General features: G+C 73.9%; 188 protein-coding genes and 2 riboswitches (1 of these 190 cut by a window edge). Of the genes, 92 read left to right on the top strand and 96 right to left on the bottom strand.

Annotated features, from left to right (window positions below):
• On the top strand, positions 1-382 hold the 3' portion of the coding sequence (locus AB0R04_RS00940; RefSeq protein ID WP_363366925.1) for a carbon-nitrogen hydrolase family protein. Its footprint begins 377 nt before the window's first position; only the last 382 of its 759 coding nucleotides appear in the window; its start codon lies beyond the left edge, outside the window; it ends in the stop codon at positions 380-382.
• Positions 383-539: 157 nt separating this feature from the next.
• The gene (locus AB0R04_RS00935; protein WP_363366923.1) at positions 540-1,946 is read left to right on the top strand and encodes a class II fumarate hydratase; all 1,407 of its coding nucleotides are present in this window, start codon (positions 540-542) and stop codon (positions 1,944-1,946) included.
• A gap of 125 nt (positions 1,947-2,071) precedes the next feature.
• Here AB0R04_RS00935 and AB0R04_RS00930 read toward each other — a convergent pair whose 3' ends face one another.
• Positions 2,072-2,542 (bottom strand): SPW repeat protein, encoded by a 471-nt coding sequence (locus AB0R04_RS00930; protein WP_063349890.1) that lies wholly within the window; start codon positions 2,540-2,542, stop codon positions 2,072-2,074.
• A 186-nt stretch (positions 2,543-2,728) separates the two neighbouring features.
• Here AB0R04_RS00930 and AB0R04_RS00925 point away from each other — a divergent pair, with 186 nt between their 5' ends.
• The 7 genes from AB0R04_RS00925 to fahA all read left to right on the top strand — a co-directional run bounded on the left by AB0R04_RS00925 (position 2,729) and on the right by fahA (position 11,550).
• Positions 2,729-3,280, top strand: a complete 552-nt coding sequence (locus tag AB0R04_RS00925; protein WP_363366921.1) for a PadR family transcriptional regulator — start codon at positions 2,729-2,731, stop codon at positions 3,278-3,280.
• A gap of 169 nt (positions 3,281-3,449) precedes the next feature.
• Positions 3,450-5,150 carry an acyl-CoA dehydrogenase family protein gene (locus AB0R04_RS00920; RefSeq protein WP_363366919.1) on the top strand — a complete coding sequence of 567 codons (1,701 nt, stop codon included), beginning with the start codon at positions 3,450-3,452 and terminating at the stop codon, positions 5,148-5,150.
• 132 nt (positions 5,151-5,282) lie between these two features.
• Positions 5,283-6,644: an alpha/beta family hydrolase gene (locus tag AB0R04_RS00915; protein ID WP_363366917.1), complete on the top strand. Its 1,362-nt coding sequence runs from the start codon at positions 5,283-5,285 to the stop codon at positions 6,642-6,644.
• Positions 6,645-6,850: 206 nt separating this feature from the next.
• On the top strand, positions 6,851-8,065 hold the full coding sequence (gene hppD / locus AB0R04_RS00910; RefSeq protein WP_063349886.1) for a 4-hydroxyphenylpyruvate dioxygenase: 1,215 nt from the start codon (positions 6,851-6,853) through the stop codon (positions 8,063-8,065).
• Between the two features lie 160 nt (positions 8,066-8,225).
• A complete protein-coding gene (locus AB0R04_RS00905; protein ID WP_063349885.1) occupies positions 8,226-9,452 on the top strand; it encodes a cupin domain-containing protein in 1,227 nt (408 codons plus the stop codon).
• On the top strand, positions 9,449-10,330 hold the full coding sequence (locus tag AB0R04_RS00900) for a hypothetical protein (protein WP_363366914.1): 882 nt from the start codon (positions 9,449-9,451) through the stop codon (positions 10,328-10,330). Before AB0R04_RS00905 ends, AB0R04_RS00900 begins: the two co-directional genes overlap by 4 nt.
• Positions 10,327-11,550: a fumarylacetoacetase gene (fahA, locus tag AB0R04_RS00895; RefSeq protein WP_363366913.1), complete on the top strand. Its 1,224-nt coding sequence runs from the start codon at positions 10,327-10,329 to the stop codon at positions 11,548-11,550. Before AB0R04_RS00900 ends, fahA begins: the two co-directional genes overlap by 4 nt.
• A gap of 144 nt (positions 11,551-11,694) precedes the next feature.
• On the opposite strand, the gene AB0R04_RS00890 is transcribed toward fahA, so the two are convergent.
• The gene (locus AB0R04_RS00890; RefSeq protein WP_363366911.1) at positions 11,695-12,468 is read right to left on the bottom strand and encodes an SDR family oxidoreductase; all 774 of its coding nucleotides are present in this window, start codon (positions 12,466-12,468) and stop codon (positions 11,695-11,697) included.
• 97 nt (positions 12,469-12,565) lie between these two features.
• On the opposite strand from AB0R04_RS00890, the gene AB0R04_RS00885 reads away from it, so the two are divergent.
• From AB0R04_RS00885 to AB0R04_RS00865, 5 genes are all read left to right on the top strand, one after another.
• Positions 12,566-13,177 (top strand): TetR/AcrR family transcriptional regulator, encoded by a 612-nt coding sequence (locus tag AB0R04_RS00885; RefSeq protein WP_063349881.1) that lies wholly within the window; start codon positions 12,566-12,568, stop codon positions 13,175-13,177.
• Positions 13,178-13,370: 193 nt separating this feature from the next.
• Positions 13,371-14,417: an enoyl-CoA hydratase/isomerase family protein gene (locus AB0R04_RS00880; protein ID WP_363366909.1), complete on the top strand. Its 1,047-nt coding sequence runs from the start codon at positions 13,371-13,373 to the stop codon at positions 14,415-14,417.
• A 101-nt stretch (positions 14,418-14,518) separates the two neighbouring features.
• Complete coding sequence (locus AB0R04_RS00875) at positions 14,519-15,181, top strand: GntR family transcriptional regulator (protein WP_363366907.1); 663 nt, start codon at positions 14,519-14,521, stop codon at positions 15,179-15,181.
• Between the two features lie 195 nt (positions 15,182-15,376).
• Complete coding sequence (aceE, locus tag AB0R04_RS00870; protein ID WP_363366905.1) at positions 15,377-18,112, top strand: pyruvate dehydrogenase (acetyl-transferring), homodimeric type; 2,736 nt, start codon at positions 15,377-15,379, stop codon at positions 18,110-18,112.
• Positions 18,113-18,284: 172 nt separating this feature from the next.
• Positions 18,285-19,070 (top strand): enoyl-CoA hydratase, encoded by a 786-nt coding sequence (locus AB0R04_RS00865; RefSeq protein WP_363366903.1) that lies wholly within the window; start codon positions 18,285-18,287, stop codon positions 19,068-19,070.
• 143 nt (positions 19,071-19,213) lie between these two features.
• On the opposite strand, the gene AB0R04_RS00860 is transcribed toward AB0R04_RS00865, so the two are convergent.
• Positions 19,214-21,028 carry an NAD-binding protein gene (locus tag AB0R04_RS00860; RefSeq protein WP_363366901.1) on the bottom strand — a complete coding sequence of 605 codons (1,815 nt, stop codon included), beginning with the start codon at positions 21,026-21,028 and terminating at the stop codon, positions 19,214-19,216.
• A 254-nt stretch (positions 21,029-21,282) separates the two neighbouring features.
• Between AB0R04_RS00860 and AB0R04_RS00855 the strand changes: the two genes are divergently transcribed.
• Positions 21,283-21,882 carry an HdeD family acid-resistance protein gene (locus AB0R04_RS00855; protein WP_363366899.1) on the top strand — a complete coding sequence of 200 codons (600 nt, stop codon included), beginning with the start codon at positions 21,283-21,285 and terminating at the stop codon, positions 21,880-21,882.
• A gap of 101 nt (positions 21,883-21,983) precedes the next feature.
• On the opposite strand, the gene AB0R04_RS00850 is transcribed toward AB0R04_RS00855, so the two are convergent.
• The 3 genes from AB0R04_RS00850 to AB0R04_RS00840 are packed head-to-tail and all read right to left on the bottom strand — an operon-like array spanning position 21,984 to position 24,840.
• A complete protein-coding gene (locus AB0R04_RS00850; RefSeq protein ID WP_363366897.1) occupies positions 21,984-22,619 on the bottom strand; it encodes a DUF6461 domain-containing protein in 636 nt (211 codons plus the stop codon).
• Between the two features lie 60 nt (positions 22,620-22,679).
• Positions 22,680-24,188, bottom strand: coding sequence for a CoA transferase (locus tag AB0R04_RS00845; protein WP_363366895.1), 1,509 nt, complete (start codon positions 24,186-24,188; stop codon positions 22,680-22,682).
• Between the two features lie 22 nt (positions 24,189-24,210).
• Positions 24,211-24,840, bottom strand: a complete 630-nt coding sequence (locus tag AB0R04_RS00840) for a LysE family translocator (RefSeq protein WP_063349873.1) — start codon at positions 24,838-24,840, stop codon at positions 24,211-24,213.
• 167 nt (positions 24,841-25,007) lie between these two features.
• On the opposite strand from AB0R04_RS00840, the gene AB0R04_RS00835 reads away from it, so the two are divergent.
• Entirely contained in the window at positions 25,008-25,466 is a 459-nt protein-coding gene (locus AB0R04_RS00835; RefSeq protein ID WP_063349872.1) for an Lrp/AsnC family transcriptional regulator, read from the top strand.
• Positions 25,467-25,515: 49 nt separating this feature from the next.
• Here AB0R04_RS00835 and AB0R04_RS00830 read toward each other — a convergent pair whose 3' ends face one another.
• Positions 25,516-26,766, bottom strand: coding sequence for a cytochrome P450 (locus tag AB0R04_RS00830; protein ID WP_363366892.1), 1,251 nt, complete (start codon positions 26,764-26,766; stop codon positions 25,516-25,518).
• 243 nt (positions 26,767-27,009) lie between these two features.
• On the opposite strand from AB0R04_RS00830, the gene AB0R04_RS00825 reads away from it, so the two are divergent.
• Positions 27,010-27,993 (top strand): hypothetical protein, encoded by a 984-nt coding sequence (locus AB0R04_RS00825; RefSeq protein WP_363366890.1) that lies wholly within the window; start codon positions 27,010-27,012, stop codon positions 27,991-27,993.
• Positions 27,994-28,299: 306 nt separating this feature from the next.
• Here AB0R04_RS00825 and AB0R04_RS00820 read toward each other — a convergent pair whose 3' ends face one another.
• Positions 28,300-28,569, bottom strand: coding sequence for a zf-HC2 domain-containing protein (locus AB0R04_RS00820; RefSeq protein WP_363366888.1), 270 nt, complete (start codon positions 28,567-28,569; stop codon positions 28,300-28,302).
• A 55-nt stretch (positions 28,570-28,624) separates the two neighbouring features.
• On the opposite strand from AB0R04_RS00820, the gene AB0R04_RS00815 reads away from it, so the two are divergent.
• From AB0R04_RS00815 to AB0R04_RS00800, 4 genes are all read left to right on the top strand, one after another.
• Complete coding sequence (locus AB0R04_RS00815; RefSeq protein WP_363366887.1) at positions 28,625-29,188, top strand: sigma-70 family RNA polymerase sigma factor; 564 nt, start codon at positions 28,625-28,627, stop codon at positions 29,186-29,188.
• A 230-nt stretch (positions 29,189-29,418) separates the two neighbouring features.
• Positions 29,419-30,792 carry an MFS transporter gene (locus tag AB0R04_RS00810; RefSeq protein WP_363366885.1) on the top strand — a complete coding sequence of 458 codons (1,374 nt, stop codon included), beginning with the start codon at positions 29,419-29,421 and terminating at the stop codon, positions 30,790-30,792.
• Between the two features lie 118 nt (positions 30,793-30,910).
• A complete protein-coding gene (locus AB0R04_RS00805; protein ID WP_363366883.1) occupies positions 30,911-32,281 on the top strand; it encodes a cytochrome P450 in 1,371 nt (456 codons plus the stop codon).
• Between the two features lie 81 nt (positions 32,282-32,362).
• Positions 32,363-33,379: an isocyanide synthase family protein gene (locus tag AB0R04_RS00800; RefSeq protein WP_363366881.1), complete on the top strand. Its 1,017-nt coding sequence runs from the start codon at positions 32,363-32,365 to the stop codon at positions 33,377-33,379.
• Here the strand turns inward: AB0R04_RS00800 and AB0R04_RS00795 are convergent.
• From AB0R04_RS00795 to AB0R04_RS00785, 3 genes are read right to left on the bottom strand one after another with little or no spacing between them, the layout of a single operon-like run.
• Positions 33,364-34,251 (bottom strand): ABC transporter ATP-binding protein, encoded by an 888-nt coding sequence (locus AB0R04_RS00795; RefSeq protein WP_363366879.1) that lies wholly within the window; start codon positions 34,249-34,251, stop codon positions 33,364-33,366. The two genes, AB0R04_RS00800 and AB0R04_RS00795, sit on opposite strands and share 16 nt — an antisense overlap.
• Positions 34,248-35,336, bottom strand: a complete 1,089-nt coding sequence (locus AB0R04_RS00790; RefSeq protein WP_363366877.1) for an iron ABC transporter permease — start codon at positions 35,334-35,336, stop codon at positions 34,248-34,250. Before AB0R04_RS00790 ends, AB0R04_RS00795 begins: the two co-directional genes overlap by 4 nt.
• 3 nt (positions 35,337-35,339) lie before the next feature.
• Complete coding sequence (locus tag AB0R04_RS00785) at positions 35,340-36,452, bottom strand: ABC transporter substrate-binding protein (RefSeq protein ID WP_363366875.1); 1,113 nt, start codon at positions 36,450-36,452, stop codon at positions 35,340-35,342.
• Between the two features lie 243 nt (positions 36,453-36,695).
• Here AB0R04_RS00785 and AB0R04_RS00780 point away from each other — a divergent pair, with 243 nt between their 5' ends.
• Complete coding sequence (locus AB0R04_RS00780) at positions 36,696-37,502, top strand: helical backbone metal receptor (RefSeq protein WP_363366873.1); 807 nt, start codon at positions 36,696-36,698, stop codon at positions 37,500-37,502.
• Between the two features lie 82 nt (positions 37,503-37,584).
• Entirely contained in the window at positions 37,585-38,586 is a 1,002-nt protein-coding gene (locus AB0R04_RS00775) for a transglycosylase SLT domain-containing protein (RefSeq protein WP_363366871.1), read from the top strand.
• An 87-nt stretch (positions 38,587-38,673) separates the two neighbouring features.
• Here the strand turns inward: AB0R04_RS00775 and AB0R04_RS00770 are convergent, their stop codons facing one another.
• The 3 genes from AB0R04_RS00770 to AB0R04_RS00760 form a co-directional block, all read right to left on the bottom strand.
• The gene (locus tag AB0R04_RS00770) at positions 38,674-40,881 is read right to left on the bottom strand and encodes a hypothetical protein (RefSeq protein ID WP_363366869.1); all 2,208 of its coding nucleotides are present in this window, start codon (positions 40,879-40,881) and stop codon (positions 38,674-38,676) included.
• 205 nt (positions 40,882-41,086) lie between these two features.
• Positions 41,087-42,676: a lipase maturation factor family protein gene (locus AB0R04_RS00765; protein WP_363367329.1), complete on the bottom strand. Its 1,590-nt coding sequence runs from the start codon at positions 42,674-42,676 to the stop codon at positions 41,087-41,089.
• Between the two features lie 227 nt (positions 42,677-42,903).
• Positions 42,904-43,977, bottom strand: coding sequence for a GAF domain-containing protein (locus AB0R04_RS00760; protein ID WP_079135982.1), 1,074 nt, complete (start codon positions 43,975-43,977; stop codon positions 42,904-42,906).
• A gap of 426 nt (positions 43,978-44,403) precedes the next feature.
• Here AB0R04_RS00760 and AB0R04_RS00755 point away from each other — a divergent pair, with 426 nt between their 5' ends.
• The 5 genes from AB0R04_RS00755 to AB0R04_RS00735 all read left to right on the top strand — a co-directional run bounded on the left by AB0R04_RS00755 (position 44,404) and on the right by AB0R04_RS00735 (position 49,701).
• On the top strand, positions 44,404-45,672 hold the full coding sequence (locus tag AB0R04_RS00755; RefSeq protein ID WP_363367327.1) for an acyl-CoA dehydrogenase family protein: 1,269 nt from the start codon (positions 44,404-44,406) through the stop codon (positions 45,670-45,672).
• Between the two features lie 444 nt (positions 45,673-46,116).
• The gene (locus AB0R04_RS00750) at positions 46,117-48,264 is read left to right on the top strand and encodes an ATP-binding protein (RefSeq protein WP_363366867.1); all 2,148 of its coding nucleotides are present in this window, start codon (positions 46,117-46,119) and stop codon (positions 48,262-48,264) included.
• The gene (locus AB0R04_RS00745) at positions 48,264-48,695 is read left to right on the top strand and encodes a roadblock/LC7 domain-containing protein (RefSeq protein WP_363366865.1); all 432 of its coding nucleotides are present in this window, start codon (positions 48,264-48,266) and stop codon (positions 48,693-48,695) included. The genes AB0R04_RS00750 and AB0R04_RS00745 overlap by 1 nt, the downstream gene beginning before the upstream one ends.
• Entirely contained in the window at positions 48,692-49,072 is a 381-nt protein-coding gene (locus AB0R04_RS00740; RefSeq protein WP_063349858.1) for a DUF742 domain-containing protein, read from the top strand. Before AB0R04_RS00745 ends, AB0R04_RS00740 begins: the two co-directional genes overlap by 4 nt.
• 53 nt (positions 49,073-49,125) lie before the next feature.
• Positions 49,126-49,701 carry an ATP/GTP-binding protein gene (locus AB0R04_RS00735; RefSeq protein WP_063349857.1) on the top strand — a complete coding sequence of 192 codons (576 nt, stop codon included), beginning with the start codon at positions 49,126-49,128 and terminating at the stop codon, positions 49,699-49,701.
• A gap of 85 nt (positions 49,702-49,786) precedes the next feature.
• Here AB0R04_RS00735 and AB0R04_RS00730 read toward each other — a convergent pair whose 3' ends face one another.
• From AB0R04_RS00730 to AB0R04_RS00695, 8 genes are all read right to left on the bottom strand, one after another.
• Positions 49,787-50,266 carry a MarR family transcriptional regulator gene (locus AB0R04_RS00730; RefSeq protein WP_363366861.1) on the bottom strand — a complete coding sequence of 160 codons (480 nt, stop codon included), beginning with the start codon at positions 50,264-50,266 and terminating at the stop codon, positions 49,787-49,789.
• A gap of 100 nt (positions 50,267-50,366) precedes the next feature.
• Complete coding sequence (locus tag AB0R04_RS00725; protein ID WP_363366859.1) at positions 50,367-52,343, bottom strand: hypothetical protein; 1,977 nt, start codon at positions 52,341-52,343, stop codon at positions 50,367-50,369.
• Between the two features lie 2 nt (positions 52,344-52,345).
• Entirely contained in the window at positions 52,346-56,203 is a 3,858-nt protein-coding gene (locus AB0R04_RS00720) for a DUF5682 family protein (RefSeq protein WP_363366857.1), read from the bottom strand.
• 4 nt (positions 56,204-56,207) lie between these two features.
• Positions 56,208-57,353, bottom strand: coding sequence for an AAA family ATPase (locus AB0R04_RS00715; protein ID WP_363367325.1), 1,146 nt, complete (start codon positions 57,351-57,353; stop codon positions 56,208-56,210).
• A gap of 65 nt (positions 57,354-57,418) precedes the next feature.
• Positions 57,419-62,572: a hypothetical protein gene (locus AB0R04_RS00710; RefSeq protein WP_363366855.1), complete on the bottom strand. Its 5,154-nt coding sequence runs from the start codon at positions 62,570-62,572 to the stop codon at positions 57,419-57,421.
• The gene (locus tag AB0R04_RS00705) at positions 62,569-63,417 is read right to left on the bottom strand and encodes a DUF4132 domain-containing protein (RefSeq protein WP_363367323.1); all 849 of its coding nucleotides are present in this window, start codon (positions 63,415-63,417) and stop codon (positions 62,569-62,571) included. The genes AB0R04_RS00710 and AB0R04_RS00705 overlap by 4 nt, the downstream gene beginning before the upstream one ends.
• Before the next feature lie 200 nt (positions 63,418-63,617).
• Positions 63,618-64,403, bottom strand: coding sequence for an ABC transporter ATP-binding protein (locus AB0R04_RS00700; RefSeq protein ID WP_363366853.1), 786 nt, complete (start codon positions 64,401-64,403; stop codon positions 63,618-63,620).
• Positions 64,404-64,532: 129 nt separating this feature from the next.
• Positions 64,533-65,558: an iron-siderophore ABC transporter substrate-binding protein gene (locus AB0R04_RS00695; RefSeq protein ID WP_363367321.1), complete on the bottom strand. Its 1,026-nt coding sequence runs from the start codon at positions 65,556-65,558 to the stop codon at positions 64,533-64,535.
• A 105-nt stretch (positions 65,559-65,663) separates the two neighbouring features.
• On the opposite strand from AB0R04_RS00695, the gene fhuB reads away from it, so the two are divergent.
• From fhuB to AB0R04_RS00680, 3 genes are all read left to right on the top strand, one after another.
• Positions 65,664-67,829 (top strand): Fe(3+)-hydroxamate ABC transporter permease FhuB, encoded by a 2,166-nt coding sequence (gene fhuB, locus AB0R04_RS00690; protein WP_363366852.1) that lies wholly within the window; start codon positions 65,664-65,666, stop codon positions 67,827-67,829.
• 21 nt (positions 67,830-67,850) lie between these two features.
• On the top strand, positions 67,851-68,966 hold the full coding sequence (gene fes / locus AB0R04_RS00685; RefSeq protein ID WP_363366850.1) for an enterochelin esterase: 1,116 nt from the start codon (positions 67,851-67,853) through the stop codon (positions 68,964-68,966).
• Positions 68,967-69,062: 96 nt separating this feature from the next.
• Positions 69,063-69,123: riboswitch (guanidine-III (ykkC-III) riboswitch) on the top strand.
• A 12-nt stretch (positions 69,124-69,135) separates the two neighbouring features.
• Positions 69,136-69,990, top strand: coding sequence for an MBL fold metallo-hydrolase (locus AB0R04_RS00680; protein WP_363366848.1), 855 nt, complete (start codon positions 69,136-69,138; stop codon positions 69,988-69,990).
• Positions 69,991-70,014: 24 nt separating this feature from the next.
• Here AB0R04_RS00680 and AB0R04_RS00675 read toward each other — a convergent pair whose 3' ends face one another.
• The 4 genes from AB0R04_RS00675 to AB0R04_RS00660 are packed head-to-tail and all read right to left on the bottom strand — an operon-like array spanning position 70,015 to position 79,493.
• On the bottom strand, positions 70,015-70,566 hold the full coding sequence (locus AB0R04_RS00675) for a Uma2 family endonuclease (RefSeq protein ID WP_363366846.1): 552 nt from the start codon (positions 70,564-70,566) through the stop codon (positions 70,015-70,017).
• 47 nt (positions 70,567-70,613) lie between these two features.
• A complete protein-coding gene (locus AB0R04_RS00670) occupies positions 70,614-72,002 on the bottom strand; it encodes a DHA2 family efflux MFS transporter permease subunit (RefSeq protein ID WP_363366844.1) in 1,389 nt (462 codons plus the stop codon).
• Positions 71,999-72,184 carry an MbtH family protein gene (locus AB0R04_RS00665; protein WP_063349847.1) on the bottom strand — a complete coding sequence of 62 codons (186 nt, stop codon included), beginning with the start codon at positions 72,182-72,184 and terminating at the stop codon, positions 71,999-72,001. Before AB0R04_RS00665 ends, AB0R04_RS00670 begins: the two co-directional genes overlap by 4 nt.
• Positions 72,177-79,493 (bottom strand): amino acid adenylation domain-containing protein, encoded by a 7,317-nt coding sequence (locus tag AB0R04_RS00660; protein ID WP_363366842.1) that lies wholly within the window; start codon positions 79,491-79,493, stop codon positions 72,177-72,179. The genes AB0R04_RS00665 and AB0R04_RS00660 overlap by 8 nt, the downstream gene beginning before the upstream one ends.
• A 124-nt stretch (positions 79,494-79,617) precedes the next feature.
• Here AB0R04_RS00660 and AB0R04_RS00655 point away from each other — a divergent pair, with 124 nt between their 5' ends.
• Positions 79,618-80,742: an amidohydrolase gene (locus tag AB0R04_RS00655; protein WP_363366840.1), complete on the top strand. Its 1,125-nt coding sequence runs from the start codon at positions 79,618-79,620 to the stop codon at positions 80,740-80,742.
• Positions 80,743-80,910: 168 nt separating this feature from the next.
• Here AB0R04_RS00655 and AB0R04_RS00650 read toward each other — a convergent pair whose 3' ends face one another.
• From AB0R04_RS00650 to AB0R04_RS00620, 7 genes are all read right to left on the bottom strand, one after another.
• Positions 80,911-81,675 carry an AMP-binding protein gene (locus tag AB0R04_RS00650; protein ID WP_363366839.1) on the bottom strand — a complete coding sequence of 255 codons (765 nt, stop codon included), beginning with the start codon at positions 81,673-81,675 and terminating at the stop codon, positions 80,911-80,913.
• Positions 81,675-81,899, bottom strand: coding sequence for a phosphopantetheine-binding protein (locus AB0R04_RS00645; RefSeq protein ID WP_363366837.1), 225 nt, complete (start codon positions 81,897-81,899; stop codon positions 81,675-81,677). Before AB0R04_RS00645 ends, AB0R04_RS00650 begins: the two co-directional genes overlap by 1 nt.
• A 5-nt stretch (positions 81,900-81,904) precedes the next feature.
• The gene (locus AB0R04_RS00640) at positions 81,905-82,546 is read right to left on the bottom strand and encodes an isochorismatase family protein (RefSeq protein WP_363366835.1); all 642 of its coding nucleotides are present in this window, start codon (positions 82,544-82,546) and stop codon (positions 81,905-81,907) included.
• A 13-nt stretch (positions 82,547-82,559) separates the two neighbouring features.
• Positions 82,560-84,251 (bottom strand): (2,3-dihydroxybenzoyl)adenylate synthase, encoded by a 1,692-nt coding sequence (locus tag AB0R04_RS00635; protein ID WP_363366833.1) that lies wholly within the window; start codon positions 84,249-84,251, stop codon positions 82,560-82,562.
• Between the two features lie 20 nt (positions 84,252-84,271).
• Entirely contained in the window at positions 84,272-85,423 is a 1,152-nt protein-coding gene (dhbC, locus tag AB0R04_RS00630) for an isochorismate synthase DhbC (protein ID WP_363367319.1), read from the bottom strand.
• Positions 85,424-85,686: 263 nt separating this feature from the next.
• Entirely contained in the window at positions 85,687-86,472 is a 786-nt protein-coding gene (locus tag AB0R04_RS00625) for a 2,3-dihydro-2,3-dihydroxybenzoate dehydrogenase (protein ID WP_063349841.1), read from the bottom strand.
• Positions 86,473-86,758: 286 nt separating this feature from the next.
• On the bottom strand, positions 86,759-87,937 hold the full coding sequence (locus AB0R04_RS00620; protein WP_363366831.1) for a CapA family protein: 1,179 nt from the start codon (positions 87,935-87,937) through the stop codon (positions 86,759-86,761).
• A 263-nt stretch (positions 87,938-88,200) separates the two neighbouring features.
• Between AB0R04_RS00620 and AB0R04_RS00615 the strand changes: the two genes are divergently transcribed.
• The 3 genes from AB0R04_RS00615 to AB0R04_RS00605 all read left to right on the top strand — a co-directional run bounded on the left by AB0R04_RS00615 (position 88,201) and on the right by AB0R04_RS00605 (position 91,233).
• Positions 88,201-89,433, top strand: coding sequence for a M48 family metalloprotease (locus tag AB0R04_RS00615; protein WP_363366829.1), 1,233 nt, complete (start codon positions 88,201-88,203; stop codon positions 89,431-89,433).
• Between the two features lie 31 nt (positions 89,434-89,464).
• Positions 89,465-89,887 carry a MarR family transcriptional regulator gene (locus AB0R04_RS00610; protein WP_063349838.1) on the top strand — a complete coding sequence of 141 codons (423 nt, stop codon included), beginning with the start codon at positions 89,465-89,467 and terminating at the stop codon, positions 89,885-89,887.
• Between the two features lie 161 nt (positions 89,888-90,048).
• The gene (locus AB0R04_RS00605) at positions 90,049-91,233 is read left to right on the top strand and encodes a PP2C family protein-serine/threonine phosphatase (RefSeq protein ID WP_363366827.1); all 1,185 of its coding nucleotides are present in this window, start codon (positions 90,049-90,051) and stop codon (positions 91,231-91,233) included.
• Here AB0R04_RS00605 and AB0R04_RS00600 read toward each other — a convergent pair.
• Together AB0R04_RS00600 and AB0R04_RS00595 are read right to left on the bottom strand one after the other, a co-directional pair.
• Positions 91,230-92,063: a GNAT family N-acetyltransferase gene (locus tag AB0R04_RS00600; protein WP_363366825.1), complete on the bottom strand. Its 834-nt coding sequence runs from the start codon at positions 92,061-92,063 to the stop codon at positions 91,230-91,232. The two genes, AB0R04_RS00605 and AB0R04_RS00600, sit on opposite strands and share 4 nt — an antisense overlap.
• Positions 92,064-92,160: 97 nt before the next feature.
• Positions 92,161-92,580 carry a MerR family transcriptional regulator gene (locus AB0R04_RS00595; protein WP_363366823.1) on the bottom strand — a complete coding sequence of 140 codons (420 nt, stop codon included), beginning with the start codon at positions 92,578-92,580 and terminating at the stop codon, positions 92,161-92,163.
• A gap of 132 nt (positions 92,581-92,712) precedes the next feature.
• Between AB0R04_RS00595 and AB0R04_RS00590 the strand changes: the two genes are divergently transcribed.
• Positions 92,713-93,693 (top strand): NAD(P)-binding domain-containing protein, encoded by a 981-nt coding sequence (locus AB0R04_RS00590; RefSeq protein ID WP_363366821.1) that lies wholly within the window; start codon positions 92,713-92,715, stop codon positions 93,691-93,693.
• A gap of 3 nt (positions 93,694-93,696) precedes the next feature.
• Here AB0R04_RS00590 and AB0R04_RS00585 read toward each other — a convergent pair whose 3' ends face one another.
• Both AB0R04_RS00585 and AB0R04_RS00580 read right to left on the bottom strand, forming a co-directional pair.
• Positions 93,697-94,485 carry an SDR family oxidoreductase gene (locus tag AB0R04_RS00585; protein ID WP_363366819.1) on the bottom strand — a complete coding sequence of 263 codons (789 nt, stop codon included), beginning with the start codon at positions 94,483-94,485 and terminating at the stop codon, positions 93,697-93,699.
• 116 nt (positions 94,486-94,601) lie between these two features.
• On the bottom strand, positions 94,602-95,531 hold the full coding sequence (locus AB0R04_RS00580; protein ID WP_363366817.1) for an NADP-dependent oxidoreductase: 930 nt from the start codon (positions 95,529-95,531) through the stop codon (positions 94,602-94,604).
• A gap of 147 nt (positions 95,532-95,678) precedes the next feature.
• Between AB0R04_RS00580 and AB0R04_RS00575 the strand changes: the two genes are divergently transcribed.
• The 5 genes from AB0R04_RS00575 to AB0R04_RS00555 all read left to right on the top strand — a co-directional run bounded on the left by AB0R04_RS00575 (position 95,679) and on the right by AB0R04_RS00555 (position 101,180).
• Positions 95,679-97,088 (top strand): LuxR C-terminal-related transcriptional regulator, encoded by a 1,410-nt coding sequence (locus AB0R04_RS00575; protein WP_363366815.1) that lies wholly within the window; start codon positions 95,679-95,681, stop codon positions 97,086-97,088.
• A gap of 13 nt (positions 97,089-97,101) precedes the next feature.
• Positions 97,102-97,593, top strand: coding sequence for a protein-tyrosine phosphatase family protein (locus tag AB0R04_RS00570; RefSeq protein ID WP_363366813.1), 492 nt, complete (start codon positions 97,102-97,104; stop codon positions 97,591-97,593).
• Positions 97,594-97,845: 252 nt separating this feature from the next.
• A complete protein-coding gene (locus AB0R04_RS00565; RefSeq protein ID WP_063349831.1) occupies positions 97,846-98,601 on the top strand; it encodes a (5-formylfuran-3-yl)methyl phosphate synthase in 756 nt (251 codons plus the stop codon).
• A gap of 8 nt (positions 98,602-98,609) precedes the next feature.
• A complete protein-coding gene (locus AB0R04_RS00560) occupies positions 98,610-100,013 on the top strand; it encodes an aldehyde dehydrogenase family protein (RefSeq protein ID WP_363366811.1) in 1,404 nt (467 codons plus the stop codon).
• 27 nt (positions 100,014-100,040) lie between these two features.
• Complete coding sequence (locus tag AB0R04_RS00555; RefSeq protein WP_363367317.1) at positions 100,041-101,180, top strand: NAD(P)-dependent alcohol dehydrogenase; 1,140 nt, start codon at positions 100,041-100,043, stop codon at positions 101,178-101,180.
• A 25-nt stretch (positions 101,181-101,205) separates the two neighbouring features.
• Here AB0R04_RS00555 and AB0R04_RS00550 read toward each other — a convergent pair whose 3' ends face one another.
• The 9 genes from AB0R04_RS00550 to AB0R04_RS00510 all read right to left on the bottom strand — a co-directional run bounded on the left by AB0R04_RS00550 (position 101,206) and on the right by AB0R04_RS00510 (position 109,335).
• Positions 101,206-102,111, bottom strand: a complete 906-nt coding sequence (locus AB0R04_RS00550) for a class I SAM-dependent methyltransferase (protein ID WP_363366809.1) — start codon at positions 102,109-102,111, stop codon at positions 101,206-101,208.
• 294 nt (positions 102,112-102,405) lie between these two features.
• Positions 102,406-103,404, bottom strand: a complete 999-nt coding sequence (locus AB0R04_RS00545) for an urease accessory protein UreD (protein WP_363366807.1) — start codon at positions 103,402-103,404, stop codon at positions 102,406-102,408.
• Positions 103,401-104,021, bottom strand: coding sequence for an urease accessory protein UreG (gene ureG / locus AB0R04_RS00540; RefSeq protein WP_063349828.1), 621 nt, complete (start codon positions 104,019-104,021; stop codon positions 103,401-103,403). Before ureG ends, AB0R04_RS00545 begins: the two co-directional genes overlap by 4 nt.
• A gap of 97 nt (positions 104,022-104,118) precedes the next feature.
• Positions 104,119-104,790, bottom strand: a complete 672-nt coding sequence (locus AB0R04_RS00535) for an urease accessory UreF family protein (RefSeq protein ID WP_363367315.1) — start codon at positions 104,788-104,790, stop codon at positions 104,119-104,121.
• Positions 104,791-104,873: 83 nt separating this feature from the next.
• Complete coding sequence (ureC, locus tag AB0R04_RS00530; protein ID WP_063349826.1) at positions 104,874-106,598, bottom strand: urease subunit alpha; 1,725 nt, start codon at positions 106,596-106,598, stop codon at positions 104,874-104,876.
• Complete coding sequence (locus AB0R04_RS00525; protein WP_063349825.1) at positions 106,598-106,996, bottom strand: urease subunit beta; 399 nt, start codon at positions 106,994-106,996, stop codon at positions 106,598-106,600. The genes ureC and AB0R04_RS00525 overlap by 1 nt, the downstream gene beginning before the upstream one ends.
• 38 nt (positions 106,997-107,034) lie before the next feature.
• A complete protein-coding gene (locus AB0R04_RS00520; protein WP_363366804.1) occupies positions 107,035-107,961 on the bottom strand; it encodes a cobalamin biosynthesis protein CbiX in 927 nt (308 codons plus the stop codon).
• A 3-nt stretch (positions 107,962-107,964) separates the two neighbouring features.
• Entirely contained in the window at positions 107,965-108,270 is a 306-nt protein-coding gene (locus tag AB0R04_RS00515) for an urease subunit gamma (RefSeq protein ID WP_063349823.1), read from the bottom strand.
• Between the two features lie 90 nt (positions 108,271-108,360).
• Entirely contained in the window at positions 108,361-109,335 is a 975-nt protein-coding gene (locus tag AB0R04_RS00510) for an urea transporter (protein ID WP_363366802.1), read from the bottom strand.
• Positions 109,336-109,999: 664 nt separating this feature from the next.
• On the opposite strand from AB0R04_RS00510, the gene AB0R04_RS00505 reads away from it, so the two are divergent.
• Both AB0R04_RS00505 and AB0R04_RS00500 read left to right on the top strand, forming a co-directional pair.
• On the top strand, positions 110,000-111,748 hold the full coding sequence (locus AB0R04_RS00505) for an MFS transporter (RefSeq protein ID WP_363366801.1): 1,749 nt from the start codon (positions 110,000-110,002) through the stop codon (positions 111,746-111,748).
• Between the two features lie 14 nt (positions 111,749-111,762).
• Positions 111,763-112,410, top strand: coding sequence for a MarR family transcriptional regulator (locus AB0R04_RS00500; protein WP_363366799.1), 648 nt, complete (start codon positions 111,763-111,765; stop codon positions 112,408-112,410).
• Between the two features lie 20 nt (positions 112,411-112,430).
• Here the strand turns inward: AB0R04_RS00500 and AB0R04_RS00495 are convergent, their stop codons facing one another.
• Positions 112,431-113,192, bottom strand: coding sequence for an alpha/beta fold hydrolase (locus AB0R04_RS00495; RefSeq protein WP_363366797.1), 762 nt, complete (start codon positions 113,190-113,192; stop codon positions 112,431-112,433).
• Positions 113,193-113,297: 105 nt separating this feature from the next.
• Here AB0R04_RS00495 and AB0R04_RS00490 point away from each other — a divergent pair, with 105 nt between their 5' ends.
• The 3 genes from AB0R04_RS00490 (at position 113,298) to AB0R04_RS00480 (ending at position 116,272) form a co-directional block, all read left to right on the top strand.
• Positions 113,298-113,831 (top strand): SigE family RNA polymerase sigma factor, encoded by a 534-nt coding sequence (locus AB0R04_RS00490; RefSeq protein ID WP_363366795.1) that lies wholly within the window; start codon positions 113,298-113,300, stop codon positions 113,829-113,831.
• Entirely contained in the window at positions 113,828-114,772 is a 945-nt protein-coding gene (locus tag AB0R04_RS00485; protein ID WP_363366794.1) for a hypothetical protein, read from the top strand. The genes AB0R04_RS00490 and AB0R04_RS00485 overlap by 4 nt, the downstream gene beginning before the upstream one ends.
• A gap of 393 nt (positions 114,773-115,165) precedes the next feature.
• Positions 115,166-116,272 (top strand): serine hydrolase domain-containing protein, encoded by a 1,107-nt coding sequence (locus AB0R04_RS00480; protein ID WP_363366792.1) that lies wholly within the window; start codon positions 115,166-115,168, stop codon positions 116,270-116,272.
• A gap of 91 nt (positions 116,273-116,363) precedes the next feature.
• On the opposite strand, the gene AB0R04_RS00475 is transcribed toward AB0R04_RS00480, so the two are convergent.
• The 3 genes from AB0R04_RS00475 to AB0R04_RS00465 form a co-directional block, all read right to left on the bottom strand.
• A complete protein-coding gene (locus AB0R04_RS00475; RefSeq protein WP_363366790.1) occupies positions 116,364-117,101 on the bottom strand; it encodes an SDR family oxidoreductase in 738 nt (245 codons plus the stop codon).
• A gap of 144 nt (positions 117,102-117,245) precedes the next feature.
• Positions 117,246-117,677 (bottom strand): Rrf2 family transcriptional regulator, encoded by a 432-nt coding sequence (locus tag AB0R04_RS00470; protein WP_363366788.1) that lies wholly within the window; start codon positions 117,675-117,677, stop codon positions 117,246-117,248.
• A 266-nt stretch (positions 117,678-117,943) separates the two neighbouring features.
• The gene (locus AB0R04_RS00465) at positions 117,944-118,405 is read right to left on the bottom strand and encodes an ATP-binding protein (protein ID WP_363366787.1); all 462 of its coding nucleotides are present in this window, start codon (positions 118,403-118,405) and stop codon (positions 117,944-117,946) included.
• Positions 118,406-118,524: 119 nt separating this feature from the next.
• Between AB0R04_RS00465 and AB0R04_RS00460 the strand changes: the two genes are divergently transcribed.
• The 3 genes from AB0R04_RS00460 to AB0R04_RS00450 all read left to right on the top strand — a co-directional run bounded on the left by AB0R04_RS00460 (position 118,525) and on the right by AB0R04_RS00450 (position 119,926).
• Complete coding sequence (locus AB0R04_RS00460; protein WP_363366785.1) at positions 118,525-119,406, top strand: helix-turn-helix transcriptional regulator; 882 nt, start codon at positions 118,525-118,527, stop codon at positions 119,404-119,406.
• The gene (locus AB0R04_RS00455; protein WP_363366783.1) at positions 119,403-119,591 is read left to right on the top strand and encodes a DUF397 domain-containing protein; all 189 of its coding nucleotides are present in this window, start codon (positions 119,403-119,405) and stop codon (positions 119,589-119,591) included. Before AB0R04_RS00460 ends, AB0R04_RS00455 begins: the two co-directional genes overlap by 4 nt.
• 92 nt (positions 119,592-119,683) lie before the next feature.
• The gene (locus AB0R04_RS00450) at positions 119,684-119,926 is read left to right on the top strand and encodes a DUF397 domain-containing protein (protein ID WP_363366781.1); all 243 of its coding nucleotides are present in this window, start codon (positions 119,684-119,686) and stop codon (positions 119,924-119,926) included.
• Positions 119,927-119,941: 15 nt separating this feature from the next.
• Here the strand turns inward: AB0R04_RS00450 and AB0R04_RS00445 are convergent, their stop codons facing one another.
• Together AB0R04_RS00445 and AB0R04_RS00440 are read right to left on the bottom strand one after the other, a co-directional pair.
• Positions 119,942-120,205 carry a hypothetical protein gene (locus tag AB0R04_RS00445; RefSeq protein WP_363366780.1) on the bottom strand — a complete coding sequence of 88 codons (264 nt, stop codon included), beginning with the start codon at positions 120,203-120,205 and terminating at the stop codon, positions 119,942-119,944.
• Positions 120,206-120,219: 14 nt separating this feature from the next.
• Positions 120,220-120,957, bottom strand: coding sequence for an SDR family oxidoreductase (locus AB0R04_RS00440; protein ID WP_363366778.1), 738 nt, complete (start codon positions 120,955-120,957; stop codon positions 120,220-120,222).
• Positions 120,958-121,082: 125 nt separating this feature from the next.
• On the opposite strand from AB0R04_RS00440, the gene AB0R04_RS00435 reads away from it, so the two are divergent.
• Together AB0R04_RS00435 and AB0R04_RS00430 are read left to right on the top strand one after the other, a co-directional pair.
• Complete coding sequence (locus tag AB0R04_RS00435) at positions 121,083-121,910, top strand: helix-turn-helix transcriptional regulator (protein ID WP_363366776.1); 828 nt, start codon at positions 121,083-121,085, stop codon at positions 121,908-121,910.
• A gap of 31 nt (positions 121,911-121,941) precedes the next feature.
• On the top strand, positions 121,942-122,031 hold the full coding sequence (locus AB0R04_RS00430) for a DUF397 domain-containing protein (protein ID WP_363366774.1): 90 nt from the start codon (positions 121,942-121,944) through the stop codon (positions 122,029-122,031).
• A gap of 27 nt (positions 122,032-122,058) precedes the next feature.
• Here AB0R04_RS00430 and AB0R04_RS00425 read toward each other — a convergent pair whose 3' ends face one another.
• The gene (locus AB0R04_RS00425) at positions 122,059-122,562 is read right to left on the bottom strand and encodes a DUF3592 domain-containing protein (RefSeq protein WP_363366773.1); all 504 of its coding nucleotides are present in this window, start codon (positions 122,560-122,562) and stop codon (positions 122,059-122,061) included.
• Positions 122,563-122,799: 237 nt separating this feature from the next.
• Here AB0R04_RS00425 and AB0R04_RS00420 point away from each other — a divergent pair, with 237 nt between their 5' ends.
• The 11 genes from AB0R04_RS00420 to AB0R04_RS00370 all read left to right on the top strand — a co-directional run bounded on the left by AB0R04_RS00420 (position 122,800) and on the right by AB0R04_RS00370 (position 129,973).
• Complete coding sequence (locus AB0R04_RS00420; protein WP_363366771.1) at positions 122,800-123,549, top strand: glycine-rich domain-containing protein; 750 nt, start codon at positions 122,800-122,802, stop codon at positions 123,547-123,549.
• Positions 123,550-123,675: 126 nt separating this feature from the next.
• A complete protein-coding gene (locus tag AB0R04_RS00415; protein WP_363366769.1) occupies positions 123,676-124,062 on the top strand; it encodes a nuclear transport factor 2 family protein in 387 nt (128 codons plus the stop codon).
• Between the two features lie 82 nt (positions 124,063-124,144).
• Entirely contained in the window at positions 124,145-124,582 is a 438-nt protein-coding gene (locus AB0R04_RS00410) for a GNAT family N-acetyltransferase (protein ID WP_363366768.1), read from the top strand.
• Between the two features lie 106 nt (positions 124,583-124,688).
• Positions 124,689-125,276 (top strand): helix-turn-helix domain-containing protein, encoded by a 588-nt coding sequence (locus AB0R04_RS00405; RefSeq protein ID WP_363366766.1) that lies wholly within the window; start codon positions 124,689-124,691, stop codon positions 125,274-125,276.
• 29 nt (positions 125,277-125,305) lie between these two features.
• Positions 125,306-126,481: an epoxide hydrolase family protein gene (locus AB0R04_RS00400; RefSeq protein WP_363366764.1), complete on the top strand. Its 1,176-nt coding sequence runs from the start codon at positions 125,306-125,308 to the stop codon at positions 126,479-126,481.
• A gap of 105 nt (positions 126,482-126,586) precedes the next feature.
• Positions 126,587-126,820: a hypothetical protein gene (locus AB0R04_RS00395; protein WP_363366762.1), complete on the top strand. Its 234-nt coding sequence runs from the start codon at positions 126,587-126,589 to the stop codon at positions 126,818-126,820.
• Entirely contained in the window at positions 126,801-127,325 is a 525-nt protein-coding gene (locus AB0R04_RS00390; protein ID WP_363366760.1) for a DUF6879 family protein, read from the top strand. The genes AB0R04_RS00395 and AB0R04_RS00390 overlap by 20 nt, the downstream gene beginning before the upstream one ends.
• Positions 127,326-127,356: 31 nt before the next feature.
• A complete protein-coding gene (locus tag AB0R04_RS00385) occupies positions 127,357-128,205 on the top strand; it encodes a helix-turn-helix transcriptional regulator (RefSeq protein ID WP_363366758.1) in 849 nt (282 codons plus the stop codon).
• Positions 128,206-128,335: 130 nt separating this feature from the next.
• Positions 128,336-128,575: a hypothetical protein gene (locus tag AB0R04_RS00380; protein WP_063349800.1), complete on the top strand. Its 240-nt coding sequence runs from the start codon at positions 128,336-128,338 to the stop codon at positions 128,573-128,575.
• Positions 128,576-128,654: 79 nt separating this feature from the next.
• Entirely contained in the window at positions 128,655-129,095 is a 441-nt protein-coding gene (locus tag AB0R04_RS00375; RefSeq protein ID WP_363366756.1) for a hypothetical protein, read from the top strand.
• A gap of 98 nt (positions 129,096-129,193) precedes the next feature.
• On the top strand, positions 129,194-129,973 hold the full coding sequence (locus AB0R04_RS00370) for a VOC family protein (protein WP_363366755.1): 780 nt from the start codon (positions 129,194-129,196) through the stop codon (positions 129,971-129,973).
• Positions 129,974-130,089: 116 nt separating this feature from the next.
• Here the strand turns inward: AB0R04_RS00370 and AB0R04_RS00365 are convergent, their stop codons facing one another.
• Positions 130,090-131,796, bottom strand: a complete 1,707-nt coding sequence (locus tag AB0R04_RS00365; RefSeq protein WP_363366753.1) for a 2-isopropylmalate synthase — start codon at positions 131,794-131,796, stop codon at positions 130,090-130,092.
• 181 nt (positions 131,797-131,977) lie between these two features.
• Between AB0R04_RS00365 and AB0R04_RS00360 the strand changes: the two genes are divergently transcribed.
• The 6 genes from AB0R04_RS00360 (at position 131,978) to AB0R04_RS00335 (ending at position 138,751) form a co-directional block, all read left to right on the top strand.
• Positions 131,978-132,670, top strand: a complete 693-nt coding sequence (locus AB0R04_RS00360; RefSeq protein ID WP_363366751.1) for an FCD domain-containing protein — start codon at positions 131,978-131,980, stop codon at positions 132,668-132,670.
• A gap of 251 nt (positions 132,671-132,921) precedes the next feature.
• Positions 132,922-136,038: a nitrate- and nitrite sensing domain-containing protein gene (locus AB0R04_RS00355; protein ID WP_363366750.1), complete on the top strand. Its 3,117-nt coding sequence runs from the start codon at positions 132,922-132,924 to the stop codon at positions 136,036-136,038.
• Complete coding sequence (locus AB0R04_RS00350; protein WP_363366748.1) at positions 136,035-136,490, top strand: roadblock/LC7 domain-containing protein; 456 nt, start codon at positions 136,035-136,037, stop codon at positions 136,488-136,490. Before AB0R04_RS00355 ends, AB0R04_RS00350 begins: the two co-directional genes overlap by 4 nt.
• 116 nt (positions 136,491-136,606) lie before the next feature.
• A complete protein-coding gene (locus AB0R04_RS00345; RefSeq protein ID WP_350883136.1) occupies positions 136,607-136,972 on the top strand; it encodes a DUF742 domain-containing protein in 366 nt (121 codons plus the stop codon).
• Positions 136,973-136,975: 3 nt separating this feature from the next.
• Positions 136,976-137,578, top strand: a complete 603-nt coding sequence (locus AB0R04_RS00340) for an ATP/GTP-binding protein (protein ID WP_363366746.1) — start codon at positions 136,976-136,978, stop codon at positions 137,576-137,578.
• A 39-nt stretch (positions 137,579-137,617) separates the two neighbouring features.
• Positions 137,618-138,751, top strand: coding sequence for an FAD-dependent monooxygenase (locus AB0R04_RS00335; RefSeq protein ID WP_363366744.1), 1,134 nt, complete (start codon positions 137,618-137,620; stop codon positions 138,749-138,751).
• Between the two features lie 75 nt (positions 138,752-138,826).
• Here AB0R04_RS00335 and AB0R04_RS00330 read toward each other — a convergent pair whose 3' ends face one another.
• From AB0R04_RS00330 to AB0R04_RS00310, 5 genes are all read right to left on the bottom strand, one after another.
• Complete coding sequence (locus tag AB0R04_RS00330; RefSeq protein WP_063349791.1) at positions 138,827-139,588, bottom strand: serine hydrolase; 762 nt, start codon at positions 139,586-139,588, stop codon at positions 138,827-138,829.
• A 190-nt stretch (positions 139,589-139,778) separates the two neighbouring features.
• Complete coding sequence (locus tag AB0R04_RS00325) at positions 139,779-140,063, bottom strand: hypothetical protein (RefSeq protein WP_363366742.1); 285 nt, start codon at positions 140,061-140,063, stop codon at positions 139,779-139,781.
• 99 nt (positions 140,064-140,162) lie between these two features.
• The gene (locus tag AB0R04_RS00320) at positions 140,163-141,698 is read right to left on the bottom strand and encodes a hypothetical protein (protein WP_363366740.1); all 1,536 of its coding nucleotides are present in this window, start codon (positions 141,696-141,698) and stop codon (positions 140,163-140,165) included.
• A 67-nt stretch (positions 141,699-141,765) separates the two neighbouring features.
• Positions 141,766-142,521 (bottom strand): leucyl/phenylalanyl-tRNA--protein transferase, encoded by a 756-nt coding sequence (locus AB0R04_RS00315; protein WP_363366738.1) that lies wholly within the window; start codon positions 142,519-142,521, stop codon positions 141,766-141,768.
• Positions 142,518-145,820: an amino acid adenylation domain-containing protein gene (locus tag AB0R04_RS00310; protein ID WP_363367313.1), complete on the bottom strand. Its 3,303-nt coding sequence runs from the start codon at positions 145,818-145,820 to the stop codon at positions 142,518-142,520. The genes AB0R04_RS00315 and AB0R04_RS00310 overlap by 4 nt, the downstream gene beginning before the upstream one ends.
• 265 nt (positions 145,821-146,085) lie before the next feature.
• Here AB0R04_RS00310 and AB0R04_RS00305 point away from each other — a divergent pair, with 265 nt between their 5' ends.
• Complete coding sequence (locus tag AB0R04_RS00305; protein WP_363366736.1) at positions 146,086-149,322, top strand: EAL domain-containing protein; 3,237 nt, start codon at positions 146,086-146,088, stop codon at positions 149,320-149,322.
• A gap of 74 nt (positions 149,323-149,396) precedes the next feature.
• On the opposite strand, the gene AB0R04_RS00300 is transcribed toward AB0R04_RS00305, so the two are convergent.
• Positions 149,397-150,356 carry a helix-turn-helix transcriptional regulator gene (locus tag AB0R04_RS00300; protein ID WP_363366734.1) on the bottom strand — a complete coding sequence of 320 codons (960 nt, stop codon included), beginning with the start codon at positions 150,354-150,356 and terminating at the stop codon, positions 149,397-149,399.
• Positions 150,357-150,805: 449 nt separating this feature from the next.
• On the opposite strand from AB0R04_RS00300, the gene AB0R04_RS00295 reads away from it, so the two are divergent.
• The 4 genes from AB0R04_RS00295 to AB0R04_RS00280 all read left to right on the top strand — a co-directional run bounded on the left by AB0R04_RS00295 (position 150,806) and on the right by AB0R04_RS00280 (position 161,606).
• Positions 150,806-151,423: a papain-like cysteine protease family protein gene (locus tag AB0R04_RS00295; RefSeq protein WP_363366732.1), complete on the top strand. Its 618-nt coding sequence runs from the start codon at positions 150,806-150,808 to the stop codon at positions 151,421-151,423.
• Between the two features lie 4 nt (positions 151,424-151,427).
• Complete coding sequence (locus AB0R04_RS00290; RefSeq protein ID WP_363366730.1) at positions 151,428-152,279, top strand: hypothetical protein; 852 nt, start codon at positions 151,428-151,430, stop codon at positions 152,277-152,279.
• 375 nt (positions 152,280-152,654) lie between these two features.
• Complete coding sequence (locus AB0R04_RS00285; RefSeq protein WP_363366728.1) at positions 152,655-161,132, top strand: ricin-type beta-trefoil lectin domain protein; 8,478 nt, start codon at positions 152,655-152,657, stop codon at positions 161,130-161,132.
• 3 nt (positions 161,133-161,135) lie between these two features.
• Positions 161,136-161,606 carry a hypothetical protein gene (locus AB0R04_RS00280; RefSeq protein ID WP_363366726.1) on the top strand — a complete coding sequence of 157 codons (471 nt, stop codon included), beginning with the start codon at positions 161,136-161,138 and terminating at the stop codon, positions 161,604-161,606.
• 372 nt (positions 161,607-161,978) lie between these two features.
• On the opposite strand, the gene AB0R04_RS00275 is transcribed toward AB0R04_RS00280, so the two are convergent.
• The 7 genes from AB0R04_RS00275 to AB0R04_RS00245 form a co-directional block, all read right to left on the bottom strand.
• A complete protein-coding gene (locus tag AB0R04_RS00275; RefSeq protein ID WP_363366724.1) occupies positions 161,979-162,215 on the bottom strand; it encodes a helix-turn-helix transcriptional regulator in 237 nt (78 codons plus the stop codon).
• A gap of 116 nt (positions 162,216-162,331) precedes the next feature.
• The gene (locus AB0R04_RS00270; RefSeq protein WP_363366722.1) at positions 162,332-163,300 is read right to left on the bottom strand and encodes a DUF4331 family protein; all 969 of its coding nucleotides are present in this window, start codon (positions 163,298-163,300) and stop codon (positions 162,332-162,334) included.
• A gap of 155 nt (positions 163,301-163,455) precedes the next feature.
• Positions 163,456-163,665 carry a DUF397 domain-containing protein gene (locus AB0R04_RS00265; protein WP_363366720.1) on the bottom strand — a complete coding sequence of 70 codons (210 nt, stop codon included), beginning with the start codon at positions 163,663-163,665 and terminating at the stop codon, positions 163,456-163,458.
• A 71-nt stretch (positions 163,666-163,736) separates the two neighbouring features.
• The gene (locus AB0R04_RS00260) at positions 163,737-163,925 is read right to left on the bottom strand and encodes a DUF397 domain-containing protein (protein WP_363366718.1); all 189 of its coding nucleotides are present in this window, start codon (positions 163,923-163,925) and stop codon (positions 163,737-163,739) included.
• Positions 163,926-164,017: 92 nt separating this feature from the next.
• On the bottom strand, positions 164,018-164,203 hold the full coding sequence (locus tag AB0R04_RS00255; protein ID WP_363366716.1) for a DUF397 domain-containing protein: 186 nt from the start codon (positions 164,201-164,203) through the stop codon (positions 164,018-164,020).
• 469 nt (positions 164,204-164,672) lie between these two features.
• The gene (locus AB0R04_RS00250) at positions 164,673-165,812 is read right to left on the bottom strand and encodes a serine hydrolase domain-containing protein (protein ID WP_363366714.1); all 1,140 of its coding nucleotides are present in this window, start codon (positions 165,810-165,812) and stop codon (positions 164,673-164,675) included.
• A 61-nt stretch (positions 165,813-165,873) separates the two neighbouring features.
• Positions 165,874-166,545, bottom strand: a complete 672-nt coding sequence (locus AB0R04_RS00245) for a DUF4097 family beta strand repeat-containing protein (RefSeq protein WP_363366712.1) — start codon at positions 166,543-166,545, stop codon at positions 165,874-165,876.
• Between the two features lie 447 nt (positions 166,546-166,992).
• On the opposite strand from AB0R04_RS00245, the gene AB0R04_RS00240 reads away from it, so the two are divergent.
• Positions 166,993-168,243, top strand: coding sequence for an acetylhydrolase (locus AB0R04_RS00240; protein ID WP_363366710.1), 1,251 nt, complete (start codon positions 166,993-166,995; stop codon positions 168,241-168,243).
• Between the two features lie 74 nt (positions 168,244-168,317).
• On the opposite strand, the gene AB0R04_RS00235 is transcribed toward AB0R04_RS00240, so the two are convergent.
• Positions 168,318-168,803 carry a MarR family transcriptional regulator gene (locus tag AB0R04_RS00235; protein WP_363366708.1) on the bottom strand — a complete coding sequence of 162 codons (486 nt, stop codon included), beginning with the start codon at positions 168,801-168,803 and terminating at the stop codon, positions 168,318-168,320.
• A 93-nt stretch (positions 168,804-168,896) separates the two neighbouring features.
• Here AB0R04_RS00235 and AB0R04_RS00230 point away from each other — a divergent pair, with 93 nt between their 5' ends.
• Positions 168,897-169,253, top strand: coding sequence for an HGxxPAAW family protein (locus AB0R04_RS00230; protein ID WP_363366706.1), 357 nt, complete (start codon positions 168,897-168,899; stop codon positions 169,251-169,253).
• Positions 169,254-169,333: 80 nt separating this feature from the next.
• Here AB0R04_RS00230 and AB0R04_RS00225 read toward each other — a convergent pair whose 3' ends face one another.
• The 3 genes from AB0R04_RS00225 to AB0R04_RS00215 form a co-directional block, all read right to left on the bottom strand.
• On the bottom strand, positions 169,334-170,086 hold the full coding sequence (locus tag AB0R04_RS00225) for a hypothetical protein (protein WP_363366705.1): 753 nt from the start codon (positions 170,084-170,086) through the stop codon (positions 169,334-169,336).
• A gap of 90 nt (positions 170,087-170,176) precedes the next feature.
• Entirely contained in the window at positions 170,177-170,773 is a 597-nt protein-coding gene (locus AB0R04_RS00220) for a helix-turn-helix transcriptional regulator (protein ID WP_363366703.1), read from the bottom strand.
• Positions 170,774-170,836: 63 nt separating this feature from the next.
• Complete coding sequence (locus AB0R04_RS00215; RefSeq protein WP_363366701.1) at positions 170,837-172,891, bottom strand: NADPH-dependent 2,4-dienoyl-CoA reductase; 2,055 nt, start codon at positions 172,889-172,891, stop codon at positions 170,837-170,839.
• 183 nt (positions 172,892-173,074) lie between these two features.
• On the opposite strand from AB0R04_RS00215, the gene AB0R04_RS00210 reads away from it, so the two are divergent.
• Positions 173,075-174,334 carry an FAD-dependent monooxygenase gene (locus AB0R04_RS00210; RefSeq protein ID WP_363366699.1) on the top strand — a complete coding sequence of 420 codons (1,260 nt, stop codon included), beginning with the start codon at positions 173,075-173,077 and terminating at the stop codon, positions 174,332-174,334.
• Positions 174,335-174,403: 69 nt separating this feature from the next.
• Here AB0R04_RS00210 and AB0R04_RS00205 read toward each other — a convergent pair whose 3' ends face one another.
• Positions 174,404-174,979, bottom strand: a complete 576-nt coding sequence (locus AB0R04_RS00205) for a TerD family protein (protein ID WP_063349770.1) — start codon at positions 174,977-174,979, stop codon at positions 174,404-174,406.
• A gap of 226 nt (positions 174,980-175,205) precedes the next feature.
• Between AB0R04_RS00205 and AB0R04_RS00200 the strand changes: the two genes are divergently transcribed.
• Genes AB0R04_RS00200 through AB0R04_RS00190 form a run of 3 tightly spaced genes read left to right on the top strand, consistent with a single transcriptional unit; the run spans position 175,206 to position 176,395 of the window.
• Positions 175,206-175,499 (top strand): hypothetical protein, encoded by a 294-nt coding sequence (locus tag AB0R04_RS00200; RefSeq protein WP_063349769.1) that lies wholly within the window; start codon positions 175,206-175,208, stop codon positions 175,497-175,499.
• 57 nt (positions 175,500-175,556) lie between these two features.
• The gene (locus tag AB0R04_RS00195; RefSeq protein ID WP_363366696.1) at positions 175,557-175,994 is read left to right on the top strand and encodes a MarR family transcriptional regulator; all 438 of its coding nucleotides are present in this window, start codon (positions 175,557-175,559) and stop codon (positions 175,992-175,994) included.
• Positions 175,991-176,395: a hypothetical protein gene (locus tag AB0R04_RS00190; protein ID WP_363366695.1), complete on the top strand. Its 405-nt coding sequence runs from the start codon at positions 175,991-175,993 to the stop codon at positions 176,393-176,395. The genes AB0R04_RS00195 and AB0R04_RS00190 overlap by 4 nt, the downstream gene beginning before the upstream one ends.
• Positions 176,396-176,401: 6 nt before the next feature.
• On the opposite strand, the gene AB0R04_RS00185 is transcribed toward AB0R04_RS00190, so the two are convergent.
• On the bottom strand, positions 176,402-177,997 hold the full coding sequence (locus AB0R04_RS00185; RefSeq protein ID WP_363366693.1) for a glycerol-3-phosphate dehydrogenase/oxidase: 1,596 nt from the start codon (positions 177,995-177,997) through the stop codon (positions 176,402-176,404).
• The gene (locus AB0R04_RS00180; protein WP_350883079.1) at positions 177,994-178,608 is read right to left on the bottom strand and encodes a TetR/AcrR family transcriptional regulator; all 615 of its coding nucleotides are present in this window, start codon (positions 178,606-178,608) and stop codon (positions 177,994-177,996) included. The genes AB0R04_RS00185 and AB0R04_RS00180 overlap by 4 nt, the downstream gene beginning before the upstream one ends.
• Before the next feature lie 74 nt (positions 178,609-178,682).
• On the opposite strand from AB0R04_RS00180, the gene AB0R04_RS00175 reads away from it, so the two are divergent.
• Positions 178,683-180,251, top strand: coding sequence for an FAD-binding oxidoreductase (locus tag AB0R04_RS00175; RefSeq protein WP_363367311.1), 1,569 nt, complete (start codon positions 178,683-178,685; stop codon positions 180,249-180,251).
• Positions 180,248-181,159 carry a diacylglycerol kinase gene (locus AB0R04_RS00170; protein ID WP_363366691.1) on the top strand — a complete coding sequence of 304 codons (912 nt, stop codon included), beginning with the start codon at positions 180,248-180,250 and terminating at the stop codon, positions 181,157-181,159. Before AB0R04_RS00175 ends, AB0R04_RS00170 begins: the two co-directional genes overlap by 4 nt.
• 31 nt (positions 181,160-181,190) lie before the next feature.
• Here the strand turns inward: AB0R04_RS00170 and AB0R04_RS00165 are convergent, their stop codons facing one another.
• The 9 genes from AB0R04_RS00165 to AB0R04_RS00125 all read right to left on the bottom strand — a co-directional run bounded on the left by AB0R04_RS00165 (position 181,191) and on the right by AB0R04_RS00125 (position 192,158).
• Positions 181,191-182,111, bottom strand: coding sequence for a hypothetical protein (locus AB0R04_RS00165; RefSeq protein WP_363366689.1), 921 nt, complete (start codon positions 182,109-182,111; stop codon positions 181,191-181,193).
• A gap of 92 nt (positions 182,112-182,203) precedes the next feature.
• Entirely contained in the window at positions 182,204-182,746 is a 543-nt protein-coding gene (locus tag AB0R04_RS00160; RefSeq protein ID WP_363366686.1) for a GNAT family N-acetyltransferase, read from the bottom strand.
• A gap of 83 nt (positions 182,747-182,829) precedes the next feature.
• The gene (locus AB0R04_RS00155; RefSeq protein ID WP_363366684.1) at positions 182,830-184,188 is read right to left on the bottom strand and encodes a DUF2252 domain-containing protein; all 1,359 of its coding nucleotides are present in this window, start codon (positions 184,186-184,188) and stop codon (positions 182,830-182,832) included.
• A 169-nt stretch (positions 184,189-184,357) separates the two neighbouring features.
• The gene (locus tag AB0R04_RS00150; RefSeq protein ID WP_363366682.1) at positions 184,358-185,950 is read right to left on the bottom strand and encodes a multicopper oxidase domain-containing protein; all 1,593 of its coding nucleotides are present in this window, start codon (positions 185,948-185,950) and stop codon (positions 184,358-184,360) included.
• Entirely contained in the window at positions 185,947-186,417 is a 471-nt protein-coding gene (locus AB0R04_RS00145; protein WP_363366680.1) for a hypothetical protein, read from the bottom strand. Before AB0R04_RS00145 ends, AB0R04_RS00150 begins: the two co-directional genes overlap by 4 nt.
• A gap of 266 nt (positions 186,418-186,683) precedes the next feature.
• The gene (locus AB0R04_RS00140) at positions 186,684-189,329 is read right to left on the bottom strand and encodes an FtsX-like permease family protein (RefSeq protein ID WP_363366678.1); all 2,646 of its coding nucleotides are present in this window, start codon (positions 189,327-189,329) and stop codon (positions 186,684-186,686) included.
• A 43-nt stretch (positions 189,330-189,372) separates the two neighbouring features.
• Positions 189,373-190,230 (bottom strand): ABC transporter ATP-binding protein, encoded by an 858-nt coding sequence (locus AB0R04_RS00135; RefSeq protein WP_363366676.1) that lies wholly within the window; start codon positions 190,228-190,230, stop codon positions 189,373-189,375.
• A gap of 151 nt (positions 190,231-190,381) precedes the next feature.
• Positions 190,382-191,173 (bottom strand): aminotransferase class IV, encoded by a 792-nt coding sequence (locus AB0R04_RS00130; protein ID WP_363366674.1) that lies wholly within the window; start codon positions 191,171-191,173, stop codon positions 190,382-190,384.
• Positions 191,166-192,158, bottom strand: coding sequence for a GNAT family N-acetyltransferase (locus AB0R04_RS00125; protein WP_363366673.1), 993 nt, complete (start codon positions 192,156-192,158; stop codon positions 191,166-191,168). The genes AB0R04_RS00130 and AB0R04_RS00125 overlap by 8 nt, the downstream gene beginning before the upstream one ends.
• Positions 192,159-192,426: 268 nt before the next feature.
• Between AB0R04_RS00125 and AB0R04_RS00120 the strand changes: the two genes are divergently transcribed.
• The 5 genes from AB0R04_RS00120 (at position 192,427) to AB0R04_RS00100 (ending at position 199,143) form a co-directional block, all read left to right on the top strand.
• Entirely contained in the window at positions 192,427-193,578 is a 1,152-nt protein-coding gene (locus tag AB0R04_RS00120) for a glycosyltransferase family 4 protein (protein ID WP_363366671.1), read from the top strand.
• A gap of 264 nt (positions 193,579-193,842) precedes the next feature.
• Positions 193,843-194,805 (top strand): thiopeptide-type bacteriocin biosynthesis protein, encoded by a 963-nt coding sequence (locus AB0R04_RS00115; protein ID WP_363366669.1) that lies wholly within the window; start codon positions 193,843-193,845, stop codon positions 194,803-194,805.
• A 1-nt stretch (position 194,806) separates the two neighbouring features.
• The gene (locus AB0R04_RS00110) at positions 194,807-197,572 is read left to right on the top strand and encodes a lantibiotic dehydratase (RefSeq protein ID WP_363366667.1); all 2,766 of its coding nucleotides are present in this window, start codon (positions 194,807-194,809) and stop codon (positions 197,570-197,572) included.
• A gap of 12 nt (positions 197,573-197,584) precedes the next feature.
• Positions 197,585-197,755, top strand: coding sequence for a hypothetical protein (locus AB0R04_RS00105; protein WP_350883108.1), 171 nt, complete (start codon positions 197,585-197,587; stop codon positions 197,753-197,755).
• Positions 197,756-197,892: 137 nt separating this feature from the next.
• The gene (locus AB0R04_RS00100; RefSeq protein WP_363366666.1) at positions 197,893-199,143 is read left to right on the top strand and encodes a lanthionine synthetase LanC family protein; all 1,251 of its coding nucleotides are present in this window, start codon (positions 197,893-197,895) and stop codon (positions 199,141-199,143) included.
• A 43-nt stretch (positions 199,144-199,186) separates the two neighbouring features.
• Here AB0R04_RS00100 and AB0R04_RS00095 read toward each other — a convergent pair whose 3' ends face one another.
• The 3 genes from AB0R04_RS00095 to AB0R04_RS00085 are packed head-to-tail and all read right to left on the bottom strand — an operon-like array spanning position 199,187 to position 202,086.
• Positions 199,187-199,843, bottom strand: a complete 657-nt coding sequence (locus AB0R04_RS00095) for a response regulator transcription factor (protein ID WP_063349752.1) — start codon at positions 199,841-199,843, stop codon at positions 199,187-199,189.
• Positions 199,828-201,138, bottom strand: a complete 1,311-nt coding sequence (locus tag AB0R04_RS00090) for a sensor domain-containing protein (protein WP_363366664.1) — start codon at positions 201,136-201,138, stop codon at positions 199,828-199,830. Before AB0R04_RS00090 ends, AB0R04_RS00095 begins: the two co-directional genes overlap by 16 nt.
• Before the next feature lie 9 nt (positions 201,139-201,147).
• A complete protein-coding gene (locus AB0R04_RS00085; RefSeq protein WP_363366662.1) occupies positions 201,148-202,086 on the bottom strand; it encodes a DMT family transporter in 939 nt (312 codons plus the stop codon).
• Positions 202,087-202,265: 179 nt separating this feature from the next.
• Here AB0R04_RS00085 and AB0R04_RS00080 point away from each other — a divergent pair, with 179 nt between their 5' ends.
• Together AB0R04_RS00080 and AB0R04_RS00075 are read left to right on the top strand one after the other, a co-directional pair.
• Complete coding sequence (locus tag AB0R04_RS00080) at positions 202,266-203,195, top strand: LysR family transcriptional regulator (RefSeq protein ID WP_363366660.1); 930 nt, start codon at positions 202,266-202,268, stop codon at positions 203,193-203,195.
• A 208-nt stretch (positions 203,196-203,403) separates the two neighbouring features.
• Complete coding sequence (locus tag AB0R04_RS00075) at positions 203,404-204,672, top strand: carbohydrate-binding protein (protein WP_363366659.1); 1,269 nt, start codon at positions 203,404-203,406, stop codon at positions 204,670-204,672.
• An 86-nt stretch (positions 204,673-204,758) separates the two neighbouring features.
• On the opposite strand, the gene AB0R04_RS00070 is transcribed toward AB0R04_RS00075, so the two are convergent.
• From AB0R04_RS00070 to AB0R04_RS00055, 4 genes are all read right to left on the bottom strand, one after another.
• Complete coding sequence (locus AB0R04_RS00070; protein WP_363366657.1) at positions 204,759-207,671, bottom strand: hypothetical protein; 2,913 nt, start codon at positions 207,669-207,671, stop codon at positions 204,759-204,761.
• Entirely contained in the window at positions 207,671-209,557 is a 1,887-nt protein-coding gene (locus AB0R04_RS00065) for an HSP90 family protein (protein WP_363366655.1), read from the bottom strand. Before AB0R04_RS00065 ends, AB0R04_RS00070 begins: the two co-directional genes overlap by 1 nt.
• 56 nt (positions 209,558-209,613) lie before the next feature.
• Positions 209,614-210,642, bottom strand: a complete 1,029-nt coding sequence (locus AB0R04_RS00060) for a hypothetical protein (protein WP_363366653.1) — start codon at positions 210,640-210,642, stop codon at positions 209,614-209,616.
• A gap of 316 nt (positions 210,643-210,958) precedes the next feature.
• Positions 210,959-211,462 (bottom strand): hypothetical protein, encoded by a 504-nt coding sequence (locus AB0R04_RS00055; RefSeq protein WP_363366651.1) that lies wholly within the window; start codon positions 211,460-211,462, stop codon positions 210,959-210,961.
• Here AB0R04_RS00055 and AB0R04_RS00050 point away from each other — a divergent pair.
• The gene (locus AB0R04_RS00050) at positions 211,446-211,853 is read left to right on the top strand and encodes a hypothetical protein (RefSeq protein WP_363366649.1); all 408 of its coding nucleotides are present in this window, start codon (positions 211,446-211,448) and stop codon (positions 211,851-211,853) included. The two genes, AB0R04_RS00055 and AB0R04_RS00050, sit on opposite strands and share 17 nt — an antisense overlap.
• 147 nt (positions 211,854-212,000) lie before the next feature.
• Here the strand turns inward: AB0R04_RS00050 and AB0R04_RS00045 are convergent, their stop codons facing one another.
• The 5 genes from AB0R04_RS00045 to AB0R04_RS00025 form a co-directional block, all read right to left on the bottom strand.
• Positions 212,001-213,443: a glyceraldehyde-3-phosphate dehydrogenase gene (locus tag AB0R04_RS00045; protein WP_063349745.1), complete on the bottom strand. Its 1,443-nt coding sequence runs from the start codon at positions 213,441-213,443 to the stop codon at positions 212,001-212,003.
• Between the two features lie 168 nt (positions 213,444-213,611).
• Positions 213,612-214,880 carry a TIGR02679 family protein gene (locus AB0R04_RS00040; RefSeq protein WP_363366647.1) on the bottom strand — a complete coding sequence of 423 codons (1,269 nt, stop codon included), beginning with the start codon at positions 214,878-214,880 and terminating at the stop codon, positions 213,612-213,614.
• 2 nt (positions 214,881-214,882) lie between these two features.
• The gene (locus AB0R04_RS00035) at positions 214,883-219,004 is read right to left on the bottom strand and encodes a TIGR02680 family protein (protein WP_363366645.1); all 4,122 of its coding nucleotides are present in this window, start codon (positions 219,002-219,004) and stop codon (positions 214,883-214,885) included.
• Positions 219,001-220,287 (bottom strand): TIGR02678 family protein, encoded by a 1,287-nt coding sequence (locus AB0R04_RS00030; RefSeq protein ID WP_363366643.1) that lies wholly within the window; start codon positions 220,285-220,287, stop codon positions 219,001-219,003. The genes AB0R04_RS00035 and AB0R04_RS00030 overlap by 4 nt, the downstream gene beginning before the upstream one ends.
• Before the next feature lie 5 nt (positions 220,288-220,292).
• Complete coding sequence (locus AB0R04_RS00025; RefSeq protein WP_363366641.1) at positions 220,293-221,897, bottom strand: TIGR02677 family protein; 1,605 nt, start codon at positions 221,895-221,897, stop codon at positions 220,293-220,295.
• 149 nt (positions 221,898-222,046) lie between these two features.
• Here AB0R04_RS00025 and AB0R04_RS00020 point away from each other — a divergent pair, with 149 nt between their 5' ends.
• Positions 222,047-222,517, top strand: coding sequence for a GreA/GreB family elongation factor (locus tag AB0R04_RS00020; protein ID WP_363366639.1), 471 nt, complete (start codon positions 222,047-222,049; stop codon positions 222,515-222,517).
• A 77-nt stretch (positions 222,518-222,594) separates the two neighbouring features.
• Positions 222,595-224,862, top strand: a complete 2,268-nt coding sequence (locus AB0R04_RS00015) for an FdhF/YdeP family oxidoreductase (RefSeq protein WP_363367309.1) — start codon at positions 222,595-222,597, stop codon at positions 224,860-224,862.
• 29 nt (positions 224,863-224,891) lie between these two features.
• Here the strand turns inward: AB0R04_RS00015 and AB0R04_RS00010 are convergent, their stop codons facing one another.
• Positions 224,892-226,199, bottom strand: a complete 1,308-nt coding sequence (locus AB0R04_RS00010) for a DUF3533 domain-containing protein (protein WP_363366637.1) — start codon at positions 226,197-226,199, stop codon at positions 224,892-224,894.
• A 212-nt stretch (positions 226,200-226,411) separates the two neighbouring features.
• Positions 226,412-226,589, top strand: a riboswitch (M-box (ykoK) riboswitch).
• Between the two features lie 326 nt (positions 226,590-226,915).
• On the opposite strand from AB0R04_RS00010, the gene AB0R04_RS00005 reads away from it, so the two are divergent.
• Positions 226,916-227,692, top strand: a 777-nt coding sequence (locus tag AB0R04_RS00005) for a divalent metal cation transporter (RefSeq protein ID WP_363366635.1), incomplete at its 3' end; no start/stop codon positions are given.

Below are 227,692 nucleotides of genomic sequence, written 5' to 3'. Positions count from 1 at the left end.
CGGCGCCGAGCACGACCGGTTCACCCCCGGCCACGGGCCCGCCGTCCTGGAACTGGACGGCCTGCGGTTCGGCCTCGCGATCTGCGCCGACGCCGCCGATCCCGCGCACGCCGAGGAGACCGCCGCGCTCGGCATCGACGCCTATGTCGCCTCCACCCTGTACGGCGCGGGGCCCGCGCAGGCCGCCCGCCGGGACGGGCACCTCCGCGACCGCGCCGCCACCCACGGGGTGTGGGCCGTGCTGGCCACTTCCGCCGGGGCGAGCGGCGAGCAGCCGCAGACCTCGGGCGGCTCCGGCTTCTGGGCGCCGGGCGGCGCCCTGGTCGCCCAGGCCGGCACCGCGCCGGGCGAACTGGTCCGCGCCGAACTGGTCCGGCGGTAACGACGGGCGCGGCCGAGCTGTCCCGGCGGTAACGACCGGACGCGACGGTAACGACCGGATGCGGCCGGGCGGAAATACCCGGGGCCCGCGCGCGGCTGTGGTGATCGGAGACCGCTCGGGGCCGGACCGCCGGCCCGTTCAGGAGGTGCAGCGCGTGATGGGTGACGAGCAGGAGAACCAGCGGGAGTACCGCGTCGAGCACGACTCGATGGGCGAGGTCCGGGTGCCGGCCGCCGCGAAGTGGCAGGCGCAGACGCAGCGGGCGGTGGAGAACTTCCCGGTGTCCGGCCAGCGGCTGGAGCGCGCGCACATCGCCGCGTTGGCCGGGATCAAGGCCGCCGCGGCCCGGGTGAACGCCCGTCTCGGCGTCCTGGACGAGGACACGGCGGCGGCGATCGCGGCGGCGGCCGAGGAGGTCGCCGAGGGGCGGTGGGACGACGAGTTCCCGGTGGACGTGTTCCAGACCGGTTCGGGCACCTCGTCCAACATGAACGCCAACGAGGTGATCGCCACCCTGGCCGCCGAGCGGCTGGGCCGCCCGGTCCACCCGAACGACCACGTGAATGCCAGCCAGTCGTCCAACGACGTCTTCCCGTCCTCGATCCACATCGCCGCCACCGCCGCCGTCACGCACGACCTGATCCCGGCGCTGGAGCACCTGGCGGAGGCGCTGGAACGCAAGGCCGCCGAGTTCGCGCAGGTGGTCAAGTCTGGCCGGACGCACCTGATGGACGCCACGCCGGTCACCCTCGGCCAGGAGTTCGGCGGCTACGCCGCTCAGGTGCGGCACGGGCGGGAGCGGCTGCTGGCGACGCTCCCCCGGGTCGCCGAACTGCCCCTCGGCGGCACGGCGGTGGGCACCGGGATCAACACCCCGCCGGGCTTCCCGGCGGCGGTGATCGAGGAGGTCGCCCGCGCCACCGGCCTGCCGCTGACCGAGGCGCGGGACCACTTCGAGGCTCAGGGCGCCCGCGACGCCCTGGTCGAGCTGAGCGGGCAACTGCGCACGGTGGCCGTCGGCTTCACGAAGATCGCGAACGACCTGCGGTGGATGGGCTCGGGCCCGCGCACCGGCCTCGGCGAGATCAACCTGCCGGACCTGCAACCCGGTTCGTCGATCATGCCGGGCAAGGTGAACCCGGTGCTCCCCGAGGTGGTGCTGATGGTCGCCGCCCAGGTGGTCGGCAACGACGCGACGGTCACCCTGGCCGGCGCGAGCGGCAACTTCGAGCTGAACGTGATGCTCCCGGTGCTCGCCCGCAACGTGCTGGAGTCGGTGCGGCTGCTCGCCAACAGCGCCCGGCTGCTGGCGGACCGGACGGTGGACGGCATCACCGCCAACGTCGAACGGGCCCGGGAGTACGCGGAGTCCTCCCCCTCGGTGGTCACCCCGCTGAACCGCTACCTCGGGTACGAGGAGGCGGCGAAGGTCGCCAAGCAGGCGCTGGCCGAGCGGAAGACGATCCGCCAGGTCGTGCTGGAGCACGGCTACGTGGAACAGGGCAAGCTCACCCGGGAACAGCTCGACGAGGCCCTGGACGTCCTGCGGATGACCCGCCCGTGACGGCCACCCACCCGCCCGTGACGGCCAACGACCCACCCGTGACGGCCGCGGCTCCCTGACGACGTGCGCCGGGGCGCGGAGGGCGGTTCGGCCCTCCACGCCCCGGACGCGGACTGTCAGTGACGTCAGCCCTTGGCGCGGCCGGCCCGGCCGAGTCGCATCGCAGCTCCGTTCGCCGTGATCGTGGCCATCGAGATCGCCGCGAGACCGAGCAGGAACATCACGGCACCGACGATGACGCAGGTGACGATGTTCCTGCCCTGCGCGGCCGATCCGGAGACGAGCCAGGGAGAGACGATCGTCCACGCGCCGAGCACGGTGGCCGCCCAGGCCCTCGCGTGGGTGCGCTCGTAGGCCGACCCGTATCCCGCCATCAGCACGCAGTAGGCCAGGCCGACGATCAGGCAGGTCACGGTCAGCGTGTTGAAGGCGGTGAAGCCGACGATCCATGGCGATGCCGCCAGGAACAGTCCGGCCAGCACGGCCAGAGCCTCCGTGGCCTGGGCGCGCGGGGTCGAGGTGATCCGCTCGTAGTGCTCCCGGAGTTCGACGATGTCCGGGTGATGCTCCATGCCCATCGGAATCTGGGTAGACACCGATACCACCTCCTATGGTTCGGAACATGGAGGGCTCTTGCCCCGTACCCATTCTGGCGCTTCTCCGATGATTTGCGCCTTTTGGCCGCAAATGATCGATAACCATCCGATCACGCCGGTGACCTGCGTCTCACCACTCCGGACCCCCATTGCCTATGCAATTCGTTGCATAGCAGGATGCGGGACATGGCACTGGAGCACGCGATCCTCGTCTCACTGCTGGAGCAGCCGGGCTCGGGCTACGAACTGGCCCGGCGCTTCGACCGCTCCATCGGGCGCTTCTGGACCGCCACCCACCAGCAGATCTACAAGGTGCTGCGACGGATGGAGGCCGACGACTGGGTCGCCGCCGAGGAGGTCGCCCAGGACGGCCGCCCGGACAAGAAGGTCTACTCGGCGGCCGACGCCGGACGGGCCGTGCTCGCCGGCTGGCTGCGCGAACCGGTCGAGCCGGAGTCCGTCCGACACGAGCTCGCGGTCAAGATCCGCGCCGCCGCCTTCGACGACCCGGCCGCGCTGATCTCCGAGGTCGAACGGCACCGCGAGGGCCACGCCGCCCTGCTCGCCCGCTACCTACACGGCGAGCAGCGCGACTTCCCCGACCTCACCGCGCTCGACACCCGGCAGGAGCTCCAGCACGTGGTGCTGCGCGGCGGCATCGAGTACGAGCGGATGACCCTCGCCTGGCTCGACGACGTGCTCGCCACCCTGCACCGCCTCGCCGCGGGTGACGGGTGACGGGTGACGGGTCACAGATGACGGGTAACAGATAACAGAATCTGAACGCTGAAATCTGAAATCTGAAATCTGTCAGTTGTCATCTGTTCGCTGTTCGCTGTCACCCACCAGCCCCCACCCACCAGCCACCGCCCGCCGCCTCCTCACCCTCGACCCCCGGGAGCCCGTGATGCTCTTCAACCCGCGTACGTACGACCCCACGCAGTTCGACGAGCCGACCCGCCGGCTGCTGCGCGCGACCGTGGACTGGTTCGAGTCCCGCGGCAAGAAGGCGCTGATCGACACCTACGTCGACCGCACCTGGTACGCCGACTTCCTCGAATTCGCCGCCAAGGAGGGCCTGTTCGCAGAGTTCCTGACCCCGTCCGCGGCCGACCCGGGCAAGCGCTGGGACACCTCCCGGATCGCCGAGCTGAACGAGATCCTCGGCTTCTACGGCCTCGGCTACTGGTACACCTGGCAGGTCACCATCCTCGGCCTCGGGCCGGTCTGGCAGAGCAAGAACGAGGCCGTCCGGGCCCGCGCCGCCAAGCTCCTGACGGAGGGTCACGTCATGGCGTTCGGGCTCTCCGAGCGCACCCACGGCGCCGACATCTACTCCACCGACATGATCCTCACCCCGGACGGCGAGGGCGGTTTCACCGCGACCGGCTCCAAGTACTACATCGGCAACGGCAACGTGGCCGGCCTGGTCTCGGTGTTCGGCCGCCGCTCCGACGTCGAGGGCCCCGAGGGCTACGTCTTCTTCGCCGCCGACAGCCGCCACGACGCGTACCACCTGGTCAAGAACGTCGTGAACGCCCAGATGTACGTCAGCGAGTTCCGGCTGGAGGGCTACCCGGTGCGCGCCGAGGACGTGCTGCACACCGGGCAGGCCGCCTTCGACGCCGCGCTGAACACCGTCAATGTCGGCAAGTTCAACCTCTGCACGGCCTCGGTCGGCATCTGCGAGCACGCGATGTACGAGGCCGTCACGCACGCCCACAACCGGGTGCTGTACGGCCGGAAGGTCACCGACTTCCCCCACGTGCGGCGGGAGTTGACCGACGCGTACGCCCGCCTGGTGGCGATGAAGATGTTCAGCGCGCGGGCCGTGGACTACTTCCGCACCGCCTCCCCCGAGGACCGCCGCTACCTGCTGTTCAACCCGATGACCAAGATGAAGGTCACCACCGAGGGCGAGAAGGTCATCGACCTGATGTGGGACGTCATCGCGGCCAAGGGCTTCGAGGCGGACACCTACTTCGACAAGGCGGCGAAGGACATCCGCGGCCTGCCGAAGCTGGAGGGCACCGTCCACGTCAACCTGGCGCTGATCCTCAAGTTCATGGGCAACTACCTGTTCGCCCCGAGCGACTACGCCCCGGTGCCGACCCGGCTGGACGCCACCGATGACGCCTTCCTGTTCCGCCAGGGTGCGGCACGCGGCCTCGGCGCGATCCGTTTCCACGACTGGCGCACCGCGTACGACCGCCACACCCAGCTGCCGAACGTCGCCCGCTTCCGCGAACAGGCCGACGGCTTCTGCGAGTTGCTCCTCAGCCACGCGCCGAGCAAGGAGCAGCAGGCGGACCTGGACTTCCTGCTGGAGATCGGCCAGCTGTTCGCGCTGATCGTCTACGGCCAGCTGGTGCTGGAGCAGGCGGAGCTGACCGGCCTGGACGAGGACGTCCTGGACCAGATCTTCGACGCGCTGGTCCGCGACTTCTCCGCGCACGCGACCGAGCTGCACGGCAAGGCCTCGACGACCCCGGAGCAGGCCGCCTGGGCGCTGGCGAACGTGCGCCGGCCGGTCGCCAACGCGGAGCGGGCCGCCGCCGTGTGGGCCCGGGTCGAGGAGCTGTCGGGCACGTACGAGATGCGGCCGTAGCCGCCGTGCGGGCCTGGGGCACGGGCCGCCCCCCTCGGCCCCCGGCCCGCACCGGGCCCGCACCCCAGGCCCGCGCCCTCGGTGCCCCGCCCGACGCCGCCCGGACGTACCGTGGAACACGGAGGGCGCGTCATGCACGGCACCGGGACCCACTTCACCGACCGGACCGACGCGGGCCGGCGGCTGGCCGCCCGCGTGGGCCACTTGGGCGGCGCCGACACCGTGGTGGTGGCCCTGCCCAGGGGCGGGGTTCCGGTGGCCGCCGAGGTGGCGGCCGCGCTCGGCGCGCCGCTGGACATCTGCGTGATCCGCAAGCTCGGCGTGCCCTACCAGCCCGAGCTGGGCATGGGGGCGATCGGCGAGGACGGCGTCCGGGTGCTGAACGAGCAGGTCATCCGGCTGGCCGGGGTCGGCGACGACCAGCTGGCCGCCGTGGAGCGGCGCGAGCGCACCGAGTTGGAGCGCCGGGCCCGCCGCTACCGGGGCGGCCGCCCGCCCGCCGACCTGCGCGGCCGCACGGTGATCGTGGTGGACGACGGCGTCGCCACCGGCTCCACCGCCCGGGCCGCCTGCCGGATCGTCCGGGCCCGGGGCGCGGCCCGGGTGGTGCTCGCCGTCCCGGTGGCCCCGGCGGACTGGACGCAGCGCCTGTCCGAGGTCGCCGACGAGCTGGTCTGCGTCGGTACGCCGTCGCCGTTCTTCTCGATCGGCGAGTTCTACGGGGACTTCGCGCAGACCGGCGACGAGGAGGTCCTGCGGCTCCTCGCCGAGGCCGCGGGCGGGCGCGCGTCAGGGCCGGTGGGCGTGGACCGCGAGCTGGTCCTGCGCGCCGCCGGTGTGCGCCTCGCCGGCCGGCTGACCGTCCCCGCCGCACCGACCGGCATCGTGCTCTTCGCGCACGGCAGCGGCAGCGGCCGGCGCAGCCCGCGCAACCGGCACGTCGCCCGGTACCTGAACCGCTCCGGGCTGGCCACGCTGCTGTTCGACCTGCTCACCGAGGCGGAGGAGCCGGACCGCCGCAAGGTGTTCGACGTCGGTCTGCTCGGTGACCGGCTGACCGCCGTCGCCGAGGAGCTGGGCCGGCTGGAGGAGACCCGCGGCCTACCGCTCGGCCTCTTCGGCGCCAGCACCGGCGCCGCGGCCGCGCTGCACACCGCCGCCGCCCTGCACACCGCCACCTCGCTCGGGCCCGCCGTCGGCGCGGTGGTCTCCCGCGGCGGGCGCCCCGACCTCGCCGGTCCCGACGTCCTGGACCGGGTGAGCGCCCCGACGCTGCTCGTGGTCGGCGGCCTGGACACCACCGTGATCGACCTGAACCGGCGGGCCCGGGCCCGGCTGCACTGCGTGAGCGAACTGGCGGTGGTGCCGGGTGCGGGCCATCTGTTCGAGGAGCCGGGCACGTTGGACCAGGTCGCCGAGCTCGCCGGGGCCTGGTTCCTGCGCCACCTCGCCCCGCCCGGGACCGTCCAGGAGCCGGTGTCGCGGACCCCGTGAACCGGCCCCGATCGGCAGCACATTTTGCGCAGCCGAATGCGGGATTTCCTGATCAGCTTGTACACATTGAACAGTGAAATCCCGACCTGTTGCCCAGCCACCCGGACAGGAGCAAGCTCTCCGCCAGCCGCACCGCCCACCCGTTCGCGGCGCGGCCGCCTCAAGCGGACGCCTCAGAGCCGAGGCCAAAAGTGGAGGAACGACCGATGACCCCGCAGTCCCACGCCCTTGAGCTGACCCCCGAGGAGCGCGAGGCCGGCCTCGACGCCGACCAGCTGCGCCGCCTCGTCGGCCTCGTCGAGCACGACCCGGCCACCGACCCGTTCCCGGTCACCGCGCAGGACGCGGTCGTCTTCGTGGTCGGCAACGCCACCCAGACGGCCCAGTTCTACCAGGCCGTGTTCGGCATGGAGCTGGTCGCCTACTCCGGCCCGGAGACCGGCCGTCGCGACCGCAAGGCCTTCGTGCTCCGCTCCGGCTCCTGCCGCTTCGTGATCAAGGGCGGGGTGCTGCCGGACAGCCCGCTGCTGGACCACCACCGCCGCCACGGCGACGGCGTCGTCGACCTGGCCCTGGAGGTCCCGGACGTCGACAAGTGCATCGCGCACGCCCGCGCGACCGGCGCGACCGTCCTGGAGGAGCCGAACGACGTCTCCGACGAGAACGGCACCGTGCGCCGCGCGGCCATCGCCACCTACGGCGAGACCCGCCACACCCTGATCGACCGCTCCCGCTACCACGGCCCCTACCTGCCGGGGTACATCACCGCGCAGAGCAAGGTCCAGCACCCGGAGGGCTCGCCCAAGCGCCTGTTCCAGGCCCTCGACCACGCCGTCGGCAACGTCGAGCTGGGCCGGATGGACGAGTGGGTTTCGTTCTACAACCGGGTCATGGGCTTCGTGAACATGGCCGAGTTCGTCGGCGACGACATCGCCACCGACTACTCCGCCCTGATGTCCAAGGTCGTCGCCAGCGGCAACCACCGGGTGAAGTTCCCGCTCAACGAGCCGGCCATCGCCAAGAAGCGGTCGCAGATCGACGAGTACCTGGAGTTCTACACCGGCCCCGGCTGCCAGCACATGGCGCTCGCCACCAACGACATCCTCACCACCGTCGACGTGCTGCGCTCGCGCGGCGTGGAGTTCCTCAACACCCCCGACTCGTACTACGACGACCCGGAGCTGCGCGCCCGGATCGGCAAGGTGCGGGTGGACATCAACGAGCTGAAGTCGCGCGGCATCCTGGTCGACCGCGACGAGGACGGCTACCTGCTGCAGATCTTCACCAAGCCGATCGGCGACCGCCCCACCGTCTTCTACGAGTTCATCGAGCGGCACGGTTCGCTGGGCTTCGGCAAGGGCAACTTCAAGGCGCTGTTCGAGGCGATCGAGCGCGAGCAGGACGCCCGCGGCAACCTGTGAGTGCTGGGGCGCCCTGAGCACGGGGAGTCCTGAACACGGGGGAACCCCGGGCGCTGAGCAGCTCTGAACACTGAGAAGCTCTGAGCACCGGGGAACTCTGAGCACGGTCGGGCGTACCGTGAGGACGGTCGGCTGAGCACGGTCGAGGAGGAGCAGGGAGATGGCGTACTACCGGCAGCTGGGCAGCATCCCGCCCAAGCGGCACACCCAGCACCGCACACCCGAAGGCGGGCTGTACTACGAGGAGTTGATGGGCGAGGAGGGGTTCTCGTCGGACTCCTCACTGCTCTACCACCGGGGCATCCCCTCGGCCGTGGTGAACGCGGTGCCGTGGGAGCTGCCGGACCAGTCCACGGTGCCCAACCACCCCCTGCTCCCCCGCCACCTCAAGCTGCACGAGCTGTTCGCGGACCAGGAATGGAAGTCCGCGGACGTCGTCGGCAGCCGCCGCCTGGTCCTCGGCAACGGCGACGTGCGGATCTCGTACGTCGCCGCCGGGGCCCCGAGCGAGCTGTACCGCAACGGGCTCGGTGACGAGTGCGTGTACGTGGAGTCCGGCTCCGGCACGGTCGAGACGGTCTTCGGCTCGATCGAGGTCGGCCAGGGCGACTACGTGATCATCCCGCGCGCCACCACCCACCGCTGGGTGCCGGCCGGGGACGAACCGCTGCGTGCGTACTGCATCGAGGCGAACAGCCACATCACCCCGGCCAAGCGCTACCTCTCCAAGTACGGGCAGCTGCTGGAGCACGCGCCGTACTGCGAGCGGGACTTCCGCGGCCCGGTCGGCCCGCTGGTCGTCGACGCCGACGGGGACGCCGCCGGGGATGCCTCCGGAGACGTCGACGTGCTGGTCAAGCACCGCGGCCCGAACGGCGTCTCGGGCACCCGCTACACCGTGCCGCACCACCCCTTCGACGTGGTCGGCTGGGACGGCTGCCTGTACCCGTACGCCTTCAACATCCGGGACTTCGAACCGATCACCGGCCGGGTCCACCAGCCGCCGCCGGCCCACCAGGTGTTCGAGGGCAACGGCTTCGTGATCTGCAACTTCGTTCCCCGCAAGGTGGATTACCACCCGCTGTCGATCCCGGTGCCGTACTACCACGCCAACGTGGACAGCGACGAGGTCATGTTCTACTGCGGCGGCGACTACGCGGCCCGCAAGGGCTCGGGCATCGGCCAGGGCTCGATCTCGCTGCACCCCGGCGGACACACCCACGGGCCGCAGCCGGGCGCGTACGAGCGCAGCATCGGCGTGGAGTTCTTCGACGAACTCGCCGTCATGGTGGACACGTTCCGCCCGCTGGAGCTGGGCGAGGGCGGCCGGGCCGGCGAGGACGGAAACTACGCCTGGACCTGGGCCGGTCGGGGGCCCGGGCGATGAGCGCCGCCTCGTCCGCCGTGACCAACCGGGCGGGCCCCGGGGCGATCCCCGAGCTGTTCCACGGGCTCTTCGACGACGCCGCGGTGTTCCCTCCGGGGAACCTGCCGGTCGCCGAGGCGGTGCCGGCGCACCGGAGGCACCGCGCGGCCTGGTACGCCGAGGCGGTCGGCCCGCTCCTGTGCGGGGCGGGCCGGCTGGGCGAGTTGGCCGCGGCGGCTTCGGGCGGCGCGCCGCTCAGGGTCGGGCTCGTACTGCCGGGGGGCAGTGCCGAGCTCGGCCCGGCGCTCGCCGCCGCCGCACCCTTCGAGGTGGCCGGCGTCGAACTCGCCGTCCGGGACGCCGCCGAGGCGGTCGCCGCCCTGGACCGGCTGCTGCCGCCGGACGTCCCGGCCGCCGTCGAGCTGCCGCGCGAACTCCTGCGCGGCGACGGCCTGGACGAGGTGCTGGACGTGCTCGTCGACAGCCCCTACCGGGCGAAGTTCCGCACCGGCGGGGTGGTGGCCGAGGCGTTCCCGGACGAGGAGGAGCTGGCCGCCTTCCTCACCGGCTGCGCGCTGCGCGGGCTGCCGTACAAGTGCACCGCCGGACTGCACAACGCCGTCCGGCACACAGACCCGGCCACCGGCTTCGAGCACCACGGTTTCCTCAACGTGCTGCTGGCCGCGCAGGAGACCGACCGGGCCGCAGCAGTGGCGGTGCTGGCGGAGCGCGACGGCGCGGTGCTGGCCAAGGCCGCCCACGCGCTGACCGATCGTCAAGTCACGGTGATCCGGAACTCGTTCACCGCGTTCGGCACGTGCAGCATCGCCGAACCCCTGGACGACCTGGCCGCGCTCGGCCTGCTGCCGTCCACGTCACAGCCCCAGGAGGACCGTTGAGCACCACCCCCCGCAGCTGGCTCGCCAGCGCCCAGGACTCGCCGTTCGGCGTGCACAACCTGCCGTACGGCGTGTTCACCGCCGCCGACCAGCCCGGCCGGCGCCGGATCGGCGTGCGCGTCGGGGACTTCGTGCTGGACGCCGCGGCGGCCGCCCGGGCCGCCGGGGCGCCGTCCGTGCTGCTGGCCGCGGACTCGCTCAACCCGCTGCTGGCGGCAGGACGTTCGACCTGGACGCAGGTCCGGGCCGACCTCACGCGATGGCTGACGGACGAGTCCTACCGCGAGGCGCTGTCGCCTGCGCTGCTGCCGGCGGGCGAGGTCCAGCTGCACCTGCCGTTCGAGGTCGCCGACTACGTCGACTTCTACGCCTCCGAGCACCACGCCACCAACCTGGGCCGGATCTTCCGCCCGGGCTCGGAGCCGCTCACCCCCAACTGGAAGCACCTGCCCATCGGTTACCACGGGCGGGCCGGCACGGTGGTCGTCTCCGGCACCCCGGTGGTGCGGCCCCACGGGCAGCGCAAGGCGCCCGCCGACCCGGCGCCGTCGTTCGGGCCGACCCGGCGGCTGGACATCGAGGCGGAGGTCGGCTTCGTCGTCGGCACCCCGTCCGAGCTGGGCCGACCGGTCGTCCTGGACGACTTCCGCGAGCACGTGTTCGGCGTCTGCCTGGTCAACGACTGGTCCGCGCGCGACATCCAGGCCTGGGAGTACGTGCCGCTCGGCCCGTTCCTCGGCAAGTCCTTCACCACCTCCGTCTCCCCGTGGATCGTCCCGCTGGACGCCCTGCAGCACGCCCGGGTCGCGCCGCCCGAGCGCGACGTCGAGCCGCTGGCGTACCTGGACGACCGCGACGGCGAGCCGTGGGGACTGGACCTGGCGCTGGAAGTCCGGCTGAACGGGCACCTGGTGTCCCGGCCGCCGTTCGCCTCGATGTACTGGACGGCCCAGCAGCAGCTCACCCACATGACGGTCAACGGTGCCTCGCTGCGCACCGGCGACCTGTTCGCCTCGGGCACCGTCAGCGGGCCGGAGCCGGAAACCCGCGGCGCGCTGATCGAGCTGACGTGGAACGGCGAGGAGCCGCTGAAGCTCCCGGACGGCACCACCCGGACGTTCCTGGAGGACGGCGACGAGGTCACCATCACCGCCACCGCGCCGGGGCCGGAGGGCGCCGTCATCGGGTTCGGCGAGGTGACGGGGCGGGTCCGGCCGTAGCGGGCCCGCAGCCGCCAGCCGACAACTGACGGCAAACAGATAACAGACGACAGATAACAGCTGACAGATTTCATCATCTGTCAGCTGTTATCTGTTACCCCCGCCCCCTCCCCGAACTCCCCCCGCGCGCCGAACGCACCGCGCCTACAGACCCGCTCCTCCGGTGGCGTCGATGACCCGGCCGGTGACCCAGCGGGCGTCATCGGAGGCGAGGAAGGCGACGATGTCCGCGATGTCCTCCGGCTGCCCGACCCGGCCGAGGGCCGCGAGCGAGGCCGCATGGGCCTCCGCCTCCGCGTTGCCCCGCAGCCAGCCGGCGTTGACGTCGGTGTCGACGACACCCGGCGCGACCGAGTTGGCGGTGATCCCGCGCGGGCCGAGCTGCTTGGCGAGGTTGAGGGTGAAGGTGTCGAGCGCCCCCTTGGTCGCCCCGTAGGCGATGATCTCCGGCATGGCGAGGCGGGCCGCGCCACTGGAGACGTTGATGATCCGGCCGCCGTCGCGCATCCGGTGCAGGCCGTGCTGGACGACGAAGAACGGCGCGCGGACGTTGACGGCGAAGACCTCGTCGAAGCCATCCTCGGTGAGCGCGGCGAGGTCGGCACTGCGCCCGATCCCGGCGTTGTTCACGATGATGTCGACGCCGCCGTCGGGCGCGTGCGCGCCGATCCCGGCATCGAACGCCTCCCACAGCGCGGCCGCGTCCCCGTGCCGGCCGAGTTCGGCGTGCAGCACGAAGGCCCGGCCGCCGTCGGCGCGGATGCCCGCGACGACCTCGCCCGCCGCCTCCTGATCGCGGGCGTAACCGACGGCGACGGTGGCGCCGTCGCGGCCGAGCCTGCGGGCGATCGCCCGGCCGATCCCCCTGCTGCCCCCGGTGACCAGCGCGGCCTTGCCCTTGAGTGCCTGCGTGCCCATGGCTGAGCCCCTTCCTGCTTCGCCCACCATATTTGTTGAGTGTTCGCTCAAAAAAGAAGCTAACACACTTGTTGAGCGGGTGTTCTAAAATTCCGGCATGACCGAGAACCCGACGCGGCCCCGGCGCGGACGACCGCCGACCTTCGACCGGGACGAGGCGCTGACGGCGGCGACCCGGCTGTTCTGGGAACGCGGCTACGAGGCCACCTCCGTCACCGACCTGACCACCGCCATGGGCATCCGGCCCGGCAGCCTCTACGCCGCGTTCGGCGACAAGCGCTCGCTCTTCGAGGAGGTCGTCCGCCACTACGGGCACTCCCCCGTCGGCGCGTTCGCGGGGGCCGCCCTGCGCGAGGAGACCAGCGCGTACGCGGCCTTCGCCCGGATCCTGCGGGAGGCGGCGGCCATCTACCCCGACCCCTCGCACCCGGCCGGCTGCCTGGTGATCAGCGCCGCCACCAACGTCTCCCCGCAGGACGCCGAGGTCCAGGCCCACCTGCGCGACCTGCGCAACCGCAACCTCCACGTCTTCGAGACCAGGCTGCGCACGGCCCAGGCGGACGGCGAACTCCCGCCCGACGCCGACCCGCACGCGCTGGCCGGCTACTTCGGCACGGTCATCCAGGGCATGTCGCAGCAGGCCCGGGACGGCGCCACCGCCGCCGACCTGGCCCGGACCGCCGAACTCGCCCTGCGCGCCTGGCCGTAGGGACCCGAACCGGGCCCAGCCGACCGGTCCGCCGGTCGGCCGGTCGGCCGTGAGGGCGGCCCGCCGCCCGGTCGGGTGATCACGGCTCCGCGCCGCCCCGGTACGGTGGACGACAGGAACGGTGGACGACAGGAGTCGTCAAGACCGAGGAACGACCGAACGACCGAACGACCGAACGACGGGAACGGACCCGATGAACGCAGAGGTGGCGGAGGTCCAGGTCTCCCTGGACGGCGGGGTCGGGCGGATCGTGCTGAACCGGCCGCGGGCGCTCAACTCGCTGACCCACGGCATGATCACCACCGTCCACGCGACGCTGACCGAGTGGGCCGCGGACGACCGGGTGCGCACCGTCGTCCTGACCGGCGCCGGCGAGCGCGGCCTCTGCGCCGGGGCCGACCTCCGCGCACTGCACGACGACGCCAAGGCCGGCGGGGCCGGCACCCGGGCCTTCTTCCGCGACGAGTACCGGCTGAACGCACTGATCGCCCACTACCCGAAGCCGTACGTCGCGGTGATGGACGGCATCACCATGGGCGGCGGCATCGGCCTGTCCGCCCACGGCGCGCTCCGGATCGTCACCGAACGTTCCACCGTCGCGATGCCCGAGACCCGGATCGGGCTGGTCCCGGACGTCGGCGGCAGTCGGCTGCTCGCGCTCGCCCCGGGCGAGTTGGGCACCCACCTCGGCCTCACCTCGGCCTCGATGGGCCCCGGTGACGCGCTGCTGTGCAGGTTCGCCGACCACTTCGTCCCCTCGACACGGATCGCGGCGCTGCTCGACGCCCTGGCCGCGAGCCCCGACCCCGCCGCCGCCGTCGCCTCGCACGCCGAGCCCGCGCCAGGGTCCGCGCTCGCGGAGCAGCGCGGCTGGATCGACGCCTGCTACGCGGCCGACACCGTCGAGGAGATCGTCGAACGACTGCTGAACTCCGGTGTGGCGGAGGCGAAGGAGGCCGCGGAGCTGGTCCTCGGCAACTCCCCTACGGCGGTCACGGTGGCCCTCGCCGCACTGCGCCGGGCCCGCACGCTCCCCTCCCTGGAGGCCGTGCTCGACCAGGAGTACCGCGTCTCCTGCGCCGCGCTGAGCGGGCATGACCTGGTCGAGGGCATCCGCGCCCAGGTGATCGACAAGGACCGCACCCCGCGCTGGTCCCCGGCCACGCTCGCCGAGGTCGGGGAGGCGGAGGTCGCCCGCTTCCTCGCCCCGCGCGTGGGCGACGAGTTGGGCCTGGCCTGACCGGGCGGCGCCGCGGCCCCGCATCACCACGCACCACGCACCACGCGCCATGAACCACGAGTCGTGAACCACGCGTCACGAACCACGATCAAGGAGCCCGCATGACCCGCCCGATCCCGCTGCCGCCCGCCGGGGACGCCGACCCGCTGTCCCGGGTGCCGCTCGGCGAGCAGGTGCGCGGACTGCTGCTGGAGGGCCTGCTGAACGGGCGCTGGCAGCCCGGCGACCGGATCGTGGAACGGCGCCTGGCCGCCGAGTTGAACGTCAGCCAGGCGCCGGTGCGCGAGGCGCTGCGCTCACTGCAGTCGCTCGGGCTGCTCGACGCCGAGCCCAACCGGGGCGTGCGGGTACGCGAGATCAGCCCGGCCGAACTGCGCGAGGTCTACCAGGTGCGGGCCGCGCTGGAGCGGCTGGCCGCCGAGGCGGCGGTCGTCCGCCTGGCCGGGGACACCGCCGCGCTGGAGCGGCACGCGGAACGGATGGCGGCGGCGGCCGGGGCGGGTGACGCGCTCGGGCAGGCCCGGCACGGCGTGGCCTTCCACCGCGAGATCGTGGCCGCCGCCGGCAACGGGGCACTACTGCGGACCTGGGAGGGGCTGGGCGTGGAGGTGTGGACGGTGCTGTCGCTGCACCGGGTCCGCCCGGAGCTGCACGAGAACGCGGCCGACCACGCTCCGCTGATCGACGCCTTCCGGCGGCGGGATCCGGAGGTCGGGCGGCTGTTGGCGGAACACGTCCTGGAGTACGCCGACCGCTCCGCCTGAGCGGATCCGGGCGGGGTCCCGGCGCGGCATTATGGTTCGCACAAAGATGATCGATCATCGCTCACATTACCCTCCAGTAGCGGTTGACGCGCCGCCGGACCACTCCCTACCGTCCATAGAGACCTTCCATGGAGAGAAATGCCATTCCGCATCCCGGAATCGGCACTCTGAAGCACCGGCAAAGGGGAACCATCCGTGTCCCAGCTCGACCAGCTTCCCGACCACGACCCCGAAGAGGTCGCGGAGTGGCGCGCCTCCCTGGACGCCGCCCGCGACTTCGGCGGAGCGCACCGCGCCGCCCACCTGCTGCGCCGCCTCGTCGAACACGCCGAACTGCGCCGGCTCGACGTCCCGCCGCTCCTGGACACCCCGTACGTCAACACCATCCCGACCGGCGCCGAGCCCGAGTTCCCCGGCGACGAGGCGATGGAGCGGCGGATCACCGCCTGGAACCGCTGGAACGCCGCCGCCATGGTGACCAGGGGCAACCACCGCGGCGGCCTCGGCGGGCACATGGCCACGTACGCGTCCGCCGCCTGGCTGTACGAGGTCGGCTTCCAGCACTTCTTCCGCGGCAAGGAGGCCGACGGCTCCGGCGACCAGCTGTACGTCCAGGGCCACGCCGCGCCCGGCGTCTACGCCCGCGCCTTCCTCGAAGGGCGCATCGGCGAGGCCCAGTTGGACCGCTTCCGGCAGGAGGCCGGCGGCGACGGCCTGCCCTCGTACCCGCACCCGCGCCGGCTGCCGTGGTTCTGGGAGTTCCCGACCGTGTCCATGGGCCTCGGACCGCTGTCGGCCATCCACCAGGCCCGGTTCAACCGGTACTTGACCGCGCGCGGCATCAAGGACACGTCCGGCTCACACGTCTGGGCGTTCCTCGGCGACGGGGAGATGGACGAGCCGGAGTCGACCGCCGCGCTCGCCCTCGCCGCCCGCGAGGGGCTGGACAACCTCACCTTCGTGGTCAACTGCAACCTCCAGCGCCTGGACGGACCGGTGCGCGGCAACGGCAAGATCGTCCAGGAGCTGGAGCGCCAGTTCCGCGCCGCCGGCTGGAACGTCGTCAAGTCGCTGTGGGGCGAAGCCTGGGACGACCTCCTGGCCCGCGACACCACGGGCGCGCTGGTGCGCAGGCTCGGCGCGGTGCCGGACGGACAGTTCCAGACCTACGCCGCCTCCGACGCCCGCTACGTCCGCGAGCACCTGTTCCAGGCCTCGCCCGAACTCCAGGCGATCGCCGAAACCGTGGACGACCAGCGGCTGTTGGAGATCGTCGCGACCTCCCGGGCCGGACACGAACCGCGCAAGGTGTACGCCGCCTACCGGGCGGCGCTGGAGCACCGGGGCGCCCCCACGGTGGTGCTGGTGCAGACGGTCAAGGGCTGGACGCTCGGTCCCGGCTTCGAGGCCCGCAACGCCAACCACCAGATGAAGAAGCTCTCCGGGGCGGAGTTCCGGGCGATGCGCGACCTTCTCGAACTCCCCATTCCCGACAGCGCCCTGACCAGCGAGCTGGTCCCGTACGCGCACCCGGGCCCGGACTCCCCGGAGGCCCGCTACCTCCGGGAGCGGCGCGCCGCGCTGGGCGGCCCCGCGCCCGCCCGCCGGGTGCGCTTCACCCCGCTGCCCGAGCTGCCCGCGAAACCCTTCGAGACGCTGCTCAAGGGCTCCGGCACGCAGGAGATCGCGACCACCATGGCGTTCGTCCGGCTGGTCAAGGACCTGATGCGGGACAAGGCCACCGGCCACCGCTGGGTACCGATCGTCCCGGACGAAGCGCGCACCTTCGGCATGGAGTCGCTCTTCCCGAGCGCCGGCATCTACTCGCCGCTGGGGCAGACCTACGACCCGGTCGACCGCGACCAGCTGCTCCACTACAAGGAGTCGGCGACCGGCCAGATCCTCAACGAGGGCATCACAGAGGCCGGTTCGATGGCCTCGCTGACCGCCGCCGCGACCGCGTACGCCACCCACGGCGAGCCGGTGATCCCGTTCTACATCTTCTACTCGATGTTCGGCTGGCAGCGCACCGCCGACCAGATGTGGGCCTTGGCCGACCAGTTGGGCCGAGGCTTCCTGATCGGCGCCACCGCCGGACGCACCACGATGACCGGCGAGGGCCTGCAACACGCCGACGGCCACTCGCAGTTGATCGCCTCCACCAACCCGGCGGCGCTGTCCTACGACCCCGCCTTCGGGTACGAGGTCGCGGTGATCGTCCGCGAGGGCCTGCGCCGGATGTACGGCAGCAGCCCCCAACACCCGTACGGCGAGGACGTGTTCTACTACCTGACCGTCTACAACGAGCCGCTGCCACAGCCGCCGCTGCCGACCGGCACGGATGTCACCGACGTTACTGACGTCGCTGACGTCGCTGACATCACCGACGGCATCCTGCGCGGGCTGTACCGCTACCGCCCGGCGGAGCCCTCGCCGGGCGGCGACGCGCCGCGGCTCCAGCTGCTCGCCTCGGGCACCGCCGTGCGCTGGGCGCTCGCCGCCCAGCAACTGCTCGGCGAGGACTGGGGCGTGGCGGCGGACGTCTGGTCGGCACCCTCCTGGACGGAGCTGCGCCGGGAGGCGCTGGACTGCGACGCGGCCAACCTGGCGCAGGCGGCGGCCGGTACGGGCGCGGCGGCGCGCGTCCCCTACGTGACGCGGGCACTGGCAGGGGCGCCCGGGCCGGTGCTGGCGGTCAGCGACTGGATGCGCGCGGTGCCGGACCAGATCCGCCCGTGGGTGGAGCAGGACTGGACGTCGCTGGGCACGGACGGCTTCGGCCTCTCCGACAGCCGGGACGCGGCGCGGCGGCACTTCGGCGTGGACGCCCAGTCGGTCGCGGTGGCGGCGCTGGCCGCGCTGGCGCGCCGGGGCGAGGTCAAGGCGGAGACCGTCCGGCAGGCGGCCGAACGCTACGGGGTCCGCTTCTGACCCCTGACGCCCCGTGTCCGGAGCCCTGGGCCCCGGCTCCGCAGCGGGGGAGCCGGGCCCGTGACGACCGTCTCGCATACCAAGACTGGCGCGAGGCGGGGCGCGTCGTAGATCGTTGGATGGTCAGGGCGCGCCCGCGCGGCGCCGAGCAGCGGAATGGGAGTCAACGGCGATGACCGAGACCGAGACCTACGAGACGATCCTGGTCGAGCGCAAGGGCCGGGTGGGGCTGATCACGCTCAACCGGCCGAAGGCACTCAACGCGCTGAACACCCAGCTGATGAACGAGGTGGTCGCGGCCGCCACCGCCTTCGACCGGGACCCGGAGATCGGCTGTCTGGTGATCACCGGCTCGGAGAAGGCGTTCGCGGCCGGCGCCGACATCAAGGAGATGCAGGGCAACCGGTTCCCGGACGTCTACCTGGACGACTGGCTGGGCCCCTGGGACCGGCTCGGCGCGCTGCGCAAGCCGGTCGTGGCGGCGGTGGCCGGGTTCGCGCTGGGCGGCGGCTGCGAGCTGGCGATGATGTGCGACATCCTGCTGGCGGCGGACACCGCGAAGTTCGGGCAGCCGGAGATCAAGCTCGGTGTCATCCCGGGCATCGGCGGTTCGCAGCGGCTGACCCGGGCGGTCGGCAAGGCGAAGGCGATGGAACTGTGCCTGACCGGCCGGATGATGGGCGCCGAGGAGGCCGAGCGGGCCGGCCTGGTCTCCCGGATCGTCCCGGCGGACCAGCTGCTGGCCGAGGCCCTGACGGTGGCCGAGACCGTCGCGGCGATGTCCACCCCGGCGGCGGTCATGCTCAAGGAGAGCGTCAACCGCGCCTTCGAGACGACCCTCGCCGAGGGCGTCCGCTTCGAGCGTCGGCTGTTCCACGCGGCGTTCGCCACGGCGGACCAGAAGGAGGGCATGGCGGCGTTCGCGGAGAAGCGCCCGCCGTCCTTCACCAACCGGTGACCTGGCCGCTTACGTCTGACGGCTGACGGCTGACAGGCAACAGCTGACAAGTAACAGATAACAGCTAACAGATTTCGTCATCTGAAATCTGTTAGCTGTTATCTGTCAGGTGTTACCTGTCAGCTGTTATGCGTCAGCCGCCGTCACACCTCGTCCACCAGCGCCGTGTTGAGCCGGGCGAGCCCGCTACGGGTGGCGGCGACCACGATCTGGTCGCCCGGGGTGAGGCGCCGGGTGCGGTCGGGAAAGTTCCACTGCAACTGCGCACTGCGGGCGAACCGGACGGCGATCACCCGGACGCCGCCCGGGTCCTCCAGGTCGTGCCGGTTCATGCCGATCAGCCCGCTGCCGTCCTCGACCGTCAACTCGGCGATCAGCAGCACGTGCCGGAACACCGACAGCATCCCGCGCACCTCGCGCCCCATCAGGGCGGCGGCGAAGGCGGGTGCGGCCAGGTACGAGACCGAACGCGAGGCCGCGTTGTCCAGCGTCGCGTAGAAGTGCCCGGCGAAGTTGTCGTCGAACAACCGCACCACCACACGGACTTCGGGATTCCCGTGGCGCGCCTCCAGGGCCGCCTCCAGGTTGGTGGCGTCGTCGCCGCTGACCGCGACCAGCGCCCGGCTGTGCTTCAACCGGGCGCGACGCAACTGCTCCTCGAACGGGCCGTCGCCCAGCACCACCGGGATGCCGAGCGCCCGGGCGGCGGCGATGCCCCGGGCCTGCGGGTCGCGCTCCATGCAGACCACCGGCACGCCCAGTTCGTGCAGTTGGGCCGCGACCCGGGTGCCGACGTTGCCGAGGCCGACGACGATCACGTGGTCCCGGGTGCCGGCCCCGGGGTTGCGGGGCTGCCCGCGCCGCCCGGAGCCGAGCACCTCGACCACGATGGCGGTGGCGACCGGGGCGAAGGTGATCCCGCAGATGGTGATCACCACCTGCGCCACCCGCTGCCACAGCCCGCCCGTCCCGGTCCCGGCGGCGATGTCGGCGAGTTGGTCGGGCTGAGCAGCGCCCGCGAGGTCGAGCAGCGAGATGTAGAGGGTCCAGCCGAAGTTCCGGTTCAGGTACCAGAGCACGCCGAAGGCCAGCAGCACCGCGGCGAGGGCGGTGAGCAGCACCAGCCGCATCCGGGCGCTGGTGAAGAAGCGCATCATGTCGAGCAGCCGCCAGCGCGCCCGCCGCGCCCAGCTGATCGGTTCCCTGGGTTCGATGCGCAGCGCTTGGAGGGCGGCCACGCCGTCCGGTTCCTCCTCGGGCGCCGGCTCCGGTTCCGCTTCGCGGCGGACGCCACCGGGGCGGACCGGCCCGTCGTCGCCGAACTCGCTGGCGAGCCGGACGAAGTCGGCCGAGTCGCCGCGCTGTTCGGGCAGCAGGCGGATCTTGCTGAGGTCCTGGCGGTCGATGTGGTCGGCGACCACGCAGATCCGGTCGGAGGTGATGGCCTCGTCGAAGGCGATGTGCAGGAAGCGTCCACCGATCTCGACCGAGTTGGGCCGCCCGAGCGCCGCCGCGGCGAAGGCGGGTGCGGCGGTGGCGGAACCGGAGAGCGCGGCACCGTTCCTGAGCAGCCGTTCGATGTTCTCGCCGAGGCGCTGGTTGAACATCCGGAGCACGATCCGGATGTCCGGGTTGTGGCCTTGGGCGCTGAGCGCGGCGTGGATGTTGTCCTGGTCGCTGCCCTCGACGAGGGCGAGGCCGCGGGCGGTGTCGATCGACACCTCGCGCAGCGCCTCGTCGGTGATGCTGGCGTACTCGACGACGGCGGCGACGCCGGGGAGTTGCTCGATCTGCGGCGCGTGGTCGCGGGTGCGATCGGCGACCAGGACGACGACCGGGACCTCGTAGTGCTCGACGAGTTCCAGGACCAGCCGGTGGGCCAGCGCGTTGCCCCCGCAGACGATGTAGTGCTGACTGACCGGCTCTACCGAACGGGTCCCCCACCCTTCAGAAGTCATACCGCCGGATGATATCGACGGCAGGTGGCCGGACGGTGTCGTTCCGGCGACCGGAAGGCCACCGGAGCCGCTCCATCGAACATTCGTCTCCTCCGCACGCCCTCTCCCATCCCCCTTCTGTCCCCCTCCGCTTCCTCTCCCCCCTCTCTTGTCTCCGTCCCCCGAACGGCCGTACCCGACGCGCCGGTCGACGGTGGCCCGGCCAGGCTGGGGTTCGGCCCCTGCCCGTCCCCGGCCCCGAGGAGTACACCACCGTGGTTTCCCCGATCATCACCCCCGACGGTTCCCCGGTCCAGGGTCCGCTCGGCCAACTCGCCAAGGCCGCCTGGCAGGTCCTGCTGCTCGCCGGAATCGTCTCGCTGGCCCTCGGAATCGTCGTCTTCGTCTGGCCGAAGGAGACCCTGCTGGTGGTGGGCGTGCTGTTCGGCCTCTACCTGCTGGTCATCGGCATCGTGCAGCTGATCGCCGCGTTCGGCACCCACGCGACCACCGCACTGCGGGTGCTGGCCTTCATCAGCGGGGCGATCTGCATCCTGCTGGGGCTGCTCTGCTTCCGCAGCGCGGTGCAGTCGCTGGTCCTGCTGGCGATCTGGATCGGCATCGGCTGGCTGTTCCGGGGCATCACCCAGCTCGCCGCCGCGGTCTCCGACCCGGCGATGCCGGCCCGTGGCTGGCAGGCCTTCGCAGGCGTGGCCAACACGGTGGCCGGTGTGCTGCTGCTGGTCTGGCCGGTCGGTTCGATCGCCGCGTTGGCCGTCCTGGCTGGCTGTTGGCTGGTGATCCTCGGACTGATCGAGATCGTGACGGCCCTCCAGATGCGCGGCCGGGCCAAGCAGATCCCGGCGGGGGTCTGACTCCACGGGCCCGACTCCACGGGCCCGACTCCACGGCCTGACTTCACGGGTCTGGCTCCACGGGTCTCACTCCGCATCTCCAACCTCACGCGACAGAACAGCTAGCGCGTCGGCGCGTAGCCGATCCGGAATGTGGCGGCCTCCAGCCGTTCCGGCGTGAGCCGGACGTCCGTCAGCCGCTCGGCCAGCGCGAACGCGGCCTCGGTGTGCAGGTCGTGACCCTCCCCGTCGAGCTGGAAGCCGCAGGCCGTCAGCAGCGCGGGGACACCGGGGGCGTCGGCGTCCGAACCGTGCCGCTGGGTGGGGAACAACGGCTCGAACTGGAGCCGGCAGCTGCCCTGCTCCCACCAGTTGAAGTGGTCCACCGCGACGGCGTTCCGGAAGTGCGAGACCAGCCGGGTGCCGTCGGCGAGGCGGCGGATGACGTCGGGCAGGCTGCCGAGGTAGCCGAAGACCTCGACGACGACGACCCACCCGTCGAGTTCGGTGACGGCGACGAGCAGCCGGTCATCCTCCGGCTCGATCCGGGCTTCCGCCTCCTCGTCCTCCCCGTCGTCGAAGGTCTCCCAGGCGGCGACCACGGCATCCAGGCCGGTGACCTCCCGACCGGGCAGGGCGCCGAAGCGGCGCAGCAGTTCGTCGGCGGTGATCCCCTCGACCAGCGTCAGGCAGTGGGCCGCCCCGGGGATGGGGTAGCGCTGCTCGAACCAGGTGTAGTCGGTGGCGTGTGCAGTCATGCGCCGATGCTGCCAGCTGCCTGTGACATCGCCGGCCGGGGCGGCGGTTGCGCGGCGTCCTCAGAGCCAGACCGGCGCGTCCGTCCCCCAGCGCCCCGGCGGGCGGGACCAGTCGGTGGGCGCGCCGGTGTAGGCGATGGGCGGCAGGGCGTGGCGCAGCCGTCCGTAGGCGGAGTCGGTCTCGGCGAGCCACCGGGCCGGGTCGTACGCCCCGGTGTCCGGAGCACCGTCCGCCGGAGCGCCGTCCGCCGGGGCAGCAGGGGCGGGCGCCTCGGGCGGGATGCCGTGCAGCAGCCACGAGGCCGTACCGGCGAGGGAGAACCGCAGGTGGCGGCCGCCGGGCCAGCCGGTGCGCTGCTCGGTGAGGGCGCGCAGGACGGCGGCGGCGACGAGGTAGCCGGTGCCGTGGTCGAGGGCCTGGGCGGGCAGTACGCCCGGGCGGCCGTCGGGGCCGGCCTCGTGGGCGGCGATGCCGACGCCGGCCTGGACGAGGCTGTCGAAGCCGCGCCGGCCGGCCCAGGGGCCGGTCCAGCCCCAGGCGCAGAGCTGCGCGACGATCAGGCCGGGGTGGCGGGCCGACAGTGCGTCGGGGGCGAGGCCGTGCGCGTCGAGGGCGCCGGGGCGGTAGCCGGTGACGAGGACGTCGGCGGTGGCGAGCAGGCCGTCGAAGACGGCGCGGTCGGCGGGATCGGCGAGGTCGAGGCGGGTGGAGCGCTTGCCGAAGCCGGTGTCGGCGTGGGCGTCGTCGGCCTCGGGGAGGTGGGGCGGGTCGACGCGCAGGACGTCGGCGCCCAGCAGGGCGAGGGTGCGGGTGGCGACCGGGCCAGCGATGACCCGGGTGAGGTCGAGGACGCGGATCCCGGCGGCGGGCCGCTCCGGGCCGGCGTCGCCGAGCGGGCGGACGGGCGCGGTGCCGGTCACCCGGCTCTCCACCAGGGAGTGCGTGGTGGCACTCACCGGCGCGACGGCCACAGCGAGCGCCCCTGCTTCGAACGCCCGCTCCTGGACCTGCTCCGCCGGCAGTTCGCCCAGCAGCTTGGCGAGCTGTTCGGGCCCGGCGTCGGCGGGCAGGTCGAGGGCGGCGAGCAGTCGGGTGCGGTGGTGCGGGTAGTTGGCGTGGGTGCGGACCCAGCCGTCGGCGGCGCGCCAGAAGCCGGAGTGCGGGGCGAAGCTGACGGGCGTGCGGCCGTCGACGGTCAGGTGGCGTTCGCTGACGAAGGCCGTGGCGACGGCGCCCTGGTCCACCCGGACGGCGGGGACCGGGCCGCCGGCGCGGTGGGCGGCGAGTTCGGCGGCGGCCAGCGAGCAGGCGGCCACGGTGGCCCGGGCGAGCCTGCGCACCGGCAGGCCGGAGGCCAGGACGTCGCCGGGGCCGTGGAAGGAGACCCGCCCCAGCAGCTCGGCCGATCCGCCGAGGGCGGCCCAGAGGTCGGCGGTGGGCCGGTCCGCAGGTTCCCCGCCGGCGGCGAGCTGTTCGGCGGGCGCGGGCTGATCGGTGGACGCAGGCTGATCGGTGGACGCAGGCTGATCGGCGGGCCAGGTGCCGGGGAAGGTCGGACGCTCTGTCATGCCCGGCATTGTGCTCCCGTTCTCAGGCGCTCGCCGTGACGCCCGCCACCAGCATCAGCAGCACCGCCGAGACCAGGGTCATCCGGCGCGCCGCGCGCGGGGTGCCGCCGAGCCGACCGCCCAGGCGTCCGCTGGCGTGCGCGACCAGCCCGTACACGACGGCGCAGGCCAGCACGTTGAGCGAGCCGAGGGCGAGCACCTGCCCGCCGACCGGCAGCGCAGCGCCAGGCTCGACGAACTGCGGCACCAGGGAGAGGTAGAGCAGCAGCCCCTTGGGGTTGAGCAGGGCGGTCAGCATGCTCTGGCGCAGCACGGTCGCGGTGGGCTGCGGCTTGGGCTCGGTGAGGGCCGTGGCGCCCCCGCCCTTGCGCAGCGCGAGCAACATGGTGACGGCCAGCACCAGCAGGTACGCGGCGCCGGTGAGGCGCAGGACGGGCAGGGCAGCAGGGACGGCACGCAGCGCGGCGGCCAGGCCGGCGCTGGAGAGCAGGGTGTGGACGGCGTAGCCGGCGCAGACGCCGCCGACCGCGATGAAGGCGGCGCGCCGACCCTGGCCGAGGCCTCGGGCGGCGATGTAGAGCCAGTCGGGCCCCGGTGTGCAGACCAGCAGCAGGTCGACTCCGAGGAAGAGAAGGAGGGCGTGGGTGTCCATGGGTGGCGGTGACCTGTCGTGCTCGTTCGGGCGGGTCCCGGCCGTTGGTCCGGTGATCCTCGCGGCACCTGTCCGGTGCGTTCGGTCACTGAAGGTAGCCGGATAGCCCTGGCACGCGATGGCCACTTCCTGCTGGTCCGGCCCGCCTTTTGGCAGAATATTGCGCCATGGACCGAATCGACCGCAGAATCCTCCGCGAGCTCCAGCAGGACGGCCGCCTGACCAACGCCGACCTGGCCGCCCGGGTGGACCTCACCCCCTCCCCCTGCCTGCGCCGGGTCCGACAACTGGAGCAGGACGGCGTGATCCGCGGCTACCGGGCGCTCCTGGACGGCACGGCGGTCGGACGCGGCTTCCAACCCTTCGTCACGATCACCATGCGTCACGAGGATCAGGTGACGGTCGCCGAGTTCGAACGCCGGGTGGCGGAGCTGCCGGAAGTGGTGGAGGCGCACCGCCTCTTCGGGGAACCCGACTACCTGCTGCGCATCGCGGTGGCCGACATCGCCGCGTACGAGCGCTTCATCACCGACGTGCTCTCGGGCCTGCCGGGGATCGCGCAGGTCAACTCGCATCTGACGATGAAGCAGGTGAAGGCCGACCGAGGGCTGCCGATCGGCGGGTAGGGCGCGAACGGGGGCTCGGAGGTTCGGAGGGCTCAGAGGTTCAGAGGGCTCAGAACGTGAAGCGCAGCGACCGGACCCGGTGGTCGAAGTTGGACGGCACGATGTCCGGCTCGCCGACCGACCGCACCTCGGGCAGCCGGGCGAACAGCTCGCGGAACAGCACCTTCATCTCCTGCCGGGCCAGGTGCGCCCCGATGCAGTAGTGCGGCCCTCCGCCGCCGAAGCCGAGGTGGGGGTTGGGCGTGCGGGTGATGTCGAACGCGTCCGGGTCGGGGAAGACCGTCTCGTCCCGGTTCGCCGAGCCGAAGAACAGGGCGACCTTCTCCCCCGCGCGCAGCAGCGGGCCCCCGGGGCCGCCGAGCTCGTGGTCGACGGCGAGGGTCCGGCGGAAGTGGATGATCGGCGTGGCGTGGCGGATGATCTCGTCGACCGCACCGCCGAGCCCCCCGTCGAGGTCCGCGAGCAGCAGGGCGCGCTGCTCCGGGTGCGCGGTCAGCAGGTGCAGGCCGTGGGCGAGCGCGTTGCGGGTGGTCTCCACGCCGGCGACCAGCAGCAGGGAGAAGAACGCGCCGAGTTCGCGTCCGGTGAGCCGGCGGCCGTCCACGTCGGCGGTGACCAGGGCGGAGATCAGGTCCTCGGTGGGCCGGCGGCGGCGCTCACGACCGATCGAGGCGACCATGCCCTGCATGCGGGCCAGCGCCAGCAGCCCGCGCCCGGGCATCCGGATCCGGCGGCGCAGCGGGCGGGCCACGCCGATGTTCTCGGAGGCGTGGTTGACCTGGTCCAGGATCATTCGGCGCGGATGTTCCGGGATCCCCATCATGGTGCAGATCACCTGGAAGGGGAGCTCGGCGGCCACGGAGGTGACGAAGTCCTCCGGCCGCCGCCGCTCGACGTCGTCGACCAGGCGGGTGGCGACGCGGCGGATGTCCTCCTCGACCTGGCCGAGCAGCCGGGGGGTGAAGGCTCGCGAGACGATCCTGCGCAGTTGGGCGTGCCGGGGGTCGTCGAGATTGACCATCGAGTCGCCGAACACCAGCCGGACCCAGCGGGGCGGTTCCGGGGTGGTGACGCCGGGGCCGCTGAGGAACACCGCGGGGGTGCGGCTGGCCTCGACCACGTCGGCGTGGCGGACCAGCGCGTGGAAGCCCCGGCCGGTGGCGGGATCGCCGAAGAACACCGGCGCGGGGCGTCGGCGCAGTTCGGCGAAGGCGGCCGCGCGGGCGGGGGCGGGCAGCTGCCAGAAGCGGGGGTCGGCGAGGTCGGCGGCGGGGGCCGCCAAGCCGGTCGAGGTCTCCATGGCCGGGCCTCCTGCTTCGTGTTCGGCGTCCGCCCGGCAGCCACTATCGGTACCGGGGTGTGCACATTTAGTGAGCAAGCGGGGGGTGATGTCAAACCGCGTCGATGGTCGTACGAACGGGTTGGTGCGGCGGCCGGGCCGGACGTCTCGACGCACGGAGGCACGGGGCCGGGCATGGTCTCACGGGGTGGAACCGGCCAATACCGGAGGGTGCGGTCCGGGCCGGGCGGGGCGGGTGCGACGATGAGTGCCATCGTGATGACCGACCGGATCCGCCTGCTGCGCGCCGTGGTCTTCGCCGCGCTGTGCGTGGCGCTGGCCGCCGCGGCGCACGTCGCCATGGCCGGAGCCGGGGTCTCACCACCGGTGCTGATCTGCGCGTTCGGGGCCGTCCTCGGTCTGACCTGGCTGCTCGCCGGCAAGCGGCGCGGGCTCGGCGCGATCAGCGCCTGGATGGTCGCGGCCCAGAGCGCGCTGCACCTGCTGTTCGAACAGGCCGCGGCGTTCGGCCGGGGAGGCGGCGGTCTCGGCCGGCTCGCCACCACGGACTGGGCCGCGCTGCTGCTCTGCAACCCCGAGCGGATCCCCGGCGGGCTCTCCCCCGTCGAGCTGGCCCGGATGGCGGGCCTCGACCCGGACGTCCCGCCCGCCGCCAACGGCCTGCACACCATGGCGGGCATGCACCACGGGACGGCGGCGGGTGTGGTTTCCGCCCCGGTATCGGTATCCACGTCCGCATCGGTCTCCGCTTCGGCTTCGGCTTCGGCTTCAGCTTCGGCTTCAGCTTCAGCTTCGGCCGATGGGACGGCGCTGGACGCGGCCGGGATGGCGGGGATGCCCGGCATGCCGGGTACGTCGGGCCTGTCCGGAGCATCCGCCGCACACGGGATGCCCTCCGGGACGGCACACGGCATGGCACACGACATGGCGCACGGGATGTCCTTCGGGATGATCGCCGCCCACGCGCTCGCCGCGCTGGCCTGCGCGCTACTGCTGTGGCGCGGTGACGCCGCGCTGGTCCGGCTCTTCGACCTGCTCGGCGCGCTCGGCACCGTGGTCGCGGGAGTGCTGGTGCTCCCGCTGCTGGCGCTGTTCGCGCGCCCCTTCGGCTACCGCCCGCCGGCTGCACCCCGGCCCACCGGCGGCCGGACCCGGCCATCCCGGTCGGTGCTGCTCACCCATGCCGTGGTCCGGCGCGGCCCACCGGCGCTCGCCCTCGCCTGCTGACGCGCCCGCCGTCCCCACCCCTGCGCCTACCGCCCCCGGCAGCCCACCGCCGCCGGGGACCACAGGGCCCACGGGGTTCGCTCGGCGGGCAGGTCGCCCTGCCGCTCGGCCGCGCCTTCGCCGCCATGCCGCCAGGGCCCGGACCCGCGCCCGCCCGCCGTCTCCTCCGTGGAGGCGCCGCGGGCCGCGCGGAAGTCCCATGGACGCCGGCGGCGCCGCCTCAGGTGGCGCCGCTCCCAGCCCTCCCCTCAGGACCTTCGCATGCCTGACTACGACGGCGCACCGGCTTGGGCCGGCGCCACCGTCCTACCGCTCCACGGCCTCCGGCCCGTCCGGAGCCTGACCGCCCCCGAGCCCCCGCACGCCGAGTCCGTCCAGCAAGCGGGCCGACCACTCCTCCGACGGACCGGCGGCGGCGCTCGCCCGGACGCGGCCGCGCAGTTGCTCGGCCCGCTCCAGCCACGCACGGCAACCGGCGCAGCGCGCGACGTGCCCGTCCAACCGGCCACCCGACAGTCCGGTCGGTTCGCCGTCGAGCCGGGCCGACAGGGCGGTACGGAACTGCGCGCATCTCATACGACCATCGTCCCGCACTGCCCTCACGGCGAGACCGGCCGGGTGGGAGGCCACCGTGGATGACGAGCAGCTCACCGCGCTCGCGCTGACCGCCCGCGCGGGCCGGGCCCCCGACGTCGAGGCCTTCGTCCGCGCCACCCAGCGGGACGTCTGGCGGTTCGTCGCCCACCTCACCGACGTCCAGTCCGCCGACGACCTCGCACAGGAGACCTTCCTGCGCGCGCTGCGCGGCCTGCCCTCGTTCGCCGGCCGCTCCTCGGCCCGCACCTGGCTGCTGTCGATCGCCCGGCGCACGGTGATCGACCGGTACCGGACGGCCGCCGCCCGACCGCGCTGCGCGGCGCTGCCGGACTGGCAGGAGGCGGTGGAGCGGCAGGGGGCCGAACCGGCAGCCGGGTTCGAGGACGGCGTCGCGCTCGGGGACCTGCTCGACCGGGTGCCCGCCCAGCGGCGGGAGGCCTTCGTCCTCACCCAGGTGGTCGGCCTGAGCTACGCCGAGGCGGCCGAGGTCGCCGGCTGCCCGATCGGAACCGTGCGCTCCCGAGTCGCCCGCGCCCGGGAAGAACTGATAGCCCGGCTCCGAGCGGCCGAGGGCGGGGAACTCGCAGCGGCCTGCTGAGCGGGGGCAGGTAGCGGGTAACAGATGACAACTAACAGATAACAGATTTCGAAATCTGTTATCTGTTAGTTGTTAGTTGTCTGCTGTCGGTTGCCATCCGCCCGTCGCCCCCGTCCGTCCGAAAATTCCTTCACATGTTCGGAACTGGAGCCCCCGCGCCTCCGACTGCTGTACCGGACCCCGCCGCCGAGGCGGTGTCCGGTACAGCAGTCGGGCAACGGAGGGACTTCATGGCAGCGCAACAGCCGCTGACCGCCGCCACGTTGATGGACAGTCAGGCCGAACCGGCGGACCGGTGGATCCTGGTCGTGGCCGCCGGGCTGCTCTCGTTCGTCGCGATGCTCGACATGAACGTGGTCAACCTGGCTCTCACGGACATCTCGGCCAGCCTGCACGTGTCCGCCGGGGTCGCCCAGTGGGCCACCCTCGGCTACCAACTCCCGCTGATGGCACTCCTCTTGCCCGCCGGGCGCTGGCTGGACCAGGTGGGCACCCGCTCGGCGCTGCTGCTCGCCGTCAGCTGCTTCGCCGCGTGCAGCGTGCTGGCCTCCCTCGCCCCCTGGGCGGGCTGGCTGATCGCCGCCCGACTGCTCCAGGGCGCCTTCGGCGCGGTGCTGTTCGTCCTGATGCCCGTGCTGGCCGCCACCTCCGTGCGCCCCGAATCGCGCGGACGGGCGATGAGCATCCCGGCGACGCTCGGCCCGCTCGGCGCCGTCACCGGGCCGGTCATCGGCGGCCTGCTACTGGACCACTTCGGCTGGCGGGCGGTCTTCCTGATCAAGCTGCCGGTCTGCCTGGCCGCCGTACTGATCGTGCGCCGGTACGCCCCGCGGCGGGGCCGCCTGCGCCCGCCCGACCGGGCGTCGCTCGGCGACGCCGCCCTGATAGGCGCGGCCGTCGCCGCCGTGCTGCTCGCGCTGACCCTGGCCCCGGAGGCGCCGCTGTGGCTGCTGCTGGCGCTGCCCGCCGCCCCTCTGGTGCTGGTCTGGCTGCGCCGCCCCGGGGGCAAGCCGGTCGCCGAGGTGCTGCGGGCCGCCGGAACCGTCGGGGTCAACGCGTCGGTGCTGGCCCTCGCCGCCGGCTTCGCGGCCTGCCACTACCTGCTCGCCCAGCACCTGCGCGGTCCGGGCGGCGAGAGCGCCACCGCCACCGCGCTCACCATGCTGGCCTTCCCGCTCGGCATGGTGCTGGCCGGCCGGGTCGGCGGACGGCTGGCCGACCGCTGGGGCGCCCGCCCGACCGCGCTCGCCGGCGCCGCCGTCACCACCCTCGGCCTGGCGCTGCTCGTCCCGCTGGACACCGGCTGGTCCGCCGCCGACATCGCCTGGCGGCTCGCCCTGGCCGGTGTCGGGATGGGCCTCAACGGCGGCCCCACCCAGGCCCTGGTGATGACCGCCTCGCCCCCCGGGAAGCTCGCCACCGCGGGCTCCGCCGTCCAACTGGCCCGCAGCCTGGGCTTCGCCCTCGGCCCGGCCCTGGCCGGCGCCGCCGCGCTGGCCGGCGACCGCACCACCACCGGCACCCGGACGGGCATCGCCCTGGCCGCCCTGGTCGCGGCGACGGCCGTGGCCCTGCTCGCCCTGCACCGCCGTCCACGGACCTGAGCCCGCCGGACCGCGCCTCCCCAACTCCCAACGCCCGCATGCCCAGAGCCCGTACCCCAGAGCCCATACCCGAGAGCCCGCACCCCGTCATGCCCGCACCACCGGAGGAACACCGCAGATGACCGACACCGTCCACGATCCGGCGCCGGCCCACCCGGCGGACGAACCGCGCTGCCCGTACGGGTACGACCAACTCCCGGACCCCGTACCGCTGTACGGCCCCGCGTACAAGAGCGACCCGTACCCGCTCTACCGGCGGATGCGCGAGGCCGGGCCGGTGCACCGGGTGGAGTTCCCGAGCGGCATCCACGCCTGGCTGGTCACCGGCTACCAGGCCGCCCACGAGACCCTCAACGACCCCCGGTTCGGCAAGAACCACGCGCTGGGCAACGAGAACTGGCACAAGCTGGCGTCGATCATGCCCGAGCCGCAGCACTCCCAGTTGCAGGTCCACCTGCTGCACCAGGACCCGCCCAAGCACACCACGATGCGCCGGCTCGTCCTGGACGCCTTCGCGCCGCGCCGGGTGGAGTCGTTGCGCCCGCGCTTCCAGGAGCTGGCCGACGCGCTGGTCGACGCACTGCCCGAGACCGGCGGCGCCGACCTGGTGGCCGGCTTCGCGGCGCACTTCCCGTTCCGGGTGCTCGCCGAAGTGATCGGCCTGCCGGCCGAGTTGGCGGTGCGATTCGACCGCGACTGGGGCAAGGTCGTGCAGCCCGTCGGCCCGCACGATCCGGGCCGTCCGGCGTACGAGGCGCGGCTGCGCGGCCTCCAGACGTACATCGCCGACGTGGTCGCCCACAAGCGCGCCGGGAACCCCTCCGATGGCCACGACCGGCACGACCCGGACACGGCCGGCGCCGACCTGCTGAGCCGGCTCGTCGCCGCCCACGACGCGGGCGAGTTGAGCCGCGAGGAACTGGACTCCATGGTGTTCCAGCTGTTGGTCGCGGGCCAGGAGCCGGTCACCAACCAGATCACCACCATGCTGATCACGCTGCTGCGCCACCCCGACCAGCTCGCCCGGCTGCGCGACTCCCTCTCCGAGGGGCCTGCCCACGACCCCGGCCTGTTGGCCCGCGCGGTGGAGGAACTGCTGCGCCACGACGCCGCGTTCGAGCTCACCACCTGGCGATTCCTCGCCGAGGACGGAGACCTGTTCGGGACCACCGTCCCGGCCGGCGACTCGGTGATCGTCTCGCTGTGCGCCGCCAACCGGGACGAGACGCGGTTCCCGGACGCGGACCGCCTCGACCTCGACCGCACGCCCAACGCCCATCTCGCCTTCGGCCACGGCATCCACTACTGCCCCGGCGCCGCCCTGGCCCGGGCCGAACTCCAGACCGCCATCGCCACCCTGCTCACCCGGCTGCCCGGACTGCGCCCGTCCAAGGCCGCCGACGAGGACCTGGACTCCCTCGCCTGGATCCCCGCCGTCCTGGCGCGCGGGGTCAACCGGCTGCCCGTCGGCTACGACCGGCGCGCCTGAGCCGGACCTCGGCCGCGCCCACCCGCCGACGTCGGCCCGGCGTCCGCTCCACGCCCGCACCACCTTCCACGGAGGACCACCATGCCGCCCGCCGGCACCGTTTCCACCCGCCACCACCACACCGCACCCGCACCCGGGCCCGCACCCGCGCCGGAGCCCGCGAACACCGGGGGCGGCACCGACCAGCAGGACGCCGCGCGGCTCGCCGCCCGGATCCTCGGCCTGCTGCTGCCGCACCGCCGCGCCTCCGACCCGGGGCTGGACGCCAGGCCCGAGCATTTCCCCTTCCAAATGGCCCAGTTGACGGACTTCATCACCGCCGGCGACCCGATCCTCTTCACCCTGCCCGGCTTCCCCTGCAAGTCGCCGAACCCCGCGAAGGTGCTCAGCCACCTGCCCGACGAGGGCGAACGGCTGTCACTCACCTTCCTCGACGGGCTCTGCGCGGAGATCGGCGGGTACTACGAGCCCGGCGCGCGGATCCTGATCTGCTCGGACGGGCACATCTTCGGCGACCTCGTCCACGTCCCCGACGACCACATCGACGAGTACTCCGACGAGTTGACGGCGATGATCGGACGCGAGGACCTCGCCAACCTCGCCACCTTCGACCTGCGGGACGTCCTCGGCGACCTGCCGTACGACGACAAGCGCGCCCGGGTGCACGCCCAGTACGCGCCGAGCGTCGAGGAGTTGCGCGAGCAGGTGCTGACGGACGAGGAGACCCTGCGGCTCTACCGCGGCATCACCCGCTTCCTGACCGACGACACCGTCGGCTTCACCGGCACCCGCTCCGCCCTGCAGCGCGACTGCCGCCGCCGCGCGTACGGGGTGATCCAGCGCAGCCGCGCCTGGGGCGAGTTGATCGCCGAACAGCACCCCCGGTCGGTCCGGCTGTCCATCCACCCGCAGCCGGCGGGCGCACCAAAGTTCGGCATCCGGCTGCTGGAAGCTGCCGACGCCTGGATGACGCCCTGGCACTCCTCGGTACTCCACCGCGCCGACGGGGACTGGGAGTTGCTGCGCAGCGAGGACGCCGCGCAGCGCGGCCGGCTGGTCGAACTCGACGGCCGGCCGAGCCACTACGAGGCGCTCTGACGCGCGGGCTCCACCCCGGCGGCGTCCAACCCGGCGACCTCCACCCCTCCAGCCTCCGCCCCGGCCCCGGCACCCTCCACCGGAGCCGGGGCGGTCGGGACGGCCGGGGTTCGGTGGTCGAAGGCGATCAACGGGTCACCGGTGAGCGGGTGTTCGACCACTGCCGCCCGGACGCCGAACACCTCGGCCAGCAGCTCCGCGGTCAGCACCTCGCGCGGCGCCCCGGAGGCCACCAGGGCGCCGCGGTGCAGGACGTGCAGCCGGTCGCAGACGGAGGCGGCCGCGTTGAGGTCGTGCAACGCGACCAGGGTGGTGCGGCGCTGGTCCCGCAGCAGGGCGAGGAGTTCGACCTGGTGCCGGACGTCCAGGTGGTTGGTCGGCTCGTCCAGCACCAGGACGTCCGGCTGCTGGGCGAGCGCGCGGGCCAGCAGCACCCGTTGCCTTTCGCCCCCGGACAGTTGGGCGAAGCGGCGGTCGGCGGCGTCCGCCATGCCGACCCGTACCAGCGCGTCGGCGGTGATCCGGTGGTCCTCGGCGTCGTCGGCGGCGAACGACCTCTTGTAGGGGGTGCGGCCCATCGCGACCACTTCACGGACGCTCAACTCGAAGTCCCCGCCCCGCTCCTGCGGCAGCGCGGCGATGTGCCGGGCGGACTGCGCGGGGCGCAGCCCGGCCAGGTCGCGCCCGGCCAGCAGCACCCGCCCGGCGCTCGGCCGCAGGTGCCGGTAGACGGTGCGCAGCAGGCTGGACTTGCCGCTGCCGTTGGGCCCGACCAGGCCGGCGATCTCCCCCTCCTCGGCGACCAGGTGGACGCCGGCCACCACCGCCCGCCCGGACAGGGTGACGCTCAGGCCCTCGACGGCGATCCTCACGTGCGCTCCAGTCGTCGGTCCAGCAGGTAGAGCAGGGTGGGGGCGCCGAGGACGGCGGTGACCACGCCGATCGGCAGTTCCTGGCCGTCCAGCGCGGTGCGGGCCACGGTGTCGACCACGACCAGCAGCAGTGCGCCGGTGAGCGCGGACAGCGGCAGCAGGCGCCGGTGGTCGCCGCCGACGAGTAGGCGGCAGACGTGCGGCACCATCAGTCCGACGAAGCCGATCGCGCCGGAGACCGCGACCAGCACGCCGGTCAGCACGCTGGTGACGACGAAGACCTCCCGGCGCAGCCGGGTGACGTCCACGCCGAGCCCGGCGGCCGTCTCGTCGCCCATGAGCATCGCGTTGAGCCCGCGGGCACGGGCCTGGAGCAGGGCCAGCCCGAGCGCCACCGCCACGGCGGGGACGGCGAGTTGGGCCCAGACCGCGCCGCCGAGACTGCCCATCAGCCAGAACAGCACGCCACGGGTCTGCTGCTCGTCGCGGGTCTGCAGGACGAGGTAGCTGGTGATGCCGCCGAGGAACTGGGCGATGGCGATGCCCGCGAGGACCAGGCGCAGCGGGGAGAAGCCGCCGCCGCGCCGGGCCGCCAGCCAGACCAGGGAGAACGCGGCGAGCGCGCCGGCGAAGGCCGCCAGGGAGACGGTGAGGCCGAGCGCGCTGCCGAAGGCGAGGTCGAGGCCGAGCGAGGTGCCGAGGACGATCGCCGCGACCGCCCCGAGGGAGGCGCCGGAGGAGATGCCGAGCAGGTAGGGGTCGGCCAGCGGGTTGCGGACCAGGGCCTGCACGGCCGTGCCGACCAGGCCGAGTCCGGCCCCGACCGTCGCCGCCAGCAGGGCGCGCGGGACGCGCAGCTGCCAGACGATGAGGTCGCGGGTGCCGGGTTCGGGGGCCCGCCCGGTGAGGTGGTGGGCGACCACCGACCAGACCTCGCCGGGCGGGATGTCCACCGCGCCGAACGACACGGCGGCGGTCAGCGCGAGCACCAGGGCGGCGGTCAGCGCGACGGCCAGCGGCCCGGCCCGCAGGGTGCGGGCCGGGCGGGGCTCGTCGCGCTGTTCGGCGGAGACGGCCGACGTCACCGTCTACTGCCCGTTCTTGACGAGGTCGGGGTGGACGGTGGCGGCGATCTGCCGGACGGCGTCGGCGTTGCGCACGCCCGCGATGGTGGTGACCTCGGAGCCGAGCCGCACGAAGTGGCCCTCCTGGACGGCCTTCAGGCCCTGGGTCGCGGGGAAGCCGCGCAGGAACGCCTCGGCGTCGTCGAAGGCCTTGCGGGTGGCCTCCTCGCTGCCCCGGTTGCGGACGGCCAGCTGGATCCAGTCCGGGTTCTTGGCGACGACGTCCTCCCAGGAGCCGGGCTTGAAGTCGGCGTCGCAGTCGGCGAACACGTTGCGGGCGCCGGCCTGGGTGATCACCGCGTTGGCGACCTGCCGGCCGCAGACCGCCACCGGCTGCTTGGTGCCGGCGTCGAAGTCGAAGACGAAGTAGCCGGGCCGCTGCGCCTCCGCGACGCCGGCGAGGGCTGTGCGCACCTCGCCGACCTGCTTCTCCATCCCGGTGACGAGTTCCTCCGCGCGGGCGGCCGTGCCGGTGACCGCGCCGAGACGGCGGATGTCGTTCTCGACCCCGGACAGGTCGGTGCGCGGCGCCTTGGCGGCCTTGGGGGTGCCGGCGCAGGCGGTCGAGAGGAGGTAGACGTGCTGGATGCCGGCCGCCGCGAACTCCTCCTCGCTGGGCCCGGTGGCGCCGCCGCCCATCATCGGCATCGCGCCGAAGGTGTCGACGTAGAGGTCGGCGCCGGAGCCGAGCAGCTTCTCCTTGGGGATGACCTTGTCGCCGAGCACCGGCACCTTGGCGCCCTGTTCGGCCAGGGCCGGCGGGAGGGTGCCCTTGCCGGGCGGGAAGCCGGTGCCGATCACCCGGTCGCCCGCGCCGAGTTGGAGCAGTATCTCCAGGGCGGCGGCGTTGCTGGTGACGATCTTGGCGGGGGCCTTGGCGATGGTGGTCTCCCGGTCCGCGCAGTCGGCCACCTTGACGGGGTAGCCGCCGGCCGGGGCGGTCTGGGCGGCGCCGGCCGCGCCGCGCTCTCCGCCTCCCCCGCCGCCGTTTCCGGCACCGCTTCCGGCGCCGCTTCCGCAGGCCGTGGCGAACAGGGCGACGGCGGCCGCGATTCCGCAGACAACGCGAGGGCGCATGACAATTCTCCTGGTCGGTGATCGTGCTCGGGGCCCGTCCTGCGAACCCGGACCAGGTAGTCGGCCGGACCGTCCGGGGGGTTCCCGGGGATTTCCGCACCGCCCGGCGCCCGTTCACCCGCCGTCCGCCCGCCCGCCATCCGCCACCCGTTCGCCGCCCGACCATCGCCCGTCCGATACCCGTGCCGCCCGTCCGATGCCCGTCCGATGCCCGTCCGCGGACCCCCGGCGTAGGGTGGCCGGATGGCCGATCCCACCGTCCTGCGGGACGATCTCGACCTGCCCGTCCGGTTCGGCCCGCGCCCGCCGCGCCGGGTGGTGTCGCTGGTGCCGTCGCTGACCGAGGCGGTCGCCGCCACCGCACCCGGGCTGCTGGTCGGCGCCACCGACTGGTGCAGCCATCCGGCCGACCTGGCGGTCACCAGGATCGGCGGCACCAAGAACCCGGACGTGCCCGGCATCCTCGCCCTCGCCCCGGACCTCGTCCTCGCCAACGACGAGGAGAACCGGCTCCCCGACCTGGACGCGCTGCGGGCGGCCGGCCTACCGGTCTGGGTCACCGACATCCGCACCCTGGACGACGCGTTCCGCTCGCTCGACCGGCTGCTCACCACCGCCTGCGCGCTCCCGCGCCCGGACTGGCTGGACCAGGCCGAGGCAGCGTGGGCCCCGGTCCGGCGCCCGCCGGACGGCCCGCGGGCGATCGTTCCGGTCTGGCGCCGCCCGTGGATGGTCCTGGGCCGCGACACCTTCGCCGGGGACCTGCTGCGCCGCCTCGGCCTCCGGCTCGTCCACGCCGGACACGCCGAGCGCTACCCGGCCGTTCCGCTGCCCGAACTGCTCGCCTGCCGACCCGAGTTGGTGGTCCTCCCGGACGAGCCGTACCGCTTCACGGCACAGGACGGCCCCGAGGCGTTCCCCGGCGTCCCGGCGGCGCTGGTCAGCGGACGCCACCTGACCTGGTACGGACCGTCCCTGGTGACGGCGCCGACGGTCCTCGCGCACGCGTTGGACCACCCGTTCACAGGGGGCATGAACATCACATCGTAGGATGACCGCCACTCACCGGGACCGCCGGTGACGAGTGGGGGGAACCACAGTGGCAGTGAGCGCATCCCGGAGAGCACTGGTCATGGTGTCGGCCGCAGCGGTCTCGACGGCCGTCCTGGCCGGCTGCGGCACCAAGCACGCCGACAACCACCAGAACAGCGCGCCGGACACCACGGCGGTCGCCGCCACCGGGACGCCGACCGAGACGCCGAGCGCGAGCCCGTCCGCGACCGCCACCCCTACGCCGACCGCCTCCCCGACGGCCAGCGCCTCCCACAGCCCGAACCCGTCCGCGAGCAAGTCCAGCAAGCCCGCCCCGACCACCCCGGCCCCGACCGCCGCCAGCACCAAGCCCGGCGCCCCGAGCAGCCCGCCCGCCGCGCCCGCCACGCCGCCCCCGGTCGCCAAGCCCGCCGTCGTGGCCCCCGTGCCGGTCGCCAAGCCCGGCCCGGTCGCTCCCCCGCCGCCGCCCGCGCCGCCGACCCCGCACGTCCCGCCGCTGCAGAGCAGCTGCCAGCCCAGCAAGCCCCAGCCCGACGAGCCCAAGGAGGCCGTCGGCGCGGCCCTCGCCACCGCCGCCGGCCAGGCCCGCACGCTCAACCTCAGCAGCGGCGGCACCGACAAGCTCCCGCCGCTGCCCGTCAACCTGGTCAAGGCGATCGCCTGGCAGGAGAGCGGCTGGCAGTCCGGCATCCTCGCCTGCGACGGCGGGATCGGCACCATGCAGATCATGCCGAACACGATCAGCTGGATGAACAGCAAGTTCGGCACCAACTCCGACGCGAAGACCCTCCCCGGGAACGTCCAGCTCGGCACCCAGCTGCTCGACTGGCTGGTCGCCTACTACGGCGACTCCTCCTTCGACGGCAAGTACGACCTCTCCCCCGACCCGGCCACCGGCAAGACGCCGCTGCTCGACCTCGTCATCTCCGCGTACAACGCCGGGGCGGGCAACGTGCACTACAACACCGTCACCGACCCGACCACCGGCCAGGTCGTCGGCAGCCTGGTCATCCCCAACCCGGGGTACGTGGCCAACGTCAAGGCGCTGATGACCGGCCAGCCGTGGACCAAGACGGGCTGACAAACCCCGAACCCGCGCGGGACAGCGGAAGGGCCCGGAACGCGATCCCGCGTCCCGGGCCCTTCGCCGATGTTCCCCGCTGGTACGTCAGCCCCGCGCGGCGGCGACGGCGGCGCCCAGCGCCTCCTTGATCCGCGGCCCGAGGCGGGCGAAGCCCAGCTCCTTCATCGCCGCCCGCAGCAGTTCCTCCTCCGTACGCTCCACACCGTCACCGTCCACCCACCGGACGACGGCGAGCAGCTCGTCGGCCGAGTAGGCGGTCACGGGCCGGCCGGGCGTGAAGTCCGGCTTCTCGGGCCGCCCGGCGGCGACGGGCGCGGGCTCGACGGCGGGCGCGGACTCGACGGCGGGCGCAGGCTCGACGGCGGGCACGGACTCGACGGCGGGCGCAGGCTCGACGACGGGCACGGACTCGACGACGGGCACGGACTCGACGACCTCGACCTCGACGACCTCGACAACCTCGGCCACGGCCACCGGCTCCGCAACAGCGGCGGGCTCAACAACCGGCTCGGCCTCGACCACCGGCTGCACGTCATCAATGGCCTCGGTCGCTTCGACCGACTCCACGACGACAGCGGCGGGCGCCTCCTCGACGACCTCAACCTCGACCACCGGCTCCACGACAACTGTGGGCTCAGCGATCGGCTCGACCTCAGCCGCCGGCTCGACCGCCTCTGCCACGGGAGCCTCGACCGCGGCGACCTCGGCGACCTCGGCGACCGTCTCAGGCTCCGCAGCCGGCTCCACCTCAGCCACCGGCTCCACGACGACAGCGGCAGGCGCCTCCTCGACGGCCTCAACCTCAGCCACCGGCTCCACGTCCTCAATGGCCTCGGTCGCTTCAACCGACTCCACGACGACAGCGGCGGGCTCAGCGATCGGCTCGACCTCAGCCACCGGCTCGTCCGCCTCTGCCACGGGAGCCACGACCGCGTCGACCTCGGCGACCTCGGCGACCGTCTCAGGCTCCGCAGCCTCCTCGGTCGTCTCCGGCTCGACGACGGGCGCGTCCTCCAGGACCGGCGCCTCCTCCGCAAGCTCGACCTCGGCCTTGGCTTCGACGGCGGCTTCGACCTCGACAGCGGGAACCTCGACGGCGGCCTCGGCCTCCGTGGTTTCCGTGGCCTCCGCCAGGGCGGCGGTCGCGGCGGCCACCAGGTCGTCGGCGGCCGGGGACGGCGCCGGGAGGGAGACCACGACAGCGGACGGAGCTTCCTCCGTCGCCTCTTCCTCGGCCGTCTCGACCAGGGCCTCAGCCTCGCCCGAGTCTGCGTCCGCGTCCGTCACCGTCTCCTCGACCGAAGCCGAAGCCTCGACGGCGCTGCCCTCCCCCGCGAGCCCGTCGCGCTGGCCGCCGGCCAGGGCCTGGCGGGCGGCGAACGCGGCTTCGGCGGCGCGGCGGTCGGCCCGGGCGGCGGCCAGTTCGGTGAGCAGGTCGCCGAGGCCGGCTTCCTCCAGGGTGGTGCGCAGCCCGCGGATGGTGGGCAGGCGGTAGAGCGTGCCCTCGTCGGCGGCGAGCCGCTCGACGAGGTCGACGAGCTCGGCGAAGGCCAGCCCGTCGAGGTCGTGGTCGGGGAGCATCCGGGCGAGGCCGCGCAGTCCGGTGTTGATCGCCTCGAAGGCCTGGGCGCTGCGCTCGACCAGGGCGCCGTCGGCGGGGACGACCGGCAGGGTGCCGGCGGGGGCGAGGGCGGCCCAGGCGCGGCGCTCGACCTCGGCGGAGGCGAGTGCCTCGTGCAGGTCTTCGCGACGGATGCGGCGGTCGGTGGCGAGTGCCGTGGCCTGCTTGCGCAGGGAGCGGGCGCGCAGCCAGGAGAGCTTGACGCCGTTCTCGCGGCGCCAGGTGCCGTCGGCGGTGGCGGCGGCGAGGGCGCCGAGGTCGGCGTCGTAGGCGGCGGTGGTGAGGGTGGCGGAGGTGCGGTGGACGCGCTGGAGCATCTCGACGAGGAGTGCGGCCTTGGCGACGGTGTCGGGTTCGTCGAGCTTGGCGTCGGCGGCGAGGACCGTGACGGCGTCCCAGGTCTGGCGGAGGTCGCGGCCGCGCAGTTCGGCGAGGGCGGTGGAGGCGGCCCGGGCGTCCTCGGGGGTGGCGACGGTGTCGACGGCCGCGTACCAGGCGTGGGTGTCGGCGGTGAGGGTGAAGGCCCCGAGTTCGGCGTAGCGGCCGAGGTCCTCGCGGAGGTCGGTCTCCGCCGTGGTGGCCTTGGCGTCCTGGGGGTCCTTGACGTCTGCGGCGTCGGCGACGTCCGCCGGGTCGGCTGCGTCGGCGTTGCGCGAGTGAAGCACTGTCATGTGAGGTCCGGTTCTGGGCGACGACGGCGGGGCTGGCGGCGAGGGGGCGGCGGACCGGTTGCGCGGGGTGCCCCGGGGGCGGGGCTGGGGGGCGCGCGGGCGGGCCGCCGGTTGTGGACGCCCAGAATACGGGTGCCCGTTCGAGCCTTGCACGCACCCACCGCCCGACGGGCGGGTGTCGTGTGCCATACCCCCCGCCTGGCCGCTACCCGGGAGGGCCGCACGGGTGGTGGGGCGTTGGGCCGGACGGGTACTGGGGCCCACGGCCGTCGGGCCGGGCGGGCGGGCTCCCCGGGCGGGCCCCGGGCCGCCGCGGCCGGTCCAGCGGGACGGTGCGGAGCCGTCGGCCGAGGGGTGGGCGGTATCCGGCGCGGCCGAGGGTGGTGAGGTCGACCGGCGCGAGGTACTCGTGGAGCGCGGTGCGGTGCCACCATGCGCCGGTTTCCCGCAGTTCGCGCCAACTGGTGAACCGGTAGAGGTAGAGGGTCGCCCGGACGTGGGTCGGCGGGGTGCCGGGAAAGGGGTTGTGGCGCAGCAGGCGAAGGGTGGCGGGATCGCCGGCGAGCAGGCGGGCGACGAAGGGCAGGAACCAGGGGCGGGCGTAGGCGGGTGAGATGCCGGCGAACCACATCAGCCAGTCGAGCCGCAGGTGGTAGGGGGCGTACTGGCGCGGGAGACGGCGCACGTCGCCGGGTTTGCCCTTGAAGCCGTACTCGTGCCAGACGGTGTGCGGGGTGAGGGTCGGTTCGTCGGTGCCTTCGACGACGACCTCCTGGCGGATGCGGCTGATGCTGCCGAAGGCGCCGTAGGTGTTGACGAGGTGCAGCCGGTTGAAGGAGCGGTTCATGGCCTGGCGGCGGGAGACGAGGTTGCGGACCGGCCAGTAGCTCAGGACGGCGACGGCTGCGGTCAGGGCGATCACCAGCGCCTCGAACCAGACGGGCGTGGCGGGGTGGACGCGGGCGTGGACGGGCAGTCCGACGCGGGCCGGGTCGACGGCGGCGAGGGCGAGCGTGATGGTGAGCCAGTTGAGCCAGGCGAAGTTGCCCGAGGCGATCAGCCACAGCTGGGTGGCGACGACGGCGCAGGCGGCGTAGCTCGCGACCGGCTGCGGGAGGAGGAGGCCGACGGGGACGACGAGTTGGACGAAGTGGTTGGCGGCGACCTCGACGCGGTGCAGCGGGTCGGGCAGGTGGTGGAAGAACCAGCTGAGCGGTCCGGGCATGGGCTGGGTCTCGTGGTGGTAGCGCAGGCAGGTGAGGTCGCGCCAGCAGCGGTCGCCGCGCAGTTTGATCAGTCCGGCGCCGAACTCGACCCGGAAGGCCAGCCAGCGCATCAGCCAGAGCACCAGGGTGGGCGGGGCGGTGTCGGCGTTGCCGAGGAAGGCGGCGAGGAAGCCCGCTTCGAGCAGCAGCGACTCCCAGCCGAAGGAGTACCAGGTCTGTCCGACGTTGACGATCGAGAGGTAGAGCCCCCAGAGCACCGCCCACAGCAGGACGGACGCCCAGAGCGGGACGGCGTCACCGAGTCCGGCGGTCACGGCGGCGGCGAGCGCGGCGCCGCTCCAGGCGACGGCGGCGAAGAAGCGGTCGCTGTAGTGGAGGTGGAACAGTCCGGGCGAGTGGCGGAACGGGACCCGGGCGGTGAAGCGGGGCACCGGCAGCATGCCGTCGCTGCCGATGAGCGCGCGGAACTGTGCGGCGGCGGCGAGGAATCCGATCAGGTAGAGGCCGGCGAGCAGGCGTTGGACGAGCAGTCGGCTCAACCAGTAGTCGGGGGCGGCGAACCAGTCCATGCGGCCCATGCCTACCATCGGCGGCCGCCGGGCGGGACGCGGCCGGGGCGCGGGCGGGGACGGTTCACCCGCTCGGGCCCGCCCCCGGACGGCACCGTGGCGGGGAGCCTCTCCTCGGGGGTGAGAGGCGCCCCGCCACGGTGGTGGGTGGTGCGCGGTGGTACGGATCGACGAGCAGTGGTGCGGAGGGGGACGGCGACGCCGCACGCGGACGGCGGGTCGGCGGCTCAGCTCGGCAGGACGAGACCGGACTCCCCGGCGATGCCCGGGCGGCCGACGGGGGTGGCACCGTTCTGTTGGAGCCGGTCGACCAGCAGGGCGGCCAGCGTGCCGAGTTCCTCCTCCGTGCGGGACTGCGCGGTGACGTCCATGCCGACGGTGAGGACACCGTTGACCTGGCCGGTGCGCGCGGCCCGCAGCGGGGTGCAGGTGAAACTGAAGATCTGCTGGCCGCGCTGGGCGTCGGGGCGGCCTGACTGGATCCGGACGTCGTTGAGGACGGTGCTGCGCCCGGTGTGGTAGGCCTCGACGATGACCTGCTGGAGGCCGGCGGCGCCGAGCTGCGGGTAGGCCAGGCCGATCGCGCCGTACGCCACCGGGGCGCCGAAGGTGTCGGCGTGCTGGGCGTTGGCGTAGCGGATCTCCTGACCGGGGCCGTCGGTCAGCATGATGGGGAACGGGGAGCCGTCGAAGGCGGCGAACATCTCCTGCTGCTGGGCGAGCAGGTTGTCGCGCAGCCGGATCTCGGAGAGCAGTGCCTCGGCGAGGTGCTGGATGTCGCGCAGCCGCTCGCGCCCCCACTGCCGGGGTTCCCGGTCGAGGACGCAGACGGTGCCGATGACGGTGTTGGTGTCGTCGACGAGCGGGGCTCCGAGGTAGGCGCGCACGCCCAGTTCGTCGACGACCGGGTTTCCGGAGAACCGGGGGTAGGCGAGGATGTCGTCGAGCGCGAGGGGGGATCGCTGGGCGACGACATGCGGGCAGAAGCCGTGACTCAGCGGCATCTGACGGGTGGGAAGGTCGAAGGCGATGCCCCGATCGGCCCAGGAAGCGCCTTCATCGACCGCGACGTCGTTCGAGTTTGGCGGAATGTAGAGCCCCCGGAACATCTGGCGCTCGTCGTTGATGAAGTTGACCATCGCGATGGGAGCGCGGGTGATGCTGGCGGCCAGGTGGGCGAAGCGGTCGAAGGCCTCGTCCGCGGACGGTTCGTTGAGACCAAGGCTGCGCAGCCTGCGGGTCCGCTCGGACTCCCCGGCGGCACCCGGGAACTGGCCTTGAGTGCTCATCACATCAGTCATGGCGCACATGTAATCAGACATCCGGGCGGTTCGGTGCTCCCGGTCCGGCTCATCACCGTTGCTGATGGACAGTCAAAGCCGCATGTGAGCGGCCGCTCAGCAGGTTGCCACGGCGGGGCAAGATCACTTCCCACTCAGAGCCATGGCAAAACTCCTCAGCGTAAGGACGGGTCGATTTCCGCCAATCCAAGATCGACTCTGGGTCAGCACAGGAGGCCCATACGACAATGAGCCCTGCCGAAGACACGGGCGGCATTCCCAACCCCGGGGAGGACGCCCCGAGTTCCGCATGCACCGATTGCAAAGGGGCAGTCGGCCGCCACCACCTCGAACCCCCACTCATTCCCGGGGAGCGGCTGGAGCGACTTCGACAGCACGGACGGAGGCACGGCACATCCACTGACAAGAGAGGACCCCAGCATGGCGATGGACTACTTCACCGACGAGCGCCACGAGAGTCTCCGAGCGGAGGTCCGGGAGTTCGCGGAGAAGGAGGTACGCCCGCACGTGGCCCGAATGGAGGCCGAACGGACCGTCGAGTTCGAACTGTCGCGGGAGATCGCCCGGCGGGGCTGGATCGGGGTGACCATTCCGCGCGAATTCGGCGGACTGGGACTGGGGCACCTCGCCAAGACCATCATCGTGGAGGAACTCGCCCGGATCAGCGGCGCCATGGGTGCGATGGCGCAGGCCTCACAGCTCGGAGTCGCCAAGGTCATCCACTTCGGCTCGGACGTCCAACGGCGCAAGTGGCTGCCGAGGTTCGCCTCCGGCGAGTCGCTGCCGACCATCGCCGTCACGGAACCGGAGTGCGGCGGCCACGTGCTCGGCATGTCCGGCACCGCCCGCCGCGAGGGCGACCAGTACGTGCTCAACGGCCGCAAGTGGTTCGTCGGCAACTCCCACATCGGCGACGTGCACGGCGTGGTCTTCCGCACCGGCGAGGGCAGCAGGGGCCTGTCCGCGTTCCTGGTCGAGAGCGAGCGCCCCGGCTTCCGCGTCGGCGAACTCGGCTCGCAGAGCGGCCTGCACGGCTTCAGCTTCGGCGAGATCGTCTTCGAGGACTGCCGCATCCCCGTCGGCAACCGGCTGGGCCTGGAGGGCCAGGGCCTGGACGTCGCCTACTCCTCCTCCACCCTCTACGGCCGGCTCAACCTCGCCGCCGTCGCGCTCGGGATCCACACCGCGATCGTCCAGGACACCGCGCGCTTCGCCGAGGAGCGGGTGCTCTACGGCAAGCCGATCAACCAACTGCCCAACATCGCGCTGAAGCTCGGCGAGATGCAGTCCAGGCTGATGACGGCCAAACTGGCCGCCTACCACGCCTCCCACCTGCTCGACCACGGCAAGGCCTGCGACGCCGAGCTGATGAACGCCAAACTCATCAACACCGAGTACGCGCTGGACTCCGCGCGCAACGCCATGGAGATCCACGCCGCCCGGGGCCTGCAAGCCGAGTTCCGCATCGAGCGCTACCTGCGCGACGCCACCCACGTCTACCCGCCGGCCGGGACCTCGGACGTCCAGCGGCTGCGGCTCGGGCAGGTCGCCTCCGGCACCTACGGCAAGCAGTGGTCGGCGGAGCTGTCCGACCTGGCGAGCTGGGCATGGAGCGAACTGTCCCAGCGGGAGGCCGCGGTGGAGCTGCAGGCCATCGGGGGCGGGCAGGTGGTACCGATACCGCTGGCGGGCTGAATCGGTACTGCGCGCCCTCGGTACTGCGCGCCCTCGGGGCCGGGCACCCGAACCGAGAGGGCGAACGTTCGGCATGACGGCGACTTGACCTGTTCCTGACGACTCTCCGGGAGGTTCTCCCGGCCCCCGGAGAGCCGTCCACGCGCCGTCCGCGCGCCACCCGCAGCCGACGTGAGCTGCGACTTTCCGCCGGCGGGCACTCCCCCCGGGCTCCTCCACCATCGTCACCACCCGTCCACAGATCGTCAGTTGATGTTGCGATGAGGGCACCTGGGACTGATAGCGTTCCTGCCGTCGGCGGCCGTGCTGCACCCCCGCCCGGACGATGACACCGCGTCACCCCGTCCGGCCACCCCGGCCGCGGCGCCCTGAAGCCCCGGCCGGACCGCGTACAGGTCGGCCCGCCGTTCGGCCCAGCGACTCGGCCCTGCAACAAGGAATCAGATGCCAGGCATATCGGCCCCCCGCACGGCCCACCGCGCCGGCCGGTCCGGCTCGCTCCGCAGCTCGCTCCTCGCCCTCGTCCTGGTGCCCAGCCTGGGCCTCGCCGCCGCCTGGGGCTACGCCGCCTACCTGCTGCGCGGCACCGAACACCGCACCGCCCTGACCGCCGGAAGCGCCGCCGTCGCCCTGGTCCTGCTGATCAGCCTGGCCCACGGCATCCGGACCGCGCGGGCCCTGTCCGCCCGCCTCGGCGCACTGCGCACCGACACCCTCGCGCTCGCCCAGGACGAGATCCCCGAGGTCGTCGGACGGCTGCGCGCCGGGGAGCCCGTACCCACACCGCCCGCCTGGTCGCCGTCCCGCCGGACCGGCGACGAGGTCCAGCAGACCTCCGACGGCCTCGCCGCCGTCCGCCAGGCCGCCGTCGCCGCCATCATCCACCAGGCCCAGGGCCGCGAGGGGACGAAGAAGGTCTTCCTCAACATCGCCCGCCGCACCCAGATCCTGATCCACCGACAGATCAGCATGCTCGACGCCCTGGAGCGCGAGCACGAGGAACCCGAGCTGCTGCGCGAACTGTTCGCGGTCGACCACCTCGCCACCCGGATGCGGCGCAACGCCGAGAACCTCGTCATCCTCGGCGGCGCCCTGCCCGCCCGGCGCTGGCGCAACGCCGTGCCCATGGTCAACGTGCTGCGCAGCGCCGTCTCCGAGACCGAGAACTACGCCCGCGTCGTCGTCCAGGGCGTGCCGCGCGCCTCACTCAGCGGACAGGCCGTCGCCGACGTCATCCACCTGATCGCCGAACTCATCGAGAACGGCACCACCTTCTCCCCGCCGTACACCCAGGTGCAGGTCTCCGCGCAGGAAGTCCCCAAGGGCCTGGCGGTCGAGGTCGAGGACCGCGGCCTCGGCATGGGCGAGGACGAGTACGAGCGGCTCAACGACTACCTGGCCAACCCGCCCGAGCTGGACGTCTCCGCCCTCGGCGACGACCTGCGCCTCGGCCTGTTCGTCGTCGCACGGCTGGCCGCCCGGCACGACATCCAGGTCACCCTGCGGCCCTCGCCCTACGGCGGCACCAGGGCCGTGGTGCTGGTGCCGTCGGTGCTGCTGGAGCAGGCCGACCAGCCGGCCGCCATGGCCGGGCTGCCGTCCGGCGCGCGGGTCACCCGGACCCCCGTCCCCGAGCCCGTGCGGGCGGCGGGCGGCAACGACCCCGGCGGTCCGGACGGGGGGCTGACCGGCGCGCTCGCCGGAGTGCTCGGCGGGCTGATCGGCACCGGGCCGGGCGCTCCGACGCCCGGGGCCGAGCCGGGTGCGCCCGGCGGGCCCGGGGCTGGTGGTGTGGCCAGTGGCCTGGTGGTGCCTGGTGTTCCCGGGGGGCCCGGTGTTCCCGGGGGACCTGGTGTTCCCGGGGTGGGTGGCAGCGGTGTGATCATCGGCGAACTGCTTGCCCAGTACCCCCTGGACGACGGCCCGGCCGAGGGAGCCGCCCCCGGCCCGGCCAACGGCGGTCTGCCGGTCGGCGCCGAGATACCCGGTCTGCCCGGGGCCGTGGTCGTCCCCCGGCCCGTCTTCCCGCGCCCGTACGAGGTCCCGTCCGACATCCCGCCCGGTGGGCCGCCGGCCGACGGCCGTGCTGCGGACGTGCCGGCCGGGCCCACGACCGGGCCCTTCGACGGTGCCACCGCCGAGCCTCCTGCGCCCGCCCACGGACACGCCCAGGAGGAGCACTCGGACCACGGCCCGGACGGCGAACTGCGCACCCCGCGGGTCCTGCCGCAGCGGGTCCGCAACGCCAGCCTCGCCGAGCAACTCCGCGAGGCCCACGCTCCCGGCGCCATGCTGCCCCCCGTAGTCGGCCCGCCGCCCCAGGCCGGGCCCTGGCACGGAGCCGCCGGGGCCACCGGACAAACCGGGGCCACCGGAGGAACCCGGGCCGCCAGGGCCGACGACCCGTCGCCACAGCGCTCCCGCACCACCATGGCCGCCATCCAGCGCGGCACCCGGACCGCCCGCGCGGCCGACCCCGACGCGCCGACCACCTCCACCGCCCCCCAGGCGCCCGCCGCGCCCCACCTCCCGGCCGCACCTTCCGCCGCCTGGGAGGCCTCCGCCGTTCAGGAAGCCAAGGAACAGCAGTGATGACGCAGCACAACGACACCCCGCGCGACCTCAACTGGCTGCTGGACCAGCTGGTGGCGCGGGTACCCGAGACCCGGCACGCCATCGTCCTCTCCGAGGACGGCCTGCTGGTCGGCATGTCCCAGGGCCTCGACCGGGCCGACGCCGAACACCTCTCCGCCGTCGCCTCCGGTCTGCAGAGCCTCGCCCGCGGCGCCGGCCACCGCTTCAACGGCGGCCGGGTCCGGCAGACCGTGGTCGAGATGGACCAGCTGTTCCTGTTCGTCACCACCGCCGGGCAGGGCGCCCGGCTCGCCGTCCTCACCAGCGAGCAGGTGGACGCCGGGCTGATGGCCTACGAGATCAACATGCTGGTCAAGCAGGTCGGCCAGTACCTCACCGCGGCACCGCGCAGCGACGCAGGCCAGGCCGGCGCGGGTGGCGGTGCGTGACCGCCGACGCCGAGGAGGCCTGGTTCTACGACAAGGACGCAGGCCATCTGGTCCGCCCCTACGCGATCACCAACGGGCGCACCGGCCCGGTCCGTGACGGATTCGCGCTGATCACCCTGGTGGTCACCTCCGACCCGCGCACCGACACCAGCCGGCTCACGCCCGAACCGGCCGCGATCCTCGACCTGTGCCGCGAACGCCCGCTGGCCGTGGCCGAGATCGCGGCCACCCTCGACCTGCCCGTCAGCGTCGTCAAGGTGCTGCTCGACGACCTCGCCGAGGCCCGGCTGATCCTCACCCGCGCCCCGGTCCAGCTCGCCGAGGCGCCGGACATCTCGCTGATCCAGGCCGTGATCGAGGGCGTCCGCCGACTCTGACCCGGCGGACCCGACCGCCCCGCACCTCTCAGTCCCACTCCAGGAGACCCGAATTGACGACCCAGAGCCTGGTGCCGGGCGCGGTCAAGATCCTCGTCGCCGGCGGCTTCGGCGTCGGCAAGACCACCATGGTCGGCTCGGTCAGCGAGATCGAACCGCTGCAGACCGAGGAGCGGATGACCCGCGCCAGCATCGGGGTCGACAGCCTCGACGGCGTCCAGGGCAAGTCCACCACCACCGTGGCGATGGACTTCGGGCGGATCACCGTCCGCGAGGACCTGGTGCTCTACCTGTTCGGCACACCCGGCCAGTTCCGGTTCTGGTTCATGTGGGACGACCTCGCGCTCGGCGCCCTCGGGGCGATCGTCCTCGCCGACACCCGGCGGCTCGAATCCAGCTTCGCCGCCGTGGACTTCTTCGAGCAGCGCGGCATCCCGTTCGCGATCGGCGTCAACTGCTTCCACGGCCGCCGCGACGCCAGCCCCGAGGACGTCCGGCGCGCCCTCGACCTCGGCCCCGAGGTCCCGATCGTGCTCTGCGACGTGCGGGAGCGGGCGTCCAGCAAGGAGCTGCTGCTCGCCCTGCTCGACCAGGTGCACCGCAACGCCCTGTCCGCCGGGCGGCGTTGAGCGTCCGGGCCGTGCGGGCCGCGGGGGGGGCCGGCGCCGGACTTGATGTCGAGGTCGGGGTTGGGGTTCAGGCGTTGGCCGAGGTTCAGGCGTTGGTCGGGGTGCGGGCGGTGAGCCCGGCCGGGTCGTCGAGTCCGGAGAGGGCGTGGACCAGCGGCGCCAGCTCCGGCACCTCGGCGGCCTGCGCCAGGGTCCCCTCCAGGGTGGCGTCGTGCACCGGGCGGGCGGCCGTCAGCAGGGTGCGGCCCTCCGGCGTCAGCTCGGTGTAGATCCCGCGCCGGTCGTCGGCGCAGAGGTAGCGGCTGAGCAGCCCACGGTCCTCCAGCCTGGTCACCAGGCGGGTCGTCGCGCTGCTGCTCAGCGCCGCGGCGCGGGCCAGCTGCTGCATCCGCATGTGCCACCCGTCCTGCCGCGACAGGGCGTCCAGCACCGTGTACTCGACCACCGAGAGCCGGTGCTCCGCCTGCAGCGCCTTCTCCAGCGCCGCGTCGATCAGCCCGTGCAGCGCGGCGAGAGTCCGCCAGCCACGGGCCCGGACCTCGGCCGCGTCGTCGCGGATACCCATCGCTCGCCTTCCCTTCCACTTCCCTGCACGTCTCGTGACGTCTTCCCTGGGACAAGTATGCCAGCCGACGCAGATTAGCTGTCTATGCAAATACTTTTCCTTATACCTCCCCTCGATGCCGGTCCATGGCGGGCTCCCCGGCCCAGGCGGCGGCGCAGAGCGCGGCGGCCAGCTCCTCCGTGTAGCCGGCGGCCGCCAGCCAGGACCCGGCGAAGGCGTCGTGGTCGTCCGGGACGACCCGGCCGAACACGTCGCGGCGCCGGTCGGCCGCGGCAGCCCGCAGGGCGTCCAGGAGCTCGGCGGCCGTCACCAGCCCGGCGGCGCGCAGCAGGCTCCCGTCGGCGGCCGCCGTGGCCGCGCTCGGGGCCAGGGCATGGCGCCCGGTGGTGACCGCCTGCTCGACCCGGCGGCCGAGCACGTGGACGGGCGGACCGTACGGGGCCTCGCTCGGGAGACCGACCGGGAAGCCGGGCACGGCATCGGTGGGGGTGGCGGTCTGGAGGTCGGTGGTCCGCAGGTCGGCGGTCTGGAGGCGTTCGAGGCCGAGATTGACCCGGTCGGCCCGGTCCGCGGGGACGGCGAGCGAGGGAAGGCCGGGGACCTCGGGGGCCGTCGAGGGCTCCGGGGGTGTGCCGATCGCGAGCAGGCGAAGCTCCGGACGGTCCGATCGCTCCAGACGGCCGATCACCCGCAGCCGCAGGCCGGGCGCGGTGGCGAGCAGTGCGAGGTTCGCCCGGAAGGCCAGCCCCGGGTGCTCGTGCCCCGTACACAGACCGACCACCAAGCCGCCGTCGGCGCCATCGGCACCGTCGGCACCGCCCTCGCAGCGAGCCAGCAGCCTCGGCGCCCCGCCCGGGCCGACCGGAGCCGGGCCCAGCAGAGTCACGTCCAGGAACAGCAGGTCGCTCCCGGCCGGGCGGCCCTCGTACGGCAGCGACTCCGCCGCGAGCGCCCGCGCCACCTGGGCGGCCACCGGTTCGGCCCAGAGTGCGGCCACCGGCTCCGCCGTCCACGCCGTGCCCGCCGCCCGGACCGCCCGGACGGAAGCACCCGCGCCCAGCCGCCCGGCGGCGGACCGGGTGGCGCCCTGGACGGCCAGCCCGGCACGGCTGAACTCCCGGTGGCTGAGCGGGGCCTCCCCCAGCCGGACCGTCCGGTTGCCCGCCCCGACCGCCTGCGGGGCGGCGGCCGCCGCGTCACCGTGCGGCATCACCTCGGCCACCGTGCTGAGCCGGCCCCCGGCGTCCACCGCCCAACTCACCACCCCCGCATGCGTAGCCGTCAGCACCGGCTCGGTGAACAGCCCGTACAGCCGCAAGCCGCCCTCCTCGCCGTACGCCTGGCGGGCGGTGCCGCGCAGCTCGGCGACCGGGCCGGAGCCGGTGCTCAGGGCGGTGGTGAGGTCCAGCAGCTCGCGCAGACCGGCCACCAGGTCCGCCAGCCGGTGCTCCGGCGCCCCGGACCGGGCCGCGCGCACCCTCGTCACCACCACGACCGCCGCAGCCGCCGGGCGGTACAACCCCGCCAGCCGCGCCCGGTGGGCCGCCCGCAGCAACTCGGCCTGCACGACCGCCCCCGCGCCGCTCACCCCGGCGGCCAGCACGGCGCACCCGGCCCGGTGGAGGTGGCGGGCCGCCGCCACCTCCACCGGGCCGGGCCCGGCCTCGGGCTGCGCCTCCTGTGGCTTCTGTGACTCCCGTGGCTCCCGTCGCTCCTGCGGCTCCTCCGAGGGCGCTGGGGCCGCCTCGGTCGGCGCGGCCTCCTCGGGCTCCTCCGCCAGCTCGGCCAACGGGCAGAGCGTGACCGCAGCGGCCCGGTGCACGCAGGCCGGGGCCAACAGGCAGCCGCAGCGGACGTCGGCCGCATCCGCGACCACCGCGCCCGGGGCGTGCAGCACGAGCGCCGTCTCCTCGTCCACCTCCACCCGCCACTCGTCACCGCAACGGGTCACCGGCCGCTCCGCCAGCTTCGCCGCCGCGCCGTCCAGCCGCTTCTGCAACCGGGCGCTCAACCCGGCCACCACCTCCGCGACCACCTCCGGCCGGACCGTCGGCCAGCCGCTCGTCCGCTCCGCCACGCTCATCGCACCTTCTCCCCCACCCAGCGGGCCAGTTCCAGCGGACTCAACGCCGCCACGGGCATACCGGCCGCGACCAACTGGCCCGCGACCGCCTTCGAATAGCGGGCCGTCCCCGTGTCGTCCAGCGCGGCGCAGCCGAGCAGGTGCACACCGGAATCCACCAGTGCCCGGGTCTGGGCCAGCAGCCCGCCCACCGGGCCGCCCTCCTCGAAGTCGCTGACCACCACGACCAGCGTCCGGGACGGCACCGTCACCAGCTTCCGCGCGTACCGCAGCCCGCCCGCGATGCTGGTGCCACCACCGATCCGCACCTCCAGCAGCACACTCAGCGGATCCTCCACCCGCTCGGTCAGGTCGACGATCTCGGTGGAGAACGCCACGAAGTGGGTGCTCAGCGAAGGCACCCCGGCCAGGATCGACGCCGTCAGCGCCGCCCAGACCGTCGACGCCTCCATCGACCCGGAGACGTCCACGACCAGGATCAGCCGCCAGTCGGCCGCCTGCCGGGCCCTGGTCCGGAACACCGGACGCTCGGGCACGATGAGTGTGCCGCCGTCCCCCGACGGGCGGGCCGTGGCGAGATTGGCGCGAATGGTCCGGTCCAGGTCCAGTCCGCCACCCGGCCGACGCGTCGGCCGCGGCACGCTGATCCCGGTCAGCGCCGGACGCAGCCTGGTCGCCAACGCGCGCGTCAACTCGTCCACCAGACGCCGCACCAGCGGACGCAGCCGCGCCACCCTCGCCTCCGGCAGGCCGCCCGCATGCTCCAACACCGTGCGCAGCAAGTCGACCGACGGGCGGACGGCACCCGGCTCGATCGCCTCCAGGACGTCCGTCCGGCCCTGCGCCACGGCGGCCGCCAGCACCTCCTCCCGGACGCCCGGCCCGAACAGCGCCGACAGTTCCTCGGCCCACTCCCGCACCCCCGGGAAGGGCGCCTCGCGGCCGCCCCGCCCGGACCGCCCGTCCAGGCCCGGGCCGGAGCCCTCGCCTCGCCCGCTGCCGTACAACTCGTCCAGGGCGGTGGCGAGTCGGGCGCAACGCCCGCTCAGGCCACCGCTGCCGGGGCGGCCGAGGAGCAGCCGCCAGCGCTCGGCCGGGGCGAGGGCGTGCCGCGTGGCGACGGGTACGGAAGGGAGCGGCTCGACGTGGTGCGGTGGCTCGGGCGCCGGATCGCCCCCGGGCGCCGGCAGCAGGCCGCGCCGGGCCAGCGCCGCGCGGGCGGCCAGATCCGCGCGGACCCAGCCGGCCACCACCGCCGACGGGACCTCCTCGGGCAGGCCCGCGAGCCGGGTGCCCAGGCGTTCCTCGACCAGGACCAGCAACCGGTCCCGGGCGGCCGGGCTGAGCGTGTCGAAGCCCCCGCGCAACGCCGGCAGCCGGTCCAGGAAGGCGGCGTCGGGCAGCGAGGTGATCCGCTCCAGCACGGGCTCCAGTGCCTCCGGCGCGGTGGCGAACAGCCCCTCCGCCGCCGTCAGCAGGCCGACCAGCCCCCGCCCGAGCGCGTGCCGGGCCTCCGGGCCGGTCGCCCCGTCCACCCACGAAGCCGCCCGCCCGCCCAGCGTCTCCGCCCGCTCCCGCCCCAGTAGCACCCGCACCGCACCGGCTGCGCCTCGCACCAACGGACTCCCCCGGTCCGCGAGTTCGGCCAGCACGTGCCCCAGCCGCAACCCGCCGTCCAGATCCGCCCGCCGCGCCAGCTCCACCAGCGCCCGCGCATCCGCCGGATCGTCCGACCCGCCCAACCCCTCCAACTGCCGCACGGCCGCCACGGTCAACACCTCGCCCACCGCCCCCAACCGCCCCACCGCCCCCAACCGCCCCGCCGGCCCGGCCGACGCCCCGCCCGCACCGGGCAACGGCGCGGAGCCGTCGGGGAACGCGGCGAGGTGCGCCGGCTCCTGCCGGCCGGGCTCGGCGGACCCGCCGGGGGCGGCGCCCAGGTCGGGCGACGGCGCGGGAGCCCCGGGAGCCCCTGGGGTGTCGGGGGTGTCGGGGGTGTCGGGGGTGTCGGGGGTGTCGGGTGGGGGGTAGCCCGGGAGGTGGCCGGCGGCGAGGCGGTCGAGGAGGGCCAGGGCGTCGAGGAGTTCGGGGAGGGTGCCGGAGGACGGGAGGACGGTGGCGAGTTGGGTGAGGCGGGTGTCGGCGAGGGCCGGGAGGCCGCAGGCGGCCGCGTCGGTGAGGCCTTGGAGGACCTCGCGGGCGGTGGGGCCGTCGGCCTGCTGTTCGCGGCGGAGGCGTTCGCGCAGGGTGCCTTCGGCGGCCTGCGCGGGGGTGACGCCTCGGGCGCCCGCGACGGTGAGCATGGCGGCAGTGGCCGGGGTCCAGTGGAGGCGCCAGCGCGTGCCGATGGCTTCGGTGCCGCCCGCGCCGGTGGTGGTGACGGGGTCGGCGTAGGGGACCCCGCAGGCGGTGAGGCGGTGGAGGAGGATCTCGCGGCGGCGGTCGAGGGGGGTGCGCAGCGGATCGAGGCGGAGTTCGCGGGGCTCGGGGTCGGCGGGGCCGGGGAGGCCGAGGTCGGCGAGGACGGTTTCGACGGCGGGGGCGAGCCCGCTGCGCGGGGCCGCGGGGGTGGCGCGGCCGGTTCGGGTGCCGACCAGGACGCGTTCGAGGGCGCGGGCGACGGCCCGGCCGCGGCCGAGGGGTTCGCCTTGGGCGAGGACGGTCTGGACGGCTTCGACGAGTTCGCCGCGGCCGGGGGCGGCGTGGCCGCGCAGGCGGGCGAGGTCTCCGGCGAGGCGGACGATCTCGCGGGCGTCGGCCGGGCCGGAGGGGTGGTCCTGGCTGCGCAGTGCTTCGCAGATCCGGACGGCGGTGGTGGTGAGGGCCCGGGTGAGGCGGTCGGGGTCGCCGCCGGCGTCGAGGACGGTGTGCTGCCACTCGGGATCGCGGATGCCCGCCGGATAGCCGGAGCGGGCGTCGAGCAGCGGGTAGGTGTAGGGGATCAGGGAGAGGGCGTGCCCGAGGTGGTCCGGGTGCGGCGGTTCCTCGGTGGCGGCGGGCCCGTCGAGCAGGGCGGGCGCGTGGAAGGCGCCGACGACGGCGGCGACCCGGCGCCCGTCGGCCGCCGCGGCCCGGATCCGGGCACGCATCCAGGCTTCGCGCCGCAGGTCGTACGGGTCGACGCCGGGGCCGGTCTCGGCGTCGCGGCGCAGCGCCCAGCCGACCAGCAGGGCGGCGCGCCGGACGGCGTCGGGGGTGGAGCCGGGGGCTGCGGTCTCGACGAGGCGGTCCCACAGGTCGTCGTCGGAGTCGCGCCCGGTGAGGCGGTGGCGCAGCGCGTCGGCGACACCGGGGGCGCCTGGGGTACCAGCGACGGGCTGTTGTTCCTCGTGGGGCGTGGTGCGGTGGGCGAGCGGGAGGTCGCAGGCGAGTGTCTCGACGCCGTTGCGCCGGGCCCAGCGCAGGGCGACCAGCTCCGGGGAGAAGTCGGCGAACGGGTAGAAGGCGAGCCGGCCGGGGCCGGAGTCGGCGGCGGGGCCCCGGCCGCCCTCGCGGTCGGCCGGGGCGGCCGCGAGGGCGACGGGGGCCTGGGTGTCCTCGTCCGCCAGCCAGCCGAGCCAGGGCTGGAACTCGGCGGGGAGTTCGACCAGCACCACCTCGGGCTTGACGGCGTCGAGCAGCGCGGGGAGGACCGCGCTGAGCGACGGCGCGTGGTGCCGCACGCCGATCAGGTAGGGCCCGGGCCGGCCGGCGCCGGAGGCGGCCAGCCGCTCGGCCTCGGCCCGGACGGCCGGGCGCGGGTCGTCCAGGCCGTCCAGGTGGTCGGGGCCGAGCGGACGGACGGGGCCGTCCTGGTGGTCGCGGCCGGCCTGGTGGTCAGGGCCGGCCGGGGCGGGCGTCACCGTGCTGGTCATCGCCTCATGCCTCCAAGGCCGAGCGGAGGTCCCACAGGGTGCGCCAGGTGCCGGCGCCCTGTTCGGCGCGCCGGCGGACCGGCCCGTCCCAGTAGCCGAGCAGCCGGGCCGCGTCGGCCGGGTCGTCCTTGCGGACGACACCGATGAGTTGGCCGGGGAGGCGGCCGAGCAGGTCGCCGCCGTCGGGCAGGTAGGCGGCGGTGACCCCGAGCGCGGTGGCGACCGAGACGGCTTCTGCCGTGCTCATCACGGTGGACGGGCGCTCGACGTCCCAGCCTTCGGTGGAGCGGCCGGTGCGCAGGTCACGGAAGGCGGTGACGAGGGCCTCCAGGACGGCGTCGTCCACCGCGTAGGGGGCTCCGGCGCGGGCGACGGCGACGGTCGACTGCCGGCGGACGAGCTCGACCTCGGCGGCGAGGCTGGCGATCGGGCCGACCGTCTCGAAGTTGAACCGCCGCTTGAGCGCCGCCGACATCTCGCTGACGCCCTTGTCCCTCAGGTTGGCGGTGGCGATCAGGGTGAAGCCGGCGGCAGCGTGCAGCTGTCCGTCCGGGGTGCCGGCCAACTCGGGGACGGAGACCCGCCGTTCGGAGAGCAGGGAGACCAGCGCGTCCTGCACCTCGGGCAGGCAGCGGGTCACCTCCTCGACGCGGGCCACCGCCCCGGTGGTCATCGCGGTGAGCACCGGGGAGGGCACCAGGGCATCCCGGCTGGGCCCCTTGGCGAGCAGGAGGGCGTAGTTCCAGCCGTACTTGAGCTGGTCCTCGGTGGTGCCGGCGGTGCCCTGGACGGTGAGCGCGCTGGTGCCGCAGACGGCGGTGGCGAGCAGTTCGGAGAGCATGGACTTGGCGGTGCCGGGCTCGCCGACGAGCAGCAGGCCGCGCTCCCCGGCGAGGGTGACGACGCAGCGTTCGACGAGGGCGCGCTCGCCGACGAACTTCTGCTCGATGGCGAGGGCGCGGCGGCCGGCCTTGAGCTTCTCGCCGTCGCTGCCCATGACGAAGGTGACGACGGCGCGCGGGGTGAGCCGCCAGCCGGGCGGGCGCGGGCCGCTGTCGTACGCGGCCAGGAACTCCAGTTCGGCGGCGTGCTTCTCCTCGGGCGGGATGATCTGCCGGCTCGCGGAGGCGGTGTCGGCGCTCGCCTTCATGTTGCCCGTCGGTGTGCTGCCCGTCGGTGTGCTGTTCGTCGGCGTGGCGCTCATCGGCGTGGTGCTCATCGGCGGGCCTTCCTGCGCTTGCTGGTCTGGAGCTCTTCGTAGCCGGGGGCGTCGCCGTCGAGGGTCCGCTGCCAGGCCCGGGCGAACAGCTCCGGGACGGGCAGGTGGGGCAGCGCGGCGTGGTGGGTGGGCAGTTCGTAGAGGGCTGCCTTCCAGGTCTCGGCGGGCAGGGCAGGGGCCTTGGCCTCCTGCCAGCCGCCGGGCAGGAAGAGGGCGCGGCCGGCCCGGGCCCGCTTGGCCTCCAGCACCAGGTCGGTGGCGGCGAGTTCGACGCGGGCGCGCTTGAGCCTGGCCGGCTTCCAGCCCGTCCAGCGGGCGACGTTGCGGTCGGTGGGGTCGGGCAGGGCCAGCAGTTGGAGGTAGAGCACTGCGGCGTCCTCGCCGAGGCCGTGGGCCCGGGCCGCCTCGGCGACCAGGTCGGGGACGGTGAGCTGCGGGTGCTGTAGCCAGGCCTGGCCGTCGGCGGCCACCACCGCCTCGGTGGCGGCGGCTGCCAGGCGCTCCACTTCGCCGCGCAGGACGGCCTCGATGGCGCCCCGCTCGGTTTCCAGCCAGTAGCTGGCGCCCAGCCCGGCGAGCAGTTCGAGCACCGGGTCGTCGGGGCCGGTGAGCCCGGCCGGGCGCAGCCAGACCCGCTCGTACTCGTCGTGGTAGGGCGTCAGGACGAGGGCCGGGCCGCAGTCGACCAGTCCGTTCGGGTCGGCTCCGCCCGCGGCCGGCAGGCCGAAGTGGGTGCGCAGGACGGCCGACATCGAGGCGCCCTTGGTGGTGTGGACGAGGTGGAAGTCGAGCAGCAGGTCGGGGTCGGCGAGGCGGCTTCGCAGCGCGGCGGCGGCCACGGGCAGCAGCGGGCGCAGCGGGCTGTCGGCGGGCAGGTGGTAGGCGAGCCAGCGCAGGGCGTCGACGGCGCGGCCGAGGTCGCCGGAGGCGGGTGCGGCGCTCTGGTCCTCGGCGAGCAGCTGGGGGGTGGAGCCGCCTTCGTCGCTGAGCCGGAAGGCCGTGGTGCCGGTCAGCCAGGGGGTCTGTGCGGGGTTGAGCACCGCCTCGATGTGTTCGATCTGCGCGCCCTTGACGGTGGCCTGGGCGGCCTCGGGGAGGGTGACGAGCCGGCCGAAGTGCCGGATCCAGGCGGCGGCGCCGGCGTCGAGGTCGGGGCCCTCCGTCCAGAGGGTCTTCGGGTCGGCGGGCAGCAGGGCGCCCCAGACGTCGGCGAGGGCGGCCCGGTCGCGGCCGCGCAGCCAGTCCCGGGCGGCCTTGGCCTCGGTGGACTTGAGGCCGTACTCGGCGAGCCGGTCGGCGGGCAGCACGGCGCTGTGCCACTGGAAGAGCCCGGGCGGCGGGCTGAGCAGCAGGGCGGCGCGGGCGGCGCCGATCCCGGTGAGCCCGCCGAAGGCGGTGGCGCGGTCGAGCTGCCAGGGGGCGCCGCCGTGCAGCGCGACCGCCTGCCGGAACGCGGCGATCCAGGCGGCGCCGACCCGCTCCTCGGTGCCGCGTTCCTTGACGGTGGTGAAGTGGGCGACGGGCCCGAACGCGCCGCTCGGGTCGTGGTCGACGGCGTACCACTGCTCGGTGCCCTCGTGGTGCCGGCGGTGGCCGAGGATGACGACGGTGCGGTCGCCGTGGCGCAGCACCTGCCCCTCGCGGGGGACGGCGGGCTGGTGGCGGTTGGCGCGGTCGGCGGGTTCGCCGAGGACGATCTCGCGCAGGGTGGCGCCGCGGTCGGCGAGCACTCCCTCGGTCAGTTCGCCGAGGAGCAGCAGGAGGCTGGAGCGGTGGGCCGGTTCGGTGAGCGGGGCGGCCACCGCGTAGGCGAGGGTGTCGAGACGGCCGAGCAGGTGCAGCCAGCCGTGGTGGGTTTCGCCGTATTGCAGGGTGACGGTGGCCGGGGTGCTCCAGCCCTCGCCGGTGGCGGGCGGCGGGTCGGCCAGGACGGCGGTGACGGCGCGCAGGTTGTTGAGCACCCGCCACCGGTCTCCGCCGCCCCAGTTGGGGCCGAAGCAGGCGACGTCGGGCAGGAGGGTGGTGACGGCCTCGCGCAGTTCGTGGTCGCGGCCGTGCTCGGGCCGGTACTCGGCGGCCTCGGCCTTGGACGGCTTCTCGGCCTCCGGCTGCGGGACGAACCGGGCGATCCGGTCGAGCAGGTCGGCGGCGGTGCGGGCGAGCCCGGCGACCCCGGCGAGCAGCAGCGGGTGGCTGATGCCGGGCAGGACATTGCCGACCGCCTGAACGGGCAGGGCGCGGCGGGCGCCACCGGACTGGGCCAGCGGGCGCCGGACGCCCTGGGCGGTGATCCAGCGCTGCTCGTCCTCGGGCACGGGCCGGCTGTCGGTCGGCCAGGCGGCGTCGATCAGGCGGGCCGCCTGCTCGGTGTCGACGGCCCGCAGGACGCGTGAGCCCGCCTCGTCGCGGGGCCGCAGGGCGTGCCAGTGGTCGAGCGGGGGGACGAGCGCGGTGCCGGCGGCGGCGAAGTCCCCCGGGCGGCAGGGGCGCAGGTCGATGGTGCGGTCGGTCTCGGCGGCCAGGTCGGGCAGGGTGAGGGCGAGGCCGTCGCGCTGCGCCTCGGTGACGACCGGTTGCGCCTGGCCGGGGAGGGTGAGGCGGCCGACCGGGACGTGGTCCGGGTGGCCGTCGGTGATCGGCAGGACGATGACCTGCCCGTCGGCGGTGGTGGTGGTGACGGCGCGGCCGAGGTCGACCCGGACCCAGCTGCCGAGCACGGTGCCGTCGGTGCCGAGCGGCGTCTGCTCCAGGCCGGGCTGGAGCGGCAGCAGTCGGGTGCGCGTGAGGGTCAGTCGGCCGGCGGCCGCGGTGGCGGCGATCACCGGTGGTTCGGCGGCGCGGCCGAGGGCGCCGGTGTGCGGGTCGAGTTCGCGCAGGACGGCGCCGTCCTGGCCGTAGCGCACTGTCCAGTGGCCGGTGCCGTCGCCGAGGACGCGGTGTTCGGCGGGCATCCGGGTGTCGCCGGGGTGCAGCGGGCGTTCGCCGGTGGTGCGGCCGCCGCCGGGCAGCGGGAGGGAGGGGGGCTCGGGATCCCGGTCGCCGTAGTGGTAGCCGGCGATGGTCTCGCCGGTGAGTTCGACGACCTCGCCGGGCCGGCTGGACCAGTAGGCGTGCTGCTTTCCGTCCTGGTACCAGGCGACGAGGAGTTCGCCGTCGACGAAGCGCAGCCGGGGCTGGTTCCAGCGCTCCTTCGCCGGGGGCAGGCGCAGGGTGTGCTCCAGCAGGACGCCCTGCGGGCCGACCACGACGGCCTGGTCGTGGCGGGCGAGGATCAGGTACGGCCAGGCGTCCTCGACGATCAGGCCGGTGAGGCGCCCGCCGTTGAGGCCGGGGGTGTCCTGCGGCTCGGAGTCCGGGCCGGCGGAGTCGGGGCCGACAAGGTCCGCAGGGTCCACGGGCTTGGCGGGGTCGGCCGGGTCGGCGAGCTTGGCCAGGGCCTCTTCCAGGGCCGGCCAGCCGAGTTCGTCGAGGATGCCGGCGCCGAGCGCCCCGGCGAGCAGGGCGGTGACGTCGAGGGCGGCGATCCGCTCGGCGGCGGCCGGGGCGACGGCCCGCACGGCGGTGCGGTACGGGCTCAGCGAGCTCACCAGGTCGGCGGCGCCGGCCAGGCCGCGGGCGGCGGTCAGCTCGTCGGTCCGGAGTTCGGCCCACTCCTCGAACAGGCGGCGCAGCAGCGGCAGTGCGGGCACCTGCCGCTTGACGGCGGTCTCCCAGGCGGGCGGGGTCGCGGCGCGCAGGACGGGCCGGAACCGCGGGTCGGCGGCGACGGCCGCGAGGCCGGCGCTGTCGGGGCCGCACTGGTCGACCCAGTCCTTGAGGTCGAACCGGAGGGTGGCCGACGGGTCGGCGACGGGCACGCCGTCGGCGAGCAGCCGGTCCAGCAGGTCGAGTTGGGTCTGGCTGCTGTGGACGCCGGTGTACAGGTCCACCGGGACGCCGTCGGCCCGCAGCCGCTCGGCCATCCGGCCGGCCAGGGCGACGGTGGCGGCGCAGCTGGGCCGGGAGCGCCAGCCTCGCCCGAGGTGGTGGCACCAGCGCTGGAGCCACGCGGCGGCGGGCTCGGCGCCCTCGGCGCGCGGGCCGGTGAGCAGCTGCTCGGCCCCGGTCTCGGCGAGCAGGACGAGCCAGGCGGTGTCGTTCACGGCGGCGTCGGTGCCGGCCGGGTCGGGCATCAGCTCCAGCAGGCGGGCCCGGACCGCCGGGTCGCGCCGGCCGAGTTCGGTCAGGGGGCCGTGCCAGGACTTCCAGAACGCCCCGGGCGCCCGGTTGGCGCCCGGGCCGGCCAGCAGTTCGGCGAGCAGCGCCTGTTCGTGCTCGGCGCGGTCCAGCCCGGCGGCCTTGATCAGTGCGCGGGCGTCCTCGGCGACCCCGGCGTAGGGGGCCATGCCGGCGGCGGAGCGCTCGGTGCAGAGCTGGCGGAAGCGCTGCCAGGCGGTCAGCGCGTCGAGCCGCTCGGCGAGCTCCTTGACGTACTGGCGCAGGGACTTGACGGTGAGCGCGCCGGCCAGGGCGAACTCCAGGAAGACGGCGCGCAGCCGCTCCTCGTCGACCGTCAGGCGGTAGGTGCGCTCGGCCTCGCGGGCCTTGCCGAAGTAGCCGGCGGCGTAGGTCTGGTTGCCGTGGGCGAGGAAGATCCGGCCGACCTCCTCGCAGAAGGTGGGCAGGAAGTGCGGCACGGCGCGGCCGAGGCGGGCGGCGAGCGCCTCGAACCCGTCCTTGGCGGTGCCGGGCTTGGACCGGGCCTGGCGGGAGAGCCGTTCCATCTCCTTGACCAGGGCGAGCGCGTGGTGCCCGTTGGCCGGGTCGTGGACCAGCGCCCAGGCGGGGAAGCCGAGCGCCTCCTGGCGGACCTGGCCGACCTCGGCGGGCGTGCCGTCGGGGACGAGCCCGAGGAAGTCGACGGCGAGGTCCTCGGCCGGTCCGAGCGCGCCGGGGACCAGCCGGACGATCCGGCGCCCGTCGAGCGCGGGGTGGGTGTAGGCGCGGGCGGTGAGCACGTCGGCGGCGCTGTCGGGGCGGCCGACGCCGGGCAGGGTGCCGGGCGGGAGCACGGCCCCCGCGTCGAGCAGCCGCTCGTGCGGCCCGGCGTCCTGGGCGGCCGTCCGGTCGGCGTCCTGAACGGCCCTCTGGTCGAGTCCGGTGGCGGTCATGCGGCGTCCTCCCCTTCGATGGTGCGGCCTGCGTACAGTGCGGCGGCCATCCGCATGCCCTCGGACCAGGCGATCGGGCCGACCTCGGCGAGCGGCAGCACCCGGCCGTCCGGGCCCGCCCAGCTGAGCGCGCCCGTCTCGCAGGCGTCGTACTCGTAGTAGTCGCCCACCCAGACGCGGGCCTCGACGGTGCGCCCCGCCTCCACCACGGGCTGGACGGCGGAGCCGCCGCGCACCCGGTGGCCGAGCCGGGCGCAGCGCCCGAGCAGTTCGCGCAGCTCCCGGTAGCGGCCGCCGGCGTAGGTGGTGACCTCGGTGCCGGCCGGCCGTTCGTCCGGCCGGTGCCAGACCTCCCGGTAGAGCTGCGGCACGCGCTGGGAGACGCCGAGCTCGACGGCGAACTCGCGCAGGTCGTCGAGGTCCGGGAGCAGCACGGGGTGGGGTATCAGGATCTCGCCGTCGGTGAGCCGGACGGTGTCGCCGTCCAGGTCCACCAGGCCGAGCCCGCGCTCGGCGTCCGCGCCGCGCAGGAAGCCGGCGACGGCGCCGTCCGAGCCGGTGACCACCAGGTCGCGCAGGACGCCCTGCCAGGCCTCGTCCGCCCAGACCGCGGTCAGCACGGCGGCGGGCACCGGCAGCGAGCGCACCATCCACCGCTCGACGTCCTCCTGGCAGCGCCGCTCGTGCGCGGCCAGCCACTCGGTGAGCTGCCTGAGCTGGGCGACCACCGGATCGTCACCGAGCTTCGACGGCAGGGACTTCAGCTCGCGGCCCGCCGCGTTGCGGCAGACCACCTTGCCCTCCCCGTCGAGCGCGACGCGGTACCCTCCCGCACCTGTTTCCACCCATGCCACGGACGTCTCCTCCCACCTGCCGGTCAGCGATGTGAGGAACGTAGCGAGGCCCACTGACAAAGCGGCGGCCGGGGAGGCCGTTGCGCGGCTTCCGGGGCACAAACCCGTCGAACGAGTGAACGGGGCAGGCGGCCCGCCGCCTGCCCCGCCACCCGTCTCTCGCCGCCCGCCAGGTCATACCTGACGAATCGTCAACGCACCGGCGCCGCCCGGGGGATGATCACCGGCGCGCCGTCGCCGGGGGCGGCGAGCACGTCGCTGTCGATGTCGTACAACGCGCGCACCAGCGGCGCGTCGACCACCTCGCGGGGCGGGCCGCAGGCCACCACCGAGCCGTCGCGCAGGGCGACGACCAGGTCGGCGTAGCGGGCCGCCGCCGCGAGGTCGTGCAGCACCATGACGACCGTCCGCCCGCCGGCGGCGACCTCGCGGACCAGTTCCAGCACCTCGACGGCGTGCCCGAGGTCGAGCGCGCTGGTGGGTTCGTCGAGCAGCACGACGGGCGCGTCCTGGGCGAGCACCATGGCGAGCCAGCAGCGCTGCCGCTGGCCGCCGGAGAGACGGTCCAGCCGGCGGTCGGCGAGCTCCTCGACGCCGGTGGCGCGCAGCGCCCGCGCGGTGAGCCGCTCGTCGTCGGCCGACCACTGGCGGAAGAGCCCCTGGTGCGGGTGGCGGCCGTAGCGGACGAGTCCGGCGACGGTGACCGCCTCGGGGGCCTGCGGGCTCTGCGGGAGCAGCGCGACCCGGTGCGCGGCCTGGCGCGGCCGCAGCCGCCAGACGTCCTCGCCGCCGACCAGCACCCGCCCGCCGTCCGGCCGGTGCAGCCGGGCGACGGCCCGCAGCAGGGTGGACTTGCCGCAGCCGTTCGGGCCGACGACGGCCACCACCCGGCCGGCCGGGACGGTGAGGTCGACGCCGGCGAGCACCGGGCGGCCGGGGCCGTAGCCGGCGGTGAGGCCCTGGATCGTCAACTCCATCGAGGGTTCCTTCGGTTGGAGGGGGCTGCGGGCCGACTGGGCGAGGTGCCGGCCGGCCGGGCACGGGCGCGAACGGGGGCGCGGGCACGGGCCCAAACACGGGCCCGAACGGGCCCGAACGCGGACCGGTCAGGAGGCGGCGAGCGCCTTGCCGATGTCGCCGATGACCACGTCGGCCGCGAGCGGCCCGCCGCGGGTGGACCAGACCGACCCGTCCACGGTGACGGCGTGCTTGTTCTTCACCGCGCCCAGCTCCTGGTAGGCGGGCTTGGACTGGACGTCCTTGAGCGCGGTCTTGCCGTCGTCGGTGAGGGTGGACAGGAACAGCCAGTCGCCGTCGATCTCGGCGAGCTTCTCCAGGCTGAGCGCCGGGCTGTGCGCGTTGCCGTCCTTGTCCTGCGCGGCCGGGCGGGTGAGGCCCATGTCGAGGGCGACGCCGCTGGCGAACTGCTTCTTCTCCATCCAGCTCGGCCCGGTGGGGTTCCAGCGGACGATGGAGACGGCCGCGCCCTTGTTCTTGTCGAGGTCGCCTCCGGCCTTGGCGGCCTTGGCCTCGTAGTCGGCGATCACCTTGTTGCTCTGGTCGAGCTTGTTGACGGCGTTTCCGATGCCGCGGAAGGCGAGCTTCCAGTCGTCGGTGGGTGCCATGGTGACGAGGGTGGCGGGGGTGATCTCGCGCAGCTGCTTGAGCATCTGCTCGTCCTGCATGTCGCCGGCCAGGATGAGGTCGGGCTTGGCGGCGATGACCTTGTCCATCACGGGCTGCAGCAGGTTGCCGACCACCGGGACGCCCTGGACCTTGTCCTTGAGGTAGGCCGGCGGCTCGTTGAGCCCCTGACCGTTGGTGATGCCGACGGGCTTGACGCCGAGGGCGAGCACCGCGTCGAGGTCCTCCTGGGTGAGGGTGACGATCCGCTGGGGCGCGGCGGGGATCTCGACGGCCTTGCCGGTCGCGTCCTTGACGGTGCGCTTGCCGCCGGCCGCGTCCGCCGCCGGGCTGCCGGCGGCGGCGGAGCCGCCCGCGGAGCCCGAGGATCCGGAGGAGGACCCGGAGGAGCCGCACCCGGCGAGCAGGAGGGCGGCCGCCCCGGTGACGGCCAGCGCCCGGGCCGCGCGGCGGCGGACGGGGTGGAGCGGGCTCTGGGCGAACAGCATGGGTGCCTCCGGGCAGCGGTGGTACGGGGGTTGGGCGGCGTCCGGGTGACCCGGCACGGTGGCGGTGCCCACAGGACGATGCGCTCATTAGGTTAGCCTTACCTTATGACATTGTCGCAAGTGGGCGCCCCCGGGGAGTCCCGCACCGAGCCGGACGCCCCGCCGCCACCGCCGCCACCGCGCGGGGACGGCCGCCGCGCCGCCTGGCCGATCGCCCTCGGCGCGGTCGCGGTCCTGCTCGCCCTCGCCGCGCTCTCGCTGTCCGTCGGCGCCGGGGAGGTCGGCCCCGGGCGGGTGCTGGACTACCTGCTGGACCGCCACGGCGCCCGCGCGGACGGCCGGCTCGCCCTCGTCGTCGGCGACCTGCGCCTGCCCCGCACGGCCACCGCCCTGCTGGTCGGCGCCGCGCTCGGGGTCGCCGGGGCGCAGTTGCAGTCCGTCACCCGCAACCCGCTCGCCGAGACCGGACTGCTCGGCGTCAACGCCGGCGCCTCGCTGGGGGTCGTGCTCGGCATCGCCGTGCTCGGCATCCAGACCTCGTACGGGTACCTGGCCTTCGCCTTCGGCGGCGCCGTGCTCGCCAGCACTCTGGTGCTGCTCATCGCGGGCGCCCGGGGCGGGTCGCCGATGCGGCTGGTGCTCGGCGGCTCGGCGGTCGGCGCCACCTTCGGCGGGCTCACCGGCGTGCTGATCGTCAACTCGCCCGAGGCGTACGACCGGTACCGGGTGTGGGTGCTGGGTTCGCTGGCCGGGGTGGAGGGCTGGACGACGCTGCGCCAGCTCGCCCCGGTACTCGCCGTGGGCTTCCTGCTCGCCCTGCTCGCCACCCGGCCGCTCACCGCGCTCGCGCTCGGCGACGACCTCGCCCGCGGCCTCGGCCACCGCCCCGGCGCCACCCGGGCCGCGGTCGCCTTCGCCGTCACCCTGCTGACCGCCTCGGCCGTCGCGCTGGCCGGCCCGATCTCCTTCCTCGGCCTGCTCGCCGGATTCCTGGCGCGGGCCGTCGCCGGCCCCAGGGTCGGGCAACTCACCGTGCTCGCCGGGCTGTTCGGCGCCGCCGTGCTCACCGGGGCCGATGTGCTGGCCCGGGTGGTGGCCCGCCCGTTCGAGGCGCCGGTGTCGGTGATCGTCTCCCTGGTCGGCGCCCCCGCGCTGATCGCGATCGTCCGCTCCCGCCGGACCGCCGCGCTCGGCATGGCCGATCCGGCCGAGCCCGCCCCCGTCCGGCGGTCCGAGCCGCCCGCGCCCACACCCGACCTGGTGCTGCGGCGCGGCGTCTGGTCGCTGCTGCTCCCCCGCCGGGCGCTGCTCGCCTCGCTCGCCCTGGCCGCGGCGCTGCTCGCCGTCGTCGTCGTGTCCGCCCACGCCGGGCAGAGCGAACTCGGCCTTGGCCGCACCCTCCAGGCCGTGTTCGGCTACGGCGACCGGCTGGACGTGCTGCTGGTGCAGAAGTTCCGGCTCGGCCGGATCGTCGCCGGGCTCGCCGCCGGCGCCGCCCTCGGCCTGGCCGGCTGCCTCACCCAGACCCTCGCCCGCAACCGCCTCGCCACCCCCGAACTGCTCGGTGTCAACGACGGCGCCACCGCCGCCGTCCTGATCTCCGCCACCGTCTCCGGCACCTTCGGCGCCTGGTGGGCCGGCCCGCTCGGCGCGCTGGCCGCCGTCCTGGTCGTCACCCTGGTCTCCGGCGGGCTCGGCGCGCAGGGCTACCGGGTGCTGGTCGTCGGCCTCGCGATGTCCGCACTCGCCTCGGCCGTCATCCAGGTCGCGCTCGCCCGCCGCTCGCTCAACTCGGCCGGCTCGCTGTACGTCTGGACCTCCGGCAGCCTCAACGGGCGGGACTACGCCGTCGCCACCCCGATCCTGATCGGGCTGGCCGTGCTCGTGCCGCTCGCGCTGGCGGCGGCCCGGCGACTGGCCGTGCTGCGCTTCGACGACAGCGTGGCCGCCTCGCTGGGCGTCGACCCGGGCCGGGTCCGGCTCGGCTGCCTGCTGCTGGCCGTCGCGCTGGCCGGACTGGCCGTCGGCGTGTGCGGGCCGGTCGGCTTCGTCGCGCTGGCCGCGCCCGTGATCGCCGGGCGGCTGGCCGGGCCGGCGCGCGTACCGGTCCTCGGCTCGGCACTGACCGGCGCCGTCCTCGTCGTGACCGCCGACACCGTGGGGCGGGTGCTGATCGGCGGGGTGGAGATCCCGGTCGGCATCGTCACCACCGTCCTCGGCGGCCCCTTCCTGCTCTGGGTGCTGCTCGGCCGCAAGGGCACCCCCGCCTAACCTCCCCGAGGAGTCCCGCAGATGGAAACCCTTCCCCTGGTCGAGCCCGATCCGGCCGACCCCGCCTACCGCCTGGTCACCTTCGTGCACGAGGACGCGTCGTGCGACGGCGTGCTCGCCCTCCTGCACACCGTCACCGACAAGGACCGGCACGCCGGCGACCTCGCCCCGCACCTGATGACCCGCCGCGACGACGGCCGTTGGGCGATCACCTACCGGCTGCGCGCCGACCACCGGGCGTCCTACCAGCTGTACCCGTTCCGCGGGGACGCCCCCGGCACCACCCGGGCGGACTGGCTGCGCGTCCTCGACCACGCCCGCCCCGACCCGCACGACGCCGCCCCCCGGCTGCCCGCCCGCGACGGGCGCCACCCGTCGTCCGTGCTCAGCCTGCCCGACGCCCCCGCCCAGCCGTACGTCCGGCGGCGCGACGGCGTGCCGCGCGGGCGGACGGTGGCCCACGAGGTGGCCGGGCGGCGGGTGGACGTCTACCTCCCCGCCGGTGGCGGAGCGTCCGCCGGTGGCGGGCCGTTCGCGGTGGCCGTGCTGCTGGACGGCGAGATGTGGGGCGAGGTGCTGTCGGTCGGCGACACCCTCGACAACCTGGCGGCGGACGGCGCCATCCCGCCCACCGTCGCCCTGCTCGTCCACACCATGGGCCCCTGCCGCCCCGACGACCTCAGCTGCAACCCGGCCTTCGTCGACCTCCTCGCCGACCGCCTCCTCCCCTGGGCGGCAGCGGAGTTCGGCACCACCACCGACCCGGCCGGCACCGTCATCGCCGGCCAGAGCGCGGGCGGCCTCACCGCCGCCTTCGCCGCGTTCCGGCGCCCCGACCGCTTCGGCGGCGCGCTCTGCCAGTCCGGTTCCTTCTGGTGGCCGGACGAGACCGAGTTCGACGAGGGCAGTGAGTGGCTGACCCGCCAATTCGCCCGCGAGCAGCGGCGGGAGGCCCGGTTCTACGTCGAGGTCGGCCTCCAGGAGTGGATGCTGCTCCCGCAGAACCGCCACCTGCGCGACGTCCTCACCGCCCGCGGCTACGACCTCGCGTACCGCGAGTTCAACGGCGGTCACGACTACGCCTGTTGGCGCGGCGGGCTGGCGGACGGGCTGGCGCACCTGCTGGGGCGTGCCTGACGGTTCCCGGCGAATCGGCGAATCGGCGGACCGGCGGACCGGCGGACCGGCGGACCGGCGCACGGCGACGGGGGCGTGCTAGCGTCCCGGTGGCGGCGCGCCGGTGACCGCCCCGGACGAGATGTGCGCCGTACCCGGCCCGCCAAGACGACGCACCCAGGGAGACGTCATGGCCGCCGGTGCCCCGATCGCCCGTCCGCTCGACGTGCGGTGGATCCACGGATCCCCGTCCGCGAAGCACAACACGGACCCGGACATCCAGGTCCACGCGTACGACGAGCACACCGTCATCCTGCGGCAGAACAAGGCGGTCAACTACGAGGCGCCGTTCCTGTTCCTGCTGTTCGGGGGCGAGCGGGCCGTCCTGATCGACACCGGGGCCACCGCCTCCGCCGCGTACTTCCCGCTGCGCACCGTGGTCGACGGGCTCATCGACCGGTGGCTCGCCGACAACCCCCGCGACGGCTACGGGCTGCTCGTCCTGCACACCCACCCGCACGGCGACCACGTCGCGGGCGACGGGCAGTTCGCCGACCGGCCCGCGACGACCCTGGTCGGCGCCGACCCGGCCACGGCCTGGCCGTACTTCGGCTTCGACCAGGACCCGGACGCCGTCGCGCGGGTGGACCTCGGCGGCGGCCGGGTGCTCGAGTGCCTGGCCACCCCGGGCCACCACCCGGCGGCCGTCACCTACTACGACCCGTGGACGGGCCTGCTGCTCACCGGCGACACCGTCTACCCGGGCCGCCTCTACATCGACGACTGGCCGGCCTTCACCCGCACCGTCGACCGGCTGATCGACTTCGCCGAACGCCGCCCGGTGACGCACCTGCTCGGCTGCCACATCGAGATGACCCGCACCCCCGGCGTCGACTACCCCATCCGCACGACCCACCAGCCCGACGAGCCGCCCCTGCAGCTGACCGTCGGACACCTCCGGGCCATCCGCACCGCACTCGCCGACCTCGGCGACCGGCCGCGTCGGCACGCCCTGCCCGACCTGATCCTCTGGCCGAGCGCCTGAGCCCACCGGTCGGGCGCTCGGCGATCAGTCCTTGTACGGGACGAGCCGCGAGAGGTCCAGTTCGAAGCCGAACGGATCGGGAACGCTGATCGTCTCGCCGAACTCCCGCTCGGTCCTCGTGTGGTACCGGTCGTGGTTCGGCTCGGAGAACAGCGTGGCCGTCCGCTGCCGCGGGTCCACGATCAGGTAGAGCGGGAAGCCCATGCGCGGGTAGTCGCGGACCTTCCCCGTCCAGTCGTTCTCGGGATTGGACGGGGAGACGATCTCGACGGCGATCAGGGCCAGCTCGGCGGGGATGTCGTGGCCGGCCAGGTCGATGACGTCCTCGGGCAGGTACGTGAGGTCGGGATTGCGCACGGAGCCGACCTCGGGTGAGGAGAGATCACTGTTCCCGGTGGGGAAGTAGCCGGGAGGGCAGTGCGCCTCGAACTGGCGTTGGACCAGCGCGAGGTTCAGCTGGTGGACCGACGACGGTGACGCCTGCATGACGATGATGTCGCCGGACAACTCCACCTTGTAGCCGTCCGGGAGACTGCGCCGGGCCTCTTCGAGAAGACGGTAGCGCTCGGGGTTCATGGACTCTCCTCCAGTGCTCCGGCCACCGTACGGCAGCCGGAGCCGATTCAGGGTGCCGGCGCCTCCCGGGGGAGGCGGGTGGTGAGGAGGGTGCCGGCGGCGACCAGGGCTGCGGTGAGCAGGAGCGCGAGGCGGTAGGGGCCGGGTGAGCCGCCGTCGGTGTCCAGGGCGCCGATGAGGGCGGCGGTGGCGGCGATGCCGAGGGCGCCGCCGAGGGTGCGGACGATGGTGAACAGGCCCATGGCACGGCCCATCGCGGGCCCGGGGACGTCGGCGAAGCCGGCGATCTGGACGGTGAGCACGGCGGTGCCCAGGACGAGCCCGACCGCGAACATCAACGCCCGTACGGCCCAGGGGTTCTCGGCGAAGCCGAGGGCGGCCAGGACGAGCGCGGCGAGCAGCAGCGCGGGCAGCGCGAGGCGGCGGGGGCCGAACCGGGGCAGCAGGCGGTCGACCACCTGGGAGGCGGCCATCAGGCCGATCGCCTCGGGGAAGACGCTCAGCCCGGCGTCGAGGGCCGAGGCCCCGAGGGCGGCCTGGTAGAGCAGCGGGAGGACGAACAGGGCGCCCATCAGGCCGGCCGAGGTGAGCAGGGCCAGCCAGGTGGCGGTGCCGAAGGTGCGGTCGGCGAGCTGCCGCAGGTCCACCAGTGGTTCGGCGGAGCGGAGTTGGTGGCGGACGGCGATGCCGAGCAGGAGGAGCCCGGCCACGCCGCCGAGCGCTACTCCGGGCGAGGACCAGCCGTGCGCCGGGCCGAAGCCGAGCGCGTAGGTGAGCAGTCCGAGGCCGGGGGTGGCGAGCAGGAAGCCGGTGGAGTCGAAGCGGCCGGCCGGGGGCTCGTCCGCCGCGCGCAGGCCGATGAGCCCGGTCACGACGGCCGCGACCCCGATCGGCACGTTGACCAGGAACAGCCAGTGCCAGGAGAGGTGTTCGGTCAGGAGGCCGCCGAGCGGCGGGCCGAGGGCGGGCATCAGGGCGGTCGGGACGATCAGGATCCGGCCCAGGCCGGCCCGCTCGTGCGGGGCGAAGGCCCGGAACAGCAGGGTCATCCCGACGGGGGTGAGCAGCCCGCCGGCCACGCCCTGGACGGCCCGCGCGGCGGCGAGCGAGCCGAGGCCGGGCGCGGCGGCGCACAGGGCGGAGGCGAGGGTGAACGCGGCCAGGGAGCCGAGGAAGACCCGTTTCACGCCGAACCGGTCGCCGAGCCAGCCCGCCACCGGCAGGCCGACGGCGAGGCCGACCAGGAAGGCCGTCTCGACGGCGTTGGCGGCCGAGACGGGCCGCCCGAAGTCCTCGGCGATGGTGAACAGCGCGGGGTTGACGATGGTCGAGTCCAGGCCGTTCATGCACATCGCGGCGGTGTAGACCACGACCACCGCGGCGCGCCCCGCGAGCAGGGGGCGCGCCGGGGCGGCCTCGACGGCCGGAGGGGTCACAGGTCGGTCCAGTGGGCGGTGATCCACTGCACGGCGTCGGCGCGCTCGCACGGGCCGTGGGAGACGTTCCAGCCGGCCGGGACGGCGGCGAAGGCCGGCCAGAGCGAGTGCTGGCCCTGGTCGTTGACGAGGGCGAGGAACTCGCCGTCACCGTCGAAGGGGTTGGCGGGGGCGTCACTCATCGGAGGACTTCTCCAGGTGGTCGGTGATCACGCGGGCGATGTGCGCGATCGGGGCGGGCAGGGTCATGTCCTTGTGCGAGCAGGCGACGTCGGTGTTGTCGATGCGGCCGGACACGTACGGGGTCCAGAGTTCGGGCACCAGGGTCTCGTCGATGGTGTCGACGGTGGCGCGGAAGAACAGCACGTCGCCGTCGAAGGGGCGGTGGTCGTGGCCCCGGACGAGGTGGTTGGTGTTGAGGTAGATCCGGTTGAGGGCGGCCACGGTGGCGTCGTCGAGCCCGGCGAGCGGGCTGCCCTCGCGGCGCAGCAGCTCGGTGACGGCGGCGAGTTCGAGCGGCCGCCCGGCGAGGTCCTCGGGGCCGTAGCCGCCCATGGTGAGCAGCGCCTCCAGCGCCTCGGCCTGGTCGGGGACGGGCAGGTCGCGGAAGCCCTCGGCGGGGTAGGCGTCCAGGATCGCGAGCAGTTCGACGGCGTGGCCGAGGTCCTGGAGCCGGACGGCGACGGCGTGCGCGATGATCCCGCCGGTGGACCAGCCGAGCAGCCGGTACGGGCCCTCGGGCTGGACCTCGCGCAGCCGGTCGACGTAGTGCGCGGCCAGTTCGTCCAGGGTCTGCGGCAGGGGCCGGGCCGCCGTGGCGGCGCCGACGCCCTGGGCCTGGAGGCCGTAGATCGGCTGGTCGGCGGGCAGGTGGCGGATCAGGCCGGTGTAGCACCAGCTGAGGCCGCCGGCGGGGTGGACGGCGAACAGCGGGGTACGGCGTCCGGGCGCGGCGGGGCGCAGCGGGAGCAGGACGTCCAGCGCGTCGGCGCTCTGCGAGCCGGCCGCCAGGGCCGTGTCGAGGGCGGCGACGGTGGGCGACTGGAACAGGGTGCCGATGCCGACGTCCAGGCCGAGCAGTTCGCGGATCCGCCCGGCGAGGCGGACGACCAGCAGCGAGTGGCCGCCGAGGGCGAAGAAGTCGTCGTCGACGCCGACCGCCGCGACGCCCAGCACCTCGGCGAAGAGTTCGCACAGCTGCTGTTCGCGCGGGGTGCGCGGCGGGCGTCCGGCGCCGGTGGCGGGCGCGTCGGGGGCGGGCAGGGCGCGGCGGTCGAGCTTGCCGTTGGCGGTGAGCGGCAGCCGGTCGAGCAGGACGACGGCGGAGGGCACCATGTGGGCGGGCAGTTCGGCGGCGGTGTGGGCGCGCAGGTCCTCCGGAGTGACGGCTGCGACGGCTGCGACGGTGTGCGACTCCTCGGGGCTCGCCGTGGTGACCGCGTAGCCGACCAGTCGCTTGTCGCCCGGGGCGTCCTCGCGGACGACCACGGCGGCGTCGGCGACGCCCGGGTGGGCGGCCAGCACGGCCTCGATCTCGCCGAGTTCGATCCGGAAGCCGCGCAGCTTCACCTGCTGGTCGGCGCGGCCGAAGTACTCCAGGACGCCGTCGGCGCGGCGGCGGGCGAGGTCGCCGGAGCGGTACATCCGGGTGCCGCGCTCGCCGAACAGTTCGGCGTACGGGTCGGCGACGAAACGCCCGGCGGTGAGGTCGGGGCGGCCGAGGTAGCCGCGGGCCAGGCCGGCCCCGGCGACGTACATCTCGCCGGTGACGCCGGGCGGGACGGGCTGGAGGTGCTGGTCCAGGACGTAGACCCGCAGGTCGGGGATGTTGACGCCGATGGTGCTGCTGCTCCCGGCGGCGGCGGTGGCCCGGTCGAGGGCGATGTAGGAGACGTGCACGGTGGTCTCGGTGATGCCGTACATGTTGACCAGGGTGGGCGCGTCCTCCGGGTGGCGGGCGTACCAGTCGTCGAGCCGGGCCAGTTCGAGCGCCTCGCCGCCGAACACCACGTAGCGCAGGGCGAGTTCGGTGCCGGGGCGGTCCCGGTCGGCGGCGCTGAGCTGGTAGAAGGCGGACGGGGTCTGGTTGAGCACGGTGACGCGTTCGCGGGCGAGCAGGTCGAGGAAGGCTGCCGGGTCGCGGCTGACCAGGTGCGGGACGACGACCAGGCGGCCGCCGTGCAGCAGGGCCCCCCACAACTCCCAGACGGAGAAGTCGAAGGCGTAGGAGTGGAAGAGGGTCCAGACGTCGTCCGCGCCGAATCCGAACCAGTGGTCGGTGGAGCGGAACAGCCGGACCACGTTGTGGTGGGTGACGGGCACGCCCTTGGGCCGGCCGGTGGAGCCGGAGGTGTAGATGACGTAGGCGGTGTCCTCGGCGCGCAGCGGGCGGGTGCGCTCGTGCTGGGCCAGCGGGGTGGCCGGGTGGGCGGCCGACTCCGGTCCGTCGACGAGCAGTTGGGGCACCTGGTGGGCGGGCAGCCGGGGTGCGGTGGCGCGGTCGGTGAGCAGGGCGGCGGGGGCGGCGTCGGCCAGCATGTAGGCGAGGCGGTCGGCCGGGTAGTCGGGGTCGAGCGGCAGGTAGGCGGCGCCGGACTTGGCCACCGCGAGGAGGGCGACGACGAGTTCGAGCGAGCGCGGCAGGGCGAGGGCGACGATGGTGCCGGGGCCGATGCCGTTGGCGGCCAGCAGTCGGGCCAGGCGGTCGGCGCGGGCGGCGAGTTCGGTGTAGTCGAGCTGGTCGGCACCGCAACTGACGGCGACGGCTTGCGGGTTGGCGGCGGCTGCGGCCTCGAACAGCTCGGCCAGGGTGGCGTCCGGGGCCGGGGTGTGCGGGGCCGGGGTGTCCGAGGTGTCCGAGGTGTGCGGGGTGTGCGGGGCGGCCGAGGTGTGCGGGGTGCCGTTCCACTCGACGAGGGCGCGCAGCCGCTCCTCCTCGCCGATCAGCGGGAGCCGGCCGATCGCGGTGTCGGGGGCGGTGGCGGCGGCGGTGAGCAGCCGGGCGAGGCGGGTGGCGAGCCCTTCGACGGTGGCGGCGTCGAAGAGGTCGGTGCGGTACTCCAGGAAGCCGCCGATGCCGCCGTCGGGGAGTTCGCCCGCGTTGAGGGTGAGGTCGAACTTGGCGGTGCCGCTGGGGACGGCGGCGATCCGGGCGGTGAGGCCGCCGCCCAGCGGGTGGGGCTCGTCGGGGCGGCTCTGCCAGGCCAGCATCACCTGGAACAGCGGATGGCGGGCGAGGGAGCGTGGCGGGTTGAGCTCCTCGACCAGGCGGTCGAAGGGCAGGTCGGCGTGCTCGTGGGCGGCGAGGACGGTGCTGCGGACCTTGCCGAGCAGCTCGCGGAAGGTCGGGTCGCCCGAGGTGTCGGCGCACAGGACCACGGAGTTGACGAAGTAGCCGACCAGGTCGGCGGTTTCGGGGTCGTCACGGCCGGCGACCGGGGTGCCGACGGGGATGTCGGTGCCGCAGCCGTGCCGGGTGAGCAGGGCGGCGAGTCCGGCCTGGACGGCCATGAAGACGGTGCCGCCGGCGGTCCGGGCGAGCGCGGCGAGGGCGGCGTGCGCCTCGGCGTCGAGGGTGAAGGGCACGGTGGCGCCGTGGTGGCCGGCGACGGCGGGGCGCGGGCGGTCGGTGGGCAGCTCCAACTGGTCGGGCAGGCCGGCCAGGGCGGTGCGCCAGTACTCCGACTGCCGCGCGGCGAGCGGGCTGGGCGCCTCGGAGGTGCCGAGCAGCTGCCGCTGCCAGGCCGCGTGGTCGGCGAACTGCACGACGGGCGCCGGGAGTTCCGGTGCTCGGCCGGCCAGCCGGGCGGTGTAGGCGACGGACAGGTCGCGGACCAGCGGGGTGGTGGAGGCGCCGTCGCTCGCGATGTGGTGGAGCAGCAGGAGCAGGGTGTGTTCGGCCGGGCCGTGGGTGAACAGGGTGGCGCGCAGCGGCGGCCGGCCGGTGAGGTCGAAGGCGTGCCGGACGGCTTCGGCGAGCTCGGTGCCGTCGTGCAGTTCGACGGGCGCGGCGGGCAGCACCCGCTGGTACGGCGTGCCGTCCGGCTCCTCGCCGTAGACCGTGCGCAGCACCTCGTGCCGGGCGGCGAGGTCACCGAGGGCGAGGGTGAGGGCGGTCCGGTCGAGCGGGCCGGTGAGGGTGAGGGCGAGCGGGATGTTGTAGGTGGGGCTGGGGCCCTGGAGCCGGTGCAGGAACCACAGGCCGCGCTGGGCGGGTGACAGCGGCATCCGGTCGGTGCGCGGCACGGGCACCAGCGCGGGGCGGGCCTCGGGCTCGCCGCCGGGGTGCGCGTCGAGCAGCGCGGTGAGCGCGGCCGGGGTCGGGTGGCGGAAGACGTCGGCGAACCCGACGGTGGCGGCGAAGGTCTCGCGCAGCCGGGCGGCGAGGCGGCCGGCCAGCAGCGAGTGGCCGCCGAGGTCGAAGAAGGAGGCGTCCCGCCCGGGCGCCTGCGGCAGGTCGAGGACGTCGGCGAACAGCCCGCAGACCAGTTCCTCCTGCGGCGTGGCCGGGGCCGTGCCGGGCTCGGCGGCGGCGGGTTCGGGCAGGGCGCGGTGGTCGAGCTTGTCGTGGGCGGTGCGCGGCAGTTCGTCGAGGACCAGGACGGCGGCCGGGACCATGTGGCCGGGCAGCCGGGCGGCGAGCGCGGCCCGCAGCTCGGCCGGGTCGAGGGCGACGCGGGGGGTGGGGGCGGGTTCGGCGGCGTCCTCCGACATGGCCTCGGCAACGGTCTCGGGGACGGCCTCGGACTCGGGAGCCGCCTCGGGGACGACGTAGCCGAGCAGCCGCTTGCCCTGCGGACCGGAGCGGGCGATCACCACGGCCTGGGCGACGCCCGGCAGTTCGGCGAGGACGGCGGCGATCTCGCCGGGCTCGATCCGGAAGCCGCGGATCTTCACCTGGTCGTCGGCGCGGCCGAGGAATTCCAGGGTGCCGTCCGGTCGGCGGCGGGCGAGGTCGCCGGTGCGGTACATCCGGTCGCCGGGCGGGCCGAACGGGTCGGCGAGGAAGCGTTCGGCGGTGAGGTCGGGGCGACCGAGGTAGCCGCGGGCCAGGCAGGCCCCGGCGACGTACAGTTCGCCGGCGACGCCGTCGGGCGCGGGGCGCAGCGAGCCGTCGAGGACGTAGGCGCGGGAGCCGCGCACCACCTGGCCGACCGGGGCGCCGTCGGGGCCGGGCGTCCAGGCGTAGGCGTCGACGGTGGTCTCGGTCGGGCCGTAGAGGTCGATCGGGTGCAGGCCGGCTGCGGCGGTGAGGCGCTGCCAGAGGGCGGGCGGGGTGGCTTCGCCGCCGACCGCGATGACCGCCGGGCGGTGCCACTCCTCGTCCAGGATGCCTTCGGAGAGCAGGACTTCGAGGTAGGAGGGGGTGACGTCGAGGTAGTCGACGCGTTCCCGGTGCAGGTGGCCGGCCAGGGCGGCCGGGTCGCGGTAGGTGGCGTCGTCGAGCAGGTGCAGCTCGTGGCCGTGGACCATCCACAGCACCGGGTCCCAGGAGGCGTCGAAGGCGAACGAGGCGCTGTGGGCGACGCGCAGGCGTTCCCGGCCGGTGCGGCGCACGGCCGGGGCGATGTGGTCCTCGCCGTGGCCCGCGTACAGGTTGGCCAACGAGGCGTGGGTGACGACGACGCCCTTGGGGCGGCCGGTGGAGCCTGAGGTGTGCAGCACGTAGGCGGCGTGGTGGGGCCGGGGGGCCGGGGGCGCGGTGGCGGGCTCGGCGTCCGCGTCCCCGGGCAGCACGGTGGGCAGGCCGGCCGGCAGGTCCAGTTGGGCGAGGGCCTCGTCGGTGCCGACCGCGCAGACCGGGCGGGCGTCGTCCAGGACGGCGGCCAGGCGCTGCCGGGGGTGGGCGAGGTCGAGGGAGACGCAGGCGCCGCCGGCCTTGAGCACGCCGAGCATCGCGACCAGGGTGTCCACGCCGCGCGGCAGGGCGAGTGCGACCGGCGCACCGGCGCGCACGCCGAGGGCGTTCAGGCGGTGGCCGAGGCGGTTGGCGGCGGCGTCCAACTCGGCGAAGGTGAGGGCGGTTTTGCCGCTGCGGACGGCGACGGCGGCCGGGGTGCGGGCGGCCTGCGCGGCGAACAGCTCGGGCAGTGTCCGGTCGAGCGGCGGCTCCGCGCGGCCGGCGGTGGCGCGGCGCAGGCCGTCCGGGTCGAGCAGGTCGATCCGGGCGATGGGCGTCTGCGGGGCGGTGAGCAGCAGGTCGGTGAGGGCGTCGAGGTAGCGCAGCAGCCCGTCGCGGTGGGCGGCGAGCGAGGCGGCGTCGTGGCGGGCGGGGTCGGCGTCGAGGACGAGGCGCAGCGCGCCGCCGGGGGCGGGCGAGACGCCGACGGCGAGGTCGTCGACCGGCCCGGCGGCGAGGTTGCGGACGACGCCGGGCAGGCCGGCCAGGTCGAGATCGCCCTCGAAGGCCTTGATGTTGACCATCGGGCCGAACAGGGCGCGCCGCTCGCCGGTCAGCCCGAGGTCGCGGCGCAGGTCCTCCAGCGGGTAGCGCTGGTGGCGGCGGACGGCGCGCAGTTCGCGGACCACCCGGCGCAGCAGCGCCTCGGCGCTGTCGGCGGGGCGGACGGCCAGGCGCAGCGGGAGGACGTTGGCGGCGGCGACGGGGGTGCGCAGGGCTGCCGGTCCGCGGCGGTTGGCGAGCGGCAGGCCGAGCACGACGTCCTCGGTGCCGGCCAGGCGGTGCAGGTAGCCGGCGGTGGCGGCGAGGAGCAGTTCGGCCCAGGTGGCGCGGGCGGTGGCGGCGGCGCGCTCCAGTCGGTCGCGGGTGCCGGCGGGCAGTTCGGCGGCGAGGCGCAGGGGGGCCTGGGCCGGGGTTGCGGCCAGCGCGGGCGCCGGGCTGCCCGGCAGGGTCGCCGGGGTGTCGGCGCCGGCCAGGCGGTCGGCCCAGTAGGCGCGGTCGGCCGGGTACTCCTCGCCGTCCCGGTAGGCGGCCTCCTCGGCGGCGACCTCGGCGAGGGTGGCGAACGGGCGTGCGGCGGGCTCGGCGCCGGTGGTGTGCGCGGTGTACAGCTCGGCGAGGCGCTCGCCGAGGAGGTTCAACGCGTAGGCGTCGACGGCGAGGTGGTGGATCCGCCGGTACCACTGGTACCGGTCGTCGGCGAGGCGGATCAGCGCGTGGGTGAACAGCGGGCCCTCGGCGAGGTCGGCCGGGCGGGCGAGGTCGGCGCGCATCCAGGCCTCGGCCTCGGCGGCCGGGTCGTGCGCGGCGCGCAGGTCGAGGTGGTGCAGCGGCCAGCGGCGGCCGGGGCGCGGCTGCTGGCGGGGCGTGCCGTCCGGGCCGGTGACGACGACGGCGCTCAGCGCCTCGGCCTCGTCGACCGCCTGCCTCAGCGCGTCCTCGAACCGGCCCTCGTCGAGCGGGCCGGTGATCTCGACGGCGTCGCCGGTGTTGTAGACCGGGCTGTCGGGGTCGAGTGACTGCGCGTACCAGATGGCGGCCTGGGCGGCGAGCAGCGGGACATCGACGGCCTGGGTTTCGACGGCAGGCATGGTTCGGGGTGCTCCTCGGGGTCCGGCGAACGAAACGCCTAGTTAGGTTAGCCTAATCTAACTTCATATGATCTGGTCAACGGCCTCCCGGTACGGGGGCCCTGACATCACGGAGGCGCCGCCCATGCCCCTGACCGCGACCAAACAGGCCGTCCGCGAACGCGTCCACGCGCACCGCGCGGAACTGCTCGCGCTCAGCCACCGCATCCACGCCCACCCCGAGACCGCGTTCGAGGAGCACCGCGCGGCCGCCTGGTGCGCCGAACTCCTGCGCGCCCACGGCTACGCCGTCACCGCGCCCGCGCACGGACTGGACACCGCGTTCACCGCGAGCCTCGGCAGCGGGCCGGTCACCGTCGCACTCGTCTGCGAGTACGACGCGCTGCCCGGCCTCGGGCACGCCTGCGGGCACAACCTGATCGCCGCCGCCGGCCTCGGCGCGGCACTCGGCCTCGCCCCGTACGCCGACCAACTCGGGCTCACCGTACGGGTGATCGGCGCGCCCGCCGAAGAGCGCGGAGCCGGAAAGGCGCTGCTGCTGGAGGCGGGCGCCTTCGACGGCGTGGACGCGGCGATGATGGTGCACCCCTGCCCGGTCGAGGTCGCCGACTTCCGCTCCTTCGCGCTCGGCACCCTCTCCGTCCGCTACACCGGCCGCGCCGCCCACCCGAGCCTCAACCCGCACCAGGGGCGCAACGCCGCCGACGCGCTCACCGTCGCCCAGGTCGCCCTCGGGCTGCTGCGCCAGCACCTGCCGCCGCAGTGGCGGGTGCACGGCATCACCACGGCCGCCGGCACCGCGCCCAACCTGATCCCCGACAGCGCGAGCGCGGAGTACGAGATCCGCGCCTCGGCGGCCGAGGACCTCGCGCAGCTGCGCGCCCGGGTCGAGGACTGCTTCCGGGCCGGGGCGCTCGCCACCGGCTGCGAGGTGACGCTCGACCGGCCCGAACCGGACTACCTGGACATGCGCTCCGACCCCGCCCTGCTCGCCCTCTGGCGGGCCAACGCGGCGGCGCTCGGCCGGCCGGAGCCGGTCGAGAGCGGGCCGTTCGCGTGCACCGACATGGGGAACGTCTCCCACGCCGTGCCCGCCATCCACCCGGTGCTGGACATCACCGGCGGCGCCTGCGCCCCGCACGAGGCCGCGTTCGCCGAGGCCGCGGTGGGGGCGGAGGCCGACCGGGCGGTGCTGGACGGCGCGGTCGCCATGGCCTGGACCGCGGCGGACCTGGCGGCGAACACCTGACAGCCGGCGGCTGACGACCGACGGTTGCCGATCGACGGCTGACAGATAACAGATGACAACTTTCAGATAACAGATTTCATCATCTGTTATCTGAAAGTTGTTCGCTGAATGTTGTCATCTGTTCGCCGCGCTCGCCCTCGCCCCGCCCGCGCCCCCGCCCCGCCCCCGTCAGCTGCCGCCCAGCAGCGCCGCCGACGTCGCCCGCACCGCCGTGACACCCAGCTCCCTCACCAGCTCCCCGACCTCGCCCGGCCGCTGCGGGTCGGCCAGCACCACGGCGGCGCCGGTCCGCAGCGGCCAGAGGAACTCCCAGAGCGGCAGACCCAGTTGAAGCACCCGGTCGCCCGGGCCGAGCGGGTGGGCCGCCTGGAGCTCGCGCACCCGGCGGTCGGCCTCGGCGTGGGTGAGCCGGACGGCGTCCGGGCGCCCGCCCGGGCCGTACCCGACGCACAGCAGGTGCTGCGGCGTGAGCGCCCGGGGCGGGTCGGTGGCCAGCTCTCCGTCCACGTCCAGCCCGGCCAGCGCCTCCGGCACCCCCTCCCCCAGCACGCAGACCGGCGCGGTCTCCGCGAGCAGCCGCTCCCGGCGTCCGGGCGCGTCCGCCGGGTCCAGCGGCAGGTACGCCGCGCCGGACTTGGCCACCGCGAGCAGCGCGGTCAGCAGCTGCGCCGGGTGGCGGGCCGGCGCCAGGCCGACCACCGCCCCCGGCCGGGCGCCGCGCGCGGCCAGGGCGCGCGCCAGCCGGTTGGCCGCGGCGTTCAGGTCCCGGTACGTGACGACCGCGCCGCCCGCGAGCAGCACGGCGGGGGCGTCCGGGGTCCGGGCCGCCTGCGCCTCGACCGGCCCCACGACGGTGGTCGGCGGGTACTTCGCCGCCCGGTCCGTGCGCGGGGGCGCCTGTGGCCCGGCGGCCTCCAGCAGCACGGCCTCCATCAGGCCGCGCCGAGCAGTGCGGCCCAGGCCTCGACGGCCGGGCGCTCGGCCAGTTGCACGAACGCCACCTCGGCGCCCTCGGCCCGCCAGCGCTCGGCGAGCGCCATCAGCCGGACCGAGTCCAGGCCCCAGTCGGCCAGGTTCTCGTCCAGCGGGACGTCCGCCGGGTCCTCGCCGAGCAGGTCGGCGACCTCGGCCCGGATCCGCTCCATGGTGAAGGCCATGCCCGTCACTTCCCTTCCAGCATCGCGAGCACAGCGTCGGTGGTGGTGACCTGCCCGCAGCGGCCGGCCACCCAGGACAGCGCCGCGCGGTGCTCGTCCGGGCCGAAGTCGGCGACCGCGTCGGCCACCACGAAGGCCGGCAGGTCGCGCATCCAGGCGTCGCAGGCGGTGGCCTGCACCCCGATGTGCGCGTACACGCCGGTGATCACCAGCTGGTCCCGGCCCTGCTCGCGCAGCAGCCGGTCCAGATCGGTGCGCACGAAGGCGCTGTACTTCCACTTGGTGAGCAGCGTGTCGCCCGGTGCGGGGGCGACGGCGTCGGCGATCGCCGTCGCGCGCGGGTCGTCCGGGATGCCCGGGCCCCAGAAGTCCTGCTGGAGGCCGCGTTCGGCCGGGCTCTGCCCGCCGGGCTGGGCCGAGTAGAGCACCGGCATGCCGTGGGCGCGTGCCGCCTCGGCCAACCGGCCGACGTTCCCGAGGAGTTCGGGCACCGGCGCGGCGGCGGCGTCGAAGGCGTCCAGGAAGTGGTTCTGCAGGTCGTGCACCAGCAGCACGGCGCGGTCCGGATCGACCGTCCACTCGACCCGGTTGGCGGGCAGTTCGGTGGCGGCGGGCAGGGGATAGGAGGGAATGCGGGGCAGGCCCACGGTGGTCTTTCCTTCAGTGAGTAGGGAGTGCGGCCGCGATGGCGGCGCGCAGGTCCTTCTTGCTGACCTTGCCGATCCCGGTGGCGGGGAAGGCGTCGACGAACTCGACCCGGTCCGGCACCTTGTACTCGGCCAGTCCGCGCTGCCGTACGAAGCGCTTCAACTCGATGCTCTTCGGCGGCTGTTCGCGATTCTCGGCGCGCAGGACGACGTAGGCGCAGGTGCGTTCGCCGAGGTAGGGGTCGGGCATCGACACCACCGCCGCGTCGTGCACGGCGGGGTGGGCGAGCAGGTGGTTCTCGATCTCCTCGGCGGCGACCTTCTCGCCGCCCCGGTTGATCTGGTCCTTGGCCCGGCCCTCGACCACCAGGTGGCCGGTGGGGGTGCGGCGGACGAGATCGCCGGTGCGGTAGAAGCCTTCGGCCGTGAAGGAGTCGGCGTTGTGCTCGGGCGCGTTCCAGTAGCCGCGGATGGTGTACGGGCCGCGGGTGAGCAGGTGGCCGGTGACGCCGTCGGGCAGGTCCTGGTCCTGGTCGTCGACCACCCGGACCTCGTCGTCCGGGGAGATCGGCCGGCCCTGGGTGGTGGTGATCAGCTCCTCCGGGTCGTCCAGGCGGGTGTAGTTGACCAGCCCCTCGGCCATCCCGAACACCTGCTGGAGCGTGCAGCCGAGCACCGGGCCCACCCGCCGGGCGGCCTCGGCGCTGAACTTGGCGCCGCCGACCAGCAGCACCTCCAGGCTGTCCAGGCCCCCCGCGCCGGGGCCGCCCGCGTCGCGCTCGGCGGCGTCCAGCCAGAGCAGGGCCAGCGGCGGCACCAGCCCGGTGATGGTCACGCCCTCGCGCTCGATCAGCGGGAAGGCCGTCTCCGGGTTGGGCCGCGGGCACAGCACCACCCGGCCGCCCGCGTACAGCGTGCCGAGCGAACCGGGCGAGCTGAGCGGGAAGTTGTGGGCGGCGGGCAGCGCGCACAGGTAGACGCTGTCCTCGTCGAGCGCGCACAGCTCGACCGAGCCGCGCAGCGAGTAGATGTAGTCGTCGTGGGTGCGCGGGATCAGCTTGGGCACACCGGTGCTGCCGCCGGAGAGCTGGAGGAAGGCGACGCTCCCGGGCTCCGGCTCCTCGGCCGGACCGGGCCCGTCGCAGGGCACGTCCGCCAGCCGGAGGTGCTCGCCCGGGTCGTCCCCGGCCACCAGGACCAGCCGCAGCGCCGGGCTCTCCGCCTTGACCCGGGAGGCCAGTTCGCGGTAGTCGAAGCCGTTGTCGACGGCCGCGACGACGTAGCCGGCCGCCCCGGTGAAGGAGCAGAAGTAGCCGATCTCGGTGGCGCGGTGGGCGGGCAGCGCGAAGACCGGCAGCGCGCCGATCCGGAACAGCGCGAAGACCACCTCGAAGAACTCGGCCACGTTGGGCAGTTGGACCACCACGCGGTCACCGCGCCCGATCCCCCGGGCGAGCAGCCCGGCGGCCATCCGGTCGGCGCGGCGGTCGAGTTCGGCGTACGTCCAGCGCCGCCCCTCCCCCGCCGGGTCGACGATCGCGATCCGCTCGCCGTGCGCGGCGGCGCGCTCGCGCAGCATCCGCCCGAAGGTCTCGCCGCGCCAGTACCCGGCGGCCCGGTAGCGCTCGGCGAACTCGTCGGGGTACGGGGTGAAGGCGGACTCCTGAAGGGAGGCCCGGTCCTCGATGGCGGCCTGATCTTGCATCAGAAAACTCTCCGGCGCCGTCACTGCGACACCCCCGCGGCGTCCAGGAAGGTGCGGAACTTAGCACTGGTCTCGGCGAGTTCGGCCTCGGGCCGGGACCGGTCGACGACGCCCGCGCCCGCGAACACCCGCAGGGTCCGCTCGTCCGCCTCCGCGCAGCGGATGGTGACCACCCACTCGCCGTCGCCGTCCGCGTCACCCCAGCCGACCATGCCGGTGTACAGGCCTCGGTCGAAGGGCTCGACCTCGCCGATCACCCCCCGGGCGATGGCCGTCGGCGTGCCGCAGACCGCCGGGGTCGGGTGCATGGCGGTGGCCAACTCCAGGGCGGAGACCGCCGGATCGGCCAGTTCGCCGGTGATGGTGGTGGCCAGGTGCCACATCGCGGCGGTGCGCACCAGGGTCGGCCGCGCCGGCACGTCCAGGGTGCGGCAGTACGGCGCCAGCGCGGCGCGGATCGCGTCCACCACGACGGCGTGCTCGTGCAGGTCCTTGGGCGATTCCAGCAGCGCGGCGGCGCGCCGGACGTCCTCGCCGAGGTCGGCGCTGCGCGGCACCGAACCGGCCAGCGGGTTGGCCAGGACGGCCGTTCCGCGCCGGGAGACCAGGAGTTCGGGGCTGGCGCCGATCAGCGTCCGCCCGCCGCCGGCGGGGACGGCGAAGGTGTAGCCGCCCGGGTCGCGGCGGCCCAGCCGCTGGAGGATCGCGGGCAGGTCCAGCGGGCGGTCGGCGCTCAGCTCCAGCGTGCGAGCCAGCACGACCTTGCTCAACTCGCCGCCGCGCAGCCGCTCGACGGCCGCCGCGACGCCCGCGCCGTACGCGGCCGGCTCGGGGATCGGACGCACCTGCCAGTCGACCGGCTCGGCCGGCGGCGCGGGCAGCGCGATCAGCGGGTCGTCGCGCAGCGCCCCGGCTCTGCGGACTCTCTCGGGGACGGCGAGTTCGACCCGGCTGTCGTGGTCGAACGCCACCGCGCCGACCACCAGCGGCCGTTCGACCCCGGCGCGACGGGCCTCGGCCAGCGTCGCGGCGACCCGGACGGGCAGCGGGCGCTCGTCCTGCGGGACGCGGGCGTGCACCCCGGCGGTGAGCAGGGTGCGGGTCGGCGAGGCGAGGAACGCCTCGTCGGCCGCGGCCCGGTACTGGCCGAGCAGGCCGCTGGCCGCGCCGATGACGGCGTGGTCGGGGCCCGGGGCGGAAGCGTCGGCGGGCCCGGCGGGGGCCGGGGCGGCGGTGGGGGCGGGAGCGGCGTGCTCGGCGACACCCCCGGCGGGGGCGTGGTGCACCGTGGTCACCGTGAAGTCTCCAGTCTGGGACGGTCTGGACGGTCTGCGCGTCAGGGAGGAGGGTCGGGGAGGGAGGTCAGGGCATGGCCGGCGCCCGGGGGTTGCCCGGGGCGCGGAGGGGAGCGACGAGGAAGGCGTGGGGACGGCGGTCAGGCGCGCAGGGTCGCGCCGCCGTCGACGTAGAGGTCGTGCATGGTGATGTGCCGGGCCCGGTCGGAGGCCAGGAAGACCACGGCCTCGGCGATGTCGGCGGGTGCGGCGATCCGCCCGAGCGGGATGCCGACCCGCCAGGCGCCCAAGTCGCCGTCGATGACCCGCTGTTCGGCGGCCTCGGCGTCCTCGCCCCAGAGCGCGCGCTGCATCCCGGTGTCGGTCGAGCCGGGCGAGACGATGTTGCACCGCACGCCGGAGCGGGCGAGTTCCAGCCCGAGGCAGCGGGTGAACATGGTGGCCGCCGCCTTGGACGCCGCGTACGCGGCCATGCCGGCGCGCGGCACCCCGGCGGCGTTGGAACCGACGGTGACCACGGCGCCGCGGCCGCGGTCGGCCATCCGGCGGCCGACCGCGCGGCCGGTGTGGAAGACGCCGGTGGTGTTGACCGCGAAGGTCTCCGCCCAGTCCTGGTCGGTGAGTTCGACGACGGGTGCGGTGCGCAGGATCCCGGCGACGTTCACCAGTGCGGCGATCGGCCCGAGTTGGCGCTCGATCAGGTCGACCGTGTCGTCCACCGCCCGGCCGTCGGCGACGTCCAGGACGTACGGGTGCACGGCGGGCGACTCCGCCGCGAGGGCGGCGAGCGGGCCGGGGTTGCGGTCCACCGCGGCGACGACGGCCCCCTCGGCGACGAGCGCCCGGGCCACGGCCGCACCGATGCCCTGCCCGGCCCCGGTGACCATCGCGACGGCACCGGCGAATTCGGACTTCTGCACGGACATCCCCTCCGACCAGCAATATTAGGTAAGCCTAACCTAACACATATGTTCGGCTGCGCCGATGCCCTGTGCAGTCGTCAACTCACCGCCACTCCCTCGACTCCGGCCCGATCGCCACCGCTTCCGGGCGCACCAGTACGAGACGTTTCGTCTCGCCGAGACCGTGGACCGAACCTCCCACGGCCGCGGTGCCGCGGCGGCTGGAGGGCGGCGAACTGCCGGACGGCGACCGGGAGCTGATGGCGGCTCCCGGTCGCTCACGAGAGGGCCACGGGCCCCCGGAAACGACTCAGCCCGTCGCGCCGGTCGCCGGAGCCGACGGAGCCGCCGGGGCCGGGGCGAGGCCGGTGCAGCCCCGGAGGGCGTCGCGGCGCTTGCGGGCCGCCTCGGCGGTGGCGCCGGTGACCGGGACGGGGACGCCCTTGTCGTCGATGGTCGCCGGGGCGAAGGCCTCGCCGGTGACCTTGCCGTCGCGGGTGAGGGTGAGGGTGGTGACGCCGGTCTCGTTGGAGAAGGCGTAGTTGGAGGTGCCGTACCAGAGGAAGTTGCCGAAGCCGTAGCCGATGTACGTGTTGCCGAGCATGCCCGAGCCGACCATGGTGTGGGCGTGGGTGCCGACCACGGCGGTGGCGCCGGCGGTGGCGAGCTTCTTGGCGATGGCGGTCTGCGGGCCGGTGGGGCAGGCCTTGCCCTCGTCGCCCCAGTGCAGGTAGACGAGGACGACGGGCGCCTGCTGCTTGGCCGCCTCGACCGCCTTGACCAGCGCGGGGACGTCCAGCGCGGAGGCGATGCCCGGCTTGTTGGCGCCGGCCCGCCACTTCTGGTTGGTGAGGTCCTCGACCTGGCTGGCGGCGACGACGGCGACCTTCACACCGCGCACGGTGGTGACGTACGGGGCGTACGCCTCCTTGGCGTTGCGGCCGACGCCGACGACCGGGATCGGCGAGGAGTCCTTGGCGGCGAGGGTGTCGGTGAGGCCGTCGGCGCCGAAGTCGACGGCGTGGTTGTTGGCCATGGAGACGACGTCGACGCCGGAGTCCTTGAGCGCCGAGAGCGCCTTGGGCGAGGTGCGGAAGGTGTAGGTCTTCGGCTCGGGGGCGCCGCGCCCGGTGATCGCCGTCTCCAGGTTGAGGACGGACAGGTCGGCGTCGGCGAGCGTCCGGGAGAGCGGGCCGAGGGCCTGCTCGGGCGGCTGGACGGCGAGCCGGGCCTCGGTGCGGCCCTCGAAGTGGACGTCTCCGGCGAACGCGACGGTGATGCTGCCGTCGGGCCGGGGCGCGGCGTTCTTCCCGGCGGCGGTTCCGGAGGGCGTCGCGCCCGGACTGGTGGACGTGCCCGCCGCCCCGCCCGAGGCGGCCGCGGTCGAGCCGGGCGCGGCGGCCGGCGCCGGGGCAGGGTCGTCGGGCCCGCAGGCGGCTATGGCGGTCAGGCCGACGAACAGCGCGACGGCGGCCGCGGCACGGCGCATGAGTGGTTCCCCCCGGGTCGATCCAGAAGCGGTCAGCCTACGGCACGGCTTCCGCACCCATCCGCCTCGGTTCCGCAACATTCCGAGCACAACACCGGCTTCATTCCGAGCACGACACCGGATTCCGAGCGCAGCGCCGGCGGGCCGAACACCAACGGCTGGAGCACCGGGCGCCGAGGACTGAGCGCCGCCCCGGCGCGGTAGGAGATGCTGAACCGCCCCGCCCGCCCCCGTCCGCCAGAGCCCGGAGCCGCACCCACCCCATGGACGACACCGAGACCACCGCCTCCGCCGGCCCCGCCCCCACCGGCCGCCCACCAGTCGACTTCACCCCCGCCGAGCGCGCCCGTGGCCGCGCGCTGCGCCGCGCCCAGCTGCCCTGGGCGCTGGGCGGGCGGCTGGCGGGCCTGGCGCTCACCCTGCTGCTCGGCCTGACCCCGGCCGGCGCCGGCCTGGTCTCGGCCGTCGGAGGCTGGTTCGGCGGCTCCCGGACGGCCGGGGTGCTGGCGGGCGCGGCGGCCCTGGTGGTGCTCGGCCAGGCGTTGCAGCTGCCGTTCGGCGCCCGGCTGCGGGCGGTCCGGGCCCGGTACGGGCTGGTGACGCAGGGCTGGGCCGGCTGGGCGGTGGACGCGCTGCGCGGCCTGGGGCTGGCCCTCGTGCTGGTCCTTCCGCTCGCGCTCGGGCTGTTCGCGCTGACCGCCTGGTCGCCGCGGCACTGGTGGCTGCCGGCGGCGGGTGCGGCGGCGGTGCTGACGGCGGCGCTGTCCTTCCTGCACCCGCTGCTGATCGAGCCGGTGTTCAACCGTTTCACTCCGATGCCGCCGGGCCCGCTGCGCAGCGCCCTGCTGGCGCTGGCCGAGCGGGACGGCGTACGGGTGCGGGACGTCCTGGTGGCGGACGCCTCGCGGCGGACCACCGCGCTCAACGCGTACGTGTCGGGGCTGGGCGCGACCCGCCGGATCGTCGCGTACGACACGCTGCTGTCGACGGCCACGCCGCGCGAGGTGGAACTGGTGGTGGCGCACGAGCTGGGCCACGTGAAGCACCGGGACGTGCCGTTCGGCACCTTGCTGGGCGCGGTGGGCGCGGCCGCGGCCGTGGCCGTGCTGGGGGTGCTGGGCGCCTGGCAGCCGCTGCTGTCGGCGGCGGGGGCGGCGGATGCGGCCGATCCGCGGGCGCTGCCGCTGCTGGCGGCGTGCGCGGCGCTGCTGGGGGCGCTGTCGGGGCCGGCCCAGTGCGCGGTGAGCCGCCGGATCGAGGCCAGGGCGGACCGGCACGCACTCGAACTGACGTCGGACGCCGAGCAGTTCGTCGCGATGCAACGCAGACTGGCGTTGGCGAACGTCTCCGATGTCGACCCGCCGAGGGCGCTTGAGCTACTGTTCGCCACTCACCCGAGTGCGACCCGCCGGATTGCCGCCGCCCGCGCCTGGCAGGCCACTCAGGGGCAGGGAGGCCCGGAGCGGCGCGCGGACCCGGGGGATTCCGTTGTATAGTGCAACAAATATCGAGGAGGTAGGAACGCCCGTGCCCGGCCGCCAGTCGTCCATCGACGCCATCCAGCGCGAGCTGACCGCCTTCGCCCGGCGCGCCCGGCACAAGGCCTCCCAGCTGCACCCCGACCTCTCCCTGGTCACCTACAGCATCCTCGACCTGATCACCGAGCGCGGCGGTTGCCGGGCCGCCGACGTGGCCGCCCACTTCATGCTCGACAAGTCCACCGTCAGCCGCCAGGTCACCGCCCTGGAGAAGCTCGGCCTGCTGCGGCGCGAGGCCGACCCGGACGACCAGCGCGGCCAGATCCTGCGCGCCACCGAGGCCGGGCTCGCCCTGCTGCAGGACGCCAACGAACAACGCCGGCTGGCCTTCACCGCCCGCTTCACCGACTGGTCCGACGAGGACGTCGCCCGCTTCGCCGCCTACCTGGCCCGCTACGGCGAAGAGGGCTGAGACCCCCTGCACTGAGCCCCCCTGTGCCGAGACCCCCTGTACCGAGACCCCCTGTACGGAGTGCACCCGGGGGCCTCCGGGGTGCACCCGAGGAGCACCCGAGGAGCGCCCGGGGTGCGCCCGGGGTGCGCCGCACCGCCCCGACGGTGTACAGAGGAAAGGTGCCACTCCGGCAGCGTCTCCGTGACCCGCAGCCCCGCGACCGCCCGCGCGACCGCCGCCACCCCCGGCGGCCCGACCGTCGCGCGCTGACGGCGCTGTCGCTCGCGCTGATCGTCGTGATCACCGTCGTCGACATCCTCTCCCCCGCACAGATCCACCTCGGCCCGCTGCTGATCGTCGCCCCCGCGCTCACCGCCTCCTACGCCGGCGCCCGGGCCACCGCCGGAGTCGCCCTGCTGGCCCTCGCCGCGCTCACCGTCATCGGCATCCTCCGGGACGGCCTCACCAGCGCCAACATCGAGACCCAGTTGGGCGCGCAGCTCGTCGTCTCCGCCCTGATCATCGGACTGCGGGCGCTGCGCGAACGGTACGAGCGCGAGCTGGCCCAGGTCCGCTCGGTGTCCGAGGCCGCCCAGCGGGTCCTGCTGCGCCCGCTGCCGGACCGGATCGGGCCGCTGCACCTGGCCTCCGTCTACCTGGCCGCCGAGGCCGAGGCGCAGGTCGGCGGCGACCTGTACGCGGCCGCCCGCACCGCCACCGGCACCCGGCTGCTGGTCGGCGACGTCCGCGGCAAGGGCCTGTCCTCGCTCGGCGACGCGGCCCTGCTGCTCGGCGCCTTCCGCGCCGCCGCCCACCTGCACGCCGACCTGCCCGGGCTCGCCGCCTACCTCGACGGCAGCGTCTGCTGGGACCTCGCCCAGCTCGGCGAACAGGCCCGCCGGCGCCGCCTGAGCGGCGAGGACCCGGACGAGGCGGCCCCGCCGGAGGACAGCGGCGAGTCCTTCATCACCGCCGTCCTGCTCGACATCCCCGACGACGGCACGGCGATCCGACTGATCGACTGCGGCCACCCGCCCCCGCTGCTGCTGCGCCCCGACGGCATCACCACACTCGCCGCCCGCCGCCCGGCGCCGCCGCTGGGCCTGGGCGAGCTCGCCCCGGTCCGCTACGAGGTGGAGACCTTCCCGTTCCAGCCCGGCGACCGGCTGCTGATCTACACCGACGGCGTGATCGAGGCCCGCGACGCCGACCGGCGCTTCTACCCGCTCACCGACCGCGTCACCGCCTGGCAGGACGAACGCCCGACCGCCCTGCTCCACCACCTGCGCCGCGACCTGCTCGCCCACGTCGGCGGCCGGCTGGACGACGACGCGGCGATGGTCATCGTCGAGCGGCTCCCCTAGCTTCCCCGGCTCTCCTGGCTCCCCTGGCTCCCCTGGCCGGCGTCCGAGGAGGCGGGCGGCTGGTGGACGTACGGGGTCGACGTGGTCAGGATCGCGAATCCGAGCCGTTGCAGGATGGGGCGGCTCTGGTCGCTCGCGTCGACCTGGAGGTAGCGGTACCCGAGGTCGGCGGCGATGCGGGCCCGGTGGGCGACCATGGCCCGGTAGATGCCCCGCCCCCGCCAGTCGGCGACGGTGCCGCCGCCCCACAGGCCCGCGAACTCGGTCCCCGGGTTCAGTTCCATCCGCGCCGCGCACACCGGGCGCTCACCGGCCATCGCCACGACCAGGCTGACGGTCTCCGGGCTCCGGGCCAGCTGGTCGAGCATCCGCTGCCGCAGGCGGGCGCTGCTGGTGCCGAAGGCCTGCTCGTGGACGTCCGCCACGAGGTCCACCCCGGCCCGGTCGGTCACCGGACGCAGGTGGACGCCCTCGGGCAGGGCGGTGTCGGTGGCGAGGTCCTCGATCCGGGCCACCATCACCGCCTCCTGCGGCTCGGCCGTGAAACCGGCCGCCCGCAGCCGTTCCCCGAGGTCGCCGGGCCGGTCGTGGGCGTAGGTCTTCCATTCGAACTCGCGGCCCAGTGCGGTGAAGTACCGCACCTGTGCCGCGATCGCCCGGTCCGCCGTGGCGTCGTCGAGGTCCGACCACAGGACGCCGTTCCAGTCGTGGGCGGCGCCGACCTGCCGGATGACGTCGCCGTCCCGCTCGATCCGGGCGCCGGGGCCGTCGGGCTTCGCTTCGCGCCTCAGTCGGCGGTCGAACAGGGCGAGTGTGTCCTCATGATCCATCCGCCCACTCCAGCACAGGGCGGCGTGCCGCGCGATCGGGTTTCTCCCGGCGGCGCGGCCCGGGCCCGGCGGGCCCTGGCCACCGAAACGACGGGGCTCAGGCCCGGCGGGGAGGGCGGCGGGCGGGATCCTGGTCCGGGCGGGGTGCGCGGATGAGGTCGCTCGGCGCGTCGGCCCCCACAATCGCGTCCAACAGCTCTCGCGCGGCGGCGAGTTCGTCGATCTGGCGGGTGATGCGGGCGCGCTCGCGGGCGAGGCCGGTGAGGAGTTCGGGGCAGGTGGGACCGGGGCGGCGCGCGCCGGGGCGGGGGAGGCCGGGGAGGATCCGGGCGATGGCGGCGCTGCCGAGACCGGCGGCGAGCAGGGTGCGGATGCCGTGGACGGTGTCGATGTCGGGTTCGCCGTACTCGCGGTAGCCGCTGGGGCGGCGGGCGGGGGTGAGCAGGCCCTGTTCCTCGTAGTAGCGCAGGGCGCGGGGGCTGACGCCGGTGCGCCGGGCGAGTTCTCCGATCCGCATGCCGTGCCGTCCTTCGTTCGTCCGACTCCGCCGTTGACTCCGCTATTGACGCCGACGTCGGCTCCGACGCCAGCTCTGACGTCGACTCCGCCGTTGACTCTGACGTCGACGTGAAGGTCTAGCGTAGCCGCCATGCCGACCGAACGATCTTCCGCAACCCCCTCCTCCCCCACAGCAGTTGCCGTCCTCGGCCTGGGTCCGATGGGCCGGGCGCTGGCCCGGGCCCTGCTGTCCGCCGGGCATCCGGTGACGGTGTGGAACCGCACGCCCGGGCGGGACACCGAACTCCGGGCGCTCGGGGCGCGGTCCGCCGCGACGGCGGCCGAGGCCGTCGCCGCCGGACCGCTCGCCCTGCTCTGCGTCCGGGACCAGGCCGCCGCCCGGGCCGTCCTGGACTCCGCCGGGGCCGCGCTGCGCGGCCGCACGCTGGTGAACGCCACCTCCGTCACGCCGGACGACGCCCGCGCGAACGCCGCCCGGGCCGGGGCCGGCGGCTTCCGGCTGCTCAACGCCGCGATCCTCACCCCCACCCCGACGATCGGGCGGCCCGAGGGCGCCGTGCTGCTGAGCGGCGACGCCGGGGCCTTCGCCGCGCACGAGGCGGTCCTGCGCACCCTCGGCGGGGGCGTCCGGCTGCTCGACAGCGGGGATCCGGGCCGGGCGGCGGCGTTCGACGCGGCGCTGCTGGACCTGTTCTGGACCACCGTGCACGGCTACCTGCACGCGCTGGCGCTGGCCCGCGCCGAGGGCATCGGCGGCGCCGAACTCGCCCCGTACGCACAGGGCCTGCCCCGCCTGCTGCCGGCCCTGATCGACGAGTTCGCGCAACGGGCGGACCAGGGCAGCCACCCGGGCGACCGCAGCAGCGTGGCCTCGGCGGAGGCCGGTCTGGCGCACGTCGCCCACACCGCCCGGGCACGCGGCCTGGACACCGCCGTGCTGGACGCGGCGCTGGCCGTCACCCGGCGGGCGGTCGCGGCCGGTCACGGCCCGGACGGGGTGTCCGCCCTGGTCGAGACCGTCGGGACCATCAAGACCGTCGGGGCCGTCGAGACCATCGAGACCGCCGAGACCGCCGAGACCGCCGGTGGTGTCGAGCACGCCGAGGGCTGACGGCTACTGCGCGAGGTAGCCGCCGTCGACGGGCAGCACCGCGCCGGTGATGAAGGAGGCGTCGTCGGAGGCGAGGAACAGGACGGCCGCCGCGACCTCCGCCGGGGCCCCGAGGCGGCCCATGGGATGGCGCTTCTCGATCGCGGCGAGGTACTCCGTCCCGCCGGGTTCGTCGTACAGGCGGGCGACGCGGTCGGTGGCGATGGTGCCGGGGGCGACGGCGTTGATCCGGATGCCGCGGTCGGCCCATTCGACGGCGAGGTGCCGGGTGAGGCCGGAGGCGACGAACTTGGCGGGCCCGTAGACCGCCTGGCCGCGCTGGCCGGCCTCGCCGGAGATGGAGGAGACGCAGACGATCGCCCCTCCGGGCCGCTCCTGGGCGGCCATCGCCTGGATGCCGTACTTGCAGGTGAGGAACATGCCGCGGCCGTCGACGGCCATGACCTGGTCCCACTCCTCGGCGGTGGCCTCGGTGACCTCCATGAGCGGGATCACCCCGGCGTTGGCCACCAGGACGTCGAGGCGGCCGTACCGTTCGACGGCGGCGTCGACCATCCGGCGGGCGTCCTCGTCGCTGGCCACGTCGCCGACCACCGTGCTGACGGCGTGCGGGAACCGGTCGGCCAGCCGGCGCAGGCCCTCGGCGTCGATGTCGGTGCCGACCACCGACGCGCCCTCGCGCACGAAGCGTTCGGCGACGGCCCGGCCGATGCCGTTGGCCGCGCCCGTCACCACGCAGGACCGCCCGGCCAGGCGGCCCGCCGACACCCCTGATGTGTTCTCAGTCACCATGCCACCGGACTCTACCGATTCCGCGTCAGGAAGCCCGGTGCATCGACCAGTTGATCAACACACCGGGCCGGCCGCCGGACGCCGACGACCCCCGGCGCCCCCCGGCGCCGACGGTCTCAGACCGTGAGCACGATCTTGCCGCGCAGGTGCCCGTGCTCGCTGAGCCGGTGCGCCTCGGCCGCCTCCGCCAGCGGCAGCACCTGGTGCAGCGGCAGCAGCAGGGTGCCCGCCTCGTGCAGCGCCAGCACGGCGGCATAGGCGCGCTGGTGGTAGGGCTCGACGCCCTCCGCCCCACCGCTGAAGCGGACGCCGTACTCGGCGGAGCCCGCGAAGTCGACGATCGTCACCACCCGGTCCGCGGAGCCGGTCAGCTCGATGGAGAGCGGCAGCACCCCGCCCTTGCCCGCCGCGTCCAGCACCCGGTCCACCCCGCCCGGGGCGGCGGCCCGCACCCGGTCCGCCAGCCCGTCGCCGTAGGCCACCGGGATCGCGCCCAGCTCGCGCAGGTAGGCGTGGTTGGCCTCGCCGGCGGTGCCGACCACGGTGATCCCGCGCGCCCGGGCCAGTTGCAGCAGCAGGGTGCCGACCCCGCCGGCCGCGCCGTGCACCAGCAGCGTCTCGCCGGCCCGCACGCCCAGGACGCCGAGCACCCGCTCGGCGGTCTCGGCCGCCACCGGGATCGCCGCGGCCTCCTCCCAGCTCAGCGAGGCGGGCTTGCGGGCCAGCAGGTCGGCGTCGACGAGCGCCTGCTCGGCGTACGCGCCGCCCATGACGGCGCCGAACACCTCGTCGCCGGGCGCCCACGCGGTCACGTCCGGGCCGACGGCCTCCACCACACCGGCCAGCTCGTAGCCGCCGACGTGCGGGAAGGAGACCGGGAAGGCCGCCACCATCGAGCCGCTGCGCACCTTGTGGTCCAGCGGGTTGACGCCCACCGTGCGGACCGCGACCCGCACCTGGCCGGGGCCCGGGGCGGGCAGCTCGACGTCGGCCGGGCGCAGCACGTCCACGCCGCCGTACTCGGAGAAGGCGATCGCCTTGGTCATGGAATGTCCTTGCGGGTTCGGTGAGTTGTTTCTTCCGACGGCTCCATCCTGGATCGTCCGGGGCGGCCGCCAGGCCCGTCTTTCGGATGGTTCCACCTGTCCGAACGGCCAGGCCACAACCCCGGCCCCCGGGCTAGGCTGGCCGACATGGGCGACGGCATCGGCGTTGACAAGGGCGTGCGCATCGAGACGGGCGAGGACGTGGACGGCGGGAACGGGGACGGCGTGGACGAGCGGTGGCGGCAGCACTGGGGCCGCCCCGAAGAGGCGCTGGCGCGCGCCGTCGAGGTGCTGCGCACGCCCCGGCCGCACCTCATGGACCGGCTCTCCGAGGTGGTCGCCACCCTCGTCCCGCACGTGGCGATCGCCCAGCTCAGCGGCATCTGCACCTACTCCCCCACGCTCGCCTTCGGCCCGCCCGAGCTGACCGCCGCCGTCAGCGGCCTGGAGCTCGCCAAGCTGGCCGAGACGACCACCTCGGCGACGGCCGACGGCCGGGCCTGGCAGGGCGAGGCGCGGCTGGCCGGGCGGGCGAGGTCCGTCGTGGTGGTCACGGCGTCGGCGTCGGACGCCACCACCGCGGTGCTGGTGCTGGTCCGGGACGGCGGCGCCGACCCGGTGGCGGCCGGGGCGCTCGCCGTCCTCCAGCAGCTGTGGGACTTGGTCACCACCCACTCGCACCACCGCGCCACCGACGCCGGCCCCACCCACGCGGCGGCCTCCCGGGCCTCCGCCAACGCCCGGGCCCGGGCGATCGCCGAGTTCACCGGCTCCCACGGCGCCGCGCTCACCGCGATCCTCGCGCCGCTGCGCTCCGCCGCACTGGACGACGCCACCGCGCGCCGCGCCGCCACCGAGCTGGCCGTGACGGCGCTGCTCGACCTGCGCCGGGGCGCCGACCTGGACCGGGCGCTCAGCGAGGAGCCCGCCGACGCCGCGTTCGCCCGGCTCGACCAGCAGTTGCGCCCGCTGCTGCGGCACACCCGGGTGCGGCTGGACGTGGCGCCGCCGGCGGAGGCCGGCCGGTCCGTGCCGGCGGACACCGCGCACGCCGCCCGGGACGCCGTCCGGGCGGCCGTCCTCGTGATGCTGGAGCAGGACGCCGTGACCAGGTTGCACGTGAGCTGGCGGTTCGCCGGTGACACGCTGCGGGCGGTGGTGCGGGACGACGGCCCCGGCCTGCTGGCCGCCGACGCGCTGGCCGTCCACCGCACCGCCGACCGGATCGCCGCCCTCGGCGGGCGCTGCGCCATCGAGGCCGTCCCCGGCTGGGGCACCACGGTGAGCGTCGACCTGCCGCTCGGCCTGCCCGAACACCCGCACGCCACCGACCCGTTGGACGGCCTCCAGCCGCGCGAGCTGGAGGTGCTCGACCAGCTGGCCCAGGGCCGGCGCAACCGGGACATCGCGGTGGCGCTGCACATCAGCGAGTCGACGGTGAAGTTCCACGTCGCCAACATCCTGGCCAAGCTCGGCGTCTCCTCGCGCGGCGAGGCGGCGGCCCTGGCCCACCGGGCCGGGATGCCGGGCACCCCGGCCCTGCACGTCGCGTCCTGAGGAGAACCACGAGATGACCCAGACCCCCGAGACCACCGAGACCACCGAACCGACCGGGTCGATCGAACCGACCGGGCCGACCACGCCCTGGGACCCGGCCGCCCCCGGCGTGCTGCGCCTGCCCTCCGGCCGGCTGCTGCGCGGGCGCGGCCTCAGCCGTCCGCTGGCGCCCGGCCCGCACCCCTCCTTCGGGCTCTACCTGCTGGGCCGCCCGCCCAAGCCGCTCCCGTGGCAGGGTCGTTGGGTGCGCTGGCCCGACTTCCGGCTCCCCGCCGACCGGGCGGACGCGGCCGACGCCTTCCGCGAGGTCTGGCGGCGGTCGGCGACCGAACGCGTCGAACTCGCCTGCGTCGGCGGCCACGGCCGCACCGGCACCGCCCTCGCCTGCGTCGCGATCCTGGACGGCGTCCCGGCCGCCGAGGCCGTCGCGTACGTCCGGGAGCACTACGACCCGCACGCGGTGGAGACGCCCTGGCAGCGCCGCTTCGTGGAGCGGTGGGCCTGAGGCCTGAACGGCCGTCCCGGCGGCCGGGAGCGGGAATCCCGACCCGGCGACCCGGCCGCACTCGCGTGCGACGGGTTCGAACTGGCGTGTCCGGCGCACCGGGGGGTGATCGCGCCACGGCAGTGACCCGTTCGGGCTCCGCGCGCCCTACCGGGGGTCGCGGGCCGAAGGAATGATGAGCGGATCGCACGTGATCCAGACGACCCCGCACACCTGCCCCGGCCGGTGGACCTGCGGTGGAAGGAGCCCACGTTGTTGCTGCTCATCTCCCCGGACAGTGTCGAGGAGGCCCTCGACTGTGCGAAGGCGGCGGAGCACCTCGACATCGTCGACGTCAAGAAGCCGGACGAGGGCTCGCTCGGCGCGAACTTCCCGTGGGTCATCAGGGAGATCCGCGACGCCGTCCCGGCGGACAAGCCGTTGTCCGCCACCGTCGGGGACGTCCCGTACAAGCCCGGCACGGTGGCCCAGGCCGCGCTCGGTGCGGCCGTCTCCGGCGCCACGTACATCAAGGTCGGCCTCTACGGGTGCACGACGCCCGAACAGGCCGTCGACGTCATGCGAGGGGTCGTCCGGGCCGTGAAGGACTACCGGCCGGACGCGTTCGTCGTCGCCTCGGGCTACGCCGACGCCCACCGGATCGGCTGCGTCAACCCGCTCGCGCTGCCCGACATCGCCCGTCGCTCCGGCTCCGACGCGGCCATGCTCGACACCGCGATCAAGGACGGGACCAGGCTGTTCGACCACGTTCCGCCCGAGGTCTGCGCGGAGTTCGTCCGGCTGGCCCACGAAGCCGACCTGCTCGCCGCGCTCGCGGGCAGCGTCAAGGCGGCGGACCTCGGCACGCTGACCCGCATCGGCACCGACATCGTGGGGGTGCGCGGGGCCGTCTGCGAGGGCGGCGACCGCACCGCCGGAAGGATCCGGCCGCAGCTGGTGGCCGACTTCCGGGCGGAGATGGACCGGCACGCCCGGGAGCACGCGGCCGTCGTCGCCGCCGCGAGTTGACCGCCGGCATGCCGACGAGCCGGCCCGGCCGCCCGCCCGGGCCCGACGGCGGGCGCTTCGCCGTCGTCGACCCGGCGACGGGCGAGGCCTTCGCCGAGGCCCCCGACCAGCAGCCGGACGCGTTGGACGCCGTCGTCGGCCGGGCCCACGAGGCCTGGCACGGCTGGCGGGCCGACCCCGCCGCCCGCGCCGCCGCGTTGCGCGCGGCAGCCGACGCCGTGGCGGCGGCCGGAGCCGACCTCGCCCCGCTGCTCACCCGGGAACAGGGCAAACCCCTGGCCGAGTCGGCCGCCGAGGTCGCCCGGACGGCGGCCCGCCTGCGCTACTTCGCCGACCTGGCCCCCGCGCCCCAGCCGATCGCGGACGGCCGCCCGGTGCGCAGCGAGATCCGCTGGCGGCCGCTGGGGCCGGTCGCCGCGATCGTCCCGTGGAACTTCCCGCTCCAGCTCGCGGCGGCGAAGTTCGCGCCCGCGCTCGCCGCGGGCAACACGATGGTGCTCAAGCCCTCCCCGTTCACCCCCCTCGCCACCCGGCTGCTGGGGTCCGTCCTCGCCACCGCCCTCCCCGAGGGCGTCCTGACGATCGTCACCGGCCGCGAACCCCTCGGCGCCCGGCTCGCCTCCCACCCGGGGATCCGCCACGTGACCTTCACCGGTTCGGTCCCCACCGGTCGGGCCGTCGCGGCGGGCGCGGCCGCCTCGCTCGCCCGGGTCACCCTGGAGCTGGGCGGCAACGACGCCGCCGTCCTGCTGGACGACGTGGACGTGGACCGGATCGCGGACCGGCTGTTCTGGGCGGCGTTCCGCAACTGCGGGCAGGTCTGTATGGCGGTCAAGCGCGTCTACGCCCCGGCCCGGCTCTACCCCCAGGTGGTCGAGGCCCTCGCGGAGCGGGCGAAGAGCGTCGTCGTCGGCGCCGGACTCGACCCGGGCACCCAGCTGGGGCCGGTCAACAACGCCCCCCAGCTGGCCAGGGTCGAGCGCTACACGGCCCGGGCCCTGGCAGGCGGCGCCCGGGCCGTGGCCGGTGGCCACCGGCTGGACCGGCCGGGCTACTTCTTCGCCCCGACGATCCTGGCCGACGTCCCCTCCGACAGTCCGGTGGTGACGGAGGAGCAGTTCGGCCCGGTCCTGCCGGTGCTGCCGTACCGGAGCGTCGACGAGGCCGTCGAGGCCGCCAACGACACCGGATTCGGGCTGGGCGGCTCGGTGTGGGGGACGGACCTCGACCGGGCCGAGGCGGTGGCCGACCGGCTGGAGTGCGGGACGGCGTGGATCAACCACCACGCCGAACTGTCCCTCGCCCAGCCCTTCGCGGGCATCAAGGACAGCGGTGTCGGCGTCGCGGGCGGGCCGTGGGGGCTCTACGGGAACCTCAGGCCGTTCGTCGTGCACCGGCCGGAAGAGGCTTGACGATCCGGAGGAGGCGTGACGGTGACGATGAGGTTCGACGCGGCGGTACTGCGCTCGTACGAGGGCGGGTTCGCCGTCGAGGAGGTGGTCCTGAACGGGGGGCCGGCCGACGGCGAGGTCCTGGTGCGGATCGCGGGCTGCGGGATGTGCCGCACCGACCTCGCGGTCCGGCGTTCGGCGGGCCGCTCGCCGCTGCCGGCGGTGCTCGGGCACGAGGGGGCCGGGGTCGTGGTGGAGACCGGCGGCCCGCACACCGGGCTGAGCGTCGGCGACCACGTCGTGCTGAGCTTCGACTCCTGCGGACACTGCCGCAACTGCCTGGGCGCGGCCCCCGCCTACTGCGACTCCTTCGCCGCGCTCAACCTCTTCGGCGGGCGCAAGGAGGACGCGGCGCGGTTCACCGACGCGGCCGGGGGCGAACTGGCCCCCCGGTGGTTCGGCCAGTCCTCGTTCGCCGAGTACGCGATGGTTCCGGCGCGCAACGCCGTCCGGGTCGACCGCTCGCTGCCCGTCGACCTGCTCGGGCCGCTCGGCTGCGGCTTCCTGACCGGTGCCGGGGCGGTGTTCAACTCCTTCGGCGCCGGCCCCGGCGACACCGTCGTGGTCCTCGGCGCGGGGGCGGTGGGCCTGGCCGCGGTGATGGCGGCCACGGCCGCCGGGGCGGTGACCGTGGCCGTCGACCGGTACCCCGAACGGCTGGACCTCGCCGAGCGGTTCGGCGCGATCCCGCTGCGCGCCGGACCAGCCGACCACGCCTCCGGGCCCGACCCTGTCCCCCGGCCCGGCCTGGCCGAGCGGATCCAGCGGCTGACCGACGGCGGCGCGCAGTACGCGCTGGACACCACGGCCTCCGCCCCGCTGATCAACGAGGCGCTCCGGGCCCTGCGCCCGACCGGCCACCTCGGGCTGGTGGCCCGGCTCCGCACTGCGCTGTCGCTCGATCCGGGGACACTGGACCGGGGCCGGCGGATCTCCCACATCTGCGAGGGGGACGCGGTGCCGGCGCTGCTGATCCCCCGGCTGACCGGGCTGTGGCAGGCCGGGAAGTTCCCCTTCGACCAGCTGATCCGCCGGTACCCGCTCGCCGCCATCAACGAGGCCGAACGCGACTGCGACGCGGGCCGGGTGGTCAAACCCGTCCTGGTCCCGGAGCGGAGCGCCCGCTGAGCGAGGCGCTCCGCCTTTCCTGTCCCTACACCCGGGGCTTGTGCGCGAACACCCAGCGGTTGTCCTCCAGCGCGTCGTTCGGCTCGGGCAGGGGGCCGCGTCCGTGCTGGTGGGTGAAGTCGAAGGGGGTGTGGACCGAGGTGATCCAGCCCTTGCCGGCCAGGGCGCCCGCGGAGTCGGGCCGCGGCTCTGCGTCGAACAGATCGAGCAGGTCGATGCCGATCTGGTGCTTCGTCGAGGTGTAGAGCGGGCTCTCGCGGTAGTCCAACAGGCTCTTCTCCAGCTTGACCTCGTACGCCATGGCGCTGCCGCCCGCGCTCAACCGGTCCACCGTGTCGATGAGTTGAGCCTCGACGCCGCTGGGCAGGTAGAAGAGCAGCCCCTCCGCCAGCCAGACGCTCGGTACGGCCGCGTCGAAGCCGGCCTCGGTCAGCGCTGCGGCCCAGTCGGCGCACAGGTCGGCGGCGACCGGGACGCGCGCCGCCTTCGGGGAGGCCGACAGCCCGCCGAGCACCCCGTGCTTGAAGGCCAGTACGCCCTCCCGGTCGACCTCGAAGACCGTGCAGCCGGGAGGCCAGTCGAGCCGGAACGCCCGCGTGTCCAACCCGGCGCCGAGCAGGACCACTTGACGGGCGCCCGAGTGCACCGACCGGAGCAGGAAGTCGTCGAGGACCCTCGTCCGCAGACCGAAGTAGCGCGCGAACCGCCCCCACAGCGGGTTCGCGTCCCCGTCCGGCACCTGGTGCATCCGGACCGGCCAGCCCGCGGATGCCGGCGCGGCGAGCACGAAGTGTTCCGCGTAGACGTCCTGCGCCAGGGTGTCGTCCCGGTGGGTCTCGATCGCGCGTGCCGCGGCGACCAGGAGGGCCGTCAGACCGACACCGCCCTCCACCCCCTCCACACCGGTGCTCCGGTGCGCCGTACCGACCATGTGTCCTCCCCTTGAAGCGAGTTGAGAACGCGAACAGCGAGGAATGCGACTGCCTCCTCACTATCCAGCCGCTCCTCGCCCGCCCGGGAGCGGTCCCACCGGATCCACCCGACCGGGTGAATCCCGCCGTCGCGGCGCCCGGACGCCCCCCGGGTGTGCTGCTCACCGACCGCGGCGTGCCCCGGACCTCCGGCGGCGTGGACTCCCGGACCGCCCGCGCCCCGCCGGCCCCTCCCCGAGGCGCCGGGGCGCTTCGGGGAGGTGCGGGGACATGCGGGGAGGTGCGGAGCGGGGTCAGGTCTTGCGCAGGGCCGGGGCCGGGGCGCCGATGAGGAGCCGGCGGACGGCGTCCCAGGCGGTGCGCTGGGCGGCGGCGCAGGCGCGGGTGTCGGAGCCGAGCAGGCGGAGCCAGGCGCCGCTGTCGTGCGGGAGGACGCTGACGCCGTGCAGCAGGCCGCTGCCGGCCAGGGCCTCGTGCAGGGTGTCGGCGACCTGCGCGGCGGGGGCGAGCGGCGTGACGACGTAGAGGCTCGCCATGACGTCGTGGCCGGCCAGGACCGCCGGGCCGGTGACGCCGGCCTCCGGGGGCTCCAGCCGGACGGTGTCGAGGGCGATCAACTGGCCGTCGGGGCGCCGCACTTCGAGGTCGGAGGCGAACACCTGGTAGGCGTTGCGCTCGCCCCGGGCGAGGCGGCCGGCGAGGACGGTCTCGCCGGCCAGCACGGTGGCGGTGGGGTCGACGGTGAGGACGGTGCGCTGGTAGAGCCGGGAGTCGACGAAGGGGATGACGGGCTCGGGCAGGTACTCGACGTAGGCGCGGGGGCCGGCGTCCAGGTTGACCAGCTGCGTCGCGTAGTCGAACTCCATCCGGTAGACCTTGGTGGCCGCCTGGGTGGTGAGGTGGGTCGCGGTGTCGGCGCCGCAGCGCAGGTCGGTGCGGAGCCGGTCGGCCTGGAGGATGCCGCCGCCGGTGGACATCAGGAAGGTGACGGCGAGGTCCGGGCGGGCCGGGTCGAAGTAGAGCGGGCGCATGATCTGCAGCGGCGACTTCTGGTAGTGGCCGGTGAGTTCGGTGCGTTCGCCGATCCGCTCGAAGGCCAGCTCCAGCAGGCCGACCTTGCCGGGGCGCCCGACGCCCAGGGTGTCGGGCGTCCCGGCGTACCGGCGGACGGCGTACGGGACGCGGGCCGGCTCGTAGTGCCGCGGATCGAGCCGGGGAACGGCGGCCTCGGCGGCCTCCCCCGCAGCCGCTTCCCCCGTAACCGTTTCCCCCGCGGCCGCGGTGACGGTCATGCCGGGACCTTGCGGAAGGTCTCCAGGAAGGTGGCGATCTCGTCCAGCCCGTGCCCGGTGAGGCAGTTGGTGAGCACGACCGGCCCGCCCTCGCGGACGCGGTGGGCGTCGGACTCCATGATGCCGAGGTCCGCGCGGACGTACTGGGCGATGTCGATCTTGTTGATGACCAGCAGGTCGGACTCGGTGATGCCCGGGCCGCGCTTGCGGGGCATCTTCTCGCCCTCGGCGGTGTCCAGGACGAAGAGGAAGAGGTCGACCAGGACGGGGCTGAAGGTCAGCGTGAGGTTGTCGCCGCCGGACTCGAACAGCAGGGTGTCGACGTCGGGGAAGCGCTCCAGCATCTCGGCGCCGGCCGCGAGGTTCATCGTCGGGTCGTCCCGGACGGCGGTGTGCGGGCAGGCGCCGGTCTCGACGCCGACGACCCGCTCGGGGTCGAGGACGCCGGCCAGGGTGCGACGCACGTGCTGCGCGTCCTCCTGGGTGTAGATGTCGTTGGTGATGACCGCCGGGCGGTGGCCGTTGGCGATCAGCACCGGGACGAGGGCCTCGATGAGCGCCGTCTTGCCGGAGCCGACCGGCCCGCCGATGCCCACGCGGAGCACGTTCTCGGTCATTGCTGTCTCCTTCTGATGCGGTGTGACGTTGGTTCTGCGTCCGGGAGGAGCGGGAGCTGCGACACTCCGGCGCCCGCCCGCACCTCCCGGACGCGGTTCAGCTGGCGAACAGCCGGGCCTCGGCCCGTTCGTGCCGTCCGGACATCGCGTCGGCGACCGGCACGCACCCGCCCAGGTCGTCCAACTCCCGGGTGAGGGCGGCACGTACGGTCTCCTCGATCACCGGCGCCGCGGCCCGCAGCACCACCTGCGCCTTGCGGTGGTCGGTCAGCCGCAGCCGCAGGGCGGCGCCGACGAAGCTGGTGCAGAAGGCGAACAGGTCGCTGGCGACGGCCTGGTCGACGGGCACGGCGGCGGAGGCGTAGGCGACTCCGGCGGCCACCGGCTGGGAGCCGGGGGCCTGCTTGGCGGCGACCAGTTCGGCGTACCGGTCCAGCGGTTCGCCGCCGATCGACTCCCGGGCGATGTCGAGGAGTTGGCGCCCGGTCCGGGTGGAGGCCAGGCGCAGCTCGCGGTTGAGCTTGGTGGCGTGCAGCCGCTGGTCCACCTCGACCAGCAGGCCCCAGTCGCCGGCCCGGGCGGCGCCGTGGGCGAGGGCGAGCGCGGTGGCGTCGCCGGGGCCGACCGAGTGGCGCAGCAGGTCGGTGAGCAGGTCGGGCATGGTGTCCGGGGTGACGGCCTTGGCCTGGGCGTAGCCTTCCAGGCCGTGCGAGAGGGTGTAGAAGCCGCTGGGGAAGGCGGAGTCGGTCAGCTGGAGGCTGACCAGCAGGGCGTCGAGGCCTCCCCCGGGGCCGGAAGAGCCGGGTCCGGAAGAACCGGGCCCCGACGATGAACCGGACCCCGAAGCGCCGCTCACGCGAGGTAGAACAGGTGGTTGAGCGGGAGTTCGCGGGCGGGCTCGATGGTGGCCGGCTCGCCGTCCAGGGTGACCTTGTAGGTCTCCGGGTCGACGGCGATCTTCGGCAGCGCGTCGTTGCGGACCATGTGCTGCTTGCCGACCGAGCGGCAGCGCCGCACGGGCAGGACCCGGCTGTCGAGCCCGAGTTGGGCCGGGACGCCGAGGTCGATGGCGGCCTGCGACATGAAGGAGACCCGGGTGGCCTGCTTGGCCCGGCCGAGCGCGCCGTACATCGGGCGGTAGTAGACCGGCTGCGGGGTGGGCAGCGAGGCGTTCGGGTCGCCCATCAGCGCCCAGTTGATGACGCCGCCCTTGATGACCATCTTGGGCTTGGCGCCGAAGGAGTTGATCGGCCAGAGCACGATGTCGGCGAGCTTGCCGCTCTCCAGCGAGCCGATGTGGTCGGCGGTGCCGGAGGCGATGGCCGGGTTGATGGTGAGCTTGGCGAGGTAGCGCAGGACGCGGAAGTTGTCGTTGCGCTCGGTGTCGCCGTCGAGCTTGCCGCGCTGGTCCTTGCAGTGGTGGGCGGTCTGGAAGGCGCGGGTGAAGGACTCCCCGATCCGGCCCATCGCCTGCGAGTCCGAGGAGAAGATCGAGATGACGCCCTCGTCGTGCAGGACGGTCTCGGCGGCGATCGTCTCGGCGCGGACCCGGGAGTCGGCGAAGGAGACGTCCTCGGGGATGTCGTGGCTGAGGTGGTGGCAGACCATCACCATGTCCAGCAGCTCGTCGACCGAGTTGACGGTGTAGGGCAGCGTGGGGTTGGTGGAGGACGGCAGGACGTTGGGCTCGCCGGCGATCCGCATGATGTCGGGGGCGTGGCCGCCGCCCGCGCCCTCGGTGTGGAAGGTGTGGATGGTGCGGCCGTCGATGGCGGAGAGGGTGTCCTCGAAGAAGCCGCCCTCGTTGAGGGTGTCCGTGTGGATGGCCACCTGGACGTCGTACTCGTCGGCGACGCCGAGCGCGCTGTCGATGGCGGCGGGGGTGCTGCCCCAGTCCTCGTGCACCTTGAGGCCGCAGACGCCGGCCTCGACCTGCTCGCGCAGGGCGCCGGGCAGCGAGCCGTTGCCCTTGCCGAGGAGGCCGACGTTGACCGGGAGGTCCTCGACCGCCTGGTACATCCGGTGGATGTTCCACGGGCCGGGGGTGCAGGTGGTGCCGTTGGTGCCGTCGGAGGGGCCGGTGCCGCCGCCGATGAGGGTGGTGATGCCGTTGCTCAGCGCCTCCTGCACCTGCTGCGGGGCGATGAAGTGGATGTGGGTGTCGATGCCGCCGGCGGTGGCGATCAGGTGCTCGCCGGAGATCACCTCGGTGCCGGGGCCGATGACCAGCCGGGGGTGCACGCCGCTCTGGGTGTGCGGGTTGCCGGCCTTGCCGACGGCGGTGATGAAGCCGTCCTTGACGCCGATGTCGCCCTTGACCACGCCGAGGACGGCGTCCATCACGACGACGTTGGTGATCACCAGGTCCAGCGCGCCCTGGGCGGAGGTGGCGGCCGGGTCCTGGGCCATGCCGTCGCGGATGCCCTTGCCGCCGCCGTAGACGGCCTCGTCGCCGTAGTGGCCCTGGTTGAAGTCCTTCTCGATCTCGACGACGAGGTTGGTGTCGGCGAGGTGGAAGCGGTCGCCGACGGTGGGCCCGAAGAGATCGGTGTACTGCTTGCGGGACAGCGTGGCCATCAGCGGTCGCCTTCCTTGTGGTCGAGGTTGGTGCCCTTGAACCCGAGGGCGATCGCCCGGTCGATCGCCCGGGCGCGGGTGTCGGCCGACCTGATGCCGCCGTCGACGAGGTTGCTGAAGCCGATCAGGCGGCCGTGTCCGCCGAACTCGGCGAGCGTGACGTCCTTGGTGTCGCCCGGCTCGAAGCGGACGGCGGTGCCGGCCGGGATGTCCAGGTGCTTGCCGTAGGCGGCGTTGCGGTCGAAGTCGAGGGCGCGGTTGGCCTCGAAGAAGTGGTAGTGCGAGCCGACCTGGATCGCCCGGTCGCCGGTGTTGCTGACCGTGATGGTGACCTGGGCGCGACCGGCGTTGATCTCCACCGGGTCGTCGCCGTACAGGTACGTGGCGCCACCAGACATGGCGGGCCCTTCCTCTCTGTCGGTTCAGTTCAGTCGGTTCAGTGATGTGTGTGGCCGTGGGTGTGCCCGCCGGTGGCACCGTGGCCGTGCCCGTGGCCGTGGGTGTGCCCGTGCCCCTGCGAGTCCGAGTGCGAGTGGTCCCCGCCGGGGCCGTGGCTGTGGGCGTAGCCGTGCCCGTGCTCGGCGTCGAGGCCGGCCAGGATGCCGTCCTCGCCGTGGCCGAGCAGGTGCAGGGCCGCCGCGGTGCGGGCCGCGACGACGCCGGCGATCGCGGACGGCCGCAGCAGCGGTCCGCCGTCCCGCACCCCGGGCAGTTCGGTGCGCAGCGCCGGTCCGAACGAGGCCGGGACGGCCGTCACTTCGCGGGCGCCGAGCAGCCGGCAGCGTTCGGCGCCCTCGGCGAGGTCGGGGTCGCCGCCCGCGAAGGCCACCTCGACCCAGCGGTGGTGGCCGTACTGGCGGACCAGCCGGGCGATCCGGAACAGGTCCGCGTCCTCGAAGGGGCCGGCCGCCGGGGCGGTGACCAGTACGGCGCCGTCGGGTCCGGGGGCGGCGGAGGCCGCGGCCCGCAGCCAGCCGACGAGGTGGTCCTTGCCGCCGAACGCCCCGGTCAGGGCGAGTCGTCCGCGCCCCTCCCCCGCGGCCAGCCAGCGCAGCGCCCGGGCGGTGTCGGCCACCAGCTTCGGGTCGCGGCCCAGCGTCATCGGGACGACGCACACCGGGCCGTCGGTGGCGGCCAGCGCCGAGCGGACGGCCTCGCCGAGCGCCCGGCCGGCGGCGGCCGCGGCGTGGACGGCGGGCTCGCGCTCCACCAGGGCGGCCAGGTCCCGGCCGCCGTCGCTCTCGTGCCCGCCGGCCAGCACCACCGTGGCGGCGGGCGTCGGGACCGAGGTCGGCGCGGGCGTGGGGGCCGAGGTCGGCGCGGGCGCCGGACCGGTCGCCGTTTCCGCCTGACGTACCGTCATGACTCAGGCACCCACCGGGTCGTGGCAGGAGACCAGCTTGGTGCCGTCCAGGAACGCGGCCTCGACCTGGAGCAGCGGCAGCATCTCGCGGACGCCGGGCATGACGTCCTCGCCGCTGACGACCTGCTTGCCGATCTCCATGCACTCGGCGACGGTGCGCCCGTCCCGGGCGCCCTCCATGATCGCCTCGCTGATCAGCGCGCAGGCCTCGCTGTAGTTCAGTTTCACACCGCGGTCGCGGCGTTTGCGGGCCAGATCGGCCACGACGTAGATGTACAGCTTGTCCATCTCACGCGGGGCGAGATTCACGGGAATCACTCTTCCTTTCCGAGGGAACTCCGCAGGAACTCCGAATGAACACGCCTGTCACGGGCGGGAATTCGGGCTACCGAAACCCGGTCAGACTCTGCGCAGCCGGGGAATGGCCGGCACCGCCGCCAGGAACAGCATGGTGGTCAGGACGAACGGCCAGGTGAAGGCGTGGCCGCCGAACGGCGCGGTGGCGGCGGCAAGCGCCGGGGTCAGGACGGTCGCGGCGGCCGCGCCGAGGACGGCGTAGGCCGCGCTCCACCCGCCGGGGGCGACGAACACGCCGCACAGCGCCATCGCGACGAGCACCCCGCTGTACCCGAGCAGCCCCTGGCCGACGGCGTCGGCGGGTGCGCCGAGCGCCCAGGCGGTGAGCAGCCCGGTCGCGCTGCCCGCGCAGGCCAGCAGGCCGGCCGGGCGGCTGGCCGCGAAGATGCCGGCCAGGAACAGCAGGCCGACGTACCACTGGGGCATGAAGAAGATCTGGCCGATGTTGGCGAAGAACCCGTGCCACAGCTGGTCCCAGGTCAGCCCGGTCGGGCCGGCGGCCGGCCCGGCCAGGGCGGTCGGGACGCCGGTGCCGTGCCACAGGTGGCGGAAGCCGGGCGCCGCGGCCGTCGTCGCGGTGGCGACCAGGCAGAACGGCGCGGTGAGCGCGGGCAGTTTCCAGGTGTCGAGCACCGCGCCGAGGCCCGCGGTGACCACCACGGCGACGACGGCCCCGAGGACGGCCGCCGCGACGGTGGCGGGGTGGTCGGGGCCGAGGAACACCGCGCACCCCAGCGCCACCAGGCAGCCGTTGTAGCCGTGCAGCCCGGCCTCGACGGCGTCGCGCGCCAGCCGCAGGCCGTACGCGGCGGCGGTGCCGACGGCGCTGCCGAGCAGGCCGTAGACGCCGTAGCGCCAGCCGGCCGCGAAGAGTGCGGCCACGAAGAACAGGCCGCAGACGGCGGACGGCATGAAGTCCACCTGTGCGACGCCGCGCAGGACTTCGACGGCTAACTTGTTGAGGGATATCGGGCGGGCGGCCTCGGAGGCCCCCGGCTCACCCTTTTTCTGACCCATACTTCGCACCAATTCCCGGTACGGCTTTTCACGGCATGGCGAATAGTCCCGCAAGGCTGCTCGGCTTTACTCGCGAGCACGCCCGGCGATTCCTCCGGAACCGTACTCCTGCGGAATGCCGGTCGGCGCGGACACGACCGGTTACACCCGTATGGCGAAGGGTGATCATCAGGCCTCTGAGCTGCAACAATATGTTGATTACGCAGGTCAGCGACCCCCCTACGGAGAGCCATTCTTTGCGAAGTTTTACTTGTGACAGACGAAAACGAGAAGGTGGTCATGTCAAGGAATTCGACACGAAGCCACTCCGGTCAGGCAATTCGGACATCCGGCGCCGCGAAAGGCGGCGCAGCACTGCGGGAATGTGGCGGAAATGTGTATGTGCCGCATCGGAAAGCAGCCGGGACGGCGGACGCGGGCCGGCGGGCACGAACCGGTGGCCGGGCCCCGGCAGCGCGGGAGCGGGCCGCCGGTGGCCGGTGGCGGCCTCCGGGACGCCTGCGGGCTATCGACAGTGGGGCGGTCGGACTATCGTTAGTTAGCGAAAGCTATCGAAGTACTCTCCGACTGGCGGCCCCGGTCTGCCACTCACCTGGGGGCAGCGGTGGCGACGAAGATCCCGAACAATGGCAGGCGCCGGCCCGTCCGCGCGGTCCGCGGAGCCGTGGCGGCGAACCATCCCCGGTACAAGTGGGTCGCCCTCTCCAACACCACGCTCGGCACCCTGATCGCCACCGTCAACGCCTCGATCGTCCTGATCTCCCTCCCCGCGATCTTCAACGGCATCGGCCTCGACCCGCTCCAACCCGGCAACGTCAGCTACCTGTTGTGGATGCTGATGGGCTACATGCTGGTCACCGCCGTCCTGGTGGTCACCCTCGGCAGGCTGGGCGACATCCACGGCCGGGTGCGGATCTACAACGCCGGCTTCCTGATCTTCACCCTCACCTCGGTGGCCCTCTCCCTCGACCCGCTGCACGGCGGGCCGGGCGCGCTGTGGCTGATCGGCTGGCGGGTGGCGCAGGCGATCGGCGGCTCGATGCTGATGGCCAACTCGGCCGCGATCATCACCGACGCGTTCCCGGCCCACCGGCGCGGCATGGCGCTGGGGGTGAACATCGTCGCGGGCATCGCCGGCTCCTTCATCGGCCTGGTGCTGGGCGGGCTGCTGGCCGAGTGGAACTGGCGGTCGATCTTCTGGGTCAACGTGCCGATCGGCATCCTCGGCACGGTCTGGGCCTACCGGTCGCTGCGCGAGACCGGCGTACGGCGGCCCGCCCGGATCGACTGGTGGGGCAACGTCACCTTCGCCGTCGGCCTGACCGCCCTGCTCGCCGCGATCACCTACGGCATCCAGCCCTACGGCGGCCACACCATGGGCTGGACCAGCCCCTGGGTGCTGGGCGGGCTGTTCGGCGGCGTGGCGCTGCTGATCGCCTTCTGCCTGGTCGAGTCCAGGGTCGCCGAGCCGATGTTCCCGCTGGCGCTGTTCCGCGACCCGGTCTTCGCCGGCGGCAACGCGGCCACCCTGCTGGGCTCGATCGCCCGCGGCGGCCTCCAGTTCATGCTGATCATCTGGCTCCAGGGCATCTGGCTGCCGCTGCACGGCTACGACTACGCCGACACCCCGCTGTGGGCGGGCATCTACCTCGTCCCGCTGACCGTCGGCTTCCTGGCCGCCGGGCCGGTCTCGGGCTACCTCTCCGACCGCGCCGGGGCCCGGCTGTTCGCCTCCGGCGGGCTGATGGTGATGGCCCTGTCCTTCGCCGGACTGCTGCTCCTGCCCACCGACTTCGGCTACCCGTGGTTCGCCGTCCTGGTGTTCCTCAACGGCCTGGGCGGCGGCCTGTTCGCGGCCCCCAACACCTCGCTCATCATGTCGAGCGTGCCGGCCGAGGCCCGCGGCGCCGCCTCCGGCATGCGGGCCACCTTCCAGAACGCCGGCATGGTGCTCTCGATCGGCGTCTTCTTCTCGCTGATGGTGGCCGGCCTGGCCGGCTCGCTGCCGCACACCCTCACCGCCGGACTGACGGCGCAGGGCGTGCCCGCCGCCGACGCGCACACCATCGCCTCGCTGCCACCGGTCGGCACGCTCTTCGCCGCGTTCCTCGGGTACAACCCGATCCAGCAGCTGCTGGGCCCGCACGTGCTCGGCATGCTGCCGGCGGCCAACGCCCGGACGCTGACCGGCCGGGAGTTCTTCCCGCAACTGATCTCGGGCCCCTTCCACGACGGCCTGGTCGTGGTGTTCTGGCTGGCGATCGCCATGTCGCTGGTCGCCGCGGCGGCCTCGCTGGTCCGCGAGCGGACCGGGCCGCGCCGCAGCCGCCGCCCCCGGCCGGGCGCGGCCGGGCCCGCCGAACGGCCCGGTGTGGGCCGGCCCGCACCGCGCGGAAAGGCCCGCAGGCCATGACCGGGCACGATGCTGTGACCGACTCCGTGACCGGCGCCGACGCCGACACCGACGGCGCGACCGACACCGAGGCCGAGGCCGCAACCGACGCCGACGCCCAGGCCGGGAGCCACGGCGCAGCCGGGGCCGGTCTCTCCGCCGAGGCCGTCGTCCGGCTGCGCCTGGCGATCGGCCGGCTCAACCGGCAGATGGCCCGCGCCTCCGGCGGCCAGGACCTCACCGTCGCCCAACTCTCCGCCCTGGCCCGGGTGGAGGTGCACGGCCCGCTGCGGCTCGGCGAACTCGCCGCGCGGGAGGGGGTGGCCGTGCCGTCCGTGCTCCGTACGATCGCCCCGCTGACCGCCGACGGCCTGATCGCCAAGACCCCCGACCCGCTGGACGGCCGCTCCCAGCTGCTCGAACTCACCCCGGCCGGTCTGGCGGCGATCACCCGGATCCGCCGGGAGCGCTCCGCCCTGCTGGCTCGCCGCAGCGCGCGGCTCACCCCGCAGCAGTGCCGTCAACTGGAGGAGGTCGTACCGCTGTTGGAGCTGCTGCTGGACGATCCCGACGCGGCCTTCCCCGGCCAAGCCTGCCCCGATCCGTCCTACCTCGACCCGGCCTGCCCTGACCCGGCCTTCCCCGGCCCGCCCTGCCCCGACCGGCGCGACTCCGTCGGCTGAGGCAGCGCTCCTCGGAGCGCCTACGCCGTCTCGCGGAGGAATCCGGTGAGCAGCTCGAAGGTCTCCTCGGGCCGTTCGAGGCCGGGGAAGTGGCCGGCCCAGGGCAGTTCGAGGCGGCGGGCGCCGGGGATCCGGGTCGCCAAGGAGTCGGCGATCTGCCGGAAGTCGTCCACGTCGTGGCCGCCGGTCACGACCAGGCAGGGCGCCGTGATCCGGGAGAGGTCCGCTTCGTCGTCGGTGGGGCCGATCTCGGCATCCGCCTGCACCTCGAAGGCGCGCCGCTGCATCCGGCGGACGAGTTCGCGGGCCTCGTCGCCCGCCTCCGGGCCCAGCCAGCTCTCGACGTTGAGCTCGACGGCGCCCTCGACGTCCCCGGTCGCGAGGAGTTCCCGCTCCCGCGCGGCGAAGGCCATCAGGGCGTCACTGGCGACGTGCTCGGACGCTCCGGAGCAGAGCAGGGCCAGCGCGGTGACGGCCCCGGGGCGCAGCGCCGCCACGTCCATGGCGACCTTCCCCCCGTACGAGGCGCCGATCAGCGCGGCGCTCTCGACGCCCAGGTGGTCGAGGAGCGCCAGCACGTCCTGCGCGTCGCTGTACGGGGCGTCGGCCGGCGGCGTGTCGCCGAAGGCCCGGAAGTCGCCCCGGATCACCCGGTAGCCCGCGTCGACCAGCCCCTGCCACTGCGGGTCCCACATCCTCCGGTCGCACACGGACGAGTGCAGCAGCACCACGGTGAGGCGGTCGCCCGGCAGGTCATGAGATACGTCATGGGAGAGGATCATCCGCGGATCGTATCGACGCCTCTGGGGGACGCCAACCGGTTTGGTGATCGGAGGGAGTAAGCGCTTTGGGCCGCTTCCGGGCTCTAGGTGGGTGAGGAGGTGCTCATGGGAGACACGAAGACCGACCGGGACGAGGAGTTCCAGGCGTTCATCGTCGGGGCCTGGCCACGGCTGCTGCGGACGGCGTACCTGCTGGCCGGGGAGCAGTACGCGGCCGAGGACCTGGTGCAGTCCGCGGCGGAGAAGGCCTGCGCGGCCTGGGCGAAGGTGCGACGGGCCGGCGATCCGCACAGCTACGTGCGGCGGATCCTGGTGAACGAACACGCCCGCCGCTGGCGCCGCCGCGCGCCGGAGCTGCTGGTGTACGCGGTGCCGGACGAGGCCGGAGCGGAGGACTGCTACGCCCGCTCCGACCAGCGCGGCGCGCTGATGACGGCGCTGGCCGCCCTGCCGGCCCGCCAACGCGAGGCCGTGGTGCTGCGGTACTGGGAGGACCTGAGCGACAGCCAGGCCGCCGAGGCGATGGGCTGCTCGGCCGGAGCCGTGCGCAGCCACGCGGCCAAGGGGATCGCGAGACTGCGGGGGGCCGCAGCGCTGAAGGAAATCAAGGGCATGACGAGCATCGGAGGTGCGGTATGAGCGCGGGCGGCAACGGCGGGACGGTCGGTATGGGCGCGGCGGGCGACGACGGCGACGTGTGGGTCGGACTCGGCCTGGCGGACGTGGCGGCCGGGGCCAGGATCAGCCCGGCGCCGATGGCGGACATCATGGCGGGCGGCCGCCGGATCCGGCGCCGTCGCCGGTCGGTGGTCGGCGCGCTCGCGCTGGCCTCGGTGATGGTGCTGGGCGGCGGGACGATGGCGGGTCTGCACAGCTCCCCCGCAAGCAGCGGCGCCCAGGCGCTCGTCCCGGCCAACGGCGGTCCCGGCGGCGGCACCGGGGGCGGTCCGGCCGCCCAGCCGTCCGGCACGGCGACGGCCGAGCGGGACCCGTTCACCCCGGTCCGGGTGGTGCTCGCCCAGGGCGACACCCCCAACGGCAAGACGTGGAAGCTCTGGACGGCGCTCTGGCCGGTCGCCCCGAAGGAGCGGGCGTACGAGCAGGCGGTGGCCGTCTGGGAGGAGCGCCACGCCGTCGACCCCTCGCTCGACAAGCCGACGGAGGCGTACGTCCAGCAGTACTGGCAGCCCAACGAGGACGTCGTGAACGACTACGTCACCCTGGACGGGGTGCGCCAGCCGTACGACAACGCGGGCAGCTACCCGGCGCCGGGCCACCTCGACCCGCGGATGGCCGACACGTTCAGCGGCGGCCTGATGGCCCCCCGGGACAAGGCCGGCACGCCCGGTCCGCTCCCGATCAAGCTCGCCGTGATGGCCCTCGGCCCGGACGTCGGCAAGGTCCTGGTGACCTGGTCGGACGGCACGGTCATGGAGCCGTGGCTGAAGGCCGTCGGGGACTCCCCGTACCAGCGGCTGGTGGTCCCCGAGCAGCCGGGCAAGAAGGTGACGTCGTGGCAGTTCTTCGACAAGAACGGCGCCAAGCTGCCGGACGCCGGCGTGAAGATGCTGTCCGAGTAGCGGTCGCCGCGACCGGCTGAACACGACCGGGCCGGCCACGACCGCCCGACCAGGCCCGCGGGGCCGGCCCGCTCCCCCGGCGGGCCGGCCCCGCGTCGGCGTGCGGGGCGGTCGGTGCGCGGGGCGGTCGGCGTGCGGGGCGGTCGGTGCGCATCGCGGAAACGTGGGAGAAAGTGCTCCCCCGGTCGAGGGAGGTCATTGGCGGGCCGCCCGAGCAGACTGGCGATCACAGCCGGGGAGGACTTCCCGGCCTCCCCTTGATTGCACCGGAGTTGACTCGTGCGTGAGCAGATGCGGCAGCCGCTTTCCCCCCGGCCTTCCTCCTGGCGTTCGTCCCGGCTTTCCTCCCGGCTTTCCTCCCGGCGCCCGCAGGCCGGTCGGCGCGGGGTCGTCGTGGCGGCGGCGGCCGCGGTGGCCGTCGGCGTCATGACCGCGGGCACCGCCCTGGCGCCGTCCACGGCCGCCGCCGCCCCCCGCCCGGACACCGTCCAGCAGGGGCTGAACGCGCTGGTCCGTGACGACGGCCTGCCCGCCGCGCTGGCCAGCGTCCAGGGCCGTGACGGCCGCACCCGCACCTACACCGCGGGGGTCGGCGACGTCACCACCCGCGCGAAGGTGCCGGTCGACGGCCAGGTGCGGATCGGCAGCAACACCAAGACGTTCACGGCGGTGGTCGTGCTGCAGCTGGTCGGCGAGGGGAAGATCGGCCTCGACGAGCCCGTCGAGACCTACCTCCCTGGCCTGGTCCGCGGCGACGGCATCGACGGGCGCCACATCACGGTCCGTCAGCTCCTCCAGCACACCAGCGGGCTCCCGGACTACGAGGGAGACCTCGACGAACCCTCCCTCCAGCACCGGTACTTCGAGCCGCGCGACCTGCTGGACATCGCCTTCCAGCACAAGGCCGACTTCGCCCCGGGGGCAAGCTTCAAGTACAGCAGCACCAACTACGTGCTCGCCGGCCTGGTCGTCCAGAAGGTCACCGGCCGCCCCATCGCCGAGCAGATCGACCAGCGCATCATCAAGCCCCTCGGCCTGCGGCACACCTACTACCCCGCCCAGGGCGACCGGACCATCCGCGAGGCCCACCCCCAGGGCTACCGCAAGGACGCGGCCGACGGACACCTGATCGACTTCACCGAGATGGACCCCTCCGCGGGCGGGGCGGCGGGCCAGATGATCTCCACCAACTCCGACGTCAACCAGTTCTTCACCGCCCTCCTCGGCGGCCGCCTCCTGCAACCGGCCCAGCTCGCCCAGATGCGCACCACCGTCCCCATCGGCGACAGCGGCGCCGCCTACGGCCTGGGGCTCATCAGCCGGCCGCTGTCCTGCGGCGGCGTCTACTGGGGCCACGGCGGCGACATCCCCGGCTACGAGACCCGGGGCGGGGCGACGGACGACGGCCGCGCCGTCAACATCGCGGTGACCACCGTCCCACCGGACGCCGCCGGCTCGGAGCACGTCGAGAACGTCGTGGACACGGCCCTGTGCCGCTGACCGAAGTCCGGTGAGGGAGTGGGAAGTCGGCGGGTCCGACTTCCCACTCCGCTTTTCCACTCCGCTCAGCTTCTGTCCCGAGGTGAAACCCCTAGAGCTGGGTGACGCCGCCGTCGACGAGCAGTTCCGCGCCGGTGGTGAAGGAGCTCTGGTCCCCGGCCAGGTAGAGGGCGGTGGCGGCGACCTCCTCGGGTCGGCCGATGCGGCCGAGCGGGGTCGTGGCGACGGCCTGATCGACCTGGGGGTACGCCGCCCGCAGCTCGTCGGCCCCGGGGGTCGCGACCGGGCCCGGGGTGAGGGCGTTGACCCGGATGCCCCGGCCGGCGAGTTCGGTGGCCCAGGTGCGGGCGAGGCTGCGGATCGCGGCCTTGGTGGCGGCGTAGACGCCCAGGCCCGGGACGCCGCGCAGGGCCGCGCTGGAGGAGAGCAGGATCACCGAGGCGCCGGCCGACAGCAGCGGGAGCGCCTTCTGCACGGTGAAGACCGTGCCCTTGAGGTTCACGGAGGTGGTGTGGTCGTACTCCTCCTCGGTGATCTCGCCGAGCAGGCCGAAGTCCCCGAGGCCGGCGTTGGCCACGACGACGTCGAGCCGGCCGCTGCGCTCGGTGATCTCGGCGAAGAGCCGGTCGAGGTCGTCGAGCTTCGACACGTCGCCCCGGATGCCGATGCCCCGGCTGCCGACCTGCTCGACGGCGGCGGCCAGTTCGGCTTCGCGGCGGCCGGTGAGGTAGACGGTCGCCCCCTCGGCGGCGAAGCGGCGGGCGATGGCCAGGCCGATGCCGGTGGAGGCGCCGGTGACGAGGGCGGTCTTGTTGTCCAGCTGTCCCATGAGATTCTCCGAATCTTGACGTAACTATTCTTGTTACATTTCTGGGCGCAGAAAGCGGCGCAGAAAGCGGCGCAGGAAGCGGCGCGGGAAGCGGCGCAGGAAGCGGCGCGGGAAGCGGCGCGGGAAGCATTGCCACGGCCGAGGCTAGGCGGCCTTCAGCACGTCGCGCAGCACATCCTCCAGCGTGGTTCCCGCCAACTCCCGGCGGAGGGTGGCCTCGATCCCGTCGTAGACGGCGGCCATCACCGGAGCGATGCCGTGGCCCACGACGCACTCGGGGTCGGGCGTGGCGGGGTGCAGGGCGAAGATCGGTCCCGGCTCCACCGCCTCGTAGACGTCGAGCAGGGTGATCGCCGGCAGGTCCCGCGACAGCGTCCAGCCGGCCCCGGCACCCCTTCGCGAGTCGACCAGGCCCGCCTTGCGCAGCTGGGCCAGCAGGCGGCGGATCACCACGGGATTGGTGTTGACGCTCGTCGCGATCTGCTCGGAGGTGGCGACTTCGTGGCCACGGCGCTGGTACAGCCCGATCCAGGTCAGGGCGTGCGCGGCGACGGTCAACCTACTGTTCGCACTCATGCCGCCCATCACCCCTCTCCATGTCGTAACTGTAATAGTTACATCGGCCTACGACAAGCCCCGGCGGAGTCGAGTGGGAAGTCGGCGGGGCCGACTTCCCACTCCTCTTGCTTTACGGGGTGGTTGGGGTGGAGGTGGAGACGGGGCGGGGGTGGCGGTTCGGGGGGTGGTGCGCGGTGAGGGGGTGGATCCAGGCGAGAAGCGCGAGCAGGAGGACGAACGGAAGGAGGGTGCAGAGCGTCGCGCTGCCCGGGCTATGGCGGGGTTCAGGACGCATCGAGGGCGATGGGGAGGTCGAGCTCGGCCCAGACGGTCTTCGCGTTGGGGTGGCGGGGGATGGCGCCCCAGCGGTCGGCGAGGGCGTCGATGAGGGTGAGGCCGCGCCCGGACTGGGAGTTGGGGGCGAGGACGGCGGGCAGGGCGGGGAAACGGTCGCCCCTGCAGTCCGAGATCTCGATGCGCAAGGTTGTGCCCCGGCGCACGGTGGTGGTGAGACAGAGGTGAAGCTCGAACCCGCGCCCCGGAACGCGGCCATGGGTAGTCGCGTTAGCGGCGAGCTCCGCGACGATCAGGAGAGCCGAGTAGTACGGCTCGGTGTGGGACAAGTTCAGCCCCCAGGTGGTGAGTTGACGCCTGGAGATGCGCCGGCAGACGGCGGCGCCCTTGGGGGTGGCGGCGAGGGTGACGGTGTGACGGCGGGGGCTGTCGAGCGGGATGTCGGTCGTCATGGAAAAAATCGTGGCGCCCCGGAAGTACGCTGACCATGCATCCGGGGAGTACGGAGAGTGTCTGTCCGGGTGCGGACAGCTTTTGTTCGTGTGGCCGAATCACTAACGGGGTGGTCGCGATGGGCGCAGGACGCAACATCGAGTCGGACGACGACGTTCGCACGGAACTGCAGGAGGACCTGAGCGAGGTGTCGGACTTCTTCCGCGCCATCGGGAAGCAGATCAAGCTCCTGCGGGAGCGGGCCGGGATGACGCAGAAGGAACTCGGCGAACGCGTCGGCTACGGAGAGCACTTGATCGGCGCGGTCGAGCGCGGAAAGCGCACCCCGCAGCCGGAGTTCCTGGTAGCGGCGGACAAAGTCCTCAACGCCGGCGGCCTGTTGGCCATCACGAAGGACGACGTGATGCGGGCGCGGGCCAAGGCGCGGCTGCGGCACCCGGCCTGGTTCCGGGGCTACGCCGCCCTGGAGGTCGACTCGATCGAGACGCACAACTTCGCCACGCTCGGCATCCCTGGGTTGCTCCAGACCGAGGAGCACGCCCGAGCTATCTTCGCGATGAGGCAGCCTCCCCTGTCGGAGGAGGTGATCGAGATGCGAGTCGCCGCCCGAATGGCTCGTCAGGAAGTGCTGACCCAATGGCCTCGGGGGATGTTCAGCTGGGTGATCGACGAGAGCGTGCTGCGCAGGCCCCTGGGCGGGTGGGACGTGCACGCGGCCCAGCTCCGCCGGCTCCTGGAGGTCGGACGGACTCGCGGCATGGTCATCCAGGTGCTGCCACTGAGCAAGACAGAGCACGCGGGTATGGGTGGATCGTTCATCCTGATCACGCCCAAGGGGCGACCCCAGCACGCCTATATCGAGGCGCAGACGAGCAGTAGGCTGATCACCGATCCGGACGAAGTCCGGATCATGAACGCGCGCTACAACATCCTCAGGGCGCAGGCCCTTGGTCCCGAGGAGTCCCTGGCCTTGATCGAGAAGATCCTGGGAGAACGATGAGCACCGAGCTGGCATGGTTCAAGAGCACCTACAGCAGCAACGAAGGTGGCGAGTGCATCGAGGTCGCCGAGACGACCCACGTCATCCACGTGCGTGACTCCAAGGACAAGAGCGGCCCACAGCTGGCGTTCGAGCCGGCCACATGGCAGGCGTTCGTGGCATTCGCCGCGACCGCCGAGGTCTGATCAACGTCCTCCCAACGGCCCACCGCCTACCGGGCGGCGGGCCGTTGGCGTACCGTCAAGCTGACCGCGCCGTCCCACACTTAGGGGGAGCAGTGAGCAGCGAACTCGTCTGGTTCAAGAGCAGCCACAGCGGCAACGAGGGCACCACCTGCATCGAGATCGCCTGGCACAAGAGCAGTCACAGCACCAACGAAGGCGGCCAGTGCATCGAGGTCGCCGAGACGACCGACGCCGTCCTCGTCCGCGACTCCAAGGACGCCTCCGGTCCCCACCACACCTTCACCCCCGCCGCCTGGCAGGCGTTCGTCGCCTTCGCCGCCACCGCCGAGGCCTGATCAACGTAGTTCCGGTCACTCCGGTTCGAAGGCTCGCAGGGTGTCCTCGCCGTCGGTCCACAAGACCCCGAGCCGCTGCCAGGTCAAGAGCCATCCGTCCCCGTCACGGCGGAACTCCCAGTCGTAGGGACCGCCTTCGGCCCAACAGGCGGACCAGGTCCGCCAGTCCTTGCGGTCCAGTGCCCGCCAGCCGCGGATCATGAGGGCGTGCAGGGCGTCCCGGTCCTCCAGGCCACGTATTCTGCGCGCCAGGTCGTCGAGAGCGGGGGTGTGCAGCATTCCGGTTCCTTCCGTCACTGGGCGCTCGCCGCAGGTCGAACGACGATCTCGTTCACGTCGACGTACGGCGGCTGGGAGATTGCGTAGGCGACGGCGTCCGCGATCGCGGAGGCCGGCAGGGCCACGGCGCGGTACGTCCGCATGGCCGCCCGGGCGGCCGGGTCCGCGATGCCGTCGGCGAGTTCGGACTCCGTGACGCCCGGCGAGACCAGCGTGACCCGGACGTCACCGGCGGACTCCTGACGCAGGCCCTCGGAGATCGCACGGACCGCGAACTTGGTGGCGCAGTACACGGCAGCGGTGGGAGATACCTCGTACGCGCCGACGGAGGCGATGTTCACGATGTGCCCGCCACCTCGGGCGCGCATCACGGGCAGGGCGGCGGAGATGCCGTGCAGGACACCCCGCAGGTTCACGTCGATCATGCGGTCCCACTCCTCCGTCCTGAGCGCCTCCAGCGGCGACAGCGGCATCACCCCGGCGTTGTTGACCATCACGTCCACGCGGCCGTACCGCTCTTCGGCCGCTGCCACGAAGTCCCGCACGTCGGCGGCCTCGGTCACGTCCAGGCGCCGGGCCGCCGCCGTGCCGCCCGCGGCGGTGATCTCCGTGACGAGTTGGTCCAGGCGATCGGTGCGCCGTGCTCCCAGGAACAGGCGGTGGCCGTCGGCGGCGAGCCGGCGGGCGGTCGCCTCGCCGATCCCACTGCTGGCACCGGTGATCGCTACGACCTTGATTGTCCGGTCCGGCATGACTGCCCCTTGTCTCTCGGTAGGGCACCGAGTCTGGGCGAGGTGTTCCGGGCGGCCCAGGCCGTGTGCTGCCTGGGTGCGGTACACCCAGGCAGCACACCGGGCCCGCGGCCTAGCCTGGGCACATGACCGACAACCAGCTGGGTGAGTTCCTGCGGGCGCGCCGTGCGGCCGTGCGGCCGGACGAGGTCGGGATGCCGAGCCATGGCGTGCGCAGGGTCGCCGGGCTGCGCCGCGAAGAAGTCGCCGTACTGGCAGGGGTGAACGCGGACTACTACACCCGGCTGGAACAGGGCCGTGAACGCCACCCGTCCGCGCAGGTGGTGGACGCGCTCAGCCGCGCGCTGCTGCTGGACACCGATGCCCGGGCGCACCTTCACCAACTGTCCGGAACCGCACCGTCCCAGCGGCCCGTCGCCGTCACCGACCAGGTCGCCCCCGCCCTGCGCGTCCTGCTGGACGGCTACCCCAGCACTCCGGCGTTCGTCATCAACCCGATCCTGGACATCCTGGCCGCCAACGCCCTGGCCGAGGCCCTGTACTCCCCCTTCGAAGCGATGGACAACCTGGCCCGCATGGTCTTCCTCGACCCGGCAGGTCGGCCGTTCCACCCCCGATGGGAGCGGACGGCAGAGACGGTGGTCGGGCACCTGCGCCAGGCGTCCGGCGTCGACCCGGGCAGTCCGAGCCTACGGGCTCTCGTCGGCGAACTCAGCACGCACAGCACGGACTTCGCCCGGCTGTGGAACACCCACACCGTGCGCGGCAAGACCCGCGAGCACAAGCACATCCACCACCCGGACGTCGGCGGCATGACCCTCACCCACCACGCATTCGACGTGCGGGACGCCCCCGGCCAGCAGTTGATCATCTACCATGCCGAACACGGCAGCCCCAGCGCCGAGGCACTCAGCCTGCTCGGCTCCGTACACGCCACACGCGTCGGTAGGTGATCACGCAGCAGGCGAGCCTGAGGAACGCTTCGTGCCAGGGGGACCCTCCGGCCCCCACCACACCTTCACCCCCGCCGCCTGGCAGGCGTTCGTCGCCTTCGCCGCCACCGTCGAGGTCTGATCGACTTCCCCCTCAACGGCTCACCGTCTAAAGAGCGGTGGGCCGTCTGCGCGCCCGGGTGAACCGGCGGTACGCGAGATGGACCGCGAGGCCCAGCAGGGTCATGATGACGGACGCGACCAGTGCGACCACATCGAGCACGTTCCGGCCCAGTGAGTTCCAGAAACCGATGCTCGAAGCAAGGGCGGCGGTGTCGGTGTGCTGGGGGTCGTACACCACCGTCACGGTGTCGCGGGCCTTGACGCTGTCGGTGACGTAGGCGAGTTGGGTCTCGACGGATACCCCCTCGGACGTCGTGAACCGCACCCGGCAGTGGGCGTTGCCCGCCGGGTTGTCCTGCGGCGCGCTCACCTCAGTGCACTCGGTGACGACCGCCGACACGTGGACGCCGCGGCTGCGGAGAGCCGACGTCACCCCCATGTCGTGCGGTATCAGGTAGACCAGGCTGAGGACGAACAGCAGGACCCCCAGGCCGATCATCGCGAGCGAACCGTCCCGCACGGTCCGGCCGTGGTCCGGCGCGTTCTCCATCGATCCCCCCGGTGTCGGCCCAACTGCCCACGTGCGCTCACGCTACCCGCACCCACCGACACCGGCTTCCGAGCAGGGCAAACCTCTGGTCGAGATCCGCCGACGGGCCCGGCTCCCCGGTCATCCGGCGTAACACCTGGTGCACGGTTCGCCCCGGCAGCGAAGGATGGTGCGTGGACTACCCACAGACCCGCCCGCCCACGCCCGGCCAGGGCAGCGACACGGAGGAACACCTCGATGACATCCGCCCCGACCACGACACGCCGTCGGCGGAGCAGGGCCGCACTGGCCGCCTGCGCGACCGTGCTGGCCGTCTCCGCCACCACCCTCGCCGCCGGGACCGCCCCCGCCCACGCCACCACGGGCGTGCGCGAGTTCACCCGGACCGCCACCTTCACCGTCCCCGTCGGTGTCACCGGCCTGTTGATCGACGCCTGGGGCGCCGGTGGCGGAGGCGCCGGCGGCACCTCGACCACGCCCGTGACCGGCGGCGGGGGCGGGGGTGGCGGCGGATACGTGCACGGCGCGATCACGGTGCTCCCCCTTGAGCAGGTCACCATCACCATCGGGGCCGGTGGCGCGGGCGGTGCGGTTGGCGCCGTGGGCTCCGGCGGCACCAGCAGCACCGTCGCGATCGGTTCGACGGTGCTGGCCACCGCCCAGGGCGGCGGCGGGGGCTTCGTGCCGAACGGGGATTCCCCTTCGTACGCCAGCGGCGGCGCAGGGGGCGGCGGCACCGCACCCGCCGAGACCCCCTTGGGTGGCGGCGGCTACGTACGCCCCGGCGCGGCCGGGGGCAGCACGACCAGCGTGTTCTTCCCGAACCCCACCTCGCCGGGGGGCACCGGCGGCCAGCCCGCGAACACCGGGAGCGCCAACCCGGGAGACGCCGCGACCGGCGGGCCGGGCGGCGAGTCCGGCGCCAGTGGCACCTCGCCCGGCGAGGCCGGAGCGCCGGGGTACGCGCTCATCCACTGGTCGTTCTGAGCACCCGACTTCACAAGGCCGAGCCTGGACGGCACCGAACAGGGGATCCGGTCGGTGCCGCAGCAGCCCCGGCCGGATCTGTCAAACGGCGCACACCCGTTGTGAGTGGACTGGTACGTTCCGCACATGGACTTCAATGCCGTCGCCAACTCGTTCGTGCCCCACTACTACAACACCTTCGACTCCGGCATCGAGGGTCGCTCGAACCTCAACAGCCTCTACCGACCCGAGTCGATGCTCACCTGGGAGAACACCCAGGTCCAGGGGCAGCAGAACATCCTCGCGAAGCTGACGACGCCCGAACTGGCCACCGTCAAGCACAAGGTGAACACCACCGACGCGCAACCCGCCCCGGGCAACGGCGTACTGGTCACCGTCACGGGCAGCTTCGTCATCGACAACGCCTTCGACAAGCCCCTGCAGTTCACCGAGACGTTCAACCTGCAGCCGATCCCCGGCCAGCCCGGCGGCTTCTTCGTCTACAACCAGATCTTCCGCCTCGTCTTCGCCTGAGCCGCCAAGGGCCCGGGGCTTCCCGCCGGCTTCCCGCTCGGCGAGCGGAAGCCCCGGACCGGCGCCACGAGTTGGAGGAAGGGTGCACCTGCGCGAGCTCCGGCCGGACGACGCCCCCGCCGTCCGCCGCATCTACAGCGGCAGGTCGGTCGCCGACCTGTGGTTCGGCCAGATGACCGCCGCCCAGGCCCACGACTACGTACGCGAAGCCCGGGAGGCCGACGCGCACCGGCCGCGCACCGCACGCGCCCTCGGCATCGACGTCCACGACGACCTGATCGGCATCGTCCGACTCCGCATCACCGGCCACACGGGCAGCCTCAGCTACATCCTGCGCGAGGACGCCTGGGGCCACGGCTACGCCACCACAGCGGTGCGCCGGTTCCTCACCCACCACCGCACCCCACGGGTCACCGCCGAGCACCGCGTCGGCAACCCCGCCTCGGGAAGGGTCCTGGTGAAGACCGGCTTCGTCGTGACCACCGTGACCGACGAGATCGTCCGCTACGAACTGGGCTAGCGACTGACCTGCCACCTCCGACTCCCCGGGGCCCGCGCCGGGCGTGACGCGGACCTTTGCGTGTGTTTATATTGAACAATGGTTCAACCAAAAACCGGACACCCCCATGCCCCGCACGCCTGAGGCCTCGGCGGCCGTCCGCGAAGCAACCCGCGCCAAGATCCGGCGCGCCGCCGTCCTGCTCATGGCCGAACAGGGCTACCGCGCCACCACCCTGCGCCAAGTCGCCACCCGGGCCGCCGTCGCCGACGGACTGCCCTCCCGCTACTTCGGCAGCAAGGACGGCCTGCTGATCGACATCGCCGACGGCTGGCGCGAACGCACCCGCGCGGCGCTCGCCGCCCAACCGGCCGACAGCCCCGCCGACACCCTGCAACTCCTGGTCCGCTCCGCCCTGCTCGGCCTGGACACCGCCCCCGAAGAGATCGAGGAGAGCCGGGCCGTCTCCGCCCTCCTCGCCGACCCCGAAGCCCGAGCCGTCCTGGTCGCCGCAGGCGCCGACCTCGCCTCCGCCGACCTCCTCCAGGCCCTCGACGAAGCCCTGGTCGCCTGCCACGTCCCCGACCCCGCCGCCGCCCGCCTGCTCCTCCTCGCCGGCATCCGCGGCGGCCTCACCCTCGCCGCCGAGGACCCGGCCTTCCCGCTGCGCGACCTGGAAGCGGCCCTGCTCGCCCACCTCCTGCCGACGGCCTGACCCCTCCCCCGAGCTTGAAAGGCCCCGCCATGACCGCCGAGACCGCCGAGACCGCCATCCGCCCCTACCGCATCGCCATCGAACAGCACCAACTCGACGACCTGCGCGACCGCCTCGCCCGCACCCGCTGGCCCGACCAACTGCCCGGCGCCGACTGGGACTACGGCGTCCCACTCCCCTACCTCCAGGACCTGGCCGAGTACTGGCGGACCAGCTACGACTGGCGCACACACGAGGCCAGGCTCAACACCTTCCCGCAGTACACCACCACCATCGACGGCGCCAACGTGCACTTCCTGCACGTCCGTTCACCCGAACCCGATGCCACCCCGCTGATCATCACGCACGGCTGGCCCGGCTCAGTGGCCGAATTCCTGGACATCCTCGGCCCGCTCACCGACCCCCGCACCCACGGCGGCGACCCGCGCGACGCCTTCCACGTGGTCGCACCCTCCATCCCGGGCTACGGCTTCTCCGGACCAACCAGCCAACTCCACTGGGACTACCGGCGCGTGGCGCGCGCCTGGGCCGAACTGATGAACCGCCTCGGCTACCCGCGCTACGGCGCCCAGGGCGGCGACTGGGGCTCCGGCATCTCCCGCGAACTCGGCCTCGCCGCCCCCACCCGGGTCATCGGCGTGCACGTCAACACCTCCCCCACCTTCCCCACCGGCGACCCGGCCACCCTCGACACCATCGACCGCGAACGGCTCGACACCTGGGCCCGCCACCAGGCCGAAACCTCCGGCTACACCGCCGTCCAGGCGACCCGCCCGCACACCGTCGGCTACGCGCTCACCGACTCACCGGTCGGCCAACTCGCCTGGATCATCGAGAAGTTCCGCGAATGGACGGACTGCGACAGCAGCCTCCCCGAAGACGCCGTGCCCCGGGACCACCTCCTCACCAACGTGATGCTGTACTGGCTCACCGCCACCGCCGGCTCCTCCGCACGGCTGTACAAGGAGTCGGCCCGCAACGGCTGGACCGAGGCCACCCCCTCCACCATCCCCACCGGCATGGCCGTCTTCCCCCACGACATCACCCTCCCGGTCCGCGCCTTCGCCGAACGCATCGACAACATCGTGCACTGGACCGAGTTCGACCACGGCGGCCACTTCGCCGCCCTGGAACAGCCCGACCTGCTGGTCGCCGACATCCGGACCTTCTTCCGCTCCTTGGCGGATGGTTGGAGCGAGGTCTGAGTTGCGTCCGCCTCCACTGCGCCCCGATGCGCCCTTGACTCCACACCCAGGCGGGGCCCAAGGTCGTTGCAACTGGGCGCAACTGACTCGACAGCGGAGGCGGTTATGAAGCTACGGTTCGTCGGCAAGGACCCCGAGTCCGGGGACCACGGGTGTCCCTCCGTATGGGTGGACGAGGAACGGGCAGAGCTGGTGATTCAGGGCTGGAAAGCGGACGAGGCGACGGAAGTCGAGTGCCTGAAGGCCGGGCCGATTCCCGAGCACGAGACCGTCATCCGGCTGCCCCGGCGCATGATTCCACTTCTCAGGGAGGCCCTTGGTGGCACAGACGCTCTCTAGCTTCGCCGATCTGATCAAATCCGCACGTCATTCGGCGCTGCACCTTGAGATGCGAGACTGGTACTCGGTGGAGAGCGAAACCGAGGGGTTCGCCGCGTGGCGCCACGGGAAGAGACTCGATCCCGACAACCGCGATTCCTGGTGGCGACCTTGGCTCGATCTGGTACAGGAAGTCACCGGCCGAGGCGTCGCGATTCGCCGCGCCCGTGTGGTCTCGGAACCGGTGAGCGATTACATCCGCTTCGAACACTCCGGCACTTTCACCAACATTGCCGCTGGCGAAGATATCCGCTGGCTCCCCAGACGCAGCGCGTCCGGAATCGCTCTTCCCGGCAATGACTGCTGGATCTTTGACGGTCGACTCGTTCAGTTCAACATTTTCGATGGTGCCGGCCGATGGGTCCACACGGATCAGACGGAGGACGCCGCGATGGTAGCGCTGTGTGCTTCGGCTTTCGAAGCGGTCTGGGAGTCCGGGATCCCTCACGAGAAGTTCACCGTCTAGCTTTCCGCACAGAAACCCGATCGGCTAGTTCATGTCCTCCAATCCGCTCTCCAGCGCGAAGTCCGCACGTGCGGCGCTAGCCGCGCGCCTGGACGCGATGAAGAAGGACGCCGGGCTCACAGGGGATGAACTAGCCGCTCGTTGTGGATGGCACAAGTCAAAGTCATCTCGGATCTCGCGAGGCGTGACTCCACCATCGGACGCCGACATCCGCGCATGGTGTGCCGCCTGTGGCGTCGATGACCAGGCGGCAGACCTCATAGCCGCCTCGCGTTCCGCTGATTCCATGTACATACAGTGGCAGCAGATTCACCGTGACGGCATGCGGAAGATCCACGAAAAAACGGTTCCGCTATACCAGCGAACCCGACACTTCCGCGTCTACGCGTCCAATGTCGTACCGGGGATGCTGCAAACCGCCGAATACGCATCCGGCCTTTTGCGCTCCATCACGGACTTCCAGGGGACACCTGACGACGTCGACCAAGCCGTCCAGGCCAGGATCGAGCGATCGAGTGTCATCCGCAACGCAGGGCAGCGGTTCGCGATTCTGGTCGAGGAATCGGTCTTGTATTACCGAGTGGCCGACGATGCCGCGATGGCGGGCCAGCTCGGTCATCTCCTGTCGGTGATGGCACAGCCGAACGTATCCTTCGGAATCATCCCCTTCGGCGTGCGTCGTTCGGTTTGGCCACTTGAAGCGTTCTACGCCTTCGATGAAGACCTGGTCGCCGTGGAGACCTTGACGGCGGAAATCAACATCTCGACGCCGAGCGAAATCGGCACCTACCACAGGGCGTTCGCCGAGCTGGCGAAACTCGCCGATCGGGGTGCGGCAGCACGCGCGTGCATCACCAGGGCCGTCAACTCCCTCGGGTGAACCGGTGCAACCGAGTGCAACTTCGTGGACCGTGTCACTCATGGCTTCCTACTGTCGATCTGACGGCACCTCATCGGTCAATGCCGGTTGGGGGCCGCCTCCCTTCAGCATCGAACAGGAAGGCAGTGCAGTGAGCGACCTGTACGAGATCGAGATCCCGGCCGGACTCGCCGCCTACAAGGCGTGCGGCGGGAACCAGGGTGGGGGTGACGACGGGGAGTCGTGCGTGACCCTGCGGGAGGTGCCGGGGGTGGCCGGCGGGTTGTGGGTGATGGGTGACACCAAGGCGCCGGGGCGGGAACTGCGCTTCACCACCGTGGAGTTGAGCTCCGCCGGTATCGACCCGGATCGCTTCACGACCTCCGCCTGACGTACCACCTCGCACCAGCGGGCCCCGTTCCCAACGCAACTGGGAACGGGGCCCGCCTCACACCCAGGGTAGAGCGCGCATGGATCACTGGAACAGGCCCGGCCTCCACTGGCACTGCTACGCGTGGGCGGGCGGCAAGCGGCCCGACGACGCCGAGCGGCGGCCGCCGGAACCGCAGAACGGCTTGCGGCCCGAATGGGGCAGCCCCGTACCGCCGTTGGAGGTCATGCACTGGCTCGCCAAGTCGGCGGCGCAGATCAGGCTCACCACCAACGACCCCGCCGAGGCGCTCGACTGGCTGGGCAAGCAGCTCGCCGACTCCCCCGCCTCGGAGGCCGACCTTCCCGCGTTCACCCGACTCGATCACGCCCTGGCGTTCCTCGACACGTTCCCGCACGACGTGGTGTGGACGTACTGGACACCCGGGCAGCAGCTCCGGTCGGTCGCCGCCGTGGCGTGCCCCCGGACGTTCAGCCCCACCTCCGAAACGCCCCCGCCCTGCCCGCTTCGACGGCGCTGACCGGCGCCGCTCGGCGGGTCGTGACAGCGTGTCGAGTGGCGGAGCGCGATCCGCGACGAGAGGGTGACCGACGCAGGACCTCACCTGAAGGAGCGAGAATGCCCGAAGTCACCACTCCGTACGCGACCGGCACCCCGTGCTGGGTCGATCTGATGGCGCAGGACCAGCAGGCGGCACTGGACTTCTACCGCGACCTGTTCGGCTGGCAGGGGCAGGTCGGCCCGGCCGAGTTCGGCGGGTACGCGGTCTGCGAGCTGAACGGCAAGCCGTCCGCCGGGATCGGCCCGGCGATGGCGCCGGAGGGGATGCCCACCCCGCCGACCGTGTGGACCAGCTACCTGTCGACCACCGACGCCCAGGCCACCCAGGACGCGATCGTCGGCGCGGGCGGCACCCTGCTGGTCCCGGCGATGGACGTCGGCGAGCTCGGCAGGATGCTGATCGCCGCCGACCCGCAGGGCGCGGTGTTCGGCGTCTGGCAGCCGGGCGAGTTCTTCGGCGCCCGGGTCGTCAACGAGAGCGGCGCGCTGACCTGGAACGAGCTGCACACCAGCGACGTACCCGGCGCCACCGCCTTCTACGGCGAGGCGTTCGGCATCGAGATCCAGCCGGCGCAGGGCGCCGAGCAGTACTGGGAGCTGCGGGTCGGCGGCCGGGCCGTCGGCGGGGTCTCGCTGCTCGACAACGACCCGCCCGGCACGCCCGCGCACTGGCTGACGTACTTCGCGGTGGACGACGTCGACTCCACCGTGGACGCCCTGGTCAAGCACCGCGGCACCGTCCTCGCCCCGCCGTTCGACATGGTGGCGGGCCGGATGTCGGTGGTGACCGACCCGCAGGGCGCGCCGTTCGCGGTGATCACACCGAAACCGATGTAGGTGGACGGCACGGCCCACCGCGCACGGTGTCGCGGTGGGCCGTCTCCGTCCGACTTCCGTCCGTACAACTCCCGCCCGTACGGGTCACTCCGGTACGACGGCCGTCACCCCCGCCGTCACTCCCGCTGCGCGCGGCCGACGGCGCTGAGCACCGCCCGTACGCCCGCCGTGAGCACCGAGCCGTCCCGCCCGGCGCCCCACACCACCTGTCCCCCGACCCGGGCCTCGACGTAGGCGACAGCGTCGCTACCAGCACCAGCACCCGCCCCGACGGCGTGCTCGCTGAAGTGCAGGATGTCGACCCGCAGCGCGTCGGCCACCGCGTCGAGCGGCCCGGCGCCCTCGCCGCGCCGGCCGTCCACCTCCGCCCAGTCGTCGCCGGCCTGCCACGGCCAGTCCGGCGCCGCGTCCAGGTACTCCGCGCGGAAGAGCCCGTACAGTTCCTCCGCCGTCACCTCCCGCCCGCTGTCGTCGGTGGCCTCCTGCACGACCCGGGAGAACTCGATCTGGAGCCGCCTCGGCAGTTCCAGCCCGTGCCCGGTCTGGAGCAGGTAGGCGATGCCGCCCTTGCCGGACTGGCTGTTGACCCGGATGACCGCCTCGTAGTCGCGGCCGAGGTCGGCCGGGTCGATCGGCAGGTACGGCACCGACCAGGGCGCCTCGCGCGCCGGGACGCCGGACTCGGCCGCCACCTTGGCGTGGTGGGCGAAGCCCTTCTTGATGGCGTCCTGGTGGGTGCCGGAGAAGGCGGTGTGCACCAGGTCCCCCGCGTAGGGGTGGCGCTCGTGCACGGGCAGCCGGTTGCAGTGCTCGACGGTGCGGCGGATCTCGTCGAGGTCGGAGAAGTCGAGCATCGGGTCGACGCCCTGGGTGTGCAGGTTGAGCGCCAGCGTGACCAGGTCGACGTTGCCCGTCCGCTCGCCGTTGCCGAACAGGCATCCCTCGACCCGCTGGGCGCCGGCCAGCACGGCCAGTTCGGCGCAGGCGACGCCCGTCCCCCGGTCGTTGTGCGGGTGGACGGAGAGGATCACCGACTCGCGGCGCTCCAGGTGCCGGTGCAGGTACTCGATCTGGTCGGCGTAGACGTTGGGGGTGGCGATCTCGACGGTGGCGGGCAGGTTGTGGATGACGGGCCGGTCGGGGCTGGCGTCCCACAGTTCGGTGAGGCCGTTGCAGACCTCCAGGACGTAGTCCGGTTCGGTCAGGTTGAACACCTCGGGCGAGAACTGGAAGCGCACCCCGGGCCGGCCGTCGGCCCGCCGTGCCAGGTGGGTGGCGGCCTCGGTGATCAGGGCCCGCAGTTCGTGGCGGTCGCGCCCGAGGACGACCTCGCGCCAGAGCGGGGCGGTGGCGGTGTAGAGGTGGACGACGACGCGGGGCAGGCCTTCGACGGCCTCGAAGGTGCGGTCGATCAGGTCGGCGCGCGCCGCCGTGAAGACGACGATGGTGACGTCCTCGGGCACCGCGCCGGGCACGGTGGCCAGTTGCCGGACGAAGTCGAAGTCGGTGCGGCTGGCGGAGGGGTAGCCGACCTCGATCTCCTTGAAGCCCATGGCCAGCAGCAGGTCGAACATCCGCTGTTTGCGTGCCGGGTCCATGGGTTCGGCGAGCGCCTGGTTGCCGTCGCGCAGGTCGACGGGGACCCACAGCGGGGCGTGGCCGATCCGCCGGCCGGGCCAGCGCCGCATCAGCGCGGGGACGTGCACGCGCTCGTGGGCGGGCCGGTAGCGGTGGGAGGGCATGGCACCCGGGCGCTGCGGGTTCCAGGCGGGGGCGGTGACCGGGACGGGGCCGGCGGGGGTACGCAGGGTCGGGAATCGCATGATGAGTCCTTACGGAGGTACCGGTGGACCGGCAGGACGGCGCCCCGCAGCGGGGTGCCGGTCCGGTCACGCCCCGCTGCGGCCACCAAGAAGAAGGCCACCCAGAGGGAGACTCCACGGCTGCATGCCGGGTAGACTAACCACGAACCAAGTCCTCAGACAAGCTGACAGGTGAACGCGAATGTCCCCGCTCGGCCCCCTCCACCGCTCCCCCCTCGTCGACCAGGCCACCCGACGCCTGGAGGAGCAGATCACCGCCGGACACTGGCCGGTGGGCGGGAAGCTGCCGGGCGAGGTGACCCTGGCGAAGGAGCTGGGCGTCGGGCGCTCGACCGTCCGGGAGGCGCTGCGCGCGCTGGCCGGCGCCGGGATGGTGCAGAGCCGGCAGGGGTCGGGCGTGTTCGTGACGGCGGACGGGCCCGCCCTGGACTGGCCGACCCGGCTGCGCCGGGCGGAGCTGGCGCACGTCTACGAGGTGCGCACCATGGTCGAGGTGCAGGCGGCCCGGCTGGCGGCCGCGCGCCGCACGGAGGCGGACCTCACCGCCGTGGACGCGGCGCTGGCCACCCGGCTGGCGGCGGGCGGCGCGGACGACGCGGCCTTCGTGGACGCCGACATCGCGCTGCACACCGCCGTGGTGGCGGCCGCGCACAATCCGGTGCTGGACGATCTGTTCGCCCAGTTCGCGCCCGTCCTGAGGGAGCACCTGGTGGCCCTGGTGGGGGTGCTGGGGCTGCGCAGCGGGGACCCGAACCACGGCTACGCGTCGCACGCAGACCTCGTCGGGGCGCTGCACCGGGGCGACCCCGAGGAGGCCGGGCGGGTGCTGGCGGCCGAGCTGGAGGCCACCCGGTCGCGCCTGCTGGCCGACTGAGCGGAGCGGGCGGGGCGGGGCGAGCGGCAGCCGACGGGGCAGCCGACCGACCGGGCGGATATCCGGAGCGCGGGCACACAGTTTTCACACAGCGGTCACCCGGCCGCCCGCTCCGACGGCCGACGCCTCGTCAACCCGCTCCGAACTGGGATGCTTCGAGCACGTACGATCAACCGTCAGATGACATTGTGTCCGGAGCGTGTGTGACCACGGTCCAGGCGGCGAACGCACTTTCACTCCAATCACACGGTATGACTAGTATCGCCTCGTCAAGCCCGTGCCCCGGACGGCCCGCCCCGCTCAGGCCGGCCGCCATCCCCAAGGAGACTGCTCTGCGCGCGCGTGCGAATCGGCGGCCCCCGACGCCGAAGGCCCCCCGCAGGCGTCCGCGCCTGTCACTGCGGACGGCGCTGCTCGTCCTCGCCGTCGTCCCCAGCATCGCCCTGGCCGCCCTGTGGGCGGTCACCAGCGGCGAGACCGTCTTCGCCTTCCAGCGCCAGGCCGCCCAGGGCCTGCTCGCCCAGAAGGCCGGCCAGCCGTCCAACATCGTCTACTACAGCCTCCAGGAAGAACGCCGGCTCAGCGCCGAGGCGCTCGCCCGGCCCGGCGGCAACACCGACCAGCTGCGCCGCCAGCGCCAGCAGACCGACGACGCGGTCCGCCAGTTCCAGGTCCTCTCCGGCGAGACCGCTGACAGCGCCCCCGAAGAGGTCCGCACCGCCGTCACCGAGGCCCGCCAGGCGATGGGCAAGCTCGCCGAACAGCGCGCCGCCGTCGACCACGGCTCGATCGACCAGCAGACCCTCTACACGTACTACACCGACCTGATCGCCGTCGACCTGCGGCTGTTCACCGCACTCAGCCACGTCGACACCGGCGAGGTCACCTGGATCTCCAAGACCCTGGTGAACGCCTTCTGGGCCAAGGAGATGCTCGCCCGCGAGGACGCCATCCTCGCCCGTGGCTGGCCCACCGGGCGGCTCACCGTCACCGACTACCAGCAGGTCCAGCAGTCCGTCGGGGCGCAGGAGCACCTCTTCGCCGTCCAGGTCGTCCCGTACATCCCGGACGGCGAGTCCGCCGCCTGGCACGACCTGATGAACAGCCCCGCCTGGCAGGCCAAGGCCGCCGTCGAGCAGTCGCTCACCAAGCCCACCGCCGCCGAGGCCAACGGCACCGTCAGACTCCCAGCCGCCCAGGACCAGTGGCGCCAGGCCCTCGACCAGCTCAACCCGCAGCTGGTCAAGGTCATCGAGACCCGCACCAGCGGCATCGTCGACGTCGGCAAGGGCACCATCCTCTCCCTCCTCACCACGGTCGTCCTGACCACCGTCGTCGGCCTGATCACCGTCGTCGCGGTGATCATCGCCTCCTGGCGGCTCAGCCGCTCGCTGCGCCGGCGCATCAAGGAACTCCAGACCCAGGCCGAGGAGATGGAGCGCACCCTCCCCGAGGTCGTCGAACGCCTCGGCCGCGGCGAGCAGGTCGACGTCGAGACCGACACCCGCACCATCACCGCCGGCTCGCACGGCAACGGCACCGACGAACTCGCCCGCCTCGGCCAGGCCCTCAACCTGGCCCGCGCCTCCGCCGTCGAGGCCGCCGTCAAGCAGGCCGAACAGCACCGCGGCTTCGAGCGGCTGCTCCAGCGCATCGCCCGCCGCACCCAGCTGCTGATCGGCCGCCAGCTGCGCAAGCTCGACGAGCTGGAACGCAAGCACGAGGACCCGGAGGTCCTGGAGGGCCTGTTCGACCTCGACCACCTCACCGCCCGCCTGCGCCGCTACGAGGAGAACCTCGTCATCATGGCCGGCGGCCAGCCGCAGCGGCGCTGGCGCAAGCCCGTCCCGCTGCTGGACGTGCTGCGCGCCGCGCAGGGCGAGGTGCAGGACTACCGCCGGATCATGATCGACGTCGAGGGCCACCCGTGGCTGTCCGAGCGGGCCGTCGGCCCGGTCGCGCACGTGCTCGCCGAGCTGATGGAGAACGCCACCACCTTCTCCAAGCCGCCCACCCCGGTCGAGGTCCGGGCCGCCATGGTCGGCCGCGGACTCGCCGTCGAGATCGAGGACCGCGGCCTCGGCATGGACCCCGAGCAGTACGACGCCGCCAACGAACTGATGAGCCGCCCGCCCCGCACCGACGTGCTCGCCCGGGCGGACGACGTCCGCCTCGGCTTCTACGTCATCGCCCGGCTGGCCGCGCACCACGGACTCAAGATCGAGTTCCGGCCGTCGGCCTTCGGCGGCACCCGGGTCGTCGTGCTCGTCCCCGACGAACTCGTCATCGACGGCGACGCCGGACTGCCCGACGCCGCCCCCGTCGAACCGATCCCGCTCGTACGGCGCTCCCGCAAGGCGCTGCTCACCGCCTCCAACGAGGCCCCGGAGCCGGCGCCGGCGGGGCCTCCGGTCGCGCCCGTGGACTCCTTCCCGCCGGGAGAGTCCTTCGCGCCGGCAGAGCCCCTCCCGCCCGTGGAGACCTTCGCCGCGGCCGACTCCTTCCCTCCGGTGGAGTCCTTCCCGCCGGTGGAGGCGTTCGGGCAGGTCGAGGCCTTCGGGCAGGTCCAGCACGTGGAGCAGCCCGGGTACGCCGAACCGCTCGGGCACGTCGAACCGCTCGGGCAGACCCAGCAGCTCCCGCAGACCCAGCAGTTCCCGCACGACCCGCTGACCGCCCCCGTCCAGGCCTTCGGGCACGTCGAGTACGTCCAGCCCGAGGCCTCGCCCGCCGCCGAGCCCGCGCCCGCGCCGTTCCCCGCCCCCTACGCCGAGCAGCCGATCGAGCACAGCTCCCCGGCCCCCGACGCCCCGGCCGACCAGCGGCCCTCGCACGACGTGCCCGCCTACCCGGACATCGCCTACGCCCGGGTCACCGACGCCGAGGCCCCGTACGCCGACGAGCAGTACCGCCCGGCCGACCACTACCGGCTGGCCGAACGGCGCCAGCGCCGCGAGTACGCCTCCGCGGTGCCGCTCAGCCCCACCGAGACCGAGCAGCCCCCGCTGCCCCAGCGCGTCCGGCAGGCCAGCCTGGCCGCCGAACTGCGCGTCCCGCCGGCGCCCCGCCCGCAGTGGGCCGAGCCCGCCGCCGGGCCCCGCGCCGAATCCGCCGCCCAGGGCACCGAGCCCGCCGGCGGCCCCTTCCAGCGCCCGGCGAAGCGTTCCGGTGCGACGATCGGCGCCTTCCAGCGCCAGTCCCGTGCCGCCCGCGCCCAGGACAGCGGCGAGCACCCGCTGCCCGGGGCCGTGACCCCACCGGCTCCCCCCACCGCCCCCGCCGGCTCCCCGACGCCCGCGCCCGGCCCCTCCCCCTGGGCCCTGCCGGCCGCGGACCCCCGAACCACACGAACGGATGACCAGTCATGAACCGAACGATCGCCACCCACCAGGACCTGGACTGGCTGCTGGACGGACTCGTCGACTCGGTGCCCGGGACCAGGAACGCCGTCCTGCTCTCCGACGACGGCCTGGTCGTCAGCCACTCCCGCACCATCGAACGCGCCGACGCCGAGCGCCTCGCCGCCGTCGCCACCGGCCAGCAGAGCCTCGCCCGCGGCGTCGGCCAGCTCTTCGACGGCGGGGCCGTCCACCAGGTGATCGTCGAACTCGCCGAGTGCTGGCTGTTCATCATCGCCGCCGCCCAGGGCACCCACCTGGCCGTCGTCGCCTCCCAGGAGGTCGACGCCGAGGTCATGTCGGTCGCCATGCACACCCTGGTGCAGCAGGTCGGCCAGAAGATGACCACCCCGGTGCGGGCCGAGGCCGGCGCCGCCTCCCCCACCGGCTTCGACGCCTTCGCCGCCCGGAACCGGAGCTGACACCGGTGGGCCCGTACGGAAACGGGAGCGGTAGCGGTAGCGGGAACGGGCAGCGCGGCGGGGTCCCGCACTGGAGCGAACTGTCGGACGAGGACGCCGAGGACGAGTCGGGCGCCATGGTGCGCCCGTACACCATCACCCGCGGCCGCACCGCCCCCGAGCGCGACGACCTCACCCTGATCACCGTGCTCACCACCGTCGAAGACGAGGCCGCCCGGGCCCTGGCGCGGGGCAGCCGCGCCGGTGCCCGCGGCCTCCAGCCCGAGCACCGGATGATCCTCGACCACTGCCGGCGGCCCGCCGCCGTCGCCGAGGTGTCGGCCGGCCTGGACCTCCCGGTCTCGGTCACCAAGATCCTGCTGGGCGACCTGGTCGCCCAGGGCCTGCTGCGGGCCCGGGCACCGCTCTCGGTCGCCCGGGCCGCCGGAGGCGTGGACCTCGGCCTGCTCACGGCCGTTCGCGAAGGACTCCGGAGACTCTGAACCATGGCAACACCCCACCCCAGCAGTGCCGCCGACGCCGGCGTCGCCACCGCGCCGGCCGCCGTCAAGATCCTCATCGCGGGCGGCTTCGGCGTCGGCAAGACCACCCTCGTCGGCTCCGTCAGCGAGGTCACCCCGCTGCGCACCGAGGAGTACCTGACCCGGGCCAGCGTCGGCGTGGACGACCTGTCCGGCGTCGACCAGAAGGACACCACCACCGTCGCCCTCGACTTCGGCCGGATCACCGTCAGCCCGGACCTCGTCGTCTACCTGTTCGGCACCCCCGGGCAGGAACGCTTCTGGTTCATGTGGAACGACCTCGTCAACGGCGCCCTCGGCGGCATCGTCATCGCCGACACCCGCCGGCTCGACACCAGCTTCGCCTCCATCGACTTCTTCGAGAGCCGGGGCATCCCCTTCGTCGTCGCCATCAACTGCTTCCACAGCCACAACACCCGCACCCCCGACGAGATCCGGGCCGCCCTCGACCTCGACCCGCAGGTGCCGATGCTCCTCGGCGACGTCCGCGAACGCGCCTTCGGACGCGACCTGCTGCTCGCCCTCGTCGACCACCTGATGGACCTCTCCGCCGCCCCCGTCGGCTGAACGTCGGCTGAACCACCTCCCTTCCCCAGGAGCCACCCCATGACCTCACCCCTGCGCGTCCTCGTCCACGGCGGCGGCATCGGCGGGCTCACCCTCGCCACCGCCCTCGCCAAGCGCGGCCACCACGTCGACGTCGCCGAACTGCGCGACCAGCTGGAAGCCCTCGGCGTCGGCATCATCCAGCCCTCCAACGCCCTCCACGTGATGCGCGAGATCGGCGTCCTCGACGACTGCCTCGCCGCCGGCTTCGAGTGGGAGGTGCTGACCATCTGCGACCCGACCGGCGCCACCCTCGCCAAGATCCCGCAGCCCCGGATGGGCGACGCCCCCTCCAACAACGGCATCCCCCGCCCCGCCCTCGCCCAGGTGCTCGCCACCGCCGCCACCCGGGCCGGCGCCACCCTGCGCTTCGGCACCACCATCGCCGACCTCGCCGAGGACGCCGACGGCATCGACGCCACCCTCACCGACGGGCACCGCGGCCGCTACGACCTCGTCGTCGGCTTCGACGGCATCGGCTCCCCGCTGCGCAAGCGCCTCTACGGGGAGAAGTACGCGCCCGAGTACACCGGCTTCGCCAACTGGCGCGTCACCCTGCCGCGTTCGCCCGAGGTCCAGGGCGTGGTGATGTCCACCGGCAACCTCAAGGCCAAGGCGCTGCTCACCCCGATCAACGACGACCTCATGTACCTGGGCTCGGTGTTCGCCGAGGCCGAGGACTTCCGGCCCGACCCCGGGCACGCCCACGAGCAGCTCGCCGAACGCCTGGCCGGCTTCGGCGGCCCGATCGCCGAGGCCCTCGCCCAGGTCACCGACCCGTCCGCCGTGGTCTACTCGCGGATCTCCCAGGTCAGCGTCGAGGAGCCCTGGCACGTCGGCCGGATCGCGCTCGCCGGCGACGCCGCCCACGCCTCCACCCCGCACCTCGCCCAGGGCGCCGCGATGGCCGTCGAGGACGCCCTCGTCCTCGCCCAGAGCCTGGACGCCGCCGAGACCGTCCCCGCCGCGCTCGCCGTCTGGGAGGAGCGCCGCCGCCCCCGCGCCATGTGGGTCCAGGCGCTCTCCCGGGCCATCCTCAAGCAGGAGACCGGCACGCCCACCACTCCGGAGGAGGACGAACTCCTCAAGGTCGGCATCCCCGGCGCCGCCCACGTCCTCGTCCAGCCGTACTGAGGCCCCTGTCCGGCCTGCTGCACAGCCCCGTGCAGCAGGCCGGCGGCCGGCTCACGCGCCGGCTCACACGTCGGCTCACGCGCCGGCGAGCTCGTGCCGCCGCTGCCACACCGCCGCCGAGACCCGGGCCAGCAGCCGGGCCGCCGGGTCCGTGCGGTCCTCACCCGAGGCCAGCGGACCGGTGTAGCAGACCGCGATCAGGTAGGGCGGGCAGTCCTGCGGGTGGACCAGGCCCACGCTGTGCCGGGCGCCGGGCACCCAGCCGTTCTTGAAGGCGATCCGGGTGTCCGGCGGCAGGCCCGCCGCCAGGTCCACCCGGAACGCGTTGCGCTCCAGCAGCGCCAGCAACTCCGGCTCCCCGCCCAGGGAGTGCAGCAGCCGCACCAGGTCCCGCGCGCTCACCAGGTTGTGCACCCCGGCGTCGCGCGCCGCGTAGTCCTCGATCCCGCGCGGGCTCGCGCTGCGCGTCGCCCCGGCCCGCCGCCACGCCTCGGCCACCGCCGCCCGGTCGACCCGGGCCAGGCACAGGTTGGTGGCCAGGTTGGAGGAGTGCGTGATCATCCGCTCGGCGAGCAGCCGCAGCGGCACGTGCGTGCCCAGCAGTTCCCACGGCAGCGGATCGCTGTCCCAGTCGGGATCGTTGCCGAACTCCCCACCCACCACGGACTCGAACCGGTTCACCACCGGCACCTCGGCATCGAGATCCACCCCGCCACGGGCGAGCGCCGCCAACACCGCGACCTTCATCGTGCTCGCGGCATCGTGCAGTTCGTCCGGCGCCCGCACGAACACCGGCTCCGCCTCGCCCGCCCAGGGGGCCACCACCACAGACAGCATGGAGGAAGAGTAGGGGAGATCGGGCCGAACCGGGCGGTCGCGGGGAACGGGAAGTCGGCGGCTCCGACGTCCCGCTCCCCGCGACCGCGCTCAGGCGCCGTTGCGGCGGCGGCGTCGCTCGTGGAACAGCACCGCTCCACCGTCCACCAGCAGCAGCCCGAGGCCGACCACGGCGGCGAACAGGACGCCGTCACCCGCCCCGGTGGAGGCGAGCGGCCCGCCGGGGGCCGTACTCGGGCTCGTAGTCGGGCTCGGGCTCGGGCTGCCCGAGGCGGTCGACGCGGCGGACTCGCCGAGGCCCGTACCCGGACTCTCGCTCGGGCTCGGACTCGGACTCGCGCTCGGACTCGGACTCGCGCTCGGACTCGCGGGTCTCCTGGCGGTGATGGGTGCGGATGCGCAGGAAGTCGGTCAGGCCGACTTCCTGCGCGTCAGCCTTCCAGCGCACCGGCACCGGATCATCGCCCTGGGACACGAACTGTCGGTACGTCAGAAGTACGTCAGGAGCAGTAGCACCGCTGCCCGGCGTACCGCCCGAGCAGCAACCGGACCCCGAGCCCGGGGCGTGCCCGGGTCAGCTGCTCGGGCGCGGGGACGGCAGGGCCGCGGAGCCCGCCGCCAGGGGCCATTCGCGGTGGAACGGCGGCAGCGGGTACGTGCCCTCGATGACCGGGGTGCCGAAGACCTTGAGGTGGGCGAGCAGCGAGCCGGTCAGGTCGACGCCGCCGACCAGCGACCAACTCCCTTGGGCCTGCGGCGGGTTGCCGGAGGAGTCGGCGGTCAGCGAGCCCTCGACCTGGGCCCGCAGGTAGGGGGCCACGGTGGTCTGGACGCCGACGGTGTCGTAGAGGCCGACGGAGACCTCGGCGCCGAGCGCGGCCCGCACGCCGGCCTTGCCCGTGAGGCGCACCCGGATCGGGGAGACCTTGGTGTCGGCGTCGGTGGTCGGGGTCCAGCCCTTGCCGCCGGTGTAGTCGGCGCGGACGGCCCAGGTGCCGGTGGCCTCCTGTTCGGCCTCCAGGTGGACCTGGCCGTCGGCGCTGACCTCCAGGTAGCAGGTGAGCTTCAGGTTGACCACGACGGGCAGTCCGGCGACGGTGAGCACCGGGCTGGCCTGCAAGGTGGCGAAGGGCAGCCGGACGGGCGCGGCGCCGGTGCTGCGCGCGACGTCGCCGGTGACCTTCCACTGGGCGTGGGCGCCGAGGTCGAAGCCGATGGAGGCCGTGCGCGGGCTGCCGGCGGCGGCGCCGTGGTAGGCGAAGTGGACGGCCGGGTGCAGCTGGAGGGAGCCGGAGGCGTCCACGCTCGCGCCGTCGGGCAGCGGGACGGGGGCCTTGACGTCGACCTCCAGGGTGCCGGAGGCGTCGGCCTTCACGCCGCCGCCGTCCGCACCGACGACGGCCTTGAGGTCCTTGACCAGCGGGGTGACGGTGATGCCGTGCGGGTCGACGGGCACCCGGCCGTCGGCCTCGGTGCCGCCGAGGAGTTCGGCGAGGGTGGCGGGGCGGGTGGTCAGGTTGAGGCTGGTGCCCGCGCCGGGGCGGACGCCGGTGACGGCGACCAGCGCGCCCTGGGGCGCGGCGGCGGTGGGCGGGCTGGCGATGAGCTGCCCGGGCTGGACGGCGGGGGCGGGGGTCGGCGTCGCGCCGGCGGTCGCGGTGGGCCCGGCGGCCGGTGGCGCCGAGAGGACGGCTGTGCCGCCCGCCGGGTCGTACGCGGTGAGCTGGAGGTTCTGCCCGGCGGGGGTGGCCGCGCCGCCGTCCTTGGCGGGGGCGGCGACGGCGGCCTGCCGGTCGCCGGCCGGGGCGGCGGTGACCGGCGCACCGACGGCGCCGGCGACACCGGCAGCGCCGGTCGGCCGTGCGGTGGCGGCTGTGGTGGTCGGGGCGGCGGCGGCCCGGGCGCGAGGGGTGCCGGCGGCCGGGGCTGTCGGGGCCTGGCCGCCGGCGGCGGCCGTGGTCGTGGTCGTGCCGGTGGTGACGGCCGCTTCGGTGGTGCCGATGGCGGCCTGCGGAGCGCCGGAGGTGGTCGGCCCGCAGGCGGCGACCCCGGCGAGGGCGAGGGTGAGGAGGGCGGGGCCGACGGCCCTGCCTATGGAGCTTTTGAACACGCGGCGTCATGTTACTGACGGGGAATAAGTTTGTCGAAGACAGGCCAAGCAAGGTAAAAGGCGCAGGTCAGACCAGCCGGTCCACGGGCAGCGGCTCTCCCGGCAGCGGGCCCACCACGGCGTCCGCCGCCAGCTCGGCCAGGTACCGGGAGCGGGGTACCGGCTCGGCGCCGAGGCTGCGGATGTGCGGACTGTCCCACTGGGCGTCGAGCAGCCGCCCGCCGGCCGCGCCGAAGCGCGCCCCGAGGTCGGCGACGGCGACACGGGCGGCGTCGGGGCGGCGGTGGAACATCGAGTCGAGGCTGAGGACGGGCCCGGCGGCGACGCCGAACACCCCGCCGATCAGCTCCTCGCCCTCCCACACCTCGCCGCTGTGGGCGGCCCCGAGCACATGCAGCTGCTCCAGTGCGGCCCGCAACTCACCCGTCAGCCAGGCTGGTTGGCGGCCCTCGGCACAGCGGGCCAGCACCTCGCCGAAGGCCCGGTCGGCGCTGGTCCACCACTGCGGCCGGTGGCGCAGCCGCCGGGCGAGGCGGCTGCCGAGCCGGACGCCGTCGGGCGGCAGGACGGGCCGGGGGTCGGGCGACCACCAGGCCAGCGCGTACGGGTCGTTCCCGCCGGGCAGCAGCATCACCTCGCCCGCCTCGACGGCCTGTTCGTAGCGCGCCTCGTTGTAGGCGCCGGCGTACTCGTCCGCCGCGGGCATCGGGAACAGGCCCCGACGGTACGCCGCCAGCAGGTCCGGCGCGCCGAGACCGGCGCCGAACGCCACCGGCCCGTCCCCGGGCCCGCGTTGGACGTCCAGCCCGTCGAAGGGGCTCATGCCGGCGGCCCGAGGAAGCCCTCCGCCGCCAGCCGCTCCAGGTAGTGGTCGAGCAGGCCGGCGTCGACGGCGGGCAGGTCGATCCCGCTGCCGGCGAGCGCGGCATTGGTGTTGGCGCGGTCGAACAGCGGGAAGACGGGCCGGAAGTACAGCTCGCTGATCGACAGCGCCGATCCGGGGGCGCGGTCGACGAACAGCGGGACGAACGGCGTGATGGGGTGGGCGGGGTGCCCGGCGGCGAAGCGGACCAGGCCCTGCACCCAGTCGCCGTACGGGAGTTCGGCGATCGGGTGGCCTCGGGCCCGGAGCCGTTCGGCGAGGTCGGCGAGGTCGGCGGGGCGCGGCGAGGTGAGGTGGTAGACCTCGCCGTCGGCGGGGGCGTGGGCGGCGATGTGGGCGACGGCGCGCGCGAAGCGGTCGGCCGGGACGAAGTCGAGCGGCAGCAGCACGTCCGGGCAGGTGCCGCTGTCCGCCAGGTACGCGATGAGCGCGCAGATCTCGGTGCCGGTGTTCATCACGCCGGTGGCGAGGTCCCCGGTGACGTCGTTGGTGCGCAGCACGGTGACCGGGAGCCCGGCGGCGGCCGCCTCGTGCAGCAGTTGTTCGGCGACCCACTTGCTCTCGACGTAGCCGACGCCGAGCCGGTCAGGGTGGGCGAGCGGGGTCCGTTCGGTGACCTCGCGGACGCCGGCCGCGCCGAAGCCGGCCAGCACGGCGAGGGTGGACAGGTAGTGCACGGGTACGCCCCGGCTGAGCCCGGCGAGGCGGATGATCTCGCGGGTGCCGCCGACGTTGGGCGCGCGCAGCTGGTGGTACGGGTAGAGGAAGTTGACCTGCCCGCCGAGGTGGTGGACGGCGTCCAAACTCCCGGCCAGCACCTCGAACTGACGTTGCGTCAGCCCGAGTCTGGGTGCGGCGAGGTCGCCGACCAGCGGCACCACCCGGGTGTCGGTGAGGTCGCGCCGCAGGAAGCGCTGCTGGGCGGCGCGCAGGCGTTCCAGCGCGTGCTCCTCGTCGGGGGCGCGGACCAGGCAGTGGATCCGGGCCCGGGTGGTGGCGAGCAGGGCGTGCAGCAGGTGGGCGCCGCAGAAGCCGGTGGCGCCGGTGAGCAGGATCTCGGCGGGTTCGGCGCGGCTGGGCGCCGGGCTCCAGGACTGCTGGACGGGGTGGGCGAGCCGGGCTTCGGCGGCCCAGTCGACGGCGGTCTCGGCGGGGCCAGGGCCGGCTCCGTCGACCCGGGCGGCGCCGTCGGCGCGGGCGGCCTGGACGGCGGTCGCGAAGGCGCGCAGGGTGGCGTCGCGCAGCAGGGCGCGGGTGAGGGCGCGGACGCGGGTGACGTCGAGGCCGAGCATGATCCGGGCGCGGGCGAGCATCTCCATGGCCAGCAGCGAGTTGCCGCCGAGGGCGAAGAAGTCGTCGGCGGGGCCGACGTCCTCGACGCCGAGCAGTTCGGCCCACAGCTGCCCGATGGCGTCCTCGACGGCTCCCCCGCCGCCCGCCGCCCCGGTGCCGCCCGGGCCGGGCCGGCCCGGGGTGCGCGGCTCGGCGTGCGGCAGCCGGCGGCGGTCGACCTTTCCGGCCGGGGTGAGCGGCATCCGGTCCAGCGCCACGAAGGCGGCCGGGAGCATGTACTCCGGCAGCCGTTCGGCCAGGTAGGCGCGGAGCCGGTCGCGGCGGGCCCCGGCACCGGCCGCGGCGTCGGCGTGGTCGGCGAGCGTGTAGTAGGCGGTGAGCGCGCGGCCCCCGTCGGGGTCGCCGCCGTCGGCGGCGACCCGGGCCTGCCGGACGTCGGGGTGGGCGGCGAGGGCGGCCTCGATCTCGGCGGGGTCGACGCGGTGGCCGAGCACCTTCACCTGGTCGTCGAAGCGGCCGAGGATCTCCAGCTGCCCGTCGGCCCGCCAGCGCCCGGCATCGCCGGTGCGGTACATCCGCTCGCCGGGCACCGGCGCGTACGGGTCGGGGACGAAGGCCTCGGCGGTCGCCACGGGGGCGCGCCAGTAGCCCCGGGCGAGGCCGGGCCCGCCGAGGTGGATCTCGCCCTTCTCGCCGGGCCGTACGGGGGACAGCCGGGCGTCCAGGACGTGCACCCGCACGCCGGGCAGCGGGCGGCCGATCGGCACCGGCGCGGCCGGGCCGCCCGGGCCGGCGGCGTCCAGCAGCGCGGGGGTGACCTCGCAGAGCGTGGAGGTGACGGCGGCCTCGGTGACCCCGTAGGCGTTGACCAGCCGGACGCCGGGCAGCCGGTCCAGGCAGCTGCGGCAGTCGTCGGCGTGCACGACGTCCCCGCCGACGACGACCAGCCGCAGCCCCTCCGGGCCGGGCCCGCCGGGCGGGAGCAGCGTGAGCACGTGGTGCCAGTAGGCGGGGGTGAGGTCGGCGACGGCGAGGCCGAGTCCGCGCATCCGGTGGACGAGTTCGGTGGGCGCCCAGGTGCGGCCGCCGCCGAGGACGAGGGTGGCCCCGGCGAGCAGGGTCGCGAAGACCTGCTCCAGTGCGGTGTCGAAGCCGAGCGCGGCGAGTTGCAGCACGCGTTCGCCGGGGGCGAGGCCGTAGGCGTGGACGACCCGGTCGAGGGTGAACACCAGGGCGCGGTGGGTGACGGGGACGCCCTTGGGGGTGCCGGTGGTGCCGGAGGTGTAGATCAGGTAGGCGAGGTCGTCAGGCCCGGCACCGTCTAGCCCGGTGACGACCGGCTCACCGCCGCCGTCCGGCCCGTCCACGCCGTCCACCGGCAGCGGCTCGACGCCCGGCAGCGCCCCGCCCTCGGTGACCGCCACCCGCGCCCCGCTGTCCTCGACCAGCCGGGCCAGGCGCCGCGCCGGGTACGCCGGGTCCAGCGGCAGCAGCGCCGCACCCGCCTTCAGCACGCCGAGCCAGGCGACGACCAGGCCCGCGCCGCGTTCGAGGCAGACCGGCACCACCTCCTCGGGGCCGACCCCGCGGGCCCGCAGCGCCCGCGCCAGGCGGTCGCTGCGCCGGTCCAGCTCGCGGTAGCTCAGCGTGGCATCGTCTGCGACGACGGCGACCGCGTCCGGGTACTGCGCGGCGCGGGAGCGCAGCAGTCCGTGCACGGTGCCGCCGCCGCCCGCGGCCCGCCCGCGGCCGCGCTCCCCGGGGGAGCCGAGCCCGGGGAAGCCGAGCCCGGGCGGGCGCCATTCGCGGGCCACGTGGGCCCGGCAGTCGTCGCGGCCGGCCGGCCCGTACACCAGGTGCCAGCCGCCCGGCACGGTCAAGTCGCCGGGCCAGATCGCGTACTGACCGCTGTCGTTGCGAACCACGGCGTGACGCCCGGAGTTCACATCCGTTCGTACGCCCTGTGCGCTGTCTGCTGCGTCGTCCACCGGCTTGACCTCGTGCTGTGGCGGCAGTTTCCTGGGAGGTGCGACATTTCCGACTATACGCACTCAGGGCACAGGACGAACGTCCGATCGCAACCCGACCGGACGCGACGCTGCCGTGTGCCCGTCAGCCCGGGACGAGACGACCCCGCGACCGCCGAGACCCGTCCTCGCCCGAACTCCCCCGTCCCACCGGCCGGGTGGCGACGCGGAGGAGGTAGCCCCGTTGACACGTCGGCGACAACGCCTGATGGCCTGTTACCTGCTGTGGATGGTGCTGTTCACCGGCGTCTACTACATCAACCCCTCGCAGCGGATCATCTGGTGGACGGGCATCGGACTCGGCGGCTGTGCGGCCATCGTGGCCGGCATCCGCCTCAACCGCCCCGCGCACGCGCTGTGCTGGTACGCGCTGGCGCTCGCCAACCTGAGCTTCACCGCGGGCGAGGTCGTCCAGGTCGTCCAGACCCAGTTCCTGCACCTGCACAACCCGTTCCCGTCCGTCGCCGACGGCTTCTACCTGGCCGAGTTCGTGCTGTACGCGGCCGGCGTGCTCGGCTTCATCCGCTGGCGCACGGCCCGTCAGGACCGCGCCGGCCTGCTCGACGCGCTGATCCTCACCATGGGCCTGGCGCTGCTCGCCTGGATCTACCTGATCCTCCCGTACGCCCGCAACCCCGACCTCTCCTGGTTCCAGAAGGCCGTCTCGATCGGCTACCCGCTCGGCGACGTGGTCGTCCTCGCCCTGCTGCTGCGGCTGCTGACCCCGCGCGGCGGCAACAGCCGGGCGCTGCAACTGCTCACCGTCGGCACCGCCGGCATGCTGGTCGCGGACACCCTGTACGGGCTGATCCAGCTGCACGGCAACTGGCACATCGGCACCCCCGTCGACTTCGGCTGGGCCGCCTTCTACACCGCCTGGGGCGCGGCCGCGCTGCACCCGTCCATGGTCGAGCTGACCAGACCCGTCCCCACCCAGCAGCCCGACCTGAGCGCCGGTCGCCTCGCCCTGCTCACCCTGGCCTCGCTGATCGCCCCGGCGATCCTGATCATCGAGTCGCTGAACGGCAACACCAGCAACGCCGGCGTGATCGGCGCCTTCTCCGCCCTCCTGTACCTGCTGGTGCTGGCCCGGCTGGCGGTCGTCGTGGTCGCCCGCCGGCAGGCGATCGCCCGCGAGCGGGCCCTGCGCGAGGCCGGCGCCAGACTCACCGCGGCCGTCACCGTCGAGGAGGTCGCGGACGCCGTCCAGGCCACCGCCTCCACCCTGATGCCCACCGAGCCCGGGCACGTCGCCCTGCTCGCCGTCACCGAGGCCGGCGTCCTGCACGTGCGGCACGCCGAACGCGGCGCCGCCCAGCACCACCTCGGCCCCGTCACCGACTCCGACGAGGCGCTCGCCCTCGCCGCCTACCGGGAGACCCGGCTGCTGCCCGTCGAGGACATCGGCAGCGACCTCGCCGCCCGCCTCGACGGCATGCCCTCCGCCCTGCTGTGCCCGCTCACCCTCGACGAGCGCCCCTCCGGCGACCCGCTGATCGGCGCGCTCATCGTCACCGGCACCGCGCAGGAGCTCACCAGCCTGTGGGGCTCGCTGGAGATCCTGGCCGCGCAGGCCGCGCTGGCCGTCGAACGGGTCGTGCTGAGCCAGGAGGTCAACCGCCGCAACAGCGAGCTGTACTTCCGCACCCTGGTGCAGAACGCCAGCGACGTCATCCTGATCCTGGACGCCGACGACGGCGTCCGCTACGCCTCCTCCTCCGCCGAACGGGTCCTCGGCTACCCCAGCCTGGACGGCACCCTGCTCACCGAGCTCGTCCCGCCCGAGGACAGCCGGGCCGTCGGCAAGGCGCTGGCCCGGATGCGCGGCCCGGTGGACACCGCCCCGGCGCACGCCGCCCCGGCACACGCGCCGGAGCACTCGCCGCCGCACTCGCCGCCGGGCGAACCGCTGCACTCGCCGACACGCGAACCGCTGCGCGAACAACCCCGTGAGCACTGGCGGCTGCTGCGGCAGGACCGGACCCCGATCGAGGCCGAGGTCCGCTTCAACGACCTGCGCGCCGACCCGACGGTCGGCGGCCTGGTGCTCACCCTGCGCGACGTGACCGAGCAGCGCCAGATGGAGCGCGAACTCACCCACCGGGCCTTCCACGACTCCCTCACCGGCCTCGCCAACCGGGTGCTGTTCCTGGACCGGGTCGGCCACGCGCTGTCCCGCGGCGAGCGCAGCGGCGCCGTCACCGGGGTGCTCTTCCTCGACCTCGACGACTTCAAGGTGGTCAACGACACCCAGGGGCACGCGGTCGGCGACGAACTGCTGATCGCCGTCTCGCTGCGGGTCTCCACCGCGCTGCGCAGCTCGGACACCGCCGCCCGGCTCGGCGGCGACGAGTTCGCCGTCCTGGTCGAGGACGCGCTGCGCCCGGCCGACGTGGACGCCATCGCGGACACCGTGCTGACGGTGTTCGCAGAACCGTTCAGGCTGAGCGCGGGCGCCGTCCGGGTAACGGCCAGCATCGGCGTCGCCACCACCGAGGACAGCGTGGACGCGGCCGAACTGCTCACCCACGCCGACCTCGCGCTCTACTCCGCCAAGGCGGCCGGCCGCCGCCAGTGGCGCCACTACCAGCCCGCCCTCCAGACCGGGCTGGTGGAGCGGCACGAGCTGAACGAGAACCTGGACGCGGCGATCGCCGAATCCTCCTTCCAGCTGTACTACCAGCCGATCGTCGACCTGCGCACCGGCGACCTGGTCGCCTTCGAGGCGCTCGTCCGCTGGCCGCACCAGCGGCGCGGCATGGTGCTGCCCGACGAGTTCATCGCCCTCGCCGAGGAGAGCGGCCAGATCGTCCCCCTCGGCGCCTGGGTCCTGGAACGCGCCGCCCAGGAGGCCGCCGCCTGGCACGCCGCCAGCTCCGCCGACCGCGCCGCCGCCGGCCTCCCCCCGCTGCGGGTCAACGTCAACGTCTCCGCCCGCCAGTTCCGCGACGCCGGCTTCGTCGACGTCGTCCGCGGCGCCCTGCGCAGCTCCGGCATCGACCCGCACACCCTCGTCCTCGAACTCACCGAATCCGTCCTGATGCGCCGCGACGACCGCGTCCACGCCGACATGGCCACCCTCGGCGACCTCGGCGTCGGCATCGCCATCGACGACTTCGGCACCGGCTACTCCTCGCTCTCCTACCTGCGCGAGTTCCCGATCTCCATCCTCAAGATCGACAAGTCCTTCATCGACGGCCTCGGCCTCTCCCCGCAGCAGTACGCCCTCGTCGAAGGCATCACCCGCATCGCCGACACCCTCGGCGTCCGGGTCATCGCCGAAGGCATCGAACACCCCGAACAGCGCGACCTCCTCGCTGCCATGGGCTGCCCGCTCGGCCAGGGCTACCTCTTCGCCCACCCCATGACCGCCCCGCAGGCCCGCGCCCTCGTCGGCGGCACCGCGCACGAACCGGCCTGACCCCCGACCTCAGGGCCGCGCCCCAGGTCCACGCCTCAGGACCGCGTCTCAGGCCCGCGCCCCAGATCCACGCCTCAGGTCCACGCCCAGCGGATGCCCGCGACCCCGGGCCCCAGCGCGGTCGCCACCACGTGCGCCAGGTGGTGGCTGTCCAGGGTGAGGTCGGCCAGGCTGTCGTCCGGACCCTCCGAGTCACTCGCCGTGAACCACTGGCACTGCACCGGGAGTTCGCCCGGATCGAAGCGCACCCGCAGGACGTAGTGGTCCGCCGGGAAGCGGAAGGCCGCACGGTAGCGGCAGCACTCGGCCGCGCTGTGCGGGCGCACCTCGAAGGAGAACACCTGGGTCTCGGAGCAGTGCAGCGAGCGGTCGAACAGCAACTCCGCGAGCACCACCCGGGCCACCGGATCCCGACGCACCCGGCCCAGCCGGCAGCTGTCCCCCGCCACGATCTCGACGGCCCCCTCGTCCACCCCCTCGTCGCAGTCGTAGATCAGCAGCGCCCGGTCGACCCCGTCCTGACGGGCCCGGACCGCCACCATCGAACTGAGCGCCGCCAGTTCACGACGCGGCCCGACCGTCACCGTCGCGTACTCGGTGACCACCTGGAGCTTCCCGGCCGCCGGGCTGTCCAGATCCGCGAGCAGCCCGCCCAGATCACCGGGGGTGCGCACCATCTGCGGGTACGGGCGGGGCCCGCCGCCGTCGCGGTCCGCCCCGCCGCGCGGCCGCGGCGCACCCAGCAGGGCGGTGAGCGCGTGCGCCGGCAGCCCGAGGATCTCCTCCAGCGCGGCCACCACCCGTAACGACTCCGGGCGCTCCGGCCGGCGCAGCCCGCGCTGCCAGTAGCTCAGGGTCGTGACGGCGATCCGCAGTCCGCGCTCGGCCAGCCGGCTGCGCAGCCGCTCCAGCGGCAGCCCGCGGGCCTCGATCGCGGTGCGCAGCGCGAGGCCGAAAGGCCCGCTCCGCAGCGCGGCCAGCACGGCGGCGCTCTCCGGTGCAGCACCGGGCGGCGGTTCCTGACGACTGGCCATCGGGGCTCCCGGGGCTACTGGCCCGGCCGGCGCACGGCGGCGGCGGGGCCGAGGGGACACGGCGGCGGTGCGGGGGGCGAAGGGTGCGGACGGCGGCGGTACGGAGGGCGGGGGACGCGGTACGGGGGGACGCGGCGCGCTGTGAAATTACCGGCTTACCCCGGCCGCGTCCATATCCGGGAGCCCCGCTCCCGGCCACCCGTCTGCGGCGCAGCACCTCCGCCGCACCGCCCCTCTTCACAGCCCCGTTCACAGCACCGCCCGCTCCCCTCCCGGGGGTCTGGGAGCGGCCCGGCCTGCTGCCTACGCTTCCTAGCAACCCCGGTCCGGGCCCGCCGCGTCGGCCGCGCGGCAATCCCCCACACAGCACACCCCCACACAAGGCACACCCCAGGGCGGCGCCGGGTGCACACGGAGCCGCCCGTGCCCCCGCACGAAGGAGTTCCCCCATGAGCGGACCCATCCGTGGGTCGTCCCTGCGCGCCGCACTGGCCGCGCTGTGCATGCTGGCCGCCGTCGTGACCACCGGCGCCGGCACCGCCGCGGCCTCCCCCCAGGCCGCCGCCGGCAGTTCCCAGACCCTCGCCGCCAGTTCCCGGCTCAACATCTCCATGCAGGCGCAGGAGCAGGACCAGTGGTGCTGGGCCGCCTCCGGCAACACCATCGCCACCTTCCTCGGCCACGGCACCGACCAGAACTCGTTCTGCGACCTCGCCTACGGCCAGGACACCTCGTACCAGTGCCCCAACCAGCCCGGCCAGCTCTCCTGGGTGCAGAACGCGCTCTCCGCACTCGGGGTGTCCCCCGGTCAGGAGACCGGCGCCCTGTCCTTCAACACCATCGTCAGCGAGATCAACGCGGGCCGGCCGATCGAGACCGGCATCTCCTGGCTGGCCGGCGGCGGGCACGCCCAGGTCATCTACGGCTACGACCAGAGCAACAAGTCCATCTACTGGGGCGACCCGTGGCCCAGCAGCAACCGCTACAACCTGGCGTCGTACAGCTACTACGCCGGCTACAACGGCCAGTTCAACTGGAACGACTCGCTGTACCGGATCGGGGCGTGACACGATGACGCACTTCCGCGCCCCGCGCGCCCTCGCCGCCATCGCCCTCGCCGGCAGCGGACTGCTCGCCGCCGCCCCCGCCCTCGCCGCCACCCCGGTCACGGCCGCCGGCGTCCCGTCCGCCCCGTCCGCGGCCGACGTCACCGCGGCCGCCGCGGCGGCGAAGGCCGCCCCCGTCGTGCAGACCCTCGGCGGGTTCTTCGCCCACGGCTCCGGCCAGGGCTCCTCCGACGCCCGCCAGGCGCAGGCCGCCGCCCCGGCCCGGCTGGTCGGCGACACCGTGCCCGTGTACTACCTCAACCCGGACTTCGTCGCGGCGGCCTCCGTCGGGGCGCCGGTCGCGAAGTTCGCGTTCATGGCGACCGAGGCCGCCGCGGCCGACGGCCGCAAGGCCTCGGTGTGGACGGCCCCCGACCCGCACGACAGCGGGTCCTGGGCCGAGATCAACATAGCCTCCGGCAGCGACGAGACCGACCACGCCGCCGCCGCGGCAGCACTGGGCCGGGGCGCCGTCGCCTTCGAGGAACCGCAGATCCGGGCCTGGTACGCCCTGGTCGACGGCCAGGTGCGGCCGCTCAACCCGGACGCGGTCCGGTCCGTGGGCGACGCGGGCATCACCCTCGCCCAATACCAGCAGGTGGTCCACGACCGGTACGCCGACAAGCTGCCCGGCACCGACTACGCCAAGGCGCACCTGCTCGGCGGCTTCGACCGGGGAACGGCCCCCGTCGCGGCGCCGGCCGGCGACTCCACCCCGACCACCGCCCTGCTCACCGGGGCGGGCACCCTCCTCGCCGCCCTCGGACTCGGCACCGCGCTGCTGCGCCGCCGCCGGGCGGGCCGCACCACCGCCTGACGGCATCTACGCCCCTCTCTTTGCGGAGGCGAAAACGGAAATTCCTCACGGAAATTGACAGTAAGTCAATTTCAACCAAAACAACCCCAGGCCTCGCCCGCATCCGCGGGCGAGGCCTTCTCCACATCCGCGGCCGCCTCTCACCAGGGATGACACCAGAGAGGTGGCCCAGGTTTTCGCAACGCCCCTACACAAATGATCCGTTACGGAATCGTCATCCTGATTGGTCACTGGGAGTCAGCTGGGAGTGAGAGATTGTCCTTCGGCTTTAGGCAAGCCATTCTGAACAATGCATATTTCTTGAGAGAGTCTTTAATGTCACGACGGTTCCGGGCCTCGTCCGCTTTCGCGGGCGGGGCCTTCTCTACGCGTCGGATGCGCCCCGTATCAGCGCTCCTGACGCTCGGCCTGCTGGTGCAGGCCGGTGTGGTGGTGGACGCGGTGACGGCCGCTCCGGCCACCGCCGCACCCTCACCCGCCACTCCGCCCGCCGCTCCGGCCACCGAGGCACCTGACGAGGCTTCGGCGCTCCTGTCAGCCCGACTGCAGAAGCGACGGATCGAAGTCACCAACGCCCGGACGGAGTTCACCACGCTGTGGGCGAACCCGGACGGCACGCTGACCTCCGACCGCTCCACCGGGCCGATCCGGATGAAGGTCGGCGACGCCTGGGTGCCCGTCGACACCACGCTGGTGCAGACCCCGGACGGCAAGGTCGCACCGAAGGCGCACCCGGGCGGGGTGGTCTTCGAGGGCGGCGACGCCGGGGTGACGGTCGGCGACAGCCTGCCGGGCGCCGCGATACCGACGGCCGCACCGAGCACTGCTCCGACCGCGGCTCCGACCACGACTCCGAGCGCCGCCGCCACCACTGCGCCGGCCACGGCACCAGCGACGTCGCCCAGTGCGATACCGACGGCCCCCGCTTCCGCGTCCCCGTCGTCGTCCCCGTCGTCGTCTCCGTCCGCCTCGGCTTCGACCTCGGCTTCGGCTTCGGCTTCGGCCGACGCGAACCGGGCCTCCCGCAGCGGCGCCCGCGCCGCCGCCCCGGCCGCCGACCCGCAGTCCACCCCGGCCCCGGTCCCCGCCGAGCGCGAGCTGGTCAAGCTCGGCTCCGGTGAGCAGCAGGTCAAGTTCGGCTGGCTGGGCAAGCTGCCCAAGCCCAAGCTGGACGGCAACAAGGCGACCTACGTCAACGCCCGCCCCGGCGTCGACCTGGTCCTCGAAGCCACCCGGACCGGCTTCGAGCAGTTCCTGATCGTCAAGGACCGCTCCGCCGTCGCCCAGACCGGCACGATGACGCTCCCGCTGGACACCACCGGGCTCACCGTCGCGCCGCAGCAGGACGGTTCGATCCAGCTGCTCGACAAGGCGACCGGCAAGGCGACGGTCAAGATCCCAGCGCCCGTCATGTGGGACGCCGCGGTCGACCCGGCCTCGCAGGAGCACCTGAACCGCGGCCCGGTGACGATGGAGGTGCGCGGCCAGGGCGCGGACACCGAGCTGGTGTTCACCCCGGACGCCGCCTTCCTCGCAGATCCGAAGACCCAGTTCCCGGTCACCATCGACCCGGTGGTGGACGTCGGTACGACCTTCGACACCTACGTCCAGACGAACGAGAACATCGACGCCTCCTCGTCGACGGACCTCAAGCTGGGCAGCTACGACGGCAAGGTCGTGGCCCGGTCGTTCCTGACCATCCCGGGCGGGTCGTTCAACGGCAAGCAGATCCTGGGCGCCACGCTCAACGTCTACAACTACCACTCCTCGTCCTGCGTCTCGAAGCAGTGGGAGGTCTGGAACGCGTACGGCGCCAACTGGGGCACCCGCTGGGGCAACCAGCCCGCGATGGAGCGGAAGTGGGCCACGTCGAACGACACGTACGACATGGCCAACGACGGTGACAACCACGACTGCTACGCGCCCGACGGCTCGCTCTGGGCCAAGGCCGACGTCACCGAGATGATCCGGTACTTCGCCCAGTTCGGCCACGGCGAGTACGGCTTCGCCCTCAAGGCGGCCGACGAGTCCAGCAGCCTGTCCTGGAAGCGGTTCAGCTCCGCCGAGGGCGGCGCCGCACCGTACGTCTCGATCACCTACAACACCGTCCCGGCCACCCCGGCGACGGTGGAGGTGCTGCCCTCGCAGCAGGGCAACCCGCGCTACACCTCGGACGCGAACCCGCGCTTCCAGGTGCAGGCGGCCGACCCCGACGGCGACCCGCTGAAGGTCTACCTGGACCTGTGGCGCGGCGGCACGTTCATCGGCAGCATCGTCCGGGACACCCCGAACGGCACGATCGCGACCGTCCGCCCCTCCGACTACGGCATCGCCAAGCTCGACGAGGGCGTGCAGTACTCGATCTGGGCCATGCTCGACGACGGCAAGTCGCGCTCCGGCTGGGTCGGCACCAACGTCATCGCCGACACCGTCAAGCCCGGCACCCCGTTCGTGAGTTCGGCGGACTACCCGGCGGACGGGCTGTGGCACGGCACCGCCAACCAGGCCGGGTCGTTCACCTTCTCGCCCGCCCCCGGCACCGACGACACCGCGGCCTACGTCTACACCCTGGACGGCGGCACCCCGGTGACGGTCGCCGCGACCGGCGCGCTGACCACGTCGATCACGCCGACCACCGAGGGTCGGCGCGTGCTCAGCGTGCAGTCCAAGGACCGCGCGGGCAACCTGTCCCCGCCCGCGACGTACACCTTCCAGGTCGGCCAGGCGGGCATGAGCTCGCCGGTCAACGGGACCCAGTCCGCGAAGCGCGTCAAGCTCGCGGTCGACGCCCAGGCGCAGTTCCAGCGCGTCGTCTACCAGTACCGCCGCGGCCCCGGCGCCACGGAGTACAACGTCCCGCGCACCAACCTGACCAAGGCGGACAACACCGCGGTCACCGAGGACAAGCCGCGGCTCGCGGACCTCGGCCCGCACGCCAACTGGAGCGTCCTCGACACGCTCGGCCAGGTCGGCGGCGTCGTCCAGGTCCGCGCTCTCCTCTTCCCCGAGGACGGCTCCGGCAACGGCTACGCCACCGTCTGGAACACCATCACGGTCGACCGCAACGCCGACGGCGCGGCCAGCACGGGCATCGGCCCCGGCTCGGTCAACCTGCTGACCGGTGACTACTCGACCGACGTGACCGACGCCGACGAGCGCGGTCTGTCGGTCAAGCGCGCCACCTCCTCGCGTGACGTCGGTCGCGGTTGGCAGCCCCAGGGCGAGCGCCTGACGCTCAACCAGCGCCAGGTCGGCACCGACCTGACCGGCTTCACCGCCGGGCAGGCGACGCTGTCCCGCTCCACGGCCCGCGGCCACGACAACTCGCCCGACTCGCTCCTGGTCGTCCCGGCCGGCTCCGGCTGGGACTCCTTCGCCGCGCTCGGCCCCGAGTACACGCTCGGCCAGGGCATGCAGCCCGGCAAGACCTACCGCCTCACCGGCTGGATCTACGTCCCCGGCGCGACCGGCCTGGACAACCCGCTGGCGAACCGCGGCCTGCGGATGGTCGGCGTCTACCGCACCCCGGCCGGCTACGGCGAGACCGCCTCTCCGAAGGCGTCGTTCACCGACGGCTGGCAGCAGCTGACGCTGGACCTGACGGTGCCCAAGGACGCCACCGAGGCCTGGTTCCGCCTCTACAACGGCAACACCGCCGGCAGCGGCAAGGAGGTCTTCTTCGACGATCTGTCGCTGAAGGAGATCGTCGCCCCGTTCGGCCCGCAGTGGGCCGGCGGCCCGGACGCGGGCACCGGCTCGGACTTCCGTGCGCTGTCCTTCCCGCAGTCCGACCTGGTCGAGATCAAGGGCAACGACGACACCTCGCTGACCTTCGCCAAGGGCACCGACGGAACGTTCTTCCCCGAGCCGGGCGCCGAGTCGCTGTCGCTCAAGGCCGTTCCGGCCAAGTCCGGTGCGATCGTCCTGTCGACCAGCGGCCAGTGCCTGGAGGTCCCGAACGGCGCCGCCGGCAACGGCGCCAGCCTGCGGCCCGCCGCCTGCACGGGCGCGTCAAACCAGCAGTGGACCCGTGGGGACGACCTGACCCTGCGCCTGCTCGGCTACTGCCTGGACAACCCCTGGGGCCAGACCGGCAACGCCACCCCGCTCACGTTGTGGGGCTGCAACGGCGGCGACAACCAGCAGTGGGAGGTGCGCACCAACGGCACGGTCATGAACCGCCACTCGGGCCAGTGCCTGGACGCCGACAAGGGCGCCTCGATCTGGGTCTGCTGGGCCGGCCCCAACCAGGTCTGGGACATCCAGACCGCCGGCACCGCCTACGAGCTGAGCGAGCTGGACGGCTCGAAGACCGTCTTCGCCCGCCAGGCCGGTTCGAACATCTACCAGGTGGTCAGCGAGACGGGGCCCGACGCGGCCTCGACCACCCGCTACCAGTACGACACCACCGACGGCCGCTCGCTCGTCAAGCGCATCGTCCCGGCCGTCGAGCCGGGCATCGACGACGTCAACGGCTGCACCGTCGACCCACTGCCGCGCGGCTGCGAGGTGATGGAGTACGACTACGCCAAGGTGACCACCGCCACGGCCGCGACCCCGGGTGACTACCTGGACCGCGTCCGCGGCGTGAAGGTCTGGACGTGGAACCCGGCCACCTCCAAGCAGGAGGCCGTCGAGGTCGCGCACTACGCGTACGACGACCGCGGCCGCCTCACCCAGGTCTGGGACCCGCGCCTGGCCACCCCGCTGAAGACCGCGTACAGCTACGACGACGCCGGCCGGGTCACCCGGATCGGCAGCGCCGGTGAGCTGCCGTGGAACTTCGACTACGGCAAGGCCGCCGTCGACCAGGATCCTGGCCGTCTGCTCAAGGTCCGTCGCGGCACGCTCGCGCCGGGCAGCAAGGACCAGGTCACCGGCGAGAACGCCACGTCGGTCGTCTACGAGGTGCCGCTGACCCGCGGCGCCGGCGGTCCGTACGACCTGGCGGGCTCGGACGTGGCCAAGTGGGCGCAGACCGATGCGCCGACCGACGCCACGGCCGTGTTCGGTCCCGAGGACGACCCGGGCACCAACACCGCCTCGGCCGCCAAGCCGGGCGCGGACGGCTACAAGCCCGCGACCGTCCACTACCTCAACGCCTCCGGCAACGAGGTCAACACCGCAACGCCGTCCGTCACCCCGGGCGGTGACATCGACACCAGGGAGTACGACCGCTACGGCCACGTCGTGCGCGCCCTCTCGGCCACCAACCGTTCCATCGCGCTCGGCGTCCACCCGGACGCGGACAAGCTCGCTGCCGAGCTGAACCTGACGACGGCCGACTCCGCCTCGCGCGCCCGGCTGCTGGACTCCCGCACCGTCTACACGGCCGACGGCCTGGACGTGGCGGAGACCCTCGGCCCGGTCTACCGTGCCTCGCTCGCCGAGCAGGTCAACGGGCAGACCAACCCGGCCGTCGTCACGGCCGAGGCCGAGAAGCTGCCGCAGCTCGGGACCAACGCCAAGGTCCAGATCGACAACGACTGCTGCGGCGTCACCTGGTCCGGCGGCGCCCAGCTGGGCATCCGCGGCGCGGCGGCGGGCGCGTTCGACGCCATGCGCGTCACCGTTCCCGAGGAGGGCGAGTACGTCCTCTCCGGCCAGCTGACGAAGAACAGCGACCACGGCGTCATCCAGTGGGCGATCGACGGCAAGGACGTCGGCCAGCGGATCGACACCTACAGCGCGAGCGCCGCGGTGGCCCCGTACACCACCGGCGCACCCGTGAAGCTCACGCGCGGCGACCACGAGCTGAAGCTCACCGTGGTCGACACCAACGCGGCCAGCAGCGGCGAGCGGTTCCACACCGGCATCGACACCGTCACCCTCACCAAGGCGACGGTCAACCCGACGCTGGCCGCAGGGACTTCGGTCGTCGCGCGGGACCACAACACCAACACCTACGACGAAGGGAAGCCCGACGGCCAGGCCTACCACCTGGTCACCACCGCCACCGACGGCGCCCGCATCGACGGCTACGCCGACGACGTCGAGCTGCGCGTCACCAAGACCGGCTACGACACGCCGATCGGCGGCACCTCCGGCTGGAAGCTGAAGACGGCCACCTCGGTGACCACCGACGCCCTCGGCGCGAAGCTCACCTCTCTGGTCAAGTACGACGCGTCCAGACGGGCACTGGAGTCCCGTAAGCCCGGCTCCAACGGCAACGACGCCGGGACCGTCAAAACCGTGTTCTACACCGCCGGCACCAACCCGGACGACGCCGCGTGCGCCAACCGTCCCGAATGGGCGGGCCTCCCCTGCGTCACCACGCCAGGCGGCGCCGTCACCGGGGCCGACGCCTCGCGGATGCCCACCACCCTGCCGGTCAAGCGGGTCACCCGCTACTCCGCGTTCAACGAGCCGGAGGAGACCACCGAGACCAACGCCGGCAAGTCCCGCAAGACTGTCACCGTCTACAACGAAGTGGACCGGATCGTCTCCACCGAGATCACCTCGGACGACGGCAAGCCCCTGCCCAAGGTCACCACCGAGTACGACGCCGCCACCGGCGGCATCGTCAAGACCACGGCGGACGGCAAGTCGCTCACCCGCGTGCTGGACGCGCTCGGTCGGCTGATCTCCTACACGGACGCCGACGGCTCGACCACCACCACGGAGTTCGACCGGTTCGGCAAGCCGGTGAAGGTGAGCGACCAGACCGGATCCACCGCCTACGCCTACGACCGCGCGAAGGAGCCGCGCGGACTGGTCACCTCGATCAACGACAGCGTGGCCGGTGAGTTCACCGCCAAGTACGGTCCGGACGGCCAGCTCGTCGAGCAAACCTACCCCGGCGGGATCGTCCGCAAGGACACCTTCAACGCCGTCGGCGAGGCCACCGGCCGCACCTACACCCGCACCTCGGACAACACGGTGGTCTGGGCCCAGACCACCGACATGTCCACCCAGGGCCAGGTCGCCAAGGACACCAGTTCCACGGCCACCCGCTCCTACCAGTACGACCGGCTCGGCCGGCTGGTGAAGGCCGAACAGACCACGGTCGCCACCGGTTGCGTCACCCGGCAGTACGCCTTCGACGCCCACTCCAACCGCCTGTCCAAGCAGACCTCCCCGCGCGGGGCGGCCGGCGAGTGCAGCACGGCCGGGGCCACGGCGGAGAACCACACCTACGACAGCGCCGACCGGCTCACCGACGCCGGCTTCGTCTACGACGCCTTCGGGCGCACCGTGAAGACGGCCACCGGCGCGACCAACACCTACTGGGCGAACGACCGCGTCGCCGCCCAGGAGAAGGGGGACACCAAGCAGGAGTGGGCCGTCGACGCCGCCCACCGTCTGACCGCGTTCACCACGGCCAAGAAGCAGGCCGACGGGTCGTGGGCCAACGCCACCTCCAAGCTCAACCACTACGGTGACGACTCCGACGAGGTCCGCTGGACCATCGAGGACACCACCCAGGGCACGCTGACCCGCAACGTCTCGGGCCTGGACGCCGACCTAGTCGCCACCACCAGCAAGACCGGTGACGTCCAGCTCCAGCTCACCAACCTGTTCGGCTCGGTGGTCGTCACCACCGACACCGCGCTCACCAAGCCGGTGGTGCTGGACTTCGACGAGTTCGGCATCCCGCAGGACGGCCAGGCGAACGTCCGCTACGGCTGGCTCGGCGGCAAGGAGCGCTCCGCCGAGGCCCAGGACGGCGACATCCTCATGGGTGCCCGCCTCTACAGCCCGGCCCTCGGCCGCTTCCTCCAGATCGACCCGGTGCCCGGCGGCAACGCCAGCCCGTACGACTACTGCACCGGCGACCCGATCAACTGCACCGACCTCGACGGCAACTGGGGCATGCCCAAGTGGCTGAAGAAGACGGTCGAGGTCGTCGCCAAGGTCGCCGAAGTCGCCTCCTACATCCCCGGCCCCATCGGCGCCATCGCAGCAGCCGTCTCCTCGGTCTCCTACGCGGCGACCGGCAACTGGGAGAAGGCCGCCGAAATGGCCGTCACCGCAGCGGCCCAGGTCGTTGGTGCCGGGCCGGTCGTCAGGGTGGCAGCCGCAGCGGTCAAGAGCACCAGAGCGGCAACCCGTGTCGGACGGGCCGCCTCCGAGTCCAGGGCCGTGTATCGAGGCGCAGCGCCCAAGATGAAGTCCGCGGCGAAGAACTGCGGCTGTGCCTGCAAGCGAAGGAACTCCTTCGCGCCGGACACTTTGGTCCTCATGGCGGACGGAAGTCGCCTGCCGATTCATGAGATCGGTATCGGAGACCGGGTCATGGCCATCGATCCACAAACGGGAGAGGCATCCGAACAGCCCGTCCTCGATGTGATTGTCGGCTACGGGGACAAGCACATGGTCCAGATCGACACCGACCTGGACCCTCTCACCAAGCCGCTTGAGGCGACCTCCAACCACCCCTTGTGGGTGGTCGGCCGGGGTTGGGTCGAGGCCGGTGAGGTGAGCCCGGGTGATGACCTCCTGGGGTCGGACGGGGCCACGAGTACCGTCACCTCCACGGTGGACCTCGGAGAACTGAGCGGGGAGCTCGTCTACAACCTCACTGTCGGCGATCTGCACACGTTCGTGGTCATCACCTCGGGCGGCTCGGAAATCCTGGCTCACAATGACGAGCTACCCCCGGCCTGTAAGCTTGGGAACAAGCTGAATGAGGCGGATGCCAACAAAATTGCCACCAAGATGGGCTTCGTCAAGGTTGGCGGTCGTTCACATGGAGCAGACGTCTACCAGAAGGGAAATGTCTTCATATCCCGGGACCAGGACAAGCACACCGGCGGCGGATGGAAGGCTGCCTCCTCGGTCAAGAAACTGGGGAGCAACAACACCCGCCTGGGAACCTTCTGTAAGCACATGTGCCACAGGATTGCGAAATAGCTGATGCACCAGTACCGCGTCGTCAAGTACTCTGCAGCAGAACGGGACGGATCGACACCGTCCTGGACCAGCTTCTCCGACATCGGCGAGACCTTCGACGGTCAAACTCTGACGGAGTCGGAGTACGTCGAGACGGAGAACAAGTATCTTTCGGCAATTCGCGACTTCATGAGCCTGGGCGAGATCTCATCGCTCCAGGTCGACGGACTGGAGATCTACGAGGAGAGCTCCTGGTGGGGGGAGATACAAGAGGGAGAGATCCTTCCAGCCGAGAAGGTGATCGCCCTGTCCAAGTCGATTCTTCGACAGGATTTCGTCTGGGCTCGCCTGATTCGTCGCGATGATTTCTTCATCCACTTCGGATACGACTACTACATGTATGTAGGGGTCGCAAATCCTGCGGACCGGGCCATCGAGAGATCGCGGCGCGCCGGACTCTACGTCGACGAGTTCGAGTCCCCCTATGCGGATTAGGTAGCAGACGTCCTCGACTCGCGAACCCAATGACGGGAGTTCCGACCTCCGTCTCGCGAGACACCACTTCGGAAGCAGATCGCCATCAGATAGAAAGGAAGATTCCTAGACAGCACCCAGGTGGCCAGCCATCCTTTTCGGTGGACCACTCTGCGGACAGCAGAACCCCATATGAATAGCTGTAGCTGTCGAGGCGGCGGCGACGTTCTGTCGCCGCCGCTTCTCAACCTCGCGTCCGAGAAAATCCCCGGAATCGGGCTGCAAGGAGCTGCTGGCCGGCTACGGGCGGGGGACGAAGGCGAACCGACGGGTCGAAGGTCTCGTGGCCGAGTTGGAGAGGGCGCGGGCCTCAGCGATCCCGTCCTGAGCCCCTCACGCCTCCGTGTTCAGCGCCCGGGAGAGGGCGGTGAGGAGGGGGAGAGTGGGGGCAGCGTGGCCGGCTTCGACGGCGCGGATCTGGGCGTCGGTGAGGTCGGCGCGCTTGGCGAGGTCCGCGATGGAGAGGCCGAGGGCGGTGCGGCGCTCGCGGACGGCGCGGGCGAGGGCGCCGGCCGGGTCGCCGTCCGGGTGGGCGGGGAAGTCCTCGATCAGTGGGCGCGCGCGGTTCACCGGACCTCCTCATTGCCGGGCGGGGGCGCACAGCCTGACACGTGATCACGGCGGGAAGTGCGAAGCGGCGGTCAAGGATTCTTGACCGCCGCTTTGTCGTCCGGCTACTTGACTCGCTACTTGACGGGGTGCGGGTGGCCGAGGTGCGGGAAGACGGGGAGGACGTCGGTGTGCGGGGGGATATGGTCGCTGGTGATCTTGCCGCCGGAGACCATGGTGAGGCGGGCCGAGGTCACGTCGTCGACGAGGGTGCGGCCGTTGGGGTAGGCGGCGGGGCGGGAGCGGTCGTAGCGGAGGATGTCCGGGAGGACGAGCTTGAGGGTCTCGGTGGCGGCCTCGGTGGTGTAGTCCCCGGTGTGCTGGAGGACAGCCGTCCAGGCCTCGCGGTAGGTGTCCCAGTCGTCGGCCGGCTCGCCCGCGTTGTACGCGTCCTTCACCTCCTCCTTGTTGAAGTAGGCGGTGAGGGAGGGGTGCGCGCCACGGTCGACGGAGACCAGCTGGCCGTCCTGGCGGAGGCTGACCCGGGCCCAGACGCCGATCGTCGGGTCGGGGCCGAGGTCGGTGTCGGGGACTTCGAGGGCGATGCCGAAGACGTTGGCGTCGGCCATGGCGTCCTTGCCGGTCCAGGTGAAGTCGTTGACGATCCCTTCGAGGTCGGCGAAGAAGGGATCGCTGCGCAGGCCGACGGAGAGCTTGCGGCCGTTCGCCTCGATGACGTCGGGCGCGTCCCCGAAGGCGACCGGGGCTTCCGAGAACAGGACGTCCCCGGTGGGCTCGTGCTTCTGCGCGGCGACGCCGGTCGCCCGGTGGACGGTGACGGTCTGGGCGCCGGTGTGGGTGGGGGCGGAGAAGGTGAAGGAGTAGGCGACGTCGGCGCGGTGGTCGCCGTCGGTGTCGATGTTGATGCGGTACACGGCGTCGGGGTGGAACTCGGCCGCCTGGGTGGGGGCGTAGGGGTTCGCGTTCATGATCAGGACGGTCCGGCCGGGCGCATCGGCGGCCGGAAAGGCGAACACGTCGGTCAGGTCGAGCCGCGAGTCGCCTCGGGGCGAGCGGAGGTTGGGGCCACTGAGGTGATGGGACATGGGACCGTTGGTAGCAGCCCCCACCCGACACCGGCCCGACGACACCCGCACTCCGCCCACCCGTCCGCCGATTGGCCGTCATCCCCCGACGGACCGCCGACGGTACGCCGACGGCTCGCCGCGCGGAAGCGGCGAGCCGTCGGGAGAAGGCTGAATCAGACCTCGGCGGCCGCAGCGAACGCCACGAACGCCTGCCACGAGGCTGGCTCGAAGGCCAACTGCGGGCCGCTCTTGTCCTTGGAGTCACGCACGTGGACCACACCAGGCGTCTCAGCGACCTCGACACACTGAGCTTCCTCGTTCGTGCTGTAGCTGCTCTTGAACCAGAGGAGTCCGCTGCTCACTGTTCCCCCTATACGTGACATGGCTCGGGATGCTTCGCGATACGCCGGCGAGCTCGCCTCAGCTGAACGGTGGACTGGCTATGGAAAGCCGATCAGATCCCGGCGGTCGCGACGAACGCCACGAACGCCCGCCACGCGGTCGGCTTGAACACCAGCTGCGGACCGTCCTTGTCCTTGGAATCACGCACGTGGACCACGCCAAGGGTCTCGGCGACCTCGACACAGTTGGCATCCTCGTTCGTGCTGTAGCTGCTCTTGAACCACGCCAGCTCGCTACTCACTGCTCCCCCAAAACGTCGGACAGCGCCAACAGTTCGACGGTACGCCGACGGCTCGCCGCGCGGAAGCGGCGAGCCATCGAGAGAAGGCTAAATCAGACCTCGGCGGTCGCAGCGAACGCCACGAACGCCCGCCACGCGGTCGGCTCGAACGCCAGCTGCGGACCGCTCTTGTCCTTGGAGTCACACACGTGGACGACGCCGGACGTCTCAGCGACCTCGACGCATGCGGCATCCTCGTTGGTGCTGTAGCTGCTCTTGAACCAGTCCAGCTCGGCCATGCTTACCGCTCTCCCAGAATCTGCTCGATCAGGGTCAGGGACTCCCTCAGCTCCAGGGCCTGAGCCCGGATGCTGCTGTACCGTGCGGCCATCCGATCCAGGCCGGCCGACGGGCCAACCCTCCGCATTCGGGGCAGCATGCTGAGTGCTCACCGAATCCATAGTCGGCGCGTGTCCAGGGCACCGTGGTTTTCCCCGGGCCGACGGAGGCCCCCTCGGACGCCCGAGCCGCTACGCTTAGGGCATCACCGCTACTCGATACTTGACGCAGCGTCAATTTATCGGCAGTGGACTGTACTTGAGTTTCGATGGGCTTCATTACGCCACGCCGCTTCACCATCGCGGAGCGCGGCTTCGCGCTTCACTCCTGCCTCACCACCGCTGCGCGCCGGGGCACCACCCCTTCAGCGAACGGAGTGGGAAGTCGGCCCCGCCGACTTCCCACTCCTCACGCCGAAACCGCACGCCGTCAGGCCTCGGCCCGCACACCGCCGCCGCTGCCGAACACCGCCTTGATGAGCCGGTCCAGCGCCTTCGGGAATTCCTGTGCCGGGTCGGATGCGGAGTCGCCGGTGGTCAGTCCGGCGGTCAGGGTCTTGCTGCCGTCGGGGGTGCCGATCATCAGTGCCCCGTAGCCGCCGGGGGCGCCGCCGTTGTGGTGGACGATGGTGCCGCCGTCGGGGCCGAGGTCCTGGACGAACAGGCCCAGGCCGTAGCCGAGCATCCCGTGCGGCGTGCGCATCTCGTCCAGCAGGGGGGCGGGCAGGAGCTTGCCGCCCAGGAGTGCGGCGAAGAAGGTGCGGAGGTCCCGGGTGGTCGAGATCAGGTCGCCGGCGCCGACCAGGAGGGAGAGGTTCTGGCGGGCGACGTCGACCACCTTCCACTGGTCGCCGTCCTGGTAGCGGTAGTAGCCGTGGGCGTGCGGCGCGGGGAGCTCCGGCGAGTCGCCCGGCACCACGGTGTCCCGCAGTCCGAGCGGCCGAAGGATCCGCCGCTGCATCTCCTCGGCGTACGGGCGGCCGGCGGCCTGCTCGATCAGGAGCACGGCCAGCGTGTAGTTGGTGTTGGAGTAGCTCTGGTCGGTGCCCGGCTCGAACCGTGCCGGCTTGGACAGGGCGAACTGCACGAGTTCCTCGGGCCGGTAGCTGTGGAACCGGTTGTCCACCCACTCCTTGCCCATCGCGGGGATCCCCGGCACGAACGTCCCGTCAGGGTCGAGGTCGCCGGTGTAGCTGGCCAGGCCACTGGTGTGCTGGAGCAGCATCCGCACGGTGATCCGCCGGTCCAGCCCGAACTGCGGCAGGTGGTCGGCCACCGGGGTGTCCAGCCCGATCGCGCCGTCGGCCACCAGGTGCAGCACCAGGGTCGCGACGAAGGTCTTGGTGGTGCTGCCCACCCAGAACTTCCCGTCCACCGACGGCTTCGCGGCCTCGCCCAGCTTGCGCACCCCGGCGCTGCCGACCCACTCCCCGTGCTCGTCGTGCACGCGCAGCTGTATCCCGGCGAAACCGGCGTCGACGAACTCCTGGATGGCTTGCCGGAGCTCCGGGCGGTCCTGCCCGGCGGCGTCCTCGGCGGCGATCTCGGCGGCGTAGCGGGATTCACTCATGGTTGTTCCTTGTCTCGCGATCGGGGTGTGCGGGTGCGGGCTGGGGCTGGGGCTGGGGGCTTCAGAGGCTGCGGGCGGTGATGTCGCCGTAGGCGGTGGTCGCGTGGATGCTCAGGCCGGCGGCGGCGCCGTCGGTGTTCTTGAGCGCGTTGTGGATCCGGCCGTAGGTGGTGCCGGCGTCCAGGGAGGCGGAGACGCCGCGGGCGGCGCCGACGGAGACGTCGCCGGCCTCGGTGCGCAGCGTGATCGTGCCGTGCACGGCTTCGGTGATGTGGATGTCGCCCTTGGCGGTGGTGATCTCGGCGGGGCCGTCGAGGCGGCCGACGGAGATGTCGCCGGCGAGGACTGCGAGGTGGGCGCCGGCGGTCTCGTCGAGCTTGACCGAGGCCTGCGCACCTTCGAAGGTGACGTCGCCGAGGCGGCCGACGCCCCGGAGTTCGGCGCTGGCCGTCTTCGCCTGGATGCGGGAGCCGGCGGGCAGTTGGACGGTCACCTCGACGGTGCCGGACTGGCCGAGGATCCGGTTCTCGGCCGCCGCCGCCTCGATCCGCAGGACGCCGTCGGCGTATTCGACGGTGGTCCGCTCCGCCGCCTTCACGTCGCGGCTCTTCGAGGCGTCGGCGGGCAGGACCTCGACCGTGGTGTCGGTCCGGTCGGCGGCAATGAACCGGATGCGCGCGGCGGGGATGTCGAGGACGGCGGAGACCGGGGCGGGGGTGGCGAACTTCTGCATGATGCTCTCCTGTGGCTCGTTCTTTCTGACAACAGAAACGCTACGTTGCCTTCACGCTTCACGGCAACAGGCATGTTGCGCACAATCAGCATCACTACAGGTCAGCGCCGCATTATCGTTGCAACAGTTACGGATTTAACGCAACGTCAGTCACGCCATCCGTTGCGTTGGATTGAGCGTGAACGCTATGCGCCACCCCGCCCCGGCGCGCCGCCGCATCAGCCCACGGATGTAAACCCCCGGGCCAATGCGCGCCGCCGCACCGTCATCCGGTGGTCGGATGTGGCCGGGTACGCCGCGATGACAGCCTTCCGTTCAGGTGCACGGAGATCCATCGGACGGTCCGTCAGGGGCGCTTCCCCGGCCGTTCGGTGTCGAACGACGGCCGCACCTGCGAAGACCGTGCGCCTCGGCCCGGTTCTGTCCAGCAACATCCAGGGAGGGCCCATGACCACCACGCCGTTCACGAGCCGACACGCCATGACGCGCCGTCGCCTGCTGGGGGCCGCACTGGCCGCCGGAGCCACCGGGGCCGCCGCACCGCTCGCCCTCGCCCGCCCCGCGTGGGCGGCGGGCGGCGCCACCACACCCGGGTCCGCCACACCCCGGGCCGCCACCCCCACCGGCGGCCCGGCGCGGCTCACCCTGCCCGAGCCCACCGGGCCGCACCCCGTGGGCACCGTCCCGCTGCACCTGCTCGACGCCTCCCGCCCGGACCCGCTGGCCGGCCCGGGCCGGTTCCGCGAGCTGATGGCGAGCGTCTGGTACCCCGCCCGCGAGGCCGGGGAGTACCCGCTCGCGCCCTGGATGGCCGACGGCGCACTGCGGGCGTTCCTCGCGGACACGGGCTTCGCCATCGACCCCGCCCTCGCCCCGCTCACCTCCGGCCGCGTGGGCGCCCCGGTCCACCGCGCGGGCCGCCGCCTGCCCGTCGTCGTCTACTCGCACGGCGCGCACAGCCACCGCGCCGACCACACCGTGATGGTCCAGGAACTCGCCAGCCACGGCTACGTGGTGGTCACCGTCGACCACACCCGCGACGCGATCACCGAGTTCCCCGACGGCCTGGTCCTCACCCCGGACCGGAGCATCCCGATGGGGCCGAAGGACTTCGCCGCGGACATCCGCTTCCTCCTCGACCAGGTCGATGCCCTCGCCGCCGGGCGCAACCCCGACACCGACGGCAGGCCGCTGCCCGCCGGCCTGCTGCACGCCCTCGACCCGGACCGGATCGGCATGTTCGGCTGGTCCAAGGGCGGCACGGCCACCGCCTACACCATGCTCTCCGACCGGCGCGTCCGCGCCGGGCTGAGCCTGGACGGCCCGATGCAGCCGACCATCACCACCGACCTGGACCGGCCGTTCATGATGATGACCGCCGCGTTCACCCGGGCCGGCCAGCCAGCCGTCGCCGAGTTCTGGCCGCACCTGCGCGGCTGGCGGCTCGACGTCCAGGCCCAGGGCGCCGTGCACGTCTCGTACGGCGACGACCAGGTGCTGATCCCGCAGGCCGCCAAGCTCCTCGGCCTGACCGACGAACAGGTCCGGGACATGATCGGCACCCTCGACCCGGCCCGCGCGGTGAAGATCCAGCAGGCGTACCCGGTGGCCTTCTTTGACCTGCACCTGCGGCACCGCCCCAGCCGCCTCCTCGACGGCCCGTCCGCGGCCTTCCCCGAGGTGACGTACCTGCCCTGAGACGCTGCCCTGAGACGTCGCCCCGCGACGCTGCTCCGAGACCATGGCGGCCGGCCCCTCCCCGGGGTCGGCCGCTACGGCGTTTCGGCCCGGATCTCGTCCAGCGACTCCCCCAGCACCCCCTTGGCCCGGGTGAACCAGTCGGCGATCACCGCGATCTCGTCCGGCGTGTAGTCGGCGAACAGCGCGCCGATCCGCTCGTAGAACGGGCCGTAGACCTGGAGGATGCGCTGCTGCGCGTCCTCCGCCATCACCACGCGGACGCGCCGACGGTCGGCCGGGTCGGCCTCGCGGCGGGCGTAGCCGGTCTTCTCCAGCCGGTTGAGCACGCCGGTCACGGCGCCGGTGGTCAGCTGCGCGCGCTCGGCGAGGTCGCCGGCGGCCAGCGGCTCCCCGGCCATCGCGGCCTCGATGACGAAGCCGAGGCAGGTCAGGTCGGTGACGTTGAGGCCGAGCCGGGCGGCGATATCCTGCTGGCCGAACTGCGCCAGCGCGATCATCCGGTCCATCGCGTAGAGCGCCTGCTCGGGCGTCGCCCGGGGGCGCGGCTTGCCCTTCACTCGATATCTCCTTAGCATCTAAGTTACTTAGCTCGTGAGATAAGCGGTCCGATCCGCCCATCCCGACCCGCCCATCACACCAAACGAGGAGCAATGAGCGCACACGGCGACCACGACATGGGGCACACCATCGCCGGCTGGACCGGCTCCGTCGTCGCGATCCTCGGCTTCACCGTCGCGGGCGCGGCCCTCGTCCTCGGCTCGGCCGCCGGGCTCTGGGCCGGCGGGATCCTCACCGCCCTCGGCGCGCTCGCCAGCTGGCTGCTCCACCTCGCCGGCTGGGGCAAGCCCACCGGCCCGCGCCCGCCCGCCCACCGGCACTGGCGCACCCCCGACCCGACCGGCAGCCGGGGCCACCCCCACTGCCTGGGCTGCCGCCTCGCCGGCCGCAGCCCGGCCCCGATCCAGGCGCCGGCCCCCGCACGGGACCGGCGGCGCATCAGCGCCTGACCGGCCGACCCACGCCGCCCACCGCACGCCGCGGCCCCCGTCGAGCTCCGTGCTCGGCGGGGGCCGTCGCGTTGTCCGGCTCAGACCGAGGTGCCCTGGGTGACGGGGGCCGTGGCGGTGGGCGGGGTGATGCTGCCAGCGGTGGTGCCGAGGGCGCGCTGGACCTTGGCGACGGCGGCGCGGTACTGGAAGGAGGCCAGTTGGGAGGAGTCGCCGCCGCGCTGGAAGAAGCCGAAGGCCATGCCGACGGTGCCGAAGCGCTCGACGCCGACGAAGGCGTTCAGCTGGACGCCGGCCAGGGTGCCGTCGAGGCGGACGGCGGACGCGTCCTGGCGGTCGCCGAGGGTGACCGGGGTGACGGTGAAGGTCACCGAGTCGTTGGTGCCGGCGCTGAAGGTGATGGTGTGGCAGCTCTTGAGGGCCGCGGTGGCGGCGTCGAGGTCGGTGGTGAGCTTTCCCGCGTCCTCGGCGGTGAGGGACTCGGTCACCATCGGATTGCCGCCCGGGCCGTCCAGTTCGGCCTCGGCGTGCGGGGTCTCGGGGCCGGGGACGCCGGTGTGCATGTTGATCAGGTCGCTGAGGGCGTCGCAGCCGTTGGCCGGGGACGGCATCGTACTGGGGCCGGCGCTGGGGCTGGCCGTGCCGGGGACCTGGGTGAAGCCTGGGCCGACGTCGTCGACGGTGAGCAGGGCCGCGGTGAGTTGCTCGGAGGTGGGCAGGCCCTGGGCGGGCTGGCCGGGCGTCTCGGCCGCGGCGAGGTGGGCCGGGCCCAAGGCGACCGCCGCGGCGAGGGCGGCGGCGGCGAGGGCGTGGAGCGGCTTCGGGTGGGACATGCGGGCCCCCCGGTCGAGAGTGCGGGCAGGGACAGGCACCAGTGTCCCACCGGGCCTGATACGGGGCTCGCGGGCGCGGATCACCGCAGGTCAGGCCCCCTGGTCCGGCTGGTCCGGCGGAAGCGGTCCGGGGGTTTCGAGTGCTTCGAGCGCTTCGAGCGCTTCGAGGGTTTCGAGGGTTTCGGCGAGCCACTGCACCCAGAAGGCCTCCAGCCCGATGCCCGCCCGCAGCACGGCGTGCTGGAGGCGGTTCTCCCCGGCCGTCGTCTCGGCCGGGAAGTCGTGCCGCTCGATCTCCCGGTAGTCGTCCAACTGCGCGCGGTGCAGCGCCAGGTGCCGCCGCACCTCGGCCGCCAGGCCGTCCGTACCGACCACCGCGGCGGCGCGCAGCCGTAGCAGCAGCGGTTCGCGGACGGCACGCGGCGCGGCGCCCTCGGCCGTCCAGCGGGCGAGTTCGGCGCGGCCCTCGGGCAGGACCTCGTACTCCTTCTTCTGCCCGCGGACGGGGCCGGACGGCTGGAGCGCCCGGATCTGTCCGGCGGCCTCCAGCCGGCCCAGTTCGCGGTAGATCTGCTGGTGGGTGGCGGGCCAGAAGAAGCCGATCGACTTGTCGAAGCGCCGGGTCAGCTCCAGCCCCGAGGACGGTTTCTCCAGCAGGGCGGTGAGGATGGCGTGCGGCAGCGACATGCCGTCGATCCTAGGGCGCGCCCGGGAGGCGCCCAGGACACGTCTGGCGTGCGAAAGGAAAGGTCAGATCGCGGCGGCCAGTTCGGTGCCCTGCTTGATGGCCCGCTTGGCGTCGAGTTCGGCGGCGACGTCGGCGCCGCCGATCAGGTGGGCCTCCAGGCCGCGCTCGCGCAGCGCCTCGTACAGGTCGCGGCGCGGCTCCTGGCCGGTGCAGAGCACCACGGTGTCCACGGGCAGCAGTTGGCGCTCGCCGTCGACGGTGAAGTGCAGGCCGGCATCGTCGATCAGGTCGTACGTCGCGCCGGCGACCATGGTGACGCCGCGGTGCCGGAGCTCGGTGCGGTGGATCCAGCCGGTGGTCTTGCCGAGCCCGGCCCCGACCTTGCTGGTCTTGCGCTGGAGCAGGTGGACGGCGCGCGGCGGCGCGGGCCGCTCGGGGCGGCGCAGTCCGCCGCGCTCGCGGTACTCCGGGTCGATGCCCCACTTGGCCTGGAACACGGCCGGGTCGAGGCTGGCCCCGTCGCCCGGGTCGGTGAGGAAGCCGGCCACGTCGAAGCCGATGCCGCCCGCGCCGAGGATGGCGACCCGCTCGCCGACGGGGGCGCCGTCACGCAGGACGTCGAGGTAGCCGAGCACGCTGGGGTGGTCAACTCCCGGGAGGTCGGCGGGGGTTCGCGGGGTGACGCCGGTGGCGAGGACGAGTTCGTCGAAGTTCTCGGCGGCGAGCTGGTCGGCGGTGGCGGTGGTGCCGAGGCGCTGGGTGACGGCCAACTCGGCGAGCCGGGTGCGGTAGTAGCGCAGCGTCTCGTCGAACTCCTCCTTGCCGGGCACGAGTCGGGCGGTATTCAGCTGCCCGCCGATCGCCGCGGCGGAGTCGAACAGGGTGACGTCGTGGCCGCGTTCGGCGGCGGAGACGGCGAAGGCGAGCCCGGCCGGTCCGGCTCCGACGACGCCGATGCGCTTGCGCAACCTGGTGGGCGCGAGCACGAGTTCGGTCTCGTGGCAGGCGCGCGGGTTGACCAGGCAGGAGGTGATCAGGCCGCTGAAGGTGTGGTCGAGGCAGGCCTGGTTGCAGCCGATGCAGGTGTTGATGGCGTCGGCGCGGCCGTCTTCCGCCTTGGCGACGAAGTCGGCGTCGGCGAGCAGCGGACGGGCCAGCGAGACCAGGTCGGCGCAGCCGTCGGCGAGCAACTGCTCGGCGATTTCCGGGGTGTTGATGCGGTTGGTGGTGACCAGCGGGATGCCGACCGTGCCCATCACCTTCCTGGTCGCCCAGGCGAAGGCGCCGCGCGGCACGGAGGTGGCGATGGTGGGGATGCGGGCCTCGTGCCAGCCGATGCCGGTGTTGATGATGGTCGCCCCGGCGGCCTCGACGGCCTGGGCGAGGCGGACGACCTCGTCGAGGGTGGAGCCGCCGGGCACCAGGTCGAGCATGGAGAGGCGGTAGACGATGATGAAGTCCTCGCCGACCCGCTCGCGGACGCGGCGGACGATCTCCACCGGGAAGCGCATCCGGCGCTCGTACGGGCCGCCCCACTCGTCCTCGCGCCGGTTGGTGGCGGCGACGACGAACTCGTTGATCAGGTAGCCCTCGGAGCCCATGACCTCGACGCCGTCGTACCCGGCGCGGCGGGCGAGTTCGGCGCAGCGGACGAAGTCCTCGATGGTCTGCTCGACCTGTGCGGCGGTGAGCTCGTGCGGGACGAAGGGGCTGATCGGGGCCTGGAGGGCGCTGGGGGCGACCAGGTCGCGGTGGTAGGCGTAGCGGCCGAAGTGCAGGATCTGCAGGGCGATCTTCCCGCCGGCGGCGTGCACGGCGTCAGTGACGACGCGGTGGCGGTCGGCTTCGGCGTCGGTGGTGAGCATCGCGCCGCCCTCCCAGGGGCGCCCGGCCTCGTTGGGGGCGATGCCGCCGGTGACGATGAGGCCGACGCCGCCGCGGGCCCGTTCGGCGTAGAAGGCGGCCATCCGCCGGTAGCCGTCGGGGGCCTCCTCCAGGCCGACGTGCATGGAGCCCATGACGACGCGGTTGGGCAGGGTGGTGAAGCCGAGGTCGAGCGGGCTGAGCAGGTGCGGGTAGCGGCTGCTGCCGGGGGTGGTGCTCATCGACGCGCTCATCGACGTCTCCTGGGGGCGGCGGGGGTCGTTGTTACCGCAGGGTAGGGGACGGTGGCTCGATGTGCAACTAGTTGCATAAGGAGCCCGGGGGCCGGGGCCCGCGCTCTGCCGGTTCCCACCAACTCGCGGACATGATCCGCGTATTGTCAGATCGGTAGTGTGGGCAGCTGGGAGAGGACCGCCATGCGGGATAGCTCGATAGCCGTGATCGGCGGCAGCATCGCCGGAAGCGCCTTCGCCGGGGCCGCCGCCCGGCTGGGCGCGGACCGGATCGTGGTCCTGGAACGCAGCGAGGGCCAGTTGGAGGACCGCGGCGTCGGGATCTGCATCCACGACGACCGCTTCGACGAACTGGTCCGCGCCGGCCACCTCCACGACGGCGTCCGCCGCCACCGCCTCACCGTCCGCCGCTGGGTCACCCGGGAGACGGCCGAGGGCCGCGGCGGCGACGGACCGGACGGGCGCGGTCGGGTGCTCTGGAACCAGCCGATGCCGTTCCACTCCCACCACTGGGCCGTCCTCTGGCAGGCCCTGCGCGAACGCACCCCCGACCGGATCGAGTTCCGGCAAGGCCACACCGTCACCGCGGCCGGCACCGACCAGGACGGCGCCTGGACGGCCGGCCCCGACGGCACCCGCGAACCGTACGACCTGGTGATCGGCGCCGACGGCTACCGCTCCGTGGTCCGCGCGGCGGTCTGCCCGCAGGCCCTGCCCGAATACGCCGGGTACGTGTGCTGGCGCGGCAGCTACGACGCCGCACTGCTGGCGGAGCTGCCCGGCGGGTCCACGGCCTGGCCGGAGGGCGAGTGCGCCACCGTCTGCTACCCCGGCGGCCAGGTCGTGATCTACCGCATCCCCGGGCTCACCCCCGGCAGCACCCAGGTGAACTGGGTCTTCTACGCGCCCACCCCCGCCTGGCTGCGCCTCGACGGCCCGACCAGCATCCCGGCGGGCACCCTCACCGACGGGCAGCTGGACGACCTGCGCCAGCTCGCCGAACGGTACCTGCCGCCGTACTGGGCCGCCCTGGTCACCCTCACCCCGCGCGAGCGGACCTTCCTCCAGCCCGTCTACGACCTGGACACCCCGCGCCGCACGGCCGGCCGACTGCTCCTCGGCGGGGACGCGGCCACCGTCGTCCGCCCGCACAACACCAGCGGCGCGGTGAAGGCCTTGCAGGACGCGCACGCCTTCGAGCAGGCCGGGCGGGCCGCCGCCGCGCACGGCGGCTCCTGGCCGGCCCTGCTGGCCGCGTACGACCAGGAGCGGGGCGCGGTCGGGCGGGAGCTGGTGGAACTGGGCCGACGGCTCGGCCGGGAGCAGGTCGCCGCCGCACCGGACTGGTCGACCATGGACGAGCCGGGGATGGTCGCCTGGTGGCACGGCCAGCTCACCGGCAGCGGGGGTTTCGGCGGCCACGCCCTCGGGCGTCCCGAGTGAGCGTGGGCCGCACAGGCCCGTGGCCGCCGAAACCCCGTCAGATCACCTGCTGCGATTCACCTGCTGCGATCAGACGTTGACGCCGTAGTCGGTCGCGATGCCGCGCAGACCGGAGGCGTAACCCTGCCCTATGGCGCGGAACTTCCACTCCGCGCCGTTGCGGTACAGCTCGCCGAAGACCATCGCGGTCTCGGTGGACGCGTCCTCGCTGAGGTCGTAACGGGCGATCTCCTGGCCGTTGGCCTGGTTCAGCACCCGGATGAACGCGTTGCGGACCTGCCCGAAGCTCTGCAGCCGGGCGTCGGCGTCGTAGATCGACACCGGGAAGACCACCTTCGCCACGTCGGCCGGCACCCGCGCCAGGTCGACCTTGATCTGCTCGTCGTCGCCGTCGCCGCCACCGGTCAGGTTGTCGCCGCTGTGCTCGACCGAACCATCGGGGCTGCGCAGGTTGTTGAAGAAGACGAAGTGCTGGTCCGAGACCACCTTGCCGAGCGCGTTGCAGAGCAGCGCGCTGGCGTCCAGGTCGTAGTCGGCGCCAGTGGTGGTGCGCACATCCCAGCCGAGACCCACGATCACGGCGCTCAGACCGGGCGCCTCCTTGCTCAGCGAGACGTTGCCGCCCTTGGCCAGCGAAACTCCCACAATGCCCTCCTCGATCTCTCCCTGCGGACGAATCTACAACACTGTAGAGATCACGGGAATCCACCTGCGGTCGGGCCCCACCCCGGGAATTTCTCAGGGGCTCCACCGGGAACCACCCGCCACCCCGGCCGCCGCACCCGCCGGGCCGAGGCCCGGTGGCCACCCTAGACTGGCGGTGGATCCCCTGGTCCGCCCCGACCGGCGGCCCCCGCGCGGGAGGTTCCCCATGCGCCAGCGGTACAGCTTCCACTTCGACCAGGCCGGGCACTCGGTCACCGTCAACGTCCGCTCCGGCTGGATCACCGAGACCGAGCTGCTGGTGGACGGCAAGGAATGCGCCTTCCACCGCGTCCACGGGCACGGCGTCTACCCGCTGACGCTCGCCGCCCAACTCGCCGAGGAGCCGCCGCTGCCGCTCTCGGTACGGCTGGACCGCACGGGCGCGGCCGAGCACCCGTACTCCTGCGTCCTGGAGGTCGCGGGAGCCGAACACCCGATGCCGGAACGCGCGGCGCGCTGAGCGCCGCCTCCCGGGCGACTTGCCCGCCGATAGTACGAAACCGTACTATCCGAAAACGTGAAGTTCGAAACCGAAGCGTCCGGCGAGCAGTCCGCACTGCTCGCGCTCCAGCGCGCGACCCACGCCACGCTCCACCTGCTCGCCACCGAGCTGGTCGACCTCGACCTGACCGCCTCCGAGATCAACGCCCTCGCCAACCTCGCGGACGGACGCGGCCGGACGGTCTCCGAGCTCGGCACCGCCGTCGGCACCCGGCCGACCACGCTGACCGGCGTCCTGGACCGCCTGGAACGCCGCGGCCACATCACCCGCGGCACCCGCGCCGGGGACCGCCGCTCGGTACTGATCGAGCTCACCCCCACCGGCCGAATCACCGCCGACACCATCCGGCAGACCGTCGCCGACCTCGAACGCCACGCACTCGGCAACCTCTCCCCCGCCCAGGTGGACGGCTTCCACGCCACCCTCCGGGCCCTGACGAAGGCCTCCTCATGAGCTCCCCCGAAACTCCCGAAACCCCCGACCCCTTCGGCGAGTTGCTGCGCGAGGTGATGGCCGGCGCAGACCGCTTCGGCCACCGTCAGCACGTCCGGCTCAGCTGGCTCGCCGTCCGCCGCCACGGCAGCGCCACCGCCCTCGACCTGGTCGGCGACGGCATCCGCCGCACCGCCGCCAAGGCCGGGGCGCCGCAGAAGTTCCACGTCACCATGACCCGGGCCTGGATGGAACTGGTGGCCCACCACGCAGACGCCGCAACCGACTTCGAGGACTTCGCCGCCCGTCACCCCGAGCTGCTCGACAAGGACCTGCTCGCCCGCCACTACCGCCCCGAGACCCTCGCGAGCGACCAGGCCCGCACGACCTGGGTCGAACCCGACCTGGTGCCGTTCCCCTAGCCCTCCCTAGCCTTCCCGGCTGCCGTCCCGGACCTCCGTCACGATCTCCTCGATCGCCTTCCGGGCCCGCTCGGCGTCCTCGGCGACCAGGCCGATCCTGGTCCGGCGGTCGAGCACGTCGGCGACGTCCAGCGCGCCCTCGTGCGTGACGGCGTAGGCGACCTCGGCGCGCGTCACGTCCAGGCCTTCCGCGATCGGCGTCAACTCCCCGGCGGCCACCACCTCCTGGGACGATCCGCCGTAGCGGGCGAGCAGCGAGCCGGGCACCTCGCCCGCCGGGAGCGGACGGCTGTCCCGGTGGGTCGGGGCCCCGACCAGCGGCAGGCGGGCCGTCCAGCAGGCCCGGGCCGGCAGGCCGCGCAGCCGGACGGCGGCGTCCACCGCGTCCTCGGCCATCCGCCGGTAGGTGGTGAGCTTGCCGCCGACCACCGTGACCAGCCCGGACGGCGACTCCAGCACCGCGTGCTCCCGGGAGATGTCGGCGGTGCTGCCGCCCCCGGTGTCGATCAGCGGCCGCAGCCCCGCGTACGCGCCGCGCACGTCCGCCCTGGTCAGCGCGGTGCTCAGGGCGGCGTTGACGGTGTCGAGCAGGAAGGCGAGCTCCCTCTCGGCGGGCTGCGGCTCGTCCGGGATCGGACCGGGCGCGTCCTCGTCGGTCAGCCCGATCGCCACCCGGCCGAGCTGCTGGGGCAGCGCGAAGACGAAGCGGCTGGTCGAACCGGGCACCGGCACGGTGAGCGCCGCGGTCGGGTGGCCGAGCGCGGCGGCGTCCACCAGGAGGTGGGTGCCCCGGCTGGGGCGCAGCCTGATCGACGGGTCCACCTCGCCCGCCCAGACGCCGGTGGCGTTGACCACCGCGCCGGCCTCGACGGTCAGCGACTGCCCGGTGACGGTGTCGGTGAGCCGGGCGCAGCCGCCCGTCACGGACTCCGCCCGCACCCTGGTCAGCACGGTGGCGCCGTACTGCGCCGCGGTCCGCGCCAGCGCCACCACCAGCCGGGCGTCGTCCACGAGTTGGCCGTCGTGCGCGACCAGCGCGCCGGACAGTCCGGCGGTCTGCACGCCCGGCACCAGCTGCCGCGTCCGCGCGGCGCCGATCCGGCGCACCCGGGGCAGCAGCGCGCCCGGCGTCCCGGCGCCGATCCGCAGCGCGTCCCCGGCGTGGAAGCCCACCCGGATCAGCGAGGCCTGCCCGGGGCGCAGCAACCCCGGGAGCAGCGGCACCAGTTGGGGCAGCGCGCGGATCAGGTGCGGGGCGGTGCGGGTCATCAGCACGCCGCGCTCGATCGCGCTCTCCCGGGCCACCCCGATCCGCCCGGAGGCGAGGTAGCGCAGGCCGCCGTGCACCAGCTTGGAGCTCCAGCGGCTGGTGCCGAACGCCAGGTCGCGGGACTCGACCAGCACCGTGCGCAGCCCGCGTGAGGCGGCGTCCAGGGCCACCCCGGCGCCGGTGACGCCGCCGCCGATCACCAGCAGGTCGACCCGCGGGCGGTCCCCCAGCGCTTCGAGTTCCGCCCGGCGCCGGCCGGCGTCGAGTCGGCTGGAGCCGGCGTAAGGAGCGGCGGAGCGAGCGGCGGAGGATCCGGCGGGCGTCGAGGTCATGGCGCGAGGTATCCGTTCAGTGCTCTGGTCAGTTCGCGCCGCCAGGCGGCCTCCGGCAGCAGGGAGGCGACCATGCGGTGCGACTGGACGGTGGACTGGGCGATCAGCAGGACCATGGCGGCCAGTTCGACCGGCTCCCCGGCCCGGATCGAACCGTGCGCCTGCCCCTGCTCGATGCCGGCCCGCAGCGCCTCCAGCAGGCCGCGCTGGCTGGTGCCGAGCCGCTCGACGACGTACTCCAGCAGCAGGTCGGAGTCGGCGGAGCGCAGCAGCGCGCCGAGCACCGGGTGGTCCCGCAGCCGGACGGCCACCTCGACGACCCCGTCCACGAAGGCCTCCCGGCCGATCGGGGCGCCGTCGCCCCCGAGGGTCAGGGCGACGCCCTCCCGGGTGGCCCGGATCTCCCGGGTGAGCAGGGCGCCGATCACCGCCCGGACGTCCGGCCAGCGCCGGTAGACGGTCGGCCGGCTGACCCCGGCGCGGCGGGCGATCTCCGCCAACTGCGTTCGGCGCACGCCGAGATGGACGATCAGGTCGGCGGCGGCATCCAGGATCGCGTCGTCGGTGCTGCGCGCGGGACTGCCAGGGGGCTCGGCGTTACTACTTGACATGATGTGTGAAACTGTAACGCATGGCATCTGAGACGCAAGCGGGACCGGCCGGCGCCGCGCTGCCGCTCCCCCCGATGAAGTGGGACGCCTGGGGCGACCCGGCCCTCGCCAAGGAGCTGTCCGCGGACATCAAGGGACTGCTCGCCGCCGCCCTCGGCGTCACCGGCGACGCCACCCCCGGACCGGCCGCCGACGAGGTCGTCCTGCACCCCTCGCGGATCACCGCCGACGACCTCAAGGCCCTCGCCGCCGCCGTCGGCGAGACCAACGTCAGCGCCGCCGACGCCGACCGGCTCCCCCGCGCCGGCGGCAAGTCGACCCCCGACCTGCTGCGCCGCCGCAGCCGCGACCCCCAGGACGCGCCCGACGCCGTCGTGCTGCCCGGCGACGAGCAGGAGATCGCCGCCGTCCTCGCGCTCTGCGCCGAACGCCGCATCGCCGTCGTCCCGTTCGGCGGCGGCACCAGCGTCGTCGGCGGCCTCGACCCCGAACGCGGCGGCCTCACCGCCGTCATCTCGCTCGACCTGCGCCGCCTCGACCGGCTCCACGACCTCGACGAGACCTCCGGCGAGGCCGTCCTCGGCGCCGGCCTCACCGGCCCCGCCGCCGAGGCCCTGCTCGCCGAGCGCGGCTACGAACTCGGCCACTACCCGCAGAGCTTCCGCTACGCCACCCTCGGCGGCTTCGCCGCCACCCGCTCCTCCGGCCAGGACTCGGCCGGCCACGGGCGCTTCGACGAGATGGTCCGCGGTCTGCGCGTCGTCACCCCCGCCGGTGTGCTCGACCTCGGCCGCGCCCCCGCCTCCGCCGCCGGCCCCGACCTGCGCGAGCTCTTCCTCGGCTCCGAAGGCACCCTCGGCGTCATCACCGCCGTCCGCCTGCGCGTTCACCCGCTGCCCGCCGTCAAGGCCTACGAGGCCTGGAGCCTGCCCGACTTCGCCACCGGCAGCGCCGCCCTGCGCGCCGTCGAACAGGCCGGCACCGGCCCCACCGTCATCCGGCTCTCCGACGAGGCCGAGACGATGGTCAACCTCGCCACGACCGAACAGATCGGCGGCGCCCCCGCCATCACCGGCTGCCTCGCCGTCACCGTCTTCGAAGGCACCGCCGAACAGGTCGCCACCCGCCACCGGCTCACCCGCGACACCCTGCTCGCCGCCGGCGCCACCTCTGTCGGCGAGGCCCCCGCCCGGGCCTGGGAACACGGCCGCTTCAACGCCCCCTACCTGCGGGACTCCCTGCTCAGCGCCGGCGCCCTCTGCGAAACCCTGGAGACCGCGACCAGTTGGAGCCGGCTCCCGCAGCTGCGGACCGCCGTCACCGAGGCCCTCACCACCGCCCTGCCCGGCGCCCTCGTCCTCTGCCACATCTCGCACGTCTACCCGACCGGGGCCTCGCTCTACTTCACCGTCGTCGCCGCCCTCGGCGAGGACCCGCTCACCCGGTGGGCCGCCGCCAAGCGCGCCGCCGGCGACGCCATCGTCACCGCCGGCGGCACCATCACCCACCACCACGCCGTCGGCGCCGACCACCGGCCCTGGATGAGCGACGAGATCGGCGAGCTCGGCGTGCGCATCCTGCGCGCCGTCAAGGCCGAACTCGACCCGGCGGGCATCCTCAACCCCGGCAAGCTGATCCCGTGACCGGCGGTCCGCGAGCCATCAGGCGAGTGGCCGTCCTCAGCAACCCGGCGGCGGGCGCCGGCCACGCCGCGCCCGCCGCCCACCGGGCCGTCGCCCGTCTGCACGCCCTCGGCCTCCAGGTCGACCGGCACGCCGGCCGCGACCCCGAGGACGCCGTCCGCCTCGCCCGCCGGGCCGTGGCGGACGGCGTCGACGCCGTCGTGGCCGTCGGCGGCGACGGCATGGTCAACCTCGCGCTCCAGGCCGTCGCCGGCACCGCCGTCCCGCTCGGCGTGATACCCGCCGGCACCGGCAACGACCACGCCCGTGCCTACGGCCTCCCGCTCGCCACCCCCGAAGCCGCCGCCGACGTCGTCGCCGCCGGACGCACCAGGACCGTCGACCTCGGCCTGGTCACCGCCGCCGACGGCACCACCCGCTGGTACGGCTCCGTCCTCGCCACCGGCTTCGACTCGCTGGTCAGCGACCGTGCCAACCGCCTGCGCTGGCCCCGCGGCCGGATGCGCTACAACCTGGCCATCCTCGCCGAGTTCGCCAACCTGCGCCCGCTGCCCTTCCGCATCACCCTCGCCGACGGCACCGTCATCGAACGCGACCTCACCCTGGCCGCCGTCGGCAACACCCGCAGCTACGGCGGCGGCATGCTCATCTGCCCCGACGCCCTCCCGGACGACGGCCTCCTCGACCTCACCCTCGTCGCCGCCATGCCCCGGCTGCGCATCGCCCGCTTCTTCCCCACCCTCTTCAAGGGCACCCACACCACCCACCCCGAAGTCACCACCCACCGCACCGCATCCCTGCGGATCGACTCCCCCGCCATCACCGCCTACGCCGACGGCGAGTTCATCGCCCCCCTCCCCGTCGACGTGAGCGCCGCGCCCGGCGCCCTCCACCTCCTGGTGCCGTGACCCACCCGCCTCCCCGTCGGAGCCGCGAGCCTCACCCGGCCAGGCGGTGGCGCCAGAGGAGTGGGCGGATCTCCATCGCATGGGAGGGGTCGGCGTTCCAGACGACGGGCAGGCCGGCCTCGGTGAGCGCGGCGGCCACCTCGTGGCCGATGGCGGTGGTGGTCAGCGGCGAGGCGTCGAAGCCGCCGTAGCGGAGGGCGAGGCCGTGGCCGGCGGCGGCGGAGTCGGTGGACTGGGTGTGGAAGTAGACGTAGCCGCGGGCGTCCGGCGCCCCGGCGGCGGCGATCTCGGCGTCGCCGCAGGAACCGCAGCAGCTGAAGTGCTCCCGGGCGGTGATGCCCGCCTCCTCCAGGGCGGCGAAGGCCCGGGTGAGGCGTTCCGGGTCGGTCTCGCCGATCCAGCCGGTCTGCTCGCCGACGCGCTCCAGCCAGAGCCGGTCGGCCAGTTGCTCGGCCTGGTCGCGGGAGGGCGGGCGGTGGTCGCCGGAGACCAGGTACTCCTCGGCGAGTTCGGCGAGCTCGGCGCGGGTGGTGTAGCCGCCGGCCAGGGTGAGGCGCAGCCGGTCGTGCAACTGCCGCAGGTCGTCGGCGGGCAGGTCGAGCGGCGGGGCGGGCTCGGGCTGCGGGCCCAGGTCGAGCGGCTGCCAGTCCAGGCCGTCGCCCCAGCCCTGCTCGTACCGCGCCCAGCCCGTCATCGCGGCGATGACCGCCTCGGGCCCGTCGGTGCGCACCTCGAAGTGCCGGGCGGCGGAGCCATCGCGGTGTTCGAGCGTGTACTCGCCGCCTTCGGCGTGCCACACCTGGATGAAGACGTCCGGCAGGTCCGGTATCCGCTGGGCGACCAGGAAGCGGTCGCCCTTCGCGCCGATCCGCCGCACCAGCCGCGCCAACTCGGCCGCCTCCACCCGGAGGTGGCGCGTCCCGTCGTTCTCCTGCACCCCGATCGCCAGCATGTGGATCACCCAACCACACGCCACTGACAACGGCGCCGAGCCGCGGGACGCGCCCGCCGTCAGGCCGTTCCCGGCTCGTTCCCGGCCCGCCGTCAGCCCGCCCGCTGCTCGCGGCGGAGGCGGAACAGCACGTTGGGCCGCAGCGGGCCCTCGGGGGCGGTCGGGTCCTCGAAGTCGTCGGCGGGGTCGGACGTCATGCCGAGGCGGCGCATGACGGCCTGCGAGCGGTGGTTGGTCGCGGTGGTGACGGCGAGGATCTCGGGGAGGCCGAGGGCGTCGAAGCCGTGGGCGAGGACGGCGCGGGCCGCCTCGGTCGCGTAGCCGTGGCCCCAGGCGGCGCGGGCGAGGCGCCAGCCGATCTCGACGCCGGTGAAGGGCAGGCCCTCGTCGACCTCGTCGAGGCCGGCCAGGCCGACGAACTCGCCGGTGGCGCGCACCTCGACGGCCAGCCAGCCGTATCCGCGCGCCGCGGTCTCGGCCTCGAAGCGCGCCACCGAGGCGTCGCACTGCTCGCGGGTGAGGACGTCCCCGAGGTGCTCGCGAACTTCGGGGTCGGCGTTCATCGCGGCCCAGGGTGCGAGGTCGGTGGCCCGCCAGGGGCGCAGGAGCAGGCGGTCGGTGCGCAGTTCGGTCATGCGGGCCAGCCAACGCCGACCGCGCCCGCCGGGGCAACCCGTTTTCCGCACCCCCGCACCCCTGCCCCGGGGGCGCGCCGTGCTCAGACGCCCGGGGTCGCGGTGATCCGGCCGGCGTCGATCGCGGCGACCAGTTCGGCGTGGTCGAGCGCCGTCTGGTCGGCGTACCGGACGGAGAAGTCGGCGATCGCCTCGGCGAAGGCGTCCGCGCCGCCCAGGTAGCCGGCGATGGCGAGGCGGTCGCCGGTGCGCGCGTGGGCACGGGCGAGGGTGCGGCCGCACAGGTCGGCGTAGGCGCGCAGGCCGGACGGGGCCAGGTCGGCGACCTCGACCGAGCCCTTCATGTCGCGCAGCTGACGGCCGTAGAAGTGGCGCCCGGCGGGGCCGGCGGTCCAGCCGAGGAAGATGTCGCCGGCGGCCTGCATGAGGTGCTGGCCGGTGACGACGCGGCGCCCGCCGCGGTGGACGGAGACCTCGGCGTCGACCCGGGTGGGCGGCAGGTGGTCCTCCAGGACGGACCGCCCGGCCTCCTTGAGCTGGAGGAACAGCGGGTCGCGGGTGTCCCGGCCCTCCAGCAGGACGATGTAGCAGCGGGTGCCGACGCTGCCGACACCGACGACCTTCATCGCCGCGTCGACGAAGCGGTAGCGGTCGAGGAGGACGCGACGGTCCTCGGCGAGGGCGGCCCGGTAGTCGCTGAACACCTTGCCGATGTCGCGCAGTTCGTTCTTCTTCAGCGGTTCGATGAGCGGTGGCGCGCTGATGATGCGCCGCTGCCCGTCGCGTTCCTCGGTGAGCTTGCCGAAGGCGTGCAGGCTGGTGCGGCGGCGGGCCTGGGCGAGGTCGGCCTCGGCGCGCTTGCGCTGCCGGGGTTTGCGGAGCAGCGCCAGCAGGTCGCCGGCGTCGATCCGGGAGTACCAGACGTCGAGTTCGCCGAGCCCGGCGAGGCGGCGCATGGCGGTGGCGTAGCCCTCGACGGCGGTGCGGGCGGCGCGGTGGGCGCGGCCATCGTCCTGTCCGTGGTCGCGGGCGGCGACGGCGATGCTGGCGGCCAGCCGTTTGACGTCCCACTCGAAGGGGCCGGGGTGGGTCTCGTCGAAGTCGTTGACGTCGAAGAGCAGGGCGCGTTCCGGCGAGGCGAACAAGCCGAAGTTCACCAGGTGGGCGTCGCCGCAGAGTTGGACGGTGAGGCCGGTGTCGGGGACGGCGCCGAGGTCGGCGGCCATGACGGCGGCGGCGCCGCGCAGGTAGGCGAAGGGGGTGTCGGCCATCCGCCCGTAGCGGATCGGCAGCAGCCGGGCGACCCGGCCCTCGCCCTGGCGCACCAGCACCTCGACCGGGTCGGGCCGGTCGGCGGCGGGGATCCACCGCCCGTGGGCGGAGCGGGAGACGCGGTCACGGGCGGCCCGGCCGTGCCGGCGGCGTTCGGCGGGGGTGGTCATGCGCGGCTCCTCGGTCGGCGGGACGGCGGGGACGGCGGGAAGTCGAAACGGCGGGTGTGGTGCGTCTCCCCGCGACGCTAGGCCACGAGTGCCGGAACGCGCACCGCGCGCCCTCCGGCACTCGGCCGACCGGATGAAGCCGGCCGGACGAAGCCCCCCGGCCCCCGGCTCACTGCACGGTGAAGTCCGCCATCATCGCCATGTCCTCGTGCTCCAGGTTGTGGCAGTGCATCATGTACGTCCCCTGGTAGTCGGTGAAGCGCACCAGGACCTCGACCGCCTCGGCCGGGCGCAGGTCGACGGTGTCCTTCCAGCCGCCGTCGTACGGGCCCGGGTCGCGGCCGTTGCGACTGAGCACCTGGAACTGGTTGAGGTGGACGTGGACGGGGTGGTGCAGGTCGGAGGTGAAGCGCCACCGCTCGGTGCTGCCGAGGGCGGGCCGGGCGAGGTCGCGGCCGGGCCGGTACAGGTCGCCGTTGATGGTCCAGCCGTAGCTGCCGCTGCGCCGGAAGATGAACTTGCGGGTGACGTCGACGGCGGAGGCGTCCAGTTCCTCGATCGCGGACAGCTTGTCGGGCACGGTCGAGTCGTCGCCGACCTTCTTGCCGGAGACGTCGAAGCGCATCACCTCCGCCGTACGGCCGCTGCCGAAGAGGTTGAGCAGGCGCACCGAGGTGCCCGGGGCGTAGCGGGAGAAGTCGACGACGATGTCGAAGCGCTCGGCGGGGGCGATCTCCAGCACGTCGTGGGCGATCGGGGCGGCGAGCAGGCCGCCGTCGGAGCCGATCTGGACGAGGGCGTCGCCGCCGGAGGGCTGCGGGTCGAGCCGGAGCCGGTAGGGGCGGGCGTTGGAGGCGTTGAGCAGGCGCAGCCGGTAGCGGGCGCGGTCGACGTCGAGGCGGGGCCAGGGGGCGCCGTTGACGAGGATGACGTCGCCGAGGACGCCGTTCATGTAGTCGTCGGTGACGCCGGGCGAGGCGAGGTCCTCGTCGATGGCGGGGTAGCGGAAGGAGCCGTCCTCGGTGAAGGAGCGGTCGGCGAGCATCAGCGGGAGGTCGCGGTCGCCGCGCGGCAGCGGCAGGGCGCTCTCCTCGTCGTCGTGGACGAGGTGGAAGCCGGCCAGGCCGCGCCAGACGCCGGGGCCGGTGAAGCCCATCCGGTGGTCGTGGTACCAGAGGGTGGCGGCGCGCTGCTTGCCCGGGTAGGTGTGGGTGCGCTCGCCCTCGGCGGTGCGCCCGGCCTCGTGGCCCATCCCCGCCATGCCGGGCATGTCGGACATCCCCGGCATGCCCGCCGCCCCCTGGCCCGCGCCGGAGGAGCCGACCGGCAGCAGCAGGTCGACGGGGTAGCCGTCGCTGTCGGCCGGGGTGTGGCCGCCGTGCAGGTGGACCACGGACGGCACCGGCAGCTCGTTGCGGTGCTTGACCACCGCCGCCCGGCCGGACCGGGTGACCACCGTCGGCCCGGGGAAGGTGCCGCCGTACGTCCAGGCCTCGGTCCTGACGCCGGGCAGGATCTCCAGCTCGGCGACCCGCTGGGTGATCTCGTAGTAGTCGGCCGTCGCGTCGGTGCGCACCGGCTGGAGCACCGCGGGCACCGGCAGCGGCACCTGGAACGGCTCGGGCAGGTCGAGGCCGCTGCTGAGCAGCCGGCCGGGGTGGCCCTCGGCGAACAGCCGGGCGGCGGCTGGGCCGGCGACGGCGGCCAGCGCGCCCGCGCCGAAGACGGAGGCGCCGACGCCCAGGAACCGTCGACGGTTCACTTGGACACCTCCAGCGGCGCGCCGGGGCGCGGCAGGCGTCCGCTGCCGTCCGGCTCGGGCAGGTGGTCCGCGCGGGCGGGCAGCGGCAGCCGCCAGGCGCCGACCAGCCCGAACAGGACCCCGCTGACCAGCAGCACCCCGAGGGTGACGTGCACGCTGATCGACCGCGCGTAGCCGGCGGCGATCTGGCCGACGACGGCGACGGTCAGCACGGCGGTGGTCCACAGCGGCCAGAGCGGGCCGCGGCCGGGCCGACGCACCAGCGCGGCCGCCGCCAGTTGGCAGAGGACCACGGTGGCCAGCGTCATCGCGTTGCCCTCGTGGTCCTTGAGGGACTCGTAGGTGCCGTTGAGGAAGCTGCCGGCCAGCATGACCTGGAGCAGGGCCAGGACCGCCAGGGTGGTCGCGGTGATGCGCAGCAGGATCAGCGGCCAGCGGGGCGCGGCGGCCGCGGGAGGACTGCTCATGTCGGGCTACTCTCTGCTTCGGCGGGTCGGGCGGGTCCGACGGGGCGGGCGAGAGCGTAGCTGATCCGACATCACGATCAGCTCCAATAAAGGGGTTTGGACTTTCCCGGCTACCCCATTGCGCCTACTCGGCCCGGCTTTTGTCACCCGTACGAGCGAGGCTCTGGGGTGGCCGTCCAGCGATCCTCAAGCCGGTACCGTGACCAGCCCGAAGGGCCCCTTCCGGCGGTACCGGACGGGGCCCTTCGGGCATTCACGGGCCTCGGCTACTGCCGGGCGGCGCCCAGCGCCACCGGGCGGGTGCGCAGCAGGGCCCGGGCGGGCAGCCCGGTCGCGCCGAGGCAGAGCAGGACGGCTCCGGCGGCCAGCGGCAGGGCGAGCGCCGGCGGGATGTACGGGGAGGAGTTGGCGACGCCCCGGGCGATCGGGACGAGGGCGATCCAGGCGATCCCCCCGCCGATCACCAGGCCGGTCGCGGCGACCAGCAGCGCCTCCCAGCGCATCATGCCGCGCACCTGGCGCCGGGTGGTGCCGGCCAGTCGGAGCAGGGCGACCTCGCGGCGCCGGTCGAGGACGGTCATCACCAGGGTGTTGACGGCGGTGACGGCGGCGAACCCGCCGAGCACGCCGGCCATCACGGTGTTGGCCCAGGCGTTCAGCTCCATCATCTTGTCGGACTGGGCGACGAATCCGGCCCGGTCGGTCACGGTCGCCCCGCCGGGGCCCGCGAGGCCCGCCAGCGCGGCCGCCACCGCCGTACGGTCGGCGCCCGGCGCGTCGGCGACCAGCACCTGGCTGTCGTACCCGGCGGTGACGTGCCCGGCGACGACCGCCCGGGGCAGCAGCACCTGGCCGAAGCCGAGCCCGCGGTCGTAGACGGCGACCACGGCGGGCTGCACCGGGGTGCCGTCGCCGAGCCGCAGCGGCACCCGGTCGCCGACCTTGACGTCCAGGGCGCCGGCCAGCGTGGCGTCCAGGGCGACGGTGTCGGCGGCGCGGCCCAGGTCGGCGAGCGAACCGCTGCGCACGCCCAGGTCGAGCACCCGGGACAGCCGGGCCGGGTCGCCGTCGACGCCCAGCGCGGTGGCGGAGCTGAGCTGCATGTCGTGGGTGTACACGACGGCGGTGCGCAGCACGCCGACCGCGGCGTCCACACCGGGCACCTTGGCGGCCCGGCCGGCGGTACCCGCGGGCAGGCCGGGGCCGGTGGAGCCGATCACGTGGTCGGCGACGATGCCGTCCCGCACGTTCGCGCCGGTCGCGTGGCTGATGGTGCTCTGGAGGAACAGCAGGGTGCCGCAGAAGGCGGTGACCAGCACGATCGGGGTGATCGCGGAGGCCAGCCGGCGGGCGTTGGCGCGGGTGTTGTCGGCGGCCAGCGAGCCGGGGGCACCGCCGGCCCGCAGCGGGGCGCCGAGCACCGCGGCGGCGACCCGCGCCACCCAGGGGCCGAGCAGCGCGACGGCCAGCATGAAGCACATGACCACGCCGAGCGCGGTGTTGGCGGCGTTGATGCCGTCCAGGGCGGCCGCGAAGGCGGCGGCCGCCACGCCGCCGGCGGCGAAGAGCAGCCCGAAGACGGTCCGCACCTTGCCGGGGTGGCCCGGTTCGACGGCGGCCGCGCCGAGCGCCTGACCGGGGCGCAGCTTGGCGGGGCGGCGGGCGGCCAGGAAGCCGGCGGTCAGCGCGGCGAGGGTGCAGATGAGGACGGCGGCGAGCATCGGCAGCGGGCCGACGTCCAGCCGCACGCCCTGCGGCACGGCGCCGCGCGAGGTCAGTTCGTCGAACCACCAGCGGGCCAGGGCCAGTCCGGGCAGGATGCCGAGTGCCCCGGCGACCGGCGCGACCAGCATCGCCTCGGTGGCGATGGTGCGGCGGATCTGCCGCGGGGTGGCGCCGATGGCACGCAGCAGGGCGAACTCGCGGGCGCGCTGGCCGGTGGCCAGGGCGACGGTGCTCATCACGACGAAGATCGCGGTCATGGTGGCGTAGCCGCCGAAGCTGCCGCCGAGCCCCATCAGCAGGGTGCGGGCCTCGCCGATGGCGGGCTGTTCGACGGTGCCGCGGCCGTCGCCGGTGAAGACCTTGGCGCCGCCGTTCTCCGCCTTGGCCTCCAGGCCGATGGCCTGGGTGCCGGCGGCCTTGGCGTCCGCTGCCTGGGTGCCCGCGGCCTTGGTGTCCACGGCCTTGGTGCCGGGGGCCTGGGCGTCGAGGGCCTGGCGGACCTGCGCGACCAACGCGGCGCGGTCCACGCCCTCGCGCGGCTGGACGGCGATCGCGTCGATCCGGCCGGGGTGGCCGGAGAGGCGGTCGGCGGTGGCGTCGGCGAACCAGGCGGTGGGGCCGGCCGACTGGGCGGCGGCCAGGCCGGAGACCCGGTAGTCGCCGGTGCCGCCGGGGGCGGTGAGGGTGAGCTTCGCGCCGGGCGCGAGGTGGGCGGCGCGCGCCGTGTCGGCGTCCAGCACCACCTCGTCGGCGCCGGGCGCACGGCCCTCGACCAGTTGGTCGGCCGGGCCGGCGATGCCGAGCGCGGCGAAGCCCCGGCCGGTCAGGGCGGGGGTGCCGGCGCCGGCCGGCAGCGGGAAGGCGCTGTCCGGGCGGGCGGCGGCGACCCCGGGCAGTGCGGCGATCCGGCCCACCAGGGCGGCGTCCGTCCGGGCCCGCTCGGGGGTGGTCTGCTCCCTGGTCTCGGTGTCGCGGCCGACCTTGGCGGTGATCCGCACCATCGGGTCGGCCGCGACCACCACCGGGGCGCCCGCGTAGCGCTGCGGTGCGACGCTCGCGGTCAGTCCGGTCTGCAGCAGCACGCCGCAGGCCACCACCACGGCGGCGCCCAGCAGCAGGGCGACCAGGGTGCCCACGAAGGAGGCGGGTCGAAAGCGCACCGAGGCGCGCGCCAGTCCGTTGCTCATGCCCCTGCCCCGTTCCACTCGTCGATCGGTCCACGCCGCCCGTTCACGCCGCGACCCCCACCGGGCGGGCGGTGAGCGAGACCATCCGGTCGGCGACGGCCTGCGCCTGCGGGTGGTGCAGCTCGTCGACGAGCGCGCCGCCGGCCAGGAACAGCGCCCGGTCGGCGAACGAGGCCGCCACCGGGTCGTGGGTCACCATGACCACCGTCGCGCCCAGGTCGTCCACGGCGCGCCGCAGCAGGCCCAGCACCTCGTGCGCGGTGCGGGTGTCCAGCGCGCCGGTCGGCTCGTCGGCGAACACCACGTCCGGGTCGGTGATCAGCGCGCGGGCGATCGCCACCCGCTGCTGCTGGCCGCCGGAGAGCTGGCCGGGCCGCCGCTTGGCGTGCTCGCCGAGGCCGACCTGGGCCAGCAGCTCCCGGGCCCGGGCGCGGTCCTGGCGCTCGCCCGCCAGCCGCTGCGGGAGCAGCACGTTCTGCTCCACCGTCAGCGAGGGCAGCAGGTTGAAGGACTGGAAGATGAAGCCGATCCGGCTGCGGCGCAGCTTGGTGAGCCGGTCCTCGCTCAGCCGGGTGATGTCCTCGCCGCCGAGGCGGATCTCCCCCTGGTCGGGCTTGTCCAGACCCGCCGCGCACTGCAGGAAGGTCGACTTGCCGGAGCCGGACGGGCCCATCACGGCGGTGAAGCTGCCCCGGGCCAGCGCCAGGTCGATCCCGCGCAGCGCGTGCACGGTCTCGGCGCCGCGGCCGTAGGTGCGGCGCACCCCGCGCAGCTCGATCGCCGGACGGGCGCCCTGCTCGGGGTACGGGCCGCCGCCGTACGCCCCCGTCGCGTACGGTCCGGCGGCGTGCGGCCCGGCGGCGTACGGCTCGGTCGATGGGCGGTCGTGGCGGCGTGCCATGGGTGGGCCTTCCTTCGGGGATCGTCGGTGGTCGTCGACGGGTTCCACGTTAGAAAAGGCCAGGCCGGCGGACCATGGAGGCCGCTGGCGGACCGGGGGTGGGGATATCCCCACCCCCCTCCGGGGGCCTGCGGGCCGGCGCCGGGCGGGCTCACACCGGGTCGGCGGCGATCTCCCCGTAGGCGGTGGCGAGTTCGGCGAGCACGGGGTGCGCCGGGTCGAAGGCCGTACCGTCGACCGCGGCCAGCGGCCGGACGCCGACACCCGCGTTCACCGCGAACGCCGCCGTGAAGCGGCCCAGCCCGGACGCGTCCACCCGCTCGCGCGACTGCGGCCCGCCGTACGCGCCGGCCAGCAGCGCGGCGGTCACCCCGGGCAGGCTCGGGCCGTCCGGCCAGACCAGTCGGCGGCCGTCGAGGAAGCCGACGTTCCAGGTGGCGCCCTCGACCACCCCGCCGCCGTCCGGCTCCACCAGCAACACGTCGTCGTAGCCGTCGAGTTGGGCCCGCCTGCGGTGGTGGACCAGGCCGAACAGGCCGACGTGCTTCACCTCCGGCAGATCCCGCCGATACCCGACCGTGCGCACCCGCAACGGGGCCGGCGCGGCCACCGCCGCCGGGCGGGTGGTCAGCAGCAGCCGGGGCGCCGCCGGGCCGCCGGGGCGCTCCAGGCCGAGCTCCGGGTCGTACACCGTCACCCGGACGATCACCGGCGCGCCGTCGGCGGGCAGCACCGCGCGGATCCGCTCCCGTACCGCCGCCCGGTCCAACTCGGCGGCGAACAGCACCCGGCAGTCCCGGACCAGCCGGTCCAGGTGCAGCGCCAGGCCCCGGACCCGGCCCGCCTCGACGCGCAGGGTGGTGAAGTGCCCGTAGTTCAGCAGCCCCAGTGCGGCCAGCCGCGCCGGGTCGGCCGGCGCGCCGTCGATCTCGATCTCAGCCATCCCCCGAGTCTGCCAGCCCCGGCGCGGCCGCCACCGGGGCCTCCGCCCTCGGCGCCGGGGGCGGGGTCGGCGCTTCGGACGCCGCCACCGCCGGGCGGTACGGGCTGACCACCTGGCGGCCCGCCGCCAGGGCCAGCTGCTCGAAGTGCTCGATCTTGTAGGCCAGCCCCTCCGGCTCCCCGGCGTCCGACCACCGCCACGCCTCCGCCCACCACTGCGGGCCGCGCACCAGCGGCCGGCCCGCGAGCGCCAGATGCAGCGCCAGCGTCGAACGCGCGTACTCGTGCACCCAGCCGTCGGCCGCCCGGTAGTCGGGCGTCTCGTCCAGCCGCAGCCAGCGGCCCTCGCAGCCGGCGGCGAGCATCGGCACCCAGCCCCAGCCCCGGTCCGCGACCAGCAGGTGCAGCCAGCCGCCCTCCTCGCACACCCGGTACGGCGGGAGCTGCGGCATCCGGGCCAGGGCCAGCGAACGCTTCCAGCCGACCACCCAGAGGCCGCGGCGCAGGTAGTAGCGGACGGCGTGCTGCCAGGACCAGTGCGCCTCCAGCCGGAAGCCGGGCAGGCCCTCCGCGGCGGCCGCCGCGTACACCTCGTCCAGCGCCCCGGCGGCCAGCCCCCGGCCGCGCACCTCCGGAATCAAGTAGAGGGAGGAGACGGCCAGTTGGCCGGGCCCCTTGGTCCAGTTGTCCACCGCCACCGTGCCGGCCACGGCGCCGCCCTCGTCCAGCACCCAGTAGCGGCGCCGGTAGAGCTCGCCGCCGGGCCACTCCCGGCCGCTCTCCCCCAGCCGCTCGCGCCACCGGCGCTCGGCCTCCGGCGTCAGCGCGTCCGGGGCCACCAGCTCCCCCAGCTCACCCTCCACCAGGGACGCCAAGTCCCAGAGGGCGAACCGCCGTTCGTCCCCCTCGGCGACCGCCCGCAGCCGCGGCCCCGCCGCCAGCCGGTCCTGCGCCCGCTCCACTGCCGCATCCCACGACCTCACCACGCCGACACGATAGCGGGAGCGCGGACACTTTCCGTAATCTAGCGAACACCGAACGTCAGATCGGATGCGAAGGTCTCCGGGCGAAGGCCCCGACGGATGGTAGGGGAAACCCGACCAGAGGACTCGACCTGACCGTGATGACCAGGCTGACCTGCGACGATGCAATGAACGGGTGATGAATCGGCACGACTCCCCGGACCCGCGACCGCTGCCGGCCGGCCCTGGTGCCGATCCCTTCTCCGACACCGAACCGAGGTCTCACCCGCCCATGGGCAGCACACTCATCGTCACCAACGACTTCCCGCCCCGCCAAGGCGGCATCGAAACCTTCGTCCACGCCCTGGCCACCCGGCTGCCCCACTCCGACGTCGTGGTCTACACCTCCGCCGAACCGGGCGCCGACCGGCACGACGCCGCTCTCCCCTTCCCGGTGATCCGCGACCGGGCCCGCACCCTGCTGCCCACCGCCCGGGCCACCCGCCGCGCCGCCGAGATCGCCCGCGCCCACGGCTGCGACCGGGTCTGGTTCGGCGCCGCCGCCCCGCTCGCCGCGATGGCCCCCGGCCTGCTGCGCCAGGCCGACGGCATCCGCCGCACCGTCGCCACCACCCACGGCCACGAGATCTGGTGGGCCCGTACCCCCGGCGCCCGCCGCCTGCTGCGCCGGATAGGCCGCAGCGTCGACGTCGTCACCTACCTCGGCGAGTACACCCGCGCCCGGATCGCCCCCGCCCTCGGCCCGGACGCCCAACTGGCGCGCCTCGTCCCCGGCGTGGACCCGGACCGCTTCCGGCCCGGCGTCGGGGGCGCCACGCGGGCCCGCACCGGGCCGGTGATCCTCTGCGTCGCCCGGCTCGTCCCGCGCAAGGGGCAGGACGTCCTGATCCGCGCCCTGCCGGCGATCCGCCGGGCCGTCCCCGGCACCGTCCTCGTCCTCGTCGGCCAGGGCCCGTACGAGGACCGCCTGCGCGCGCTCGCCCACCGGTGCACCGAGCCCGGCAGCGTCGAATTCGCCGGCGGTCTCGACCACGCGGCCACCGCCGCCCACTACGCCGAGGCCGACGTCTTCGCCATGCCGTGCCGCACCCGCCGGGCCGGCCTCGAAGCCGAAGGCCTCGGCATCGTCTACCTCGAAGCGGCCGCCGCCGCCCTGCCCGTCGTCGCCGGCCGCTCCGGCGGCGCCCCCGACACCGTCCTCGACGGCGTCACCGGCACCGTCGTCGACGGGCGCGACCCGGCGGACGTGGCCGCCGCCCTCACCCGTCTCCTCCTCGCCCCGCCTGCGGACCGCGCCCGGATGGGCACCGCCGGCCGCGACTGGGCCACCACCCACTGGTCCTGGACCGCCTCCGCCCACCGCCTCGCCCGCCTGCTCGACCCCACCCGGTCCGTCACCGGCGCTCCCGCCGAACTCTCGTGACACTTTCGGACGCGCCAACGTCGTTTTATTCAAGGGGAGTTCGAATAAGAATGACACTCACTCACCGGCATGCGGGCGGTCATCATTCCAGGGGGGGCGAAGGCTGTCGAATGCGCCCGCAGGATGCGCCTTCAGCGCGCGAAGTCCCTTACGCGCAGCAGGCGCACCCTTTTTCATCATATGAATATTTGCCTTCCGTTTTTCAATCTGACCAAACCGTGGAAACCCCAGGAGCAGAGCCGAAATCACGAGGAGGTGGGCACCATGGTGGAGGTCGAACGATTGCTGGCCGACTGCCTCCAGGACGCTCGCGACACTCCGTGGGGAACGGTACCGGTCGATTCCGCGGGCCCCGAATACGAGGCCGCGCGCCGCGCGTTCCTGGCGGCCGGGCTGTCCGCGCTGCGCGACGACAGGCCCGAGGACGGCTGGGTGCAGATCAACCTCGCGCCGGGCCCGGCCACTTGGCACCGGACGTACCGCGCCGTCGCGGACACGGCCCGCGACCTGATCGCCGCCGGCGCGGCGCGCTCCTTCTTCTTCATGCACAAACCGCCCGGGCTGCGGGTCCGGTTCGAGGCGGGCCGGTCCGATGTCGGGGCACTGCGCGAGGAGCTGACGCGCCGTTTCCGCGCGGTGGACGGACAGTCGCAACCGCCGCTGTGCGGACGGTACGAGCCGGAGACCTACCTCTTCGGCGGCCCGCGATCGATGCGGCACGTCCACGACCTGTTCACGGTGGACTCCCTGGCCTGGCTCGATCACCATGACACCGTCGCGGCGCCGGGCCGACCGGAGGCCGTCGCGGACTGGCGGTTGTCCCTGTACCTCCTCGGTGAACTCCTCGACGGCCTCGGCATCGTCGGCTGGGAGCACCGCGGGGTCTGGCAGGTGCTCCAGGACGACGCCGGCCGCAGGCTGGGCACCGACCCGGACGAGGACACCCGGCGCGCCGCCGCGGGCATCCTCGCGGCCTGGCGGGCCGGCGGGCAGAGCCTGCTCGCTCCGCTGCCGCCGCACCGGCGGGCGGCGGTCGAGGTGCACGGGGACGCCGTGCGCCGGGCCGCCGAGGGCTGGCGCACCGGCTACTTCGAGTCCGGCGAGGCGGTGATCGGCCCGCGCCGCGCCGCCGCCCACTACGTCGTCTTCCACTGGAACCGGGGGCGGTTCTCCCTGGCCCGGCAGAGCCTGCTGACCCACGCGCTCACCGGTGACGGGAGGTCCTGACGTGGACGAGGACCGGGAACTGGGCGCCGCGGCACTGCTCCGCGTGGCTGGCATGCCCTTGGCCGCGTGGGCGGCGGCGGGCAACCCGGAGCTGTTCGCACAGGTCTCCGACCACGCCCGGCAGGACGAACGGCGGGCGCAGCACGCCCGCCAACTGGCCGAGCAGCTGGGCACCTTGGTCGTGCCGCACCCCGCCCTCACCGCCGCCGACCGCCGCGCCGTGCTGGCCGTGCGCCGTCGGCTGCACTCCGGCGCCGCACCGGGCCCGGCCGACTGCGGGCTGCTGGGGCGGCTGCCCGCCGCCCACGGCCTCGTCGCGGACGCCGCACGGCTGTCCGGCGAAGCCGAGTCGGCGGCCGTCGCCCTGCGGCGACTGGAGGCCGCGGTGGCGGCCGAGCGCGAGCGCGTGGGCGCTCTGGGCTGGTCCCTGGTGTGCGCGTCGCCCGTCATGCGGGCCTTCCTGGACGAAGTGGAACCCGGAGCCGCCGCAGACGTGGCCGGCCGGCTGGCCGCGGGCGAGTCCTGGAGCGGGAAGCGGCTGCGCAAACGGGCGGCGTACGTGTGGCGGGCGCTCGGTCGGGCCGCGGCGAAGACCACCCCGCGCGGCTGGGTCGGCCAGGTCACCCTGCTGCCGGTCACCCCGGCGGGCGCGAACGGCGACGGGAACGGTGGCGGAAGCGGTAGTGGGAACGGCGGCTGGGCCGACGGCCCCCTGCTGCGGCTCGTCCCGCCCGGTACGGCCCTCGGCGAGGTGGCGGCCGAGGCCGTGGAGAACGTCCACGGGGTGCGGGCCCGGCTCGGCGCCCTGGACCTGCGGGCGGCGGACCCGGCCACGGTGCTGGCCCTGACTCCGCTGCACTTCCCCCAGCCGGCGGGCACCGCGCCGGGCGCCGGTGTCCTGCGCTGCTGGGTGACCGACCCGCACGACCGCGCCCGGTTGCGGCAGGTCGACCTGCGACGCTCCCTCCCCCTGGATCATGTGCTGGCTCAACTGGCCGACGGCCCGCGCCCGTTGGGCGACCTCGAAGCGGCTCTGCTGGGCACGGCGGCGACCGGGGCGGCGGCTTCCGCTCCCACGGTGCTGCGCGGCTTCCTCGCGCACCTGCTCGGACTCGGTGTGCTCCAGGCCTGTGCGGCCCCGCGCCGCCGCACCACGGGCTGGCTCGCCGCCGAGGACGTCCGCGCACGCGGCACCCTTCCGCAGCCGGCACCGGCACCGCCTCCAGCACCCGCACCGAGCGCCGATTCCGCCATACCCGCGCCCATACCCGCACCCGCGTCGGCGCTCCGTACCACCGGCTCCGCTGCCCCCGCCGACGACTCCCGGCCGTGGTTCACCGATTCCTACCGCACCATAGCCTCGGCCGTCTCCGGAGCGGCCGCCCGCCAGGTGCAGCAGGGCCTCGGCATCGCCGCCCGCGTGGCGTGGCTGCGGGAAGCCGACCGGCTCGCGGGGCCGGACCCGCACCGGCTGCCGGCCGAGCTCGCGGAGCTCACCGAACGGCCGTGCCCGCTCGGCGAGATCCTCGCGCGCCACCTGCCCGACGGCAGCTGCCCGCCGCCACCGCCGAAGCCCCCGCGCCGGTACGCGGGCTGGCACCCCGCCGAGACCTCCGGTTCCGGTTACGCGAGGCTGCTGGCCCACCTGTCCGCCCGGGCCGGCGGCGGACCGGTGGACCTGGACGACGACCTGCTGGACACCCTCGGGGCGCCCCCGGCCGCGACCGCGCTGCCGCCCTGGCCCCTGGACTGCCTGCTGCGTCCGCTGCCAGGCCCCGGTCCGGTCGCGGTCCTGGAGACCGCCTCACCGGCGGGCGTACTGGACGCCCGGTTCGCCGACGCGCTCCACACCCTGCACGGAGGCTACGACAACCTCCGCAGCTACCGGGCCTTCCTCGCCTCCGTCGAGCGGCTGTCCGGGGCGCGCTTCGTCGAACTGCTGGTGCCGCCGCTGGCCGGGCGCGCCGCCAACGCCGTACGGCGGCCGGTCATCACCGGCTGGTGGACGGGGGATCCCGATCCCCTGCCGTACCAGGGAGCCGACGGCCTGACGGCCCGCTACCTGCCGCTGGAGCGCATCACCCTGCGACGGGTCGGCCCGCGGATCATCGCCGAGGCCGACGGGTGCCGGCTGCTGCCCGTCCACCACGCCACCCGTACGCCCCTGCCGCCATACGACGTCCTGGTCCGGCTGCTGCTGGCCGCCGGCCACCCGGCGGGCTCGCGCCTGATCCGCCTGGACGGCCTGGCCGAGGCGTTCCCCGACACGGACCGACTGCCCCGGGTGACCGTCGGCGGCGGCGCCCTGGTCATCAGCCCCGCGGTCTGGCGCGTGCCGGCGGCCCAGCTGTGGCGGCCCGGCGACGGCGACCTGACCAAGGTGCGCGCCCTCGCCGCCCTCGGGCGCTGCGCCGGGCTGCCGCGCTTCGCGTTCGTCCGGGCCGTACCCCAGCCGAAACCGGTGCCCGTGGACTTCGCGGCGTTGACCGCGGTCCCGCTGCTGGAGCGGATCTGCGCGCGCCACCCCGGTGCGGACCTGCTGGTCGAGGAGATGCTCCCCGACCCGGGCGGCCTGCTGCTCCACGACCCCGTGCACGGCGGTGCCGGCGTCGCCGCCCAACTGCTGCTCAGACTTCCGTTCGACCAGGGCGCCGAGGAACTCGCGGAGCCCGCCGCCGCCGCACTGCGCGGCGAACCCGACGTCCCCGGTGCGCCCGCCCCTCGCGGGCGGGCCACCGGGGCGGTCTCCACCCATCACCGCTCCTGAAGGAGGACAACCATGCCCGACATCACGGCGCTCACCGACCTCGACGCCCTCATCGGCGACCTGGACGCGCGCATCACCGAGACCACCCTGCCGACCCCCGAGGCCAGCAGCGGCGGCTGCAGCGGCGTCTGCACCGTCCTGATCTGCGACACGGTGCTGCTCTGTAGCGGCCTGTTCTGCTGATCTCCCGTCAGGCCGTCCGAGGGCACGCCCTCGGACGGCCACCCGGACAGCGGCCCCTGACGGCCGCCACCACCGGCACTCCGCCCGGCCCCTCCAGGCCGGGCGGAGTGCCGACCCGTCGTTCCCGAGGAGCCACCGTGCCGCAGCACACCGCGAACGCCGCGAACACCGCGAACACCGCGAACACCGAGAGCACCGAGAGCACCGGCACCGCCGTCACCGGACTCGCCGTCCGGCTCCTCGACGCCTGGTCCGCCCGGCCCCGCGAGAGCCCGGCGGGCGCCGAGCACCCCTCCGATCCGGGCATCCCCGTCCTGGCGTCCCTGCTGCACGCCTGCGGAGGGCCGGAGGGCGAACGGTCCGCGGCCCGTGCCGTGGCGGTGTGGGCCCGCACCGCCGGCCAGGGGCCGGGCCACTGCGGGCTCTACGACGGCGGACTGGCCGGAACGCTGGCGGGCCTGCGCCTGGGAGCCATGGTCCACCCGGACTTGCACCGGGCCGCCGACCGGCTCCGCGACCACCTGGTCCGCACCGCGCCGGCCCTCGACTGGCGGTGCGAGCAGGTCGCCTTCCCGGACTACGACCTCATCGTCGGCCCCTCCGGCACCCTGCTCGCCCTGACCACGGGCACCCGCCCGACACCGGCCCAACTCGGCCCGTACGCCGACCACCTGGCCCGGCTGTGCGACACCGACGAGCTGTCCCGGCTGCGGACGGGGCAGTACGCCGGCCACCCGCACCTGGGCTGGCTCGACGGCCGGATCAACACCGGCACGGGCCACGGCGCCGCAGGAGTCGTCGCCGCACTCACCGCAGCCGTACGCCACCTCGGACCGCACCCCGGCCTGACGCCCGCCCTGCGCCGCGCGACCGGGTGGCTGATGCGGCAGTCCTTCGACGACGCCCGCTCCATCCGCACCTGGGACGGCGCCGGGCTCGACGGCCCGCCGCCCGCCGGAGCGCGCGCCCGCCAGGCCTGGTGCTACGGCACACCCGGAGTGTCCTGGGCACTGTGGGACGCGGCCGACGCCACGGGCGACCGGGAGACGGCGGCCTGGGCCGCAGCGGCCTTCGGCACGCTCGCCGAACGGTACGACGAGCGGTTCCACCTCTTCGGCGACCGCGCGAGCGACCTGCTGGCCCTGTGCCACGGCGCCTCGGGCGTGCTGGCAGTGGCCGACGCCTTCGCCCACCACGCGGGCCTGCCCGCCGCGGCCGCGCTGAGGGCCCGCCTGCTCGCCCACCTGAGGGCCCGCCTGCCCGAGGTGGAGGCCCTGGGCGCGGAGGGGATGGGCCTGCTCGGGGGCGCGGCCGGCCCGCTGTGCGCCCTGCTCACCGCGGGCCACGACGCCTCCCGGGCCTGGCTGCCCTGTCTCGGTCTGCGCTGAGCCGCCGACGCCCGGCCCGGTGCAGGACGCGCCCTACGCCGCCCTACGCCGCCCGGAGGTGGGCGAGGACGGCGAGGACGCGGCGGTTGCCCTCGGTGGGGTCGAGGTCGAGCTTCATGAAGATGTTGCCGCAGTGTTTGACCACCGAGGCCTCGGTGATGGTGAGCCGGGTGGCGATCGCCTGGTTGTTGAGGCCCTCGGCCATGAGGGCGAGGACTTCGCGTTCGCGGGGGGTCAGCCGGGTGAGAGGGCGGTCGGCGGACTGCTGGCGCAGCAGGACGCGGACCACGTCGGGGTCGATGACGGTCTCGCCGGCGGCGACCCGGCGCAGGGCGTCGAGGAAGTCGGCGACGTCGCCGACGCGGTCCTTCAGGAGGTAGCCGAGGCCGGCGGGTTGGGCGCCGGCGGCGGCGAGCAGGCGGGTCGCGTACGGGGTGGCGACGTACTGGGAGAGCACCAGGACGGGCAGGCCCGGGTGGCGTTCGCGCAGGTCGAGGGCGGCGCGCAGGCCCTCGTCGGAGAAGTCGGGCGGCATCCGGACGTCGGTGATGACGGCGTCGGGCCGTTCGGTGTCGACGGCGGCGGCGAGGGCGCGGGCGTCGCCGACGGCGGCGGTCACCCGGTGGCCGCCGAGGGTGAGGAGTTCGACGAGTCCGGCGCGCAGCAGGACGGCGTCCTCCGCGATCACGACCCGGAGCACGGGACCTCCAGCCGCAGCGTGGTCGGGCCGCCCGTCGGGCTGGTCACCATGAGCCGTCCTTTCAGGAGTGCCACCCGGTCGGCGAGTCCGCGCAGGCCGGCCCCGGCGGCCGGGTCCGCCCCGCCGTGGCCGTCGTCGGTCACCTGGAGCACCAGGCGGCCGTCGACGATGCGCCCGCTGACGGTGATCGCGGCGGCGCCGCTGTGCTTGGCGGCGTTGGTGAGCGCTTCGGTGACGGTGAAGTAGGCGGTGGTCTCGACGGGGGCGGGCAGCCGGCCGGGGAGGTCGAAGTCGGACCGGACCGGGATGGGGTGGCGCAGCGCGACCTCGGCGACAGCGGCGGCGAGGCCGTGGTCGGTGAGCACCTGGGGGTGGATGCCGCGGACCAGGCCGCGCAGTTGTTCCAGGGCCTGCCGGGCTTCGCCGCGCGCCCGGGCGACCAGGGCGGTGGCCCGGTCGCCGGACCGGGCGCTGCCGTCGCGCAGCGCGTGGTCGGCGAGGCCGAGGGTCATGCTGAGCGCGACGAGCTGCTGTTGGGCGCCGTCGTGCAGGTCGCGTTCGATGCGGCGGCGTTCGGCTTCGAAGGCGTCGGCGAGCCGGGCCCGGGAGCGGGTGAGTTCGAGGACCTGGCGGCCGGTGTCCTCCTCGCGGGGCCCGAGCAGGAGGCGGGCGAGGGCCACCTGGGCGGTGGTCAGCAGGGCGCCGGCGTAGGCGCAGAGGAGGAGCCCGGCGAGCCCGGCGGCACTGAACGGCAGGGCGGCGAGCGGCCCGGGCACCGCCCGGCCGGGGATGATCATGACGGTTTCGGGGGCCAGCGCCCAGACGATCACCGGGGAGGCGACCAGGGCGGCGCAGAACAGCAGCGCGGCGGTGAAGCCGAGCGCGGCGGCGGCGAGAGCCGTGGCGGTGAGCGCGGTGTGGGCCAGTTCGCGCCAGGTGGCGCGCTCGCGCAGGCGGGTCCGCAGCCTCGCGCGGCGGCCGGCGCCGGGCAGCGGGCGGTGCGGGTCGGGCAGCGGTGCCGGTTCGACCAGCCGCAGCCGTCGGCGTTCGAGGGCGGCGGCGGGGATGCCCGCAAGGGCCAGGGCGAGGAGGACCGGCAGTCCGACCCCGACCACGGACAGGCCCAGCCCGAGCACCAGCAGCACCGCCAGGGCGGCCAGCAGCAGCGGGCCGAGCAGCGCGCCGCCGAGCAGGTACGCCCAGCAGCGCGGCACCCACGGGGTGACGGGAAAACGCAGCGGGTGGGCTCGCAGCGCGGCCCAGACGGCCGTCGGCTGCTGCTCCTCCTCGTTCACCCGGTCACTCTAACGAACCCTCTGACCAGGCCTCGGGGCGTCGGGCGTGGAGGCGGCGGAGCCGGCCGGGCGGGGTGCGGGCCGGGGGCGGGTCAGGGCGACGGCGGCGATCACCAGGACGCCGCCGGCCAGGGCGTTCCAGCCGACGGGTTCGGCGAGGAAGGCCGCGCCGAGGGCCGTGGACCACAGCGGCATGACGTAGGTGACGGCGGAGGCCACCGCGGTACCGGCCGTGCGGACCAGCCCGAGGTTGAGCAGGTACGCGAGGCCGGTGCCGACCGCGCCCAGCACCAGCAGGGCGCCGGCCGCGCCCGCCCCCGGCCAGTGCGGGGCGCCCGCGGCGAACGGCGCGATGGCGGCCAGCTCGGCGGTGGCGCAGGCGATCTGGACGGCGGAGAGGGTGACCACCGACTCCGGCCGGCCGGAGAGGAAGCGGCGCAGATAAGCGAAGCCCGCGCCGTAGCAGCAGGCGGCGGCCAGGCAGGCGAGGCCGCCGGCGGCCTCGCCGGAGCCGATGCCGCGCCAGACCCCGAGCACGGTGAGCACGCCGACGAAGCCGAGGGCGAGTCCGGAGAGCCGGCGGGCGCCGGGGCGGCGCTCCTCGGCGACGGTGAGGACGGTGAACAGCAGGGTGAACAGCGGGGTGGTCGCGTTCATCACCCCGGCGAGGACGGAGCTGACCCGGGTCTCGCCGAACGAGAACAGCGTGAACGGCACGGTGTTGAGGAGCACCGCGACCACCGCGGAGTGCCCCCAGAGCGCGCGGTCGCGGGGGACGCGCTCGTGGCGCAGCACGAGGATCGTCCACAGCATGACCGCCCCGAGGGCGCAGCGCCACAGCGCCACCCACAGCGGCGGCACCCCCGCCTCCACCGCCACCTTGATCAGCGCGAAGCTCGCGCCCCAGATCGCCGACAGCGCCACGAAGCCCGGCAACCAGCGCCGCACCCGGACCACCTCCATCTTCGTCCCGTTGGTTCCGTGTCGGGTTCCGTCCAGGGTCCAGTCTCGGGGCCCACCTCGGGTCCCGCCTGGGGTCCCGCCTCGGGTCCCGTCTGGACAGAGGGTGGCCCGGCAGCAGAGCATGAGTCCAACAAGTGGCAGTGCCGGATGGATGAGGAAGTCTCATGGCCTCGGAGGTCAACCTGGCCCAGCTGAGGGCACTGGTCGCGGTCGCCGAGACCGGGGGGTTCGGCGCGGCCGCCGACGAACTGGGCATCAGCCAGTCCGCCGTCTCGCACGCCGTCGCCGCGCTGGAGCGGACCCTCGGCGCGCCCGTCCTGCTGCGCGGCACCCCCGCCCGGCCCACTCCCCTGGGCGAGCAGATCCTCCCGCACGCCCGTACCGCCGTGGCCTCCGCCGCCGCCGTGCGCGCCATCGCCACCCGGCACTCCGGCGGCCCCGTCGGCACCGTCCGGCTCGCCGCGCCGACCACCGTCTGCCAGGCGCTGCTGCCCGGGCTCCTCCGAGACTGGAAGGCCGCCTACCCGCAGGTCACCGTCCGGGTCTTCGAGGGCGAGGACGACGAGCTCGCCACCTGGCTGGAGGCGGGCACCGTCGACGCCGCCGTCCTGGTCGACCCCGGGCCGCTCCCACCCGGGGCGGTCGCGCTCGGGGCCGACTCCATGCACGCGCTGCTGCGCCGCGACCACCCGCTCGCCGGACAGGAGGCCATCCACGTCGCCGACCTGGAGGACGACGACTTCCTGCTCTCCGAGGGCGGCTGTGAACGGCACATCCGCGAGGCCTTCCGCCGGGCCGGCACCCGCTTCACCCCCCGGCACCGCATCCGCGACCTCAACACGCTCATCGGCATGGTGCACGCGGGCGTCGGGGTCTCGGTGATGCCCGCGCTGGCGCTGACCATGCTCCCGGCCGACTGCGTGCTCGTCCCGATCCGGCCGGCCGTCCACCGCACGCTCACGCTCACCGGGCCGACCAGCCGGCCGTGGTCGCCGGCGGTCGGCGGGCTACTGGCGGCGGTGCGTGCCGCGCAGGGGGCGGTGGGCGCCGCGCAGAGGGCGGGCACCGGGGTCCGCGTGGCGGCGCGCGCCTGACGGAGAGCCCGTTCGGCGCCCGGTCCACCGCCGGCGCCGGGCCCCGGCTTGACCATTTCGGGGTTGACCGCCCTTCCCCGACAGGTCTATACCAGTGACAGCCTTCGGCAACTACCCCCTGCCAAAGGCCCATTCGGTCTGCGCGCCACCCCCACCTCCGGCGTGAGCAGCCCCTCCCCCACTGCCGTCCCGCCTGGAAAGGCCCTCGATGGAACGCGCACTTCCCCCACACCCCGCCCCCCGGAACCCGCGCCGCCGCCCGCGCCGGGTCGCCGCCGCCGTGGCCGGGGTGCTCGGCCTGGTCGCCGGCGGTGTCGCCGCGCTCGCGAACACCGGCTCCGCCGCCGCCGACACCACGACCGGCCTCGGCAGCAACTGGTACGCCTCGGCGCCCTACCTGATGCCCGAGGACAACAGCCCGCCGGACGCCGCGGCGGTGATGGACGCCACCGGGCAGAAGGCCTTCCAGCTGGCGTTCATCCTGGCCCAGGGCAGCAGCTGTTCACCGGCCTGGGGCGGCACCTCCTCGATCGACACCGACACCACCATGCCCGGCGTCATCCAGACCATCCGCGGCAAGGGCGGGGACGTCTCGGTGTCGGTCGGCGGGTACGGCGGCACCAAGCTCGGCCAGGTCTGCGGCACGCCGGAGGCGACCGCCGCCGGGTACCAGAAGGTGATCACCAAGTACCAGTTGAAGGCGATCGACTTCGACCTGGAGGAGCCGGAGTACGAGAACACCGCGGCGATCCACAACGAGATCGGCGCCGCCCGGATCCTCCAGCAGAACAACCCCGGCCTCTACATCTCGATCACCACCGCCGGGACCAACGCGGGGACGGGCTGGTTCGGCACCCAGATGCTGAACGAGGCCAAGTCGCAGGGCTTCACGCCGAACAACTACTCGATCATGCCGTTCGACGGCGGGTTCAACGGCGCGGCCGCGCAGACCGACGCGCTGGTGAAGTTCAACCAGATCCTCCAGACCACCTTCGGCTGGTCCGAGGCGACGGCCTACGCCCACGAGGGCGTGTCGATGATGAACGGCCGCACCGACGCCGCCGAGTACTTCCGGCAGGCGGACTTCCAGGCCGTGCTGGACTTCGCCACCGCGCACAACCTGGCCCGGTACACCTACTGGTCGGTCAACCGGGACCGACAGTGCACGGGCCCGGTGGACCCGGGGCTGTCCGGCTCCTGCTCCAGCGTGGCGCAGAACGACTGGGACTTCACCAAGTACACCGTGAAGTTCGCCGGGGCGACGCCGCCCACCACCCCGCCCACCACGCCGCCGACGACTCCCCCGACCACCCCCGGGGCCTGCACCGACCCGGCGTGGAGCGCCGCCACCACGTACACCAGCGGCAGCAAGGTCTCGTACGGCGGCCACAAGTACCACGCCAAGTGGTGGACGCTGAACGAGGTGCCGAGCGCCAGCGGCCAGTGGGGCGTCTGGGGCGACGACGGCCCCTGCTGACACGGGCTGACGGGCCGACAGGCCGACGCCTGGGGCCCGGGGATCTGCGCACCCCGGGCCCCCGGCAGGCCAGTTCGCGGCCGTGGTCAGTTCGCGGCCGTGAACCGCTCCCGCAGTTCGGCCAGCACCTGCGCCGCCTCCGGGAGGCCGGCGGCCTCGCAACGGGCGATGCCTGCGGCCAGCCGAGCAGCGGCCGCCCCGGTACGGCCGAGGTCGGCGCCCTCGATCAGCGCGGCCAGCCGGACGGCCTCGGCCCGGGACGTCCCGGCCCGCTCGTCGCCGCCCTCGTAGACCGCGATCGCCCGCTCGACCTCGGCCAGCGCCTCCTCGTGGCGCTCGGCCATGGCCAGGCAGCGCGCCCGCTCGTAGTGCGAACCGCCGCGCAGGTACCAGGGGTTGTACTCCTGGCCGGCCTGCCCGGCGTGCTCCCCGGCGGCGTCCGCCTCGGCCAGCCGGGCCAGCGCCGACGCCAGCCCCTCCGGGCCCTCGGCGTGCATGGTCAGCCGGGCGAACTCCCTGAGCGTCGCGGCCAGTTGGTCCACCTGGGGGGCCTGGGTGTGGGCCGCGAGGGCGCGGTCGAGGGCGGCCTTCGCAGCCTCCCAGCGGTCCGCCCGGGCCAGTGCCAGCGCGGCCTCGCAGGCGACCATGGTGTGGGTTTCCTGCTCCTCCCAGCCGGCGACGACGTCGGCCAGCCGCAGGTACTCCTCGGCGGCGTCCCGGTGCTCGTCCAGTTCGGTGAGGCCCCGGGCGAGGTCCAGCCGGGCCTGCGCGAGCATCCGCACGTCCAGCTCCGACGCGGCGGCGTCCAGCAGCACCGACTCCAGCACCGCGACGGCGTCGGCCGTGCGGTCGGCGGCACGCAGCACGTCGGCCAGCTGGAGGCGGGCCTGCGCGGCGTCCTCCGCCGCCTCCCGGCCCTTGCGGTCGAAGCGCGCGGCCGCCTCGGTGAGCGCCCGGACCGCACCGCCGCGGTCCCCGGCCCCCATGGCCGCGTGGCCGAGCATCAGGTAGGTGGGCGCGTACGGGTAGGAGTCGTCGCCCCAGCGGGCGGCCTCGGCGAGCGCCCGGTGGAACACCTCGACGGCCTCGGCGGGCTCGCCGCCCTGCAACAGCACCTGGCCCAGCAGGCCGAGCACCCGCGGGGTGTGCCAGGGCAGTTCGGCCGCGTCCAACTGGGCGAGCACCTCGCGCAGTTCGGTGGTGGCCTCGGCCAGCCGGCCCTGCCGGGCGGCCGCGTCGGCCAGGTACTGGCGGGAGGTGGCCGCGCGGCGGGCGGAGCCCAGCTCCACGGCGGTGCGGTGGTAGCCGCCGGCCGCCGCCTCGAAGCGCTCGACGGCCTCGGCGGGCGGCTCGGGCAGCGCCTCGACCAGGTCGTGGTGGGCGGCGTAGGCGCGGACCTGCCACACGATCAGGTGGTCGTCGTCGGCCATCGCGCCGGCGGCCCGCAGCTCCTCGGCCCGGCGCAGCACCTCGTCCAGCGCCGGCCAGTCGGCCACCGCGCCCTCGACGTCGCCGAGTTCCACGATCAGCGCGCGGGCCCGGGCCATCAGGGCCTGGCCGGGCAGCCCGGCCTGCTCGAACAGCTCGGCGGCGGCCAGCAGCCCGGCCCGGCCGTCGGCGTGCTCGTCCCGCTCCAGCGCCTGGTGGGCCCGCTGCTCGGCGAGTTCGGCGCGCAGCCGCCCGGGGCTGCCGACCGCGGTGCCCTCGGGGTGGGCGAAGCCGTCGGCGGCGGCGCGTTCGGCGATCCGCCGCCAGAGCCGGTCGGCGTCCGGGTGCCCGACGAGCTCCAGCTCGCGGGCCCGGACCACCAGGGCGGTGAAGTCCTCCGGCTCCGGCTCGACGGCCCGGCGCGGTGCGGGCGCGAGGGCCGGGGCGGCGGCCAGCTCGGGCGCGGCGGCGGCGCGCACGCCGAGGGCCAGCGGCTCGGCCAGCAGCGGCTCGCGGGCCAGCCGGGCGCGCCGGTCGGCGCCGACCGCGTCGGTGCCGTTGCGGGCGTCGAAGCGGGCGGCGAGCGCGTCGGCCTCGGCGCGCACGTGGGCGAGCAGGGTGTCCGCCGTCCAGGAGGTGCCGGGCGGGCCGCTGACGGCGAGCCCGCCGTGGCCGCCCCGGGCCAGGACGGCGAGCAGCACCTCGACGCCGGTGAGGAAGGACAGCAGCGCGGACGGCTCCCCGGCCACTGCGAACAGGTCGCGGTTCTCGGCGAGCAGTTCCAGGCCGCGCGGCTCGTTGCCGGACAGCGCGCAGAACTCGACGTGGCGGCCGACGGCGTGCGCCATCGAGGCCTTGCCGCGCGCGGCGCGGTAGCCGGTCAGGTGGCTGGAGCGGGCCTCGTCCAGCCGGCCCCGGCGCAGCAGCGGGAGCAGGGCGGCGGCCTGGCTGAGGGCGGGCTCCTGCTCGCAGCTGCTCCGGCCGTCGAGGACCGGCTGCAGGACGTCCAGCGCCCGGGCGTCGTCGCCGGCGTCCGCGAAGTGTTCGGCGCGCGCCCGGGTCTCGCAGGCGTGGCAGTCGCTCAGCTCGGAGCGCGGGCGGGCCGTCCACAGCTCGTAGGCGTCCTGGCGGCCGGTGCCGGTCTGCGCGGCCAGGTGGTAGCGCTGGGCGTAGTACGGCTGCAGGTCGAAACCGGCCGCCCGGTAGCGGTCGCGCAGTTCGGTGTGCCAGCGCCGCAGGGCCGGCAGCGGCACGTCCGGGTTGCCCAGGAGCGCGCCGGCCACCCACTTGAAGCGCCAGAACACCTGCTGGCGGGCCCACTCGCCGAAGCCGTCCGGGTCGGCGTCCCACAGCTTGAGGAGGCGGGCGAAGACGACCGGGCTCTTGCCGCGCTCGCCGTCGTACTCGTACGCCTCCATCAGCTCCAGCAGGGCCATCGAGCGCGCCCCGGTGTCGTCGAACTGCTCGGCGGCGTCGACGAGTTCCTCGGCCGTGACGGTCCGCTGGCGGCCGTACGAGCGGGCGTCGTTCTCGCGCAGCGCGGCCATCACCGCATCGGGGGTGTCCAGCATCAGGCCTCCTTCGGGTCGGTGCGGTCCGGGCCGGCCGACTCGTGGCCGAGCATGGCGTGGTCGAGCAGGCTGATGAACGAGCGGTTGAGCAGGGCGCTCTCGCTGGCCTTGAGCGGGCGGCGGGTCATCAGCACGGCCTGCCCGTACAGCGCCTCGACGGCGGTGACGGCCAGCTCGCGGTTGGTGACCGTCGCGGCGCGGCGCACCAGCGGGTTGAGGTGGTTGAGCACCAGCTGGGCGCGGGGCGCCTCGGCGCGCAGCGAGCCCAGGATGTCCGCCCACAGGCCGTCGGCCTCCTCGGCGAGCTGGGCGCGGCTGCGCTCGTGCCGGGCCTCCCGGTTGTCCAGCAGCAGCGCGGGCGCGTTGGTCGGGTGGAAGCTGCGCAGGGCGACGTCGCAGTCGAAGCGGCCGACCACCTCGCGGGCGACGGCGAGGAAGGCGTTCGCGGCGAGCTCGGCGGCCGGGTCGACGGTGTCCAGGTGCGCGGTGACGGTGCCCGGGTCGAGGTCGGAGACCGAGACGCCGGGGCGGATCTCGGGCAGCCGGTGCACCAGGTCGCGGTCGTAGGTGTAGCCGCCGTTGACCACGCCGAGGCCGGCGGCGCCGGCGATCGGGGCGACCTGGCGGAACTCCTCGACGGTGCGGGTCACCAGCACCACCGGGTGGCTGCGGGTGAACTCGTCCAGGGTGACGTTGCCGTCGGTGGTCTCGAACGGCAGCCACGGCAGCATCATCCGCAGCAACTCGTCGTCGTAACGGGCGAGTTCCTTGACGGCCAGGTGGTGCACGGACAGGAAGCGGTGCAGCAGCGCCGGATCGCTCGCGGACAGGCCGGTCAGCCAGTCCCGGATCCGGACGCCCAGCGCGTCGCGGACGGCGGCCAGCGTCTCGTCCGCGTACAGGCCCTCGCGGGAGGCGGTCGGGCGCAGGCCGTCGGTGTCCACCACGCAGCGGACGAAGAACGCCCAGTCCGGCAGCAGCTCGTCGGCCTGGTCGGACAGCAGCATGCCCTTGAGGTGCACCCGGTGGCCCGAACGGCGGGACGGCGGGGCCGCGTCCGGCAGCACGTAGGCGACGCCGCGCAGGCCGACCAGCGGCAGGTCCAGGTCGATGGTGTCGAGCGGGGCGAAGTCGAAGGCGGCGCGGCAGTACTCGGTCAGCGCGTCGCGCCGGGCCAGCGGCGAGCCGTGCCGCTCGGCCCACGGCGGGGTGCGGTTCACCCGGTGCTCGGTGCCGTTCGCGTCCACCACCGTGACGTCGTGGCGCAGCAGGCTGCCGAAGTCCCGGGCCAGCGCGAGGACGCGGCCCGACCGCGTCCACTCGGCGGCGTCGGCGCGCGGGACCAGTGTCACGGTGGTGCCCGGCTCCGGCTTGGCCGCGGCGGGCAGGGTGCGGATCGTGTAGCGGCCGTCGGAGCCGCCGCGCCACTCGATCACCGGCGCGTCCGGCGTGGCGGCGGAGCGGGTCACCACGGTGATCTCGTCGGCGACCACGAAGCAGGCCAGCAGGCCGATGCCGAACTGGCCGATGAAGTCGCCGCGGGCCTGGGCCAGCCCGGCGCCGTCCAGCCGGCCGTCGGCGTCGCGCTTCGAACTGCGGCCGATGGTGGCGAGGAAGGTGTGGACGTCCGCCTCGGTCAGGCCGACGCCGGTGTCGGTGACGCTCAGCTCGTCGTCGGCGCGCACGACGATCCGGGCCGGCGCCTGCGGGTCGAGGGCGCGGCGGGCGGAGATCGCGTCCACCGCGTTCTGCAGCAGCTCGCGCAGGTACACCCGCGGGCTGGAGTAGAGGTGGTGGGAGAGCAGGTCCACCAGGCCGCGCAGGTCCACCTGGAAGGTGTGCGCGCTCGCCGCGTTGTCGGGCGTCGGGTTCTCGGATGGGGACACCGGGGGCTCTTTCGATCGCGGGGCGGGTGACGGAGGTTCTGGACGGGCCGGGGGCGTCAGTACGCGCAGCGGTCCCGGTGGGAGGCGAACGCCTTGAGCGGATCACCGGACAGGAAGTGCCAGGGCGACTCGGTGACGGCGCCGTCCAAGGCCTCGAACAGCAGGCGCGCCGTCTTGCGCTGGCCGGCCAGCGAGAAGGCCATCGCGAAGGCGTTGAAGGAGCCCTGCCAGCCGCGGACCGGCGTGAAGTCCGGGTGCAGCACGGAGCGGAAGGCCGCCTCCTGCAAGTCGGCCACCACCTCCGCACTGGCCAGGTAGGCGCGGTCCTCACCGTCCGGGAGGTCCAGCCAGCGCTCCAGGTGCGCCAGCACCACCAGCTCGCCGAGCTGGCTGCCCTCCGGCGCCGCGAGCATCGAGGAACGGGCGAAGGCCTGCATCTCCTCGTGCGAGCCGCCCCACTTGGCACACAGCTGCTGGAGGCGCTGGCGGTGCGAGGCCGGATGCCCGGGAGCACGGCGCACGGCGGCCTCGAAGCGGCAGGTCGCGACCTCCGCCGGGAGCGAGGCGCCGCGGGCGCTGATCTGCAGGAAGTACCAGGGGGCGAGCCAGGACGGCTCGCGCTCGGCGACCTCCAGCAGCTGCTCCTCGGCGATGTCCAGCCGCTCGTGGAACACCTGCCACTGCTTCTCGGACACGTGCTTCGCCCGGGCGCCCGTCCGGGCCTCCCAGGCCCAGGTGACGTGCCGGGCACCGGACAGCAGCAGCGCCAACGCGTCCTCGGGCCGGTCGGCGAGGGCCCGGGCCGTCCACTCCTCGACCCGGGGCACGTCCGCGATCGCACCGACCCGCCCGGTCAGATCGGCGCCGTCCCCGACCGCGGCCAGCGCGGGGCCCAGGGCCGCCCAGTCACCGGCGGCGGCCTGGCCGAGCATCAGGCGCAGCGACTCGTCCCCGAACGCCGGATCCAGCCGCGGCGCCGCAACGGCCGCCACGGGCGCGGACCCGACGGCCCGCCGCACCCTCCCAAGCCAGCCCGCCCCGCTCTGCGCGGCCTCCTCGCCGGAGCGGCGTCGGAACAGCGGCATGTGTGGCCCCCTCGAACATCATCGGCATCTTTCGTATGGCCGCACGACGGCCACCCCAGATGAGTAGATATCACGGCCGACCGACATCCGTTTCCCCAGCCCAGGGGCGGTCCCGGTCCGGCACGTGCGGGGACCGCCCCACGGGCCTCCGACCGGGGCGGACGACCGGGGCTGACGGCCGGAACGCGGGCACGTCGAACGGGGTGAGGACACGTCGAACAGGCGGCAGGCGCTGTCCGGTCCGGCGCCGAAACGCAGCGGGCCCCGGCGCCTCCTCGGCCCGGGGCTTCGCTTCGCTTCGCGTACGCGGCGGCCGTCAGGCCAGTCCGAGCCCGGCGTCCGGGGTCTTGCCCGCCTGGGCCTGCTCGATCCGCTTGACCAGCATCACCCCGAACCGCCGGGCGGCGGCCACGTCGGCCGGCCCGCCCTCGGTGGTCACGCTGGCGACGACGGTGCCCGAGCGCAGCACGATGCCGATGCCCTCGCTCTCGCCCAGCTGGCCCTGGAAGGCCTGGCTCTCGCTGCCCAGCACCGGGGAGTCGACCTTGCGGAACGGCCCGGCCCCGTAGGAGGCGTAGGACTCCTTGAGCTTGCCCTTGGCGGCGTCGCGGTTCGGCAGCGTCTCGACGATGAAGCGGGCGACCACGTCCCCCGAGGAGAACCGGACGGAGCCGCTGAGCGGCTTGCCGGTGCACGGCACCGACGCGGTGCAGGTGGTGGCGTGGTCGATGGTGTCGACCTTGCGCTTCTCCTCCTCCCAGCCCGCCATCGCCTTCGCGTCCGGCAGCACCTGCCCGACGAGCTTGTCGTCCAGCAGCACCGCCTCCAGGTCCGCCCCGGGCGTCGCCGCCCCGGCCGGCGGAGCAGAGGCCCCGGCACCAGCGCCAGCGCCACCGCCTCCGGTCGCCGGCGCCGGCGCCGAGGCCGAGCCCGCGGCCGCACCCGCTCCCGTCGCGGCGGCAGACGCGGACGCCGACGCGGAGACCGAAGCCCCCGCACCGGTCTCACCACCCGCCGGACCCGTCGCGCTCGCCACCGCACTCGCCGCCCCCGCCGCACCCTTGGCCGCGTCCGAGCCCGCCGGGGAACTCCCCGCAGACCCCGCCGAGCACCCGGCCAGCACCCCCGTCAGCACCCCGGCCGCCACCGCGGCAGCCACCCTCCGACCAGCCATCCCCATCCCCATCGCCCACTCCTCCGGATGTCCGTGACCCATCAAGATAGCCGCCGCCCCCGGCCCGCCCGCGCCCGGGTGCACCCGGGCCGATCAAGGACGGAGCGGGGGGCGGGAACGGCGGCGGGGCGGCGACCGTACTGGTCACCGCCCCGCCGCCGGAACTGCCGGAACTGCCGGAGGATCAGACCGCCGGGGCCGGGTAGGTCGGGAACTCGACGCCCGAGACGTACTGGACGACCCGGATGACCTGGCAGGAGTAGCCGAACTCGTTGTCGTACCACAGGTAGAGGATCGCGTTGTCGCCCTCGACCTTGGTGGCGCCGGCGTCGACGATCGAGGCGTGGCGCGAGCCGATGAAGTCGCTGGAGACCGCGTCGGGGGAGTCGGTGAAGTCGATCTGACGCTTCAGCGGCGAGGTCAGCGAGACGTTGCGCAGGTAGTCGAGGACCTCCTCGCGGTTGGTCTCGCGGGCCAGCTGCAGGTTGAGGATGGCGATCGAGACGTCCGGCACGGGGACGCGGATCGAGCTGCCGGTGATCTTCGCCTGGAGGTCCGGCAGGGCCTTGGCGACGGCCGAGGCGGCGCCGGTCTCGGTGATCACCATGTTGAGCGGTGCCGAGCGGCCGCGACGGTCGGCCTTGTGGTAGTTGTCCAGCAGGTTCTGGTCGTTGGTGAACGAGTGGACGGTCTCCACGTGCCCGCGCAGCACGCCGTACTCGTCGTCCATCGCCTTCAGCGGCGGGACGATGGCGTTGGTGGTGCAGGAGGCGCAGGACAGGATCTGCTCGTCGGGCTTGATCGTGTCGTGGTTGACGCCGTGGACGATGTTCGGGACGTCGCCCTTGCCCGGCGCGGTCAGCACGACCTTGGCGATGCCGGGGCGCAGGTGCTTGGACAGGCCCTCCCGGTCGCGCCAGCGGCCGGTGTTGTCGATCAGGATGGCGTCCTTGATCCCGTACTCCGTGTAGTCGACCTTGGTCGGGTCGTCGGAGTAGATCACGGTGATCTCGTTGCCGTTGGCGATGATCTTGTTGTTCGCCTCGTCGACGGTGATCGTGCCCTGGAACTGGCCGTGGATCGAGTCCCGGCGCAGCAGCGAGGCGCGCTTGACCAGGTCGTCGCCGCCGCTGTCGCGCACGACGATGGCCTTCAGGCGCAGGCCGTTGCCGGAGGCCTTCTCGATCAGCAGGCGGGCGACCAGGCGGCCGATCCGGCCGAAGCCGTAGAGGACGACGTCGCGGGCGTCGCGGCGCTCCAGCTTGTTCTCGCCGGTGGCGCCGGAGACGGCCTGGGCGGTGAACTCCTCGACCGACAGGCCGTGGTCGTCGGCCCGGTAGGTCGCGGCGAGCATGCCGATGTCGATCTGCGAGGGGCCGAGATCCAGGGTGGTCAGCGCGCTCAGGAAGGGCATCGTCTCGGTGACCGAGAGCTCGGCGCCGGCTATCTGGCGGGCGAAGCGGTGCGTCTTCAGGATGCTGACCACCGACTTGTTCACCAGGGACCTGCTGTGCAGCAGGACGGTCACGTCCCGCTCGCGGTGCAGTCGCCCGATGATCGGGATCATCGACTCCGCGATCTCCTCGCGGTTCTTCCAGTCCGTGAACACGTCGTCGTTGACAGTCACAAGTCCATCTTTCGAGCTGAGGGTGTTGCGCACATGGTAGCTTCGCCCGCCCCCGCCCCTTCCGCCGGTCCCTCCCCCGCCCACTTCGCCCGAGCCCCCGACCTGCACTTTCGCCCGCTCACCCACCCCCGGAGGTGATCACCGCCACCCTGCAGCCCCGCTCGGACCTCACCGCGCGCCACCCGGACCGACAGCCGTGGGTCGAAACGCCAGGTCGGCGAGCAGGCCGTCCAGGACCAGTTCCTCCTCGATGCGCCGGCCCGAGGCAAGGAGTACCGAGGACAGCTTCGGGTCCCAGGGCGCTTCGGTCGGGGTGCCGGTGAGGGCCGCGGTGGCGGGGTGCGTGTCGAGGGCGGTGCGGTAGTCGGCGGCGGTGTAGCGCCACGGGGTCCAGGGGACGTGGGACAGCAGCCGGGTGGCGATGCGCAGGCCGCCCCAGTCGAAGTCCCCGTGGTAGCGCAGCGTCCATCCGACGTCGGCGTAGAGCCTCAGCAGGCGCAGGGCGGCCGCGCTGGGCTGGCCCTGGACGCAGACCAGCGGTGCGCAGTCGGGGCCGAGTCGGTCCGCGGCCGCCAGGACGACGGCCGGGTTCTCGCACACGTACGCCGTGCCGCCGCGGGGCGGACGAGGGGCGTCGCGGACGAGTTGACGGAGCGTCAGCACGGCGGGCTGGCCGACCGATCCGAGTGCGGCGAGGGCCCGTCCGGTGGCGGTGTCCCGGTCGCCGGGGAGGTTGAGGGCGATGACCTGCGACGAGAGCTCGTCGAGCAGCAGCCCCGCTGCCGCCCAGGTGTCGCGCCGCGCCTGGGCGCCGTCGCCGGGCGGGGTGCCGGTGAGGGCCCGGACGGCGTCCAGCATGAGGGTGGCCAGCGGGCCTTGGTCGAGGGCGTGGGCGTCACCGGTGTGTTCGGCGGCGAAGGTGCTGAGCGAGCGCGGCGGCGATGCCGGCAGGTGCGGCAGCAGTCGGGCCAGATCGGCGAGCAGCGGTGCGGCTTCCTCGGGGCCGCGGGCCAGTCGACGGACGAGGCCGGTGGCGTTCAGGGAGGCGTACCAGTCGGCGAGTTGGGGGCGGGCGGCCACCACGGACGCGAGTGGGGCGAAGGCGCGCTCCCAGGCCAGGGCGAGCCGGTCGGCCGCTTCCTGTCGGGGTACGACCGGCCCGGTGAGCGCGACGACGGCGGCGGCCAGCCCGTCCGGGCTGGCGCCGCTGGCCCGCAGCACCCGGTCGACGGCGGTGAGGGACACGGAGAGCGAGCGCCCCGGACGCGGCGCACGGCCCAACAACCGGGTGACGGCGGCCCGTTCGGCGTCGGCCGCACCGGTCAGGGTGACCGTGCCGTCGAGTGGCCGGGCCGCCTCCATCCGGCGGCGCGCCCGGTCGAGCAGCCAGGTGAGTTCGGGTGCGCCGATCAGGCGCTGGAGCCGGGGCACGTCCATGGTCAGGAGAACACGCCTTCCTGCCGTTGGCCCGGCACCTCCGCGTCGGCCACGCGGGAGCGCCGGCGGCCGTCCCACTCCCAGCGGGTGACCAGGACGGCGGCGATCTCGTCGACCCGGGAGAGCTGGGCGATGGCCAGGCCCGGGACCTCCGGGTAGCAGCCCCATTCGCGCTCGGAGGTCATCACGACGTCCAGGTCGAAGGCGGTGAGCAGGCCGAGCGACTTGGCGCGGGAGTCGTCGTCCACCCCGGCGAACGCCTCGTCCAGGGTGACCAGGCGCGGCGCGTACGGGCTTCCGGCCGAGGCGTAGTGCGAGGAGGCTGCGGCGAACAGCGGGAGCGAGACGGAGAGCACCCGCTCGCCGCCGGAGGCCGGGCCGGTGGCTGACTGCCACTTGCCGTGCTGGTGGCGCTCGATGCCGAACTCGTGCCAGGAGCGGTAGTCCAGGGCCGCGGTGAGGTGCTCCAGCCAGGTCCCGGACGGATTGTCGGTGCGGGCGCGCTCGATCTGCGCCTGGAGGAAGTCGCCGAGGGCGGCCCGGTCGGCGGCGGTCCAGGCGTCGGAGGACTGGCGCAGGAGGCGGTCACGGGCGGCCGCCAGGCCGCCGGGAGCGTCGCGGGCGGGCCGCCACACCAGCCGGAGCAGCATCCCGGTGCTGGTCGGACGGTCCTTGAGCTCCCCGTTCATCCGCAGGACCTGGTGCTCGGCGGCGCTGACGAGTTCCTGAAGGGTGCCGGCCACCTCGGTGATCAGGTGGTTCTCCAGGATCTCCTGCTCCCGGGCGGAGAGCAGCCGTTGCCGGTCGGCGACCTCGGTGGCCAGGGCGCCGGCCAGCTCGGGAACGGAGCGTTCGCGGCCCTGGAAGACGATGTCGACGACCAGGCCCTCCTCCAGCATCCGGGCCGCCGCGCTGTGCCCGTGGCGGGCGAGGGCGTCGGAGAGTTCCTTGAGCTCTTCGGTGATCCGGCGCTGAACGCGTTCCCAGGCCGGGTCGGCGTCGTCGACGGATTCCAGCTCGCGCTCGACGGCCCGGGCCAGGCGGACGGCCGGCTCGGGGGCCCAGGAGTCGCCGGCGTGCTCCTCGGCGAGGTCGGGCAGGGCGACGACGAGCAACCCGGTGGCGGCGAAGCGGCGCAGCGCGTCGATCGCTTCGGCGCGGGTGCGGGCGGTGTCCTCGATCTCGATGCGGACCCGGGTCCGCAAGGCGTCGGCGGCGGCCTGGCGGCCGGTGGCGGCGTTCTGCTCCCGACGGGTGGCCCGCTCGCCTTCCTCGCATCCCCGCAACGCCTCTGCCACGTCGGCGAGTTGACGTTGCAGCTCGGCGACGGCGGCGCCGACGGTGGCGGCCAGCGTCTCGTGGCGCTCCCCCGCCGTGACGGCCTCCCGCGCCGCGTCGCGCGAGCGCTCGGCCAGCTCGGCGACGCGCTCGGCGGCCCGGCCGTGGTCGACGGCCTCGGCCGCCAGCGCGGTCCGGGCGGCCCGGGTCTCCCGCACGGCGGGCCAGAGTTCGGCCAGGGTCTCCCGGTAGGAGCCGAGGGCCTCGCGGGCCTGCCGCAGACCCGCACCGGTGACGGGAAGGCCGAGTTCCCCGGCCAGGTCGTGCAGTTCGGCGGTGGAGTGCTCGGCAGCGGCGGCGGCCTCGGCGGCGATCCGCTCGGATTCCCCGCGGCGCTCGGCGGCGCGCGCGTGCTCACGGTGGGCCGCCGTCGCCACGGCGTGCGCACCGCGCAGGGCGGCGTCGTCCGGCAGGGCCGCCTGCTCGGCCGCCAGGGTGCGGACGTCCGCCTCCACCCGCGCGGAGCGGTCCGCGAGGTCCGCCGACTGCTCCGCGAGTCGGGCGAGTTCCGTCTCGACGACGGCCGTCCTGGCTCGCCGGGCCTGCTCGCGGGCACCTTCGCCGAGGTACTCGGCGGCCGGTTTGGACCAGGCGCCGGCCAGCGAGCCGAGGCGGAACCGCCCGTCCAGGCCGATCCAGCTGCCGGCGTGGGGCAGTTCCTCGCCCACGTGGAGCAGGCCGATGCCGGCGAGGAGCCGATCGACCAGTTCGTCGGGGAGAGCGGCCGCAGCCGGATCGGACCGGTCCACCGCCGGGCGCAGTACGGCGGTGAGCGAGGTGCCGTCCACCGGTGCGCCGGCGGTCGCCAGGATGTCGCCGATGCCTGCCGCGGCCACCGTTCCGTCGGGAGCGACCCAGGCGTCCAGCAACCCCGAGGCCTCCAGGGCGGCTTCCAGCTCGGCTGCCTGAGTGGGCGTCAGATCATCGGCGACGTCGACCAGCTGCCACAGCGGCGCGCCCGGGCGGCCCTGCCGGGCCTCGCGCGAGCGGGTGTGCGGGGCCTGCGGACCGCGCCGGCCACCGCGCCGGAGTTCGGCGAGCTCGCCCTGCAGCCGGTCCCTGCTCTCGTCGGCGTCCCGCTGCTGCGACTCCAGCGCCGCCCGAAGCCGCGCGAGTTCGGCGCCGACGGTGGAGGCTGCCCGCTGCGCCGCCACCCGGGACGGGTCTGCGCCGACCAACGTCCCGGCCCACTGGTCCAGTTCGTCGAGCATTCCCCCGGGGTCGGCGGGGCGCAGCAGCCGGCATCCGGTGAGGTACGAGCGGACGGCCGCGAGGTAGTCCCGGCCCTCCCGCGCCGTACTCTCCTCGGCCTCGGCCCGCAGCTCGGCCCGGTGAGCCAGTTCGCCGTCCGCGTCCTCCAGTCGACGGCGGGCCCGGTCCAGCTCCCGGATCGAGTCCTGGGCGGTCGCGAGGTGCTCCTCGACCAACGCGATCGAGCGCTGGCGACGGTCGGTGAACTCGGCGGCGTTGTGCTGCGCCGTTCCGGGGACCTCTCCCTCGACGAGGGGGCGGACAGCCCGCTCCGCGTGTTCCCGTTCCAGCCCGGCCGTGCTCGCCGCAGCCAGGGCCCGGTCCAGTACGACGCCCTGCGCACGCTCGGCGGCCTCCGTACGGGACCGCGCACCGCCCAACCGGGCGGCGAACCGCGTCAGTTCCTCCTCGGACCGCAGCCGGTCGGCGTCGGCGCGTTCGGCGTCCCGCGCGGTGCGCCCGGCCAGGGCGGCGGCCTGCTCCAGTTCGCGGGCGCTGCGCATCTCCGGACCGGCCCGCAGGGCCTCGTCCCTGGCCCGCAGACCGGTGCGCCGGCGGTCCAGTTCCTCCAACCGGGTCTCGGCCTCGGCGAGTGCGACGCCGGCCGCCTCGAAGTCCTGTTCGGCGGTGTTGAGTTCGACCCGCAGCGCCTCGTAGCGGGAGTGCTGCGCGCGGGGGGCGCGGGCCTTGCGCCGGGCCGCCACCCGGGCGTAGCGGCGGTAGTGCTGGAGGAAGGAGCCCGCCGCGCGCTCGGCGGCGGCCATCACCGCCAGCTGCTCCTTCTCCTCGTCCAGTGAACGGAACGCCTCCGCGACGTCGGCGACCACGGCCTGGTCCATCGGCGGCAGCGACTCGGTCAGGGCCCGGGAGAGCGTCTTCTCGCTGGGCCGCTTCGACAGCTGCGGCTGGCGCAGCTGCACCAGCAGGTCGACCAGGGCCGCGTACCGCTGCTCGCCGAGGCCGAACAGCGCCTCGTCCACCGCGCGCCGGTACGCCCGCGCCGAGTCGTACAGCAGGCCCCGGCCGTCCAACGCCTCGGCCAGCCGGTCACGGCCGATCGCGGCGCCGGTGGAATCCACCAACCGCAGCTCCGGACCGATCCGCCGGTCGGTGACGAAGTACCAGTGGCGGGCGATGCCCCGGCCGCTGACCGCCTTCAGTCCGCAGCCGAGCGTGGTGTAGTGCGCGGTGCCGTCCTGGTCCAGGCGGCCGAACTCGATCCAGGTGTAACCGAGCCGCTCGGGGTGCGGGTGCTCGCCGCCGAGCAGCAGGTTCCACTCCATCCGCTTCTTCGGGTCGGCGTCCGGCTCCACCCGGTGCGGGGAGAGGTCGCCGTCCAGCAGGAAGGGCAGGGTCAGGGCGAGCACCTTGGACTTGCCGGTGCCGTTGTTGCCGCGGAAGAGCAGTCGGCCGTCGCGGAAGTGGAACTCCTCGACGTCGTAGTAGAAGAGGTCGACCAGCCCGACCCTCAGCGGCTGCCAGCGCGTACGGGTGGGCAGGGGCAGGGGCAGCCGCGTCCTGGCGGTGGTGTTCATCGGGTCCTCGCGCCCTTCGTGCGGCCGGCAGTCGTCTTCGGGTTCTTCTTCGGGTTCTTCCGGGGCGCGCTCTGGCCCGGTTCCAGCAGGACGGTCTCACCGACCCGGTAGCGGTCCAACGCCGGCCTGGGCCGCACCAGGGCGGCGCCGTCCGAGCCCACCGCGCGATCCAGCAGCCCGAGCGCGGTCAGCCGGTCCACGGCCTGCTCGGCCAGCTCCACCTCGGCACCGGGAACGGTGGCGCTCCGCCGCCAGAACCCGGCGTGCTCCAGGGCCCAGCCGGCCACCTGCCGGTGCACGTCGGCCAGCGGGACGGTGCCGCCCCGTCCGGCGAGGTACTCGGCCACCAGCAGCGCCACGTGGCCGTCGGTGCCGGACTCCGGCATCCGCAGGTCCGTCAGATCGTCGTCCGGGTCCACCATCGCCAGGCCTTCCGCCCTCACCTCCGCGACCAGGCCGGTGAGTTCGGCGACGCGCCGGGTCAGCGCGCCGCGCTGGGAGGTGAGGTAGGCGCTCTCGCTCTCGGTCAGTCCGTCCAGGTAGAGCACCGGATCGTCCAGCAGCCGACGGGACAGGGTGTGCCGCAGTGCCCGGTTGCGCAGTTCGTCGCTGTCCGGCAGCACTTCGGCGTTGAGTTCGGCGAGCCGCTCCTCGAAGCCGTCCGCGCGCACCGTGCTCGGGCCCCGCCGGGAGACGAGCAGGACGGCCAGCACCCGGCGGTCCACGTCGTACAGGGCGTCCCCGGCCGACTTCAGGAAGGCATCCTCGTCGCCCGCCACCTTGGCGAGCACACCCCATTCCAGCAACAGCCGGACCACCGCCACCAGATCGGTGCGCTGCTCCCGGTCGGCGAGGGTGAAATCCACCCCGGCCGCGTCGAGCGCCGGATCGGCCGCCGCGAGCACCACCTGCTCCGCCAAGCGGCCCAGCGCGATCTGCTGCTCGGCGCGTTCCAGCACCGCCAGGCACAGACAGACCAGGACGTAGCGGCGCCGCGAGAACGGCAGGCCGGTGCGCTGGTCGCGGGCCGGATGCGTGGGATCGTCGGGCCGGCCCGGAATGCGGCGCAACCGGACCACCTCCGAGTCCACCGACAGCGCCCAGCCGGTGTTCCGGTCGAACCAGGTGCGCAGCTCCGTCGCGTACTGCCGCACGAGGCGGAAGTCGTCGGCGTGGGACCCACCCGCCCGCAGCAGCGGACGACGCAGCAGCGCCCGGGCGGCTCGACGGACCTCCGCGGAACGCTGCGCGGCGAGCACGTCGCCCAGGCGGTCGTCACTCACGGTCGTCACTCACGGTCGGCCCCCACGGGATCGTTCTCGTTCGCCAGGTCGATGATCTCGACCAGATGTTCCGGGCCCCACAGCACGCCGTCGAGGGTGCGGATCTCGGCGATCCCGCCGCCGCGCAGCCTCGTCAGCCTGATCTCCATCGTCCCGTCGTTGGTGGTGGCCGCGACCGAATCCGCGCCCGGACGCCAGGCGGACAACGCGTCCCCGAGGAGCAGCAGGAACAGCCGGAAGGCCTCCCGGTCCAGTTCGTCCAGGTCACTGAGCCGCACCTCGCCCCGGGTGGCCAGCCGGGCCCGGACCGCCGCCGTCTGCTCGGCCTGCTTGCGGGCCAGCTCGGCCAGGTACGCCTTCGCCTCGCCACGGTCCTGCACGGACCGCGACCGACCGCGCCGCTCGTACGAACCGGTGCGGCGCAACTGCGGACTGATCCGCACGCCCGCCGCATCGCACCAGGACGCGGAGGCGGGCACCGGCTCGGATTCCCGTTCGGCCAGCGATTCCTGATCGATCGTCAGATGCCTGGCCGAGTACAGTCCGAACGCCGAGCGCCACAGCCGGTGCCGGGAGTCGTCGTCGGGCGCCTCGGCGAACCACCGGGCGAGTTCGCGGAAGTCCGCCGAGCGATCCGATCGGCCCGCCCGGCGCTCGTTCAACGCCTGGACCACACTGAGCAGTTGGGGAATCGCCTGGCGGGCGGCGGAGCGCAGCAGCTTGGCCTGCGAACTGCGGCCGGGCACGCTGAGGAACCAGGCCCGCAATCCGTCCCAGCGGCCGGTCCAGCGCCGCTCCCCCGCCGCCAGCGCCTCGGCGGCCAGGTCCGGAGCGGCGTCGGCGGCCTCACGCTCGACGGCCAGGCGCAGCAGCGGCCCGATCCGCCCGCCCTGGGACGCGCCGAGGTGCTCCAGCAGCCCCGCGATCTCGGCGCCCCGGGTCACCAGGTCCTCGATGAACCGCTCCAGGTAGTCGATCAACCGCTGTTTGTAGGCGAGGAACACCTCGACCTCGGCCTCGTGCAGGTCGACCGTCCGCTGGAGCGAGCTCATGAACGCGCGGGCGTTCTCGGCCAGCCCCGAGAAGCGGTCCACCAGGGCGAGGAGCGCGAGGTGCGTCACCGCCGGGTCCGGTTCGTCCCGGTCGGCCAGCGCCAACAGCGCCCGCAGGTGCACGGCGATGTCGGCGAGGGCGACCGCCTGCAACTCGCCCCGGCGGCCGAGCGCCGTGTCGTACGCCGCCAGCGCCTCCTCCGCGGCCTCTCCCGCGCGGGTGAGCTGGTAGATGTACCGGGAGCGGTAGAAGTCCTCCAGGGCCGTGACCCGGCCGGTGTCGGGATCGGGCCGCAGGTTCCCCCACTTGGCCAGTCGTTCCAGCGCGGTGGCCACCGCCTCCACCGACGGTCGCCCCTCCGGCGGGAGGCCCAGGTGGACGTCCTCCGGGCGCAGGTGGACGGTGAACTCCTGCTTGGCCCGGACGAACACCCCCATCACCTGCCGGTAGAGCTCGCGGCCCTCGGTGGCGAGATGCGCGAACGGCCGGTATCGCTCGTCGGCTCGGTCGGTGTCGCCGACCGGCGGGCCCGCACTCGGGTCGTCGACGCTGGTCATGGGCGTCATTGTGCCGGACGGCCGTACCCGCCCGAACCGGTTCGGCGGATCCGGGCACATCCGGCGGCCGGATTTGCCGGGGGTGCGGGGTGGTGGGGTAATGGAAGCGACCCGTGCTTGAGCGTTCCGCGAACGACCCGGGAGCAGCCATGACAGACGGTCCCGAGCCCATCAGTGCCGAGGCCCTGCGCGCCGTGCAGGAGGAGCTGGCCGAGCTGCGCACCGAGCGGGCGAAAGTGGTGGGGACGCTGCGCGGGGAGGACGTGGGCGACCGGGCGGACGCGGCGGACGAGTTGCAGCGGGCCGACGACGTCGCCCGGCTGGACGAGCGGATCGCCGAGCTGGAGGCCCGGGTCCGCGAGGGGGCCGCCGCCGGGCCGCCGTCCACGGAGGTGGTGGGGGTGGGCTCCACGGTCACCGTGCGGTTCGCGGACGGGGTGGAGGAGACCGTCGAGGTGGCGGAGCTCGCCGAGGTGCGGGAGGAGACCCTGGTGACCGCCGACAGCCCGCTCGGGCGGGCGCTGCTCGGGCGGCACGCCGGGGAGACCGTGAACTACGAGGCGCCGAACGGCGCGGCGAGCGCGGTCGTGCTGTCGGTCGGCGGACGGCGGGCTTCGTGAACTCCCCCGACGACCCCGCGCAGGACGCCCCCCAGCAGGACCCCACGCAGAACCACGCCGCCCGGGACGAGCCGGCCGTGGGCCCCGACCCCGTCGGGCCGCCGCAGTTCGCGCCGTACCACCACCCGGCCGCCGGCTGGGGTGCCGCGAAGAGCGTGACCCGCTTCCTGGTCAAGGAGGGCGCGTACGTGGACGGGCCCCGGGCGATCATGCGGATGAACCACGAGAACGGCGGCTTCGACTGCCCCGGGTGCGCCTGGCCGGACGACACCAAGGGCCTCCACCTGGACATCTGCGAGAACGGCATCAAGCACGTCACCTGGGAGATGACCCGCAAGCGGGTCGGCCGCGAGTTCTTCGCCGCCCACTCGGTGACCGAGCTGTCCGGGTGGAGCGACTTCGCGCTGGAGGACCAGGGCCGCCTCACCGAGCCGATGGTGTACGACGCCGGCTCGGACCACTACGTCCCGATCAGCTGGAAGGACGCCTTCGAGCTGGTCGGCCGCACCCTGCGCGAGCTGGACGACCCGAACCGGGCCGCCTTCTACACCTCCGGCCGGCTCGGCAACGAGGCCACCTTCCTCTACCAGCTGATGGCCCGCGAACTGGGCACCAACAACCTGCCGGACTGCTCCAACATGTGCCACGAGGCCAGCGGACGCGCCCTCCAGGCCTCACTGGGCACCGGGAAGGGCACGGTCGACCTCAAGGACTGGGAGGTCACCGACGCGCTGTTCATCATGGGCGTCAACGCCGCCTCCAACGCGCCCCGGATGCTCACCGCCCTCGCCGACGCGCACCGCCGCGGCGCGCAGATCGTGCACATCAACCCGCTGATCGAGGCGGCCGCCACCCGCACCATCGTCCCGCACGACTTCGTGGACATGGCGCTGTTCAAGTCCACGAAGACCAGCACGCTGAACCTCCAGCCGCGCATCGGCGGCGACATGGCACTGGTGCGCGGCATGGCCAAGGCGATCCTGGAGCAGGCCACGGCCGACCCCCAGGCCCTGGACCGGCAGTTCATCGAGCGCCACACCACCGGGTTCGAGGCCTACCGCGCGCTGTGCGGGGCCACGCCCTGGGAGGAGATCGAGCGGCAGAGCGGGCTCGGCCGGGCCGAGGTCCTCAAGGCCGCCCGGGTCTACCGCGACGCCGACCGCTCCATCGTCAGCTGGTGCCTGGGCGTCACCCAGCACGAGCACGGCGTGGACACCGTGCGGGAGATCGTCAACCTCCTGCTGCTGCGCGGCAACCTGGGCCGCGAGGGCGCCGGCCCGTCGCCGGTGCGCGGGCACAGCAACGTCCAGGGCAACCGCACCTGCGGCATCGACCACCGCCCCTCACCCGAGTTCCTGGACCGCCTCGCCGAGGCCTGCGGGATCGACCCGCCGCGCGCGCACGGCCTGGACACCGTCTCCGCCGTCGAGGCGATGCGGCGCGGCGAGGTGACGGTCTTCGTCGCCATGGGCGGCAACTTCGCGCTCGCCGCGCCCGACACGCCTTACACCTACGAGGCGCTGCGCGGCTGCGAGTTGACCGTCCAGGTGAGCACCAAGCTGAACCGCAGCCACCTGGTGCACGGCCGCCGGGCGCTGATCCTGCCGTGCCTGGGCCGCACCGAGAAGGACCACCAGCGCGGCGGGGTGCAGAGCACCTCGGTCGAGGACTCGATGAGCATGGTGCACCTGTCCGTCGGCATGAAGCGCCCGGCCTCCCCGCACCTGCTGTCCGAGCCCGCCATCGTCGCCGGGATGGCCCGCGCGGCGCTGCCGGACAGCGGGACACCGTGGGAGTGGTACATCGAGGACTACGACCGGATCCGCGACACCATGTCCCGGGCCCTGGACGGCTTCGAGGACTTCAACCGCCGGGTGCGGCTGCCGCTCGGGTTCCGGATCAAGCAGCCGGCCCGCGAACTGGTCTTCCTCACCCCCTCCGGGCGGGCCGAGTTCTCCACCGCCCCGCTGCCCGACGTCGTTCCCGCCCCGGGCACCCTGGCGCTGGGCACCATGCGCTCCCACGACCAGTGGAACACCACCATCTACTCCGACAACGACCGCTACCGGGGCGTGCGGAACCTGCGCACGCTGGTCTTCCTGAACACCGACGACATGCGCGAGCGCGGCATCGCCGAGCTCGACCCGGTCGACATCACCAGCACCGCGAAGGACGGCAGCACCCGCACACTGAACGGCTACCTCGCGATCCCGTACGACATCCCGCGCGGCTGCGCGGCGGGCTACATGCCCGAGATGAACGTGCTGTGCGCGATCGGCGACTACAGCACCCAGAGCGACCAGCCGATCATGAAGCACCTCAAGGTCACCGTCACCAAGGCGTAGGAACCGGGGACGGCGCCCACCCCGAACGCCTACTCCGACGGCTGCGGCGTCCAGCGGTGCAGGCCCTTGCGGTCGTAGTACCGGGTCATCCCGAAGCCGAAGGCCAGGGCGAGCACCACGCCGACCGCGATCATGGTCCAGCCCCGGGCCAGGCCCGCGTCCGCCCGGGCGTCGAAGAACAGGATCGCCCGGATGCCGTCGCTGAGCTGGCGCATCGGCTCGAAGACGCTGAGGAAGCGGTAGAAGCCGGGCACCGCCTGGAGCGGGATGGTCGCCCCCGAGGAGGGCAGCGCCAGCGCGATGAAGACGAACATGGACACCAGCTGCCCGATCCCGCCGAACGCCGCGTTGATCGCCTGGACCCCGAGGCCGACGGCGAGGCTGGCGCAGTAGGCGAAGACCCAGAGCAGCGCCTGGTGCGGGGCGTCCATGCCGAGGACGGTGACCGAGCAGACCATCACCAGGGTGGTGGTGAGCAGCATGATGCCGGCCGTCATGACCATCTTCAGCAGCAGGGTCTGGGTGCGGGTGATCGGGACGGTCGGGCGCCGGGTGTGCCAGGGGCCGAGCTCGCTGTCGCTGTAGCCGAGCGCGGTGTCGACGCCGTTGTGGATGATGTTGCCGCCGATGAAGCCGGTCAGCACGGCCAGCAGGGTGTAGTAGAAGGCGCTCAGGCCGAGCCCGCTGTGGGTGCCGATCGGGTGGCCGACCCGGGTGGTGACGGCGAGCGGGTCGGCGAGCAGCAGCCGCGCGGTGGCGTTGGTGCCCGTGCCGGAGCCGGCGGAACCGGCCGGCGGCGCGGCGGCGGTCAGCTCCTTGCCGAGCGCCAGCGAGGCCTGGTGGGCGGCGGACTGGGTGATCTGGGAGGCCAGCGAGGAGCCGAGGCTGCCGAGGCCGGGGTTGGTCAGCACCGTCAGGGTGGGCCGTTCGGTGGCCCGGCCGGTGGTCAGTGCCGCCACGTCGGCGGTGAACGCCTGCGGGACGAGCAGCGCGCCGTAGACCTTCCCGGTGGAGAGCAGGTCCATCGCCTCGGCCTGGTCGACCTGGCGCCAGTCGACGGTGCTGCCGGGCGTCCCGGCGACGATCTCCCGGCTGAGCCGCGCGCCCAGGCTCTCCGTCCGGCCCGGCGGCGGCGGGCCCTGATCCGCGTTCACCAGGGCGATCGGGAGCCGGTGCAGGTGCCCGGTCGGGTTGAGGATGCCGCCCATGTAGAGCAGCGAGAGCACCACGGCCAGCAGGCCGCACAGGATGCTCGGCACGAGCCACAGCTTCGCGTGGCGGGCGAGCACGAGGGCCCGCGCCTGCCGGGGACCGTCCTGGGAGCCTGCGGACGCCATGCCACCCCTCGGATTCGGGCGCAACCTGGTGCTGCTGCCGATGCGGTGGGAAGTCGTTCCGTGGCGGCTCGGCGGCAAAACCCCACGTCACCCGATCCGCCCCGCCGGGCCTCGCCGCGCCCCGGCCGGGGCGACCGGGGACAGAAGGTAAAGGTTCTACCAAGTACGCAAGTATCGGCCTCCGCGCGGTCTATGCTTCTGGAGGTTTGAAGAAGGCACCTCGTTCGGTGAGGCTTCTTCACGGACACAGGCCACTGATCCGACGACGTCGAGAGACGCCCAGGGTTAGGACAGATCTTCCCGACCTAAGGGTTGATCCGAAGTGGCTTCCGGCCCGACCGGGCTGGACACGCCGTGGAGTGCCAAAGCTCTGACGAGTTGGGGTGAGCCGGCGGTCGCTTCGCGCGCCGGCGAACTCCTTGCCGCGTCGATCACACGCACCACGGGGTGCGTCGACCGGGAGGAGGCGAGAGACATGGATTGCAGTAGTCCGGGCCACAGTTGCCCCTGCCCCCGCTTGTCCTCGCACACTCCCGGCACGCGGTAACGACCCTCCCTGCGCACGTCTCTGACGGTTCATCACCTCAACGCCCGGCTTCGCCGTGCCCGAACGGGCCCGCACCGCCGGGTGGCGATGCGCCGCGCCCGTCCGCAGGGGGATCGCCGCCGTGCGCCCCCGATCGCCCCGCCTGCCCGGGGCCCACGGGAGGATCGTCATGACCACCAACGCCACGCTCGACTCCAAGGTCCCCGCCCCGCGTTCAGCGGTACTGGACGACGCCCACGTCGGCGACATCAAGGGTGCGCTCGGCACCATCCGGCTCGACGACACCACGCCGCGCCACGGCCTGTCCGCAAGACTCAAGACCCTGCTGGCGATCGTCGGCCCCGGCCTGATCGTGATGGTCGGCGACAACGACGCGGGCGCCTTCTCGACGTACGGGCAGGCGGGGCAGAACTACGGCACGCAGTTGCTGTGGACGCTGCTGATGCTGGTCCCGGTGCTGTACGTGAACCAGGAGATGGTGCTGCGTCTGGGCGCCGTCACCGGTGTCGGCCACGCCCGGCTGATCCTGGAGCGCTTCGGGAAGTTCTGGGGCGCGTTCAGCGTCATCGACCTGTTCCTGCTCAACGCGCTGACGCTGGTCACGGAGTTCATCGGCGTCACCCTGGCGGCCGGGTACCTGGGCCTGCCGAAGGTCGCCTCGGTGGTGCTGGCGGCGGTGGTGATCATCGCCTCGGCGTTCACCGGCTCGTTCCGGCGCTTCGAGCGCGTCGCCGTCACGCTGTGCGTGGGTTCGCTGCTGCTGGTGCCGATCTACTTCATGGTCCACCCGAAGACCTCGCAGATGGCGCACGACTTCACGGTGCCCAGCATGCCGGGCGGTTCGGGTCAGCTGGCGGCCGTGATGCTGGTGATCGTCTCCATCGTGGGCACCACCGTCGCCCCGTGGCAGCTGTTCTTCCAGCAGTCGTACGTCATCGACAAGCGG

Source organism: Kitasatospora sp. NPDC056731 (genome assembly GCF_040687675.1).
Taxonomy (GTDB): domain Bacteria; phylum Actinomycetota; class Actinomycetes; order Streptomycetales; family Streptomycetaceae; genus Kitasatospora.
The sequence above is the reverse complement of the archived record's forward strand: the minus strand, read 5'-3'. Positions and strand labels throughout refer to the sequence as shown.

Excerpts from the sequence above, each read along its gene's own strand:
- AB0R04_RS00935 (WP_363366923.1), top strand. The coding sequence starts at position 540 with ATGGGTGACGAGCAGGAGAACCAGCGGGAGTACCGCGTCGAGCACGAC.
- AB0R04_RS00925 (WP_363366921.1), top strand. The coding sequence starts at position 2,729 with ATGGCACTGGAGCACGCGATCCTCGTCTCACTGCTGGAGCAGCCGGGC.
- AB0R04_RS00920 (WP_363366919.1), top strand. The coding sequence starts at position 3,450 with ATGCTCTTCAACCCGCGTACGTACGACCCCACGCAGTTCGACGAGCCG.
- AB0R04_RS00915 (WP_363366917.1), top strand. The coding sequence starts at position 5,283 with ATGCACGGCACCGGGACCCACTTCACCGACCGGACCGACGCGGGCCGG.
- hppD (WP_063349886.1), top strand. The coding sequence starts at position 6,851 with ATGACCCCGCAGTCCCACGCCCTTGAGCTGACCCCCGAGGAGCGCGAG.
- AB0R04_RS00905 (WP_063349885.1), top strand. The coding sequence starts at position 8,226 with ATGGCGTACTACCGGCAGCTGGGCAGCATCCCGCCCAAGCGGCACACC.
- AB0R04_RS00900 (WP_363366914.1), top strand. The coding sequence starts at position 9,449 with ATGAGCGCCGCCTCGTCCGCCGTGACCAACCGGGCGGGCCCCGGGGCG.
- AB0R04_RS00890 (WP_363366911.1), bottom strand. The coding sequence starts at position 12,468 with ATGGGCACGCAGGCACTCAAGGGCAAGGCCGCGCTGGTCACCGGGGGC.
- AB0R04_RS00885 (WP_063349881.1), top strand. The coding sequence starts at position 12,566 with ATGACCGAGAACCCGACGCGGCCCCGGCGCGGACGACCGCCGACCTTC.
- AB0R04_RS00880 (WP_363366909.1), top strand. The coding sequence starts at position 13,371 with ATGAACGCAGAGGTGGCGGAGGTCCAGGTCTCCCTGGACGGCGGGGTC.
- AB0R04_RS00875 (WP_363366907.1), top strand. The coding sequence starts at position 14,519 with ATGACCCGCCCGATCCCGCTGCCGCCCGCCGGGGACGCCGACCCGCTG.
- AB0R04_RS00865 (WP_363366903.1), top strand. The coding sequence starts at position 18,285 with ATGACCGAGACCGAGACCTACGAGACGATCCTGGTCGAGCGCAAGGGC.
- AB0R04_RS00860 (WP_363366901.1), bottom strand. The coding sequence starts at position 21,028 with ATGACTTCTGAAGGGTGGGGGACCCGTTCGGTAGAGCCGGTCAGTCAG.
- AB0R04_RS00850 (WP_363366897.1), bottom strand. The coding sequence starts at position 22,619 with ATGACTGCACACGCCACCGACTACACCTGGTTCGAGCAGCGCTACCCC.
- AB0R04_RS00845 (WP_363366895.1), bottom strand. The coding sequence starts at position 24,188 with ATGACAGAGCGTCCGACCTTCCCCGGCACCTGGCCCGCCGATCAGCCT.
- AB0R04_RS00840 (WP_063349873.1), bottom strand. The coding sequence starts at position 24,840 with ATGGACACCCACGCCCTCCTTCTCTTCCTCGGAGTCGACCTGCTGCTG.
- AB0R04_RS00835 (WP_063349872.1), top strand. The coding sequence starts at position 25,008 with ATGGACCGAATCGACCGCAGAATCCTCCGCGAGCTCCAGCAGGACGGC.
- AB0R04_RS00830 (WP_363366892.1), bottom strand. The coding sequence starts at position 26,766 with ATGGAGACCTCGACCGGCTTGGCGGCCCCCGCCGCCGACCTCGCCGAC.
- AB0R04_RS00825 (WP_363366890.1), top strand. The coding sequence starts at position 27,010 with ATGAGTGCCATCGTGATGACCGACCGGATCCGCCTGCTGCGCGCCGTG.
- AB0R04_RS00820 (WP_363366888.1), bottom strand. The coding sequence starts at position 28,569 with ATGAGATGCGCGCAGTTCCGTACCGCCCTGTCGGCCCGGCTCGACGGC.
- AB0R04_RS00810 (WP_363366885.1), top strand. The coding sequence starts at position 29,419 with ATGGCAGCGCAACAGCCGCTGACCGCCGCCACGTTGATGGACAGTCAG.
- AB0R04_RS00805 (WP_363366883.1), top strand. The coding sequence starts at position 30,911 with ATGACCGACACCGTCCACGATCCGGCGCCGGCCCACCCGGCGGACGAA.
- AB0R04_RS00800 (WP_363366881.1), top strand. The coding sequence starts at position 32,363 with ATGCCGCCCGCCGGCACCGTTTCCACCCGCCACCACCACACCGCACCC.
- AB0R04_RS00785 (WP_363366875.1), bottom strand. The coding sequence starts at position 36,452 with ATGCGCCCTCGCGTTGTCTGCGGAATCGCGGCCGCCGTCGCCCTGTTC.
- AB0R04_RS00780 (WP_363366873.1), top strand. The coding sequence starts at position 36,696 with ATGGCCGATCCCACCGTCCTGCGGGACGATCTCGACCTGCCCGTCCGG.
- AB0R04_RS00775 (WP_363366871.1), top strand. The coding sequence starts at position 37,585 with ATGGTGTCGGCCGCAGCGGTCTCGACGGCCGTCCTGGCCGGCTGCGGC.
- AB0R04_RS00770 (WP_363366869.1), bottom strand. The coding sequence starts at position 40,881 with ATGACAGTGCTTCACTCGCGCAACGCCGACGCAGCCGACCCGGCGGAC.
- AB0R04_RS00765 (WP_363367329.1), bottom strand. The coding sequence starts at position 42,676 with ATGGACTGGTTCGCCGCCCCCGACTACTGGTTGAGCCGACTGCTCGTC.
- AB0R04_RS00760 (WP_079135982.1), bottom strand. The coding sequence starts at position 43,977 with ATGACTGATGTGATGAGCACTCAAGGCCAGTTCCCGGGTGCCGCCGGG.
- AB0R04_RS00755 (WP_363367327.1), top strand. The coding sequence starts at position 44,404 with ATGGACTACTTCACCGACGAGCGCCACGAGAGTCTCCGAGCGGAGGTC.
- AB0R04_RS00750 (WP_363366867.1), top strand. The coding sequence starts at position 46,117 with ATGCCAGGCATATCGGCCCCCCGCACGGCCCACCGCGCCGGCCGGTCC.
- AB0R04_RS00745 (WP_363366865.1), top strand. The coding sequence starts at position 48,264 with ATGACGCAGCACAACGACACCCCGCGCGACCTCAACTGGCTGCTGGAC.
- AB0R04_RS00730 (WP_363366861.1), bottom strand. The coding sequence starts at position 50,266 with ATGGGTATCCGCGACGACGCGGCCGAGGTCCGGGCCCGTGGCTGGCGG.
- AB0R04_RS00720 (WP_363366857.1), bottom strand. The coding sequence starts at position 56,203 with ATGACCAGCACGGTGACGCCCGCCCCGGCCGGCCCTGACCACCAGGCC.
- AB0R04_RS00715 (WP_363367325.1), bottom strand. The coding sequence starts at position 57,353 with ATGAAGGCGAGCGCCGACACCGCCTCCGCGAGCCGGCAGATCATCCCG.
- AB0R04_RS00710 (WP_363366855.1), bottom strand. The coding sequence starts at position 62,572 with ATGACCGCCACCGGACTCGACCAGAGGGCCGTTCAGGACGCCGACCGG.
- AB0R04_RS00700 (WP_363366853.1), bottom strand. The coding sequence starts at position 64,403 with ATGGAGTTGACGATCCAGGGCCTCACCGCCGGCTACGGCCCCGGCCGC.
- AB0R04_RS00695 (WP_363367321.1), bottom strand. The coding sequence starts at position 65,558 with ATGCTGTTCGCCCAGAGCCCGCTCCACCCCGTCCGCCGCCGCGCGGCC.
- fhuB (WP_363366852.1), top strand. The coding sequence starts at position 65,664 with ATGACATTGTCGCAAGTGGGCGCCCCCGGGGAGTCCCGCACCGAGCCG.
- fes (WP_363366850.1), top strand. The coding sequence starts at position 67,851 with ATGGAAACCCTTCCCCTGGTCGAGCCCGATCCGGCCGACCCCGCCTAC.
- AB0R04_RS00680 (WP_363366848.1), top strand. The coding sequence starts at position 69,136 with ATGGCCGCCGGTGCCCCGATCGCCCGTCCGCTCGACGTGCGGTGGATC.
- AB0R04_RS00675 (WP_363366846.1), bottom strand. The coding sequence starts at position 70,566 with ATGAACCCCGAGCGCTACCGTCTTCTCGAAGAGGCCCGGCGCAGTCTC.
- AB0R04_RS00665 (WP_063349847.1), bottom strand. The coding sequence starts at position 72,184 with ATGAGTGACGCCCCCGCCAACCCCTTCGACGGTGACGGCGAGTTCCTC.
- AB0R04_RS00660 (WP_363366842.1), bottom strand. The coding sequence starts at position 79,493 with ATGCCTGCCGTCGAAACCCAGGCCGTCGATGTCCCGCTGCTCGCCGCC.
- AB0R04_RS00655 (WP_363366840.1), top strand. The coding sequence starts at position 79,618 with ATGCCCCTGACCGCGACCAAACAGGCCGTCCGCGAACGCGTCCACGCG.
- AB0R04_RS00650 (WP_363366839.1), bottom strand. The coding sequence starts at position 81,675 with ATGGAGGCCGTGCTGCTGGAGGCCGCCGGGCCACAGGCGCCCCCGCGC.
- AB0R04_RS00645 (WP_363366837.1), bottom strand. The coding sequence starts at position 81,899 with ATGGCCTTCACCATGGAGCGGATCCGGGCCGAGGTCGCCGACCTGCTC.
- AB0R04_RS00635 (WP_363366833.1), bottom strand. The coding sequence starts at position 84,251 with ATGCAAGATCAGGCCGCCATCGAGGACCGGGCCTCCCTTCAGGAGTCC.
- AB0R04_RS00625 (WP_063349841.1), bottom strand. The coding sequence starts at position 86,472 with ATGTCCGTGCAGAAGTCCGAATTCGCCGGTGCCGTCGCGATGGTCACC.
- AB0R04_RS00620 (WP_363366831.1), bottom strand. The coding sequence starts at position 87,937 with ATGCGCCGTGCCGCGGCCGCCGTCGCGCTGTTCGTCGGCCTGACCGCC.
- AB0R04_RS00615 (WP_363366829.1), top strand. The coding sequence starts at position 88,201 with ATGGACGACACCGAGACCACCGCCTCCGCCGGCCCCGCCCCCACCGGC.
- AB0R04_RS00600 (WP_363366825.1), bottom strand. The coding sequence starts at position 92,063 with ATGGATCATGAGGACACACTCGCCCTGTTCGACCGCCGACTGAGGCGC.
- AB0R04_RS00595 (WP_363366823.1), bottom strand. The coding sequence starts at position 92,580 with ATGCGGATCGGAGAACTCGCCCGGCGCACCGGCGTCAGCCCCCGCGCC.
- AB0R04_RS00590 (WP_363366821.1), top strand. The coding sequence starts at position 92,713 with ATGCCGACCGAACGATCTTCCGCAACCCCCTCCTCCCCCACAGCAGTT.
- AB0R04_RS00585 (WP_363366819.1), bottom strand. The coding sequence starts at position 94,485 with ATGGTGACTGAGAACACATCAGGGGTGTCGGCGGGCCGCCTGGCCGGG.
- AB0R04_RS00580 (WP_363366817.1), bottom strand. The coding sequence starts at position 95,531 with ATGACCAAGGCGATCGCCTTCTCCGAGTACGGCGGCGTGGACGTGCTG.
- AB0R04_RS00575 (WP_363366815.1), top strand. The coding sequence starts at position 95,679 with ATGGGCGACGGCATCGGCGTTGACAAGGGCGTGCGCATCGAGACGGGC.
- AB0R04_RS00570 (WP_363366813.1), top strand. The coding sequence starts at position 97,102 with ATGACCCAGACCCCCGAGACCACCGAGACCACCGAACCGACCGGGTCG.
- AB0R04_RS00560 (WP_363366811.1), top strand. The coding sequence starts at position 98,610 with ATGCCGACGAGCCGGCCCGGCCGCCCGCCCGGGCCCGACGGCGGGCGC.
- AB0R04_RS00555 (WP_363367317.1), top strand. The coding sequence starts at position 100,041 with ATGAGGTTCGACGCGGCGGTACTGCGCTCGTACGAGGGCGGGTTCGCC.
- AB0R04_RS00550 (WP_363366809.1), bottom strand. The coding sequence starts at position 102,111 with ATGGTCGGTACGGCGCACCGGAGCACCGGTGTGGAGGGGGTGGAGGGC.
- AB0R04_RS00545 (WP_363366807.1), bottom strand. The coding sequence starts at position 103,404 with ATGACCGTCACCGCGGCCGCGGGGGAAACGGTTACGGGGGAAGCGGCT.
- ureG (WP_063349828.1), bottom strand. The coding sequence starts at position 104,021 with ATGACCGAGAACGTGCTCCGCGTGGGCATCGGCGGGCCGGTCGGCTCC.
- ureC (WP_063349826.1), bottom strand. The coding sequence starts at position 106,598 with ATGGCCACGCTGTCCCGCAAGCAGTACACCGATCTCTTCGGGCCCACC.
- AB0R04_RS00525 (WP_063349825.1), bottom strand. The coding sequence starts at position 106,996 with ATGTCTGGTGGCGCCACGTACCTGTACGGCGACGACCCGGTGGAGATC.
- AB0R04_RS00520 (WP_363366804.1), bottom strand. The coding sequence starts at position 107,961 with ATGACGGTACGTCAGGCGGAAACGGCGACCGGTCCGGCGCCCGCGCCG.
- AB0R04_RS00510 (WP_363366802.1), bottom strand. The coding sequence starts at position 109,335 with ATGGGTCAGAAAAAGGGTGAGCCGGGGGCCTCCGAGGCCGCCCGCCCG.
- AB0R04_RS00495 (WP_363366797.1), bottom strand. The coding sequence starts at position 113,192 with ATGATCCTCTCCCATGACGTATCTCATGACCTGCCGGGCGACCGCCTC.
- AB0R04_RS00490 (WP_363366795.1), top strand. The coding sequence starts at position 113,298 with ATGGGAGACACGAAGACCGACCGGGACGAGGAGTTCCAGGCGTTCATC.
- AB0R04_RS00485 (WP_363366794.1), top strand. The coding sequence starts at position 113,828 with ATGAGCGCGGGCGGCAACGGCGGGACGGTCGGTATGGGCGCGGCGGGC.
- AB0R04_RS00475 (WP_363366790.1), bottom strand. The coding sequence starts at position 117,101 with ATGGGACAGCTGGACAACAAGACCGCCCTCGTCACCGGCGCCTCCACC.
- AB0R04_RS00470 (WP_363366788.1), bottom strand. The coding sequence starts at position 117,677 with ATGAGTGCGAACAGTAGGTTGACCGTCGCCGCGCACGCCCTGACCTGG.
- AB0R04_RS00465 (WP_363366787.1), bottom strand. The coding sequence starts at position 118,405 with ATGACGACCGACATCCCGCTCGACAGCCCCCGCCGTCACACCGTCACC.
- AB0R04_RS00460 (WP_363366785.1), top strand. The coding sequence starts at position 118,525 with ATGGGCGCAGGACGCAACATCGAGTCGGACGACGACGTTCGCACGGAA.
- AB0R04_RS00455 (WP_363366783.1), top strand. The coding sequence starts at position 119,403 with ATGAGCACCGAGCTGGCATGGTTCAAGAGCACCTACAGCAGCAACGAA.
- AB0R04_RS00445 (WP_363366780.1), bottom strand. The coding sequence starts at position 120,205 with ATGCTGCACACCCCCGCTCTCGACGACCTGGCGCGCAGAATACGTGGC.
- AB0R04_RS00440 (WP_363366778.1), bottom strand. The coding sequence starts at position 120,957 with ATGCCGGACCGGACAATCAAGGTCGTAGCGATCACCGGTGCCAGCAGT.
- AB0R04_RS00435 (WP_363366776.1), top strand. The coding sequence starts at position 121,083 with ATGACCGACAACCAGCTGGGTGAGTTCCTGCGGGCGCGCCGTGCGGCC.
- AB0R04_RS00425 (WP_363366773.1), bottom strand. The coding sequence starts at position 122,562 with ATGGAGAACGCGCCGGACCACGGCCGGACCGTGCGGGACGGTTCGCTC.
- AB0R04_RS00420 (WP_363366771.1), top strand. The coding sequence starts at position 122,800 with ATGACATCCGCCCCGACCACGACACGCCGTCGGCGGAGCAGGGCCGCA.
- AB0R04_RS00415 (WP_363366769.1), top strand. The coding sequence starts at position 123,676 with ATGGACTTCAATGCCGTCGCCAACTCGTTCGTGCCCCACTACTACAAC.
- AB0R04_RS00405 (WP_363366766.1), top strand. The coding sequence starts at position 124,689 with ATGCCCCGCACGCCTGAGGCCTCGGCGGCCGTCCGCGAAGCAACCCGC.
- AB0R04_RS00400 (WP_363366764.1), top strand. The coding sequence starts at position 125,306 with ATGACCGCCGAGACCGCCGAGACCGCCATCCGCCCCTACCGCATCGCC.
- AB0R04_RS00395 (WP_363366762.1), top strand. The coding sequence starts at position 126,587 with ATGAAGCTACGGTTCGTCGGCAAGGACCCCGAGTCCGGGGACCACGGG.
- AB0R04_RS00385 (WP_363366758.1), top strand. The coding sequence starts at position 127,357 with ATGTCCTCCAATCCGCTCTCCAGCGCGAAGTCCGCACGTGCGGCGCTA.
- AB0R04_RS00375 (WP_363366756.1), top strand. The coding sequence starts at position 128,655 with ATGGATCACTGGAACAGGCCCGGCCTCCACTGGCACTGCTACGCGTGG.
- AB0R04_RS00370 (WP_363366755.1), top strand. The coding sequence starts at position 129,194 with ATGCCCGAAGTCACCACTCCGTACGCGACCGGCACCCCGTGCTGGGTC.
- AB0R04_RS00365 (WP_363366753.1), bottom strand. The coding sequence starts at position 131,796 with ATGCGATTCCCGACCCTGCGTACCCCCGCCGGCCCCGTCCCGGTCACC.
- AB0R04_RS00360 (WP_363366751.1), top strand. The coding sequence starts at position 131,978 with ATGTCCCCGCTCGGCCCCCTCCACCGCTCCCCCCTCGTCGACCAGGCC.
- AB0R04_RS00355 (WP_363366750.1), top strand. The coding sequence starts at position 132,922 with ATGACTAGTATCGCCTCGTCAAGCCCGTGCCCCGGACGGCCCGCCCCG.
- AB0R04_RS00350 (WP_363366748.1), top strand. The coding sequence starts at position 136,035 with ATGAACCGAACGATCGCCACCCACCAGGACCTGGACTGGCTGCTGGAC.
- AB0R04_RS00345 (WP_350883136.1), top strand. The coding sequence starts at position 136,607 with ATGGTGCGCCCGTACACCATCACCCGCGGCCGCACCGCCCCCGAGCGC.
- AB0R04_RS00340 (WP_363366746.1), top strand. The coding sequence starts at position 136,976 with ATGGCAACACCCCACCCCAGCAGTGCCGCCGACGCCGGCGTCGCCACC.
- AB0R04_RS00335 (WP_363366744.1), top strand. The coding sequence starts at position 137,618 with ATGACCTCACCCCTGCGCGTCCTCGTCCACGGCGGCGGCATCGGCGGG.
- AB0R04_RS00330 (WP_063349791.1), bottom strand. The coding sequence starts at position 139,588 with ATGCTGTCTGTGGTGGTGGCCCCCTGGGCGGGCGAGGCGGAGCCGGTG.
- AB0R04_RS00315 (WP_363366738.1), bottom strand. The coding sequence starts at position 142,521 with ATGAGCCCCTTCGACGGGCTGGACGTCCAACGCGGGCCCGGGGACGGG.
- AB0R04_RS00300 (WP_363366734.1), bottom strand. The coding sequence starts at position 150,356 with ATGGCCAGTCGTCAGGAACCGCCGCCCGGTGCTGCACCGGAGAGCGCC.
- AB0R04_RS00295 (WP_363366732.1), top strand. The coding sequence starts at position 150,806 with ATGAGCGGACCCATCCGTGGGTCGTCCCTGCGCGCCGCACTGGCCGCG.
- AB0R04_RS00290 (WP_363366730.1), top strand. The coding sequence starts at position 151,428 with ATGACGCACTTCCGCGCCCCGCGCGCCCTCGCCGCCATCGCCCTCGCC.
- AB0R04_RS00285 (WP_363366728.1), top strand. The coding sequence starts at position 152,655 with ATGCGCCCCGTATCAGCGCTCCTGACGCTCGGCCTGCTGGTGCAGGCC.
- AB0R04_RS00280 (WP_363366726.1), top strand. The coding sequence starts at position 161,136 with ATGCACCAGTACCGCGTCGTCAAGTACTCTGCAGCAGAACGGGACGGA.
- AB0R04_RS00270 (WP_363366722.1), bottom strand. The coding sequence starts at position 163,300 with ATGTCCCATCACCTCAGTGGCCCCAACCTCCGCTCGCCCCGAGGCGAC.
- AB0R04_RS00265 (WP_363366720.1), bottom strand. The coding sequence starts at position 163,665 with ATGTCACGTATAGGGGGAACAGTGAGCAGCGGACTCCTCTGGTTCAAG.
- AB0R04_RS00255 (WP_363366716.1), bottom strand. The coding sequence starts at position 164,203 with ATGGCCGAGCTGGACTGGTTCAAGAGCAGCTACAGCACCAACGAGGAT.
- AB0R04_RS00250 (WP_363366714.1), bottom strand. The coding sequence starts at position 165,812 with ATGAGTGAATCCCGCTACGCCGCCGAGATCGCCGCCGAGGACGCCGCC.
- AB0R04_RS00245 (WP_363366712.1), bottom strand. The coding sequence starts at position 166,545 with ATGCAGAAGTTCGCCACCCCCGCCCCGGTCTCCGCCGTCCTCGACATC.
- AB0R04_RS00240 (WP_363366710.1), top strand. The coding sequence starts at position 166,993 with ATGACCACCACGCCGTTCACGAGCCGACACGCCATGACGCGCCGTCGC.
- AB0R04_RS00230 (WP_363366706.1), top strand. The coding sequence starts at position 168,897 with ATGAGCGCACACGGCGACCACGACATGGGGCACACCATCGCCGGCTGG.
- AB0R04_RS00225 (WP_363366705.1), bottom strand. The coding sequence starts at position 170,086 with ATGTCCCACCCGAAGCCGCTCCACGCCCTCGCCGCCGCCGCCCTCGCC.
- AB0R04_RS00220 (WP_363366703.1), bottom strand. The coding sequence starts at position 170,773 with ATGTCGCTGCCGCACGCCATCCTCACCGCCCTGCTGGAGAAACCGTCC.
- AB0R04_RS00215 (WP_363366701.1), bottom strand. The coding sequence starts at position 172,891 with ATGAGCGCGTCGATGAGCACCACCCCCGGCAGCAGCCGCTACCCGCAC.
- AB0R04_RS00210 (WP_363366699.1), top strand. The coding sequence starts at position 173,075 with ATGCGGGATAGCTCGATAGCCGTGATCGGCGGCAGCATCGCCGGAAGC.
- AB0R04_RS00200 (WP_063349769.1), top strand. The coding sequence starts at position 175,206 with ATGCGCCAGCGGTACAGCTTCCACTTCGACCAGGCCGGGCACTCGGTC.
- AB0R04_RS00190 (WP_363366695.1), top strand. The coding sequence starts at position 175,991 with ATGAGCTCCCCCGAAACTCCCGAAACCCCCGACCCCTTCGGCGAGTTG.
- AB0R04_RS00185 (WP_363366693.1), bottom strand. The coding sequence starts at position 177,997 with ATGACCTCGACGCCCGCCGGATCCTCCGCCGCTCGCTCCGCCGCTCCT.
- AB0R04_RS00180 (WP_350883079.1), bottom strand. The coding sequence starts at position 178,608 with ATGTCAAGTAGTAACGCCGAGCCCCCTGGCAGTCCCGCGCGCAGCACC.
- AB0R04_RS00175 (WP_363367311.1), top strand. The coding sequence starts at position 178,683 with ATGAAGTGGGACGCCTGGGGCGACCCGGCCCTCGCCAAGGAGCTGTCC.
- AB0R04_RS00165 (WP_363366689.1), bottom strand. The coding sequence starts at position 182,111 with ATGCTGGCGATCGGGGTGCAGGAGAACGACGGGACGCGCCACCTCCGG.
- AB0R04_RS00160 (WP_363366686.1), bottom strand. The coding sequence starts at position 182,746 with ATGACCGAACTGCGCACCGACCGCCTGCTCCTGCGCCCCTGGCGGGCC.
- AB0R04_RS00155 (WP_363366684.1), bottom strand. The coding sequence starts at position 184,188 with ATGACCACCCCCGCCGAACGCCGCCGGCACGGCCGGGCCGCCCGTGAC.
- AB0R04_RS00145 (WP_363366680.1), bottom strand. The coding sequence starts at position 186,417 with ATGAGCAGTCCTCCCGCGGCCGCCGCGCCCCGCTGGCCGCTGATCCTG.
- AB0R04_RS00140 (WP_363366678.1), bottom strand. The coding sequence starts at position 189,329 with ATGAGCAACGGACTGGCGCGCGCCTCGGTGCGCTTTCGACCCGCCTCC.
- AB0R04_RS00135 (WP_363366676.1), bottom strand. The coding sequence starts at position 190,230 with ATGGCACGCCGCCACGACCGCCCATCGACCGAGCCGTACGCCGCCGGG.
- AB0R04_RS00130 (WP_363366674.1), bottom strand. The coding sequence starts at position 191,173 with ATGGCTGAGATCGAGATCGACGGCGCGCCGGCCGACCCGGCGCGGCTG.
- AB0R04_RS00120 (WP_363366671.1), top strand. The coding sequence starts at position 192,427 with ATGGGCAGCACACTCATCGTCACCAACGACTTCCCGCCCCGCCAAGGC.
- AB0R04_RS00115 (WP_363366669.1), top strand. The coding sequence starts at position 193,843 with ATGGTGGAGGTCGAACGATTGCTGGCCGACTGCCTCCAGGACGCTCGC.
- AB0R04_RS00105 (WP_350883108.1), top strand. The coding sequence starts at position 197,585 with ATGCCCGACATCACGGCGCTCACCGACCTCGACGCCCTCATCGGCGAC.
- AB0R04_RS00080 (WP_363366660.1), top strand. The coding sequence starts at position 202,266 with ATGGCCTCGGAGGTCAACCTGGCCCAGCTGAGGGCACTGGTCGCGGTC.
- AB0R04_RS00075 (WP_363366659.1), top strand. The coding sequence starts at position 203,404 with ATGGAACGCGCACTTCCCCCACACCCCGCCCCCCGGAACCCGCGCCGC.
- AB0R04_RS00070 (WP_363366657.1), bottom strand. The coding sequence starts at position 207,671 with ATGCTGGACACCCCCGATGCGGTGATGGCCGCGCTGCGCGAGAACGAC.
- AB0R04_RS00060 (WP_363366653.1), bottom strand. The coding sequence starts at position 210,642 with ATGCCGCTGTTCCGACGCCGCTCCGGCGAGGAGGCCGCGCAGAGCGGG.
- AB0R04_RS00040 (WP_363366647.1), bottom strand. The coding sequence starts at position 214,880 with ATGGACGTGCCCCGGCTCCAGCGCCTGATCGGCGCACCCGAACTCACC.
- AB0R04_RS00035 (WP_363366645.1), bottom strand. The coding sequence starts at position 219,004 with ATGAACACCACCGCCAGGACGCGGCTGCCCCTGCCCCTGCCCACCCGT.
- AB0R04_RS00025 (WP_363366641.1), bottom strand. The coding sequence starts at position 221,897 with ATGACCAGCGTCGACGACCCGAGTGCGGGCCCGCCGGTCGGCGACACC.
- AB0R04_RS00020 (WP_363366639.1), top strand. The coding sequence starts at position 222,047 with ATGACAGACGGTCCCGAGCCCATCAGTGCCGAGGCCCTGCGCGCCGTG.
- AB0R04_RS00010 (WP_363366637.1), bottom strand. The coding sequence starts at position 226,199 with ATGGCGTCCGCAGGCTCCCAGGACGGTCCCCGGCAGGCGCGGGCCCTC.